The organism is Ideonella flava, assembly GCF_051857595.1.
GTDB lineage: Bacteria > Pseudomonadota > Gammaproteobacteria > Burkholderiales > Burkholderiaceae_C > Ideonella.
In genome coordinates this window covers 113,795-341,641 of record NZ_JBPZHD010000008.1, presented here as the reverse complement: position 1 = coordinate 341,641, position 227,847 = coordinate 113,795, and the positions used below count along the sequence as shown (strand labels likewise).

Genomic DNA, 227,847 nt, shown 5'->3' with positions numbered 1-227,847 from the left:
AGGCCGGCGAAGGCAAGAACATTGCCCACCAGGCCAAGAAGCTCACGGACGACGACATCCGCACCTTCCGCGACCGCTTCAACATCCCCATCCCCGACAGCGAGCTGTCGAAGCTGCCGTTCTACAAGCCGGCCGACGACACGCCGGAGATGCGCTACCTGCAGGAGCGCCGTGCCGCGCTGGGTGGCTACCTGCCGGCGCGCCGCCCGAAGGCAGAGGAAAACCTGCCGGTGCCGGACCTGTCCGCCTTCCAGTCGGTGCTGGACCCGACGGCCGAAGGCCGCGAGATCTCGACGACCCAGGCCTACGTTCGCTTCCTGACCGCGCTGCTGCGCGACAAGACCCTGGGCCCGCGCACCGTACCCATCCTGGTCGACGAAGCGCGCACCTTCGGCATGGAGGGCCTGTTCCGCCAGATCGGCATCTACAACCCCGAGGGGCAGAAGTACACCCCGCAGGACCGCGACCAGGTCTCCTACTACAAGGAAGACGTGTCCGGCCAGATCCTGCAGGAGGGCATCAACGAAGCGGGCGGCATGGGATCGTGGATCGCCGCGGCGACGTCGTACTCGACGAACAACCGCGTGATGATCCCGTTCTATGTCTACTACTCGATGTTCGGCTTCCAGCGCATCGGCGACATGGCCTGGGCGGCGGGCGACATGCAGGCACGCGGCTTCCTGCTGGGCGGCACCTCGGGCCGCACGACGCTGAACGGCGAAGGCCTGCAGCACGAGGACGGCCACAGCCACATCCTGGCGGGCACGATCCCCAACTGTGTGAGCTACGACCCGACCTTCGCGCACGAGGTGGGCGTGATCATGCACCACGGCCTCAAGCGCATGGTCGAGAAGCAGGAGAACGTCTTCTACTACATCACCCTGCTGAACGAGAACTACCCGATGCCCGGCCTCAAGCCCGGCACCGAAGAGCAGATCATCAAGGGCATGTATCTCCTGGAAGAAGGCGCGAAGAAGACGCCGCGCGTCAACCTGCTGGGCTCCGGCACCATCCTGCGCGAATCGATCGCCGCGAAGAAGTTGCTGGAAGAAGAGTGGGGCGTGGCCGCGAACATCTGGAGCTGCCCGAGCTTCAACGAACTGGCCCGCGACGGCCAGGATGCCGAGCGCTGGAACCTCCTGCACCCGACCGAGGCGCCGAAGGTGCCGTTCGTGGCCCAGCAGCTGGACAAGCACACCGGCCCGGTGATCGCCTCGACCGACTACATGAAGAACTACGCCGAACAGATCCGCGCCTTCATGCCCAAGGGCCGCACGTACAAGGTGCTGGGCACCGATGGATTCGGCCGCAGCGACTTCCGCTACAAGCTGCGCGAGCACTTCGAGGTCAACCGCCACTACATCGTCGTCGCCTCGCTGAAGGCGCTGGCCGACGAAGGCAGCGTGCCGGTGGCCAAGGTCGCCGAAGCGATGAAGAAGTACGGCATCAACGCCAACAAGATCAACCCGCTGTACGCCTGACGCGCGGCGCCCCAGGAGACAAGAACAATGGCATTGGTCGAAGTCAAGGTCCCCGACATCGGGGACTTCAAGGACGTGGCTGTCATCGAACTGCTGGTCAAGCCCGGCGACACGGTGAAGCCCGAGCAGTCCCTCATCACCGTCGAAAGCGACAAGGCCTCGATGGAGATCCCGTCCTCGCACGGCGGCGTGGTCAAGGAGGTGAAGGTCGGGCTGGGCGACAAGGTCAGCGAAGGCTCGTTGCTGCTGCTGCTGGAGTCGGCCGACGCCGCCGTGGCGCCGCCGCCGCCCGGGCCGCCCCCGGCACCAGCTGCCGCTGCACCGGCCCCGGCGCCTGCACCCGCGGCGTCGCCCGCCGCGGCCCCGGCGGCCGGTGGCCGCATCGAAGTCACCGTGCCGGACATCGGTGATTTCAAGGACGTCGCGGTCATCGAGCTGCTGGTCAAGCCCGGCGACACGGTGAAGGCGGAGCAGTCGTTGCTCACCGTCGAGAGCGACAAGGCCTCGATGGAGATTCCGTCTTCGCACGCGGGTGTCGTCAAGGAAATCAAGGTCTCGTTGGGCGACAAGGTCAACCAGGGCACGCTGATCGCGGTGCTGGAAGGCGCCGGGGGCTCGACTGCCGCTGCGCCTGCCTCGCCTGCGGCCCCAGCCGCCGCCGCTGCTGCATCGCCCGCGCCCGCGCCGATGGCCAGCGCGCCGGTCGAGCGGACGGCGCCCACTGCGTCGCTTCCGGCCCACGATCCGACGGCTTCGCAGGGCAAGCTGCCACATGCGTCGCCGTCGATCCGCCGATTCGCCCGCGAGCTCGGCGTGCCGCTGGCTGAAGTTCAGGGCAGCGGGCCCAAGGGCCGCATCACGCAGGAAGACCTGCAGAACTTCGTCAAGAAGGTGATGGCCGGCGACCAGCAGACCGGCGCGCAAAAGGCCAAGGCTCCGGCCGGTGCTCCTGCCGCAGCGGGCGGCGGCGCCTTCCCGGGCCTGCTGCCCTGGCCGCAGGTCGACTTCACCAAGTTCGGGCCGGTCGAGCGCAAGGAGCTCAGCCGCATCAAGAAGATCAGCGGCGCGAACCTGCACCGCAACTGGGTGGTCATCCCGCACGTCACCAACCATGACGACGCGGACATCACCGAGCTCGAGGCCTTCCGCGTCCAGCTGAACAAGGAGAACGAGAAGTCCGGCGTCAAGGTGACGATGCTGGCCTTCATGATCAAGGCGGCGGTTGCGGCGCTGAAGAAGTTCCCCGAGTTCAACTCCTCGCTCGACGGCGAGACCCTGGTGCTCAAGAACTACTTCCACATCGGCTTCGCGGCTGACACGCCCAACGGCCTGGTCGTGCCGGTGATCCGCGACTGCGACAAGAAGGGCATCCTGCAGATCAGCCAGGAGATGAGCGAGCTGGCCAAGAAGGCCCGGGACGGCAAGCTCGGCCCGGCCGACATGACCGGCGGCTGCTTCAGCATCAGTTCGCTGGGCGGTATCGGCGGCCGCTACTTCACGCCCATCATCAATGCGCCCGAGGTGGCGATCATGGGGGTATGCAAGAGCAGCACGGAGCCGCGCTGGGATGGCAAGCAGTTCGCGCCGCGGTTGATCCTGCCGCTGTCGCTGTCGTGGGACCACCGCGTCATCGACGGTGCCTCGGCCGCGCGCTTCAACGTCTACTTCGCTTCGCTGCTGGCGGACTTCCGTCGCATCGCACTTTGATCGGGAGCTGACAACACATGGCAACGATCGAAGTGCAAGTGCCGGACATCGGCGACTTCAAGGATGTCGGCGTCATCGAGCTGCTGGTCAAGCCCGGCGACACGGTGAAGGTCGAGCAGAGCTTGATCACCGTCGAGAGCGACAAGGCCTCGATGGAGATTCCGTCGACCCACGCCGGCGTGGTCAAGGAGCTCAAGGTCAAGCTGGGCGACAGGGTGAGCCAGGGCAGCACGATCCTGATGCTCGAAGCGGAAGGCGCCTCGTCGGCGCCGCCTCCGCCTGGTCCGCCGCCGTCGCCGGCCGCACCGCCGCCGCCCGGTCCCCCGCCTGCACCTGCGGCCGTGGTGGCGCCCGCGGCTGCCAGTTATGCCGGTGGTGCGGACATCGAGTGCGACATGCTGGTGCTGGGTGCGGGCCCGGGCGGCTACTCTGCCGCCTTCCGCGCCGCGGATCTCGGCATGAAGACGGTGATCGTCGAGCGCTATGCCACCCTGGGCGGCGTGTGCCTGAACGTGGGCTGCATCCCGTCCAAGGCGCTGCTGCACGTGGCGGCGGTGATGGACGAGGTCAGCCACATGGGTGACCTCGGCATCTCGTTCGGCGAGCCCCAGGTCGACCTGGACAAGTTGCGCGGCCACAAATCCAAGGTGGTGGGCAAGCTCACTGGTGGCCTGGCGGCGATGGCAAAGATGCGCAAGGTCACGGTCGTGCGCGGGTACGGCAGCTTCGTCGATCCGCACCATGTGCAGGTCGAGGAGACGACCGGCGAAGGCCAGGCCAAGACCGGCGGGACCAAGACGATCCGCTTCAAGAATTGCGTCATCGCGGCCGGCTCGCAGGCGATGCGCCTGCCGTTCTTCCCGGACGATCCGCGCATCGTCGATTCGACCGGCGCGCTGGAGTTGCGCGGCCAGCCGAAGAAGATGCTCATCGTCGGCGGCGGCATCATCGGCCTCGAAATGGGCACGGTGTATTCGACGCTGGGCGCGCGCCTCGACGTGGTCGAGATGCTCGACGGCCTGATGCTCGGCGCCGATCGCGATCTGGTGAAGGTCTGGCAGAAGATGAATGCCGGCCGCTTCGACAAGATCATGCTCAAGACCAAGACGGTGGGCGCGCAAGCCACGGCCGATGGCATCAAGGTGCAATTCGAGGGCACCGATGGCACGAAGAGCGAAGACCTGTACGACCTGGTGCTCCAGGCCGTGGGCCGCAGCCCGAATGGCAAGAAGATCGGCGCGGAAAAGGCCGGCGTCGCCGTCAGCGACCGCGGCTACATCCCGGTCGACGTGCAGATGCGGACCAACGTGCCGCACATCTTCGCCATCGGCGACATCGTCGGACAGCCCATGCTGGCGCACAAGGCGGTGCACGAGGCGCACGTCGCAGCCGAGGTGGCCTCCGGCGACACGAAGGCGCAATTCGACGCCCGCGTGATCCCGAGCGTCGCCTACACCGACCCGGAAGTCGCCTGGGTGGGCATCACCGAGGACCAGGCCAAGGCGCAAGGGCTGAAGGTCAAGAGGGGCCTGTTCCCCTGGACGGCCTCCGGCCGTGCCATCGCAAACGGGCGCGACGAGGGCTTCACCAAGCTGCTGTTCGACGAGCAGACGCACCGCATCGTCGGCGGCGGGATCGTCGGCACGCATGCCGGCGACATGATCGGCGAGATCGCCCTGGCCATCGAGATGGGCGCCGACGCGGTCGACATCGGCAAGACCATCCACCCGCACCCGACGCTGGGTGAGTCGATCGGCATGGCGGCGGAAGTGGCGCACGGCTCGTGCACCGACCTGCCACCGCAGAAGAAGTAGGAACGCCAAACGGGGCCCGCGGGCCCCGTTCTTCTCAGTGGACTTGCCCTTCGGCGACGATGCGCCAATCGGTGCCTTCGCGGCCCCAGTACTGGCGCATGACGTGGTCGTCACGCTGGCCGGGGCCCGCCTGCTCGCGGAAGGTGACCACCATCAGGTCGCGATCGTCCTTCCAGGAGACGATGCTGGTGTCGGTGATCGCGGCCGGTGCTTGAGGCGCCGCCAGGCGAGCCTGGCTCCAGCGCTCGAAGGCGCGGCGGAACTCGGGTTCGACCGAGGCCTTGGCCGCTTCTGGCGAGCGCCAATCGATATGGCGGCTGATCAGCACCGGCGTGTCGCGTTCGGGCAGGCGAGATGCCAGGCCTAGCAGGTCGTCGTTCGCCAGCACCACGCAGCCGTCGCTGTCCTGCGGCGGACGTGAGTAGTTGCCCGAGGGCACGCCGTGCAGCAGGATGGCCCGGCCGGTGCGGCCCCGGGTGCGGTCGTAGGCGTTGGGGTAGTTGATCGGCAGCGCGCCGGCGCCCAGGCGCTTGTCCTGCGGCGCGTGTGGATCGGGCCGCGTGGTGGTGAAGTAGATGCCCAGCGGCGTCTTCTGGTCACCTTCGCTCAGCTTGTCGACGCCTTGCTTGCCGATCGAGACGTAGAAGTCCTCGACCAGCTTCGGGCCTCCGGCCCCGTTCTCGAACAGGTAGAGGCGGCTGCGCGAGGCATCGACCGCGATCGCGTAGGGCACGCTGGGAGGAAGCTGCACGAACTCGGCCGGGACGGCGCCCGCCGGCGGCCGGGCCCGCAGCGCGGCGAGCCGCTGCAAGGCCTCTTCGCGCAGCCCTGCCAAGCCCCCGCCGGCCGGTGCCGAACCGCCCCAGGTGGAAAGCGGCCGCGCGTGGGCCGCGAGCAGGTCCGCCTGCAACAGCTGGGCGAGGCGGAAGGTCGGATGCTGCTGCACCAGCGCCGAAGCCGCCGCCAAGGCCTCGTCGAGGCGCTGCTCGCCGACGAGTCGGTAGATGGCGATGAGCCGCGCTTCGGCGCCGCCGTGTGCCGCAGCGGCCGCCAGGGCCGGGCTGGCCGCTGCCGGACCGTCGTCCGCCAGGCGCATCAGGGGCGCCACATGGGCGGCAGCGCCGGCCTGCCCGGGCGTCCACCAGCCGAGACCGCGCGAGTCGGTGGCCGACAGCAAGCCCGTGGCCAGCAGCCCCAGCGTGCCCAGCAGCATCGCGCCGCGGTGCCTGCGAGGGGAGGAGTGTGCTTCGGACTTCGTCACGGGGCGTTGGAGCCGGAGTGCAGGGTCAGCCGCCCACGGCTTCCTGCTTGATGAGCCAGTGGCCGTTCATGCGGACCAGCTGCAGCGTCTTTCGGCCTGTGGTCGACAGGGCATCCGAAGCGTAGATCTGCTTGAAGCGGGCGGTGGCCTGGTCGCCTTCGACGGCGACCTTCAGGTCCTGCAGATCCACCTTGATCTGCTTGCGCGTGGCGATGCGGTCGCGGCGCTCCTGCTCCCAGGCCTTGCGTGAAGCGGCCTGGCCGCGAAAGTCCGGGCTGTAGGCCGCGTAGTAGGCCGCCATGTCCCGCTTGCTCCACGCCGTGGCCCAGGCGCGCACGGCGGCCTCGACATCGGCGGCGCTGCCGGATGCGGCCGCTGGGGAAGTCGGCGTGCTGGCCTTGGGGGCAGCAGCTGCAACGGCGGCGGATGCCGGCGCGGAAGCGGGGATGGCCGTCGGCTTGGCGGCTGCGACGCTGGCGGCTGCCGCCGGCCTCTGAGCGGGGGCGCTGGCCTGCGCGGCCACCACGATCGGCCTGGAGTTCGCCGGTGCCGCCGCGACGCTGGGGGCCTGGACCGGGCTGGCGGCCACCACCGGCGCAGGCGGCGGCGCGGGCACAGGCTTCGCAGCGGACTTGGGCGCCGCAGGAGCCGATGGCGGGGGGGCATTGGTGCCGGCCGTCAGCTCACGCAGCAGGGCGAGCTTCGGCTGGACGCTGGTGTCGCCCTTGTCCAGTTGCAGGGCCTTGGTGTAGGCCTGGCTGGCCAGCTGCGCGTAGACATCGCCCAGGTTCTGGTAGGCGGTGGCGTAGGCGGGATTGGTGCGTATCGCCTTCTCGAGCGATTGGCGGGCCTTTTCGTAGTCGCCCTGGGCGCCCAGGATCACCGCCATGTTGTTGTAGGGCGCCGGCATGTCCGGCTGGTCTTCGACCAGCTTCTGGAAGACCGCCAGCGCCTCGGGCTTGCGGTCGAGCATGGACAGGGCGACCCCGCGGCGAAAGCGCATCTGCGGATCGCGGGGATTCTTCGCCAGCGACTCGTCGATCAGCTTGAGCGCCTTGTCGTGCTGGCCTTCCTTGATCAGGCGCTGGATCTCGGTGGCCTCCGGACTCGCTGCCGCGCTCCCGGCCGGGGCGACGGAGGGGGTCTGCGCGACCGCTGGCGCCGCAGCGGCTGCCCCCATCGCCAGGGCAGTGGCCATCAGGCCATGGGAAACGCGGGAGGTCTTGACGAGGCGAAAGGGCATGTGGGATACGCAGCGCGCAGCAGAGGAGGCCGCCTGGGCGGGCCCCCGGCAGTCTAACGAAATTCGACCCTCGTGACGCCGGGGCCAACGCCCGGAAAAGACCGGCGCCAGCGGTGGTTTTCGTGCCCGATCGCCACATTCCGGCCTGCCGGCCGGCGCAGCAGGGGAGGGATGGCGGGCCGGCATTCAAGCTGGCGGCTGTTCGGCCGACATCACTGCGATGCGCCGCTTGCCTGCCCTGTTCACCCTGGTCGCCCTCCTGTGGCTGGCCAACTGGTCGCTGGCGCGGCCGGCCTGGCATCCCGAACGCATAGTGCAGGCGGCGGCCCTGCGCGGCGCCCTCGCCGAACAGTCCGCGCGCGAGTTGCGGGCGGCGATGGATGCCGCCTTGAGGAGTGACGAGCTGTCGCGGGTTGCCGCCGTCAACGCCTACTACAACCAGCACCTTCGCTACCGCGAGGACATCGAGACCTGGGGTGAGTTGGACCATTGGGCGAGTCCGCTGGAGACCCTGCAGCAGGGGGCCGGCGATTGCGAGGATTTCGCGATTGCCAAGTACTTCACGCTGGTCGCGATGGGGCTGCCTGCCGAGCGGCTGCGCCTGGTCTACGTCCGCGTGGCCCTCGGGGCGGCCGAGGGTGCTGCGGTTCAGCCCCACATGGTGCTGGCGTACTACCCGCGTCCCCAGGACGATCCGGTCGTGCTGGACAACCTGGTGCCGGAGTTGCGCCCGGCCGGCGAGCGCGGCGACCTGGCTCCAGTTTTCAGCTTCAACGCCGATGGTCTCTGGGAGGGCGTCGGCCAGGTAGCCGTCGGCGGAGCGGGGCCCGTCGAACGGCTGGGACGGTGGCGGCAGGTGCTGGCGAAGGCGCACGACGAAGGCTTTTTCCCGTGATGCGCCCCGCGATGGAGGAGGTATAAGCATGCCCGAGGGAAGACCATGTCATTGATTCGCCAGGTTTGGCTGTTGCTCGCGTTGACGCTGCTGCTGGCATTCGCCGCGGCGTTCGGCATCACCGTGCATTCGGCCCGCCAGGTGCTCGAGACGCAGCTCGCGCTGAAGAACAGCGACACGGCGCAATTCCTCGCGCTGGCGCTTTCGCAGCAAAAGGGCGATGCGACGGCGATGGAGCTCGTCGTCACCAGCCAGTTCGACAAGGGCGACTACCAGCTGATCCGCCTGACCGGCAGCGACGGCCGCGTGCTCTTCGATCGCCATGCCGATCCCAAGCCGGGCCAGGCGCCGGGCTGGTTCGTGAGCGGGCTGGGCCTGGCTCCGCCTACCGGCGTGGCAGAGGTCAGCGATGGATGGAAGCAGCTGGGCCGGCTGGAGGTGCGAAGCCAGGCCGGCTTCGCGCATGACCAGTTGTGGAAGAGCGCCGTCAGCGCGGCGATCTTCCTGGCGGTGCTGTCGCTGGCACTGGGTGGCCTGGCGGCCGTGGCGGTGCGCCGCATCCGGTTGCCGCTGCAGGCCACCGTGCAGCAGGCCACCGCCATCACCGAGCGCCGCTTCATCACCATCAGCGAGCCGGTGGTGCCGGAGCTGCGCGAGGTCACCCGGGCCATGAACACGATGGTCGCGCGGCTCAAGAGCATGTTCGACGAGCAGACGGCCCAGGTCGAGCAGCTGCGGCGCCAGGCGAATTGCGATGCGCTGACCGGCTTGTCCAACCGCGCGCACTTCATGGGCCGGCTCAAGGTGACCTTGCGCAGCGAGGACGGCAGTGCGGGCGGGGCCATCGTGCTCGTGCGCCTGGCCGACCTGCAGGGCCTGAACCGAAAGCTCGGCCATACCGCCACCGACCGCCTGCTGCAGGAAGCGGCAGCCGCCATCGTCGAGTCGGCCCGCAGGGTGGGTTCGTTCGAGGTCGGGCGCCTGAACGGCTCCGACTTCGCCATGGTGCTGTCGGATGTCGGATCGCTGCGTGAACCGGCGGTCGACGTCGCGGCACGCCTGCGCAATCTGCTGCGGGCGCACGACTCCAATGCCAACGCCGTGGTGGGAGCGGTGCGCTGGTGGCACGGTGCGCCGTTGTCGTCGCTGCTGGCCGCCGCGGACCAGGCGCTCGCCCGTGCCGAGGCGCGAGGGGCCTATGCCGTCGAGCTGGACGACACCGGTGACGGCCTGGTGCTGGGCGAAGACGCCTGGCGCGACCGGCTCCAAGGCGCGGTGGCCAACCAGCGCGCGAAGCTGGTCGAGTTTCCGCTCGTCGACATGCGCGGCGCCGTGGTGCACCGCGAATGCCCGTTGCGGCTGCAGCTGGAGGAGGGTGGCGAGATGGTCCCCGCGGCGCAGTGGCTGCCCATGGCCCGCCGCACCCAGCTGACCGCCCGCATCGACCTGGTCGCAGCGCGCCTCGCCCTGACGGCGATCGCCGGCGATGGCATGGCTCGCGCCGTCAACATCAGCCCAGGCTCCCTTCTCGACAGCAGCTTCGTGCCCAACCTGCGAGCCTTGCTGCAAGGCTATCCGGCGGAGGCGCCGGGCCTGTGGCTGGAGGTGCCGGAGGACGGCGCGCTGCGCCATATCGAGCTGGTCCGTGAGCTCGTCAACCAGATGCACGCCCTGGGCGCTCGTGTCGGCCTCGAGCACGCCGGGGAGCGCCTGACCGAAGCCGCCGGGCTGCTGGAATCGGGACTCGATTTCGTCAAGCTGGACGCGAGCTTCGTCGAAGGCCTCGCGGCCGACCATGCGCGCCGCGAGCACGTGGCGGGTGCCGTGCGCATGCTGCACGGCATCGGCCTGAAGGTCTATGCCGAAGGCGTGACCACCTCGGACGACGCCACTGCGCTCGATGTCTGCGGGCTGGACGGCATCACCGGCCCGGTCGTGCCGCCGATGTAGTGTTGCCGGCGGGGGCCTCAGTCGTCGACGGGCCGCCCCTAGACGACTGGTCCCCTCGGGGGACCGACGCCGTGGGCGGCGTTGGGGCCCACATCACATCAGGCGATGTCCGCGCAGTGCATGCCGAAGCGGCCCTCGCGGCGGTCGGCAAAGTAGCGCGTCAAGGTCTCCCGTACGGTGCGGAAGGCCAGCTCGTCCCAAGGGATCTCGTCCTCTCGGAACAGGCGCGCCTCCAGCGTTTCGGTGCCTGGATCCAGGTGCGTGTCGAGCATTCGTGCGCGGTAGAAAAGGTGGACCTGCCCGACGCGCACGACATTCAGCACCGTGTACAGGCCCTCGAGCTCGACATGCGCGCCGGCCTCTTCCACGGTCTCCCGCAGCGCGCCTTCGGCGGTGGTCTCGCCGAGCTCCATGAACCCGGCCGGCAGCGTCCACAAGCCGTAGCGCGGTTCGATGGCGCGGCGGCACAGCAGCACCTGGTCACCCCACACCGGCACGGTGCCCACCACGTTGAGCGGATTCTCGTAGTGGATCGTCCCGCAGTTCGGACAGACGGCGCGCGGCCGGTTGTCATCGGCGGGAACGACGTAGTCGACCTTGGTGCCGCAGGCCCGACAGTGGATGATGGTGCGGCCCGTCGGCATCGTCAGCATGGGCTGGCAGTGTAGGCGACGGTGGCCGTGGCATCATCGATCCGATTCCCCTTGCGAGGCTCCCGATGACCTACGTCTTCCAGCCCGCCCCGCCGGCCGCCGTGCCGGTCCATGGCGGCGGATCTTCCTTTCCCGTGCACCGCATTTATTGCGTCGGCCGCAACTACGCCGAGCATGCCGTGGAGATGGGGCACACCGGCCGCGAACCGCCGTTCTTCTTCCTCAAGCCGGCCGATACCGTGCTGTGCGTGCCCGAAGGCCAGGTCGGCACCATGCCCTATCCCTCGCAGACCCAGAACCTGCACCATGAGATCGAACTCGTGGTGGCGCTGGGCGCGGGCGGGCGGGACATCCCCGTCGAGCGTGCCGCCGAGCTGATCTGGGGCTATGCCATCGGCCTGGACATGACCCGCCGCGACCTGCAGAACGAAATGAAGAAGCAGGGCCGGCCCTGGAGCATCGGCAAGGGCTTCGAACACAGCGCGCCCATAGGTCCGATCCACGCGAAGTCGGCCACCGGCGAGTTGACGCAGGGAGCGATCACGCTGGACGTGAACGGCCAGCGCCGACAGACGGGCGACCTGAGGGACCTGATCTGGAACGTCAACGAGACCATCGCGACCTTGAGCCGGGCGTGGACGCTGGCCCCGGGCGATCTGATCTTCACCGGGACACCGGCCGGCGTCGGCGCCGTGCTGCCGGGCGATACGCTGGTGGGAGCGGTCGCGGGCCTGGGCTCGCTGCAGTTGCGCATCGGCCCGGTCGCCTCCTGAGCGGCCCAGGAGCAAGACATCCATGGAACTCTTCAACTACTTCCGCTCTTCCGCTTCCTACCGCGTCCGCATCGCGCTGGCGCTCAAGGGCCTGCCCTACGACTACAAGCCGGTCCACCTCCAGAAGAACGAGCAGATTGCCGAGTCATATGCCTCGGTGTCGGCCAGCCGCCTGGTCCCGCTGCTGAAGGATGGCGACGACTACGTCCACCAGTCGCTGGCGATCATCGAATACCTCGACGAGACCCACCCCGAGCCGCCGCTGCTGCCGAAGGATCCGCTGGGCCGCGCGAGGGCGCGTGCCGTGGCGCTCGACATCGCCTGCGAAATCCATCCGCTGAACAACCTTCGCGTGCTGCGCTATCTGGTGAACCCGCTGGGCCTGGACGAAGAGGCGAAGAATCGCTGGTATCGCCACTGGGTCGAGACGGGGCTCGAGGCGGTGGAAAGGCAACTGGAGGCGGTGCCCGCGCGCTACTGCGTCGGCGACCAGCCCGGCCTGGCCGATTGCGTGCTGGTGCCGCAGATCTTCAACGCCCAGCGCTTCGATTGCCGGCTCGATCACGTGCCGAACGTCATGCGCGTGTTCGAGGCTTGCATGAAGCTCGACGCGTTCGAAGCCACCCGCCCGGAGAAGTGCCCGGATGCCGCCTGACCAGGCGCGTCCCTGGCTGCCGGCCACGGGCCTGCCGGCCGAGGTCGGCAGCCTCATGTCGACACGGCGTGGCGGCGTCAGTCGGGCGCCTTTCGACAGCCTGAACCTGCGCCCGGCCGGGCTGCGCTCCGACGTGGCGGACGAGCCGGCGGCCATCCACGAGAACCAGCGTCGATTCGCAGGCTGGCTGGAAGGCGCGCAACCGGTCTATCTCGACCAGGTGCATGGTCGGCGCGTAGTGCGACTGACGGCCACGGATCTCGCGCCGAACCGGCCCTTCCAAGAGGCCGATGCCAGCGTTACGACGGAACACGGCATCGCCTGCACCGTGCTGGTGGCCGATTGCCTGCCGGTGCTGCTGGCGGCGCCCGAGGGGCGAGGGGTCGCTGCCGCGCACGCAGGTTGGCGCGGGCTCGCCGCCGGTGTGGTGGAGGCTGCCCTGGGCGAGCTTTGCGAGGCCGCGCAATGCAGGCCTGGGGAAGTCAGCGCCTGGCTCGGCGCCTGCATAGGACCGGACGCGTTCGAAGTCGGCGAGGACGTGCGCGAGGCCTTCGGTGCCGACAGTGCCGCTTGCTTCAAGCCCGGCGCGGCATCCGGCAAGTGGTGGGCGGACCTGCCGGCCCTGGCGCATCGGCGGCTGGGTCAAGCCGGCGTGATGCGGATCAGCGGCGGCACCTGGTGCACCTACAGCGATCCGGCGCTGTTCTTCTCGTTTCGCCGCGACCGGATCACCGGTCGCCACGCCGCGGCCATCTGGATCCGCTAGGCGGATCCGTCACCGGCCTCGCTTCTCGCGGCGGCAGCCTCGGCTTCCGCGCGCCGGCGCGCTCGCCGGCGGTGCGGCGTGTTCATCACGTACAGCAGCAGCCCGACCGGCAGCACCCCATAAAGAACGAGGGTAATGGCTGCGCCGAGCAGCGTGCCGTCGGGCGAAGTAGCCTCCACCAGACCCATCAGCAGGGCCACGAACATCCAACCCAGGGCGACAATGTGCATTTCGGAAGGCGGTACGTAGTCTCACGTAACGAAAAATAGAGTCATCATGCGGTAAGCTCTCGGCTGTCCAATCGCCTTGGACCGAGACATTTCTCACGAGGACGGTCGGATAGCGTCGTCCGCGAAAACCAGGAGACAAGCGCAGTGAAAGGCAAGCCCAACCCACAGCTTTCCGTCGCGGAAGGCCTCGCGCCCCTGGGCGCCCAGGCGCAAGCCCAGGCTGAAGCCTTCGGACACGCGGTCGGCGACATCTGGCGATCATTCTCGGGCCTGAGCCTGACCCAGTCGACTTTGGGCCAGCTGCAGGGCGACTACCTCAAGCAGGCGACGGCGCTGTGGAACGGCACCCTGGAGGCCCTGGGCAGCGCCGACGGCAAGGAAGTCAAGCCGGTCGGCGACCGCCGGTTCGCCGCCAAGGACTGGGCGGCCAACCCGGCCGCCGCGTACACCGCTCAGATGTACCTGCTCAACGCCCGCACCTTGCTGCAGATGGCCGAGAGCCTCGAAGGGGACGAGAAGACCAAGGCGCGCGTGCGATTCGCCGTGCAGCAGTGGGTCGACGCGATGAGCCCCAGCAACTTCCTGGCCCTCAACCCCGAGGCGCAGCGCAAGGCACTCGAAAGCGGCGGCGAAAGCATCGCCCAGGGCATCCAGCACCTGGTGCACGACCTGCAGCAGGGCCATGTCTCGCAGACCGACGAGAGCGTGTTCGAGGTGGGCCGCAACGTCGCCACCACCGAAGGCTCAGTGGTCTACGAGAACGACTACTTCCAGCTCATCGAGTACAAGCCCCTGACCGCCAAAGTGCACCAGCGTCCGATGCTGTTCGTGCCCCCTTGCATCAACAAGTTCTACATCCTCGACCTGCAGCCCGAGAACTCGCTGATCCGCTACACGGTCGAGCAGGGCCACCGCACCTTCGTCGTGAGCTGGCGCAATCCGGACGAGTCGCTGGCCGACAAGACCTGGGACGACTACATCGAGAAAGCCGCCATCGAGGCCATCCGCGTGGTGCAGGAGATCTCGGGCGAAGACCAGATCGACACGCTCGGCTTCTGCGTCGGCGGGACCATTCTTTCGTCCGCTCTGGCGGTCCTGGCCGCCCGTGGCGAGCAGCCGGCCGCTTCGGTCACCTTGCTGACGACCTTCGTCGATTTCTCCGACACCGGCATCCTCGATGTCTTCGTCGACGAAGCGTCCGTCCAGCTGCGCGAGATGACGATCGGCGAAAAGGCCCCGGGCGGACCCAAACTGCTCAAGGGGCAGGAGCTGGCCACGACCTTCAGCTTCCTGCGTCCGAACGACCTGGTGTGGAACTACGTCGTCGGCAACTACCTCAAGGGCGAAACCCCGCCGCCGTTCGACCTGCTGTACTGGAACAGCGACTCGACCAACATGCCCGGCCCGATGTACTGCTGGTACCTGCGCCACACCTATCTGCAGGACGAGCTCAAGGTCCCGGGCAAGCTGACCATCTGCGGCGAGAAGATCGACCTGGGCGCCATCGAGGCACCGGTCTTCCTCTACGCCTCGCGGGAGGATCACATCGTGCCGTGGAAGGGCGCCTACGCCTCCACCCGCGTCTTCAAGGGCAAGAAGCGGTTCGTGCTCGGCGCGTCCGGCCACATTGCCGGGGTGATCAATGCACCCGCGGCGAAGAAGCGCAGCCACTGGACCAGCGACAAGCTGCCCGCGAGCGCCGACGACTGGTTCGCCGGCGCGAAGGAGACGCCCGGCAGCTGGTGGCCCGACTGGGCCGGCTGGCTCAAGGGCCACGCAGGTCCCATGGTTGCTGCCCCCAAGGCGCCCGGCAGCCGCAAGTTCAAGGCCATCGAGCCCGCCCCGGGCCGCTATGTGAAGACCAAAGCCTGATTCATCACCTGATCAACGGAGACCTCAGCATGAGCACCGACATCGTCATCGTCGCCGCCGCCCGTACCGCGGTGGGCAAGTTCGGCGGCACGCTTGCCAAGACCCCGGCGCCCGAGCTCGGCGCCACCGTCATCCGGGCCCTGCTGGAGCGCAGCGGCCTGGCCGGCGAGCAGATCGGCGAGGTCATCCTCGGCCAGGTCCTCACCGGCGGCTCGGGCCAGAACCCGGCGCGCCAGGCGGTGATCAAGTCCGGCCTGCCGGCCGGCGTGCCCGGCATGACCATCAACAAGGTCTGCGGCTCGGGGCTGAAGGCCGTGATGCTGGGCGCCCAGGCCATCCGCGACGGTGATTCCGAGATCATCATCGCCGGCGGCCAGGAGAACATGAGCGCGGCCCCGCACGTGCTGCTGAACTCGCGCGACGGCCAGCGCATGGGCGACTGGAAGATGGTCGACTCGATGATCAACGACGGCCTGTGGGACGTGTACAACCAGTACCACATGGGCATCACGGCCGAGAACGTGGCCAAGAAGTACGGCATCAGCCGCGAGGCGCAGGACGCCCTGGCACTGGCATCGCAGCAGAAGGCCAGCGCGGCACAGGAAGCCGGCCGGTTCAAGGACGAGATCGTCGGCGTGACGATCCCGCAGAAGAAGGGCGACCCGGTCGTCTTCGCCGCCGACGAGTTCATCAACAAGAAGACCAGCGCCGAAGCACTGGCCGGCCTGCGCCCGGCGTTCGACAAGACCGGCAGCGTCACGGCGGGCAATGCCTCGGGCATCAACGACGGCGCGGCCGGCGTGGTGCTGATGACGGCGGCCAAGGCCGCGCAACTGGGCCTGAAGCCGCTGGCGCGCATCGCCAGCTACGCTTCCGCGGGCCTGGACCCGGCGTACATGGGCATGGGCCCGGTGCCGGCCGCCCGCAAGGCGCTGGAGCGCGCGGGCTGGAAGCCGGCCGACCTGGACCTGCTCGAGATCAACGAGGCCTTCGCGGCCCAGGCCTGCGCGGTGCACCAGGAAATGGGCTGGGATACGAGCAAGGTCAACGTCAACGGCGGGGCGATCGCCATCGGCCACCCCATCGGTGCCTCCGGCTGCCGCATCCTGGTGACGCTGCTGCACGAGATGCAGCGCCGCGACGCGCGCAAGGGCATCGCCTCGCTGTGCATCGGCGGCGGCATGGGCGTGGCGCTGACCGTCGAGCGCTAGTCGCTAAGGGCTTTCACGGGCTGCGCAGCGGGTGCGCCAGGCGCAATAGTGCGATGGCGGCCCCGGGCCAGCCCGGCATCGATTCACCGTATCTCAAGGAGAGACAGACATGGCACAAAGAGTGGCGTACGTGACCGGGGGCATGGGCGGCATCGGCACCGCGATCTGCCAGCGCCTGCACAAGGAAGGCTTCAAGGTCATCGCCGGCTGCGGCCCGAGCCGCGACTTCAACAAGTGGCTGGATGAGCAGAAGGCGCTGGGCTACAACTTCTACGCCTCGGTCGGCAACGTGGCTGACTGGAACTCCACCGTGGAGGCCTTCTCCAAGGCCGTGGCCGAGCATGGCAGCATCGACGTGCTGGTCAACAACGCCGGCATCACGCGCGATCGCATGTTCCTCAAGATGACGCCCGAGGACTGGCACGCGGTGATCGACACCAACCTGAACTCGATGTTCAACGTCACCAAGCAGGTCGTTCCCGGCATGGTGGAAAAGGGCTGGGGCCGCATCATCCAGATCTCCTCGGTCAACGGCGAGAAGGGCCAGGCCGGCCAGACCAACTACTCGGCGGCGAAGGCGGGCATGCACGGCTTCACCATGGCGCTGGCCCAGGAGGTCGCCTCCAAGGGTGTGACGGTCAACACCGTGAGCCCGGGCTACATCGGCACCGACATGGTCCGTGCCATCAAGCCGGAGGTGCTGGAGAAGATCGTCGCCACCATCCCGGTCAAGCGCCTGGGCACGCCGGAGGAGATCGGCTCGGTCGTCGCCTGGCTCGCGAGCGAGGATTCCGGCTTCACCACCGGCGCCGACTTCTCGTGCAACGGCGGCCTGCACATGGGTTAAGGTTCGGCCCCTCGGCCGAGATGAGAGCGAAGGCGGCCCACGAGGCCGCCTTTCTCATTGCGCGCCGCCCAGCAAGGAGGGCCCCCATGTTTCGCGCCATCGCCACACTGGCCGCTGCATTCGCGCTGGTCTGCACTGCGCAGGCGGCGCCTGCTGCGGGAAATCCGCTGCTGGCCCCCTGGAGGGGCCCCTACGGCGGAGTTCCCCCCTTCGACGAGATCCGGGTGGAGCATTTCGTTCCGGCTCTCGAAGCCGGACTGGCGGCCAAGCGGCGGGAAATCGCGGCCATAGCAGGCAGCGGGTCGCCGGCGACCTTCGCCAACACGGTGCTGGCGCTGGAGCGGTCGGGCCGCCTGCTCACCCAGGTGCAGGTGGCCTACGCCTTGTGGGGCGAATCTCTCAACACGACGGCCATGCAGGAGGTCCAGCGGCGCATGGAGCCCAGGCTGGCCGCGTTCAACGACGAGATGACGCAGAACCCGCGGCTGTACCGTCGGGTCGAGGCGGTGTACCGCTCGGCCGGGATGAAGCGGCTTTCGCCCGAACAGCAGCGCCTCGTCTGGTCGTACCGCACGGCATTCGTCAAGGAGGGTGCCACGCTCGCGCCGGCCGCCAAGCGTCGCGTGGCGGCCATCAACCAGCGGCTGGCGACGCTGTACACCGATTTCAGCCAGCACCTGCTGGCCGAAGAGGAAGGCCAGGGCCTGGTGATCAGCGATCGCGCCGACCTCGAGGGCCTGGGCGCTGCCGATGTCGACGCCGCGGCGCAGGAGGCCGCGCGGCGCGGCCTGGGCGGCCGGTGGGTCATCGCGAACACCCGCTCCGCCATCGAGCCCTTCCTCACCCAATCGCCGCGGCGCGGCCTGCGCGAGCAGGCGTGGCGGCTGTTCGTCAACCGCGGCGACAACGGTGACGCCAACGACAACAACCGCATCGTGCAGGAGATCCTCGCGCTGCGGGCCGAACGCTCGAAGCTGCTCGGCTTCGCGAGCTATGCGCACTGGCAGCTCTCGGACACCATGGCGGTGCAGCCCCGCGCGGCGCTCGACCTGATGGCCGAGGTCTGGCAGCCCACCGCGGCCCGCATCCGCGAGCAGATCGCGCAGATGCAGAAACTGGCCGACGAAGAGTCGCAGAAGGCCGGCGTTGCTCGTTTCACCATCGAACCCTGGGACTTCCGCTACTACGCCGAGAAGTTGCGGCGGGCCGAGTACGACTTCGACGTCGCCGAGCTGACGCCGTATCTGCAGCTGGACAAGTTGCGCGAAGCGATGTTCTGGGCGGCCGGGCGTCTCTACGGCATCCGTTTCGAGCCCGTCGCCGATGTCCCGGTGTTCCATCCTGACGTGACGGTCTATCGCGTGCTCGACAAGGAGGGTTCGCTGGTGGGCCTGTGGTACTTCGATCCGTATGCGCGCGAGGGGAAGAACTCAGGCGCCTGGATGGGCAGCTACCGCACCCAGAACCGGCTGTTCGGTGTGGACGTGCGGCCCATCGTCTCGAACAACTCCAACTTCAAGCGCGGCAAGCCCGGCGAGCCGGTGCTGGTGACCTGGGACGACGCGGTGACGATGTTCCACGAGTTCGGCCACGCGCTGCACGGCTTGCTGTCCGATGCCAGCTACCCCAGCCTGGCCGGGCCGAATGCCCTGCTGGACTTCGGCGAGTTCCCTTCGCAGGTCAACGAGTACTGGCTGCCCACCCCACCGGTGCTGGCCATGCTCGTGAACTCGGCCGGCCAGCCGCTGCCCCAGGCGCTGATCGACAAGCTCCAGCGCAGCCGCCACTTCGACAAGCCCTTCTTCGAGCTGGAGTACCTGGCCTCGGCCTTGCTCGACATGAAGCTGCACCTGCTCGCCCGGCCGCCGGCGGATCTGAAAGCCTTCGAGCGCGCCACCCTGGACGAACTCGGCATGCCGACGGCAGTGGTGGCACGGCACCGCATCCCGCAGTTCGGCCACTGCTTCGCCGGCGAGGGCTATGCCGCCGGCTACTACGCCTACCTCTGGGCCGAGGTGCTGTCGCGCGACGCGTTCGAGGCCTTCATCCAGGCCGGTGATCCCTTCGATCCCGCGGTCGCGAGACGCTATCTGCAGACGGTGCTCTCGGTGGGCAACACGGTGGACCCGGCGCAGGCCTTCCGGCGGTTCCGTGGCCGGGATCCGCAGGTCGGCCCCCTGTTGCGCGCGTATGGCTTCGCGCCTGCGCCAACCACCGAAGCGGCGCGCTGAGGCCGCCGCCCTGGAGGCCGGCGGTCGGGATCCCCACGCGGCGCGCGGATGCGAGCCGAGGACTTTGGCGCGCTAGAAGGCGACGTAGCGCCCCGGGCGGTGGTTCACCGCCAGCGAGAAGTTCATCGCCGCCGCGGCGAGCACCGACAGCGCCAGCCGCTGCGCATCGATCCACGGCCAGGAGGCCAGCAGGATCACGCCATCGATGGCCAGCTGGACGTAGCCGGCGCGCCAGCCGAAGCGCTCCTGCAGCCACAGCACGAGGACGTTCAGCCCGCCCAGGCTGGCGCGGTGGCGGAACAGGATGATGAAGCCCGCCCCGACCAGCAACCCGCCGCCCACGGCCGCGAACCACGGCGAGACCCGCTGCAACTGGAACCACGTGGGCAGCACCTCCGACAGTCCGGCCAGCAGGGTCACCGCGGCCAGCGTCTTCAAGGTGAAGCGCCGGCCCATGCGCCGCCAGGCCAGCCAGTAGAAGGGCAGGTTGATGGTGAAGAACAGCGCCCCGAAGGGCAGGCCGCTGGCGTAGTGGGCCAGGAAAGCCAGCCCCACCGTGCCGCCCGTCATCAGGCCCGCGTGGCGGAACATCGCCAGCCCGATGCTGACGAACAGCGTCCCGGTGACCAGCGCCTGCACATCGTCGAAGAAGGAGTGCCGCTCCACCGCGGTGGCGGCCGTCGTGCTGCTGCCGGTGCCGTTCACTCGACGATCCCCGCCATGAAGTACTTGATCAGGCCCTTGGCCGCGAAGCCTAGCAGCCCCACGCCGAGGCCCAGGAAGAGCACGAAGGTGCCGAACTTGCCGGCCTTCGATTCGCGGGCGAGTTGGAAGATGATGAACACCATGTAGAGCATGAACGCGGTGACGCCCACCGTCAGGCCGAAGCCGGCAACCTGCTCCTCCGTGAAGCCCCACATCAGCCCAGGTCTCCGACCGAGCGGACCAGATCGCGATAAGCGTGCCAGCTCGAGTGTGCGAGCCAGGGCACGACGACCACCAGGCCCAGCATCATGGTGGCCATGCCGAGCGCGGTCAGCGTCAGCACCAGCAAGGCCCACAGCGCCAGCGGGGCCGGATGCGTGAGCACGGCCCGCCAGCTGGTGAAGACGGCCCCGAGCACGCCGATGCGCTGGTCCATCAGCAGCGGCATGGCCATCACGCTGGAGGCGAACACCGGCGCGGCCAGCAAGGCGCCGAGCGCCAGCCAGGCGCCGAAAAGCGCGCCGTCCTCGGCCAGGACCACCAGGCGGATGAAGTCGACGGGCTGGCTGACCCGGCCGGGCAGGGCCGTGGTGATCAGCGCGGCCGACGTCAGCACCCAGCCCGTGCCGGCCAGCGCCAGCAGCAGGCCGAACGCGATCATGCGGTGATCTGTCGGCCGCCACGCCCGCATCGCCGTCGCCAGGTCGGCGCGTTCGCCGCGCTCCAGCGCGCGGCTGACGGCATACAGGCCGGTGGCCAGCACGGGCGCCACCAGCAGGAAGCCCGACAGCGCCCCGGCGAGCCACCAGAACTGCTGACCAGCCCACCAGAACAGGGCACCGCCGAAGAGCGCCATGACCAGGCCGTGCACCAGGCCGGGCACGGGGCACTGCATCAGGTCACTCCAGCCGCGCGCCAGCCATCCCAGCGGTCGCAACAACGGGATTCGTCGCACGCCGAAACTGCGGGACTGGCGCAGGGCCTGCTCGGTGTATCGGTTGGGCATGGGCCGTGATGGTGGCCCACAGGTGGCTGGTCCGTCTTGACGTTGGACAAGACAAGGGACTCAGGCGGCCCCTATCAGCTTGCGAGCCGCTCCGGCCAGTGTGGCGGGATCGCCATCCTGCAGTTGCACCACCTCTGGGGCCTGCTCGTCGTGGGCGAACTTCAAGGCGTGGTCATACAGCGGGTCGTAATGCTGCTGCATGAGCTCGGTCAGCAAGGTCGGCCACTCGCCGGCGCGGGCCAGCCCCTGCCAGCGGGCCACGCCGGCCTTGCCACGCAACTCGGTCAGCGCCTGCAGGCGGTCGCACAGCACCTCAGCGTCCCGCATGAAGAACGCGTAGTCCTCGCTGAGAAGCCGGATGCGAGCTTCCAGCCCCATTTCCACCACCAGGGGCCGGGCGCCGTTGCGCAGGCTTTCGTGCAGCGCGTCGGGCAGCTGCAGCTTGCCGATGCGGCGGCTTTCGCGTTCGACGAACACCGGGCGGGACGGATCGAACCCGTGCAGCGCCTGCCACACCAGGGTCTCGAAGCGTTTCTGGCCGGGTTGCGGCCGGTCGGGCAGGTCGCCCAGCACCGAGCCGCGGTGCGCGGCCAGGCCTTCCAGGTCCAGCACCTGGGCGCCCTCGGCCGCCAGGGCCTGCAGCAGGCGCGTCTTGCCGCTGCCGGTGCGGCCGCCCAGGACGCGCCACTGGAAGCGAGGCACCAGCGCCTCCAGCTCTTCGCGGACGAGGCTGCGGAAGGCCTTGTAGCCGCCCTGCAGCTGGCGGGTGCGAAAGCCGATCTGGGCCAGCACGATGGCGAAGCTGCCCGAGCGCTGACCGCCGCGCCAGCAATAGACCAACGGGCGCCATTCGCGCGGCTGATCCGCCACGTGCTCGTCGATCAGGCGGGCGATGTTGCGCGAGACGATGGCCGCGCCGCGCTTGCGCGCCTCGAAGGTCGAGACCTGGGTGTAGAGGGTGCCGACCTCGGCCCGCTCGGCGTCGTCGAGCACCGGCCAGTTCACCGCACCCGGGAGGTGATCCTCGGCGAACTCGGCGGGCGAGCGCACGTCGATGACCGCGTCGTAGGTGTCCTGGCCGCCGAAGGCATCGGCGGCCGTCGTGGTGGTCAGGCTCACGGGACGAAGGCGATCGCGTCCAGCAGCTCGCTTTCGACCTGCAGCTGCATCTTCGGACTCTGCATCACCGGGCCACTGACGAGGAAGGTGTCCTCCACCCGCTCGCCGAGCGTGGACACCTTGGCGAGCTGGAGGTTGATCTGGTGCTTGCCGAGCACGCGGGCGATGGCGTAGAGCAGGCCGGAACGGTCGCTCGTGCTGACCGAGAGCACCCAGCGCTGGCCCTTTTCGTCCGGCCTCAGCGAGACACGGGGCTGCACCGGGAACGAGCGCACGCGGCGCGACACGCGGCCGCGGCTGGGCGCCGGCAGCGGGCCGGTGGAGGCGAGCGCCAGCGCGGCCTGCGTCTCGACCAGCGAGATCATGTCGCGGTAGGCGCTGGCCGCCTGGGTCTCCGCGTTCGGGTTCACGACCTGGAAGGTGTCCAGCGCGTAGCCGGCACGCGTGGTGTGGATCTTGGCGTCCTGGATCGAGAAGCCGGCGGAATCGAAATAGCCGCAGATGCGCGAGAACAGGTCCGGACAGTCGGGCGAGAACACCAGCACCTGCAGCCCCTCGCCGATCGGCGAAGGCCGGGCGCGGACGATGGGCGTGCGGGTCTCGAGATGGCGCCACAGCGAGCGGGCATGCCAGGCGATCTCGGTGGCGTCGTGACGGGCGAAGTAGCTCACGTCCAGCGTCGCCCACAGCGGCTGCTCGGTGCCCGGCAGCGCCGAGTGCAGGGCGAGGATGTGGCGGGCCTCCTGCTTTCGCGCTTCGATCTCGGCGTCCGCATCGGGCGAGCCGCCGCCCAGCGCGCGCAGGGTGAGGCGGTACAGGTCCTCCAGCAGCTTGCCTTTCCACGCGTTCCACACCTTGGGCCCGGTGCCGCGGATGTCGGCCACCGTGAGCAGGTACAGGGCGGTCAGGTGGCGCGCATCGCCCATCTGCCGGGCGAAGGCCGTGATGACCTCCGGATCGGACAGGTCCTCTTTCTGGGCCACGCGGCTCATGGTGAGGTGGTGGCGCACCAGGAACTCGGCCAGGGCGGCGTCCTCGGCTTCTATCTGGTGCTCCCGGCAGAAGCGCCGCACCTCCACTCCGCCGAGGTCGGAGTGGTCGCCGCCGCGGCCCTTGGCCACGTCGTGGAACAGCGCCGCGATGTAGAGCACCCACGGCTTGTCGAAGCCGGCCGCCAGCTGGCTGCAGAAGGGGTACTCGTGCGCATGTTCCGGCACGAAGAACCGGCGCACGTTGCGCAGCACCATAAGGATGTGCTGGTCCACGGTGTAGACGTGGAACAGGTCGTGCTGCATGCGGCCGACGATGCGGCGGAAGACCCACAGGTAGCGGCCCAGCACGGAGGTCTGGTTCATCAGCCGGAAGGCGTGGGTCTGGCCCTCGGGCTGTCGCAGGATGTCCATGAACAGCTCGCGATTGACCGCATCGCGGCGGAAGCGGCTGTCCATCAGGTTGCGGGCGTTGTAGAGCGCGCGCAGGGTCCGGGCCGACAGGCCCTTGATGCCGGGCGTCTGCTGGTAGACCAGGAAGGTCTCGAGGATGGCGTGCGGGTTGTCGGCGTAGAGATCGTCGCGCGCCACCTCGAGCATGCCGGCGCGATCGAGGAAGCGGGCGTTGATCGGCCGCATCGGGACGGCCTCGGTGCTGTTGACCCGCTCCTCGATGTTCAGCATCAGGATCTGGTTGAGCTGGGTGACCGCCTTGGCGGCCCAGTAGTAGCGGTGCATCAGCACCTCGGAGGCGCGGGTGCCCTTGTCGCCCTCGTAGCCGAAGCTGGCGGCCACGGCCGTCTGCAGGTCGAACACCAGCCGGTCCTCGCGCCGGCCGGCCACCATGTGCAGCCGGGCGCGGATGAGCTTCAGCGCCCCCTCGTGGCGCTGCAGCTGCTTGACCTCGAAGGGCGTGATCAGGCCCTTGGCGGCCAGCTCGCTCCAGGTGCGACCCAGGCCCGCCGCGCGGGCCACCCACATCACGACCTGCAGATCGCGCAGGCCGCCCGGACTCTCCTTGCAGTTGGGCTCCAGGGCGTAGGGCGTGTCTTCGTACTTGACGTGGCGCTGGCGCATCTCCAGCGTCTTGGCGCGCAGGAAGGCCTTGGGCTCCATCGCCTCGGTGTTGGCGTGGCGGAAGGTGTTGAACAGGCGCCGCGAGCCGCAGAGGAAGCGGCTCTCGAGCAGGGCCGTCTGCACGGTCACGTCCTTGCGCGCCTCGGCGATGCAGTCTTCTATCGTGCGCACCGAGGAGCCGATCTCCAGCCCCACGTCCCAGCAGGCGGTGATGAAGGCCGAGAGACTGGCCTGGCTGGCGGGATCTTCGGCGGCGCCGGCCACCGCAGGAGGCAGCAGCACCAGCACGTCGACGTCGGAGTGCGGGAAGAGCTCGCCGCGACCGTAGCCTCCCACCGCCAGCAGCGCGGCGCCGGCGGGCATCCCGCCTTCATGCCACAGCTCGACCAGGGTCGCGTCCACGTGGCGGGCCAGCGCCCGCAGGAACGTCGCGACGCTCGTGATGGTGGGCCGTGATTCGCGGAAGTGCTCGATCAGCGCGGCCTTGCCGCCGCGGAATCGCTCCCTCAGGGCGGGCAAGGGCAGGGCAGCCTTGTCGGCCTGGTCCGGGGCCGGGGCGTCCAGCGGGGCCATGGCGGGCCGCGTCAGTGCGCGTTGGTCGCGAAGGCCGGCGGGGGCGGGCTGCCGGCCGAGACGGTGAGCACCTCGTAGCCGGTGTCGGTGACGACGATCGTGTGCTCCCACTGGGCCGAGAGCGAGCGGTCCTTGGTGACGATCGTCCAGCCGTCGCCCGTCTCCTTGATCTCGCGGCGGCCGGCGTTGATCATCGGCTCGATGGTGAAGACCATGCCCGGCACCAGCTCCTCGAGCGTGCCGGGGCGGCCGTAATGCAGCACCTGCGGCTCCTCATGGAACTTCAGGCCGATGCCGTGGCCGCAGAACTCGCGCACGATGGAGAAGCCCTGGTTCTCGGCGAAGGTCTGGATGGAGTGGCCGATGTCCCCCAGGCGCGCACCGGGCTTGACCTTGACGATGCCCCGCCACATGGCCTCGTAGGTGATGGCGCAAAGGCGCTTGGCGGCGATCGAGCCCTCGCCCACGACGAACATCCGGCTGGTGTCGCCGTGCCAGCCGTCCTTGATGACGGTGACGTCGATGTTGACGATGTCGCCGTTCTTCAGCGGCCGGTCGTTCGGGATGCCGTGGCAGACCTGGTGGTTGATCGAAGTGCAGATCGACTTCGGGTAGGGCGTGTAGCCCGGCGGGGCGTAGTTCAGGGGTGCGGGAATGCCGCCCTGCACGTTCGTGATGTGCTCGTAGGCGAGCTTGTCGAGCTGGTCGGTGGTCACGCCGGGCTTCACGTGGGCCGTCAGCATGTCCAGGACCTCGGAGGCCAGGCGGCCGGCCACGCGCATGCCTTCGATGTCGGCGGCGGACTTCAGGGTGATCGTCATGGGGCGACATTATTTCATCCCGCCTTAAAATCGCGGGTTTTCATGGGCATGCCCCTGACGACACAGTCGTTCAGCGGGCAGCCACACCCCCAGCCACATCCCATGTCCTCAGCACCCCAGCATCTGATGCATTTCGAGGGCGGCAACGCCCTGTCCGCCTTCCGCGCCCAGGCCCTGCTGGCCCGGCTGCAGGCGGCCTGCCCGCGGGTCACCGCCGTCAGCGCGCGCTACGTGCATTGGGTGTGGAGCGACGGCGCATTGGATGCCATGGCGGTGGAGAAGCTGGCGGCGCTGCTGCGCTACGGCGAACCCGCCATCGCCGGCGAGGAGGGCGAGAAGGGCGAGCTGGTGGTGGTCATGCCCCGCCTGGGCACCGTCTCGCCCTGGGCCAGCAAGGCCACCGACATCGCCCACAACTGCGGCCTGGGCATCCACCGGGTCGAGCGGGTCACCGAGTACCGGCTGGCGCTCAAGACCGGCCTGGTCGCCGGCCTGCTGGGCGGCGCCAAGCCCCCGTCCGCCGAAGAGCGGGCCGCCTGCGCGGCCGTGCTGCACGACCGCATGACCGAGAGCGTGGCCTTCGAGCGCGAGGCCGCGCGGCACCTGTTCGACGAGCAGCCCGGCCAGCCGCTGGCCCATGTCGACGTGCTGGGGCGTGGCCGCGCGGCGCTGGAGGCCGCCAACACCGAATTCGGCCTGGCGCTGTCCGGCGACGAGATCGACTACCTGGTCGATGCCTTCACCGGGCTGAAGCGCAACCCGAGCGACGTCGAGTTGATGATGTTCGCGCAGGCCAACAGCGAGCATTGCCGGCACAAGATCTTCAATGCCGACTTCATCATCGACGGCGAGAAGCAGCCGCTGTCGATGTTCGGGATGATCCGTCACACCGAGAAGACGAATCCCCAGCGGTCGATCGTGGCGTACAGCGACAACGCCGCGGTGATGGAAGGCGGCCCGGTCGAACGCTGGCTGCCCGAGAGCTTCACCAACGCCCCGAAGTACAGCGCCCGGCACGAGACCGCGCACGTGCTGATGAAGGTGGAGACGCACAACCACCCGACGGCGATCTCGCCCTTCCCGGGCGCCTCCACCGGCGCCGGCGGCGAGATCCGCGACGAGGGCGCCACGGGCCGCGGTGCCCGGCCCAAGGCGGGCCTCGCGGGCTTCTCGGTGTCCAACCTGAACCTGCCCGGCACGAATGAACCCTGGGAGGCGAACGCCTACGGCAAGCCCGAGCACATCGCCAGCCCGCTGCAGATCATGATCGAAGGGCCGATAGGCGGCGCGGCCTTCAACAACGAGTTCGGCCGGCCCAACCTGGGCGGCTACTTCCGCGTCTTCGAGCAGACGGTGGGCACGGGTGCCGAGGCCGTGCGCCGCGGCTACCACAAGCCCATCATGATCGCCGGCGGCCTGGGGACGATCAGCGACGGCCAGACCCACAAGCTGCCCTTCGGCGCCGGCACGCTGCTGATCCAGCTCGGCGGCCCCGGCATGCGCATCGGCATGGGCGGCGGCGCGGCCAGCTCGATGGCTGCAGGCACCAACACGGCGGCACTGGATTTCGACTCGGTCCAGCGCGGCAACCCCGAGATCCAACGCCGTGCGCAGGAGGTCATCAACCACTGCTGGGCCCTGGGCGAGACGAATCCGATCGTGGCCATCCACGACGTGGGCGCGGGTGGCATCAGCAATGCCTTCCCGGAGCTGGTCGACGGCGCCGGCAAGGGCGCCCGCTTCGACATGCGCAAGGTGCCGCTGGAGGAATCCGGCTTGGCGCCCAAGGAGATCTGGTGCAACGAGAGCCAGGAACGCTATGTCCTGGCGGTGAACCCGGACCTGCTCCCGCTGTTCGAGCAGATGTGCGAGCGCGAGCGCTGCCCCTTCGCCATCGTCGGCGTGACGACGGACGAGAAGGAGCTGATCCTCGAGGACGGCCCGGAAGGCGAGCGGGTCATCGACATGCCGATGGAAGTGCTGCTCGGCAAGCCGCCGCGCATGCAGCGCGACGTCCGGCGCGTGCAGCGCAAGCTCGCGCCGCTGAACTTGACCGGCGTGGAGCTGAAGAAGGCGGCCTTCGATGTGCTGCGCCATCCGACCGTGGCCAGCAAGCGCTTCCTCGTGACCATAGGCGACCGCACCGTGGGCGGCCTGAACCACCGCGACCAGATGGTCGGCCCGTGGCAGGTGCCGGTGGCCGATTGCGCCGTCACGCTCGCCGACTACAGCAGCCTGCGCGGCGAGGCGATGAGCATGGGCGAGCGCACGCCGCTGGCCGCGCTGGATGCCCCCGCCTCCGGCCGCATGGCGGTGGCCGAGGCCATCACCAACCTGCTCGCCGCGCCGATCACGCTGGAGCACGTCAAGCTCAGCTGCAACTGGATGGCCGCCTGTGGCGAGCCGGGCGAGGATGCGGCGCTGTACGAAACCGTCAAGGCCGTGGGCATGGAGCTGTGCCCGGCGCTGGGCATAGGCGTGCCGGTCGGCAAGGATTCGCTGTCGATGCGAACCCGCTGGAGCGACGCCGGCGCGCAGAAGCAGGTCGTCGCGCCGGTCTCGCTCATCGTCTCGGCCTTCGTCACGCTCGATGACGTCCGCGGCACGCTGACGCCCCAGCTGCAGGAGGGCGACACGACGCTCATCCTGGTCGACCTGGGCGCTGGCCGCTCCCGCATGGGCGGCTCCATCCTGGCCCAGACGCTGCAGCAGTTCGGCGACCAGGTGCCCGACCTGGACGATGCGGCGCGCCTGAAGGCGCTGGTGGCGGCCGTCAACGAGCTGCGCGGCCAAGGCCAGTTGCTGGCCTACCACGACCGCTCCGACGGCGGCCTCTGGGCCGCGGCCTGCGAGATGGCCTTTGCGGGCCATCGCGGCGTCAGCCTGAACGTGGACATGCTGGTCACCGAGGGGGACGGCATCAGCGACAGCCGCGCCGAGTTCGGCGATTCGAAGAACTGGGCCTCGCAGGTCAGCGGCCGACGCGAGGAGCTCACGCTCAAGGCCCTGTTCAACGAAGAGCTCGGCGTGCTGCTGCAGGTGAAGACGAGCGAGCGCGACACGGTGCTGGCCACGCTGCGCACCCATGGCCTGTCGACCCTGAGCCACGTGGTCGGCAAGACCAACGACAAGCGCGTGGTCGAGGTCTGGCGCGATGCCAAGGCGCAATTCAGCGCGCCCCTGCGCGAGCTGCAACAGGCCTGGGACGAGGTGAGCTGGCGCATCAGCCGCCTGCGCGACAACCCCGAGGGCGCCGACAGCGAACACGCGGCGGCTGGCGGCGACGACCCTGGCCTGCACGTGAAGCCCAGCTTCGACCCGGCGGAGGACGTGGCGGCGCCCTACATCGCGACCGGCGTGCGCCCCAAGCTCGCCATCCTGCGCGAGCAGGGCGTGAACAGCCACGTCGAGATGAGCTATGCGATGGCCAAGGCGGGCTTCGACACCTTCGACGTGCACATGAGCGACCTGCAGGCCGGGCGCGCGAAGCTGGAGCAGTTCCAGGGCTTCGTCGCCTGTGGCGGCTTCAGCTATGGCGACACGCTCGGTGCCGGCGAGGGCTGGGCCCGCTCGGTCATGTTCAACCCCGTCCTGACCGAGCAGTTCGCCGCCTTCTTCGCCCGCAAGGACAGCTTCGCCCTGGGCGTGTGCAACGGCTGCCAGATGCTCGCGGCACTGGCCGGGATCATCCCGGGCGCCGAGGCGTGGCCGCGGTTCACGCGCAACAAGAGCGAGCAGTACGAGGCCCGGCTGGCCATGGTCGAGGTGCTGGAAAGCCCGTCGATCTTCTTCGCCGGCATGGGGGGCAGCCGCCTGCCGATCGCCGTGGCGCACGGCGAAGGCTATGCCGACTTCTCGCAACGCGGCAACGCGGCCGAGGTCTGGCGCGCCATGCGTTTCGTCGACGGCCACGGCCAGGCCACCGAAACCTATCCGTTCAACCCGAACGGCAGCCCGGGCGGCCTGACGGCGGTGACCACGGCCGATGGCCGCTTCACCGCGCTGATGCCGCACCCGGAGCGGGTCTTCCGCAACGCGTTGATGAGCTGGACGAACGGCGACATCGCCGCCGACAGCCCCTGGATGCGCATGTTCCGCAACGCAAGGCGCTGGCTGGCGTGAAGCTTGCCCATCGCCGCCGTGTTCAGCCTAGAAGGAGACCAGGCGATGAAGCAAGCAAGACGGGAACGCAGATGGTGGCGTCGGGCCGGCGTGGCCCTCGCCGCCTGGATGGCGGCAGTGTCCGGCGCCGGAGGCCCGGGCCTGGCGGTGGCCGCCGAGCCGGCCGCGCGGCTGACGGTGTCAGGCTCGCAACTGCTCGCGCCGGACGGCAAGCCGATCTGGCTGCACGGCTTCAACTGGGGCCGCTGGGGCACCGCGCTGCCGGATGACGGCAAGGCCAACGTCGAGCGAGGGGCCAATGTCGTGCGGATTCCCTTCCGCTGGAACTTCACCGGCAAGAGGGTCGACATCCGCGACACCGCCGCGCCCGGTCACATCAACCCCGAGGGCCTGAAGCACCTCGACGACCAGATCCGCTGGGCGACCGAAGCCGGCTTGTGGGTCGTGCTCTTCGCCGGCTCCGACCAGGGCGCGGGCGACAACAAGCAGAGCAACTACTGGACCGACGCGGCGCTCAAGCGGGAGTTCATGGAGGCCTGGGCCTTCGTCGTCCAGCGCTACAAGGACACGCCGCGCATCGCCGCCTACGAGCTGCTGTCGGAGCCGCATCCCAAGAAGCCGGTCACCGATGCGGGCCTGCGCTCGTTCTACGAGGAGCTGATTGCCAACGTCCGCCGCCTCGACACGCGCACCCCGGTCGTCATCGGTGCCAACGACCACTACGACATCAACCAGCTCCAGGGCGTGTTCACGAAGGTCGACGACAAGATCATCTACGCCGCCAACTTCTACCTGCCCACCGAGTACTGCAAGCCATGGCGTCGGGCGGATCCCAAGGCGGCGCCGAACGCCTACCCCGGCAGCTACGTGGACAGGCGCGGCACCACGCGCAAGTTGGACAAGCAGGCGCTGGCCGAGTTCATGAGGCCGGCCATCGAGTTCCGCGAGCGCAACAAGGTCCCGGTCTTCATCGACCAGGTCGGCTGCTTCGGCTCGGTGCCGGGCGTACTCGACTACACGCGCGACGTGCTGGACCTGCTCAAGGCCAACCGCCTGCACTACGCCTACTGGACGTACCGGGTGGCGAACGCCGGGCCGAACGAACACGGCCTTTGGTACAACCCCGGCGACGGCTGGAAGCTCAAGACCGACCTGGACAAGGTGCTGCGGGCCGGTCTGGCCGCGCCGTAGGCGCGGTCAGACCGGGCCTAGGCCAAGCCTAGGCCGTGTACGTTCAGCTCCCCCGGGCCCCCTCCAAGCGGGGGCTCCAGTCGGTTCGACGGCTCCACCCAGCCCTCCTCCGGGAGGAGGGCTCCAGACAGAGTGACGAGGGGCACGGGCGGCGCGGCGCGCAGGCTGCAGCCTCGAACGTGACTTGCTAGACCGGCTGCTGGGCGACGGCCCCGACGCCCACCCAGCGGCGCAGCAGGTCGGCGGTGAGCGGCTCGGGCTGGTGGAAGGCGAAGCCCTGGGCCCAGTCGATGCCCAGCTCGCGCAGCTGGCCGGCCACGCGCTCGTTCTCGACGCACTCGGCCACCACGGGCTTGCCGAGCAGCCGGCCCATCTCCGCCATCGAGCGCACCATCCCGCTGTGGACGTCGTCGGTGTCCATGTCGCGCACGAACATGCCGTCGATCTTGATCGAGTCGAAGGGCAGGCGGCGCAGGTAGGTGAAGGACGCGAAGCCGCTGCCGAAGTCGTCCAGCGAGAAGCGGCAGCCCAGGTCGTGCAACTGCTGCATGAAGCCCGTCGCGCTCTGCAGGTTGGTGATGGCCTGGGTCTCGGTGATCTCGAAGCACAGCAGCCGGCCGGGGACCTGGTGCCGGGCCAGCAGCCCGGCCACGTAGCCGGCGAGCGTGCCGTCTCGAACCGAGATGGCTGACAGGTTGATGGCGACCTGCCCTATGCCGGGGTGGAGCTCGGGCACTTCGGCCAGCAGCTGGATCACCTGGTCGATCATCCAGCGGTCGATGTCGGTGATGAGGTGGAAGCGTTCCGCCGGTGCGATGAACTGGGTCGGCATCAGGAGCTTGCCGCGCACGGCATCCCACAGCCGGGCGAGCGTCTCCACGTGCAGCAGCGGAACGGGGCCTTGGCTGGCGGCGGCCAGCGGCTCCAGGCGCTGGGCGTACAGGCGCAGGCGCTGCTGCTTGAGCGCATCGAACAGCACCAGGGCCCAGTTGATCGACTCCCTGTGCGGCTCCGCAGCGCTTCGCTTCGGGTCGTGGATGACGATGGCGCCCCGGCCTTCGCGCTTGGCGCGGTAGGCCGCTTCGTCGGCCATGAGCATGAGCTGGTCGAAGCTGACGATGTCGCGCTGGATGCGCACGACGGCGATCGTGGCGGCCAGCTTGAAGGCCCGCTCCTCCCACTGGAACTCGAACTCCGAGATGTGCTGGTGGATCTGGCGTGCCAGGGCCGCGCCGCCGTCCTCGGACGGGTCTTCGCTCACCACGGCGAACTTGTCCCCGCCGGTACGGGCGAAGAAATCGGTGCGGGACAAGGCACCGGCCACCAGCTCGGCGAACTGGCGCAGCAGCTCGTCGCCGGCGATGCAGCCGCAGGTCTCGTTGACGAGGCGGAACTGGTCGATGTCGATCAGCAGGAAGACGGCGGAGCCGGCCTGCCGCTGGATGCGCGCAAGCAGCTCGCTGACGTGGGCGTCGAGCGCGCCGCGGTTGTGCTGGCGCGTGACGAAGTCATGGGTGGCCAGGTAGTTCAGCCTGTCCTGCATGTAGCGCCGCTCGTTGATCTCGACGCGCAGCTGGCGGTTGGCGAGCGTCAGCTCGGCGGTGCGCTCGCGCACCCGCTCCTCCAGGCTGCGGTTGGCGTCGCGCAGGTCGCGCAGCAGCACCTGGCGTTCCACTTGATGCCGCACACGGGCGAGCACCTCGTCGGCATTGATCGGCTTGGTGATGTAGTCGGCGCCACCGACCGCGAAGCCGGTGGAGATGTCGTCGGCGCGCGCGGTGACGAAGATGACAGGGACCTCGGCCAGGGACATGTCGGCCTTGAGCCGCCGGCAGACTTCGAAGCCGTCCATGCCCGGCATCATCACGTCCAGCAGGATCAGGTCGGGTCGCCGGCGCCCGGCCAGCTCCAGGGCGCGCGGGCCGCTCGTGGCCACCATCAGCTCGCACCCCAGGCCCTCGAGCACCGCGCTGAGCACGTCGATGTTCTCCGGCGTGTCGTCGACGATCAGGACGGTCAGCTTGATTCCGGTCACTTGGGGCGGTAGGCGATGCCGGGGACGGACCAGTGTATGCCACGGGTTTTGCTGCGACGACGGCGTTTTCACCCGTTGGCCCGGCGCCGGCGCCCGGATGTCACGCTGGCGTGCGCGAGGCTTGCGTCATGAAGGCGTGCACGGACTTCTCCAGGCTCTGGAAGTCGTAGCGGCGCACGGCGTCTTCCCAGGCGCGTCGGCGCCCCGGGTCGACGACGTGCTCGCCCAGGGCGGCCAACGCCCGCTTCACGCCGCCCGGCTCGCCTTCGGCTGCGGCAGCCTGCAGCGCGCGCAGATGCGGCCAGGCCTCGTCTTCCGGTGGCAGGGCGGCGGGCAGCTCGGCGGCGTCGGCTTGCACTTCATGAGACGGCACCGGCTCCTCGCGCAGCCGGACGCCGGCGTGCTCGACCAGCATCCGGTAGATGTTGCGGAAGGGATAGGGCTTGGCCACGAAATCCTGGAAGCCGGCGTCCAGGTAGAAGCGTCGCTCGTGCTCCAGGCTGGACGCGGTGACGGCGATCGCCGGCAAGTGGGCCGTGGCCGGTTCGGCACGCAGGGCGCGGATCAGGTCGACACCGGACAGGCGAGGCATGCGGATGTCGCTGAACACGATGTCGAAGGACTGTCGGCGGCAGGCCTCGAGCCCGGCCTGCCCGTCTTCTGCCTGCCGCACCTCGCAGCCCGCGTCGGTCAGCAGCCGTACGAGCAGCTCTCGGCTGTCGGCGTCGTCCTCCACCACCAGGGCGCGGCAGCGGGTGCCCGGCATCAGGTGGGCCGCGCGGCTTTCGGCGAACGGCACGCCCGGATCGGCTTCGACCGCCGGCAGCGGCAGCATCACGCGCGCCAGGGTGCCGGCGCCCGGCGCGCTCGTCAGCGCGAGCTCGCCGCCCATGGCGCGGGTCATCTCCCGCGAGAGCGAAAGCCCCAGGCCGGTGCCGCCCTTGGCGCGGCCGGCCTCGCCCTGGCCGAAGGGCTCGAACAGGCGCTCCAGCTCCGCGGCCTGCATCCCCGGGCCCGTGTCCTCGACTTCCATCCACACGGCGGGCCCATCGCGCCAGGCCCGAAGGCGGATGACCCCGGCCTCGGTGAACTTCAGGGCATTGCCGAGCAGGTTGATGAGCACCTGGCCGATCTTGGTCCGGTCACCGCGCACCATGGCCGGCGCCGGCAGGCCGCTCAGGTCGACCTGCCATTGCAAGCCCTTGGCGGCGACGCGGCCGGCGAAGAGGTGGCCTACGTCCACCAGCTCACGCTGCAGGTCGAAGGTCTGGGCCGTGAGGTCGAGCCGGCCCGATTCGATCTTGGCGAGGTCGAGCACGTCGTTGATCAGGTTGAGCAGGCGGTTGCCGGCCGAGAAGATGACCTGAAGGCGGTCGTGGGCGGCGGCGTGCAGGGCTCGGTCGGCCAGCAGGATCTGGGTGAAGCCCAGCACCGCATTGAGCGGCGTCCGGATCTCATGGCTCATGTTGGAGAGGAAGGTCGACTTGGACCGGTTCGCCTGCTCGGCGCGCTGGCGTGCCTCGCGCAGTTCGCCTTCGGTGCGCTCGCGTTCGGCGACCTCGGCGCGCAGGCTCTCGTTCGAGTGGGCGAGCTCGGCGGTGCGGGCGGCGACCTGGGATTCGAGCGCCAGCTGCTGGTTCATCACGAGCAGGTCGTGCCGGCGGCGAGCGCCCATGAAGGCCGTGAGCAGGGCGGTGAAGACCAGCCCGGCAGCGAGCACCGCCAGCGGCAGCCAGCCCGGCGCCGGCGTGAACCGGGCCCAGGCCGGTTGCATCAGCAGCGTCCAATGGCGGTCGGCGATGCGCAGCGTCACCTCGTGATGGACACCGGCCTGCAGCCGCGGCTGCGACTGCTCCCGCTGCGCCGGGTCCCGCACGACGAGCCCTTCGTCCACCGGCCACTCCAGCGCGTGGGCCGTGGGCGCCTCGGGGTCGTGCAGGAGCAGGTGGTGGCCATGGAAGTCCATCTGCTGCGCGGCGGCGCGCAACAACTGGCCGATGTCTATCGTCGCCGCCACCATGCCGCGAACGTGGGCCGCGTCGCTGCCGGCCGGGCTGTTCGGGCCGGTGTCGTAGACCGGCGCGTACAGCTCGGTCACCAGGTCGGTGGAAGCCGACTTCGCCACCGAATAGATCGGCGGCGAGGCCGCCGGCCGGCCCGTCGTGCGGGCCTGGTCGATCGCCTGTCCGCGCGGCGGATCGGCCAGGTGGTCTATGCCGACCAGCGCGTCGTGGCCTGCCTCCGGATCGGTCCACAGCACCGGAAAGTACTCCGGTCGCTGGCCGGCCGCGACGACGGTGTCGCGCCCGCTCACCTCGCGCAGCGTCAGGTCGCCTTGCCGGTGCTCGAAAGCCTGGCGCTGGCCGGCAGCCACCCGCGGCAGGTAGGCGAAATCCTGCTGCCACGGGCTGCGCTGCAGCATCGGGGTGGACACCGCGCGGAACTCCGCCGGGGTCAGCTCGATGCGATAGAACATCCGCTGCAGGATCTCCAGGTCGCGCTCGGCCATGTCGATGTGGTTCTGCAGGGCCATGCCCAGGCGGGTGCCCTCGGCGCGGAAGCGTTCGGTGTGCACCTCGCGTTCCATCACGCTGCTGGCCAGGGTGGAGAACAGCGTCAGGCCCAGGCCCAGGCAGATGATCGGAAAGGCCTGCACGACGACCCGCTGGGCGCGGAAGGCCGGATGCAGCAGCAGCAGCGCCACCGGGGCGATGACCAGCATGCCGGTGGCGTCGCCGACCCACCAGGCGATCCAGCCGAAGAAGGCGTCGCGCCACGCCAGCACGCCGAAGGCGTACAGCGTCGCCTGGCCCACGGTGGCGGCGATGACGCAGCTGCCGCAGACCACCAGTGCGAAATACACCGTCTGCCGCACCGGCGCGGCCTCCACGCGCCGTGGCACCTTGCGCGTCAGGTGGGCCGCCAGGGCCGCCTGCACGATGGAGCCGCTGGCGAGCACCATGGAGCCGAGCAGGGCCGCCAGGCCCCAATGCAGGTGCGGGCCGAAGAAATCGAGGTAGTGGGTGGCCAGCGCGCCCAGGGCCAGGCCGGGCAGGGCCCGCGCGCCCAGCAGCATGAAGCCGGCCAGCGCAATGCCCGAGGGCGGCCAGATCGTGGTGATGTGCAGCGGCCCGATGCCGAGCGACATGCCTGCAAGCGCCGTCAGGTAGTAGGCGAGCGCCAGCCCGGCGTTCAGCGCGAGCAGGCGGGCACCGGAGGGCAGCGGCATGGGGAAGCGGTCGAACGTCCGGTCAGTGCGGCCGGTCGATCATAGTGGCCCGGCCCCTTCGCCGGTGACCCTCAGTCCGCCTGCTCGCCCAGGCGCCTGAGGCGGGCCAGCCAGGCCTTGGCCGCCGCCGGCTTCATCGACCCGACGCCGCCGATCAGCGTGTGCTCAATGGGCGCCACGCCCACGAAGCCGAGGATGTTGCGCTCCAGGGACTTGACGCTGTGGGCCCGGAAGTACCAGCGGTAGATCAGGGCGGGCATCCCCATGGTCACGACGATGCGCGCCGACCGGCCAGTCAGGCCCTTGTGCATGAAGGGGTTGCCTCCGTCGGTGGCCTGTCGGCCCCCCGGGTCGCCGCCCTGCGGCAACCCGCCCCCCGTGGGGGGCAACGAACCTAGGGGCGGCCCGTCGGTTCGTTGGAACGCGAAGCCCGGCCGGGCCACCTGTTCCAGGAAGCCTTTCAGCAGGGCCGGCATGTCGCCGAGCCAGAGCGGGAAGAGCAGCAGCAGGTGCTGCGCCCAGGCGATGTCGGACTGGGCCTGTGCCAGTGACGGTGGCAGCTCGCCATGCTCCCAGTCTTGGTGGCTGCGCAGCAGCGGGAAGTCGAGATGGGCGACGTGGACCGTGCGCAGGCTGTGGCCCTGGGCGGCCGCGCCTTCGGCGTAGGCATCGGCCAGGGCGTGGCCGAAGTGGTGGTCGGTGGGGTCGGGATGCCCCTGCAGGATGAGGATGCGGCGCGGCATGGGCCGCATCCTCGCCGTGCCGCCCGGGGGGCGGCTTGACCTGCGTCAGGCGGCGAGCCGGGCGGCGGCCGCGTCGATGGAGCGGCGCAGGTCCTCGTAGCCGTGGTGGGCCGGGAACTGCGGGAACTCGCGGGCGATGGACTCGGGCGGATGGATGAGGAAGCCCGCGTCCGCCGCACCCAGCATGCCGGTGTCGTTGTACGAATCGCCGGCGGCGAAGACCTGGAAGTTCAGGCTCTTCAGGGCGTTCACCGCGTGGCGCTTCTGGTCGGGCTGGCGCAGCCGGTAGCCGCGCACGAAGCCTTCGGCATCCACCTCCAGCCGGTGGCAGAACAGCGTGGGGCGGCCGAGCTGGCGCATCAGCGGATCCGCGAACTCGTAGAAGGTGTCCGACAGGATGATGACCTGGTAGCGCTCGCGCAGCGCGGCCAGGAAGTCGGCGGCCCCGGGCAGCGGGGCCATGCCGGCGATCACGCCCTGGATGTCGGCCAGCTTCAGGTCGTGCTGCTCGAGCAGGCCGATGCGAAAGCGCATCAGCTTGTCGTAGTCGGGCTCGTCGCGGGTGGTGCGGGAGAACTCGGCGATGCCGGTTCGCTTGGAAAACTCGATCCAGATCTCGGGGACGAGCACGCCTTCGAGGTCGAGGCAGACGACTTGCATGGGACTGTGGGCTCCGGGGTTGTCGGAGCCGATCGTACCTTCCGCGGCTCAGGCCGGGCTGACGGCCACGGGCACGCCGGACAGCACCGCGTTGCCCGAAAGCGGATCGCGCAGGCGCTCGTCGAGCACGGCATTGAGGTTGGCGCCGGGGCGCTCGGCAGCTACCCGCAGCTTCGCGCCCGGCTTGTCGTGGCCCCAGCCGTGGGGCAGGCTGATCACGCCGGGCATCACGTCGGTGGTGATGACCACCGGCGCGGTGACGCTGCGCTCGGCCTCGCCGGCTGCCGCGCCGGCACTGATGCGTGCCATGGCGCCATCGGCCAGGCCCAGTCGTGCGGCATCGGTCGGATGCATGAGGGCGGTGCAGCGCTCGGGGCCCTTGGCCAGCGTGTGCAGGTTGTGCATCCAGCTGTTGTTGGTCCGCACGTCGCGCCGGCCGATGATGACCAGCTCGGGCGCCGGTTCATGCAGCTCGGCACGCGCGCGCTCGAGGTCGGCCACGCAGGCCGGCGGCGCCAGCTCGATGCGGCCGCTGGGCGTGCGCAGCAGCTCGGGGATGCGGGGCTCGAGCGCGCCGAGGTCGATGCCCGCCGGCGCCGCCTTCACCTTGTCGAGGTTGAGTCCTTCGGGCTTCAGGCCGAAGCGGTCGCCGTAAGGCCCGCTGCGCAGCGCCAGGTCGAGCAGGCGATCCGGGCCGCGGCGACAGCTGGCCGCGAGCGCAGCCAGGACGGCGGGGGCGTGGGCGCCCGCCTGCTTGTTCACCTCCTGCGTGACGAGCTCGTCATCGAGCGCCAGCACGTCGGCCCTGGCGCCCGCGCCCCGCACGATGGCCATCAACCGCAGCAGGTTCTCCCACTCCGGCCGCTGGCCTGGCGACAGCGGGAACACCGGCGGGCTGTAGCGCGCATGGTTGCGATGCGAGAACTGCGGGAAGGTGACGTCGTAATGCTCGTCCTCCAGCGGCGAGACGCCGGGCAGGATGACGTCCGCGTGGCGCGTGGTCTCGTTGAGGTAGATGTCCAGGCTGACCATGAACTCCAGCGAATCCAGCGCGCGCGCCAGCCGCGGGCCGCCGGGCGAAGAGAGCACGGGGTTGCTGGCCACGGTGATCAGGGCCTTGACCTGGCCCGGGCCGGGGGTCTCCATCTCCTCGGCCATCAGCGTCATCGGCAGCTCGCCCAGCACCTCGGGCGCGCCGCTCACCCGGCTCGCGTGGCGGCCGGTCGTCAGGCCGCGGCCCACGCCGGGCTGGCCGTGCGTGTTGGGCGCGAAGGCGGCGGCCTTGGGGAACATCGCCCCGCCGGGGGCGTCAAGGTGGCCGGTGACGACGTTGAGGACGTCCACCAGCCAGGAGGCCAGGGTGCCGAAGCTCTGGGTGCAGGTGCCGATGCGGCCGTAGACGCAAGCCCGCTCGGTGGTGGCGAGCTGGCGGGCCAGGGCGCGCGTGGTCTCGGCGGGGATGCCACAGCGCGCGGCGACGGCTTCCGGCGTGAAGGGCGCGATGGCCTCGCGCACCGCCTCGATGCCGTTCGTCCATTCCGCCAGCCGGCCCGGGCGCGCGAGGCCCTCGTCGAACACGGTGTTCACCAGCGCGGCGAGGAAGAACACGTCGGCCCCGGGCCGGATGAAGTGGTGCGCATCGGCGATGGCAGCGGTCTCGGTACGACGCGGGTCCACCACCACGAGCTGCCCGCCGCGCGCACGCAAGGCCTTGGCCCGGCCGCGGAAGTCGGTCACCGTCCACAGGCTGCCGTTGCTGGCCATGGGATTGGCGCCGAGGATCAGCAGGAAGTCGCAGCGATCGATGTCCGGCACGGCCACCGACATGCTGGTGCCGAACATCCAGCCCGAGGCGAGCTGCTTGGGCATCTGGTCCAGCGTCGAGGCCGAGAAGATGTTCCTGGAGCCCAGCGCCCGCGCGAGGCGCTGGAAGTACAGCAGCAAGGACTGCTTGTGCGCCGCCGGGTTGCCGACGCTGAGCGCGACCGCGTCCCGCCCTTCCCGCTCGAGGATGGGCACCAGGCGCCGTTCGATCTCGTCGAAGGCCTCCTCCCAGCTGGCCGGCTGCAGCTCGCCGTCGCGGCGAACGAGCGGCTGCCGCAGGCGGTCGGGGTCTTCGTGCAGGTCCTTCAGCGCGAAGCCCTTGGGGCAGATGTAGCCATGCGAGAACACGTCGTCGGCCTTGCCGCGGATGGCGATGACCTGGCCATCCGCCACCTGCACGTCCAGGCCGCAGCAGGCCTCGCACAGCGGGCAGATGCGGTAGCGGGTTTCGGTGGCAGGCGTGGTGCTGCTCATGGGCGGCTCCTGGGAGTGGGCTGGGGATGCAGTGAGGCGGATCTTTATCGCAGGAGGCCGAACGGGCGTCCGTCACGTCGGCGACTCGGCGGCGAGGGCAGCGAGGGCCTGGGTGGTGAAGCTGTCGGCGGGAAAGAAGGCCTCGATCGCGAGCTCGGACAGCGTGACCTCGACGGGCGTTCCGAAGACGGTGATCGTGCTGATGAAGCTGAGGGTGCCCGCGGGCGAGTGCAATTGCAAGGGCACGGCCAGATCGACGAGGCCGCGCGGCGGGTGGGCCTCGGTCCCGCGCACGCCGGGTGGCAGGGGCAGGGCGCGCAGCTCCTCTGCCAGCTGCGCCAGCACCGGGTCCCCGCTGGCGTGGATCTGGTGGTCGAGTCGCTCGAACAGGTGGTCGCGCCAGGCCGCGAAGTTGGCGATGCGCGGCGCCAGGCCGCGAGGGTGCAGCGAGGCGCGCAGCACGTTGACCGGGGGCGCCAGCAGGTCCTCGGGCAGCCCGGCCATCAAGGCGGACGCGGCGCGGTTGTGGGCCACGAGGTTCCAGTGCCTGTCGACGGCCAGCGCCGGATACGGCTCATGCGCCTGCAGCACGCGCTGCACGGCGGCGTAGGCCGGCTGCATGGCCGGGTCGGCCAGCGGCCGCTCGCGGTACATCGGCGCGTAGCCCGCGGCGGTGAGCATGCGGTTGCGATCGCGCAGCGGCACCTGCAGCCGCTCGGACAGCCGCAGCAACATCTCGCGGCTGGGCAGGGCGCGGCCGGTCTCCAGGCAGCTCAGGTGCCGGGTCGACACGCCGGCCTCCTGCGCCAGCTCGAGCTGGCTCCAGCGGCGGTGCTGGCGCCAGTGGCGCAGCAACTCGCCGACGGGGGCGAGAGGGTTCAGCGCTGAGGGCAGGGTGGCGGTGTCCATGGGCCGACGATAGCGCCGAGACGCTGGAGCTCCATGACCTCGGGGGTCATCGACCCGATGCGGCGCCAGGGCGACGATTCGGCCATCGTCAACCTGAACAGGAGAACCGTGATGTCGCACCGGACCATGACGCCCTTCTTGCGCAACGTTTTGCGAGCCGATGCCTTGCTCAGCGGCCTGACGGCCCTGGCGCTGATGGCCGATGCCGAGCCGCTCGCCGCCTGGACCGGCTTGCCGGCCGGTGCCCTGCGCGGCATCGGCTTCGCCCTCGTGCCTTGGGCGGCGCTCCTCGCATGGCTGGCCTCGCGCGGCGTCTTCCCGGCGGCGGCCATAAGCACCGTGGTCGCCTTGAACTTCGTCTGGGCGCTGGACTGCGCGCTCGCGGCCTTCGGTGTCATCGGTTCGCCGACGGGCGTGGGCTTCGCGGTGCTGGCGGTCCAGGCCGTCGGGACGGTGGTGATCGCCGAACTCGAATGGGTGGGGCTGCGGCGCACGGCGCGGGCCGCGGCGTCCCGGCACGCGTTGGCCACGTGACCTCAGCTGATGATGTAGGCCGCCGCCGCCGTGGCGATCAGCGTGCCCTCGTCATTGGCCAGCTTCATCTGCGTCGCCGCCACTCGGCCGCCCAGGCGGGTCACTTCGGCCGAGGCGATGAAGTGCTTGCCCAGGCCCTGCCGGAGGTAGTCCACGCGCAGGTCGATGGTGCCCACGCGGCTGAAGCGGTGGCCGACCTGCTCCAGCGTCTCGTCGGCATGCTTCTCGGCCAGGGCCACCATGATCGCGAAGCCGCCCATGGCATCGAGCGTGGCCGAGATCACGCCCCCGTGCAGGCGGCCGGAGGCGTAGTGGCCCACCAGTGCATCACGCATCTCGAAGCGCAATGTCGGCTCCGGCGGCTTCACGTTGAGCACTTTCAGGCCGAGGGTCTCGTTGAAGCGGATGCGGTGCTCGAAGATCTCGACCAGCGCGGCCTCGAGCCGCTTCTGCTCGGCCGCGCTGCGGCGGTGTGCGGGGGCGGCCGTCATCAATCGAGGAAGAAGTCGGGCAGGAAGTTCTTCGTCCCGGGCACGACGCTGTAACGATCCAGGTCCGTCACGCCGTGGGCCGCCAGCACCTGGTCGTCGATATAGAAGTTGCCCGAAGGCGCGGGCGCCGGGTCGGTGAGGATGAACCAGGCCGCGTCGGACAGGATCTCGGGCTGGCGGCACATCTTCGGGTCCACCCCGGGGATCATCTGCAGGGCCGCGGTGGCGATGGCGGTGCGGGGCCAGAGGCTGTTGACCGCGATGCCGATGCGCTTGAACTCCTCGGCGTGGCCGAGGGTGCACATGCTCATGCCGTACTTCGCCATGGTGTAGGCCACATGGTTGGCGAACCAGTGCGGCTTCATGCTCAAGGGCGGCGACATCGTCAGCACCTGCGGCGAGCGGCCGGCCTTGGCGCTCTCGGTCAAGGCCGCCAGGCAGGCCTGGGTGCAGCAGAAGGTGCCGCGGGCATTCACGCCGTGCATCAGGTCGAAGCGCTTCATTGGCGTGGCGGCCGTCGGCGTGAGGTTGATGGCGCTGGCGTTGTTGACCAGTATGTCGATGCCGCCGAAGGTCTCCAGCGTCTGCTTGACGGCCGAGGCGACCTGGTCTTCGTCGCGGATGTCGGTCTGCAGGATGAGGGCCTGGCCGCCGGCGTCGCGCACCGCCTCGGCCGCGCTGTGCAGCGTGCCCGGCAGCTTGGGGTTCGGGTCGATGGTCTTGGCGACCAGCGCGATGTTCGCGCCGTCGGCCGCAGCGCGGGTCGCGATGGCCAGGCCGATGCCGCGCGAGGCACCGGTGATGAACAGGGTCTTGCCTTTGAGGCTGCGTTCCGTCATGGCGTATCTCCTCGGTGGGGTCGGATGCCCAACATCGTACGAGCCTCGTCAGGGGAGGCAATGGTTCGGCCTGCGCGCTCGGCGCAGGCTGCGAGCTGTTCGATCAACGCTCCGTTGCCCGAGGCGCGCTGGCCATCGGGCAGGTAGAACGTGTCCTCCAGCCCCGTGCGCAGCATGCCGCCGAGCTCGGCGGTGCGCTGGTGCACGGGCCAGATCTCGGCGCGGCCGATGAGCGTCGTCTGCCAAATCGCGCCCGGTGGCAGCCAGCGGGGCAGCAGCTCCAGCAGGTCCGCATCGCAAGGCATGCCCGAAGCCACGCCCATCACGAGATTGCACTCCGGCACGTGGCCCGGCGCGAGCATCCCCGCCTTCACGTACATCGCCACCGATCGCACGATGCCGACGTCGAAGCATTCGAACTCCGGGTGCGTGCCGCATTCGGCCATCACGTCGAGGAACTGCTGCACCTTGGCCACCGGGTTGTCGAACACCATGGGCGGCCAGGCCCACTGGCCGTTGTCCTTGAGCTTGAGGTAGTTGAGGCTGCCGGCGTTGCAGGCGGCGATCTCCGGCCTGACGCGGCGGATGCAGGCGGCGGGGCCGGAGATGTCGGGGCCTATGACGCCAGTGGTGAGGTTGATGAGGACGCCGGGGCAAGCTTGCCGGATGGCAGCGATCACGCGCTCGGCGACGTCCGGATCCCAGCTGGGCAGGTGCCCGCGGCCGGGCTCCTGGGCCCTCAGGTGCACATGCATGATGCTGGCGCCGGCGTTGAAGGCGTCGCGGGCCTGCGTGGCCATCTGCTCGGGCGTCACGGGCACCGGGTGCTGCGCCGGATCGGTCAGCACGCCCGTCAGGGCGCAGGTCAGGATCGCCTTGGTCATTCACCGATCTCCAGTTCGACGACCAGCGTGCCCGCGGCGACCGGCTCGCGCTCGCGCGCATGCACCGCGCGCACGATGCCGGCCGCCTGGGCGTTGAGCCACATCTCCATCTTCATCGCCTCCACGCAGACCATCGGCTGGCCGGCCTCGACGCGGTCGCCGGGGCGCACGAGCACCTGTGTCACGATGCCGGTCACAGGCGCCGCGGCTCGGCAAGGGTCCGCCGACGAGCGATGGTTGGGGCGCGCGGAGGGTTCGGCAAAGACGAAGTCCGCCCCCCGTTCGGCCACGTGCCAGCTGCCGTCCGGGCTGCCACGGGCGACGACGGTTCGCGCGATGCCGTCGATCTCCAGGCGCCAGTGCGAGTGAGAGAGCCCAGCCAGGATGCGAACCCGGTGCGTCACGCCATCGGCCGCCAGCTCCACGGCATCGTCGTCGAGACGCACGCGCCAGCGGCGGGTCTGGCCGCCGCACTGCAAGTCGAATGACTGAGTCGCCAGGGCAGCCGGGCGCAGGCCGCTCGTGGCGCCGGGCTTCAGCGAACCGCGCGCCGCCAGGGCCGCGGCCGACAGCCAGGTGCACTCGTCCGGCAAGGGGCGCTGAAGGATGTCGGCACCCTCGCGCGCCCAGTCGTCGATCCGCGTCGTCGAGAGCCGCGCAGCGGTGAAATCTTCGTGTTGCAGCAGATCCCCCAGGAAGCGGGCATTGGTCTGCAGGCCGAGCAGCGGGCTGACGTCCAGCGCCGCGACCAGCCGCCGGATGGCATCGGCGCGATCGCGCCCATGGACGATGAGCTTGGCCAGCAGGGCGTCGTACCACGGTGATACCGCGCTGCCTTCGACGATGCCATCGTCGATGCGAACCGAAGACCGCCCGTGTTCGACGGCGTGGGCGGGCTGCCAGTGCAGGATCGTCCCGGTCTGCGGCCTGAAGGCCTCGTACGGATCCTCGGCATACAGCCGCGCCTCGATCGCATGCCCCTCGAAACGGACATCCTCCTGGCCGCGGGGCAACCAGTTCGACAAGGGCTCGCCCGCGGCCACGCGCAGCTGCCACTCGACGAGATCGACACCGGCGACGAACTCGGTCACCGGGTGCTCGACCTGCAGCCGCGTGTTCATCTCCAGGAAGTAGTGCTTCAGCTCGGCATCGACGATGAACTCGACCGTGCCCGCGCCCACGTAGCCCACGGCACGCGCCGCCGCCACCGCGTCCGCTCCCATCCGCTCGCGCAGGGCGGGCGTCACCACCGGCGAGGGCGATTCCTCGATCACCTTCTGCCGCCGGCGCTGGGCCGTGCAGTCGCGCTCACCCAGGTGGACCACATGGCCGTGGGCGTCGGCGAAGACCTGGATCTCGATGTGGCGGCCGTTCTCGATCAGGCGCTCGAGCATCAGCCGACCGTCGCCGAACGCGCCCTCCGCCTCGCGGCGGGCGCCGGCCAGCGCCGCGGGCAGCTCGCCGGCGGCGTGCACCAGCCGCATGCCTCGCCCACCTCCGCCAGCCACGGCCTTCACCAGCAGGGGATAGCCCAGGCGCGATGCTTCGGCGATGAGCCGCTCGTCGCTTTGCGCCGCCGTGTCGTCGGCCAGGAAGCCCGGCGCGCAGGGCACGCCGGCCTCCAGCATGCGGCGCTTGGCGCCCGCCTTGTCGCCCATGGCGGCGATAGCGCAGGCGGGTGGGCCGATGAAGACCAGGCCCGCCTCGACGCAGGCGGAGGCGAAGTCGGCCCGCTCCGAGAGAAAGCCATAGCCGGGATGAACGGCATCGGCGCCGGTGCGGCGGGCCGCATCGAGCACCGCCGCGATGCTCAGGTAGCTGTCGACCGCCGGCGGGGGGCCTATGCGCACCGCCTCATCGGCCAGCGCGACGTGCGGCGCTGCGGCATCCGCATCGCTGTGGACAGCGACGGTGCGGTAGCCCATCGCGCGGGCCGTGCGGATCACTCGGCAGGCGATCTCGCCGCGGTTGGCGATCAGGATCTTGGCCAGGCTCATGCGGGCGCCCACGCCGGCCTTCTTTTCCGGACGAACGCCGCGGTGCCTTCGATCCCTTCGGGCCCGAGCACCGCGCCGGCAAAGACGTCAGCTGCCGCCGCCACCAGGCTGGCCGCGGGTTGCAGGCGAGCCCTGGCGATCAGCGCCTTGGTCGCGGCCACCGCTTGCGGAGCGCACCGCAAGACCTGGCCGAGGACGCGATGGAGCGCCGCATCGAGGCCGTCCGCGGGATGCACTTCATGCGCCAGTCGCAAGCCCAGTGCCTCGTGCGCATCGAGCTCGCCGCCGGTCACCGCAAGCCTCCGGGTCTCGGCCACGCCCAGTCTCTCGACGAGGAAGGGCGCGATCTGCGCTGGCACCAGGCCGAGCGAGGTCTCGGGCAGGCGAAAGCGCGCGCTTTCGGCCGCCAGCACCACGTCGGCCACGCAGGCCAGGCCGAAGCCGCCGCCCATCACCGTGCCTTCGACCACGGCGATCGTGGCGAGGCCGGTGGCCGCGAAGGCTGTGCACAGCTGGCCGAATCGCGCGTTGGCCTCGGCCATCGCCGCGCGCCCATCCGGCGAGGCGTGGGCCGCCGCCATGTCTTTGATGTCGCCGCCGGCACAGAAGTGGCCGCCGTGGCCGCGCAGCACCACGACGCGCACGTCGCCCTCCGCTTCGGCCGCGGCCAGGGCCGCGCGCAACTCGCCGACCATCGCGAGCGACATGGCGTTGCGCACCTCCGGCCGGTTCAGCGTCAGGTGCAGCACCCGGCCGGCTGCGCCGCCCGGCGCCGGCTCGTATCGGGCGAGGATCGTCATCAGTGCCCGCCCTTCGGCAAAGTGCCTTCGAACTTGCAGATGATGCCCAGCATCACCTCGTCGGCCCCGGCGCCTATGGAGACCAGCCGCATGTCGCGCCAGGCCTGCGAGATCGGGTTGTCGAGCGTGTAGCCCATGCCGCCCCAGAACTGCAGGCAGCTGTCGGCCACCTCGCGGCACAGGCGGCCGCACTTCAGCTTGGCCATCGAGGCCAGGCGCGTCACGTCCTTGCCCGACACGTACTGTTCGACCGCGCTGTAGGTCAGCGCGCGCAGGGCCTCGACCTCGGTGCGCAGCTCGGCCAGGCGGAAGTGCACCACCTGGTTGTCGAGGATGCTCTTGCCGAAGGCCTGGCGCTGGCCGGTGTACTCGATGGTCTGGTCGATCAGGCGGTCCAGCGCGCGCAGGCTGTTGGCCGCGCCCCAGAGCCTTTCCTCCTGGAACTGCAGCATCTGGAAGGTGAAGCCGAAGCCCTCCTGGCCGATGAGGTTGCGGCGGGGCACGCGCACGTCGTCGAAGAACAGCTGCGCCGTGTCCGACGAATCCATGCCGACCTTGCGGATCTTCTGCCGCGTGATGCCGGGCGCATCCATGGGCACGACGATCAGGCTCTTGTTCTTGTGCGGCCCGCCTTCGTCGGAGGTGTTGGCCAGCAGGCAGCACCAGTCGGCCTTCAGGCCGTTGGTGATCCACATCTTGGTGCCGTTGATGACGTAGTCGCCGCCCTCCTTGCGCGCCGTGGTCTTCACCGCCGCGACATCGGAGCCGCCCCCCGGCTCGCTGATGCCGACGCAGCCCACGTAGTCGCCGGCGATGCTGGGCGCCAGGTACTCGCGCCGCAGCTCGTCGGAGCCGAAGCGGGCCAGGGCCGGGGTGCACATGTCGGTCTGCACGCCGATGGCCATGGGCACGCCGCCGCAATTGCATTCGCCCAGGGCCTCGGCCATCACCATCGAGTAGCTGAAGTCCAGGCCCGCGCCGCCGAACTCCTCGGGGTACTTGAGCCCGAGCAGGCCCAGGTCGCCCAGCCGCTTGAACAGGGCATGGCTGGGAAACTCCTCGGCCCTTTCCCATTCGGCCACGTGCGGGTTGATCTCCTCGCGCACGAAGCGCAGCACGGTGTCCTGCAGCGCGCGGTGTTCCTGGGTCAGCTTCAAGGGGGTCTCCTCGTGTCTACAGGCGGGCCGCGCCAAAGGTGTTGGGGCGCAGGTGTCGGCGCTCGGCTTCGGCGGCAAGCGCGAGGCACAGGGCGAGGATGCGGCGCGTGTCGCGCGGGTCGATCACGCCGTCGTCCCACAAGCGCGCAGTGCCGAAGAGCACGCTCGACTCCCGGTCGATGCGCTGCCGCAGCGGTTCGCTGAAGGCGGCCAGCGCGTTCTCGTCCACCTTCTGCCCCTCGCGCGCCATCTTGGCCGCGGTGACGATGCGCATCACCTGGGCCGCCTGTGCTCCACCCATCACCGCGGTGCGGGCGCTGGGCCAGCTGAAGATGAAGCGCGGGTCGAAGCCGCGGCCGCACATGCCGTAGTTGCCGGCGCCGAAGGAGCCGCCGAGCACGACGGTGAACTTCGGCACGCGCGCGTTCGCCACCGCCTGGATCATCTTGCTGCCGTGCTTGATGGCGCCGGCCTGCTCGGCGGCGCGGCCCACCATGTAGCCGGTGGTGTTCTGCAGGAAGACCAGCGGCACGCCAGCCTGGTCGCACAACTGGATGAACTGCGCGGCCTTGGTGGAACCGGTGGGCTGGATGGGGCCGTTGTTGCCGATGAGGCCGATGCGGTGACCGGCCAGGCGCGCATGGCCACAGACCGTGTCGGGCGAGTAGGGCGCCTTGAACTCGAGGAAGTCGGAGCCGTCGACCAGGCGGGCGATCACCTCGCGGACGTCGTAGGGCTCGCGTTCGTCGGCGGGCACGACGCCCATCAGCTCTTGGGTTGAGTACAGCGGCTCGGGGGCCGGCGAGGCGTCAGCATCGACCTCGTCCCAGGGCCATGCGGCCAGCAGCTCGCGGACCGTGGCGATGGCGTCGGCGTCGTTCTCGGCAAGGTATTCACCCAGGCCTGTGACCTCGGCGTGGGTCTGCGCGCCGCCGAGCTCCTCGTCGGTCGCGTCTTCGCCGATGGCGGCCTTCACCAGCGGTGGCCCGGCGAGGTAGATGCTCGATCGGCCGCGCACCAGCACCACGTAGTCGGCCAGGCCGGGCAGGTACGCGCCGCCGGCCGTGGAGGAGCCGTGCACCACGGCGATCTGCGGGATGCCCGCGGCCGACAGCCGCGCCTGGTTCGCGAAGCTGCGCCCGCCCTCGACGAACATCTCGCTCTGGTAGAGCAGGTTGGCGCCGCCGGATTCGACCAGGTAGACCAGCGGCAGCTTGTTCTCGCGGGCGATCTCCTGCGCCCGCAGCGCCTTCTTCAGCCCCATCGGCGGCACCGTGCCGCCCTTGATGGCGGAATCGCTGGCCGACACCAGCACGCGCCGGCCCGCGACCACGCCGATGCCGACGATGGAGCCGCCGCCCATCACCGCTTCCCGGCCGTCGTCGTCGTGCAGGCCCAGGCCCGCGAGCGGTGAAAGCTCCAGGAACGCACTGCCCCGGTCCAGCAGCCGTGCCACCCGCTCGCGCGGCGGCAACTGGCCACGCTGCTCGAACTTCGCGGCCTTGGCATTCGAGGCCTCGGCGACTTTCGCCTGCAGCGCCTGCACCTCCGCCAGCCGCTCGCCCATGCGGGTGGCGTTGGCCCCGAACGCCGCGCTGCGAGGGTCGAGCGTGCTGTGCCAGACGGTCACTTCAGGACCTCGGGCGTGACGGCGCGGTGGAAGCCGTCGTACGGCGGCGAGCCGGCGTGGTCGATGCTGGGGTAGATGGCGCTGCCGAGCGAGGCGCCGCCGTCGATCTGCAGGGTGACGCCGGTGATGAAGGAAGCCCCGGGAGACAGCAGGAAGACGATGGCCGAAGCGACCTCGGCCTCGGTGGCCAGTCGCCGCAGCGGCACGTGGTGCCTGAGCTTCGGGATCATCGCCTTCACGGCGCCGCCGTAGGTGTCCATGCCGCTGGAGGCCACCCAGCCCGGCGCCACCGCGTTGACTCGCACATGGGCGTGGGCCCATTCGTAGGCCGCGGTCTGCGTCAGGTTGGCCATGCCGGCCCGCGCCGCGCCGGAGTGCGCCATGCCGGGCATGCCGTTGCGGAAGTCCGCGGTCATGTTGACGATCGCCCCGCCGTGCTGCTGCATGCTCTGCACGAAGACCTCGCGCATCATCAGGAAGCCGCCGGTCAGGTTGTTGGCCACCACCGCGTCGAAGCCACGCTTGCTGATGCCCATCACTGGCGAAGGGAACTGACCTCCGGCGTTGTTGACCAGGCCCGCGATCGGGCCTTCGGCGGCCGCATCGGCCACCTGGGCCTTGACGGCCTCTTCGTCGCGGATGTCGAACGCGCGCCAGCGGCAGTGGCCGCCGTCCTGGGTGATCTCATCGGCCACGCGCTGGAGCTTGTCCTCCGAGCGGCCGCTGATGAGCACCTCGGCCCCGAGGGCCGCCAGCTCGTGCGCCACGCAGCGCCCTATGCCCGACCCGCCGCCGGTCACCCAGACGCGCCGGCCCTCGAACAGGCCCGGGCGGAACACGCTGTCGTATCGCGCAGCCATGGCGCGCCTTTCTCGGTCTACGCAACGCCGACAAGGGTAACGTTAACGTCACCCGAATCGCTAATAGGGAATTCGCTAGTGCGACGGAAGGCGCAGCGTCCTAAAGTGCAGCGAACTGGTTCGATCTGGAGGTGACGATGGATCTGAAAGCCGCCACCAAGGTGTTGCGCGAACGCGTGGGCAGCGACAGCGGGCTCGGCACGACGCTGAAGCTCGATTGCGGAAGCGAAGGCGTGGTGCTGATCGACGGGGCCAAGGTGCCCAACACCGTCAGCAACGACGATGGCGAGGCTGCCTGCACCATAGGCCTGAGCCTGGACACGCTGGTTCGCCTGCTGCTGCGCGAGCTCGAGCCCACCGCAGCCTTCATGATGGGCAAGCTCAAGGTCGATGGCGACATGGGGGTCGCCATGAAGCTGCAGCACCTGATCTGAGCCTGGGCGAAGGTCGGTCGATGGACATGCCGGGCGACGTGGCCGAGCTGTCGCCGCAGGATGCGGTGGCGGCGCATCTCGACGAGACGACGAGCGACCTGTTCGGCATCACCGAGCTGTGCCGCGAATTCGGCATCTCGCTGCGGGCCATCCGCTTCTACGAGGACAAGGGCCTGCTGCACCCGCGCCGGGTCAACGGCACGCGCGTCTACACCCGGCGCGATCGGGCCCGCCTGGCGCTGATCCTGCGGGCCAAGGCCATAGGCTCCTCGCTGGCCGAGATCAAGCACTACCTCGACCTCTATGGCTCGCACGGCGAGGGCCGCGTGCAGCAGATGCGCTACGTGCTGCAACGCACCGACCAGGCCATCGCCGAGCTGGAAGCGAGGCGCGCGAACATCGACGCCACGCTGGCCGAGCTGCGCGTCATCAACGACACCGTCCGCAAGGGCCTCGATCGGCGATGAACGAGGCCTTCATCTACGACCATGTCCGCACGCCGCGCGGCAAGGGCAAGAAGGACGGCGCTCTGCACCAGGCCAGCCCGGTCTGGCTGTTGCGCGGGCTGTTCAGGGCGCTGCAGCAGCGCCAGCACCTGGACACCCGCCTCGTCGACGACGTGGTGCTGGGCTGCGTGACGCCGGTGGGCGAGCAGGGTGCCGACATCGCCCGTACGGCGGTGCTGTACGCCGACTGGGCGCAGACCGTGCCCGGCGTCACCCTGAGCCGCTTCTGCGCCTCGGGCCTGGAGGCCGTCAACCTCGCGGCGGCCAAGGTGATGAGCGGCCTGGACGACCTGGTGGTGGCCGGCGGGGTGGAAAGCATGAGCCGCTGTCCCATGGGCAGCGACGGCGGCGCGTGGATGACGGATCCGGTCGTCAGCCAGCACCTGGGTTTCGTCCCGCAGGGCATAGGCGCCGATCTCATCGCCACGCTGGAGGGCTTCAGCCGGGCCGACGTGGACGCATTCGCGGTGCGCTCGCACCGCCACGCCGCTGCGGCGCGGCTGGATGGCCGCTTTGCCCGCTCCATCGTGCCGGTGCTCGACATGGCCGGCGCGCTGCTGCTGGCAGAGGACGAGACCATCCGCCCGTCCGCGACGGCCGAGACACTGGCGACGCTGGAGCCGAGCTTTGCCGCCATGGGCCAGTCGGGCTTCGATGCCATCGCGCTGCGCAAATACACCACGCTCCAGCGCATCGAGCACGTCCACCATGCGGGCAACTCTTCAGGCATCGTCGACGGCGCGGCGCTGATGCTGATCGGCTCCGCCGAAGCCGGCCGCAGAGCAGGCCTGAGGCCGCGCGGCCGCATCCGCAGCGTGGCGGTGATCGGCTCCGAGCCGACCATCATGCTCACCGGCCCGGCGCCCGCCTGCCGCAAGGCCCTGTGCAAGGCCGGGATGAGCCGGTCGGACATCGACCTGTGGGAGATCAACGAGGCCTTTGCGTCGGTGCCGCTGAAGTGCGTGCGCGAGCTGGACCTGGAGATGGACCGGGTCAACGTCAACGGCGGGGCCATCGCCCTGGGGCATCCGCTGGGGGCGACCGGCTGCATCATCCTGGGCACCCTCCTCGACGAGCTCGAGCGGCGTGACCTGGCGACCGGTTGCGCCACGCTGTGCGTCGGCGGCGGCATGGGCATCGCCACCATCATCGAGAGAGTCTGAACCGCGATCTCGCTGGACGAGGCGACGTGAGGCGCGCTGCGACGGCGCGCTGAAGTTCGGCAAGTGCTGATCGGCCTCGGTGCTGGCCGCGACAAACGGGCCGTGCGAATCGATCGATAGGGCGGTGCATCGCATCCCGCGGCGTCGATAGTTGGAATCTGTCACAGATTTCACATTTCGCGGGGCGCCTGTGATGCAATCTCTGCGCCGCTGTTTCCCCGGCCCTCGCGCACCACATGCCCACGGCCGGGCGTGCAGGCCACGTCACCAGCGTGGCGAAGGATGCGGCACCCAGGGAGGTGAACATGAGCTCGAAGGCTGGCAAGGCAGCGGCCATGCGGCACGTTGCCTGCGTTCAAGACGCGGTCGCAAGCGATGCGGGCGCTCTCAGGCAAGCCGGCGAGGCGCCACCCGGTCGTGACGGCGTCGCCGCCAGGGCGGTCCTTGCGGTGTCGACGGCGGCGATGTCACTACCCACCGAGGCAGGCCACACCATCGTGCCCGGCTGGCGCCACGACGACGTGATCGTCGGCACCGAGGGCGACGATCTGCTGGTAGGCGACGAAAACGACAACGTCATGGACGGCCTGCAAGGGGCCGACACGATGATCGGCGGGGGAGGCGACGACACCTACTTCGTCGACGATGCCGGCGACCAGGCCATCGAACTCGGCGGCGAGGGCGTCGACACCGTCGAGTCGACGATCAGTTTTGCGCTGGCTTCGGACCTGGAGAAGCTGATCCTGATCGGCACGGACGATGTGTCCGCGACCGGCAACGAACTGGCCAACAGCCTGGCGGGCAATACGGGCTCCAACACGCTGGACGGCGGACTGGGCGCCGACACCATGACCGGCGGCGTGGGCGACGACACCTACGTCGTCGACGAGGCCGGCGACGAGGTCACCGAGCTGGCTGATGAAGGCATGGACACGGTCCTCGCCGGCATCGACTACAGCCTTGCAAGCGAGGTCGAGAACCTCGTCCTGACGGGCGTGGCGGGCTTGTCCGGCACGGGCAACGAACTGGCCAACAGCCTGACAGGCAACACGGCCGCCAACACGCTTGATGGCGGCCTCGCGGCTGACACCCTGATCGGCGGCGAGGGGGATGACACCTACGTCGTCGACGAGGCCGGGGACGAGGTCACCGAGCTCTCCAGCGCAGGCATCGACACCGTTTTGGCCGGCATCGACTACAGCCTCGCAAGCGAGGTCGAGAACCTCATCCTGACGGGAACGGCGAGCTTGTCCGGCAGGGGCAACGAACTGGCCAACAGCCTGACAGGCAACACGGCCGCCAACACGCTTGATGGCGGCCTCGGGGCCGACACCATGATCGGCGGCGAGGGGGATGACACCTACGTCATCGACGAGGCCGGCGACGAGGTCACCGAGCTGTCCGGCGAAGGCATCGACACCGTGTTCGCTGGCATCGACTGCAGCCTCGCAAGCGAGGTCGAGAACCTCGTCCTGACGGGAACGGCGAGCTTGTCCGGCACGGGCAACGACCTGGCCAACAGCCTGACCGGCAATACCGCCGCGAACACACTCGATGGCGGCCTCGGGGAGGACACCATGATCGGCGGCGAGGGGGATGACACCTACGTCATCGACGAGGCCGGCGACGAGGTCACCGAGCTGTCCGGCGAAGGCATCGACACCGTGTTCGCTGGCATCGACTGCAGCCTCGCAAGCGAGGTCGAGAACCTCGTCCTGACGGGCGCGGCGGGCTTGTCCGGCACGGGCAACGAACTGGGCAACAGCCTGACAGGCAACACGGCCGCCAACACGCTTGATGGCGGCCTCGGGGCCGACACCATGATCGGCGGCGAGGGGGATGACACCTACGTCGTCGACGAGGCCGGGGACGAGGTCACGGAGCTGTCCGGCGAAGGGATCGACACGGTCCTCGCCAGCGTCGACTACCTCCTGGGCGGCAAGCTCGAGAACCTGGTGCTCACCGGCACGGCCGACTTGTCCGGCACCGGCAACGACCGGGACAACAGCCTGACGGGCAACAGCGGCGCCAATGCGCTCGATGGCGGCCTGGGCGCGGACACGCTGGCGGGCGGAGCGGGTGACGACAGCTACCTCGTGGACGATGCGGGCGACGTCGTGTCCGAGGGGGCCGATGAAGGCCTGGACACGGTCCGATCGACCGTCGACATCACCCTGGCCGCCGATGTCGAGCGCCTCATCCTGCTTGGGGCGGCGGACTTGAGGGGCACGGGGAACGAACTCTCCAACACGCTGACCGGCAACAGCGGCTCCAACCTGCTCGACGGCGGGCTTGGTGCGGACACCCTGTCGGGCGGCACCGGCGATGACACCTACTGGGTCGATGACTCCGGCGATGTGGTGGTCGAAGACGCTGGCGAAGGGACGGACACGGTGCAGGCCGGGCTGTCCTATGTCCTGGCCGCGGGGTTGGAGAACCTGGTGCTGACCGGCACAGCCGACCTTGCAGGCACAGGCAATGAACAGGGGAACGAGCTCACCGGTAACGCCGGCTCCAACTTGCTCGACGGCGGACTGGGTGCCGACGCCATGGCGGGTGGCGCGGGCAATGACACCTACCAGGTCGACGACCTCGGCGACGTGGTGAACGAGTCCGGGGCCGAGGGCAACGACAGCGTCATGTCGAGTGTTTCCTTCACGCTCGGCGATCGGGTGGAGAACCTCGCGCTGCAAGGTGCCGGCAATCTGTCCGGCACCGGAAACGCGCTGGCCAACGTGATGGTGGGCAATGCGGGCGCCAACGCCCTGTTCGGCCTGGAAGGGGATGACACGCTGGACGGAGGGGCGCAGGCCGACACCATGACCGGTGGGGAAGGCAACGACAGCTACGTGGTGGACCAGGCCGGCGACCGTGTCATCGAAACGGCCTCGGCGGGCCTGGATGCCGTGGCCGCCAGTGCCAGCTTCACCTTGTCGAGCAACGTCGAGAACCTCACGCTGAGCGGCAGCGCGAACCTCAACGGCACGGGCAACGGCCTGGACAACCTGATCCTGGGCAACGGCGGCGGCAACAACCTTTCGGGCGCCGGAGGCGACGACACCCTCGATGCCGCGGCCGGCAACGACACCCTGGACGGCGGCAGCGGCTTCGACCTGCTGTACGGCGGCGATGGCAACGACAGCCTGCTCGCCGGCGTGAGCGGTGGGGTCCTCAGCGGCGACGCAGGCAACGACACGCTGACCGGCGGCACCGGCGCGGATGCCGACGTCCTTGATGGCGGCGCCGGCCTGGACCGGCTGACGGCCGGCGACGGCGCAGACGTGCTTTACGACGAGTGGAACAGCGACCTCGCCGCATCCGACACGCTCGACGGCGGCTTGGGCAGCGACACCCTGTGGGCGGACTGGAGCGGCGCCACGGGCGCCATCGTGTGGACCAACGACCCGGCCCAGCAGCTGGCGGTCAACGGCAACCTGATCGTCGGCATCGAGGGACTGGTCCTGCGGCTCGGCAGCGGCGCGGACAATGTCTCGAACGCCAACGTCACCAGCGATGACAACATCCGCGGCGGCGCCGGCCACGACAAGCTCAACGGCGGTGCCGGCTTCGACTACCTCTACGGCGAGCTCGGGGACGACAGCCTGCTCGGCGGCACGGGCAAGGATGCCGACGTGCTCGACGGCGGCGACGGCAACGACAGCCTCGACGGCGGCGCGGGGTTCGACACGCTGTACGGCGGCACCGGCACCGACACCTTGCTCGGCGGGACGGGAATCTACAGCGACTGGCTCTACGGCGATGCCGGCAACGACAGCCTCGACGGTGGCGACGGCTTCGACTATCTCTTCGGTGGCGATGGCAACGACAGCCTGCTCGCCGGCGCGGGAGGGGCCTACCTGTCGGGCGGCAAGGGCAACGATGCGCTGACCGGCGGCCCGACGATCGAGAAGGACACGCTGGATGGCGGAGAGGGCAGCGACAACCTGCTCGCCGGCGACGGCAGCGACGTGCTGTACGACGAATGGCTGGGCGTTCCCGCCGCGGCCGACACCCTCGACGGCGGTGCCGGCACCGACACGTTGTGGGCGGACTGGAGCAGCGCCACCTCGGCGATCGTCTGGAGCAACAACCCGAACGTCGCGCAGAACGTCAACGGCAACACCATCAGCCACATCGAAGGCCTGGTGCTTTACCTCGGCAGCGGCAACGATGTGGTCTCCAACCCGGCCACTTCGACCAGCGACGAGATCTGGTCCGGCGCCGGCAACGACAGCGTGGATGGGGCAGGGGGCGCCGACAGCCTTCATGGCGGCGAAGGCCTGGACACGCTGGCCGGTGGCAGTGGCAACGACGTGCTCGCCGGCGAAGCGGGGAACGACCGCCTGGAGGCCGCGGGAGGCAGTGACCGCCTCGATGGGGGTAGCGGCGACGACGTGCTGCTCGGTGGCAGTGCCAGTGACACGCTGGTGGGGGGCCTCGGCAGCGACACGCTGACCGGCGGGTCCGGCTCCGACACGGCGACGTCCGATCAATTCATCCTGGCCGGCCTCGTGGGATCGGACACCCTCACCGACTTTCGCAGCGGGGTCGACCTGCTGGCGGTGCAGCGCGGCAGCGGGCTGCCGGTGGGTGACGGCGACCTGGTGGTCGAGGGGGCCACCATCCTGGCAGGGCCGGGCGGATTCGCGGCCGGCGCGGAACTGGTCATCTGCACGTCCGACATCGCCGGGCCGATCACGACGGCCAAGGCCGCCGCGGCGATAGGCAGTGCGGACGGCAGCTATGCAGCGGGCCAGACGGCGGTGTTCGTCGTGGACAACGGCACCGACTCGGCCGTCTACTACTTCCAGTCCGCCGGCACGGACGGTGACGTCGAGGCCAGCGAGCTCACCCTCCTGGCGACCCTGACCGGCTGCGCGCAGACCCAGGTGACGGACTATCTCTGGGGGGCCTGAGCTTCCGGCGCGGCACTGTCCGGGTGGACCGCCGCGGCAGCCTCGCCCGGGGTGCCGATCTGCTCATGCAGGTCGGCCACCATCAGGGCGAGGAAGGCGACGAGCGCCAGGTAGCAAAGCGCATAGCTCCAACGGATGCCTGGCGCGACCCGGTAGTAGTCCGCCGTTTGGGGATCGTCCCGGCGGAAGCGGATCGCCTTCCACACCTGCGGCGCGGCCAGCAGCGCGATCAGGATCAGCATCGGGCTCGGGCTGTACCAGAAGAGCCCTGCCATGGCGGGCACACCGAGCAGCCAGATGCGTGGCGACAGCACGGCCGTGATGCGGCCGCCGTCGAAGGGCAGGATGGGGATGAGGTTGATCAGGTTCAGCAGCAGGCCGGCATAGGCCACGGCGAGCAGCCAGTCGCTGTTCTCGTTGCGGGCGAGCACATAGCACGCCAGTGAAGCCGCCGTGCCCAGCAACGGGCCGGCCATGCCCACGTAGGCATCGGTCTCGGCGTCGTGCGGCAGGTCCTTCAGCTGCACCCAGGCCCCGACGAAGGGGATGAAGGTCGGCAGGCCCACGGCCAGGCCGCGCCGGCGGGCGGCCAGGTAGTGGCCCATCTCGTGCACGAACATCAGCGCCACGAAGCCGGCTGCATAGCGCCATCCGAAGACCAGGGCATAGGCGCCCACCGACAGCAGCATGCTGCCGCCGGAGGCGAACAGCTTGCCGAGCTTGGCGCCGGACAGCAGAAGCAGCAGCAGCTTGATCATCGCGGGCCATTGTCGCCTCGGGGCGCTCGAGGCCTGGGGTATCGTCCCCGCGTGCAGACGACCCTGATCTCGAACCCCTCGGCCCGTCACGGGCGACTCGACGCGCTTCGCGGCCTGGCCATCGTCTGGATGGCGGCCTTCCACTTCTGCTTCGACCTCAACTACTTCGGCTATTTCACGCCGCGCCAGCACTTCCAGCTCGACCCGTTCTGGTGGGTGCAGCGCACCTGCATCGTGACGCTGTTCCTGCTGTGCGCGGGCATGGGACAGGCGGTGGCCCTGCAGTCGGGCCAGCGCTGGCCCCGGTTCTGGCGCCGCTGGGCGCAGGTCGCGGGCTGTGCGGCGCTGGTGTCCATCGGCTCGGCCATGATGTTCCCGACGAGCTGGATCAGCTTCGGCGTGCTGCATGGCATCGCGGTGATGCTGCTCATCGTGCGGCTGCTTGCGCCACCGCTGCTGGCGCGCGGGTCGGCCGGCAGGGCCGCCCTCGCGGCCCTGGCGTTGCTGGCGCTTGCGCTGCCTCGCCTGGTGCACGCCACCTTCTTCGACACCCGCTGGACGAACTGGGTGGGTCTGGTCACGCGGCTGCCCCGGACGGAGGATTTCGTGCCCGTGCTGCCCTGGCTGGGCGTGATGCTGCTCGGGGTGTTGCTGGCGGATGGGCTGTGGCGCCGGCGGCCCGAAGTGCTGGCCGGCGAGTTGCCGCCGGCCGCGCGGCCGCTCGCCGTGCTGGGCACCTGGTCGCTCAGCTTCTACATGCTGCACCAGCCGGTGCTCATAGGCGCCATCCGGCTCTACCGCTGGGCGACGACAGGACAGTTCTGAGCCCGGCGCTCGCGCTGATACCCTTCGCCCCATGGCCTCCCGCATCCTGTACGGCTTCCACGCCGTGACCGTGCGCCTGAAGACGGCGCCTTCCTCCATCACCGAGATCCACGTCGAAGCGAGCCGGCGCGATGCGCGCATGCGCGGGTTCGTCGAGCGCGCACGCGAGGCAGGCCTGCGCCTGATCGACAGCGACGATGACCGCCTGTCCAAGCTCGCCGGCAACTCTCGCCACCAGGGCGTCGTCGCGCGCGTCGAGCCCTTGCCTTTGACGCATTCGCTGGACGAGGTGCTCGAAGGGGTGGAGGCGGCCAAGGTGGATGCACCCCTGGTGCTGGCGCTGGACGGCGTCACCGATCCGCACAACCTCGGCGCCTGCCTGCGCGTGGCCGACGGCGCCGGCGCCCATGCCGTGATCGCGCCGAAGGACCACGCTGTGGGCCTGAACGCGACGGTGGCCAAGGTCGCCTCCGGAGCCGCCGAGACCGTGCCCTACCTGATGGTCACCAACCTCGCCCGCAGCCTGAACGAGATGAAGGAGCGGGGCATTCGCATCATCGGCACCAGCGACGACGCGGCGCAGACGCTCTACGACGTCGACCTCAGCGGGCCGGTCGCCCTGGTGCTTGGCGCCGAAGGCGCGGGCATGAGGCAACTGACGCGCAAGACCTGCGACGAGCTGGTCTCCATCCCCATGGCCGGCGCGGTCGAGAGCCTGAACGTGTCGGTGGCCGCAGGCGTGTGCCTCTACGAGGTGCGCCGCCAGCGCATGGCCAAGGGCTGAGGGAGCGGGCGTTGGATGCTTCGCTGGCCCGCTTGCGTGAACGGGTGCAGTCGGCCCGGCGCATCGTGGTGCTGACCGGCGCGGGCATGTCCGCCGAAAGCGGCATCCCGACCTTCCGGGATGCCCTGAGCGGCCTGTGGGCCCGCTTCGATCCGGCGCAACTGGCCAGCGAGCCCGGCTTCCGGGCCGATCCGAAGCGCGTCTGGAGCTGGTATGCCGAGCGCCGGGCCGGCGTGCGGGCGGCGCAGCCGAATGCCGGCCACCTGGCGCTGGGTGACTTCGCTCGCCGCCATCCGGGCCGGCTGACGGTGGTCACGCAGAACGTGGACGACCTGCACCAGCGGGCCGGCAACACCGATGCGATCCGCCTGCACGGCGACATCCTGCAGGACCACTGGCTGGAGCCTTGTCCGCGCCGTGGCGGCCCGGCGTGCGAGCCCGGGCGGGCCACGCCGGGCGAGCCGCCGAGCTGCGGGGATTGCGGCAACCTGCTGCGTCCCGGCGTGGTCTGGTTCGGCGAGGACCTGCCAGCCAGCGCTCTGCAGCAGGCCGAATCGGCCGTGGCCGCGGCGCAGCTGATGCTCGTGGTCGGCACTTCGGGCGCGGTCTGGCCCGCGGCCGGACTGGCGGGCCTGGCCCGGCAAGGCGGCGCCTGGGTGGTCATCCTCAACCCCGATGCCACCGAGATCGACGATGACGCGCACGAGTGGCTGCGAGGGACCGCGGCGACCCTGCTGCCCGTGCTGTTCGGCTGAACGGCAGGCGCGGGACGAAGGCCTACACTGGCCGATCCGCCTACCCCTCGACCGCACGCCGCCCATGCCCGTCATCGCCGTCAACCATCCCCTGGTTCGCCACAAGATCGGCCTGCTGCGCGAGGCCGACATCTCCACCAAGAAGTTCCGTGAGTTGACCGGCGAGCTGGCCCGACTGCTCGCCTACGAGGCCACCGCCGACTTCCCCCTCGCCAAGGTGACGATCAACTGCTGGAGCGGCCTGACCGAGATCGACCAGATCGCCGGTCGCAAGGTGACGGTGGTGCCCATCCTGCGTGCCGGGCTCGGCATGCTCGACGGCGTGCTGGACATGATCCCCAACGCCAAGGTCAGCGTGGTGGGCCTGAGCCGCAACCACGAGACGCTGCAGCCCGAGCACTACTTCGAGAAGTTCGTCGGAAAGCTGGAAGAGCGCACCGCGCTCATCATCGATCCGATGCTGGCCACCGCCGGCTCGATGATCGCGACGGTGGACCTGCTCAAGCGGCGCGGCTGCGTGGACATCCGCGCCCTGGTGCTGGTGGCCGCCCCCGAGGGCATCGCCGCGCTGGACGCGGCCCATCCCGACGTACGCTGCTGGACGGCGGCGGTGGACCGCCACCTCAACGACCAGGGCTACATCATCCCGGGCCTGGGAGACGCCGGCGACAAGATATTCGGCACCAAGGACGAGGGGACGCTGTGAGTCTCCACCCGTAGCGGACCGGCGGAGCCGGATACGCATGACATAGGGCCCCCACGGCCCCTCCCGGGGCCTGCCCCCCCGAGGAGGCTCGCCCAGCGGACCGGCGGAGCCGGATCCGCGCACGCCCTGAGTTGGGGAAGCGCCAAGTGGAAGGTCGGCGATAAGACCGAGCAGGGTCAAACCCAGCCGAGGGAGCCGGCCAGGGCGCCGCAGGCGAGGAGCCAGAGGGGGCTGAGGCGGGTGCGCCACATGGTGGCGACGGTGGCCAGGACCAGCAGCACGGCGACGGGCTGCTTGACCACGGGGGAGGCCAGCAGCCAGCCGGTGGAGACCAGCAGGCCCAGCGTGATCGGCGCCATGCCGGCGACGAAGGCCTTGACGCCGCGGGTGTCGCGGCGGCGCGAGCCCCAGCGGGTGATGAACAGGGTCAGGGTGGTGCTGGGCAGCAGGATGCCGGCCATGGCCGCCATCGCGCCCGGCAGGCCCAGCGCGTTGAAGCCGACCACCGCGACGAAAAGGAGGTTGGGGCCCGGCGCGGCCTGGGCCAGGGCGACCGAGGCGGTGAAGTCCGCGGCCTGCAGCCAGCCATGCTCGACGACGACGAAGCGCTGCAGATCGGGCACGGTGGCGATCGCGCCGCCGATGGCGAGCAGGCTGAGGGTGGCGCAGTGGACGAAGAGCGAGAACAGGTCGGCGAGGTTCATGCTTCGCCGGACTTCCGATCGCCCAGGCGCCACCAGGCGAGGGCGCAGCTCGTGCCCCCGAGGCCCAGGATGACCGCCAGCAGCGGCCAGCGCCACCAGGCGATCGCCAGCGTGCACAGCAGCGCGATGGGCATCCACAAGGGGCGGCCAAGGGGGTTGCGGCCCAGCGTCGGAACCAGCTTCAGGGCCATCGCCAGGACCAGGCCGGCGGCCACGGCGCCCATGCCTCGCACGGCGCCCGCCACTGCCGGCACGTCGGCCAGGCCGCTGTACAAGGCGGCGAGCAGCAGCACCAGCACCGAAGGCAGCAGCAGCATGCCGGCCAGGGCCGAAAGTGCGCCGCGCAGGCCGAAGTAGCGGTCGCCGACCATCAGCGCCAGATTCACCACGTTGGGGCCCGGCAGCACCTGGCCTATCGACAGGCTCTCCGCGAACTCCTGGCTCGTCAGCCAGCCGGTGCGCTCGACCAGCTCGCGTTGTGCGATGGGCAGGACGCCGCCGAAGCCTTGCAGCGCGAGGCGGCTGAAGACCACGAAGAGCTCCAGGCAGCCGCGCGGGCGGGGCCGCGGTGCATCGTCCTCAGGCATGTGCCACGCTCCTTCGGGCCAGCGCGCGGCCGGCCCAAAGGCTCAGGGCCACCGCCGCCACCATCCACGCCAGCGAAGCCCAGTGCAAGGTTTCGAAGGGCGGGCGCCCGGCCGCCTGGTTGGCGGCCATCAAGGCACCGCCCCCGGCCGCGCCGAGCGCCTGCCCGAGGTAGATGGCGGACGTGTTCAGGGCCATCAGCGCCGAGGCCAGCGCGGGCGCCGCCGAGCCCAGGCGCGCCTGCTGCGCCGAATTCGACGCGAAGCAGCCCAGGGCCCAAGGCAGGATCACGGCCATCAGCTGGGCAGGCGTGCGGGCCAGCGGCCACAAGGCGGCGCTGATGGCGATGCCGGCCAGCAGCACGGTGGCCGCTCGGCCGGCGCCGATGCGATCCACATGGCGCGACAGCAGCAGGTTGCCGACCAGCCCGAAGCCACCGAACCAGGCGAACAGGGCGCTGACGGTGGTCGGGTCGGCGTGCAGCTCCTGGCGGTAGTAGGGGGCGAAGTACGAGAAGAGCGTGAACTGGCCCGCGCCCGACATCGCGGTCACGGCCACGATGGCCATCAGGGCCGGATGGGTGAAGACCTGGCCCCAACCCGCCAGGTTCATCGCCGGCGGACGGATGCCTTCAGGCAGCGCGCGCCACACCCACAGGGCCCCGACCGCCGCCAGCACGGCGACCAGCGCGAAGGCGTAGCGCCAGCCGAAGGCCTCGCCGATGTAGCTGTGCAGCGGCATGCCGAAGACCGAGGCCACGCTCCAGCCAAGGAAGATGAAGGTGATGGCGCGGCCGCGCAGTTCGGGCGGCGCCAGCCAGCCGATGGCCGCAGCGGCCTGCGGCGTGAAGACGGCCGCTGCGAGCATGCTGAGCGCCCGCGCCGGCAGCAGCGATGCATAGCTGGGCATCAGCGCGCACAGCGCATGGCCGATGCCATACCAGACAAGCGACAGGGTGAGCAACGTGCGGCGATCCACGCCCCCGACCCAGGCGGCCAGGAGAGGCGCCGACAGCGCCATCACCGCGGCCGCGACGCTGATCAGCTGGCCCCCGACCGCGACGCTGACTTGCAGGGAGCGTGTCAGGTCGTTCAACGACCCGGCCACGACCATCACGCCGCAGCCGATGACGAAGTTGCCGAAGAGCAGGGCGCCTCGTCCGGCGAGGACTCGCGGTGGCCCCGCGGAGCGGCGCGTGCCGGCCTGGGGCGGCACGGCGCTGGAGGCGCTGCCGTCCCCGGCCGCCGTCACCTGAGCACCCTCAGCGCATCCGGGTTGACGATGTTGGTCGGCTTGCCGTTGACGAAGGCCACCACGTTGTCGAAGGCCGCGCCGAAGTACAGCTCGTAGCTGTCCTGCTCGACGTAGCCGATGTGCGGCGTGCACACGGCGTTCTCCAGCCGCAGCAGGGGATGGCCCTGCAGGATGGGCTCGGTCTCGAACACGTCCACCGCGGCCATGCCGGGGCGGCCGCGGTTCAGCGCCGCGACCAGTGCCGTCTCCTCGACCAGCTCGGCACGCGAGGTGTTGACGAACAGGGCGGTCGGCTTCATGCGGCCCAGGTCGGCCAGGGTCACCACCTGGCGCGTGCGGTCGGACAGGCGCAGGTGCACGCTGAGCACGTCGCTTTCCTCGAAGGCCTGCTCGCGCGAGTTGAAGACCTCGTAGCCGTCGGCGAGGGCGCGATCACGGGACTCGTCGCTCGCCCAGATGCGAACGGTCATGCCGAAGGCCCTGCCGTAGCCGGCCACCAGCGCGCCGATCTTGCCGTAGCCCCAGATGCCCAGGGTACGGCCGCGCAGCTGGGTGCCGATGCCGAAGTTGGGCGGCATGGAGGCCGACTTCAGGCCGGATTGCTGCCAGGCGCCGTGCTTCAGGTTGCCTATGTACTGCGGCAGCCGGCGCATGGCGGACATGATCAGCGCCCAGGTCAGCTCGGCCGGCGCATGGGGGGAGCCCACGCCCTCGGCCACCGCGATGCCCAGCCGGGTGCAGGCATCGATGTCGATGTGCGGGCCGACCTTGCCGGTCTGCGCGATCAGGCGCAGCTTGGGCAGCTTCTCGAGCAGCTGGCGGTTGAACTGGGTGCGCTCGCGGATCGCGACCAGCACCTCCGCGTCACGCAGCCGGATGGAGAGTTGACCCAGGCCCTTGACGGTGTTGGTGAACACCTTGGCATTCAGGTCCTGCAGCCTGGACGCGCACTTGAGCTTGCGAACCGCGTCCTGATAGTCGTCGAGGATGATGATGTTCACGCCCCGATTTTGCACCGGGGGTGAGGCCCCTCAGGGCAAGGGCGTCAGCGAATGTAGCCGCCGGGGTGGCCGGGCGTGGCGAGCGCTTCCCAGGGCACGGGCATGGTCGGCGGCAGGCTGGCTCCGGGCTCGAAGCCGAAGGCCTCGGGGAAGATGCTGTCAAGGCTGCGGTACAGCTCCGCGCGCAAGGCACGGTGCCGGCGGTCGTCCTGGCTCAGGGCCCGCAGCACCGGGCCGCGCAGCAGCCACAGGTCCAGCGGGTCGCTGGCCTGGCGAACCTGATGCCTGAGCCACTCTCCCTTGCGATCCTCCAGCGGCGCGGTGGCTCGCACGAAGAGCAGTTTCATCTCGACGAAGGCGCGCCGGGCGGCGAGGCGGGCCGCGCGGTCCTGCGGCATGCCGGAGCAGGCCGCGTCGCTGGCGGAGAAGACGGTCTCGAAGGCCGTGTCGTCGAAATCCTGCGGTGCGGGCATGGCGTCAGGCGTCGTGGCGTTGGCCGGGACGCGCGGCATGGGCGGTCGTCGGGGTGCTGGTGGGAAAGTGGCGGTTGACCAGCCTCAGCCGGCGGTCGGCCTCGGACTGGCTGCGGTGGCGGGCCACCACGCTGTAGAGCTCGGCGCGGAGATGCCATAGCTCGCGCAAGGAGCGGGCCGACTGGCCGCGCCGGCGCAGGTCGCAGGCATCTTCGGCCGGAATGTCGGCCAGGGCGTCGGCGAAGTCCCGGCGCGCCTGGTCCAGCACGTGGAGCTGGCGCTGCGCCGGGGCGTCGCTGGTGCGCAGCCAGCCCCACAGCATCTTCCAGACCGGCTCGGCCTCGGCCAGCACGGCCGGGGGGCTGATCGAAGTGCGCCCCGGCAGCGTGCTGGCCGGAGGAACCGGGCGCAGCCAGCGGCGAATGAGGCGGGGCGTCTTCATCCCGGCTTCTTCGGTCAAGGCAAGGGGCAACATGAGGCGATTGTTCGATCGCGGCCCCCTGCCGTAAGCACCGAAAAGCCGGGTGCTGCCCGTCTACTTCAGCCGCATCTCGATTCAGCGGGCGGCGTCGATGGCGTCGCACAACTGCTGCGCGCCTTGCACGAAGCGGGGCCCCATGCGGCCGATGAGGTCGCCGTCGATCATCGCGAACCGGCCGGTCTTGACCGCCTCCACCTGGGGGAAGCGGGGCCATTCGCCCTTTTCGGGATGGTCGCTGGGAGCCCCGGCCATGGCGATCACCTGGGGATTGCGCTGGACGGCGGCCTCCCAGCTCACCGTGGGGGTGAAGGTCGGCAGCTCGCCGAAGACATTGACGCCGCCGCATGCAGCGATCGCCTGGCTGATGAGGTGCTCGCGGTTGACCGTCAGCAGGGGCTGGTGCCACAGCTGGTAGAAGACGCGCACCGGCTGGCGGCCGGCGTGATCGGCCTGCAGCTTCGCCCATTGCTGCTCCACGCGCCGGGCCTGCGCTTCGCCGGCATCGGGGTGGCCCAGCAGGACGCCGATCCGGCGCAGGCTGCTGGCGAGCTCGGGGATGGAGCGGATCTCGCTTTCGAACACCGGGATGCCGAGCGCCTGCAGCGGTGCACGGGCGCGCTCGGGAAAGCCCGTGCGCCAGACGAGGACGAGGTCGGGCTTGAGGCCGGCGATCTGCTCGTGGTGGACCGCCGCCGCATCGCCGATGACCGGCAACTTGCGGGCTTCGGCCGGAAAGTCACTGAACCGGCTCACGCCCACCAGCTGCGCGCCGCCGCCCACCGCGAAGACCTGCTCGGTCAGGTGCGGGCCCAGGGTGATGACCCGCTGCGCCGGCCTGGACAGGCGGATGGTGTGGCCGCTGTCGTCCACCACGCTGACGGGCTGCGCACCGGCCAGGGGCGCCACGCAGAGAGCGGTGGCTACGAGCAGGCCACGCAGCATCGTGTTCTTCACGTCGCGTGGGTCTTGGGCTCGAACTCGCACCAGGGCCGCACCCGGCAGGCCGCGCAACGCGGCAGGCGCGCCTGGCACACATAGCGGCCATGCAGGATGAGCCAGTGGTGGGCATCGACCCGGTAGGCCTCGGGCACGCGCTCGAGCAACTGTTGCTCGACCTCCAGCGGGTTCTTGCCGGGCGCGAGGCCGGTGCGGTTGGAAACCCGGAAGATGTGGGTATCGACCGCCATCGTCGCCTCGCCGAAGGCGACGTTGAGCACCACGTTGGCAGTCTTGCGGCCGACGCCGGGCAGGGCTTCCAGCGCCTGGCGGTCGTGCGGAACCTGGCCGCCGTGCTGCTCGACGAGGATGCGGCAGGTCTCGATCAGGTGGCGCGCCTTGGTGCGGTACAGGCCGATCGTCCGGATGTAGCCCTCGACTCCCTCGACACCGAGGGCCAGCATCTTCGCCGGCGTGGGCGCCGCGGCAAAGAGCGCCCGGCTGGCCTTGTTGACGCCGACATCGGTGGCCTGGGCCGACAGCAGCACCGCGGCCAGCAGCTCGAAGACGCTGGTGAATTCGAGCTCGGTCTCGGGGTGGGGATTGGCGGCCTGGAGGGTGGCGAAGAATTTCTCTATGTCGCGAGGGCTCATCATGGAGGCGAGACTTCAGGCCTTCTCGCGCCGTGCGCGAGCGCGCGCCAGCGCGGCCTCGATGACGGCGCGCTTGTTGTCGATCACGGCCGGGTCGGTGTGCAGCGTCTGGTTGGGCAGGTCGGCCAGCTTGTGGGCCGCCTTGGCGGCCAGGCGCTCGTCGTTCTCGACCTGCGCCCGCTGCCGGCGCTGGCGGGTGACGGCGTAACGCTCGCGCGCCGCGTCGGCATCCTGCGGGCTCCAGGCATTCCAGCCCGTGCGCTCCCCGGTCACCGGCTCCATCGCGATGCAATCGACGGGGCACGCGGGGATGCACAGCTCGCAGCCGGTGCATTCGCTCTCGACCACCGTGTGCATCCTCTTGGCCGCGCCGACGATGCAATCCACCGGGCAGGCCTTGATGCAAAGCGTGCAGCCTATGCACCAGTCTTCGTCGATCACCGCCACGCCGCGCGGCGCTTCGCGGCCATGGGCCGGATCCAGCGCCACGAGGGGCCGCCCGGTCAGCGCCGCCAGCCGCGCGATGCCCTCGGCGCCGCCGGGAGGGCACTGGTTGATGCCGGCTTCGCCCGCGGCGATGGCGCTGGCATAGGCGCTGCAATCGGGATAGCCGCAGCGCGTGCACTGGGTTTGCGGCAGGGCGGCGTCCAGGCGCTCGGCCAGCGCGCGCTGGGTGGGCGAAAGGTCGGTCGGCGGGGCGTTCAGGCTCACCGGCGAATTATCCCCGCCGGATCGCTTGCCTCAGGGCCGTGGCCGCATCAGGCGCGAGACCGTGCCGTCGGACTTGAGCTTGTCGAAGGCGGCACGCGTGCGGTTGACGACTTCGTCCGAGGTGCTTCGGCTGTAGGCCATGTAGATCCCGGTGGTCATCTCGTCCAGCGTGAGGACCTTCTGCAGCGCCGACGGATCGACCTGTGCCTCCTTGCAGAAGCGGGCCACGTCGCTCTCCGGCAGCGGCAACAGGTGCACCTTGCGATCCAGCAGCATGCGAAGGCTGTCCGAGTTGCGGGCGGAGACGACCAGCTTGTCGAATCCTCGCGACTGCAGGTACTGCTGCCGGACGTCGTCGCGCATCACCGCCACCGCGTATCGCTTCGCGTCATCGAGGCTGTGCACCGCCACGTCGCCGCGGTCGCGCAGCTTGTACAGGTGGTACTCGATGCGCATGAACTCCCCGGCCCACTTGAACTGCGTCTCGCGCGCCGGCGTGCGGGCGATCAGGTAGATCAGCGTGTCCGGCTCCTGCAGCGCTATGTCGTAGGCCCGGGCCCAGGGATAGAGGGCGACGCGGTAGTCGCTCAGTCCGGCGCGCTTGAGGGCGAGCTCGACGATCTCTGTGGCCGGGCCGGCGACCTTGCCGCCCTGCACGTAGGTGTAGGAGGAGTCTTCGGTGACGGCCTTGATGGTCTGGGCCTGGCTGGCCAGGGCTGTCAGCGACAGGGCGATCGAGGCCAGGAATCGTGCGGGCATGCGGGGGTCCTCCATCATTCGGCCATCCGGTCTCGGCCCTGGGCCTTGGCGCGGTACAGCGCCTGGTCTGCCTGGTGCAGCAGCTGATCGAAGCGATCCATCGTGGCCGGGTCGAACGACGCCAGGCCGATGCTCAGCGTCACGTGGGTCGAGGTCGGGGAGTCGCAGTGGGGCAGGGCCTCGGCCGCCAGCCGCTGCCGCAGTCGTTCGGCGGCCGCGCGGGCGTGGTCGGCATCCACGCCAGGCAGCAGCACCGCGAATTCCTCGCCGCCGATGCGCGCCACGAGCTCGCCGGCTCGCGCGAAGTTGTCACGCAGAAGGCGCGCAATGGCGGCCAGGCACTCGTCGCCCCGGGCGTGCCCGTAGCAGTCGTTGTAGTGCTTGAAGTGGTCCACGTCGCACATCAGCACCGTCAGCGGCTGGCCGCTGCGCTGGGCGCGCCTGAACTCGACCTCCTTGGTCTCGTCGAAGTGGCGGCGGTTGGCGAGGAGGGTCAGCGGGTCGCTTCGGGACGCCTCTTCCAGCTGCTTGTTGGCCGCCCGCAGCTCGGCCGTCTGTTCGTCGACCAACTCGGCCAGGCGGTCGCGGTGCGAGGCCAGGTCGCGCTCGTACTGCTGCTGTCGCTCCAGGTAGCTCGACAGCTTGGACTGCAGGTCGTTGACGCCGGTCTCCAGCATGCTGAGCTCGTCGCCCTCCACGCCCTGGCGGCGCAGGCGCAGGCGCTGGCCCAGCGTGGAGGGCGTGAGGCGTCCCAGGTGCTGCGCGATGTAGCGCACGTGCAGCGTCACCGAGCGGTTGAAAAGCCACATCACGACGCCGGCCAGCAGCAGGGTCTGCAGGGCCTGGGTCAAGGCGATGCCCGCGGCCTCGTCGCGCAGGCGGGTCCAGAGCAGCCGTTCATCGCCGACCAGGGTCAGCTCACCGACCACCTCGCGCGCACCGGGATAGGGTTCGTAGGTCAGCTGGGTGTGGATGGCGGGCGCCCGCGAGCTGCCGCCGGACAGGTCGCCCCGCTTGGCCGCCAGCACTTCGGGCTTTCTGCCCGGCTGGAAGATGCGCAGCGTGGCGCCGCCGACGGACGCCACCTGCGAGGCGCTGTCGAGCTGCGTCTTCAGCGCGTCGCGGTCCATCTCCCAGATGGCCTTGGACAGCGTGCGCTGGAAGACGTGGTCGATCAGCGCCAGTTCGGCGCTCATGGCCTCGACATTGGCCTGCCAGGCCGACCAGGTTCGCACCGCCACCGCAGCCATCGTGAACACCAGGCCGAAGGCGAGGGTGGCCAGCACCATGCGACGGCCCAGCGAAGCGCCCCGGCGCCGTGCCGGCGCCGGCGCCGATTCGTCCGGCCAGATCGATTCGATGTCGGGCGACAGGCTCACTGCCAGCGACGCCGGATGGCCTCGTAGGTGCCGTTGCGTCGCACTGTCTCGAGCGCCTTGCGGAAGCGTTCGACCGTGGCATCGGGCGTCTTCAGGCTGAATGCCATGTTGAGCCCACCGTCGCTGGCCAGGTCCGCCAGGTCCAGCACCCGCAAGAGCACCCGCTCGGGATCGTCGCCGGCCTCGCGGGCGAGATACAGCGCGTTCAGCTCGTTGGCTATCCACAGGTCGACGCGGCCCGCCTTGAGCTTCTCGTAGTTGAGCTCGTAGCGGTTGCTCGACTGCAGGTTCTTGCCGATGACGAAGCCGCGTCCCAGCAGGTATTGCTCTCCGGCGTCCTCGTTGACCGTGGCCACCTGCAGGCGCCGGGCGTCGTCGAGCTGGCGCAAGGGGCCCACCCGATCGGCGCGGGCGAACAGGTACCAGTGCGTCGGCGCCACCACCCCCACCCACTTGAACAGCTTCTCGCGCTGGGGCGTGCGGGTGATCGAGTAGATGAGGACGTTTTCTTCGTTCAGCGCGGTGTCGTAGGCACGCGCCCAGGGCATCGAATGGATGGGGGCCTGGACGCCCGCTTCCTTCATCACCGCCTGCACGACCTCGGTGCTCATCCCGGTGATCTGGCCCCCCTGCGTCATGTTGTAAGGCGGCAGCTCTTCGGTGACGACTCGCAACTCGCCGCCGGCCAGGGAAGACTGGGCCAGGCCCGCCAGCGCCAAGGCAAGGAAGGGCCGCAGGGCGCGGCCGACGAAGGCGGGGAGTTTCATGTCGGCCTTATCGGCCGACGCGGCGCCCAGTTAAGCGCCGTCGCGCGCTCAGCTGGACTTGGTGGCGCGTCCGTTGCGCTTCTTGGACGCCAACGCGGGCGCCGGCAGGACTTCTTCAGGCTGGTTGAAGCGCGAGATGAAATCCTTGACGGTCGGATAGACCTTCTCGCGCCAGCGGCGGCCGGAGAAGATGCCGTAGTGGCCGGCGCCCACCACGTCGTAGTGGAACTGGCGTGTCTTCGGGATGCCGGTGCACAGGTCATGGGCCGCACGGGTCTGGCCGGCCCCGGAGATGTCGTCCAGCTCGCCTTCGACCGTCAGCAGGGCGCTGAGGGAAATGTCCTGCGGGCGCACCGTCTGGCCATGGACCTCCCACGTGCCGTTGACCAGGGCGAAGTCCTGGAAGACCGTCTTGATGGTGTCGAGGTAGTACTCCGCAGGCATGTCCAGCACTGCGTTGTACTCGTCGTAGAAGGTGCGGTGGGCGTCGACGCTGTCGTCGTCGCCGCGCACCAGGTCAAGGAAGTAGTCGTAGTGCGACGACAGGTGCCTGTCCGGGTTCATCGCGACGAAGCCGGTGTGCTGCAGGAAGCCGGGATAGACCGCCCGGCCCGCCCCCGGGAAGTGCGGCGGCACGCGGTAGATGACGTTGTTCTCGAACCAGGCGTAGCTCTTGTTCATCGCCAGGTTGTTGACGGCCGTCGGCGACTTGCGGGCGTCGATGGGCCCGCCCATCATGGTCAGCGTGCGCGGCGTGAACTCGCCGGCGCTGGCCATCAGCGAGACCGCTGCCAGCACCGGCACGGTGGGCTGGCACACCGAGATCACGTTCACCTCGGGGCCGATGTGGCGGATGAACTCCTGCACATAGGCGACGTAGTCGTCGAGGTGGAAGGGCCCTGCATCCGCCGGCACCATGCGGGCGTCGGTCCAGTCGGTGATGTAGACCTTGTGGTCCTGCAGCAGGCTCTTGACCGTGTCGCGCAGCAGCGTGGAATGGTGGCCCGACAGGGGAGCAACCACCAGGACCGTCGGCTGCGTCTTCATGTCGACCAGCGCGCGATGGTCGTCGGTGAAGCGCTTGAAGCGCAGCAGGCGGCAGAAGGGTTTCTCCACCGCGGTCTGCTCCTGCACCGCGACGTCGACGTCGTCCACCTTCACCGTCTTGATGTCGAACTGTGGCTTCTCGTAATCCTTGGCGAGGCGGTGCATCAGATCCAGGCCGGCTGCCACTCGCTGCGCCATGGGGGCGTGGGCGAAGGGGGACAGCGGATGGCTGTACAGCTTGGCCGAGGCACTCGCGAACTCGGCAAAGGGCGCCATCAAGGCGCGCTGGGTTTCATAGAGCTGGTACAGCATGAAGGTGACTCCGTTTCAGGCGGGCGGCAGCAAACCGCCCTCAATGTTGTGCCGGCCGGCCTGAATTCGGCCTGACACAAGCGCTTTCATCGGATTCTGCAACGCAACATCCAGGCCACGCATGCGTGGATCCACGTGGGCGATCCTCGCATTGAACGCGTTGTGCAAGCGCAGCAAGCACCGAATTAGTGCATCAGATCCCAGCCAATTCCGGTCATCCGGCCATCCAGAACAGCACCACCGCCATCCGCTGGCTTCGCGGGTCGTCGCCACCCCAGTAGGCCGTGGCGCTGTGGATGAGGTCGGCCCGGTAGACCAGCAGCCTGTTGAAGCGATGGTCGATGGCTTCGTCCAGCACGAAGATACCCGGTGGAACAAAACGGGTGTCCAGTGCCTCGACAAGGTTGTCAAAGCGCCCGGGCAGCGTGTTGCCGCCCAGGTCGCCATCGGGCAACCGCACGCGATAGAAGCCGGTGCCGCAGTGGTCAGGCACCTCGGGATTGAGGTAGAGCACTGCCGCGTAGCGACAAAGGTGCCGCGAATCGGTGTGCGGACGCGGGCCGGCGTCGCTCGCGCCGACCAACTGCACGCAGTTGTGGTTCAGCAGGTTGCCCATGCCGGCTGCGGCGGGCAAGGAGAACAGGCGCTTGCAACCGATCTGCGCGCGGGCCCAGGACTCCAGCGGCGCCAGTTCCTCAGCGCTCAGGGCCGGTTGGGCCCGGCGGCCGGGCCAGGTTTCGGGGCGCCTGGGAGCGCCCTCCACCCAGTCGCTGCGAGCCAGCAGCCGCTCGCGCACGGCCATCGCATCAGGCAGGGCATCGTCGAGCACCCAGTAGTCGCGGCCTCGCATCGGCGGGCGGTAGATCAGGCGCTGGACCTTGGGCGCCGGCGGGCGCGCCGGAGACGGTGCGATGGGCATGGTGGCCGATTGAATCACGCCGGACTGACGAGATAGGCGCAGCGGCGGGCGCCGGCCAGCAGGTGCTCGGTGCGTTCCACCCGGGCGTCCGGGCCGAGGCAACGCTGGAACAGCGCCAGCTCGGAGCGGCACAAGCCCTGGCACTGGGTCGCCGCGGCGCAGATGGGGCAGTGGTCCTCCACCAGCAGCCATCCGCCACCGGCCGCCGGCTCCGCCCTGGCCATGTAGCCTTCCTGCCGTCGAACCTCGGCCAGGACCTGCACCCGCTGCGCGAGATCGCTCGCATGGGACAAGCGCTGGCGATAGAGATGCTCAGCCTCCTCCTCGCGGGCCGCGATCAGGGTGTCCAGTGCCTGGGGCCCGAGCCGCTGCGCCGCATGCCGCAGCAACTGGACCACCAGGTCGCCGTGACGATCGGGAAAGCGGCCGTGGCCCGCGTCGGTCAGCGTCCAGATGCGACGCGGCCTTCCGACGCCTTGAGCTTCGTCGTGGAAGGCCACGAGCCCCTGCGCGGACAGCGCCTGCAGCTGCTTGTGCGCGCCCATGGGCGTGATCGCGCAGGCCGCTGCGAGCGTCGCCGCGGTCTGCGGCCCGCGGCTCTTGAGCTGGTACAGCAGGCGCTCGGGCGTGGGCGACATGGCGACTCAAGCGGCAGCCGACACGGTGGATGCAGCCTGCGCGTGCGCCTCGCGCCGGGCCCAGCGCCACAGCGCCCAGGCGGCGCTGCCGGCGGCCAGCGCGCCGAGCGCCATCACGGTCCGCACGTTCCAAAGCGACAGGGCTCCGCCAGCCAGTGCGATCACCACGTTCGCGGTGCAGAAGATGGTCGTCAGAAGCCCCATCACCCGCCCCTGGCCGTGGTGCGCGAAGCGGGAGGACACCCAGGCCGGCATGAAGGCGTTATAGACGGCCAGCGGCAGGCCCAGAGCGACGATGGCCAGCAAACCCGGCGTCGCGGGCAGGACGACCAGCAGGCTCAAGCCCGCGGCACCGCCGAGTGCCGCCAGGGCGGTGGTGCGCAGCGGATGGTCCAGCGCCGGCAGGCGACCGGCCACGGCGGTGCCGACCAGCATGGCGGCGCATTGGGCGGCAGTGATCCAGGCGATGCCGGTGCTGTCGAGGCCGGCTTCGGTGACCATCCACAAAGGCGCGTACTCGTACAGCGCGGTGACGCCGCACATGTAGGTCATCTGCAGTGCGAACAGGCGACGCAATGACTTGTCGTGCACCAGCGGGGCCAGGGTGGACCCGGCCAGACGCCCGGCCGAGGGAGTCGATGCGGGCTTTGCGCCGCCCTGGACGCCCGCCATGACGAGTGCAATGCATCCCGCCATCGCAACAGCGGCCCAGAGGAATGGCACCCCGTCCCCCCACCGCAGCAGGACGCCGCCGACCACCGGGCCGACCAGCCAGCCGCCGTACTGGAAAGCGTTCAGCCAGGCGAAGGCCTTGACGCGCGTCTGCTCGCCGTGGTGGTCGGCCAGCAGCGCGCGGGCGACCGCCACGTTGCCCTCGGTGAGGCCGGTGGCGAAGCGCGCCGCGAGGAACAGCGGGTAGAGCCTCGCGTCGAGCGCCGCGGCGGTCAGCAGGTTTCCGGCCGCGCAGGCGAGCAGCGAGCCGACCAGCACGCGCCGGCGCCCGAGGCGGTCCGACAAGGGCCCCAGCACCAGGCTGCCCAGCAGGATGCCCGCCGGATTGACCGCCAGGGCGACGCCGAGCAGCCACTCGGGTGCCATGCCGCCGAAATGCGTGAAGCCGTCAGCCGGGCCCTCGACGAAGATCGGCGCCAGGATCGGGTAGGGCATCGCCATCCCGATCGTGCAAAGCAGGGTGACCGCGCAGACGGCGGCCAGAAGGCCGATGTGGCGGCTCACGCGCTGGCCTCTCGCGACGGCAGCACGCGGGCGTATCCCGGCCACCCGCGGTGGCGCCATTCGTCCAGCGCGGTCCAGGCGAGCTTGATGCGGTGCTCATCGGGCGTCGACGCGAGCGTGGGCAGCGCGGCCCGCCAGTCGGCTTCGTCGGCGCGGCCCGCGTGCACTGCCGCGAAGTCCGGTACCGGCCGGCCGATCGACAGCCAGGCGGCCAGCCAGGCGCGCCACAGGCCCCGCCGGGCCGCTCGGGATTCGATCTCGTCCAGTCCGGACCACGGCTCCACCAGCCGCCAGGCATGGCAGGCGGTGACCAGGTGGAGCGCGGTGAAGTCCCGGCTGGCGAGGTAGACCGCCAGCGAGGCCTCTGCCAGCGCGTCCAGCGTCAGAGCGTCGTCGCCGGGCGCCTGCGGGCCGCTCACCGCAGCCTCGAAGCCGGGCAGCGCGGCGCAGGCTTGCAGATCGCTGGTGATGGTGGTGCCGGCAGGGGGCTGGAACGAGAGTTCGGAACGACCACGCAGCGCTTCGAGGGTCGCCGCGATGCTGGCGCCCGGCTGCCCCAGCCCGGCCGGCAGGTGCTCCCCGAGACTCGTCCGCGCTGTGGACCAGGCGGCGAGCGCATGGGCCGACTCACCGGTGTGTTGCGCGGACAGGGCATAGGCCAGGCGGATCAGGCCGTGGAAGGCCGCCGTCTCGGCCGCCTGGAGCAGGCCGGGCAGCTCCACGGCGAGGACCGCAGGCAACCCGTTCAGCTCGATGTCGCGAGCGTAGCGGCGGGCGGCCTCGCCTTCAGGGCTGTCTGCCGCGAGCGGCACGAGGCGACGAGTTGCGCGCTGCAGCTGAGGCTCCAGCGCATCCGCCGGTGCGCCGAGTTGCCACAGGGCCGTGAGCGTCATGGGGAGATGGTTGGACAGTTGCAGCGCGCCGGCCGGGTAGCTGCAGGCGTAGGCAAGGCTGCTGTCCAGTGCGCGGTGCAGCGTCGGGCGGTCAATAGTCATGGTCGAGAGGGGTCAGGCATTGGACCAATCCGCGTGCTGCAACACGACGCGGTAGCCGTCGGGGTCTTCGAAGCTGCGGCCGTGTTCGTCCCAGTAGGGATTGAAGGCCGTCACCGGCCGGAAGCCGGCGCGCTCGGCTTGCTGGCAAGCCTCCTGCCAAGCGGCTGCGCCGGGCAGGTACAGCACGAGCAGATCCTCTGGCGTCGGTGCCGGGATGACCTCGCTCCCGTGGCAGTGGGTGAACTCCAGGTGCCAACCGGCGCCGGGCAGGCCGAGCATCACGCCGTCGAAGCCCTGGTGGTCTTCGAAGCGCCCCAGGAGTTGCAGGCCGAGTCCCCGGGTGTAGAGCTGGACGTGGCGATCCAGGTCGCTGGCAGGGCGCGCAATGCGCAGGTGCGGGGTCGTCATGACCTGGATGATGCCCTCATAAATCAACGGATTGTTTATAAACACCGCCGAAGAAAGGGCCTTGCGGCCCTCTCGTTGATGGGGTCACACCACCTTGGCAATGCACTCAGCGACGTAAGCGAGGTTTTTTTCGTTCAGCGCGGCCACGCAGATGCGGCCGGAGTCGACGCCATAGACGCCGAATTCGCTGCGCAGGCGCTCCATCTGCGGCTTGGTCAGGCCCGAATAGCTGAACATGCCTCGCTGGGTGGTGATGAAGGACAGGTCCTGCTTCACGCCTGAGGCCTTGAGCTTCTCCACCAGGGCGGTGCGCATGCTCTTGATGCGATTGCGCATGCCGGCCAGCTCGCTCTCCCATTGCTGGCGCAGCGCAGGGGTCGACAGGACGGTCGCGACCACCTGGGCACCGTGGGTCGGCGGATTGGAGTAGTTGGTGCGGATGACGATCTTCAGCTGCGACAGCACGCGCGCGGCCTCTTCCTTGCTCTCGCACACGACCGACAGGGCGCCGACACGCTCGCCATAGAGCGAGAAGCTCTTCGAGAACGAGGTGGAGACGAAGAAGTCGATGCCGGCCGCCGCGAAGCGGCCGACCACCGCCCCATCCTCGGCGATGCCGTCGCCGAAGCCCTGGTAGGCCATGTCCAGGAAGGCCACCAGCTGGCGGGCCTTCACCGCTTCGATCACCGCTTCCCACTGAGGCATGGTGATGTCGTAGCCGGTCGGGTTGTGACAGCAGGCGTGCAGGACGACGATGGTGCCGGCCGGGGCTGCGTTCAAGGCGCCCAGCATGGCGTCGAAATCGACCCCCTTCCTGGCGGCGTCGTAGTACGGATAGGTCTCGACCGTGAAGCCGGCGTTGGTGAACAGGGCGCGGTGGTTCTCCCAGCTGGGGTCGCTGATCAGCACCTTGGCGTCCGGTTCGAGCTTCTTGAGGAAATCGGCGCCGACCTTGAGTCCGCCCGTTCCGCCCAAAGCTTGGACGGTGGCGACACGGCCGGCGGCCAGCAGCGGACTGCCTTCGCCGAAGACCAGCTGCTGGACCGCCTTGTCGTAGGCGGCGATGCCGTCGATCGGGAGGTAGCCGCGGGCACGGGCTGCTTCGACCAGCTGGGCTTCGGCCGCCTTCACGCAGGCCAGCAAGGGCAGCTTGCCGTTCTCGTCGGTGTAGACGCCGACGCCGAGGTTGACCTTGGCCGGGTTGGGGTCGGCATTGAACTGTTCGTTCAGGCCCAGGATCGGATCACGGGGGGCCATTTCGACGGTGGCAAACAAGGTCATCGCGGCAGGTTCCTGAAGGGACGGTGGCAGGAGGATGTCGGGGGGAGCCCGGCGGGAGGGCCGGCAGGCCTTAAGCTGCAAGGTTCGGCGCTCGCGGCACGCACGCAGCCAGGCGACGCCGATTTTAAAGGTGGGACAGGGATAACCCCATGCCAGATATTTCCGAGGTGGTGCCGGACGCACCGGCGGCCGAGTCCGCGGACAGCCCGCAAGGCGAGTTCGTGAGCTTCGAGGGCTCGCCCTTCCAGCTTTTCCAGCCCTATCCGCCGGCGGGCGACCAGCCGACGGCCATCGAGCAACTGGTCGAAGGCGTCAACGACGGCCTGGCCTACCAGACGCTGCTCGGCGTGACCGGCTCGGGCAAGACCTTCACGATGGCCAACGTGATCGCCCGGCTGGGCCGGCCGGCGATCGTCTTCGCGCCCAACAAGACGCTCGCGGCGCAGCTGTATTCGGAGTTCCGCGAGTTCTTCCCGAAGAACGCGGTGGAGTACTTCGTCAGCTACTACGACTACTACCAGCCCGAGGCCTACGTGCCTCAGCGCGACCTGTTCATCGAGAAGGACTCGTCGATCAACGAGCACATCGAGCAGATGCGCCTGTCGGCGACCAAGAGCGTGCTCGAGAGGCGTGACACCGTGATCGTGGCCTCCGTGAGCGCCATCTACGGCATCGGCAAGCCCGAGGACTACACGCAGATGCGCTTCATCGTGCGGGTGGGCGACAAGATCGGCCAGCGCGACGTGATCGCGCAGCTCATCCGCATGCAGTACACCCGCAACGAGACCGACTTCTCGCGCGGCACCTTCCGCGTTCGCGGCGACACGATCGACGTCTTCCCGGCCGAGCACTCCGAGCTGGCCGTGCGCCTGGAGCTCTTCGACGACGAGGTCGAATCGCTCAGCCTGCTGGACCCGCTGACCGGCCGCATCCGGCAGAAGGTGCCGCGCTTCACCATCTACCCTTCCAGCCACTACGTCACGCCGCGTGAACGGGTGCTGTCCGCCATCGACACGATCAAGGCCGAGCTGCGCGAGCGGCTGGACTTCTTCGTCAAGGAGGGCAAGCTGGTCGAGGCGCAGCGGCTCGAGCAGCGCACCCGATTCGACCTGGAGATGCTGCAGGAGGTCGGCCACTGCAAGGGCATCGAGAACTACACCCGTCACCTGTCGGGTGCCGCCCCGGGCGACCCGCCGCCGACCATGGTCGACTACCTGCCCAGGGACGCGCTGATGTTCCTGGACGAGAGTCACGTGCTCATCGGGCAGTTCGGCGGGATGTTCAACGGCGACCGCGCCCGCAAGTCCGTGCTGGTGGACTATGGCTTTCGTCTGCCGAGCGCGCTGGACAACCGGCCGCTGAAGTTCGACGAATTCGAGACCAAGATGCGCCAGGCCATCTTCGTCTCGGCCACGCCGGCCGCCTACGAGCAGCAGCATGCAGGGCAGGTGGTCGAACAGCTGGTCCGGCCCACCGGCCTGGTCGATCCGATCGTCGAAGTGCGCCCCGCCACCCACCAGGTGGACGACGTGCTGCAGGAGATCCGCAACACCGTGGACAACGGCGAGCGGGTGCTGATCACCACCCTGACCAAGCGCATGGCCGAGCAGCTCACGGACTACCTGTCGGACAACGGCGTCAAGGTCCGCTACCTGCACTCGGACATCGACACGGTCGAGCGCGTCGAAATCCTCCGCGACCTTCGGCTGGGGACCTTCGACGTGCTGGTCGGCATCAACCTGCTGAGAGAGGGCCTGGACATCCCCGAGGTCAGCCTCGTCGCCATTCTTGATGCCGACAAGGAGGGCTTCCTGCGCGCCGAGCGCAGCCTGGTGCAGACCATCGGCCGCGCGGCACGCAACGTCAATGGCCGGGCGATCCTCTACGCCGACAAGATCACCGACTCAATGCGCAAGGCCATCGACGAGACCGAGCGCCGGCGCGCGAAGCAGATCGAGTTCAACGCCCAGAACGGCATCGTGCCGCGAGGCATCCGCAAGCAGGTCAAGGAGATGATCGACGGCGTGGTGGCCGAGAAGTCGGCCAAGGACGACCTGCGCTTCGCCCAGCAGGCGGCCGAGATCGAGACCATGAGCGAGAAGGATCTCGGCAAGCGCATCAAGGCCCTCGAGCGGCAGATGCTCGAGTTCGCCAAGAACCTGGAGTTCGAGAAAGCCGCGCGGGTGCGCGATCAACTGGCACTGCTGCGTGAGCAGGCGTTCGGGGCCCGTGGCGCGCACGACGCCAACGTGGTGCCGATTTCGACAGGGAAGGCGGCATGAGCCGGCCCGGGCCCCTCCGGCTGCTGATGGTTTGCACCGGAAACATCTGCCGCTCGCCGACCGCCGAGGGCGTGTTGCGCGCCAAGGCCGCCGCGGCGGGGCTGGCGGATCGGCTGCATATCGAATCGGCCGGCATCGCCGACTACCACGTCGGCGAGCCGCCGGACCGCCGCAGCCAGGCGCATGCCCGAAAACGAGGCTATGACCTGTCGGCCTTGCGGGCCCGCCGGGTCAGGCCGGCGGATTTCGAGGATTTCGACTGGTTGCTGGCGATGGACCGTGGCCACCTGAGCCAACTGGAACTCATGGCTCCGCAGCGACACTCATCCCGTATGAGCCTGTTCATGGACTTCGCGCCGGGCCGCGCAGGGCGTGACGTGCCGGATCCGTACTACGGCGGACCAGCGGATTTCGACCAGGTGCTGGACCTGGTCGAGGCAGCGAGCGAGGGGCTGCTGGAGCGCCTGCTGGGATACTCGACTAAATAAGTCAGCTTCTGCTATAATCCAGCAAATCACTCGGGTTCTGCACAGGGTTAACCCGTGCGGGATCAGAGTCGCCAGGGTGGCCGGCGGTTGTCGCCGGCGACCCTTCCCCCTGAATCGACGGGAGCACTCCATGCGATTGACCACCAAAGGCCGCTTCGCGGTCACCGCCATGATCGATCTGGCGCTTCGCTCGAACAACGGGCCGGTGGCGCTGGCGGCCATCAGCCAGCGCCAGCAGATCTCGTTGTCCTACCTCGAGCAGCTGTTCGGCAAGCTGCGCCGCCATGAGCTGGTGGAAAGCACCCGCGGGCCGGGCGGCGGCTACTCGCTGGGCCGCAAGGCCGAGGAGATCAGTGTCGCCGACATCATCGTCGCGGTCGACGAGCCCATCGACGCCACCGGCTGCGGTGGCAAGGAAAACTGCATGGGCGAGGACGCCGGCCGCTGCATGACGCACGAACTCTGGGCCAGCCTCAACACCAAGATGATCGAGTTCCTCGACTCCATCACTCTGCGCAAGCTGGTCGACGACCAGCTCGCCAAGGGCGTGTCCATCGAGGAGGCCCCGGTCAAGCGGGCGATTTCCAGCCAGCCGGTCGTCAAGCCGATCAAGATCACCGCCCCCAACTCCGTCTTCGCCCTGGGCAACGCCTTTTCGAAGTGAGCGAAGAACCAGAAGCCATCGCCATGGACATGACCCCGCACTTTCCGATCTACATGGACTACGGCGCCACCACGCCGGTCGACAACCGCGTGGTGGACGCGATGATCCCCTGGCTGCGCGAGCACTTCGGCAACCCGGCGTCTCGCAGCCACGCCTGGGGTTGGGAGGCCGAGGAGGCGGTCGAGAAGGCGCGTGCCCAGGTGGCTGCGCTCATTAATGCCGACCCGCGAGAGATCGTGTGGACTTCAGGCGCCACCGAGTCCAACAACCTGGCCATCAAGGGCGCCGCGCACTTCTATGCGGGCACCAAGGGCAAGCACGTCATCACGGTCAAGACCGAGCACAAGGCGGTGCTGGACACTGTGCGCGAGCTGGAGCGCCAGGGCTTCGAGGCAACGTACCTCGAAGTGCAGGAGGACGGCCTGGTCGACCTCGAGGCCTTCAAGGCTGCCATCCGGCCCGACACGGTGCTGGCCTCGGTGATGTTCGTCAACAACGAGATCGGCGTGATCCAGGACATCCCCGCGCTGGGCCGGATCTGCCGCGAGCACGGCATCGTCTTCCACGTCGATGCGGCGCAGGCGACTGGCAAGGTCGAGATCGACGTCACCCAGCTGCCGGTCGACCTGATGAGCCTGGCCTCGCACAAGACCTACGGCCCCAAGGGCATAGGCGCGCTGTACGTGCGCCGCAAGCCGCGTGTGCGCCTGGAGGCCCAGATGCACGGCGGTGGGCACGAGCGCGGCTTGCGATCGGGCACCCTGCCCACGCACCAGATCGTCGGCATGGGCGAGGCCTTTCGCATCGCTCGTGAAGAGATGGCCCAGGAGCTGCCGCGCATCCGCGCGCTGCACGAGCGCCTGATCGATGGCCTGTCGGGCATCGAGCAGACCTTCATCAACGGCCACCGCACGAAGCGCGTGCCGCACAACCTCAACATCTCGTTCAACTACGTCGAGGGTGAGTCGCTGATCATGGGCGTCAAGGGCCTCGCCGTGTCGTCTGGTTCGGCCTGCACCTCGGCGAGCCTGGAGCCCAGCTACGTGCTGCGCGCGCTCGGCCGCAGCGACGAACTGGCGCACTCCAGCCTGCGCATCACCATCGGTCGCTTCACGACCGAGGATGAGATCGACTACGCCGTCGCGACGCTGAAGGACCGCGTCGCCAAGCTGCGGGAGCTTTCCCCGCTGTGGGACATGTACCGCGACGGCATCGATATCTCGGCCATCCAGTGGGCCGCGCATTGAAGCCAGGCGCGCCCCGCGACCATTGATTTCAGGAGTTATTGAGATGTCTTACAGCCAGAAGGTCATCGACCACTACGAGAATCCCCGCAACGTCGGCAACTTCGACAAGAGCGACGAGACGGTCGGCACCGGCATGGTCGGCGCCCCGGCCTGCGGCGACGTGATGAAGCTGCAGATCAAGGTCAATCCGGCCACAGGCCTGATCGAGGACGCGCGCTTCAAGACCTACGGTTGCGGCTCGGCCATCGCCTCGAGCTCGCTCGTGACCGAGTGGGTCAAGGGCAAGTCGCTGGACGAGGCGCTGACGATCAAGAACACCCAGATCGCCGAGGAACTGGCGTTGCCGCCGGTGAAGATCCACTGCTCGATCCTGGCTGAGGATGCCATCAAGGCGGCGGTGGACGACTACCGGTCGCGCCATGAGGGCGTAGCCAGCCAGGCCACCGAGCCTGCGGCGCAGGCGAACTGATCCGATGGCCGTTACCCTGACAGAGGCCGCGGCCCGCCATGTGACGCGCTACCTCGCCCGGCGCGGCAAGGGCGTGGGCGTGCGCCTGGGCGTCAAGACCACCGGTTGCTCCGGCCTGGCCTACAAGCTCGAATATGCCGACGAGGTGGCTCCGGAAGACCTCATCTTCGAGGGCCACGGCGTGAAGGTCCTGGTCGACCCGAAGAGCCTGCCCTACATCGACGGGACCGAGCTGGATTTCGTCCGCGAGGGGCTGAACGAGGGTTTCAAGTTTCACAACCCGCGCGAAAAAGACCGTTGCGGCTGTGGCGAGTCGTTCCGCATCTGACCGGCGACTTCCACGGTTTCGCCGACAATCGTTTCTTGCTGTTCCGGGCGCGGCGCCTCACCAGGCCGCGCCCTTTTCATGTCCCGCACGGGACCTTTCAAGCGACCATGTCGTCCGCCGAGATCCTGATCCGCCCCGAGCGGCCCGACCACCCGCAGGTGCGCGCCCTGCTGGCCGAACTGGATGCCTACCTGGCTTCGCTGTACGAGCCCGAGGCGAACCACATCCTGGACATCGAGGCCTTGATGGCGCCCGAGATCGATTTCCTGGTCGCCGAGCGGGCAGGGCAGTTGATCGCTTGCGGCGCGACCCGCCGCATGCCGGGCGAGGCGGACACGTTGGGCCAAGGCTACGGCGAGATCAAGCGCATGTTTGTCGCTCCCGCAGCCCGGGGCCTGCGCATCGGCCAGCGCTTGCTGGCCACGCTGGAAGAACGGCTGCGCACGGCGGATGTGACGCTGGCACTGCTGGAGACGGGCAAGGACCAGCTCGAGGCGGTGAAGCTGTACGAGCGTGGGGGCTATGCGTTGCGAGGCGCGTTTGGCGGCTACCCGGACAACGGCCTGTCGCTGTTCTACGAGAAGCGCCTGTGAAGATCGACGACGACGACTTCGCGCTGTTCGGGCTGCCTCGGCGCCATGCGCTCGAGCGTGACGAACTGGACTCGCGCTGGCGCGCGCTGCAGGCCAAGGTCCATCCGGACCGGTTCAGTGCGGATGGCGCCGCCTCCCAGCGGATCGCGATGCAGTGGGCCGTGCGCGTCAACGAGGCCCACCAGCGGCTGAAGGATCCGATCACCCGCGCGGCCTACCTCTGCGAGCTGGGTGGCGCCCCGATCAACGCCGAGCGCAACACCGCCATGCCCGCCAGCTTCCTGGCCCAGCAGATGCACTGGCGGGAGGCGCTCGAAGAAGCCGAGGACCAGCCGTCCGTGGAGTCGTTGCACGACACCGTGGCCGCCCGGGAGGCTGAATTGCTCGACGAGGTGGCCCAGGCCCTCGACGAGCGACATGACTTTGCAGCGGCCGCACAAAGGGTGCGATCGCTGATGTTCCTGCGCAAGTTCCGCGCCGACGTCGAGCGCCGGCTCGACGCTTTTGACGCCTGATTCCCATGCCCCTGCTTCAGATTTCCGAGCCCGGCCAGTCGCCCGAACCGCACCAGCGCCGCATCGCCGTCGGCATCGACCTGGGCACCACCAACTCGCTGGTGGCGGCAGTGCGACACGGCGTCGCCGAATGCCTGCCCGATGACCAGGGGCGCACCATGCTTCCTTCGGTCGTCCGTTACCTCGAGGATGGCGGGCGCCAGATCGGCCCCGAAGCGGTGGCGGCGCAGGCCGACGACCCGGAGCACACCATCGCCTCGGTCAAACGACTGATGGGCCGCGGCCTGGCCGACGTAGCGGGGCGGGAGAAGCTGCCGTACCGCTTCGTCGACCATCCCGGCATGGTGGCGATCGAGACGCGCCAGGGGGTGAAGACGCCGGTCGAGGTCTCGGCTGAGATCCTGGCCAAGCTTCGACAGCGGGCGGAGGACAGTTTCGATGCGGAACTGTTCGGAGCGGTCATCACCGTGCCGGCCTACTTCGACGATGCCCAGCGCCAGGCGACCAAGGATGCTGCGCAGCTGGCCGGCCTGAACGTGCTGCGCCTGATCAACGAGCCGACCGCCGCGGCGGTCGCCTACGGTCTGGAGAACGGCAGCGAAGGGTTGTACGCCATCTATGACCTGGGAGGAGGCACGTTCGACATCTCGCTGCTGCGCCTGCAGCGCGGTGTGTTCGAGGTGGTCGCCACCGGCGGTGATGCCGCGCTCGGCGGGGACGACTTCGACCATGCGTTGGCCGACTGGGCCGCAGAGCGAACCGGCGTGGCGGTGCGCACTCCGCATGAGCGTCGCGCCCTGCTGGTGGCTGCCCGCGATGCCAAGGAGGCATTGACCGAAAGCCCGCAGGCCGTCCTTCGCTGCAAGCTGGATGGCCACGAGATCCAGCAGCCGGTGACGCGAGAGCAGTTCGACGAGATCACGCGCGAGCTTCTGCAGCGCACCCTGTCCTCCGTGCGCAAGGTGCTGCGGGACGCCCGGGTCCGCAAGGACGAAGTTCAGGGCGTGGTGCTGGTCGGAGGTTCGACGCGCATGCCCAGCGTCCGGCGTGCCGTGGGCGAACTGTTCGGTCACGAGCCGCTGACCAACCTCGATCCCGACGAGGTGGTGGCCGTCGGTGCCGCCATCCAGGCCAATGCCCTGGCCGGCAACGCCAAGGATGGCGAGCTGCTGCTGCTCGACGTCATCCCCTTGTCCCTCGGGCTGGAGACCATGGGCGGGCTGGTCGAGCGGGTGATAGAGCGCAACACCACCATCCCCGTGGCCAAGGCGCAGGACTTCACCACCTTCAAGGACGGCCAGACCGCGATGGCCATCCACGTCGTGCAAGGGGAGCGCGAGCTGGTGGCCGACTGCCGATCCCTGGCGCGCTTCGAGCTGCGCGGCATCCCGCCGATGGTGGCCGGCGCGGCGCGCATCCGCGTGAGCTTCCAGGTCGATGCCGATGGCTTGTTGAGCGTCGCGGCGCGAGAGTTGACTTCCGGAGTCGAGGCCGCCGTCCAGGTCAAGCCCAGCTATGGCCTGGCCGACGAGGACATAGCCCGCATGCTGAAGGAAGGCTTCACCAGCGCCGAGGAAGACATGCAGGCGCGCGCCTTGCGCGAGGCCCGCGTCGAGGCTGAGCGCATGGACCTGGCGACGCAGGCCGCCATTGCTGCCGATGGCGACCTTCTGCCCGAGAGCGAGCGGCTGGACATCGAGGCGCTGCTGCAGGGCGTTCGCGATGCCGCGCGCGGCGACGACGCTGCGGCGATAGACGCCGCCGTCAAGGCCCTGGCCGAAGGGACCGAGCCCTTCGCGGCCGCGCGCATGAACCGCGGGATCCGGCAGGCGCTGACCGGCCGCGGCATCGACGAGATCTGACTACCACCATGCCTGTCATCCGTATCCTTCCCCACGCCAGCTTGTGCCCCGAAGGCGCGCAGTTCGAGGCCCAGCCAGGTGTTTCGGTCTGCGAGGCCCTGCTGGAGCATGGCATCGAGATCGAGCACGCCTGTGAAATGAGTTGTGCCTGCACCACCTGCCACGTGGTCGTGAAGCAGGGCTACGGCTCGCTGGGCGAACTCGACGAGATCGAGGAGGATCTGCTCGACAAGGCCTGGGGCCTGACGCCCACCTCGCGGCTGTCGTGCCAGGCGATGGTGTCGGACCAGGACGTCACGATCGAGATCCCGAAGTACACCATCAACCACGCCCGCGAAGAGCACTGAAGGCGGCCGCGCCGCCGGGGCTCAGGCGGTGAGCCTGCGCAGCCAGCCGGCAAGGACCGGGCGCCAGCCGCGGCGGGCGGTGGTTTCGCGGACGTCGAGCACGTTGCGCGAGGCGAGCAGCTGCAGCAGGGCGCGCACTTCGGCGGCCTTCAGGCCGTCACGCTTGACCATCAGCGCTTCGGTCAGGTGGCGCTGCGACATCTCGCTCAGCAGTCGGCGAAACGCCGTGCGGCGGAACTCGGCCGGCAGGTCCGGCCAGGACATCAGCTTGAATTCCTTCATACCCCAACAAGACTCGCTTGAGCGACCAACACGTTATTCTGAGCGCGTGACATTCTCGTGCCTTCGCGCCGGTGAACGACCGGCGCAGCGCTGCACTCCGTGCAGCAAGCCACGTTCTACCCGAACCATCCGATGAACATCCTCGGCATCGAGTCGTCTTGCGACGAGACCGGCGTGGCCATTGTCTCCTTCAACGGTGACGAAGCGCCCCGATTGCTTGGACAGGCGCTTCACAGCCAGGTCCAGATGCACGAGGCCTACGGCGGCGTGGTTCCGGAGCTGGCATCGCGCGACCACGTCCGGCGTGTGCTGCCCTTGGCGCAGGCGGCCCTGGCCGAATCGGAGCTGGGCCTGCAGGACATCCACCTCATCGCCTTCACCCGCGGGCCCGGCCTGGCCGGTGCGCTGCTGGTGGGCGCGGGTGTCGCCTGTGGATTGGCCGCGGCCCTGAGTCGCCCGACGCTTGGCGTGCACCACCTGGAGGGCCACCTGCTGTCGCCCTTTCTCTCGGCCGATCCGCCGCGCTTTCCGTTCGTGGCGTTGCTGGTGTCGGGCGGGCACACGCAGTTGATGAGGGTGGATGGCGTCGGAAGGTACGAGCTGCTGGGAGAGACCATCGACGATGCGGCCGGCGAGGCCTTCGACAAGTCGGCCAAGCTGCTGGGCCTGGGCTACCCTGGCGGGCCGGCGCTCGCCCGGCTGGCGGAGGCCGGGCGGCCCGATGCCTTCGAATTGCCGCGCCCGCTGCTGCATCAGCCGAACCTGGATTTTTCGTTTGCCGGCCTGAAGACCGCGGTCATGACCACGCTCAGGCGCCTGGGTCCGGACCCAACGGATCAGCAGCGCGCCGATCTCGCCGCCAGTACGCAGGCGGCGATCGTCGAGGTGCTGGTGCGCAAGTCCATGCGGGCACTGCGTGACTCCGGCCTGCGGCGTCTGGTGGTGGCCGGCGGCGTCGGCGCCAACGCGTGGCTTCGGCGAGATCTTGGCGAGGCCTGCGCGCGGCGCGGCGTGCAGGTCCACTATCCCGAATTGGCGCTTTGCACCGACAACGGCGCGATGATCGCCCTGGCCGCCGCCATGCGATGCCAGGCCGGCGTGGCATCGCTCAGCCATGACCACCGGTTTGCGGTGCGCCCCCGCTGGAACCTGGCCGAGGTCGGCCAGGCCTGAGGCGCGCCGCGCGGGACCGCGCTCAGTTGCTGCGGTACTGCTGGTGCATCTGGTCCATTCGCGTGGTCTGGTTGGCGGTGAACTGGTTCATGCAGCTGTCGTCCGTGTAGTCCATGAAGTTGGTGATCGGGTCCAGCCCCGCCTTGGTGGCGCAGCTGTCACGGCCCACCGGGCAACCGAAGGCGGCGGACTTCTCCGCCGGCGTGTCGCTCACGGAGTCGCCAGGGTTCTTGCAGCCGCCCTGGAAGGTGTGATACAGGCCCAGCCAATGGCCGATCTCGTGCGTGCCGGTGTCCCCCTCGTTGTAGGGCGCGGCATTGCCGCCAGGAACGCTGGAATACAGCACGACCACGCCGTCCATCTTGGGCTTGGAGGCGTAGTCGCTCGGAAAGGTCGCCCAGCCGAGCAGGCCGCCGCCGGGGTTCGCCGAGTACAGGTTCAGCGTTTCTGCGCCGCCCTTGCGCAGCGCCGTCTTGGCGTTCTTCTCGGCGGTCGAGCCGGGCGACATGGCGTACCAGGTCGCGTTGGTCGTGCGGTCGACGCCTGCGAGGCTGAAGGTGAACGGAGTGCCGGCATAGGCGGCGTTCAGCACGGCCATCTGGTCGTCGATCTGGGATTGCGGGATGTCCCCGTTGGAGATGCCCGCTCCCTTGTTGATGACATGGAACCAGACCGGGATGTCGACGGATGCGGCGGCCCGATGGGTCTCGCCCCCCCGAGCGTTCTTCATGCGCAGGAACGCGCTGAGGTTGTCGTCGATGCGGGCCCGCTCGGCCGGCTCGGGCGCGATGGTGTAGCAGCGGTGGCTGAGGATGTCGTCCTTGGCGGCGAAAGCCAGATTGACGGCTGCCAGCGTGGCGATCGCGGCGAGCAGGGCGGGGGTCTTGACGCGCATGAATGATCCTTCTTCAGGACGTTGCAAAGCGGCGCAGTATCGGAAGCGTCACCCGGCGCGGCAAGGCGGAATGCCCGCTGATGGGGTCGTCGCCACGCCGGCCGTGATGGTTCGTGATGATCGCGGCGACCATCTGTGACCGGCAGTAAGCCGGGACGGGCCCCGGAGCGCCCTTCGGCTATACTCCGCAGGTTTTGCGTTGCCGAGCTAAGAGCCCGTGCACGCAAGACAGGCACGACACGGGTCGGTTTCACCCGTGATCGCAAGTGAAAACCGGAGACCGTTCGGCCCGCCCCGCCGCAGCAAAGACTGCGCTTTCGGGCAGTCGGCGGCTTCCATCCATAAAGGAAATCGCCATGTCCGTGGCCGACATCAACAAAGCCGAGGTCGTCAAGACCCATGCCCGCGGCGCCGCCGACACCGGTTCGCCGGAAGTCCAGGTCGCTCTGCTGACCGCTCGCATCAACGAGCTGACGCCGCATTTCAAGGCCCACCTCAAGGACCACCACGGTCGCCGCGGTCTGCTGAAGATGGTCAACCAGCGCAAGCGCCTGCTGGCTTACCTGAAGGACAAGGACGCTGACCGCTACACCGCGCTGATCCACAAGCTGGGTTTGCGCAAGTAAGCTGCAGCCATCGCACGAGAGCCTGTCTGGAGTTCCACCCCAGCACAGGCTCTTTGTCTTTCGGTTCTTCGAAGGAGCAGGCAGCCACGGTTGTTGCTGTGTCATTCCAGGGGGCGGTCCAGGCGCCGCCCCCTGGAATGGCATACGACCCGCCGCCGCCCGTGCTCCCGGTCTCTCCCGGCGCCGCCGACAAGTGCGCCGCACATCGAAGGAGACTCTCATGAGCATGTTCAACAAGGTCACCAAGACCTTCCAATGGGGCCCGCACCAGGTCGTGATGGAAACCGGCGAAGTGGCCCGGCAATCCAGCGGCGCCGTCATCGTCAACATCGAAGACACCGTGGTGCTGGCCACGGTGGTGGCCAGGAAGGAAGCCAAGCCCGGCCAGGACTTCTTCCCGCTGACCGTCGACTACATCGAGAAGACCTATGCCGCCGGCAAGATCCCCGGCAGCTTCTTCAAGCGTGAAGGCCGCCCGAGCGAGCTGGAAACGCTGACCAGCCGCCTGATCGACCGTCCGATCCGCCCGCTGTTTCCTGATGGCTTCTTCAACGAAGTCCAGGTCGTCATCCATGTGCTGAGCCTGAACCCTGAAGTCCAGGCCGACATCGCCGCGATGATCGCCTCCAGCGCTGCGCTGGCCGTGTCCGGCATCCCGTTCAACGGCCCGATCGGGGCTGCGCGCGTCGGCTACATCAATGGCGAATACGTGCTGAACCCGGGCAAGACCCAGCTGGCCGATTCGAAGATGGACCTGGTCGTCGCCGGGACCGAAGCCGCCGTGCTGATGGTCGAATCCGAAGCCGACCAGCTGCCCGAAGACGTCATGCTCGGCGCCGTCGTCTATGGCCACGACCAGGGCAAGATCGCCATCAACGCGATCCATGAGCTGGTGCGCGACGCCGGCAAGCCGGTGTGGGAATGGCAGGCGCCGGCCAAGGACGAAGCCTTCATCGCCAAGGTCACGACCCTGGCCGAAGGCCCTCTGCGCGCCGCTTACCAGATTCGCTCCAAGCAGGCTCGCACGCAAGCCTGCCGCGAAGCCACTGCCAACGTGATGGCCTCGCTGAAGGCCGAGGGCGTGGACTTCGACAGCGTCGCCGTCGAAGGCCTGCTGTTCGAGATCGAGTCCCGCATCGTGCGGGGCCAGATCCTCGCCGGCGAGCCCCGCATCGATGGTCGCGACACCCGGACGGTCCGTGCGATCGAGATCCGCAACGGCGTGCTGCCGCGCGTGCACGGCTCGGCGCTGTTCACCCGCGGCGAGACGCAGGCGCTGGTCGCTGCCACGCTCGGCACCGAGCGCGATGCGCAGATGATCGATGCGCTGGCGGGCACGTACGACGAGCGCTTCATGCTGCACTACAACATGCCCCCGTTCGCCACTGGCGAAACCGGTCGCGTGGGCAGCCCGAAGCGTCGCGAGATCGGCCATGGCCGCCTGGCCAAGCGTGCGCTGGTCGCGGCGCTGCCCAGCAAGGAGGACTTCCCGTACACGATCCGCATCGTTTCGGAAATCACCGAATCGAACGGCTCGTCCTCGATGGCTTCGGTGTGCGGCGGCTGCCTGGCGCTGATGGACGCCGGCGTGCCGATGAAGGCCCACGTGGCCGGCATCGCCATGGGCCTGATCAAGGAAGCCAACCGCTTCGCCGTGCTGACCGACATCCTGGGCGACGAAGATCACCTGGGTGACATGGACTTCAAGGTGGCGGGCACGACCGCCGGCATCACCGCCCTGCAGATGGACATCAAGATCCAGGGCATCACGAAGGAAATCATGCAGGTCGCGCTGGCGCAAGCCAAGGAAGCGCGCATGCACATCCTGGGCAAGATGGTTGAGGCCATGGGTGAGGCCAAGACGGAAGTCAGCCAGTTCGCGCCGCGCCTGTACACGATGAAGATCAATCCGGAGAAGATCCGTGACGTGATCGGCAAGGGGGGGGCCACCATCCGCGCGCTGACCGAGGAAACCGGCACGACGATCGACATTGCCGAAGACGGCACGATCACGATCGCCTCGACCGATGGCGACAAGGCGGCGTACGCCAAGAAGCGCATCGAGGAGATCACGGCCGAAGCCGAGGTGGGCAAGGTCTATGAAGGCCCGATCACCAAGATCCTGGACTTCGGCGCCCTGGTCAACATCCTGCCCGGCAAGGACGGCCTGCTGCACATCAGCCAGATCGCGCACCAGCGCGTCGAGAAGGTCGAGGACTTCCTGAAGGAAGGCCAGATCGTCAAGGTGAAGGTGCTCGAGACCGACGAGAAGGGTCGCATCAAGCTGTCGATGAAGGCGCTCCTGGACCGGCCGGAAGGCATGGAAGAAGAGCGTTTCGAGCGCCCGCGCCGTGATTTCGGCGACCGCGGTGACCGTGGCGACCGAGGTGGTCGTGGCGAGCGCGGGGATCGAGGCGATCGCCCGCGCCGCGAACGCGCCGAGCAGCCGCGGCCCGAAGGCGGTTCGGAGGCGCCGGTCGAAGAAGGCCAGGACCAGCAGCAGCAACAGCAGCAATAAGCGGCACGGCAGCACGCCATGCGAGCGATAGCCATCCGCGAGTTCGGCGCCCCCGAGGTGCTGGTCGAGGTCGAGCGGCCCGATCCGCAACCGGGCGCGGGTGAACTGCTCATCCGGGTCACGGCCTCGGGTGTCAACAGGCCTGATGTGTTCCAGCGCAAGGGCGCCTATGCGCCCCCGCCCGGCGCATCCGACCTGCCGGGCCTGGAGGTGGCCGGGACCATCGCGGCCGGTGACCCGGCCGAGTTGGCGGCGGCCGGGCTGAAGCTGGGCGACCGTGTCTGCGCGCTGGTCGCCGGGGGCGGCTACGCAGCGCTCTGCGTGGCTCCCATCCCGCAATGCCTGCCTGTGCCGGCCGGCCTGGGCGACATCGAGGCGGCGTCCCTGCCCGAGACCTTCTTCACCGTCTGGTCGAACGTGTTCGACCGGGGTGGACTGAAGGCCGGCGAGACGCTGCTGGTGCAAGGCGGATCCTCGGGCATCGGCGTGACCGCCATCCAGCTCGGCAAGGCGTTCGGTGCCAGCGTGATCGTGACGGCGGGCAGCGACGACAAGTGCGCGGCCTGCCTGTCGCTCGGCGCCGATCAGGCGATCAACTACCGATCGGCCGACTTCGTCGAGGAGGTCAAGCGCCTGACCGCAGGACGCGGCGCGGACGTGGTGCTCGACATGGTGGCCGGCGACTACGTCGGTCGCGAACTCCGGTGCCTGGCCGACGATGGCCGCATCGTGATCATCGCCGTGCAGGGTGGGGTGAAGAGCGAGATCAACGCGGGCGAGGTTCTGCGCCGCCGCCTGACGGTGACTGGCTCGACCCTTCGGCCGCGCTCGGTGGCCTTCAAGGGGGCGATCGCCGGTGCGCTGCGCGAGAAGGTCTGGCCGCTGCTGGAAGCCGGCCGGATCAGGCCGGTGATCGAGCGGGTGTTCGAGGCCGCCGACGCCGCGGCTGCCCATGCCCTGATGGAATCCGGCCAGCACGTCGGCAAGATCGTGCTGCGCTGGACGAACGAATAAGCAAGGGACACGAAAAGATGCGACGCAATCTGGTGGCCGGCAACTGGAAGATGCATGGCAGCCACAAGGCCAACGCCGAGTTGCTGGCCGGCATCGTCGGCGCGCGGCCCTATGCCTGCGACGTGGCGGTCTGCGTGCCGTTCCCCTACCTGTCGGAAACGGCGGTGGCCCTGGCGGGTAGCGACATCCGGTGGGGTGCGCAGGATTGCTCGGTGCATGAGCAGGGTGCCTACACCGGCGAGGTTTCGGCCGGCATGCTGCACGAGTTCGGTTGCCGCTACGTCATCGTCGGCCATTCCGAGCGCCGCGCCTACCACGGCGAGGAAGACCAGCTGGTCGCCGACAAGGCGAAGGCGGCGCTGGCCCGCGGCGTGACGCCCATCGTCTGCGTGGGCGAGACGCTCGCCCAGCGCGAGGCCGGAGAGACGGACATGGTCGTCAAGCGCCAGCTGTCCGCCGTCATCCACACCCTGGGCCACTGCGCAGGCGAGATGGTCGTGGCCTACGAGCCGGTGTGGGCGATCGGCACCGGCCGGACGGCCACGACCGAACAGGCCCAGGCCGTGCACGCGCTGCTGCGCGCCCAGCTTCGCGCGGCCACGCCTCACGCGGACGACATGCAGATCCTCTACGGCGGCAGCGTCAAGCCCGACAACGCAGCCGCTCTTTTCGCCCAACCCGACATCGATGGCGGGTTGATCGGCGGTGCTTCGCTGAAGGCCGCCGACTTCGTCGCCATCTGCCGCGCTGCGGGCTGACCCGCCCGGCGCAAGCAACTCAAGAGATCTTTCGGAGTCTTCACAACATGCAAATCTGGATGAACCTGCTGGTCGTGCTGCAGATGCTTTCGGCCATCGCCATGATCGGCTTGGTGCTCGTGCAGCACGGCAAGGGAGCCGACATGGGCGCCTCGTTTGGCAGCGGCGCCTCGGGCAGCCTGTTCGGTGCCACGGGCAGCGCGAACTTTCTTTCGCGGTCCACGGCGGTCTGCGCGAGCGTCTTCTTCGTCGCCACGCTGGGGCTGGCCTTCCTGTCCGGCGGTTCGAACCAGGCGGCGCCCGACGGCAGCGTGCTCGATCGCCCCGCAATCAGCGCGTCCCCGGCTTCGGCGGCAGGTTCCGCCGCCGTCCCGGCTCCCGCTGCCTCGGCGGGCCCGGCGATCCCGACCCAGTGAGTCGCCGACGGGGGCTGTATCAGGAACGCATAAGGATGGTGCGTCGATGCGGCAAAACCCTCGGGACGGCTTCATATTCCGGCTAGAATCTTAGGCTGTTCAGTGAGCGATCCTCATGCCAGCTGAACGGCTTGAGCCCAAGCGGGCCTGCAAGGTTCCGCAAGGGGGCCTTGCAAGGCTTGTGAAAGCGCCGACGTGGTGAAATTGGTAGACACGCTATCTTGAGGGGGTAGTGGCGAAAGCTGTGCGAGTTCGAGTCTCGCCGTCGGCACCAGATCTTTCCTCGGGCAGGCCCTCATCCGGCGTCTGACCGAGCGCCCTGACACAGGCAGGGCAGAGCCGGGCGCGCAAGGTTCGGTGGGTTGAGGCGAAGCTTCAACCAGTCGGGCCGCGCGCCTTTCTCATGGCCGGATGGGATCACTGACGACCGCCGGAACACCCGACCATGGACCTGCAACCCTACCTGCCCGTCATCCTCTTCATCCTGGTCGGCGCGGCGGTCGGCGTGCTGCCCCAGATCCTCGGCTTTGTCTTCGGGCCCAACCGGCCGGACGCCGAAAAGAACTCTCCGTATGAATGCGGCTTCGAGGCCTTCGAAGACGCTCGCATGAAGTTCGACGTTCGCTACTACCTGGTGGCGATCCTGTTCATCCTGTTCGACCTCGAGATCGCGTTCCTCTTCCCGTGGGCGGTCTCGCTGAAGGAAATCGGCGCGTCAGGCTTCTGGGCCATGATGGTCTTCCTGGCCATCCTCGTCGTCGGCTTCATCTACGAATGGAAGAAGGGCGCTCTCGACTGGGAATGATGGTGCCCCCCGTCTGACGAGCATGTCGGCCGCTCCCCCGGACGGGAGGCGGGCCGGCTCGGGAGCGGCCCCGCGCTCGGCCCGCACGGCCGCGACGCATTGGACTACTGCAATGGGTATTGAAGGCGTACTGAAAGAAGGCTTCGTCACCACCTCGGTCGACAAGCTGGTGAACTGGTCCAAGACCGGTTCGTTGTGGCCCATGACCTTCGGTCTGGCCTGCTGTGCGGTCGAGATGATGCATGCGGGCGCGGCGCGCTACGACATCGACCGTTTCGGCATGCTGTTCCGGCCGAGCCCGCGCCAGAGCGATCTGATGATCGTCGCCGGCACGCTGTGCAACAAGATGGCGCCGGCCTTGCGCAAGGTCTACGACCAGATGGCCGAGCCGCGCTGGGTGCTTTCGATGGGCTCCTGTGCCAACGGCGGCGGCTACTACCACTACAGCTATTCGGTGGTGCGCGGCTGTGACCGCATCGTGCCGGTCGATGTCTACGTGCCCGGGTGCCCACCCACGGCCGAGGCGCTGCTCTACGGCATCCTGCAGCTGCAGGCCAAGATCCGCCGCGAAAACACGATCGCGCGCTAGTTCGCCCCAAGGCAAGCATGACCCAGAAACTCGACAGCCTGCAGGCGGCGCTAGAAGCCGTGCTCGGCGGGCGCATCAAGGACTTCAAGCGCGATCGCGGCGAGATCACCATCACGGTGGCAGCCGCCGACTGGCTCGCGGTGGCTGCGACCCTGCGCGACGATTCGCGGCTGCGCTTCGAGCAGCTGGTCGACCTGTGCGGCATGGACATGTCCGTCTACAGAGACGAGCCGACCGATGGCCTGCGCTTCGTCGTTGTCTCGCATCTGCTGTCGGTGAGCCTGAACTGGCGAGTGCGGGTCAAGGTCTTTGCGCCCGAAGACGACCTGCCCGTGGTGCCTTCGATCACAGGCGTGTGGAACTCGGCGAACTGGTTCGAGCGCGAGGCTTTCGACCTGTACGGAATCATCTTCGAAGGCCACGCGGACCTGCGCCGCCTGCTGACCGACTACGGCTTCATCGGCCATCCGATGCGCAAGGACTTCCCGGTCTCCGGCCATGTCGAGATGCGCTACGACAGCGAGACGCGCCGCGTCGTCTACCAGCCGGTGACGATCGAGCCGCGCGAGATCACGCCGCGCGTGATCCGCGAAGACAACTACGGCGGCCTGCACTGAACCGACAAGCGTCATGGCAGAGATCAAGAACTACACCCTCAACTTCGGCCCTCAGCACCCGGCCGCGCACGGCGTGCTGCGCCTCGTGCTCGAGCTCGACGGCGAGGTGATCCAGCGCGCCGATCCGCACATCGGCCTGCTGCACCGCGCCACCGAGAAGCTGGCCGAGACCAAGACCTTCATCCAGTCGCTGCCCTACATGGACCGACTCGACTACGTGTCGATGATGTCCAACGAGCATGCGTACTGCCTGGCCATCGAGCGGCTGCTGGGCATCGACGTGCCGCTGCGCGCGCAGTACATCCGCGTGATGTTCGCCGAGCTCACGCGCCTGTTGAACCACCTGCTGTGGCTGGGGGCGCACGGGCTGGATTGCGGCGCGATGAACATCCTCATCTACTGCTTCCGCGAGCGTGAGGACCTGTTCGACATGTACGAGGCGGTGTCGGGCGCTCGCATGCACGCGGCCTACTTCCGTCCCGGGGGTGTCTACCGCGACCTGCCGGACGCGATGCCTCAGTACAGCGTCAACAAGATCAGGAACGAGCGGGCGATCAAGAAGCTCAACGAGAACCGCCAAGGCTCGCTGCTGGACTTCATCGAGGACTTCTGCAAGCGCTTCCCGAAGAACGTCGACGACTACGAGACGCTACTGACGGACAACCGCATCTGGAAGCAACGCACCGTCGGCATCGGTGTCGTGTCGCCCGAGCGTGCCCTCAACCTGGGCTTCAGCGGCCCGATGCTGCGCGGCTCGGGCATCGCCTGGGATCTGCGCAAGACGCAGCCGTACGACGTCTACGCGAACATGGACTTCGACGTTCCCGTCGGCGTCAACGGCGACACCTACGACCGCTACCTGGTGCGCATCGAGGAGCTGCGCCAGTCCAACCGCATCGTCATGCAGTGCGTGGATTGGCTGCGAAAGAACCCGGGCCCGGTCATCACCGACAACCACAAGGTGGCGCCGCCTTCGCGCGTGGACATGAAGTCCAGCATGGAGGAGCTGATCCACCACTTCAAGCTCTTCACCGAAGGCTTCCACGTGCCCGAAGGCGAGGCCTACGCGGCGGTCGAGCACCCCAAGGGCGAGTTCGGCATCTACCTGGTCAGCGACGGCGCGAACAAGCCGTACCGGCTGAAGATCCGCGCCCCGGGCTTCCCGCACCTGGCGGCCCTGGACGAGATGGCGCGCGGCCACATGATCGCCGACGCCGTCGCGGTCATCGGCACCATGGACATCGTGTTTGGCGAGATCGATCGATGAGCTTGAACGAATCCACCAAGGCCCGCGCGTCGACGCTCAATGCGTCGACCCTCGAGCGATTCTCGAAGGAAGTCGCCAAGTACCCGGCCGAGCAAAGGCAGTCGGCCGTGATGGCTTGCCTGGCCATCGTCCAGCAGGAGCAGGGCTGGGTCTCGGCCGAGGCCGAAGCGCAGGTCGCCGACTACCTCGGCATGCCCGCCATTGCGGTGCGCGAGGTGACGACCTTCTACAACATGTACAACCAGCAGCCGGTCGGCAAGTACAAGCTGAACGTCTGCACCAACCTGCCGTGCCAGCTGCGTGACGGACAGAAGGCGCTGGAGCACCTGTGCCGATCGCTCGGCATCGAGGATGGCGGCACTTCGGCCGATGGCCTGTTCACCGTGGCCAAGTGCGAATGCCTGGGCGCTTGCGCCGATGCGCCGGTGATGCTGGTCAACGATCGCCAGATGCTCAGCTACATGGAGCCGGCCAAGCTCGACGAGCTGATCGGCCTGATCCGGGCGGAAGAAGGAAAGGTGGCCTGAAGCCATGGCGCTCGATCTCTCCCGCTTCCAGGCCACCGGCCGCGAAACCTGTTTCCATGACCGCCATGTCGGCGCGCAGATCTATGCCGGCCTGAACGGGGCCAACTGGCGCCTGGCCGACTACCAGGCGCGTGGCGGCTACCAGGCCCTGCGCAAGGTGCTGGGCGTCCACGGCGGCTCGCCGATGACCCCCGACCAGGTGATCGCCGAGGTCAAGGGCTCGGGCCTGCGCGGCCGTGGCGGCGCGGGCTTCCCGACCGGCCTGAAATGGAGCTTCATGCCGCGGGCCTTCCCCGGCCAGAAGTACCTCGTCTGCAACTCCGACGAAGGCGAGCCGGGCACCTGCAAGGATCGCGACATCCTTCGCTACAACCCGCATATCGTGATCGAGGGCATGGCCATCGCCGCCTACGCGATGGGGATCTCCGTCGGCTACAACTACATCCACGGCGAGATCTTCGATGTCTACGAGCGCTTCGAGGAGGCGCTGGAAGAGGCGAGGGCGGCCGGCCTGCTGGGCAACAACATCCTGGGTTCGAGCCACAGCTTCCAGCTGCATGCTCACCACGGCTTCGGCGCCTACATCTGCGGCGAAGAAACGGCGCTGCTCGAGTCGCTCGAAGGCAAGAAGGGCCAGCCCCGCTTCAAGCCGCCGTTCCCGGCCAGCTTCGGCCTCTACGGCAAGCCGACCACGATCAACAACACCGAGACCTTTGCCGCGGTGCCCTGGATCATCGTCAACGGCGGCCAGGCGTACCTCGAGTGCGGCAAGCCGAACAACGGCGGCACCAAGATCTACTCCATGGTCGGTGACGTCGAACGGCCCGGCAACTACGAGATCCCGATGGGCACGCCCTTCGCGAAGCTGCTGGAGCTGGCCGGCGGCGTCAAGGGCGGCCGCAAGCTCAAGGCCGTGATCCCCGGCGGTTCGTCCGCACCCGTGCTGCCCGCCTCGGTGATGATGGACTGCACGATGGACTACGACTCCATCGCCAAGGCGGGCTCCATGCTCGGCTCTGGCGCGGTCATCGTCATGGACGACACCCGCTGCATGGTCAAGAGCCTGCTGCGCCTGTCCTACTTCTACACCCACGAGTCCTGCGGGCAGTGCACCCCATGCCGCGAAGGCACGGGCTGGCTCTGGCGCCTCGTCAATCGCATCGAGCACGGCGAAGGCCGTGCCGACGACCTGGCGCTGCTGGACAACGTGGCCGAGAACATCATGGGCCGCACGATCTGTGCGCTCGGCGATGCGGCGGCGATGCCCGTGCGCGGCATGCTGAAGCACTTCCGCGACGAATTCGCCCACCACGTCGAGCACAAGACCTGCATGGTCCCGGCCTACGTCTAAAAGCATCCGCCATGGTTGAAATCGAACTCGACGGCAAGAAGGTCAGCGTCGTGGAAGGCAGCATGGTGATGCATGCTGCCGACGCCGCCGGCACCTACATCCCGCACTTCTGCTACCACAAGAAGCTCTCGATCGCGGCCAACTGCCGCATGTGCCTGGTCGAGGTGGAGAAGGCGCCCAAGCCCATGCCTGCCTGCGCCACGCCGGTGACGCAGGGCATGGTGGTGCGCACCAAGAGCGACAAGGCCATCAAGGCCCAGCAGTCGGTGATGGAGTTCCTCCTCATCAACCACCCGCTGGACTGCCCGATCTGCGACCAGGGCGGCGAATGCCAGCTCCAGGACCTGGCCGTGGGCTATGGCGCCTCGGCCTCGCGCTACCAGGAAGAAAAGCGCGTCGTCTTCCACAAGAACATCGGTCCGCTGATCTCCATGGAGGAGATGAGCCGCTGCATCCACTGCACCCGCTGCGTCCGCTTCGGCCAGGAAGTGGCCGGGATCATGGAGCTCGGCATGCAGCACCGTGGCGAGCATTCCGAGATCACGACCTTCGTCGGGCGCTCGGTGGATTCGGAGCTGTCGGGCAACATGATCGACGTCTGCCCGGTCGGCGCGCTCACCAGCAAGCCCTTCCGCTACTCAGCCCGCACCTGGGAACTCTCGCGTCGCAAGAGCGTGAGCCCGCACGATTCGACCGGCTCCAACCTCGTCGTGCAGGTGAAGAACCACCAGGTCATGCGCGTCCTGCCGCTGGAGAACGAGGACGTCAACGAGTGCTGGATCGCCGACCGCGATCGCTTCAGCTACGAAGCGCTGAACAGCCCCTCGCGCCTGACCCAGCCCATGATCAAGCAGGGCGGCCAGTGGCAGACGGTGGACTGGAACACGGCGCTGGGCTATGTGGCCGACGGCCTGAAGCGGGTCAAGGCAGAGTTCGGTGCCGAAAGCATGGGCGCGCTGGGCAGCGTGCATTCGACCGTCGAGGAGCTTCACCTGCTGGCCAAGCTGGTGCGAGGCCTGGGCAGCGACAACATCGACCATCGCCTGCGCCACGCCGATTTCACGGCCGGCGAGGGCGCTCAGTGGCTGGGCACTTCGATCGCCTCGCTGTCCAAGCTCGACCGCGTGCTGGTCATCGGCTCGTTCCTGCGCAAGGACCATCCGCTGTTCGCCCAGCGCATCCGCCAGGCGGCGCGCCATGGCGCCCGCGTGCTGAGCTTGTCGGCCACCGCCGATGACTGGGCCATGCCGGTGGCGGCCCGCATCACCGTCGCGCCGGCCGAGTGGGCCCAGGCCCTCGCCGACGTGGCCGGCTACGTGGCCAGCGCACGCGGCGTGCAGGCACCTGCGCCAGGGCGCGAATCCCCGCAGGCCGAAGCCGTGGCGCAGGCCCTGATGTCCGGCGAGCGCAGGGCCATCCTGCTGGGCAACGCGGCGGCTCAGCATCCCGAAGCTTCCGCGCTGCTGGGCCTGGCCAACTGGCTCGGCGAGCAGACCGGCGCGACCGTCGGCTTCCTGACCGACGGTGCGAACCGGGTGGGGGCCCAGATCGTCGGCGCCCAGCCGCTCAACGGTGGTTTGAACGCGGGCCAGATGCTGTCGCAACCGATGAAGGCTCTGCTGCTGCTGAATGTGGAGCCCGTGCTCGACGCCGCCAATGCAGCCGCCGCAAAGACGGCCTTGCAGGGCAGCGGCCTCGTCGTGGCCCTGACGCCGTTCAAGGATGCAGCGGTCGACAACGCGGACGTGCTGCTGCCCATCGCACCGTTCAGCGAGACGGGCGGCAGCTTCGTCAATGCCGAAGGGCGTTTGCAATCCTTCCACGGCGTGGTCCGCTCGCTGGGCGACAGCCGCCCGGCCTGGAAGGTTCTTCGGGTGCTGGGCAATCTTCTCGGCGTGGCCGGCTTCGGCCAGGAATCCGTGGAGGAGGTCCGTGCCGAGGCGCTGGGTGACGTTGCATCGCTGCGCGATCGCCTTTCGAACCGGACCGCTGCCTGGGTGCAGCCCCTCGCGGCGCTTCCCGGCGGCCTGCATCGCGTGGCTGACGTGCCCATCTACTGCACCGATGGGCTGGTGCGCCGCGCGGTCTCGCTGCAGCTGACGGCCGATGCCAGGACGGCGCCGGTGGCCAGCCTGCCGAAGGCGCTGTGGGATCAACTCGGCCTCGCCGAAGGCGCCCGGGTCCGCGTCTCTCAAGGTGACGCCTGGGCGATCTTGCCGGCCCGGCTCGATGCCGGCCTCGCGACCGGGGCCGTGCGCGTGCCCGCCGGCCATCCGGACACCGCCGCGCTGGGCCCGATGTTCGGCGCCATCGCTGTCGAGAAAGCCTGAAGAACACCATGATCGACCAACTCAACCAGTTCGGCAGCACGCTGATCGCCGCCACGTGGTGGCAGGGCGTGGCCTGGCCGGTGATCTGGAGCCTGATCAAGATCGTCGTGGTGATGCTCCCGCTGCTGGGCTGCGTGGCGTACCTGACGCTGTGGGAACGCAAGGCCATTGGCTGGTCGCAGATCCGGCCGGGTCCCAACCGTGTCGGTCCTGCCGGCCTGCTGACCCCGATCGCCGATGCGGTCAAGCTGATCTTCAAGGAGATCATCCGACCGACGGCAGCGAACAAGGGCCTGTTCTTCCTCGGGCCGGTGATGACGATCATGCCGGCGCTCGCCGCCTGGGCGGTCATCCCCTTCGGCCCCGACGTGGCGCTGGCCAACGTCAACGCGGGCCTGCTGTTCCTGATGGCCATCACCTCGATGGAGGTCTACGGCGTGATCATCGCCGGCTGGGCCTCCAACTCGAAGTACGCCTTCCTCGGCGCGCTGCGCGCGTCGGCCCAGATGGTGTCCTACGAGATCGCGATGGGCTTCGCGCTGGTCGTGGTCCTCATGGTGTCGGGCAGCCTGAACATGACCGAGATCGTCATGGGGCAGGGCAAGGGACGCATGGCGGAGATGGGCCTGGGCGTGCTGTCCTGGAACTGGCTGCCGCTGCTGCCGATCTTTCTCGTCTACTTCATCTCCGGCCTGGCCGAGACGAACCGCCACCCGTTCGACGTGGTGGAAGGCGAGTCCGAGATCGTGGCTGGTCACATGATCGAGTACTCGGGCATGGCGTTCGCGATGTTCTTCCTCGCGGAATACGCCAACATGATCCTGGTCTCGATGTTGTGCGTGCTCATGTTCCTGGGCGGCTGGCTGAGCCCGTTTGCCTTCCTGAGCTTCATCCCCGGATGGATCTGGCTGGCCATCAAGGTCTTCATGGTCGCCACGATGTTCCTGTGGGTGCGTGCCACCTTCCCCCGCTTCCGCTACGACCAGATCATGCGCCTGGGCTGGAAGATCTTCATCCCGGTCACGCTCGTGTGGCTGATCGTCGTGGGTCTGTGGATCCAGTCGCCTCTCAACATCTGGCAGTAACACCATGTCTGCTGTCGCTTCCCTCAAAGACGTCCTTTCCAGCTTCCTGCTGACGGAGCTGTGGAAGGGCCTGATGCTCACCGGGCGCCATTTCCTGTCGCCCACCATCACCGTGCAGTTCCCGGAAGAGAAGACGCCGCTTTCGCCGCGCTTTCGTGGCTTGCATGCGCTGCGCCGGTACGAGAACGGCGAAGAGCGCTGCATCGCCTGCAAGCTCTGCGAAGCGGTGTGCCCGGCCCTGGCCATCACCATCGAATCCGACGTGCGCGACGACGGCACCCGCCGCACCACGCGCTACGACATCGACCTGACGAAGTGCATCTTCTGCGGCTTCTGCGAAGAGAGCTGCCCGGTCGACTCGATCGTCGAGACGCACATCTTCGAATACCACGGCGAGAAGCGCGGCGACCTGTACTTCACCAAGGACATGCTGCTCGCGGTCGGTGACCGCTACGAGAAGGAAATCGCCGCCAACAAGGAGGCCGACGCCAAGTACCGCTGACCGCGGACGCTGCGCGCTAAAACAATGGATACCACCTCCGCCCTTTTCTATCTCTTCTCGGCCGTGCTGCTGGTGTCGGCCTTCCGGGTCATCACCGCGCGCAGCACCGTGCACGCGGCGCTGTTCCTGGTGCTGGCCTTCTTCAACGCGGCCTGCGTCTGGATGCTGCTGAAGGCCGAGTTCCTGGCCATCACGCTGGTTCTGGTCTACGTCGGCGCCGTGATGGTGCTCTTCCTGTTCGTGGTGATGATGCTGGACGTCGACACGGACGCCTTGCGCGAAGGCTTCTGGACTCACTTCCCGCTGGCCGCCTTCGTCGGCGTGCTGATCTCGCTGGAGATGGCGCTGGTGCTCAAGACCAGCTTCAACCTGCCGCAGGCCAAGCCTTTCGATCCCGCCGTCGTCCAGCTGGGCAACACCCGCGCGCTGGGCGTCGAGGTCTACACCCAGTACCTGTACCCGCTGCAGGTGGCCGCGGTCCTGCTGCTGGTGGCGATCATTGCCGCCATTGCGCTGACCCTGCGCCGGCGCAAGGACAGCCGCTATCAGAACCCGTCCGAGCAGGTGCGCGCAAAGAAGGCTGACCGCGTGCGGCTGGTGAAGATGCCTCCGACGATCGAAGTCCCTGCCGTCGCGAAGACGGCCGAAGGAGGCCAGGCATGACCGGCATCACCCTGGGCCACTACCTCACGCTGGGCGGCATCCTGTTCGCCCTGTCGGTGGTCGGCATCTTCATGAACCGGCGCAACCTCATCGTCCTGCTGATGGCCATCGAGCTGATGCTGCTGTCGGTCAACATGAACTTCGTCGCCTTCTCGCACTACCTGGGCGACATGGCCGGCCAGGTGTTCGTGTTCTTCATCCTCACCGTGGCGGCTGCCGAGTCCGCCATCGGCCTGGCGATCCTCGTCGTGCTGTTCCGCAACCGGGCGACCATCGCCGTCGACGAGCTGGACAGCCTCAAGGGCTGAGGAACAAGAGAAGAAGATGTCTGCACAACTCTCCCAGAACCTGTTGCTGACGGTGCCGCTGGCGCCGCTGGCGGGCTCCATCGTCGCCGGCCTGTTCGGCAAGGCCATCGGAAGGCGCGGCGCCCACTGGGTCACCATCCTGGGCGTCCTGGTCTCGTTCATCGTTTCGGCGATGGTGCTGAAGTCCGTGGCGCTGGATGGTGCCCGCTTCAACGCCACCGTCTACGAGTGGATGAACGTGGGCGGCCTGAAGATGGAGGTCGGCTTCCTCATCGACGGCCTGACCGCGATGATGATGTGCGTGGTGACCTTCGTGTCCCTGATGGTGCACATCTACACCATCGGCTACATGGAGGAAGACCCGGGCTACCAGCGCTTCTTCTCCTACATCTCGCTGTTCACCTTCTCGATGCTCATGCTGGTCATGAGCAACAACTTCCTGCAGCTGTTCTTCGGCTGGGAAGCGGTGGGCCTGGTGTCCTATCTGCTGATCGGCTTCTGGTTCAAGAAGCCGACCGCCATCTTCGCCAACCTGAAGGCCTTCCTCGTCAACCGCGTCGGCGACTTCGGCTTCATCCTCGGCATCGGCCTGGTGCTGGCCTACACGGGCTCGCTGAACTACAGCGAGGTGTTCGCCAAGGGCCAGGATCTCGCCGGCGCCGGCACGCTGCTCAACACCGGCTGGCAGGTCATCACGGTCACCTGCATCTGCCTGTTCATCGGCGCCATGGGCAAGAGCGCGCAGTTCCCGCTGCACGTGTGGCTGCCCGACTCGATGGAGGGCCCGACCCCGATCTCGGCGCTGATCCACGCGGCCACCATGGTGACGGCCGGCATCTTCATGGTCACGCGCATGTCACCGCTGTTCGAGCTGTCGGACGCCGCGCTGTCGTTCGTGATGGTGATCGGCGCCATCACGGCTCTGTTCATGGGCTTCCTCGGCATCATCCAGAACGACATCAAGCGCGTGGTGGCGTACTCGACGCTCTCCCAGCTGGGCTACATGACGGTGGCCCTGGGTGCCTCGGCCTACTCGGTGGCCGTGTTCCACCTGATGACGCACGCCTTCTTCAAGGCGCTGCTATTCCTGGGCGCCGGCTCGGTCATCATCGGCATGCACCACGACCAGGACATCCGCAACATGGGCGGCCTGCGCAAGTACATGCCGCTGACCTGGATCACCTCGTTGCTGGGCTCGCTGGCGCTGATCGGCACGCCCTTCTTCGCGGGCTTCTATTCCAAGGATTCCATCATCGAGGCGGTGCACGCCAGCCACCTTCCGGGTTCGGGCTTCGCCTACTTCGCCGTGGCGGCGGGCGTGTTCGTCACGGCCTTCTACTCCTTCCGGATGTACTTCCTCGTCTTCCACGGGGAGGAGCGCTTCCACCACAAGCCCTTCCCGCCGGAGGACCACGGCGCGCACGAAGAGCCGGGGGACCACAGCGAAGTGCACATGCCGCACGAGTCTCCGTGGGTGGTGACGGCCCCGCTGCTGCTGCTCGCGGTGCCCTCGGTGGTGATCGGCTTCATGACGATAGGTCCGATGCTCTTCGGCGACTTCTTCCAGGGGGCGATCTTCGTCAACCACGAACTGCACCCCGCGATGGAAGAGCTGAAGCACGAGTTCAGCGGCGCGACCGCCATGGGCCTGCATGCCTTCACCTCGCTGCCCTTCTGGCTGGCGCTGGCCGGCGTGGTGACGGCCTACGTGTTCTACCTGGTCAAGCCCGGCATCCCGGCGGCCTTCGCGCGCATCTTCGCCCCCGTGGTGCGGGTGCTCGAGAACAAGTACTACATGGACTGGATCAACGAGAACATCATCGCCGCCGCAGCCCGAGGCCTGGGCCGCGGGCTCTGGAAGGGCGGTGACGTCGGCGTGATCGACGGCCTGATCAACGGCTCGGCGCGCGGCGTCGGGGCGGTGGCCGGCGTGGTGCGCACCCTCCAGACGGGCTACCTCTCGTGGTATGCGCTGGTGATGGTGCTGGGCATTTTCGGCCTGATGACGTGGCAACTGTGGCCCGAACTGATGCGCGCTTTGACGCATTGAACCGAGAGGGCGGAGAACAACAATGGGTCTTTTGAGCGTTGCCATCTGGATGCCGATCGCCTTCGGCGTCCTGCTGCTGGCCATCGGCCGCGACAGCAATCCCGGCGCGACGCGCTGGTTTGCGCTCGTCGGCGCCATCGTCAGTTTCCTGGTCACCCTGCCGCTGATCACCGGCTTCGACACCGGCACCGCGGCCATGCAGTTCCAGGAGAACCTGGCCTGGATCGAGCGCTTCAACGTGCGCTACCACCTGGGCGTGGACGGCATCTCCGTCTGGTTCGTGCTGCTGACGGCCTTCATCAGCGTGATCGTCGTGATCGCCGGCTGGGAGGTCATCTCCGAGCGTCCGCACCAGTACATGGGGGCGTTCCTCATCCTGTCGGGCCTGATGATCGGCGTGTTCTCGGCGGTCGACGGGCTGCTGTTCTACGTCTTCTTCGAGGCCACCCTCATCCCGATGTACATCATCATCGGGGTCTGGGGCGGGCCGCGGCGCGTCTACGCGGCGTTCAAGTTCTTCCTCTACACGCTGCTCGGCTCGCTGCTGATGCTGGTGGCGCTGATCTACCTGTACTACAAGTCGGGCGGCAGCTTCGACATCCTCGTGTGGCACAAGCTGCCGCTGCCGATGTCGGCCCAGGCCCTGCTGTTCTTCGCCTTCTTCGCGGCCTTCTCGGTCAAGGTGCCGATGTGGCCGGTGCATACCTGGCTGCCGGACGCCCACGTCGAGGCGCCCACGGGCGGCTCGGTGGTGCTGGCCGCGATCATGCTGAAGCTCGGCGCCTACGGGTTCCTTCGATTCTCGATGCCGATCGCGCCCGATGCGAGCCATGAGTACGCCTGGTTCATCATCGCGCTGAGCCTGGTGGCGGTGATCTACATCGGCCTGGTGGCCCTGGTCCAGCAGGACATGAAGAAGCTGGTGGCCTACTCGTCGGTGGCCCACATGGGCTTCGTGACGCTGGGCTTCTTCATCTTCAACGAGCTCGGCGTCTCCGGCGGCCTGGTGCAGATGATCGCGCACGGCTTCGTCTCAGGCGCCATGTTCCTTTGCATCGGCGTGCTCTACGACCGTGTGCATTCGCGCGAGATCTCTTCCTATGGCGGCGTGGCCAACACCATGCCGAAATTCGCGGCCTTCGCGCTGCTGTTCGCCATGGCCAACTGCGGCCTCCCGGGGACCGCGGGTTTCATCGGCGAGTGGATGGTCATCCTCGGCACGGTCAAGGTGAACTTCTGGCTCGGCGTGCTGGCGGCCACGGCGCTCATCTTCGGCGCGGCCTACACCCTGTGGATGTACAAGCGCGTCTACTTCGGCGACGTGGCGAACGCCCACGTGAAGGAGCTGGACGACCTCAATGCCCGCGAATTCCTCGTGATGGCGATGCTCGCCGTCGCGGTGCTGGTGATGGGGCTGTACCCCAAGCCCTTCACCGACGTGATGCACACGTCCGTGGATGGCCTCCTGCAGCACGTGGCGACCTCCAAGCTGCCCAAGTTGCCCGCCGTGGCCTCGCAGCCCTGACGCCGGCGGAGTGCAAAACATGACTTCAATGAACTGGCTCGTCGTCTATCCCGAGATCCTGCTGCTGGTCGCCGCCTGCGTGGTGGCGCTGGTCGACCTGGGCGTCACCGACGCCAAGCGTCGTGTCACCTTCTGGTTGACGCAACTTTCGCTGGCCGCCGTGGCCGTCATGCACGGCATGGCGCTCCACAGTGGACTGAGCGGAGAGGCCGCCGCGGCGTCGGTCTACGGCATGCAAGGCCTGGTCGTGTCGGACCCGATGGGCCACATGCTGGCCTTGTGCGCCGCGCTGGCCATGATGCTCACCGTCGCCTACGCCGGTCCCTACGTGGCGGAGCGCGAGCTGCTCAAGGGCGAGTTCTTCACCCTGGCGATGTTCGTGCTGCTGGGCATCTCGGTGATGATTTCGGCCAACAACTTCCTGGTCATCTACGTCGGGCTGGAACTGATGAGCCTGTCGCTGTACGCCCTGGTGGCGCTGCGACGCGACCATGCGGTGGCCACCGAGGCGGCGATGAAGTACTTCGTGCTCGGCGCGCTGGCCAGCGGGTTCCTGCTGTACGGCATGTCCATGCTGTACGGTGCGACCCGCTCGCTCGACCTGCCGGACGTCTTCAACGCCATCCAGACCGGGCAGATCAACGCCACGGTGCTGACCTTCGGCGTGGTGTTCATCGTCGCCGGCCTGGGCTTCAAGCTGGGCGTGGTTCCGTTCCACATGTGGGTGCCGGACGTCTATCAGGGCGCTCCGACGGCGGTCACGCTGATGATTGCCGGCGCGCCGAAGCTCGCCGCCTTCGCCATCGCCATTCGCCTGCTGGTGGAGGGCCTGTCCGGCCTGGCGCACGACTGGCAGCAGATGCTGATCGTGTTGTCGGTGCTGTCGATGACTGTCGGCAACCTGGCCGCCATCGTGCAGACCAACCTGAAGCGCCTGCTGGCCTATTCGGCGATCGGTCAGCTCGGCTTCATGCTGCTGGGCCTGACGCCGACCGTGATCGGCACCAACACCCTGTCGGCGGCCAACGGCTACAGCTCCGCCATGTTCTACATGGTGACCTACGTGCTGACGACGCTGGGCACCTTCGGCCTGGTGATGTACCTGTCGCGGGCCGGCTTCGAGAACGAAGAGGTCTCCGACCTGGCGGGCCTGGGCAAGCGCAGCCCGTGGCTGGCCGGCGTGATGACGGTGTTCATGTTCTCGCTCACCGGCATCCCGCCGATGGTGGGGTTCTATGCGAAGTTCGCCGTGCTGCAGGCGCTGATCACGACCAATGTGCCGGGCTACATCGTGCTGGCGATCGTGGCAGTCATGCTTTCGCTGGTGGCGGCGTACTACTACCTGCGCGTCGTCAAGGTGATGTACTTCGATGAGCCGGCCGATGGCGTGGCCGCGATCGAGCCGCGCGGCGGCGTCGGCGTGTTGCTCGCCGCAAACGGTGCGGCGGCTTTGCTGCTCGGCGTGCTGCCCGATGGCCTCATGGCGCTGTGCCGCGACGTCGTCGTGCGCGCGCTCGCCGGCTGACGGGCGGCCACGGCGGTGACGCAGGCCGCGTCCGTCTGGCTGGTGCTGGTGGTGGCGATGATCGCCGCCAACCTGCCGTTCCTGAACGAGCGACTGTTCTTGCTTGGGCCTCGTCTGCACCCGAAGGCCTTTGCCTGGCGGCTGCTCGAGCTGGTTGTCTACGCGCTGGCCACCTGGGCCCTGGGCATCGCCCTCGAAGGCTCCATCGGCCAACGCGCCCCGCAGGATTGGGAGTTCTTCGCGGCCGGTGCCTGCCTGTTCCTGACCTTGGCGTCGCCCGGCTTCGTGTGGCGATACCTTCGGCGGCGCCATGCGCCGACACAGCATGACTGACCGGCGGCTCGAGCCAGACGACCATCTGGTCGAGACCACCCTCGAGCGCCAGCAGCTCGTTCGCGGCAGCTTCCTGGACGTTCGCCGCGACACGGTGCGGCTGCCCGGCGGAGAAACGGCCACCCGCGAGTACATCGTGCATCCCGGCGCCGTCGTCGTCGTGGCGCTGCTGGACGATGCTCGCCTGGTGATGGAGCGGCAGTATCGCCATCCCCTGGGGCGGGTCATGCTCGAGTTCCCGGCCGGCAAGATCGATCCCGGCGAGCCCAGCGGGCGCTGCGCCGTTCGGGAGCTGGCCGAAGAGACCGGCTACCAGGCCGCCGAATGGGCCTTCGCGGCGACCATGCATAACGCCATCGCCTACTCGACCGAAGGCATCGAGATCTGGTTCGCCAGGGGCCTGGAGGCGGGTGAGCGCCAGCTCGACCGCGGCGAGTTCATCGACGTCTGTGCGATGGAAGAGGCCGAGCTGGATCGGCTGGCCGCGCAGGGCGAGTTGACCGACGCGAAGACGCTGGTCGCGCTGATGTGGTTGCAAAAGTGGCGTTCAGGCGCCTGGCCTTTGGACTGGCGCCCGGTGGGCGACGTGCTCGCCGGCCGATAATCGGCCCATGAAGGTTCTCGATCTGCGTTGCACGCACGGACACGGCTTCGAAGGCTGGTTCGCGTCCGAGGACGACTTCTTGCAGCAGCTCGAGCGCGGACTGATCGAGTGCCCGTTGTGCAGCGACAAGGCGGTCTCGCGGCTGCCCAGTGCGCCGCGGCTGAACCTGGGTGCGCGCCCGCCGGCAGAGCCGGTGCAGGCGCCGTCCGGCCCGCCCGCGGCGCCTTCGGGCCAGGCCGTGACGCTGCAGCACCTCTGGGTCGAGGCGGTCAGGCACGTGATGGCCCGGACGGAAGACGTCGGCGAGCGCTTCCCTGAGGAGGCGCGCCGCATCCACTACGGCGAAGCCGAGTCCCGTGGCATTCGAGGCCAGGCCACGCCCGAGCAGCGTGCCGCGCTGGCCGACGAGGGCATCGAGGTGATGGCGCTGCCGGTGCCCGAAACCCTCAAGGGCCCCTCCCACTGAAGAAGCGCGAAGCGCTGCTCGTCAGATCACACGCCCGGGGTTCATCAGCCCGCCCGGATCGAGGGCGTGCTTGATGGCTCGCATCATGCCCAGCCCGACCGGCGAGCCGCGCTGGGCCAGCTCTTCGCGCTTGAGCTCGCCTATCCCGTGCTCCGCCGAGATGGAACCGGCCAGGCGCTGGACCTCGTCATAGACCAGGGCGTTGATCGCCGCTTCGTGTTGCGCCAGGAAGGCACTCGCGGATTCGCCTTCCGGGCCCTGCAGGTTGTAGTGCAGGTTGCCGTCGCCGAGGTGACCGAAGCACACCACGCGTCCTCCAGGAGCCGCCCGCTCCAGCTCGGCGGCCATTCGATCGACGAAGCCCGGGATCGCCGAGATGGGCAGCGCGATGTCGTGCTTGATGTTGAGACCCTCTTCGCTCTGGGCCAGCGGGATGGATTCGCGCAGGTGCCACAGGGCGCGTGATTGGGCGATGCTTTCCGCCACGGCGGCGTCGTTGACGAGCCCTTGTTCAAGGGCTGCTTCGAGCGTGCTGCCGAGCCGATCGCGTTCCTGGTTCTCGGAATCGGTGCCGGCCAGCTCCAGCAGCACCGTCCATGGGGCGGGGGCGAGCGGGCGCGGCAGCTGCGGGAAGTGGCGCTCCACGAGGCTGAGGGCAAACCGCCCCATCAGTTCGAAGCCCGTCAGACCGGCCCCGAGCCGTGTCCGGGCCAGGTTCAGCAGGCCGACCGCCGCTTCGACCGACGGGCAGGCCGCCAGCGCCGTAACGATCGACGCCGGGGCGGGGTAGAGCTTGAGCGTGGCGGCCGTGATGATGCCGAGCGTTCCTTCGCTGCCGATCAGCAGGTCGCGCAGGTCGTAGCCGGTGTTGTTCTTGCGCAGGCCGCTCAGGCCGTGCCAGACGTCGCCCGCCGCCGTCACGGCCTCCAGCCCGAGGCACAGCTCTCGCGCATTGCCGTAGCGCAGCACTTGCGTCCCGCCGGCGTTGGTGGCGAGATTTCCGCCAATGGTGCAGCTGCCCTCCGCGGCGAGACTCAGAGGGAAGAGCAGCTCCCGGGCTGCCGCCGCCTCCTGCAGGGTCTGGAGGATGCAACCGGCCTCGGCAGTGAGCGTGAGGTTGTCCGCATCGATCTCGCGGATCCGGTTCAGGCGCGTGAGGCTCAAGAGAATCTGCGTGCCGCTGGCATCGGGCACGCCGCCGCCGACGAGCCCCGTATTGCCGCCTTGCGGCACGACCGTCACGCCGGCCGCCAAGCAGGCACGCACCACCGCGGCCACTTCGTCGGCGTGGCCTGGCCGGACGACCGCCAGTGCGCGCCCCCGATAGCGCTTGCGCCAGTCGACCTCGTAGGCCTCCAGCCCTTCGCCTTGCAGAACCTGATCATGGCCGACCAGCGCGCGCAGCGTTTCGATCAATGAAGCGCTCATCGGGCAGCCCTCTTGAGGCGCCAGCGAACATGGATGGCGCAAGCTGCAAACAGGGCGACGCCCACGAGGACTTGAGTGGTCGCCATGGCCGCGCCTGTCCCATGTTCGCTGCCCGCCCGGACCAGGCCCTCGGCTATGTAGAGCCACACCAGCAGCGACAACCAGCGATAGGTGTAAAGGCGCCAGCGCCAGAGGCCTGGCAAGGCAGGCAATAGTGGCAGCACCTTCACAGCCCACGTGCCGCGGCCGGTGGGGGACAGCCAGAGCTCCCAGGCCAGGCCCAGCAGAACCAGGCCCACCAGAAGGCCCATCGCCAGGGCACGCGTGACTCGCGTGGGCGCATCGGGAGGCAGGGGAGAAGGGGCGACAGGCACGCCGGAAGGCGGGGACAGCGAGGGCACGGCTGGCATGATAGCCGCCATGATTTCGACTCTCGCCCTGCGTCACAAGGGCTGGCGGCAGGTGCTCGCCGACTCACTGCAAACCCTGCGTAACTGGCCCTGGTACGAGACGCTGCGCACCTTGCGCCTGCGCTTTCGCGACGACCGCCTCGGCCAGACTGCCGGCAGCCTCACCTTCACCACGCTGATTGCTTTGGTGCCCTTGCTGACGGTGATGCTGGCCATCTTCACCGCCTTCCCGATGTTCGCGAATTTCCAGGACGCACTGCAGAAGTACTTCCTGCAAAGCCTGGTGCCGGACACCATCGCCAAGCCTGTCCTGGGAGCGCTGACCCAGTTCTCGAGCAAGGCCCACAAGCTGGGCGGCGCGGGGCTGGTGGTGCTGGTGATCAGCGCCCTGGCGCTGATGCTGACCATAGACCGCACGCTCAACGCTGTCTGGCGCGTGCGCAAGCCGCGCCCCATCGCGCAACGCGTGCTGGTCTACTGGGCGGCGATCACCCTGGGCCCCCTGGTGCTCGGGGTGTCATTGAGCCTCACGAGCTATGCGATCTCGGCCTCGCGCGGGCTGGTGGGGACGATGCCCGGCGGCGTACGGCTGCTGCTGGACATCGTCGAGTTCAGCTTGTTGGCGGCGACGATGGCGGGGCTGTTCCACTACGTGCCTAACACCCATGTTCGCTGGCGACATGCGGCGGCCGGAGGGCTCTTCGTTGCTGCGGGGTTCGAGATCGCGAAGCGTGTGCTGGGCTGGTACGTCTCGGCGGTCGGCAGCTACTCCACCGTCTATGGCGCCTTTGCGACCGCTCCGATCTTCCTGCTCTGGCTCTACACCGGCTGGGTCATCGTGTTGCTGGGGGCGGTGATCGCCGCCTATGCGCCCAGCCTGCAGATGCGCGTGGTGCGTCACGGCACGGCCCCGGGCCAGCGTTTCACCCTGGCCCTGGCCGTGTTGGCCGAGCTGGCTGCGGCGCGGGCGAGCGAGCAGCGCGGGACGGACCCGGCCCGCATCGCGCAGAAGCTGCGCATCGATCCCCTGCAGATCGAGCCCATCCTCGAACTGCTGGTCCAGGGCGATTGGGTCGGTCGACTGGAGGAGGAGGGCGTGCAGCGCTGGGTGCTGCTGTGCGACCCTGCCCACACGCCGGCCGCGCCGCTGATCGACAAGCTGCTGCTCCAGCCCGACGTGCGCGTGGCGGCCTTCCGCCAGCGCACCGGGATGGACAAGCTGACGCTGGCCGAGCTGCTCGCCTGAGCTTCGCGCGGTCAGCTGGGGTGCACGACCACCAGCAACGCCTGCGCGACGCTGTCGCCGGGGTTGCGAATGGCATGGGGCTGGTCCACCGCGTAGCGTGCCGTCTCGCCGGCCTTGAGCCGGGTGAAGGCCTCGGCCGACTGGACCTCCAGTGTCCCGGCCAGCACGCTCAGATGCTCGCGCGAGCCTGGCTCGTGCGGCTCGGATTCCAGGGCGCCGCCGGGCTGCACCGTCAGCTCGTACCACTCGAACTGGCCCGCCAGGTCGATTGGGCCGAGGATGCGCAATTCGCAGTGGCCATCCGGGCTGCGCAGGGACGGCGTGGCGTGCGAAGGCACCGTGGCGATGGCGGGCTGGCTGGGCTTGTCCGCGCCGAGCAGCTCCGCCATGGGGACGCCCAGCGCATTGGCCAGGCGCCAGACCACGGCGACGGTGGGATTGGCCTGGTTGCGCTCGATCTGCGACAGCATCGATTTCGACACGCCCGCCTGGCGCGACAGCTCGTCCAGCGACAGGGCCCGTTCCTGCCGCAGGGCGGCGAGGGTTTCGCCGACGCGGGGCGGCTCGTGCACGGCAGGGCGGTTCATCGGGGGGCTTGACCAGGCTCGGCTTGTTTACGATACTGCACGCCAGTTCGATATATCGAACTTCGGCAAATCCAGTGAAATCGGATTGTGCCCGAAGTGACGAAGCAGAAGGAGCTCGCCCATGCCCGACACGCCAGATTTCTTCGCCCACCTGCGCCAGGAGCTGCAAGGTATCCGCGACTCCGGCCTCTACAAGGCCGAGCGCATCATCGCCACGCCGCAGGGCGCCCACGTGCGGACCGTGGACGGCCAGGAAGTCATCAACCTGTGTGCCAACAACTACCTCGGCCTGTCCAGCCACCCGGCCGTGATCGAAGCGGCCCATGAAGCGCTGCGCACGCACGGTTTCGGTCTCAGCTCGGTGCGCTTCATCTGCGGCACGCAGGACATCCACAAGACGCTGGAGGCCCGCATCGCGCGCTTCCTGGGCACCGAGGACGCGATCCTCTATGCCGCCGCCTTCGACGCGAACGGTGGGCTGTTCGAGCCGCTGCTGGGCGAGGCCGACGCCATCATCAGCGACGAGCTGAACCACGCCTCGATCATCGACGGCATCCGGCTGTGCAAGGCCCAGCGCTGGCGCTACAAGCACAACGACCTGGCGGATCTCGAGCGCTGCCTGAAGGAGGCCGAGGAAAAGGGCGCGCGCTTCAAGCTCGTCTTCACCGACGGCGTGTTCTCCATGGACGGCACCATCGCCCGGCTGGACGAGATTCGCGCGCTGTGCGACCGTTTCGGTGCGTTGCTGGGCATCGACGAGTGTCATGCGAGCGGCTTCCTCGGCCCGCGTGGCCGCGGCACGCACGAGTACCGCGGCGTGTTCGGCAAGATCGACATCATCACCGGCACCCTCGGCAAGGCGCTGGGCGGCGCGTCCGGCGGCTTCACCGCCGCGCGCAAGGAGGTCGTCGAGATCCTGCGCCAGCGCTCGAGGCCCTATCTGTTCTCGAACACCGTCGCGCCGTCGATCGTCGGCGCCTCCATCGCCGTGCTCGATCTGCTCGAAGGCTCGACCACATTGCGCGACAAGCTCGAAGCCAACACGAAGTACTTCCGCCGTGCCATTGCCGAGGCGGGTTTCGACATCAAGCCGGGCGAGCATCCCATCGTTCCGATCATGGTCCATGACGCGGTGAAGGCGCAGCAACTCGCCGCGCGCCTGCTGGAGCTGGGCATCTACGTCGTCGGCTTCTTCTACCCGGTGGTGCCCAAAGGCCAGGCCCGCATCCGCGTGCAGCTGAGCGCCGCGCACGAGCAGGCCGATCTCGAAAAGGCCGTCGCCGCCTTCCGCCAGGCCGGCCGTGAACTGGGGCTGGTGAAATGAGCGGGCCCAGGATCCTGATCATCGGGGCCAACGGCCAGATCGGCACCGAACTGGCCGAAGAACTGGCCCGCCGCCACGGCGCCAACGCTGTGGTCACCAGCGACCTGGCGCCCAAGGGCCGCGTGCCGGGCCTGGCCCACGAGGCGCTGGACGTGACCGACGCTTCCGCGTTGACGACCATCGTCGAGCGGCACGGCATCACCCAGATCTACCACCTGGCGGCGGCGCTCTCCGCCCGCGGCGAGCAGCATCCGATGTGGGCCTGGGACCTGAACATGAAGGGCCTGCTGAACGTGCTGGAGCTCGCTCGCACGCACAAGCTGGACAAGGTCTTCTGGCCCAGTTCGATCGCCGCCTTCGGCCCGACCACACCCCGCGACCGCACCCCGCAGAAGACGGTGATGGAGCCGACGACTGTCTACGGCATCTCCAAGCTGGCCGGCGAAGGCTGGTGCGCCTGGTACCACCGAATGCACGGCGTGGATGTGCGCTCCATCCGCTACCCCGGCCTCATCAGCTGGAAGACGCCGCCCGGTGGCGGCACCACCGACTACGCGGTGGAGATCTTCCACGAGGCGCTGAAGCAGCGCCGCTACACCAGCTTCCTCGGCCCGCAGTCGGCGCTGCCGATGATGTACATGCCCGATGCCATCCGGGCGACGCTGGAACTGATGGAGGCGCCGGCCGAGAAGATCCGCGAGCGCCATGGCTACAACCTCGCCGGCGTGAGCTTCACGCCTGCCGAGATCGCGGCCGCCATCGGCGAGGAGATCGCCGGATTCGCGATCGACTACGCGCCGGACTTCCGCCAGGCCATCGCCGACTCGTGGCCGCGTTCGATCGACGACTCCGCCGCCCGTGAAGACTGGGGCTGGAGGCCCGAGTACGACCTGCGCGCGATGGTGCGCGACATGCTGGCCAATCTGGCGCCCGTGGCGGCCTGATTCAGAACGGGATCCTGCCGCGCCAGATCTGGCCGTACATGACCCAGTCGCCCATGAAGCTGTAGAGCGGGCGCTTGAAGCTGGCCGGCCGGTTCTTCTCGAAGCCGAAGTGGCCCAGCCAGGCGAAGCCGTAGCCGCACAGCAGGCCGTAGAGCAGGAACTCCCAACGCCCGGTCGCCAGCAGGGCACCGAGGCATGCCAGCGCCAGCGTCGAGCCCACGAAGTGCAGGCGACGGCAGGTCCGGTTGCTGTGCTCGCCGAGGTAGAAGGGATAGAACTCGGCGAAGCTGTGGAAGGTCTTCGGGTCGACCGTGGTCGCGGCAGTGTTCATCCTCGGCTCCTCGCGTTCAGCGCCCGGCGTCGACCGGCACGGCCGGGTCGGCCAGCGGGCGCACGTACTTCAGCAGGCTCAGCAGCATCTTGCCAGGCTCCTCCCATGGAATCATGTGGGAAGAACGTTCGAACCAGACCGCCTGCTTGGAGGGGGCCTGCACCGCATCCAGCCACTTCGCGGTCGGCTCCGAGGGCGTCGTGTAGTCGTGGCGGCCCATGAACATCACCACCGGGATCGGGAAGCGCTTCACGCCCGTGAAGTCGACCTCCAGGAACTCCGGGAGGATGCGGCCGAGCGTGAACACGTTGCCTTCGTCGATGGCCGCGCGGTCCTTGGGCTCGTACTCGGCTGAAAGCAGCGAGGCATTGAAGAAGTAGGGCGACTCCGACCGCCAGGCGCTCAAGCCTCCGTAGAACTGCGGCCACTTGCGGGCGATGATGATGCGTTCGCGGGTGATCGGCCGGTCGCCGGGGTAGGGCGCGATCGACTCCAGTTCCTTGATGGCTTCTGCGTTGCCGTGGGCGCGGGCCTGGGACAGCCCGTACTCGAAGCTGATGCGCTCGTTCTCGCGGGTGTTGATGTTCTGCCCGATGCCGACGTAGGCGCAGAAGAGGTCGGGCCGCTTGAGCGCCGCGCCCATGCCCGCCACCGTGCCCCAGCTGTGGCCCATCAGGATGAGTTTGCGCTGGCGGTACTTGGCGCGAATGTGCTCGGCCACCTCGATCGCGTCATCGACGTAGCGGGAAATGTGGATGGTGTCCGAGATGGCAGCCGGATCGGTTTCGCCGAAGGTCTTGCCGGCGCCGCGCTGGTCCCAGTTGACGACGGTGAAGTACTCCTCGAGCGGCCGCTGGAACTGCCACATCGTGGGCATCAGCGGCGAAGCCGGGCCGCCGTGCACGAACAGGATGATGGGGTTGCGCAGGTCCTGGCCCCGCACGCTGAGCCATTGGTCGATGCCGCCGATCTTCGTCTTGTACGTCTCCTGCACGCCGGTCGGGGCGAGGATGCGCCCCAGGTCGCGCACGGCTTCGCGCGCGGCCTGGTAGCGGGCGGCGTCCTTGGCGGTGTCCTGCGCTTGTGCGCGAGGGAGGAAGGAGAAGAGAAGGGCCAGGGCGAGGAAACAGGTCTTCACGCGGTGCTGCACGGGTTCGTGGGAAGTCAGGCCAGGGCACTGCGAAGTGCGGCCAGGGTCGGGTCCGGTGCCTCGGCCATCAGGACGTGGCCGGCTTCGACGTTCTCGATCCGCGCCTTCAAGGCCGCTCCGATCTCGGCCGCGGCCTTGGGCGGTGTCATCTGGTCTCGTCGGCCCAGGATGAGCGTCGCCGGGGCAGTGACCCGCGCTGCGGCTTCGAGCGCGCCTCGGTAGGCATCGCAAGCGACGAAGTCCTGGTGATAGAGCGCGGCGTTACCCTGCCGCGCCAGGACCAGGCGGCACAGGGCCCTGCCGCCGCCGCGCACCCACACGCCCGGGCCGGGATAGCCGGGCTTGGGGGCCAGCGTGGAGTACGAAAGCGTGGTCACCAGGTCGATCGCTGCCAGCGGATCGTCCTTCGACAGCTCCAGCAGGGCCGGCGACACCTTCATCGGATAGGCCGTGCCCACCATGACGAGTCGGCTGACCCGCGAAGGCTCACGCCCGGCGGCCTCGAGCGCGATCAGCGAGCCCATGCTGTGGCCGACGAGGGCCGCTTGCTTCACTTGTGCTGCATCCAGCAGGGCCAGCACCCAGTCCGCCATGGCCTCGACGCTTTCCAGTGCCGGGCCGTCGCTCTTCATGTGTCCGGGCAGGTCGGGTGCCAGCACGCCGTAGCCGTGGTGGGCGCACCAGCGTGCCAGCAGTGTCCACACCGAGTGGTCGTGCAGCGCGCCGTGCAGGAAGACGATGCAGGGCAGGGAAGGATCGAATGCCTTGCCGCCGGTGTAGGCGTAGGCCTGGCGGCCGTGGACGCTGAGCTTCATGCGGCCTTCTCCGCTGCCCTCAGCGCCCGCTTCAGGTCATCGATGAGGTCGTCCGGATCTTCCAGCCCGATCGACAAGCGGATCGTGCCGGGCCCGATGCCGGCCTGAGCCAGTGCCGCGTCGTCCATCCGGAAGTGGGTCGTCGAGGCCGGGTGGATCACGAGGGACCGGCAATCGCCGACGTTGGCCAGGTGCGAGAACAGCTTCAGGGCCTCGATGAACGCCTGGCCCTGCCGCCGCGAGCCCTTGATGTCGAAGCTGAAGACCGAGCCGCAGCCGCGCGGCAGAAGCCTGGCCGCCAGCGCGTGATCGGGGTGAGACTCGAGTTCCGGATAGCCGACGCTGCCGACCATCGGATGCGAGACGAGGAACTGGACCACGCGGCGGGTGTTGTCGATGTGCCGCGCCATGCGCAGCGGCAGGGTCTCGACGCCTTGCAGGATCAGCCACGCGGTGTGCGGGCTCATGCAGGCGCCGAAGTCGCGCAGGCCCTCTCGCCTGGCGCGCAGCAGGAAGGCGCCGTCAGAGCTCTCCTCGCTGAAGACCATGCCGTGGAAGCCCTCGTAGGGCTCGGTCAGTTCGGGGAAGCGCCCGCTGGCTTCCCAATCGAAGCGCCCTCCATCGACGAGCACTCCGCCCACCACCGTGCCGTGGCCCGAGAGGAACTTGGTGGCCGAGTGGAAGACCAGGTCGGCCCCCAGCTCCACCGGCTTCATCAGCCAGGGCGTCGTGAAAGTTGAATCCACCAGCAGCGGCAGGCCGGCCTCATGCGCAATGGCGGAGACGGCCGGGACATCCATGACGTCGAGCCCCGGGTTGCCGAGCGTTTCGCCGAAGAGCAGGCGCGTGTTCGGTCGGATCGCCGCGCGCCACGCATCGAGTTCGCGTGTCTTGACGAAAGTCGTCTCGATGCCGAAGCGCTTGAGGGTGTAGTGCAGCAGGTTGTGCGAGCCACCGTACAGCGCCGAGCTGGCGACGATGTGGGAGCCCGCGCCGGCGAGCGTCACGATGGCCAGGTGCAGGGCTGCCTGGCCGCTTGCGGTGGCGATGGCGCAGACGCTGCCTTCGAGTGCGGCGACCCGCTCCTCCAGCACCGCGTTGGTCGGATTGGAGATGCGGCTGTAGACGTGGCCCGAGCGCTCCAGGTTGAACAGCGACGCCGCGTGTTCGCTGGATTCGAAGACAAAGGACGTGGTCAGGTGGATGGGCACGGCGCGGGCGCCGGTGGCGGGGTCGGGCGCCGCACCGGCGTGCAGCGCCAGCGTGTCGAAACCCGGGTCTGTAGCGCCTGCCATAAGGTGTTACCGGATCTGTGTCGGGCCACGATTGTGTGCTATGTTGATCCCGTGGGCAGCGTCCGCCCACGTCGTTGGGAGCCGGTTCCCGCACCGCAATTCGAGCCGAAGGAGACCACCATGAAAGTCAGCGACATCCTGCGTGTCAAGGGCAGTACCTTGTTCACCGTGTCACCGGAAAGTCTGCTGGCCGAGGCGGTGACGACGATGGCCGAGCACGACATCGGCTCCCTGGTGGTGATGACCCACGGCGACCTGGTCGGCATGCTGACCTTCCGCGAGGTCATCCGCGCGGTGGTCAGGAATGGCGGCGAGGTCGGCGCCACCATCGTCAACTCGGTCATGGACGACGCGCCACTGACCTGCACCCCCGAGACGGACATCAATGAAGTCCGCCGCATGATGCTCGGCCGCCACGCCCGCTACATGCCGGTGCTCGACGGGCGGACGCTGATGGGCGTGATCTCGTTCTACGACGTGGCCAAGTCGGTGGTCGAGGCCCAGGACTTCGAGAACCGCATGCTCAAGGCCTACATCCGCGACTGGCCGGTCGAGGAAGAAGCAGAGAAGTAGGCCCCCACGCCCCTTGCCAGGGGCTGCCCCCCGAGGGGGCTCGCGCAGCGGACCGGCAAAGCCGGATCCGCGCACGCCCTGGGAGGGTGCGGCGCTTCGCGCGCACGAACAAGACCGGAATCGAGCAGAGGAAGGGTGCAGCGCTTTGCGCGCACCGAGGATTCAGACTGCCGGTTGGTCCAGGGCGAGGAGGGTGGCGCGGCGCTTGTGGATCCAGTCGGTGGCGGCGTCGACCTCGAGCGGGCGGCAGAAGCGGAAGCCCTGCATGGCGTCGCAGCCCTGGGCGCGCAGGAAGCTGGCCTGCACGTCGGTCTCGACACCCTCGGCGATGGTCGTCAGTTGAAGGGCATGCGCCATCTGGACGATGGCCTGCACGATGGCCCGGTCGTCGGCGTCGGTGCCGATGTCGCGCACGAAGCTCTGGTCGATCTTCAGCGTGTGGATGCGGAAGCGCTTGAGGTAGTTGAGCGAAGAGTAGCCGGTGCCGAAGTCGTCGATCGACAGGCGCACGCCGAGCGCATGGAGCCGGTCCATCATCGCGATGGCCACCGTCGGGTTGCCGGTCGCCACGCTTTCGGTCAGCTCCAACTCCAGGCAGCCCGGCGGGAGGTCGGCTTCCTCCAGGATGGACTTGACCAGCTCCGGCAGGCCGGGGTCGCGGAACTGGATGGCTGACAGGTTGACCGCCACGACCAGGCCGGTCAGGCCGGACTCGCGCCAGGTCCTTGCCTGGCGGGCGGCGGTGCGCAGCACCCATTCGCCAATGGCCAGGATCTGGCCGCTGCTCTCGGCCAGGGGGATGAACTCGCCGGGCGACACCATGCCCAGTTCCGGGTGCTCCCACCGGACCAGGGCCTCCACCCCGATGACCGCTCCGCTGCGGGCGTCCAGCTGCGGCTGGTAGTGCAGCCGCAGTTCGCCCCGCTCGGCCGCGCGGCGCAGGGCGGCCTCGAGTTGCAGCTGCCGCACGGAGCGTTGCTGCATGCCGGCCGTGAAGAACTGGTAGGTGCCGCGGCCTTCGAGCTTGGCGCGGTACATGGCGGTGTCGGCGCAGCGCGTCAGCGCTTCGACGGTGTCGCCATCGACGGGGCAGGTCGCCACGCCGATCGAAAGGGTGAGGCTGAGTTCATGGTCGCCGACGAGACAGGGCTGGGCGACGCGCTCGAGCAACTTCGCGGCGACCTGGGCCGCCCCTTCAGGCTGGGTGCCGGGCAGCAGGACGGCGAATTCGTCCCCGCCCAGGCGGGCCACCAGGTCGCTTTCGCGCAGGTTGTCGCGCAGCCGGTGGGAGATCTCCAGCAGCACGCCGTCGCCGACGCGGTGGCCGAAGTTGTCGTTGATGTGGCGGAACTGGTTGACGTCGATGAACAGCAGGGCCAGCGGGTCGGACTGGCGCTGGGCGGTGGCCAGCGCGACGCGCAGCCGGTCTTCGAGCAGGTTGCGGTTCGGCAGCTCGGTGAGTGCGTCGAAGTGCGCCTGGCGCATCAGCTGCTGCTCGGCATCCTTGGAGCGGGTGATGTCGTTGACGATGCCGATGAGGTGCGTGCAGCGGCCCGAGGCATCGCGTCGGCGGCTGAGCGACACCCAGGCCGTGAAGGGCTCGCCGTTCTTGCGGTGGCTGCGCAATTCGCCTTGCCAGTGACCCGCGCGTAGCAGCGACCGGCGGATCCGGCGCGGCAGGCCGGCGTCCTCCAGGGCAGTGGTCAGCATGGCCGGATACTGGCCGACCAGCTCGTCCGCCTCGAAGCCGGTGATCGTGCCGAGCGCCTGGTTGACGGACACCACCACGCCGCGCGGGTCGGTGATCAGGATGCCTTCCCGGGCCTGTTCGAAGATCGCTGCCGCCAGGCGCATCTTGTCCTCGGCCTGCCGGCGAAGGGTGACGTCCCGGGCCTCGACCAGCACATGGGAGGGCAGCGCCGCCGCTGAACGAAGCGGACGCAGGCTCAGTTCCAGTCGCATGGGGCCGCCCTCGCCGTCGAGCTTGACCTCCACTTGCCGAGCATGACCCATGGCGGCGGCGTCGAGGGCTTCGCGCAAGGACGTCGCCCCCGCAGGATCGTCGGCCCACGCCTTCAGCTCCCAGAGCAATCGGCCCTGGAGCTCGGCGGCAGGCCCGAGCGACACGTCGCTGGAGGAACTGACGCGCAGGACGCGTCCCTGGCGCGAGACCAGCCCGATCAGATGCGGGCTCTGGTCGAGCATGGCCTGCACCAGCTGCAGATCCTCGCGGGTGGCCTGGGCGCGGCGCCGAACCTCTCGATAGGCCTGGCAGACCGTGGCCAGCGCACCGGTCGCGGCCGCGGCCGCGAGCGCGAGCCAGGGCCCGGCGGGAAACGCCAGCCACGAGGGCAGTGCTGAAAGAGCCGGGGAGGTCAAGGCAGGCGCCAGGGCAAACAGAAACGGTATGTCAGCACTGTGCCGAGGTTTGAGGGCGGCCAAGCCGCAGAGGCGGGCGGTAAAACGCTGTCATTTCACGCGCGAGGGGCCCTGATCGGGCACGGCGGGCGCGGCAGGTTCGCCGCAAAGGGGTCGATAAAATCCCGAGCTTCCGCCCGGCCGCGCGCTACGCTGGCCGGGCGCCTTGGAAGGGTCGAGATGTCCGGCAGCACTTTTGGCGAACTCTTCGCCGTCACCAATTTCGGCGAAAGCCACGGCCCGGCCATCGGCTGCGTGATCGACGGCTGCCCGCCCGGGATGGCCTTGTCAGAAGCGGACATCCAGCCGGACCTGGATCGGCGGCGGCCCGGCACCTCCCGGCACGTGACGCAGCGCAACGAGCCCGACGCGGTCGAAATCCTCTCAGGCGTCTATGAAGGCCGCACGACCGGCACCCCGATCTGCCTCCTGATCCGCAACACCGACCAGCGCAGCAAGGACTACGGCAACATCGCCCAGACCTTCCGCCCCGGGCACGCCGACTACACCTACTGGCACAAGTACGGCATCCGCGACCCGCGCGGCGGTGGCCGCTCCTCGGCCCGCCTGACCGCGCCCATGGTCGGCGCCGGCGCCGTGGCGAAGAAGTGGCTGCACGAGCAGTACGGCACCGTGATCCGCGGCTGCATGACAGCGTTGGGCGAGATCGAGATTCCGGTCGAGGACTGGGACCAGGTGCGCTCCAACCCCTTCTTCGCGGCCACCGCCAACGGCATCGCCGAGCTGGAGGAGTACATGGACGCCTTGCGCAAGGCCGGCGACTCGGTCGGTGCGCGCCTGCATGTCGAAGCCTCCGGGCTGCCGCCGGGTTGGGGCGCGCCGCTGTTCGACAAGCTGGATGCCGACATCGCCTACGCGATGATGGGCATCAACGCGGTCAAGGGGGTGGAGATAGGCGCCGGCTTCCAGGCGGTGCGCCAGCGGGGCAGCGAGCATGGGGACGAGCTGACGCCGGAAGGCTTCGCCAGCAATCACTCCGGCGGCGTGCTGGGCGGCATCTCCACCGGGCAGGACATCCGCGTGTCCATCGCCATCAAGCCGACCAGCTCCATCCGCACGCCGCGGCAGTCGATCGACCTGGCCGGGCAGCCGGCGACGGTCGAGACCTTCGGGCGCCACGATCCGTGCGTCGGCATCCGCGCCGCGCCCATCGCCGAGGCCATGCTGGCGCTGGTGCTGATGGACCACGCCCTGCGCCACCGTGCGCAATGCGGCGACGTCCAGGTCGCCACGCCGGTCATCCCGGCGCGGCGGCCCTGAATCAGACAGCGACCGGCTTGCGTTCCTTCGGCAGGCCGTCGTCCCGGCCGCCGCGGCCACGCAGCCGTTGCAGGGCCCAGCGGCCTGCACGCCAGATCAGGCGGACGAAGGTCAGGAAGGCCACGATCTCCAGCAAGGTCAGCAGGCCGGCCACGGCCGGGTTCCACCGCTCGCTGCGGCTCTGGAACTTCTCGACCAGGTGGTCGCGCTTGATCTCGATCGAGTCGTAGAAGCTCGGGATCACCAGCAGCGTCAGGAAGGTCGAGGTGATCACGCCGCCGATGATGGCCACGGCCATCGGGCGGTAGAACTCGCCTCCTTCGCCCACGCCTATGGCCACCGGCATCATGCCGGCGATCAGGGCGAAGGTCGTCATCAGGATGGGCCGCAGGCGCCGCTGGCCCGCCGCGATGAGCGCGTCCTCCCGGTCCATGCCCTCGGCCTCGCGCACCCGAGCGGCGTCGAGCAGCAGGATGGCGTTCTTCGCCACCAGGCCCACCAGCATGATGATGCCGATGAAGCTCATCAGGTTGAGCGTGCTCTTGGTGATCAGCAGGGCGATCACGACGCCGATGGCCGACAACGGCAGCGACATCATCACCGGCAGCGGCGCGGTGAACGAGCTGAACTGGACCACCAGCACCAGGTACATCAGCAGGATGCCCATCAGCAGCGCCGCGAACATGCGGCCGAAGACCTCCTGCTGGTCCTTCGAGGCACCGCCAAGCTCCAGGCCGTAGCCCGGCGGGTAGCTCATCGCCTTGGCGATCTTCATTGCATCGGCGGTCACTTCACCGGCCGCGCGGCCCTGGGCGTTGGCGGTGACGGCGATCATCCGCTTGCTGTCGATGTGCTGGATCTGCGAGGGGCCCTTGCCCATCGAGACGTTGGCGATCTGGTCCAGGGGCACGACGACGTTGCTGCCCGTCACCATGATGGGCAGCCGCTCGATGTTGCTGGCGTCGACGCGGTCGTCGGGGTGCAGGCGGACCGCCACGTCGCGCGTCTCGCCCGACGGATCAACCCAGTCGCCCACCTCGACGCCTGCGAACGCGACCCGCAGCGCCTGCGCCGCGTCGTTCACCGAGATGCCCAGGGCATTGGCCAGGCCGCGGTCGAGCTCGATCTTCAGTTCGTCCTGCGGATCCTGTTCCGACAGGCCCACATCCACCGCGCCGGGCACCTGTCTCAGCTTGGCCATGAACTCGTTGGTGATGGCCTGCAGCTTGCGCGAATCGGTGCCGTGGAAGCGGATCTGCACCGGCTTCTGCGCCCCGTTGCTCAGGTCGTCCAGCACCACGTACTCCGCCCCGACCAGGCGGGAGACCAGCGTGCGCAGGTCGGTCGCGATCTCGAAACCGGAGCGCTTGCGCTCGGTGCTCTTGCCGATGTCGACGTAGATGCGACCGCCGTTGGGATTGACGTAGGAGTTGGTGGCTTTCGCCTCCGGAAGCGTGCGGGCCAGCTGGGCCGCCGCCTCGAGCTTCATGCGCGAATACTCCAGGCTGCTCGAGGGCGGGGTGCGCACGTCTATGGCCAGGGTGCCGGCATCGCCGACGGGCAGGAAGCTGGTGCCGCCGAACTTGGCGAACAGGCCGGCGGCCAGGACGAGGCTGAGCAGCGTGAACAGGAACATCCAGATGCGGTGGTGCAGGGCCCATGCGATCACCTGACCGTAGCGATCGGCCTGGTGGTCGAACCAGGCGTTGAAGCGCTGCAGCACCCGGCTGATGCCGGTTCGCTCGGCGTGCTGGTGGCCCGGAGGGTCGCCCCAGTAGGCCGACAGCATCGGGTCGAGCGTGAAGCTGATGAACAGGCTCACCACCACCGAGGCCACCACCGTCAGCGCGAAGGGTCGGAACCACTCGCCCGAGATGCCGGGCATGAAGGCCACCGGCACGAACACCGCGACGATCGAGAAGGTCGTCGCCGCGACCGCCAGGCCGATCTCCGCCGTGCCGTTGAGCGCGGCCAGGCGGCGCGTTTCGCCCCGCTCCATGTGGCGGACGATGTTCTCGCGCACCACGATCGCATCGTCGATCAGCACTCCGATGGCGAGCGACAGGCCGAGCAGGGTCATGAAGTTCAGCGAGAAGCCGCAGGCCCAGACCGCGATGAAGGCCGCGATCACCGAGGTCGGCAGGCTCAACGCGGTGATCAGGGTCGACCGCCAGGAGTTCAGGAACAGGTAGACCACCAGGATCGTCAGGCCCGCACCGAAGATCAGGGCGTGCACGACGTTGTTGAGGCTGTTCTGGGCGTCCTTGCCGCCGTCCTGTGTCACCTCGAGCTTCGTGCCTTCGGGCAGCTCCTTGTTGACCTCGTCGACCAGCTTGCGCACCTCGTCCGCGATGCTCACGGTGCTGGCGTCGCGCGCGCGGGTGACCGAAAGGCCGACATTGGGACGGCCGTTGCGCACCGAGAAGCCGGTCAGCTCGGCGAATCCGTCGCGCACAGTGGCCACCTGGCCCAGGCGGACGATCTGTTCGCCGCGCCGCTGCACCACGATCTGCTCGAACTCGGCCGGATTCTCGATGCGCCCGACGAGGCGGATGCTCTGGTCCTCGAGGCTGCCTCGCACCTTGCCTACCGGTGCCGTGGCGTTCTGGCTGCGCAGCGCGGCGACGACCTCGGCCACCGAGACGTTGTAGGCGCGCAGCTTCTCGGCATGCAGCAAGACCGACAGCTCGCGGCGCAATGCTCCATTGACGTCCACCGTCGCGACGCCCGGAATCGCCCGGAAGCGATCGGCCAGCTGATCCTCGGCCAGGCGGGAGATCTCGGCGTGCGACTGCTGCGAGGCCGACAGGGCCAGCTGCATGATCGGCTGCGCGGACGGGTCGACCCGCCACAGCACCGGCTCGCGCATCTCGGTGGGCATCTTGTAGCGCACCGTGCCGATGGCGTTGCGGACCTCGTCCGCCGCGACGACCATGTTCTTGCTGAACTTGAAGATCATCACGATGCGGGCGTTGCCCTCGCTCGCCGTCGAGCGGACTTCGTCGACCCCGGTGATGCTCTGCAGCGCCTTCTCGACCCGGTTGATGATCTCGCGCTCGACGGTGTCGGGCGAGGCGCCGGGGTAGTCGATGCCGACCACCAGCACCGGCTGCTCCACATCGGGAATCTGGTTGACGCGCAGCTGGTTCAGCGCCATCAGGCCCAGGCACATCAGCGCGATGATGACGGCGATCATCGCCACCGGCCGCTTGATGCTGAAGTCGGACAGGAACATGTTCAGCTCCCCTTGGTGGCCGAGGCGGCGGAGGCGGGTGCCGGCGCGGCCGCACGCTCGACGTGCTGGCCATCGACCAGCGTGGCGCTCGGCTTGCGCAAAAGCTGATCGCCCTCGGCGAGACCGGCCAGGATCACCGTGTCGCCCGAGCGCTGGTCACGGTCGCCGAGCTTGACCGGCACCTTCTTCAACGTGCTGCCCTGGACCCGCCAGGCGAAGGCGTTGTCGCCTTCCCTGGTCAAGGTCGAATCCGGCAGCATCACGGCCTTCTGGCCGCCCGTGGCCACCAGGCCTTCGGCGTACAGGCCGGCGACCTTTGGCGGCTCGCTGCCGGGTTCGAAGGCGATGAGCACCTCCACCTGTCGGGTCGAGGCGTTGGCCGACACATCCACCCGCCGCACCTTGCCGCGAAACTCCTGCTGGCCGAATCCGTTGATCCGAAAGCTCACCGGCTGGCCGACCTGGAGCTCGCTCATCCGGTCGGAGGACACCAGGCCCTCGAAGCGCATGCTCGAAGGGTCTATCACCTTCAACAGCTCCTTGCCGACTTGCGCCGTGTCGCCGGCGGAGACCTTGCGGTCACTGATGACCCCGTCGAAAGGCGCGCGCACTTCGGTGCGTTGCAGCTGCTGGCGGGCCGAGACGACGCGGGACCGGGCCGCCACCAGATCGCTTTGCGCGTTGTTGCGCCGGACCTCGGCATCGTCGGTGGCCTGCATGGAACTCATGCCCTGGCCCTGGAGAGTCTTCAGCCGCTGGAAGGTGCGCTCCGCCTGGTCGGCCGACTGGCCGGCCGCGCGCGCGGCCTCCTCGGCGGAAGCCAGGCTGTCGCGGATGGCGGTGTCGTCGAGGCGGACCAGCAGCTCGCCCTTGCGCACAGGCTCGCCGTTGTCCTTCAAGGCCTGCAGCACGACCGCGGAAATCTCGGCCCTGAGGTCGGCGCGGCGCTCGGGCTGGATGGAGCCGGTGACGACCGGGCCCATGGCATGCAGGCCGCTGCTCACCGTGCGAATGTCCTCGGCCGCCAGCAGCAGGGTCGGGGCCGATGCAGCCGCGCCGGGCTTCGAGGCGGCCTGGGCCCCGTTGGTCTTGCTGCAGCCCGCCAGGGAGCCGGCCAGCACAACGGCCGACAGGGCCGCGACCATCAAACTAGGGGCAGGCCATGACGCACGACGACGCGACATCGGGGAGTCCTCCGGGCAGAATTTCGAATGATGAAGGGCCGTTGCCGGCCTGCAAAGCCGCGCGAGCTTATCGTGAACGGGGCACTGATAGACCCCCCTGCGACGAACTGCGGCCCGGCGGGGCCGAATGGCGGCGCGCTGACGCCGGTTGCGCGGCAACGGCCGGCTGAGAGGTCCGCGCAACGAGCTCCGCTCATCCGCACCGGGTGCATTTCGTCGTCGCGGCGATGCGCTTCGTCGCCAGCCGGCTGTGACCTGCAATCGTCACTTCTACACTGCGCACGCCTTTAGCAAAGCTGCAGAAACATTTCGCAGGAGAACGCATGAACAAGCGCTGGTGGATAGGGGGCGTGGTGGTCGCCGTGCTGGCAGTCGGCAGCACGGTGGCGGTCATGGCGGCCCGCAAGGGGGCCTCGGCCAGCGATGCCAAGCCCGAGGAGAAGGTGCTCGACTTCACCGCGAAGGAAGTGGTGGCCCCGAAGACCCAGCCGCTCGCCGGCACGGTCGAGTTCTCCGGACCTCTCGTCGCGCCCAACACCGCGGTCGTCCGGGCCAAGGCAGCGGGCACGCTGTTGAACCTGACGGTCCAGGAGGGCAGCCGCGTGACGGCGGGCCAGAGGCTGGGCACGGTCGACCTGGCCGATCTCACCGCGCGCCTGAACGAGCGGCAGGCCATGATGGAGGCGGCCCGGGCGCAGATGATCCAGGCCGAACGCACCCACGCCTCGAACCAGCGCCTGGCCGAGCAGTCCTTCATCTCGCCCAACGCCCTGGAATCCTCCAAGGCCGCGCTCGACAGCGCGCGCGCCAATCTCGCGGCCGCCCAGGCCCAGACCGAGACCGTGCGCATCAACCTGCGCGAGGCGGGTCTCGTCGCCCCGATCTCCGGCATCGTCTCCAAGCGCCATGTGGTGCCCGGCGAGAAGGTGGCACAGGAACAGCAGATCGTGACGATCGTCGACCTGACCAAGCTCGAGATGGCCGGCAGTGTGGGAACCCACGAGGTCGGCATGCTGCAAGCGGGCATGCCGGTCACGGTGCACGTGGAAGGGGTGACCGAGCCGGTGAAGGGCAATCTCGCGCGCATCGCGCCGGCGGCCGAGCCGGGTACCCGCTCCATCGGCGTGGCCATCGCCATCGGCAACCCCAAGGAGCAGCTGCGCGCCGGCCAGTACGCGCAGGCTCAGGTGGTGATGCAGGAAGGCTCCCCACGCCTGACCCTGCCGGTGGCCGCCATCGGCACCGCCTCGGGCCAGGAGTACGTCTGGACCATAGAGGAGGGCAAGCTGCTGCGCCGTGCCGTGACCACCGGCCGGCGCGACGAGGCCAAGGGCCTGGTCGAGGTCAAGGATGGCGTCAAGCCGCAGGCCCAGGTGCTCGCCATGCGCTTCGACAATCTGCGCGAAGGCGCGCCGGCTCGCGTGGTCGCCCCGGCCACCGCGGCTTCGGCGCCGAAGCCGAGCTCCGCGCTGGCCAGCGTCGCCACCGCTTCGAACTGACAGCAGGGGGTTCGTCATGTGGATCACCCGAGTCTCGATCAACAACCCGGTCTTCGCGACCATGGTGATGGTCGCGCTGTGCGTGCTGGGCTTGTTCTCGTACAGCAAGCTCGGCGTCGAGCAGATGCCCGACATCACGCTGCCCGGCGCCTGGATCGACGTCCGCTACCCGGGCGCCTCGCCGGAGGCGGTGGAGCGCGAAGTGGCCAAGCCGCTGGAGGAGGCGATCAACTCCATCGCCGGGGTCGACCGCGTCCAGTCGCGCAGCTTCGAAGGCCGCGTGCAGGCCAGCGTCGAGTTCACGCTCAACACCGACATGAGCCGGGCCATGCAGGACCTGCGCGACCGCATCGCGCTGGCCCAGGCCCGCTTCCCGAAGGACGTGAAGCCGCCTTCGGTCTCCCGCTTCCAGGCCGACAATGCCCAGCCGGTCGTCGTGATGGCGCTGATGAGCAAGACGCGCACGCAGCGCGAACTCTCGACGCTCGCCGAGCTGACCGTCGCCAAGCGCCTGGCGCGCGTGGATGGCGTGGCCACGGTCGACGTCGGCGGCCTGGTCTCGCGCGAAGTGCGCATCGACCTGGATCCGCTGCGGCTGCGGGCCTATGGCGTGACGCCGGCCGAGATCTCCGCCGCGCTCGCCGCCGCCAACGAGGACCAGCCGGTGGGGCTGGTCTCCGACAAGGTGTCCGACGCCATCCTGCGCGTCGAGGGCCGCGTCAAGGACCCGAAGCAGTTCGCCAGCATCGTCGTGGCCCACCGCGGCAACCTCGTGCTGACGCTGGCCGACCTGGGCACGCTGGTCGAGCGTGAGCGGGAGCCGGATTCGATTGCGCGCACCAACGGCGCGCCGGCCATCAGCCTGAACGTCTTCAAGCAGCAGGACGCCAACATCGTCGCCACCGGCAACGCCGTGAAGGAGGCGATGGAAGAGCTGCGCAAGCAGCTGCCGCCCGACATCCAGCTCAACCTGATCTACGCCTCGAGCGACTTCGTCAAGAGCTCGCTGGAGGGTCTGCGCCACACGCTGATCGAGGGCGCGCTGCTGACGGTGGCCATCGTGTTCCTGTTCCTGCACAGCTGGCGCTCGACCATCATCACCGGCCTGACGCTGCCGATCGCCGTCATCTCCAGCTTCATCGCCGTCTATGCCTTCGGCTTCACGCTGAACTTCATGACGATGATGGCGCTGAGCCTTTGCATAGGCCTGCTGATCGACGATGCGATCGTGGTGCGCGAGAACATCGTGCGCCACGTCGGCATGGGCAAGGATCACCACCGGGCGGCGGAGGACGGCACCAACGAGATCGGCCTGGCGGTGATGGCCACGACCTTCGCCATCTGCGCGGTGTTCGTGCCGGTGGCCTTCATGGGCGGCATCATCGGCAAGTTCTTCTACCCCTTCGGCATCACCGTCGCGGTGGCCGTGATCGTCAGCCTGTTCGTCAGCTTCACGCTGGACCCGATGCTGTCCAGCATCTGGCGCGACCCGCCGAGCGAGAAGCTGCGCCACCTGCCGGTCATCGGCCACATGATCCGCTTCACCGATCGCAGCATGGACGTGCTGCACCGGGTCTACGAGCGCTTGATCATGTGGGCCTTCTCGGGCCGCCGCTACCGGGTCTTCGTGCCGCCCATCCCGGCGTACGGCCACACCTTCGATGGCGAAGGGCAGCGCGACAAGCAAAGCCGCCGCGTGCTGCGCTTTGCCACGCTGACGCCGCGCGGGGTGATCCTGTGGGGCGGGGTGCTGAGCTTCGTCGGTGCGCTGATGCTGGCGCCTTTCGTCGGCAGCGAGTTCGTGCCGCAGACCGACCAGGGCTTCACCCAGCTGAACCTGCGCTTCCCGGTGGCCTCCAGCCTGGAGCGCGGCAACGACAAGGTGTTGCAGGTCGAATCCATCCTCGCCAGGTACCCCGAGATCAAGACCGTGCAGACGGTGGTGGGGTCGACCGGTGAAGGGCTCGCGACCGGCCGCAACCAGGCCGCGCTCAACATCGCGCTGGTCGACCGCAGCGAGCGCAAGCGCACCCAGAAGCAGATCGAGGACTCCATCCGCGCCGACATCGCCAACATCCCGGGCCTGGAGGCCAGCGTCGGCTTCGACAAGCCGATCTGGATCACCATCCTCGGAGCCGATGGCGAGCAGCTCACCGCCGTGGCCAAGGAGTTCGCCGAGAAGCTGAAGAAGATCAAGGGTGCGGTGGACGTCGACACGACGGTCAAGCCCGGCCTGCCGGCCTTTGCCGTGCGCCTGAAGGACTCAGCGATCCGCGAACTCGGCCTGACCGGCCCGCAGGTGGCTTCGTCATTGCGTGCCTACGTCAACGGCGAGGTGGCGACCTACTGGACGACGCCGGACGGCAACCAGGTCGAGGTGCTGCTGCGCCTGCCGCAAGGCCAGCGCGAGCGCATCGACCAGATGAGCAAGCTGCCGGTGGCCTTCGCCAAGGACGGCTCGCCCATCGCGCTCGATCAGGTCGCGACCATCCAGGAGGTCTTCAACCCCGAGGTGATCCGCCGCCAGAACCTGCAGCGCCGCGAGGCGGTCTATGCCGGCGTCGAAGGCCGCCCGTCGGGCGACGTCAATGCCGACGTGCAGAAGCTGATCAAGGAGACCCGCCTGCCGCCCGGCGTGAGCTTCATGGTCGATGGGTCCGGCAAGCAGCAGGCCGAGGCCTTCAACGGGTTGCTGAGCGCGATGGGCCTGGCCGTGATCTTCATCTACATCGTGCTGGCCAGCCAGTTCGGCAGCTTCCTGCAGCCGATAGCGATCATGGCCTCGCTGCCGCTGGCGCTGATCGGCGTGATGCTGGCGCTGCTGCTGTGGCGCTCGACGCTGAACGTGTTCTCGATGATCGGCCTGGTGATGCTGATGGGCCTGGTGACCAAGAACGCCATCCTGCTGGTGGACTTCGCCAACCATGCCCGCAAGGCCGGCGCGTCGGTGCGCGATGCCCTGCTGCAGGCCGGCCAGATCCGCATGCGGCCGATCATGATGACCACCGCGGCGATGGTGTTCGGCATGCTGCCGATGGCGATCGCCCTCAACGACGGCGGTGAGATCCAGGCGCCCATGGGACGGGCCATCATCGGCGGCGTGATCACCTCGACCTTGCTGACGCTGGTGGTGGTGCCGGTGCTCTACAGCTACCTGGTGCGCAAGCCCAAGGGCAAGCCGGCCGTCCAGGCGGTGCACCACGTCGATGAGGCCGAAGCGCAGACCCCGGCCCTGCCTTCCGGCGGCCCGCTCGGGGCACCGGCCGATCGCTGAGCCTTCGTCTCGACAACGAAGAAGGCGGGGCCTCGAGCCCCGCTTTGCATTGGCCGGCGGACGGCGGCCTTGGTCAGCCCGCCAATGCCGCGGTCACGCGGCCGGTGGAGGTGTAGATGCCGCAGCCGACCAGCAGCTGGTCGCTGATGGCCACGACGTAGCTCGCCTTGGGCTGAACCTTGCCGGTGACCTGGTTGATGATGCTGTACTCGACCCAGTGGTTGCCGGTGGTGGCCTCCCAGGATTCGCGGGCGAAGCGGTCGCCGTCGATGCCGGGCACCTCGTGCACGCGCTTGCCTTCCATCGCGGGCTTGGCGCCATGGACGTGGTAGCGCCCCTCGCGGTCGGTCACGAAGATGTACAGGTCGCGGTCGAGGAAGCCGCCGCCGGCCTGCCGAAAGACCTGGGCCGCGGCCTGCAGGCCCCGCTCGCGGATCAGCGCGGCGGCCTTGTCCACCATCGCACGGGCCTCGTCGGCGCTGCCCTGGCGCAGGCGGATGGAGGCGACCGCGTCGCTCAGCATGGTGGCCCGGGTCACCAGCTCGCCGGATGCGCGCGAAGACTCGTCGACCATGGTCGCGTTCTGGTGGGTGATCTCGTCGAGCGTCCCGACGCTGCGCGAGACCTCCGCGAGGCTGGTGGACTGCTGAGTGCTGGCCTGCGCGATGCCGCGCAGCTTGTCCGACACGTCCCGCACGCCGGTCACGACGGCGTCGAGCGCGCTGTTGGTGCGCTGGATGCGGCCCACCGAGTGTTCGACCTGGTCGGTGGACTGGCCGATCAGCTGGCGGATCTCGGCGGCCGCCGAGCCGCTGCGCTGGGCCAGTTGGCGCACCTCGGTGGCGACCACCGCGAAGCCACGGCCGGCCTCGCCGGCGCGTGCTGCCTCCACGGCCGCATTCAGGGCCAGGATGTTGGTCTGGAAGGCGATCCCGTCGATCACGCCGATGATCTCGGCCACGCGGCGTGAGCTCTCCTCAAGCTTGCTCATCGACTGCACGGTCTCGCGCATGGCGGAGCCGCCGGTTTCGGCCTGGTCGCGCAGCTGCGTGGTGAGCTGGTCCAGGGCGTGCGCCGCCGCGGCATTGGTGGCGACCGCATCGCTGAGCTGGCCGACCGTGGCGACGGTCTCGCGAAGGTTCTGGGCCTGCGTTTCGGTGCGCTCGGACAGGGCTTCTCCGCTGCTGGCCAGTTGCTTGCCGGCGATGCCGACCCGCACGGCGCTGCTGCGGATCTCGGCCACCATGACCGACAGGCCCTCGCTCATGCGCTCGACGACCTGGCCGATGCGGGCCAGTTCGTCCTGGCCCTCGACCTGCACCTTGTGCGCGAGGTCACCTGCGGCTATGGCGGTCACGCCGCTTCGCAGCACGTCGAGCGAGCGGCCGAAGCTCGAATGGAACGCGATGCCGAGGTAGACCAGCAGCGCCACGGCGCCGCCCGAAAGGGAAAGCTCGATCCAAAGCTCATGCGAGATCGCGGCCCAGCCCAACGGCAGCAACGTCAGGCCCAGCATCGCACCCAGCAGCCCGATCTTGGCGGACATGCCCAGCCGTTGCATCAGGCGAATGGCTGGACGCAAGACGAAATGGCCCTTGGAAGGCATACGGTGAATCTCCCGAGGGGCGGGCGCAAGGGCACCGTGCCCCTCCCGTTCACTCCTCACTCGGTATATCTTCGGCTGGGTGAAGCGCGGCGAAAGGGCGAAAAGGCGCGTGTTCAGCGGGCAGATCTGCCAAGGTTTGCACGGTCCAGGCCACCGGCCGGTCCCGAACGACAACGAGGAGACTCTCGATGAAGCCTTTGCACCCCCTCCTTCGGGCTCTGGCGGCGGTCGCCGTCCTGCTCGCCGCGGAACCGGCGTCGGCCCTCGAAGGTCGGGTCGTCGTGACGGGCCTGTCCCAGCCGCTGCTGGTCACCGCCCCGAAAGGCGACCGGCGCCTGTTCGTGGTGGAAAAGACCGGCATGATCCGGCTGGTTCGCGGCGACCGCATCACCACCTTCCTGGATTTGTCGGATCGCGTCGCCCTCGATGGCGAGCGGGGGCTGCTGGGCATGGCCTTCGATCCGCACTACGCCATCAACGGCCGCTTCTACGTCGACTACGTGGACAAGGTCACCTTGCAGACGCGCATCGAGCGTTACACCGTCTCGCCGCCCGATGCGAACCGGGCCGACCGCCGCAGCCGGCAGAAGATCATCGTCATCGACCAGCCGCCGTACCCCAACCACAAGGGTGGCTGGCTCGCTTTCCGGCCGGGCCAGCCCAGGAATCTGTGGATAGGCATGGGCGACGGCGGCAGTGCCAACGACCCCGGCAACCGCGCGCAGGACGGCCAGGTGCTGCTGGGCAAGCTGCTGCGGCTGGACGTTAGCGGGTCGACCGGCGGCTACGAGATCCCGCGCGACAACCCCTTCGTCGGTTCGAAGGATGTGCGGCCGGAGATCTGGGCGCTGGGCCTGCGCAACCCCTTCCGGGCCAGCTTCGACCGCGAGACGGGCGCCCTGTGGATCGGCGACGTGGGGCAATACACCCGTGAGGAGATCGACTTCGAGCGCCCGAACGATCCCGGGGGCCACAACTACGGCTGGCGCCTGCGCGAAGGCAGGATCAGGAACCCCAATGGCGTCGGCGGGAGCGACAAGGGCATGACCGACCCGGTCTACGACTACCCGCACTCGGGCCATCCGAACAGCCTGGGCGATTGCGTCATAGGCGGCTACGTCTACCACGGGCCGTCCATCCCCCAGGCCGACGGACGCTACTTCTTCGGCGATTGCGTGAGCGACCGGGCGTTCTCGTTCTCGTTCAACGAGCACGGCAAGCCGATCGAGCTTCAGGAAGTGACGGCCGCACTGCTGGGAGGCAGCGGCCTGTCGACGCTGAGCTCCTTCGGGGAGGACGGCCGCGGTCGGCTGTACGTGGTCGGGCAGAGCGGCGTGGTGGTGGTGATGTGCCCCTCGGGTGGCGTGCAGCGCCGGCCGGCGCCCGATCTTGGCGACGGCGCCGGGCCGAAGGTGCACGTGTCGGTGGCCGACCCGTGCGGCCCCTGATGCCGCCTCAGGGCGGCGTGAGCGTCAAGATGCTCCTGGCGTGGGTGGCCACATCAGCCTCGTCCAGGTGCTGTGGCCGCGAGCCGCCGTTCATGTAGAGCTGCGCCTGGTCGGCATAGTGGCTGTCGCCCCAGACGCCGCTCTGGCCGACCGGGTTGATGCCCCGGGCCGCGCCGGGCTGCGCGAAGTCGATCACGCGCCGGGTGGAAGGCCCGTAGGTCACCGGGATCGGCACGCCGCTCAAGGGGCCATTCATGTTGTTGGGCGTCTCGCGCCCGCCGGGCGCGGCGAAGGGACCGACGTTGAACACCTTGTCCAGCGGCGGCTGCTTGCCCAGCGGGTGCTCGTGGGTCAGGCGGTGGGCGCGCCCCCACGTCCAGCCCGCGGGGTCTTCGCCCAGCGTGGCCTTGAGCTGGGCGATGCTGGCGCGCCAGGCGGCGGCCACGATCTCGCCCCGGGTCTCCTTCACAGCGGTCGTCTCGCGGCGATCCCACCAGGGGGACGCGGCGTCGGCAGCCAGGCGGGGCAGTGCGTGTTCCAGCGCACGGGTGCGGCGCAGCACCTGGTAGGCGTCGTCGCCCAGCTCGTCGGCCAGCGTTTCACGGGCCAGGTCGAACAGGAACTGGTTGAACACGGTCGGCGCCACCGCGTCGAGCGGGTGATCGCCACGCCAGGTGGCCAACTGGTCGACGAGCGCGGCCTCGCCCGGGCCGGTGGCCGCCAGGCGCAGCTCGGCGAGCAAGGGCGCCAGCAAGCGCGGTCCGTAGCCCGTCTGAGTGTCGAGCTGAAGAGCCTGCATGGCCGCGGCATCCCAGCCGCTGGCCTTGGCGGCGAGCTGCTGGTCCAGCCGCTGGGCGCGGTCCCAGAGGTTGTAGTAGCCCGGGACAGGCTCGGCACCGGCCGGCTGGTGGTTGGCCGAGACGATGTAGCCGCGCGCCGGGTTCTCCTCGTGCGGGTTCTCGGCGAACGGGCGGAAGCCGGTCTTGTCTGCCTCGGCACTGCCGCCGTCGAGCACGAAGCTCGGGTTCACGCCGGGCGGGCGGATCGGCAGCTTGGCGGCGGCCCACCAGCCGATGTCGCCGGCGGCATTGGCCCACACCACGTTCAGGCCGGGCGCGTGGACCAGGCTGGAGGCCTCACGCGCCTTGTCCAGCGTGTCGGCGCGATCCAGCCGGTAGAAAGCTTCGAGCACCGGGTTCTCGGTCTCGAGAAAGGCCCACCACATGGCCACCGGTTGGGTGCCTCCGAGGGCGCCCAGCGCATCGTTGACGATCGGGCCGTGCGGCGAGCGACGCAGCGTGACCGTGACCGGTGTCTGGCCCTTGACCGCGATGGTCTCCTGCCGCTCGACCAGGTCCACCCATTGGCCGTTGGCCCAGACCTGCTTCGCGTTGGCCGGGTTGACCTTCTCGGCGATCAGGTCGAGGTCGTCGTTCTGGAACATCGTCAGACTCCAGCCGAAGCGCTGGTTGTGGCCGACGAGCGCGAAGGGGTTGAGCGCCTGGTGCAGGCCGTAGAGCTCGAAGCCCGGCGCGGACAGGTGCGCCTCGTACCAGACCGCCGGCACGGAGAAGGCGATGTGCGGGTCGCCGGCGAGCAACGGCCTGCCGTTCGCGGCACGCGAGCCGCTGATGGCCCAGGCGTTGCTGCCTTCGTACATCGGCACGCCGGCCAGGTCCAGCGCCTGCTGGCTCAGCAGGGCCAGGCGATCCAGCCCGGCGCGCGTAGGCTCGCTCAGCGCGGACACGCCGCTGGCCGCAGAGGCCGGCGCCGCCGGCTGACCTTGTGCCACGCCCTGCGGATACCAGGCCAGGTCGAAGATTTTCAGGTAGTCGGGGCCGAGCTGGTCGCGGATCCTCGTGAGGGCCGGCTCCGTGCGGAAGGCCGCCGCGAAGCTGTAGGCGAGGTAGCCACCGACGCTGAGGGTGTCGGCCACCGTGAAGGGCCGCTTGGGAATGCGCAGCAGCGCGAACTCGATGGGAGCGGGGTGCTCGGCCTGGAACTGGTTGATGCCGTCGAGGTAGGCCTGCAGTGCCTGCGTGGCGGGGGCGAGCGGATCCAGCTTGGCCGCCACGCGATCGGCCTGCTCGCGGATGGCCAGGCCGCGGAAGAGGCGGTCGGTCTCGAGGAGCTTGGGCCCCAGGACCTCGGCCAGCTCGCCGCGCGAGAGCCGGCGCAGGATCTCCATCTGGAACAGCCGGTCCTGGGCATGCACGTAGCCCAGCGCACGGTAGAGGTCAGGCTCGCTTTCGGCCCGGATGTGCGGCACGCCCCACTCGTCGTAGCGCACCTGGACCGCCGCCGCCAGGCCCTTCAGCGGCAAGGTGCCGGAGCGCTGCGGCAACCTGGCCTGCCACATCAGACCCGCCCCGAGGCCGGCGACGAGCAGCAGGACGAACAGGACGAGCGCAAGGCGCTTCAGGGCACGTTTCATGGGCGGAGGACGGCAGCGGCTGAAGAATGCCCCCAGGGCCGGGCCGCTATCCCGGCCCGCCCCCCGAGGGGGTTCGAACAGCCCGGCGGAGCCGGACCTGTTCGAGGCCGGATTCTGCCGCCGCCGGACGCGGCCCTGGCGAGCCCGCCTGGGCGTCAGGCGGCGGGGCCGTTGAGCCGTTCGAGCGCCGCGAGCGACTCGTAGCACGCACCCATGTTGTGGTAGTCGACCTTGCCGGCCGGACTCTTCTCGTCGGTCAGCTTGCGGTTGTCGTGGGTGAGGATGCGGAACCAGGCGCCGTACTGGTGGTCGACGAAATGCTCCCAGGCGTAGCCCCAGAGGCGGTCGTACCAGTCCCAGTAGTGGCCCTCGTGGGTGCGCTCGGCGAGCGCGGCGGCGGCCGCCAGCGACTCGGCCTGCACCCAGTGGTACTTGTCGCCGTCGCACACGCGCATGTGGGTGTCGGTGGCCGGGTCGCCCTCGGGCGCGAAGCCGTACACCAGGCCGCCGTGGTGGCGGTCCCAGCCGTGCTGCACGGCGGAGGCGAAGAGGTCGCGCGCGCGGTGCAGCATCCAGCTGTCCTCGGGCACCTCGGGCGTCAGGCGCTCCAGCGTCAGCAGCAGCTTGGCCCATTCGGTCAGGTGGCCCGTCTGGAAGCCCCAGGGACGGAAGATGTTGCTGCGGTCGTGGCGGTTGTAGTTCCAGTCGGGGGTCCAGTCGGCCTGGTAGTGCTCCCAGACGAGGCCGTGCGACTGCGCGGCCAGGCGATGCGCCACCGACTGCGCCAGTGTGGTGGCGCGGCGCAGGCAGAAGGCGTCGCCGGTGGCCTCGTAGGCGGCCAGCATCGCCTCGCAGGCGTGCATGTTGGCGTTCTGGCCGCGGTAGGGCCGCACCAGCCAGTCGGCCGTGGCCTCGTCGGCGTACAGGCCGGCTTCGGGCTCCCAGAAGCGCTTCTCCATCAGGCCCATGGTCGCGTCCAGTCCGGCGCGGGCTTCGGTGATGCCGGCCTGCAGCGCGTGGGCATGGGCCAGCAGGACGAAGGCCAGGCCGTAGCAGTGCTGGGTCGAGTCGATCACCTGCTTCTTGCCGCCCTCCCAGTGCAGCAGCCAGGTGTAGCCGCCTGATTCCGGGTCCTTGTGGACCTCTTCGACGAAGGCGTAGGCGTGGCGGGCGGCTTCCAGCCAGGCGGCAGCCCGCGGATGCGTGGGGAAGTGCCGCGCCGCCATGGCGAAGGTGTAGACGTAGCGGGTGCTGCTGACCAGGTGCCGGGTGTGCCGGTCGTAGACGGTGCCGTCGTCGCGGAAGAAGTGGTACAGGCCGCCGGACGGATCCACCGCCCGCTCGTCATAGAAGGCCATGGCCTGCAGCACTTGTTCGCGCAGGAATTCGGCGCTGCGAAAGTCCGGGACGTGTCTCATGCACCGATGCTACGCCGCGGACTTGCGCACTGCAGCAACCCTATGCAACGCGTTGGTCATCGGCATCGAACAGGTGCGCCGACGCACCACGCCAGGCCAGCGCCACGGCTTCGCCCACCTGCTGCGCCACCTTTCCGGGCACGCGCGCCGTCCAGGTGCCCAGGGGCGTGTCGACCATGGCGTAGGTCTCCGGGCCGGTCGGCTCGATCATGGCCAGGGTGCCGGGCAGGGCACCCGCCTCGCCGGCGCCGGCCAGCGTCAGGTCCTCGGGACGGACGCCGTAGCTGAGCGGCGAGCCCGTGGCGCGCTCCAGGGCTGCGCGCTGCTCGGGCGTGGCGGGCAAGGGCAGGCCCAGCGCGTTGAGGCCGTTGTCGCCGCCGCGTTGCGCTTGCACGAAGTTCATGGCCGGCGAGCCGATGAACTCGGCCACGAAGCGCGTGGCCGGGCGGCTGTAGATGTCGTCCGGCGTGCCGAATTGCTCCACCCGGCCGTCACGCATCACCGCGATGCGGTCGCCCAGGGTCATCGCCTCGACCTGGTCATGGGTGACGTAGACCGTCGTGGTTCGCGTGCGCTGGTGCAGGCGCTTGATCTCGGCGCGCATCTCCACCCGCAGCTTGGCGTCCAGGTTGGACAGGGGCTCGTCGAAGAGGAACAGCTTGGGGTCGCGCGCCAGGGCCCGCCCCATGGCCACGCGCTGGCGCTGGCCGCCGGAGAGCTGGCCGGGCTTGCGCTCCAGCAGGTGCGAGATCTGCAGCATCTTCGCGACGCGATCGACCGCCGCGCCGCGCTCGGCCTTGGGCACCTTGCGCATCTCCAGCCCGAAGGCGATGTTCTGCGCCACGCTCATGTTGGGATAGAGCGCATAGCTCTGGAACACCATCGCGATGTCGCGGTCGCGGCTGGGCAGGTGCGTCACGTCGCGATCGCCTATCCGGATGCTGCCGCTGGTCGGCACGTCCAGCCCCGCGATCATGTTCAGCAGCGTGGACTTGCCGCAGCCCGACGCACCGACCAGGATGAGGAACTCGCCGCCCTCGATCTCGATGTCTATGCCCTTGAGGATCTCCACCGGCCCGAAGGCCTTGCGGACTTGTTGGATCGAAAGCGCGCCCATGTTCACCCTTTGACGGCGCCGGCGGTGAGCCCGCGCACGAAGTACTTGCCTGCGACGATGTAGACGAAGAGCGTGGGCAGGGCGGCGATCATCGCGGCCGCCATGTCCACGTTGTATTCCTTGACGGTGCTGGAGGTGTTGGCCAGGTTGTTCAGGCCCACCGTGATCGGCTTGGAATCGGCGCCCGAGAACACGACGCCATAGAGGAAGTCGTTCCAGATCTGGGTGAACTGCCAGATCAGCGTCACCACCAGAATGGGCGTCGACAGCGGCAGCACGATGCGCCGGAAGATCTGCCAGAAGCCCGCGCCGTCCAGCATCGCGGCCTTGATCAGTTCATCCGGCAGGCCGACGTAGTAGTTGCGGAAGAACAGCGTCGTGCTCGGGATGCCCGCCAGCACATGCACCAGCACCAGGCCCCACACCGAAGAGGCCAGGCCCAGCCAGCCGAGCACCTGGCTCATCGGCAGCAGCACCACCTGCATGGGCATGAAGACGCCGAACAGGATCAGCGCGAACATCAGCTCGCTGCCGGGGAAGCGCCACTTGCTCAGCACGTAGCCGTTGAGCGAGCCGAGCAGGGTGGACACGGCCACCGCCGGCACGACCATCATCAGCGAGTTCAGGAAGTAGGGCTGCAGACCGCTGCAGTCGGTGCCGGTGCAGGCCTCGGACCAGGCCTTGACCCACGCCGCGAGACTGGGGCTGGCCGGCAGCGCGAGCAGCGTGCCCTCGCGGATCTCGTCCATGCTCTTGAGCGAGGTCGAAACCATCACGTACAGCGGCGTGAGGAAGACAAGGGCGAAGAGGCCGAGCGCGCCGAACAGCACGAGCCGATGCCAGGAGAGTGCGCGGCCGTTCATCGCTTGGCCCTCAGTTCCGAATAGAGATAGGGCACGACGATGGCGGCGACGGTCGCCAGCATCATCGTGGCGCTGGCCGCGCCCAGGCCGATCTGGCCTCGAGAGAAGGCCATCGTGTACATGAAGGTCGCCGGCAGGTCGGTGGCATAGCCGGGCCCGCCGGCGGTCAGCGCCATCACCAGGTCGAAGCTCTTGACGGCCAGGTGACTCACCACCATCAGCGTCGAGAAGAACACCGGCCGCAGCGAAGGCACCAGGATGCGCCAGTAGATGCGCGGCAGGCTGGCGCCGTCGACCTGGGCCGCCTTGACGATGCTCTCGTCGATGCCGCGCAGGCCGGCCAGGAACAGCGCCATGACGAAGCCGGCGCTTTGCCAGACGCCCGCGATCACGACGCAGTAGATCGCCATGTCTGGATCGACCAGCCAGCCGAACTCGAAATCCTCGAAGCCCCAGCTCTGCACCAGGTGCTCCAAGCCCAGGCCGGGGTTGAGGATCCACTTCCACGCCGTGCCGGTGACGATGAACGACAGCGCCATCGGGTAGAGGTAGATGGTGCGCAGCAGGCCTTCGGCGCGCACCTTCTGGTCCAGCAGGATGGCCATCAGCAGGCCCAGCGCCATCGCGCCGCCGATGAACAGGCCGCCGAAGAGGCCCAGGTTCTTCAGCGCCACCCACCAGCGCTCGCTGTCCCACAGGGTGGCGTACTGGGCCAGGCCGGCGAACTCGTAGTTCGGCAGCAGGCGCGAGGCGGAAACCGAGAGGTAGCCGTTCCAGGCCATCAGGCCGTAGATGAACAGGAACGACAGCACGAAGGACGGCGCGACCACCAGCCGGGGCAGCCAGGAGGAGCGCAGGGCCGGGGCCGCGGTGCTCATTGGAGCCCCTCGCCCGACGAGTACGTCGGCCGATCCCCCGAGGGGATGCGGGCCGGCTTGGGAGCGGCCCTGCGCTCGGCCCGCGGGCAGCGGGTTGACCCAGGATGTCTCATTGGGTCTTCGCCGCCTGGGCGATCTTGTCCATCGCCTGCGAGGCCGTCATCTTGTCGGTGTTCCAGAACTGGCTCACCACGTCCTTGATGGCGCCTTCGGCGGCCGACGGCACGGCCATGCCGTGGGCGATGGAGGGCACCAGCGTGCCGGCCTTGGAGGTGTCGACGAAGTCCTTGGCCGAGGTCTTGGCGCAGTCGTCGAACTTGTCCATGGGCATGCCCAGGCGCACCGGGATCGAGCCCTTGTTCAGGTTGAAGACCTCCTGGAACTCGGGCGCCATGATCTGGCGCGCCAGCTCCTTCTGCGCGGCGATCTTCGACTCGTCCTTCAGCTGGAACAGCGCGAAGGAGTCGATGTTGAAGGTGTAGGCCTTGGCCGTGCCCGGCGCGGGCGTGCAGACGAAGTCCTTGCCCGGCACCTTGCCCGCGGCGATGAACTCGCCCTTGGCCCAGTCGCCCATGATCTGCATGCCGGCCTCGCCCTTGATGACCATGGCGGTGGCCAGGTTCCAGTCGCGGCCCGGGGCGTTCTTGTCGGTGTACTCCTTGATGCGCTTGAAGGTGGCGAGCACCTTCTCCATCGTCGGGCTCTTGAGCGAGGCCGGGTCGAGCTGTACCAGGGCCTTCTTGTAGAAGTCCGGCCCGCCGACGCCGAGGGCCACCGCCTCGAAGGTGGTGAAGTCCTGCCAGTTCTGGCCGCCGTGCGCCACGGGGATCACGCCGGCCTTCTTCAGCGCGTCGGCGGCGGTGAAGAACTCGTCCCAGCTGGCGGGCACCTTGGCGCCGGCCTTGGCGAAGACGGCCGGGTTGGCCCAGAGCCAGTTCACGCGGTGCACGTTGACCGGCACCGCGACGTAGTGGCCCTGGTACTTCATGGTGTCGCTGACCACCTTGGGCAGCAGGCTGTCCCATTGCTCGGCCTTGGCCACGTCGTCCATGTTGGCCAGCACGCCTTCGCGGGCCCACTCCTGGATCGAAGGCCCCTTGATCTGGGCCGCCGACGGCGCGTTGCCGGAGACGACCCGGGACTTCAGCACCGTCATCGCCGAGTCTCCGCCCCCACCGGCCACGGCGAAATCTCGCCAGCGGTGTCCGCTCTTCTGCAGCGTCAGCTTCAAGGCCTGGGCGGCCTTGGCCTCGCCTCCCGAGGTCCACCAGTGCAGCACCTCTATCTCGCCGGCTTCGGCGGTGCCGGCGGCCAATGCCGCTGAAAGGGCCAGCAGCGTGTACTTGATCGTCTTCGTCATCGCTTGTCTCCTTGCGCGGGGATTAGAACCACCACTCCACTTGGGCGCCATAACTGGTGCCTCGGGTCTCGCCATCAAATGCGGGCTGGCCCGTCACATTGCCGGCGGGGGCGTTCCACTTGGCGGTGGTGACGTAGAGGCGGAATTCGGGGCGGTTCCAGAAGTCCGGGCCGGTCGACAGGGTGGGCGCAATGGTCAGCTTGGCCAGCTTCGCCGTCGGGCTGCCTTCGGCCTTGTATTGCGAGTAGCCGGCTTCGGTCAGCAGCTTGAAATTGCGGGTGAAGGCGTAGGAGATGCGGCCACCTAACGAGGCAGACGTGGTGCGTGCGCCCAGGCCATCGGTCTGGCTGGCCAGCAGCAGCATCGCCTGGCCACCCAGCGCGCCCTTCTGGCCGTTGACGCTCTCGACGATGCGCCAGGCCTTGGCCTTGGAGCCGGCGGTGAGGTCGCCGAAGTTGGCGTTGAGGGAAGTGGATCCTTGCGCGAACTGCACGAACAGGGTGTTGTTCAGGCCGGTACCGAAGAGATTGGCCTGGTCGTGCCGCAGGCTCAGGCCGGCGCCGCTCCTGCCGCCGTCGAAGTCGCCTTTGGTCAAGGTGGCGAAAAGGTTGAGCTTGCCGTCCGCGTTGGTCGGGACATCCACCCACTCGGCATTCACGCGGTTGCCTGGATGAACCGCGTCGCCATCGGTGCGGTAGAAGGCCACCCCGAGCTTTCCCGGGCCGACCGGCTGGCCCTTGAAGCCGGCGCCTACGCCGGCCATCTCGACGAAGTAGGTGTCGACGATGTGCACGTCGCCGCGGCGGCCGCGCTCCTTGCCGATCCAGAAGGTCGCGTCGGGCGCGACGTCGAAGCCCTTGGCCTCGGCGAACATCTGCTCGATCTTGACGCCCTCGCCATCCGTGTCGGTGGCGCCGGTCCAGTGGTTGAGCATCAGCACCGCGCGGGTGTCGATGCCCTCGGTCTTGAACCCTTGGGCGAGCTGGAATTCGCCGTAGAAGTCGCATTCGTTGCCCAGCCGGTACTTCATCCCCGGGCTGCCGCCATTGAGCGCATAGCAGGCGCGGGAGGTGTCCGCCGAGGTCAGGCCCGGCCCGCCGCGGAAGTAGCCGGTGTAGTCCAGGGCTTGCGCGCCGCCGGCGGCCAGGGCCAGGGGGAGGGCCGCGAGGGCCAGGGGAAGGGGGTCGTCTCATCGCTCGTGTCTCCTGCCGCTTCTTGGAGGTGGGGCTCGCCGCCACACGAAGCGTTCAAGAAACGTTCATGTACCTTGCGAGTGAGCGAATTATTAAAGAGACATTAACGAAAGCTTTATTGGTGCTTTCCACTAGTTGGAGGGCGCAGACGGGCTCGCACCCTGGGGCGGCCCGGGCCGGGGGCGCAGAAGTGGAAGAACAGGGCGACTCAGCGCGCCAGCGGCAGACGGATCCGCAGCGTGAGTCCGTGCGGCGGCGTCGTGTCGAGCTGCACTTGCCCGGCGTGCCGCTCGACGATCTCGCGCACGATCGCCAGGCCGAGGCCGCATCCGTTGCCCTCGTGGGTGCCGCGCACGAAGCGATCGAAGACCTGCTCCCGCAGGTCGGCCGCGATGCCGGGGCCGGTGTCGCTGACTTCGACCATCGCCTTGTCGCCTTCTCGCGCGACGCGGACGGTCACCTCCGAGCCCCGGCCGGCGTAGTGAAGCGCGTTGTCCACCACGTTGAACAGGGCTTCGCGCAGGAGCAGTGGGATGCCGATCACCTCGACCGGCGTCGCGGCATCGTCGGTCTGCGCATAGCCCAGGTCGATGCCCGCCTGACGGGCCCGCGGCACCAGCTCGGCCGTGAGCTCGCGCGCCAGGCGGGCCAGGTCCATCTTCTGCCGGGCCTGCACCGACGCCGACTCCGGCTCGGCGCGAGCCAGCGTCAGCAGCTGGTTCACCAGGTGGGCGCTGCGGGTAGCGCTCTCGTGCACGCGGTGCAGGCGTGCGAGGAGGGCAGCGTCGCCCTGGGCCTCCTTCAGCGCGAGTTCGGTCTGGCTCTTCAGCCCGGCGAGCGGCGTGCGCAATTGATGGGCGGCATCGCTGATGAAGCGCTTCTGCGCGACGACGTTGTGCTGCACCGCGCCGAGCAGCTCGTTGATGGCCCGCGCCAGCGCGCGCACCTCGCGCGGGGCCGCGTCCAGCTCGATGGCGGTCAGGTCGTTCGGGGCCTTGCCTTCGACCAGGCTGCGCAAACGCACCAGGGGGGCCAGGCCGGCCCGGATGCCGGCCCAGACGATCATGGTCATCAGCGCGATCAGCCCGGACAGCGGCAGCACGGTGTCCACGAGGATGCGGCGCGCCAGCTCCTCCCGGTTGGCACTGTTGCGGGCCACCTGCACCAGCATGGTCTGCTGCGAGCCGCTGTCCTCGCCATAGCTGAGGTACAGGGCAGCCACCCGAACCCGCTCGCTGCCCATGCCTTCGGGCTGCGCGATCTCGCCGTTGTAGAAGTACGGCTCGCCCAGCGCCGGTTGCGCCGGAATGCCGTGCGGCGGCGGCAGGTTGCGATTGCCGAGGATGTACTGCCCGGGCGGGGCGCTGACGGTGAACAGAACCCGGTCGTTAGGGTCCGCCTCGAGGATGTCCTGTGCCGCGCGCGGGAAGTCGACCAGCAATCCATTGCCGATGGGCTTGACCTGCCGCGCCAGCGAGCGCGTGGCCTGCGACAGGCTGGCATCGATGGCCTGGTTGGCGTATCGCGCGGCCAGGTTGTAGGTGACGAACGCACCGACGATCCACAGCACCAGCTGCGGCGCCAGCAACCAGATCAGCAGCTGGCGGTGCAGCGACGGGCCGGTGAGCTCAGGCGCCGGCTTCCGCATCCGCTTCCAGCAGGTAGCCCAGGCCGCGCACGGTGCGGATGGCCAGGCCCGACTGCTCCAGCTTGCGGCGCAGGCGGTGGATGTAGACCTCGATCGAGTTGGTGGCGCTCGCCGGCTCGGTTCGGTCCAGCGCCCAGGCCTGCTGGATCTGTTCCTTGGTGACGACCTTGTCGCGTTGGGAGAGCAGCAGATCGAGCAGCATCCACTCGCGGGGGCTGAGGTCCAGCGGCTCGCCCCGCACGATGGCGCGGCGGGTGTCGCGGTCGAAGCTCAGGTGGCCCATTTCCGCCGCGTGGTCCAGGGGCCGGGTACGGCGCAGCAGGGCACGCAGCCGCGCCTCCAGTTCGGGAAAGTCGAAAGGCTTGGTCAGGTAGTCGTCTGCGCCGGCATTGAGGCCGGCCACCCGGTCGTCCAGGCTGTCCAGCGCCGTCAGCACCAGCACGGGCAAAGCCGGCTTGGCCGCGCGCACGCGCTTGAGCACCGTCAGGCCGTCGACGAGGGGCAGCCCGAGGTCGAGGATCGCCACGTCAAAGGGTTGCTTGAGCAGCAGGTACTCGGCCACCGCGCCGTTCGGCGCGTGGTCCACCTCGAATCCGGCCTGGCGCAACTGGGCCGACAGGGCGTCCGACAGGATGGCGTCGTCCTCGGCAAGCAAAAGGTTCATGTTCGAAAGCTTAACGCCGGCCGGACGCCCGGCCCATGCGGTGAACCCCGGCACCGCGCCGGCTGCGCTGGCAGAGAATCGCCGCTGCTTCCCCGCCCGAGAATCGTTTCGCCCGATGCCGCTGATCCCGCTCGACACCCACACCGCGCTTTACGTGGTGGGTGTCGTCTACCTGCTGATGTCCGGCCTGGTGTGGACGATCGTGCGGCGCCACCACGACGGCACCGCCACCTCGCTGTGGTGCGGCGGCGGGGTGCTGATCGGCTCGACCTACCTGCTGTACGCGCTGCGCGATTCGGCGCCGCGTTTCTGGACCGTGCTGCTGCCGGTGGCCCTCGGCCTGCTGGGGCTGGGCCTGCGCATCTGCGCGCTGCTGCGCGAGCGACGCAAATGGCAATGGTGGCGCGAGGCCATGGCGTTGACGGCATTGGCGATCGTGCTTTCCCTGGCGGCGGATCTCGGAGGCATCGCGCTGCGCCGGCCGCTCGTGGGCGGCCTGATGTCCCTCGCGGCCTTTTCCCTCGCGGTGCTCGCCCACCAGGTCGGCCGCCTGCCTACCGGGCGCGGCGCCGAGCTCATCAGCGGGGCGTACGCCTTTCTCGGAGCGACGTACGTGCTGCGCCTGCTCGGCACGCTGTTGGGGCTTTTGCCGCCGCCCTCCCTGCGCCCGACGCTGGACCTGGTGCTCGTGATCGCCGGCGGCCTGGTGGCGGGCATCTTCGGCAGCGTCGGCTATGTCGGCCTCGCGCTCGAAGGCACTCGCCTGCGCCGCGAAGCGCAGGCCCGCGCGCTGGTGCAGGAGCAGATCCAGCGGGAAGCGGCCGAAGCGCAGGCCGCCGCCCTGGGCGAGCGGCTGGCCGAACGCGACGAGTTCGTGCGCGTGCTCGCACACGAGGTGCGCCAGCCCCTGAACAACGCTTCGGCGGCCCTGCAGGGGGTCGAGGCTGCCCTGCAGGCCGAATCGAAGCAGGACCGCGCCGAGGCGCAGGCTCGCCTGCAGAGAGCGCGCAAGGTCATTGGCCACATCGTGGGGGCCCTGGACAACACCCTGGCCTCGACCACCATGCTGGCCAGCGTCCAGCCGCTCTCGCCCCGGGATGCAGACGTCAACATGCTGGTCGAACTCGTGATGGGCGACCTCGATCCGACGCAGCGCGGCCGGGTCACCAGGAGCCCTGCGACACACGCCCGGACGGCGGCCATGGACATCGGCCTGATGAGGCTGGCCCTTCGCAATCTGCTGGCCAACGCGCTGGCGTATTCGCCCGCCGGCTCGCCGGTGGCCCTGTCGATCAGTGACAGCGACGAGCCGCTGGGCCTGGTCTTCGAGGTGCGAGACGAAGGCCCCGGGCTTTCGACCGAACTGCAGCAGCGCCTGTTCGAGCGAGGCGCCCGTGGCGACCACGGGCTACCGGGACACGGCCTGGGCCTGCACGTCGTGCGCGAGGTCATGCGCCGCCATGGCGGCCATGCCGGCTGGGCCCCCAACCCCCCAGGCGGCAGCGTCTTCAGGCTGTGGCTGCCGCTGATGGAAGAGGCCTAGGGCCCCGAGCGCACTCGGGGCCCCAGGCTTGCGGCCGAATGTTCAGCTTCCCCAACCCCCTCCACGAGGGGGCTCCGGCAAGCTCGACGACTCCTCCCAGGCCCTCCTCCAGGAGGAGGGTTCCAGATGAATGAAGAGATGCGCTGCTGGCCATCAAGGGCCACGCCCGAGCGCCTCGGGCTCCTAGACCGCCCGCAAGGGCGCCCTGAAGATGTAGCCGACGCGCGACTGCGACTGCATGGGTACCACCACCGGCGTGGCGCGCTCGATGCGGCGACGCAGGCGGTACAGCGTGGCGCTCAAGGTGTTGTCGGGCTCGTCGGTCACCGGGCGGCCGAGGCGAACGCAAAGCTGCTCGCGAGTCACCGTCTGGCCTTCGGCTTCGGCGAAGCATTGCATGACGACCAGGTCGCCTTCGCTGAGGTCCACCCGTACGCCGTCGGGCGCCACGAGCTGGCCCGCGTGGCGGTCGAGCACCCATTCCTTCGAGCCGGACTCGGTGGCGATCACGCGCCGGTGGACCGCGCGGATGGCGACGACCACCTGGTCGAAGGTGACGGGCTTGGCCAGGTGCATGTCCGCGCCCGCGTCGACGACGGACGAGAACACGTCCTCGGCGACCCGACCCGAGACCACCAGGACCCCGGCATGGGTGCGCCGGCGCAGCACCCGGATGAGCTCGACCCCGTCGATGCCGGGCAGCATCAGGTCGACGAGGTAGAAGCCATAGCTGAAGGGGGCGGTGTCGGCCAGCAGCTCGTCGCTGTCGGCGAAACGGTGGACTTGCACGCCCAGGCTGCGCAGATGCTGGGCCAGGAACTCGGTGTACTCGACATCGTCGTCGACCAGCGCGATCGATGCCGGCAAGGCGTTGGATTCAGTGGGTTGCATGAGAGCCGATCACGGGTTCAGGAGGTTGATTCTAGGCAGCCACGCTCAGTAGTGGTGCATGAAGGTAAACGATTCCACGGGAAGCCCCTACATTGATATCCGTCAAGCCGAAGGGCAAGATGGGCCGGCGCCCTCAACACTAAATCAAGGGGCGAAAAGGGATGGGGCGCACATGCTTGACGCGGCGCTTTTCGAGAGCATTGCTGAAGATTCGCCCGGGGCCATCGTGCTGGTCGGGGAGGACGGCAGGATCCGCTTCTGGAATCGAACGGCCGAGGCCATGTTCGGGCACGCCCGCGGGGCGACGATCGGGCAGCGCCTGCATGAGTTGCTGTTGCCGCAGGAAGAGCAGGGCGCGCGCCGCGGTGGCACGCATGCCTCGGTGAGCAGCGGCGATGCGACGACGTTCGACACGGTTGCGCGCTGCGCCGATGGGTCGCTGCTGTACGTGAGCGTGGCGGCCCGGCCGCTGAAGGCCCGAGATGGCGCCGCGGCGGGCCAGGTCTACAGCCTGGCCGATGTGACGCTGCTGCGCACTCGGCGCGATGCCCAGCTGCTGGAGGCACGCTTTCGCGACCTGCTCGATTCCATGCCAGACGCGGTGATCGTCGTCAACGAGATCGGGCGCGTGGCCTTCGTCAACCGGCAGGCTGAAGTCATGTTCGGCTACGGCGCCCAGGAGCTGGTCGGCAGGCCGCTGGAAACGATGATGCCCCCGCGCTTCCGGCCCGGGCACGGCCGGCACCGCGAGCGTTACATGGCCCAGCCGCACACCCGGCCCATGGGCCAGGGGCTGGAGCTCTACGGCCAGCGCAAGAGCGGAGAGGAGTTCCCGGTCGAGATCTCGTTGAGCCCGCTGCGCACCGACGTGGGCATGTTCGGCCTGTCCGCCATCCGCGACATCAGCGAGCGCCGCCGGGTGGAGAAGGCCCTGGAGGACAAGAACGTCGAGCTGGAGCGCGCCAACCGCGCCAAGGACCGCTTCCTGGCCACCATGAGCCACGAGCTTCGCACCCCGCTGAACGCCATCATCGGCTTCACCGGCATCCTGCTGATGCGGCTGCCCGGGCCGCTGACCACCGACCAGGAAAAGCAGCTCGCCATGGTGCAGTCCAGCGGCAAGCACCTGCTGTCGCTGATCAACGACCTGCTGGACCTGGCCAAGATCGACTCCGGCGGCATGCAGATGAACCTGGTGTCCGTCGATTGCCACGCCCTGGCCGAGGAGGTGGTCACCTCGCTGAAGCCGGCGGCCGGGGGCAAGCGGCTGGAGCTGCTGCTGCAAGCGCCGAAGGGGCCGGTGACGGCCTGGGCCGATCGCCGGGCCCTGCAGCAGATCCTGATCAATCTCGCCAACAACGCCATCAAGTTCACCCAGCAGGGCCGGGTCGAGGTGTTCGTCCGACCCGAGACAGGGCCAGAGGGGGAGGGCCGGATCGTGCTGGGCGTGGCGGATACCGGCGTCGGCATGACGCCGGAAGAGATGGCTCAGCTGTTCCAGGCCTTCACCCAGGTGGGGCACGCGAGCCAGCGGGCCAGCATAGAAGGCACGGGCCTCGGGCTGCACCTGTGCCGCAAGTTCGCCGAATTGCACGGCACCACCATCGAGGTCGAGAGCACGCCCGGCGTGGGCAGCCGGTTCTGGCTCGCGCTCAAGTCCGCACCCGCCGAGGAAGTTCGACCATGAGCAAGCCCTGCCTGCTGGTGGTGGACGACAACGCGATCAACCTGGCGCTCATCAGCTACCTGCTCGAAAGCTCGGGATGCGAGGTGTGTGCGGTCGAGAACGGCGCGCACGCGCTGGCCAGGCTTGAAGAGGGCCGGCACTTCGATCTGGTGCTGTGCGACATCCAGATGCCGGTGATGGACGGCTATGAACTGGCCGGCCGCATCAAGGCGCGGCCGGAATGGAGCAGGATCCCGCTGGTCGCCGTGACCGCACTCGCCATGGTGGGAGACCGCGACCGCATCCTCGCCGCCGGCTTCGATGCCTATGTGTCCAAGCCGATCGACCCGGCCAGCTTCATGGCCACGCTGGCCACGCTGGTGCCGGCATTGCATTCCGGGCCGGCCATGCCCGTGGCCGCGCCGTCGCCTCCGCCGCTGGCGCCGCCGCCGGGCCAGACCATCCTCGTGCTGGACGACACCCGCTACAACGTCGAGATGAAGCGCAACCTGCTCGAGCCGCTGGGCTACCGGGTGCTGACCGCCGAGACCGCGGCCGCGGCGTTGGACCTGGCCCGAGCCGAGCAGCCCGACCTGATCATCAGCGACGTCGGGATGCGCGAGGGCAGCGGCTTCGATTTCATCGCGGCCGTCAAGGCCGAGCCGGCGCTTCGAGACATCCCGTTCCTTTTCCTGTCGGCCACGCACTGGGACGAGGCTTCTCGTGCCCGCGGCATGGCGCTTGGTGCGCTGCATTACCTGCGCCGCCCGCTGGACACGGAGACGCTGCTGGCCGAGATCCGGCGCGCATTGGCCTCGCGCGACCCGGCGGCGCGCTAGCCGCGCTTGGGGGCGCTCAGCACTCGACGATGTTGACAGCGAGCCCGCCCCGGGCGGTCTCCTTGTACTTGGTCTGCATGTCGGCGCCGGTCTCGCGCATCGTCTTGATGACCTTGTCCAGGCTGACGTGGTGGGTGCCGTCGCCATGCAGCGCCATGCGGGCCGCATTGATCGCTTTCACCGAAGCGATGGCGTTGCGCTCTATGCAGGGGATCTGCACCAGCCCGCCGACCGGATCGCAGGTCAGGCCCAGGTGGTGCTCCATGCCGATTTCGGCGGCGTTCTCGGCCTGGGCCGGCGTGCCGCCCATGACCGCAGCCAAGGCGCCCGCGGCCATCGAGCAAGCCACGCCGACCTCGCCCTGGCAACCCACCTCGGCCCCGGAGATGCTGGCGTTCTCCTTGTAGAGGATGCCGATGGCGGCGGCGGTGAGCAGGAAGTCGACCACGCCGGTGTCCGTCGAGCCGTACACGAAGCGGTGGTAGTAGTGCAGCACCGCGGGCACGATGCCGGCCGCGCCATTGGTAGGAGCGGTCACGACGCGGCCGCCGGCGGCGTTCTCCTCGTTCACGGCGAGGGCGTAGAGATTGACCCAGTCCATCACCTGCAGCGGGTCGCGCAGGGCGGCCTCGGGATTGGCGGTGAGGTCTCGGTAGAGCTGCGGCGCGCGGCGCTTGACCTTGAAGCCGCCGGGCAGCACGCCCTCGTTGCGCAAGCCGCGGGCCACGCAATCCTGCATCACGCGCCAGATGCGCAGCAGGCCGGCGTCTATCTCGGCGTCCGTGCGCCAGTGGCGCTCGTTCATGCGCATGACCTGGGCGATGCTGAGCTGCTCGCGCTCGCAGACCTGCAACAGCTCTTCGCCCGAGCGGAACGGCATCGGCAGCACGGTGGCGTCCGGTGCGATCACCTTCTGGCGGGTGCCGTCCTGCGCCACCTCGTCGCTGACGACGAAGCCGCCGCCGACCGAGTAGTACACGCGGTTCTCGACCTCCTGGCCGGCCTCGTCGTACGCCACGATCCGCATGCCGTTGGCATGGAAGGGCAGCGACTCGCGGCGCAGGAAGACGATGTCTTCGGCCTCGTCGAAAACCACCTCGTGCTCGCCCAGCAGCACGAGCCGCTTCGCCCCGCGGATCGCATCGAGCAGGGCCGGCACCGAATCCACCTCGACCGTGTCGGGCTCATGGCCGGCCAGGCCCAGCAGCACCGCCTTGTCGCTGCCGTGCCCCTTGCCTGTCGCACCGAGCGAGCCGTAGAGCCAGCAGCGGACCCGCGCGGTGCGGGCGAGCAATCCTTCGCTGCGCAGGCGGCCGGCGAACAGCCGCGCCGCCCGCATCGGGCCGACCGTGTGCGAGCTGCTCGGCCCGATGCCGATCTTGAAGAGGTCGAAGACGGAGACGGCCATGGTGGGTGGGGCTACTCGTTGTAGGCGCTGGTGGGCACGCAGCTGCAGAACAGATTTCGGTCGCCGTACACGTTGTCGACACGGCCGACCGGAGACCAGTACTTGTGCTGGCGCAGCTCGGCCACGGGGTAGGCGGCCTCTTCACGGCTGTAGGCGTGCGGCCAGTCGGCCTTGAGCAGGCTCTGGGAGGTGTGCGGGGCGTTCTTCAGCGGGTTGTCGTCCTTCGGCCAGGCGCCGCTCTCGACCTTGCGGATCTCTTCGCGGATGGAAATCATCGCGTGGCAGAAGCGATCCAGCTCGACGCAGGGCTCGCTTTCCGTCGGCTCCACCATCAGCGTGCCGGCCACCGGGAAGCTCAACGTGGGCGCGTGGAAGCCGTAGTCGATCAGGCGCTTGGCGACGTCCTCGGCGGTGACGCCGGAGCTTTCCTTCAGCGGGCGCAGGTCGAGGATGCATTCGTGAGCCACGCCGCCGCCCTTGATGCCCTCGATGCCGCCGCTGAAGTGGATGTCGTAGTGGTCGGAGAGCTTTGCCGCGACGTAGTTCGCGCTCAGGATGGCCGTCTCGGTGGCGTGCTTCAGGCCATCGGCGCCCATCATGCGGATGTACATCCAGCTGATGGGCAGCACGGCGGCATTGCCCAGGGGCGCGGCGCTGACGGCTCCCACGCCGCCTTCACGCGCGAGGCCGCCCGTGGCATGGCCGGGCAGGAAGGGCACCAGGTCCTCCACCACGCAGACCGGGCCGACGCCGGGGCCGCCGCCGCCGTGCGGGATGCAGAAGGTCTTGTGCAGGTTCAGGTGGCTCACGTCGCCGCCGAACTGGCCCGGCGCGGCGATGCCGACCAGCGCGTTCATGTTGGCGCCGTCCACGTACACCCGGCCTCCGTACTGGTGGACCATGGCGCACAGCTCCTTCACCCGCGGCTCGAACACGCCGTAGGTGGAGGGGTAGGTGATCATGATGCAGGCCAGGTCATCGCGGTGCTGCTCGCACTTGGCCTTCAGGTCTTCGAGATCGACGTTGCCGTTCTCGTCGCACTTCACCACCAGCACCTGCATGCCCACCATGTGGGCGGAAGCCGGGTTGGTGCCGTGCGCGGATTCGGGGATCAGGCAGACCTTGCGATGGCCCTGGCCGCGCGAGGCATGCCAGCCGCGGATGGCCAGCAGGCCGGCGTATTCGCCCTGCGAGCCGGCGTTGGGTTGCAGGCTGATGCCGGCGTAGCCGGTGGCCTGGCAGAGCCAGTCGCGCAGTTGGGCGTCGAGCTCGGCATAGCCGGCCAGCTGGTCGGCCGGCGCAAAGGGGTGGATCTGCGCGAACTCGGGCCAGGTGATGGGGATCATCTCGCTGGTCGCATTCAGCTTCATCGTGCACGAGCCGAGCGGGATCATGCTGCGGTCCAGCGCCAGGTCCTTGTCAGCCAGGCGGCGCAGGTAGCGCAGCATCTCGGTCTCGCTGTGGTGCGTGTTGAAGACCGGGTGCGTCAGGAAGGCCGAGGTGCGGCGCAAGGCCTCGGGCAGCCGCAGCGCGACACCGCCGGCGTAGTCCTCGACCTTCGGCAGTGGCTGGCCGTCGATGGCAAACCAGTTCCAGAGCGCGGCGATGTCCTCGCGGGTGGTCGTCTCGTCGAGCGAGATGCCGATGTGACGGGGCGACAGGCGGCGCAGGTTGGCGCCCCCGGCCACCGCGCGGCCCATGATCGCCTCGGTGTGGTCGCCGCTGTCGATGGTCAGGGTGTCGAACGCATAGGGGTTCAGCACCTTCCAGCCCAGCTTGGCCAGGCCCTCGGCAAGGATGGCGGTGTAGCTGGCCACGCGTGTGGCAATGCGCTTGAGGCCCTCTGGGCCGTGGTAGACCGCGTACATGCTGGCGATGACGGCCAGCAGGACCTGCGCGGTGCAGATGTTGGACGTGGCCTTCTCGCGGCGGATGTGCTGCTCGCGCGTCTGCAGCGCGAGCCGGTAGGCCGGGTTGCCGTGGTTGTCGACACTGACGCCGACGAGCCGGCCCGGCAGCGACCGCTTGAACTCTTCGCGGCAGGCCATGAAGGCGGCGTGGGGGCCGCCGCCGCCCATGGGCACGCCGAAGCGCTGGGAGTTGCCGACGACGATGTCCGCGCCCCATTCGCCCGGAGGCGCCAGCAGGGTCAGCGCCAGCAGATCGGCCGCCACGATGAAGGCGGCGTTCTTCGCATGCGCCTGCTCGACGAACTCGCGCATGTCGTGCACCAGGCCCCCGGTGGCAGGGTACTGGGCCAGCACCGCGAAGTAGTCGTGCTCCTGCATCAACCCCGGGGCGAAGCCGACCAGCACTTCGATGCCCAGCGGCTCGGCGCGGGTCTTGACGACCTCGATGGTCTGCGGATGGCAATCGCCGGCGACGATGAAGGTGTTGCTCTTGCTCTTGACGCTGCGCTTGGCGAGCGTCATGGCCTCGGCCGCGGCGGTGGCCTCGTCCAGCATCGAGGCGTTGGCGATGGCCATGCCGGTCAGCTCGGCGACCATGGTCTGGAAGTTGACCAGCGCCTCCATCCGGCCCTGCGAGATCTCCGCCTGGTAGGGCGTGTACGCGGTGTACCAGGCCGGGTTCTCGAGGATGTTGCGCAGGATGACGCCCGGGGTGTGGGTGCCGTGGTAGCCCTGGCCGATGAAGCTCTTGAGCACCTGGTTCTTCGCCGCCACCGCGCGCAGCTCGGCCAGCGCCTCGGCCTCCGTCGCCACCGGCGGCAAGTCCATCGGAGCACCGCGCACGATGGACCTCGGCACGACGGCATCGATCAGGGCCTGGCGCGAGGCGGCTCCCACCACGCTCAGCATGTGCGCCTCGTCGGTGTCGTCCGGGCCGATGTGGCGGGCGATGAACTCGCCGTGGTTTTCGAGGGCGTCGAGGGGAGTATGGGCGTGCATCAGCATGGCGCGGGTGAACGGAATGCGGCGAACAGCGGGGCGGGGCGGTGGCGGGCACCGCCCAGGGAGGAACGCAGGGGACTGCGGCTTAGAGCGTCTTGAGCAGGGCGTCGTAGGCGGGCGGGTCCATCAGCTGGTCGAACTCGCCCATCTCGATCACGTGGACCTTGAAGAACCAGCCATTGCCCATCGGGTCGGTGTTGGCCAGGGCCGGATTGGCGCGCAGCTCTTCGTTGACCTCGACGACTTCGCCGGTCACGGGCATGTACAGGTCGGCGGCGGCTTTCACCGACTCGACGACGCCGGCCACTTCGCCCTTCTTGTAGGTCTTGCCGACCTCGGGCAGGTCGACGAACACCACGTCGCCCAGCGCGTCCTGCGCATGCAGCGTGATGCCGACCACCGCGGCCTCGTGGTCTTCGATGTTGATCCACTCGTGATCGGCAGTGAACATGGTCGTCATGGGCAGGGCTCCTCGGGGGAAAGAGTTCAGGAAAGCAAGAGGTTGATTCAGCGCCGGCGGGTGGTCAAGGCGGTCGACCCTGGGGCCGGGGGGAGGGCGCGGGTGTCAGCCGCGGTGGTAGCGGTGCGGCGTGAAGGGCATCGCCGCCACGCGCATCGGCAGGCGCTTGCCGCGAACTTCGGCATACACCTCGGTGCCGGTCGCGGTGTGCGTGCTGGGCAGGTAGGCCATGGCGACCGGCTGGTTCACCGTCGGCCCGAGCGTGCCGCTGGTCACGGCTCCCAGCGCCGTGCCATCGGCTGCCACGATGGGGGTGCCTTCGCGCACCGGCGCGCGCTCCAGGCCCACCAGGCCGACGCGCTTGCGGGGGGCGCCGCCGGCGAGCTGCGCATCGATCACCGACGCGCCCGGGTAGCCGCCCGCCCGCGCGCCGCCGGCCCGGCGGACTTTCTGGATGGCCCAGGTCAGCCCGGCCTCGACCGGCGTGGTGGTGGCATCGATGTCGTGGCCGTACAGGCACATGCCGCCCTCCAGCCGCAGCGTGTCGCGAGCACCCAGCCCGGCGGGCTTGACCTCCGGCTGTGCCAGCAGCTCGCGGGCCAGCGCGACGGCCTGGGCGGCGGGGACCGAGATCTCGAAGCCGTCTTCGCCGGTGTAGCCCGAGCGGGTCACGAAGCAGCGCGCACCGGCCAGCGTAAAGGCGCCGCCGGTCATGAAGGTGAGGGCGGCCACACCCGGGTTCAGGCGAGCCAGCGCCTGCGCCGCGAGCGGACCCTGCAACGCGAGCAACGCCCGGTCGGGCAGCGGAACGACCTCGCAGCGGCGGCCGATGTGCTGGCGCAGGTGGGCGATGTCTGCGTCCTTGCAACCGGCGTTGACGACGACGAACAGGTCGCCGAAATCCGCCAGGTCGGCGGCCGCCGGCCGGCTGATCATGAGGTCGTCGAGCAGGCCGCCCTGGTCATTGGTGAAGAAGGCGTAGCGCTGCTTGCCCGGTGCCAGGTCGACCACGTCGACCGGGACCAGGGTCTCGAGCGCCGCCGCGGCGTCCGGGCCGATCAGGCGCAGCTGGCCCATGTGGGAAACGTCGAACAGCGCGGCGGCTTCGCGGCACTGTTTGTGCTCGGCCATGAGGCCGGCGGGGTATTGCACCGGCATCGCGTAGCCGGCAAAGGGCACCATGCGGGCGCCCAGTTCGAGGTGCAGGGCGTGCAGCGGGGTCTGCTGCAGGTCGGAGGCGGAGGCGGGGGCGGCGGAGGACATCGGGGCGCGTTCCTTGTCGTCGAGGGCAATCCTGAAAACCTGAATCGGTTGGTTGCCCTCGCTGTCCGCTTTACCTGAGAGATTGACGGCGCCGGTGGATGCCCGGTGCCGCTTGCCCCTTCGGTGGACGGGTTCGAGACCCGCCTCTCTCCAGTGAGGAACGCCCCGCATCCTGATGCGAAGCGCTTGCCAGTCCTTTTGCCTGAGCGTTCGAGGGGTGTCGCCCTCTGCGCCTTCGGCGGCCCCGGGTGGGGCTCTCTCCTGGCAAGCGGGCAGTGTAACCGAGCACCGTCGCTCCGCACTGGCGGCGATACATTGGCCGCGAGTCATTGGATGGAGCGTGGACATGCTGACCCAGGACGATCCGCTGCTGCTGCGTCACGACGATGCGCGGGGCGTGGTGACGGTGACGATGAATCGGCCCCAGGCCTTCAACGCCCTGTCGGAAGGCATGCTGGATGCGCTGCAGGCCGAGTGCGACGCCTTGGCGAAGGACGAGTCGGCCCGCGTGCTCATCGTGGCCGCCGCCGGCAAGGCCTTCTGTGCGGGCCACGACCTGCGCGAGATGCGCGCTGCGCCCTCGCTGGGCTATTACCAGCAGCTGTTCGCTCGTTGCGCCAAGGTCATGCAATCCCTGCAGCAGCTGCCCATTCCGGTGATCGCCAGGGTCCAGGGCGTCGCAACGGCGGCGGGTTGCCAGCTCGTGGCCAGCTGCGACCTGGCCGTCGCGCTGCGCAGCGCCCGCTTTGCCGTCAGCGGCGTCAACCTCGGACTGTTCTGCTCTTCACCGGCCGTGGCCCTGAGCCGCAACATGGGCCGCAAGGAGGCCTTCGAGATGCTGGTGACCGGCGAGTTCGTGGACGCGGCCGAGGCGCAGCGTCGAGGCCTGGTCAACCGCCTGGCCGATGACGTCGCCGGACTGGACGCCGCGGTGGAGCAACTGGCCGCCAGCATCGTGGCCAAGCCGCGGCAGGCCGTGGCCCTGGGCAAGCAGTTGTTCTACCGGCAGCTCGAGGCCGGCGTCGCGGCCGCCTATGTCGACGCCGGCCACACCATGGCCTGCAACATGATGGACGAGGCGGCGCTCGAGGGCGTGCTGGCCTTCGTGGACAAGCGCCCGCCGGCCTGGGGGCGCTGAGCGGGTCTACTCGTTCTTCAGCGAGATCTGCCCGCGCACCTCACCGCTGGTGTACTTGGCGGTGTGCACGTTGGCGTAGGCCACGCCGGAGCGGATGGCACGCACCAGTTCGCCGAACTCCGCCGCGTCCACCCCCTGGCCGGCCGGGCCGATCACATTGGCTGCCGTCAGCGAGCCAGTCACTGTCCCGTCCTGCACGCAGGTGGGCGCGAGGCCGGTGGGATCGGTGTTGAAGGTGGTCTGGCAGAGAAAGACCATCACGCCGCCGTTGACGCTGGTCTGTCCGATGTGGATGTGGGCCTGGCGAACGTCGCCCTCCAGCCCGGTGTAGCTGAGTTCATAGTCGATCACGCCATCGTGCTCCCTGATGGTCGCCCTGAAGCGCCCGCTGGCGGCGGTGGCGATGGCCGGGACCTCCGAATAGCCCTGGAGTCGGCTCTGGGCGCGATCGGCGGCGCCCGAAGGGATGGCCAGCGTGGCCAGTGCCAGGGCGCTGGCGAGGGTGAAGCTTCGCTGCATACGGGACTCCTCACTCGGTGGAGCGGCCAGCGGCCGCGGGGCGGGTACCAGGCCAGGCCGCCGCGGGCGGCGGCGGCCGCAGCGGTCTGCGCCTGCGCCGTGGGTGTCGTTCCCACGGGTCGGCCGACTCCGGGAAAACCCGCCGTCCAGGGTCGCTTGCCCAGGCGGGCCTCAAGGCGAACGCTGATCAAGCCGATAGCCCGGCATGGATCCCTATCAGACCGGACTGGACCTGGGCGCGCACGAGGCCGTGCTGCTGGGCTTGTGCCTCCTGGGCGCCCTGCTTTCGGCCGGCTGTGCCGTCCTGTGGCGGCGCGCTCTGCGGCGCCAGGGCGACCTGCGGGCGGAGCTGGCCCACGCCACGGCGGCACTCCAGCAACGAGGTGACCGAGGCGAGCGCACAGGCGGCATGATGTCTCGCTGCCAGTTCGACCGCGCATTGGACGAGGCGGCGAAGCAGGCCCAGGGCAATCCCGCGGGGTTCAGCCTGCTGTACCTCGACCTGGACAACTTCCGCGAAGTCAACGACGCGTTCGGCCACGACCACGGCGACCGGCTGCTGGAGCATGTCGCCTCGCAATTGGTGGCCTGCGTGGGCCGGCGTGCCTGCCGTGTGGTGGCGGACGAGTTCGCCCTGCTGGTCGAAGGCGACCTCGCGGCCGGACACCGGGCTGCCGAACGGGTGGCCAGCGCGCTCTCCAAGCCTCTGGCTTTAGCCCAGGCGCGCGTGCAACTGGCCTGCTCGATCGGCATCGCCCACTATCCCGAACATGGCGCGCTGCCGATGCTGATGCCCAATGCCGTGCTGGCCATGCGCAGCGTGAAGCTCGCCGGCGGTGCGGCGCAGGCGCAGTACCAGGCCCAGATGGGCGAGGGCGCTCGCGAACAGGCGGCGCTGCTGCAGGACCTGCGCCAGGCGCTGGAGCGCGGTCAGTTCGAGCTGTACTACCAACCCAAGGTCGATGCCCGCAGCCTGCAGGTCACGGCGGCGGAGGCGCTGCTGCGCTGGCGGCACCCCGAGCGTGGGGTGGTGAGCCCGGTGCAGTTCATTCCGCTGGCGGAGCGCTACGGCCTCATAGGCCCGATCGGCCTGTGGGTGATGGAAGAAGCCTGCCGCCAGGCCGCGCAATGGCGTGAGCTGGGGTTGCGCATGCGGGTGGCGGTCAACATCTCGGGCTACCAGATGCGGCAGGACGACATCGTCGACCGCATCCAGATGGCCCTGTCCGGCCACCGCATCCCGCCCGGCCGCTTCACCTGCGAGATCACCGAATCGGTGGCCATGGAGGACACCGAGGTCACCCGCCGTGCCTTCGCGCGGCTGCGCGCGGCGGGCGTGCATGTGTCGATCGACGACTTCGGCACCGGCTACTCCAGCCTCGCCTCGCTGCGGCGCCTGCCGGCTGCCGAGCTCAAGATCGACCGCGCGTTCGTCTGCGATCTGGAATCCAGCGCCGATGCGCGCTCCATCGCCGAGGCCATCGTGCAGATGGCCCACACGCTCGGCCTGCGCGTGGTCGCCGAGGGTGTCGAGACCGAGGCCCAGCGCGACCTGCTGGTGGCCATGGGCTGCGACGAGCTGCAGGGCTACTTCTTCGCGCGGCCGATGACGGCCAAGGCGCTGGAGCTGTGGGCGACCGGCGACATGCCGCATGAAGCGCACGACTTCCGTCCTTCGCTCTTCGGCGACACGCTGCCCGGCGAGATGGACGCTATGCCGTCTTCGCCGCCTCCACCGCGGCCTCGGGCGTCGTCACCGGCCCGCGCCCGCTGAAGCGGTCCAGCGCCAGGTAGATGACCGGCGTGATGTAGAGCGTCACCGCCTGCGAGAAGACCAGGCCGCCGACGACGGCCAGGCCCAGCGGCTGGCGCAGTTCGGCGCCGGCGCCCAGGCCCAGCGCGATCGGCAAGGCACCCATCAGGGCTGCCAGCGTCGTCATCATGATCGGCCGGAAGCGCAGCACGCAGGCCTCGCGGATCGCCTCGGGCGGCGTCAGGCCCTGGTGCCGCTGCGCGTCGAGCGCGAAGTCGATCATCATGATCGCGTTCTTCTTGACGATGCCGATCAGCAGCACGATGCCGATGGTGGCGATCAGCGTCAGGTCCTGACCGAAGAGCATCAGGGTCGCCAAGGCGCCCACGGCGGCAGAGGGCAGGCCTGCAAGAATCGTCAGCGGGTGGATGTAGCTCTCGTACAGCACGCCCAGCAGCACGTAGATGACCAGCAGCGCCGCGACGATCAGCACCGCCTGGTTGCCCTGCGAGCTCTTGAACACCGCCGCGTCGCCGCCGTAGCTGGCGACGATGGTGGCCGGCATGCGGATCGCCTCTCGCGCCTGGTCGACCTTGGCCGTGGCGTCCCCCAGCGCGACGTTCGGGGCCAGGTTGAAGGACACCGTCACGGCCTGCAGCTGGCCGACGTGGTTCACCGAGGTGGGGCCCACCGTGCGCTCCACCGTGGCGAACGCGGACAACGGCACCAGGGCGCCGCTCGAGGAACGCACATAGATGCCGGACAGGGCCCGCTCGTCCTGCTTGGCTTCGGGCGCCACCTCCATGATCACCTGGTAGCTGTCGGTGGGCAGGTAGATGGTGGACACCTGCCGTTCGCCGAAGGCGCTGTACAGCGCGGTGCGCACGGCGTCGATCGACACGCCCAGCGTGTTCGCACGGTCGCGGTCGATCTTCAGCTGGGCCTGCAGGCCGCGCAGCTGGGCATCGGTGGTGACGTCGCGGAAGATCGGTTCCTCTCGCAGCTTGTCCTGCAGCTTCAGGGCCCAGTCGTTCAGCTCGTCGGCCCGCACGCTCTGCAGGATGTACTGGTAGCGCGCCTTGCTCTGCCGCCCGCCCAGCCGCAGGTTCTGGATGGGCTGCATGTAGACGTTGATGCCGGCCACCTCGCGCAGCTGCTTGCGCAGGCCCCCGATGATCTGCTTCATCGGTTCGCGCTGACCCTGAGGCTTGAGGTTGATGAACATGCGGCCGGTGTTCTGCGCGCCGCCGGTGCCGCTGCCGTTGAAGGAGCTCACCGTGGCCACGTTGGGGTTGGCGCGAACGATCGCGGCGGCGCGCTCCTGCAGGCGGACCATCTCCGTGAAGGAGGTGTCTTCGGGGGCCTCGGTGGAGATCGAGATCTGGCCGATGTCCTCTTCCGGGAAGAAACCCTTGGGCACGATGTAGAAAAGCCAGGCCGTGGCCACGAAGGTCGCCACCGCGACGACGAGAACGAAGCCCCGATGCCGCAGCGCCACGTCCAGCGAGCGGGTGTACACGCCCAGCACCGCATTGAAGCCGCGCTCGAAGGAGCGCACCAGCAGGCCCGGCGCCTTCTTGTGCTCTTCGTCGCCCAGGAAGCGGCTGGCCAGCATGGGCACCAGCGTCAGCGAGACGAAGGCCGAGACGATGATGGACAGCCCGACGATCACCGCGAACTCGTGGAACAGCAGGCCTATCACCCCCGGCATGAAGAAGATCGGGATGAACACCGCCACGAGCGAGGTGGAGATCGAGATGATGGTGAAGCCGACCTCGCGCGAGCCGCGCAGCGCCGCCTGGAAGGGCCGCTCGCCCGCCTCGATGTGGCGCACGATGTTCTCGAGCATCACGATCGCATCGTCGACGACCAGGCCCACGGCCAGCGTCAGACCCAGCAGCGAGATGTTGTCCAGGCTGTAGTTCAGGTCCCACAGCAGGGCCACGGCGCCGATCAGCGAGACCGGCAGAGACAGGGCCGGGATGGCGGTCGCCACGAAGCGGCGCAGGAACAGGAAGATCACCATCACCACCAGGGCGATGGTGCCCAGCAGCGTGAGGGACACGTCGTGCAGCGCATCGCGGATGGAGACCGAACGGTCGTTGACCGGCGTGACCACGACCGACTGCGGCATCTCCTTCTGCAGCAACGGCAGGGCCTCGCGCACCGCATCCACCACCCGGACCGTGTTGGCGCCCGGCTGACGAAAGATGGCCAGCGAGATCGAGGTGTCGCCATTGACCGTGGCCCAGGTCTTGAGCGACTCGATGCTGTCCTCGACGCTGGCGACGTCCCTCAGCCGCACCGGGCCGCCGGGGCGGTTGGCGACGATCAGGTCGGCGAACTCGGCGGCGTTGCGCAGCTGCCGGTTGGCCTGCAGCGTCAGCGTCTGGCGCGGTCCGTCCAGCGTGCCGACAGGGGTGTTGACGTTGGCCGCCTGCAGGGCGCTCGACAGCTCGTCCAGCCCGAGGTTGCGGGCCGACAGCGCATCCGGGTTCACGCGCACGCGCACGGCGAATCGCTTGGCGCCGAAGATGTTGATCTGCGCCACGCCGTCTATCGTCGACAGTGCCGGCGAGATCACGTGCTCGGCGAAATCCTGCAGCTCGGTGGGCGCGAGCGAGGGCGAGGTCAGCGCGATGAAAAGCACCGGCGCATCGGCCGGGTTGACCTTGCGGTAGGACGGCGGCGAGGTCATGTCCTGCGGCAGCGCGCGTTGCGCGCGCAGCAGGGCGGCCTGCACGTCCACCGAGGCGGCGTCAATGTCCCGGCCTTCGTCGAACTCCAGCGTGAGCGAGGTGTTGCCCAGCGTGCTGGACGAGCTGATGGTCTTCAGCCCCGGGATGGTCTGGAACTGCTTTTCCAGCGGCAGGGCCACCGAGGTGGCCATGGTGTCCGGGCTGGCGCCGGGCAGCGATGCGCCGACGTTGATCACCGGCGTGTCGTAGCTGGGCAGGGCGGCGATCGGGATGCTGCGATACGCGATGACGCCGGCCAGGACGATGGCCGCGTTGAGCAGCACCGTCATCACAGGACGGCGGATGAACAGTTCCGACAGGTTCATGGTGCGGACGCCTTGCTCTGGGCGCCCGATGCAGCGACGGCCGAGTTGCCTTCGTGGCTGCGCTCGACCACCGTGGCGCCGGGGCGCAGGTTCTGCCGGCCTTCGAGGACGATGCGCTCGCCGGCCTTCACGCCGGAGACGACGGCGTCGTCCCCCTGCGAATACGCGACCTGCACCGGGCGGGCCGCTGCCTGGCCGTTCTGGACAACGTAGACGATGTCGCCCCGCGAGCCCTGGATGATCGAGGCCTGCGGGACCACCACCGCGTCACGCAGCGTCCGGGCGGTCATGTTCACGGTGACGAAGGCGCCCGGCCAGAGCTTGCCGTCGTCGTTGTCGAAGACCGCCTTGACCTTGACCGTTCCCGACGCCGAGTCGACCTGGTTGTCGACGAACTTCAGGCGGCCCTGGCGCGTGGCACCGCCGTCCGGCAGGTTGGCGCTGACCTGTGCGCCACCACCGGGAAGTGCTCCCAGGGCGTCGGCCAGGTGCCGCTGCGGGAGGCTGAAGGCGATGGCGATGGGTTGCAGCTGGGTGATGGTCAGCAGCGGCGTCGTGTTGGCCTGCACCGCCGTGCCGGCGTAGACATTGATCGTGCCCACCCGCCCGGCGCTGGGGGCGGTCACCTTCGCGTACGAAAGCGCGACCCGGGCGGCCGACAGCGCGGCCCGGTCAGCCTGCACCAGCGCGGCCGCCGAATCGACGGCCGCCTGGTTGGCGTCGACCTGGCCCTGGGAGATGAAGTTCTGCGCCAGCAGCTCGCGGCTGCGCTGCAACTGGCGCTGTGCATCGGCCAGCGTGGCCTGATCCTTGGCGACCTGGGCCTGGGCCTGGGCGACCAACGCCTCGTTGGTGCGTGAATCCAGCGTGAACAGCAGATCGCCCGCCTTGACGAACTGTCCCTCGCGGATGTGCACCTTGTCGATCACGCTGGTCACCTGCGGCCGGACCTCGACGCTGGACAGCGGCGTGACGGCGCCCGTGGCGCTGAGCGTGACGGCCACGTCCTGCTGGCGTGCGGAGACGGTGGACACGCCGATCGCGGCACCGGATGCCGAAGGGCCGGCGGCGGGGGCGGACGCGGCTGCCGCGGTGCCGGCGGCGTCAGGACCCGGGTGGCAGGCCGCCAGGATCACGGCGGTGGCGAGGGCCGACGAGACGGCGGCAAGGCAGGGAAGGTCTGGCCAGTTCATTGTTCTTGGGGCGGTTCGTCTTGTTGTTCAGGCGGACGTCGGCGGCACCACGAAGACGGTTCGCAGCACTTCCAGTCCGGCATTCAGCGTGCGCAGCTCCTCGCCGCTGCGGGTGGCGAGGACTTGCGCCAGCTCCTTGCGCGCGCCCCGCCGGATGGCCGCCAGATGCGCGGCGCCTGCTCGGGTGAGGTGCAGCTGCGACCGGCGCCTGTCTTCGGGGGAGGTTCGGGGTTCCACGTCGCCGGCGCGCACCAGCCGTTCGACCATGGTGGATGCCGTGGGCAAGGTCACGCCCAGAAAGGAGGCCACGGCGCTGACCGAAGCGCCGGGCTGCAGGGCGATGAAGTTCAGGCAGCGGAACTGCGGGACGGTGAGTTGTTCACCGACGTGACGGCGCATGGCATGGCGCAAGGCATCCATGATGGCCGGAATCACTTCTAACACCTCGGCGGCGCTGTCGTCCGCCGCGGGAGGTGTGGACGGAACGGAGCGTGGCATTACTTAGTGGGGCTAATCAATGGCGCTAGGGTATCACCGGCCCCTGCGTGGCTCGAGCTAACGGGTCAACTTCACGCATGGAAACCTTGGTTCACGCAGGGCACGGCGGCCCTGTCATGCGGCGATGCCGACGCGGTTGCGGCCTTCGCGCTTCGCTTCGAGAAGCTTGTCGTCGGCGGCCTTGAGAAGCGCGTCGGGCGATGCGGGATCGAGCGAAGTGTCGGCGACGCCGGCCGAGAAGCTCAGGCCCTGCAGCGTGATGCCGTCCCCGATGTCGAAGGACTGGGCGCGCCAGCGCCGCAGCAGGACGTGGACCTTGCGCCGCGCGCCGGCCGCGTCGGTGCGCGGCATCAGCAGGCAGAACTCCTCGCCACCGTAGCGGCAGGCCACGTCGCTGCGCCGGCATTGGTCGGCCAGCAGTTCGCCGAAGGTGGCCAGCAGGCGGTCGCCGGCGGCGTGGCCGTACTGGTCGTTGACTCGCTTGAAATGGTCCAGGTCGATGATCGCCAGCGCCATGGTCTGCGACTCTCTTTGCGCGAGCGCGAACAGCGTCGGCAGCGCGTCGTTCAGGTGGCGGCGGTTGAACAGGCCGGTCAGCGGATCCTGCGTCGCCTGCTGGAGCAGGGCCTCCTGCAGCGCCCGGACCTGCTGGACCTGGCGTGTGAGCTCGACGTTCATCGCCGCCAGCTCGGCCCGCGCCCGCTCCAGGCTGCGGCGGTGGGCGTCGTTCTCGTCGAGGCGGTGCTGCAGGCGCAGCAGCTCCGTCTGCAGGGCGGCGGCCTGGTAGCGCGCGAGCGAGGCCATCTGGGTCTGCATGCGCTGCAGGCGCTGGCATTGGCGAAGGGCGGCCAGGGCCGCGGCGGGCTGGCCGGCGGCCGCCTGCACCTCGCTGAGCACACCGAAGAACTGGGCCCGCATGCGGACGCTGCAAGGGCTGCCGGCGTCGTCGATCACCTGGTCGGCAGAGGGCAGGAGGGCGGCCAGCGCGTCGTCCTGCCGCCCTTGCATGTGAGCCAGCAGACCGGTGGCGGTGACGCGCTCCAGACGCTCGTCCGGCAACAGGGCCTCGCCCTGCGTCCAGGCCCGCTGCACGAGCTCGGCGCCCAGGCCGGTGCGGCCGGCGCGCAGGGCGGCGATGGCCAGCGTCTCGAAGTGCGCGGCCATGCGGCCGCGGCCGCTCGGGTCGGCGGGCAGGGCCAGCAGGGCCTCGACGTCGGGCAGGCTGTCGACGGCCCGGCCCAGCTCCGTCAGCCCGATGACCCGGTTGATGCACAGCACGCTCTGCAGGCGCGGATTCTTCAGCGCCGCCACGCGCGACAGCCCCTGCTCGACGTGCATCAGCGCATGCTCGTAGTCGCCGATCTGCAGCAGCTCATGCGAGAGGTTGCAGTGCAGGACGGTGTCGAAGCCTCGGCCGCCGCGCGGACCGGCATGCCGAAGCGCCTCGAACATGTAGGCGAAGGCCTGGGCCGAGTCGCCCTGGGCCGAGTAGCAGCCGGCCACGGCGTTCAGCAGCACGCCGAGCTGCTCGTGTCGCAGCACGCGCACGCCCTCGTCGCGCAGCGGCAGCACGAGCTGCAGCGCCTGCTGCACCTGCCCCTGGCGCCAGAGCGAGCGGGCCAGGCCTGCCCCGGCCAGCAAATAGCCGGGGCGGTCGCCGACCGCATCGAAGCAGGCCTGGGCGCGGCGCAGCTCGACGGCCGCCTCCGCCGCGGTGGCGTAGAACAGCATGTGGAACCCGAGCGCGAGGCGGGCCCAGCCCTCGGCCGTGGTGTCTGCGTTGCGGCAGGCGCCCTCGGTGGCGCGCTCTGCCAGGGCCCTTGCCTGGGCCGAATCCACATGCAGCAGGTTCCAGGCCCGATGGGCCTGGCGCAGGAAGCCGGAAAGGCGGGCGGTCGGCATGCCGGGATTGTCGGCGCCCTGGGGCCCGCCGGGGACTGGAAGTTATGCTGCCCGGCATGCCGTCACCGCAGATCTTCCTGAGCTACCGCCGCGACGACGCGGCGGGTCACGCCAGGGCCATCGGGGGCGAACTGGCGCGCCGTTTCGGTGCGGACCGGGTCTTCATCGATGTGGACGACATCGCTGCCGGGCAGGGCTTCGCCGAGGTCATCGAGCAGGCGGTCGTGGGCGCCGCGGTGCTGCTGGTGCTGATCGGGCCGCGCTGGCAGGGCGAGCGCGAGGGGCATCCTTCGCGTTTGTTCGACGCCGGCGACTTCGTGCGGCGCGAGGTGGCCGTCGCGCTGCGCCGTGGCGTGCGCGTCATCCCCTTGCTGCTGGACGGCGCGCGGATGCCGACCGCCGACGAGCTGCCGCCCGACATGCAGGCCCTGGCGGGCCGGCAGGCCCTGGAGATCGACCACGGGCGCTACGCGGCCGACGTGGAGCGGCTGCAGGCCGAATTGCAGACCTTGCTCGGCAGCCCGGGAGCCGGGCCGCACCCACCGGGCCGCCGCGCGGCCTGGGCCGCCGCTGGCGTGCTGGGCCTGGCGCTGGCGGGCGCCGGGCTCTGGCATGGGCGAGAACCCGCCCGGCCGGCCATCAATGGCCAGTGGGTGGCCGAGGTCGCCTACGACTGGCCCGGCGCGAACTACCGTGAGAGCTTCGACTTCGAGGGCGGCGGCACGGACCTTCGAGGCAGCGCTGCCTTTCTCGGCGTGGCTCGCGGTGTCGAGCAAGGCCAGGTGGCGGGGCACGGCCTGAGCTTCGTCACCCGCAGCGCCGAACTGGGTGGCGCGCAGACGGTGCATCGCTACAGCGGCCAGCTGGTGGATGGCGAGATCCGCTTCAGCATGCTGACCGAAGGCGGCAGCACGCCCCACGTGCCGGTGGCCTTCGTCGCCCGGCGGGCGGACGCCGGCTCGGCACCCGCTCGCCGGTGAGCGTCCTCAGGGCGAGTCCACCTTGGCGAGGTTGTCCGCCGAGTTGCGGTCGATGCGCTTGTTGAACGGATCCACGCCCACGAAGACCGCTGGCCGGTCCACCACCAGCGTCACTGTCTGCCGCCCGCTGTGCAGGCGCTGGCGCTGGAATGCCAGCACCGACGCGGCGGTGTAGCCCGGGCGTCCCGGCTCTTCGCTGAAAACGCCCACGTCGAAAGGCTCGTCGAGCGGCGCCTCGGTCTCCTTGCCGTGGCCGTCGGCATAGAACTTGTGCGCCTCGACAACGAAGCTCACCTCGTACTTGCCATCGGCACGGCGTACGCTTTTGGCCTCCACCGCCTTGGCATCGAGCAGGGTGATCTTCTCGAACAGGTCCTGGATGAGCGCCTCGTGCTCCGGCCCGGCCTCCTCGCGCAACAGGCGCAGGAAGTCGGTGGTGTTGGGATAGGGCGCGGCCTTGAAGGCGTACTGCTGCAGCAGCCGCGCCATGGCCCGGTCCACCTTGTCCTCGCCGACAGCCTCCTTCAGCCAGTAAAGCGCCAGCGAGCCCTTCTGGTAGTGGATGTAGGGCTGGTCCTCCACCCGGGCGAGCGGCAGCTCTTCCAGCACCTCGCCGCCGCGGCGCCTGAGGTAGCGGTCGAGTTCGTACTTGAGGAAGCGGCGCATCTGCTCCTTGCCGTACATCTGCTCCATCACCAGCAGGGCCGAGTACTGTGCGAAGCTCTCGACCAGCATGGTGGCGCCCTGTTGGTTGGACGGCACGAGCTGGTGGCCCCACCACTGGTGGCCGATCTCGTGCGCGGTCACGTAGGTCACGACGTCGATCTTGTCGTCGCCGCCCAGCTGGGCCAGGAAGCCGATGTCCTCCGAGTAGGGGATGGTGTTGGCGAAGCTCTGGGCGAAGGTCGCGTAGGCGGGGAACTCCAGGATCCGCGCCTGGCGGAACTGGTAAGGCGAGAAGCGCTGGCTGAACAGCGACAGCGATGCCTTCATGGCCCCCAGCATCCGGTCCACGTTCAAGTCGTGGCCGGGGTGGAAGTAGACCGCCAGGTCGACATCGCCGGCGCGGTCGCGCCTGACGTCGTAGCGTGCCGACTGGATGGAGAAGAAGTCGTTGATCGGCGCGTCGGGCTTGAAGTGCGCGGTGCGGCGGCCGTCGTGAACGGTGTCGGACACGGTGTAGCCGGGCGCGATGGGCGTCTGGTCGGCATCGGTCGTGACGGTGATGTCGGCCTCGACCCAGTCGCTTGCCACGCTGAACACGCTGCGGGCCCGACCCGATTCATCCTCCAGGGTCGGCGGCCTGAGGTCCGGCGGCAGGCCGTACTTGCGACGCTTGGCACGGTCCTTCAGGAGGCTGTCGCGCGACATGCCGATGAACGGCGCGATCTCGGTGTTGTCGACGAAGCTGCCGTTGCGAACCAGGCGGGTGAGCGGAGCACTGTTCGGAAAGCCGAGTTCCTCCAGCGTGGTCGTGAAGCGCAGCTCCCGCACCTCGCCGGGTTGCATGGCCGGCTGCAGGCGATAGATGCGATAGGGGAAGCGCTCGTACTGTTTCTCGAGCACGGCGCCGTCCATGGCGACCTGGTCGATGCGCAGGCGCTCGTTCCAGTTCAGGTGGATCTGGTCGATGGACTGGCCGCTGCGGTTCTCCAGGCGATACCGGCCGGCGGTGACCGCGCGGGCTTCACGCGGGTAGAGCTGAACGTCCAGCGTGACGCCGGTGACGCGCGGCAACGGCAGCTTCTCGAACGGCAGCAGTTCGCGTTCGGCATCGGCCAGCCACTGGTCGTGGTCGGGCGATGTCTGGTAGTGGTTGAGGATGTTGGTGTTGTAGAAGATCCAGGCGCCACTGGCGGCCCAGGCCGCGAGGGCACCACCGCCCAGGGCGAGCGCGCTACCGCGCAGGCGCCGGGGCAACGCGGCCAGGCGTGGGCGCAGGGCGGTCGTCGTGCCGCGGCGCCACAGCGCATAGGCCAGCACCGCCAGCAAGGTGGCGAAGGCACTCCAGTAGAGCTGGAACCAGGCCTGGCCGATCCAGAACCTGTCCATGCCGTTGAAGTCGGACAACGGCACGGCCGGGCTGCCGCCGTAGTTGTAGAGGTTGTGCTCGAAGCCCGCCGAGGACAGCGCCACGGCCGCGACGACGTACAGCACCATCACGCCCCAGCCGATGAACTTCTGCGGCACCAGCACCTGCACGAAGACCGAGAGCACCGCCAGCTGCAGCGCACCGATCACCGACGGCAGGACGAACCACAGCGCGTAGGCGCCGGGTTCGAAGTGGGTGTAGCCCTTGAGGACCTGCACCAGCATCCCGGTCGCCACGGCGACCGCCGAGGTCGCGGTCAGCACGACGGCGATGGCGAGGATCTTGGGCAGCAGGTGGGTCCAGTCGGGAGCGGAAGTGGCGTCGATGAGCTCGTGCAGTCGCTGCTCGCGATCGCGCCAGACCAGTTCACCCCCATAGTAGATCGCGATGATCATCGGCATGATCTGGAAGGAGTCCTGCAGGGCCTTGACCATCCAGCGCGTGACCGGCACGGCCGAAGCGCCATACCACTCGCCGGCGAACCAGGCCGAGAAGCCCGCGTTGATCACGCCGATGAACAGCAGGACGAAGAAGGCCGGGCTGCGGAAGACGAGGGCGAAGTCGAAGCGGGCCAGGCGCAGCAACTGCTCGAATGCCGCCGCAGGGACGGGGCTCGCTGCAGAGGCGCTGGGTCGCGCCGGCGCGGGGGTGTCGGCGGGCGCGGCCGCGGCGCGCCTGGAAGGCGTCTCGAAGCGGAAGATCCGCCACGTCACCGCCAGCAGCGCCAGTGCAATGCCTGTCCAGAGCAGGCGGTTGGCCAGCAGCAGACCAGACACCGGAGGCAGCAGCGTGTTCCGGTCCGAGGCCGTCCAGTACTTGGTGGCAATCGCCAGCGCCGACAGGCCGAAGGGGTCGGACAAGGCCGAGGCGGTGTCGTGCTGCAGGTCGCGCAGCCACAGGCGCGTGACGCTGGCCAGCACCAGCATCGCCACGGCGCCGACGTAGGTCCACATCATCGAGCGCGTGGCCGTGGCGAGCGCGAAGAACGCCGCCCCCGTGATCAGCAGCGTCGGCAGGCCGAAGACGAACAGGGCGTACAGGTAGTGGCCCGGCATGAAGGGCCCGACCTTCTCGGCGTCGAGCCATGGCATGAAGGAGCCGATGGCGACGCCCAGCGGCACCGACGCCAGGACCAGCAGCGCCGCGGCGACCGCGCCGGAGAAGCGGCCGCCGAGGTAGGCGCCCTTGCCGATGCGGGTGCTTCGCAGGATGGGGGCGAAGCCGGTCTCGTCGTCTCGCAGCACCGGTCCCGCGACCATCGCGACGACGATGAAGACCGCGAACAGGCTCATGATCCCCAGCGTCTGCACGATCGCGAAGGGCGAATTGATGTTGACGTTGCCTCGGCTGCCGATCTGGATGGTGTCGACCGTCGTCGCGCCGAAGGCGAGCAGGAAGAACAGCGCGCAGCCTACCCAGAAGACCGGGCTCCTGACCTGGTAGCGCCACTCGAAGCGGGTGATGGCGGCGAACATGGTCAGGCCGCCTTCAGTTCGGCCGACCCGGCCTGGCGGTGCAGGCTCAAAGTCGAGAAGTAGACGTCCTCGAGGCCGGCTTCCACCGGCGTGAAGCCTACGCCGGGTGAGGTGTCGGCGAGCACGCGGATCACCGTTCGGCCGGCGCGCAGCCGCGTCGCGATGACGTGCTGGCGCTCGCGGGCCGAGGCGAGTTCGTGCTTGTCTATGCTGGCCTGCCAGATGCGGCCCTGGAGCGCTGCGATCAGGTCGGCTGGCGTGCCGGTCTGCACGATGCGTCCTGCCACGAGGATCGCCATGCGGGGGCAGAGGTCGGTCACGTCGTCGACGATGTGCGTCGACAGGATCACGACGACGCTTTCGCCGATCTCCGACAGCAGGTTGTTGAAGCGGTTGCGCTCCTCCGGATCCAGGCCGGCGGTGGGCTCGTCGACGATGACCAGCCTGGGGTTGCCGATCAGGGCCTGGGCGATGCCGAAGCGCTGCCGCATGCCGCCGGAGAACCCGGCGATGGCCTTCTTGCGCACGTCCCACAGGTTCACCTGGCGCAGCAGCGAGTCCACCAGGTCCCGCCGCTGGCCGCGGCCGCCAATGCCCTTGAGAACAGCCAGGTGGTCCAGCATGTCCTCGGCGGTCACCCTCGGGTAGACGCCGAAATCCTGCGGCAGGTAGCCCAACGTGGCTCGAAGGGCCGCGGGCGTCTTCAGCACATCGATCTCCGCGAACCGGATGCTGCCGGCACTGGGCACCTGCAGGGTCGCCAGGCAGCGCATCAGCGAGGACTTGCCGGCCCCGTTCGGGCCCAGCAGGCCGAACATGCCGGGTGGGATGTCGAGCGACACATCGTCGAGGGCGCGCGTGCCGTTCGGGTACACATGGCTCAGCTTCTGGATCGACAACATCGGAGTCCCCTGGGGCTTTGAAAGGTGCCGCACTGTGAGCCAAGTGCCTGGCCACGGCACGGGCCGGTCGACGGAAGCCGGCGAGTGTGCGACAGGCCGTCGCCTGGCACGGACGAACGGTGAAACCTGCCGCCGCCGCCGCGACCATGGGTTAGGCTTGGCCGATCCAACGACCGAGGAGGTGCCCCGTGGCCGACAAGATCCTGGTGTTCTATGGTTCCTACCGCTCGGACCGCATGGGCATCCGCCTGGCCGACTATGTGGTGGCTGGCCTGAAGGCTCGCGGCGCCGAAGCCGAACTGGTCGATGCGAAGGCGGTCGACCTGCCGATGCTGGACCGGATGTACAAGGAGTACCCGAAGGGTGAAGCGCCGCCGGCGCTGGAGGCGCTGGCGGAGAAGATCCGCACCGCCGACGCCTTCGTCTTCATCACCGGCGAATACAACTGGGGCCCGCAGCCCGGCCTGAAGAACCTGACCGACCACTTCCTGGAGGAATGGTTCTGGCGCCCCGCCGCGATCGCCAGCTACTCGGCGGGTCGCTTCTCGGGCGTGCGCTCAGGCTCGATCTGGCACGCCATCCTTTCGGAGATGGGCATGGTGGTCGTGTCCAGCACGCTGGCCGTGGGGCCCATCTCGCAGACGCTGGATGCCGATGGTCAGCCCACCGGCCCGGCGGGCGACGCTTTGCAGCGCGCATTTCCGCGGTTTGCGGACGATCTGGCGTGGTGGACGGAAGCGGCGCGGGCGCAGCGCGAGCGCAAGGCGCCGCCTTATTGAGCGTCACGGGGAGAGGGGGAGGGTGACGAGCCTGACCCCGGCACTGGTCACAACGGCTAGGGCTGCTTGGTTCCCCACCTGACCCGGTTGGCCGCGCTTCCATGCGAGGAGGCCCGTCACCCGCGATTCTAGTCGACGAGGCGGGCTGTCCAGGCCGAAGAGGCCTTGTCGAACTGTGACCAGCGTCTCGACGCAGGACCGGCGCTTGTGGCTTGCGGACCGGCCGTCATTCACTCGACGGCCAGCCAGACCAGGCCACCCACGGCGGCCAGGGCGCCCATGGGCAGGCCCCAGCGCTCCAGCCGAGAGACGGCGTCGCCTGCCACCACCTCCACCGGGACCGGTGTGTTCTCGAGCACGCGGTTGGTGACCGAGTCCTCCAGCATCCGGGTCACCGAGTTCTTGCGCGCGGTCCCCATCACGATGTGGTGTACGTCCAGCCGCCCGGCCTCGCGGCAGATCTCTTGCGCCCGGTCGCCCACCGCCCAGTGCGTCTGGCAGGGGACGCCGGCCTTCGCCACCACTTCGTTCGCGCTCGCCATGGCTGTCTCGGCCTGCGCCTGGTGCCACGCATCGCGGTCATGCCGGCTCAGGTAGTTGGCGATGTGGCGCGACAGGCGTGGCTGGACGTTCAGCAGGTGCAACTCCAGCTCGTGGTGCCGTTGGTATTCCGCCACTGCATGGCGCAGGGCGCGCAGGGCATTGGGCGAGCCGTCGAACGGGACGAGGACGCGAAGCATGGCGGTTTCTCCTTCGGCAAGGGATTCGATGGCGACCGGCGGCAGTTCCTCGGCAGCGCTCGCGCCCAGCGGCTTGCGTTCGGCGAACTCGGCCAGGCGCGCATGGATGCGCGATTCCAGCCGCCGGTGGTTCTTCAGGAAGCCTGCCCACAGGATAGCCGGGATGGCGAGCCACAGCAGCGCACCGACCACCGGGGTCTCGTCCAGCCACGGGCGGATCACCGGCTCGTGGCCGATCATCTTCACCGCCGTCCAGACCAGAACGGCGGCGCCGAGATAGACGACGCCCGGGAAGCGGTCGACGACCTTGAGGACCATGGTGCTGCCCCAGACGACGATCGGCACGCTGATCAGCAGGCCGACCACCACGAGAAGGTAGTCGCCGTGGGCTGCGCCGGCCACCGCCAGCACGTTGTCCAGGCCCATCGCTGCGTCGGCGACGACGATGGTGCGCATGGCGCCCCAGAAGGTGGTCGCGGCGGGGCCGTGCTCATCGCTGCCGCCTTCCTCGGGCAGAAGCAGGCGGTACGCGATCCACAACAGCAGGGCGCCCCCGGCCAGCAGCAGCCCGGGAACCTTCAGCAGCCAGACGACGGCCACCGTCATCAGGCTGCGCACGGCGATGGCTCCGACCGCACCCCACACGATCGCGCGCTTCTGCAAGGCCGCAGGCAGCGCCCGCGCGGCCAGGGCGATGACGATCGCGTTGTCGCCGGCGAGCACCACGTCGATCACGACGATCGCCGCGAGGGCGGTGATGAATTGCGTCGGGTCCATGGGTTCATCCTGCGGCCGCGTCGAGATGAATCGATCGCGAATCGCGATCCATTTCGAATCGCGATGGACGAGCCACGCGTTCAGGCCCATGAAAACCCCCGCTGCGGCCCGGCACGCCGAGTGCTACAAGGAAATTTGCAAAGCGGGAGTAGTTCCGTGCGAGGCGTCCGAGCCTGTCGGGCGCCACGTATGCCGCGACGTCGTCAATACGGTCTGCAGAGCCCCTGGCTCCGCAGCCCCGGCGCGCGGGTAGCCTTGGCTTGGACAAGACCTTTGCCTTCCCTGTTTCACCGAGGAATGGCAATGGACGAGTTCCGACCCGCGCCGGCAGGCGCACCGCGCCGCTATCTCCGCCACGGCATGCTGCCCCATCTCGCCGCCTTCGAGGCGGTCGTCAGGCTCGGCAGCGCAACCCGCGCCGCGGAGGCCCTGTGCATGGCCCAGCCGACCCTGTCAGGCCATCTTCGCAAGCTCAGTGATGCGCTGGGCGTGCGCCTTTTCGATCTGCGAGGCAAGCGCCTCGTGCCCACCGCTGCGGCGCGGGTGTTGCTGGCCGGCACGCGGGACGCGTTCGCCGCGCTCGAGAGGTGCGAGCGGGCGCTGTCCGCTCTTCGGCATGAAGACGCCGGGCCGCAGTGAACGCGTGAAACTGTTACGTCGGCGGATGGCGGTGCCGCTATGCTCGGCGCCCGTTTCGATCACAGGAGCCCCCATGCTGTCCGCCCGACGCCTTGTCGCCTTGGCTTTTCTTCCGGCCATGCTCACCGCCTTTTCCCCGGCATGGTCCGCCCAGCCGCACATGGAAGCGGCACTGGCTCACCTCGAGCAGGCCCTGGCCGAACTGAAGCAGGCCAGCGCCGACAAGGGCGGCAACCGTGCCGACGCCATCCGGGCCACCGAGAAGGCGATCGCCGAAGTGCGGCGCGGAGTCGAGTACGACCGCACGCACCGCGCCCCCGGCGAGGGGCTGCGACGCTGAGTGGCCGTCAGCGCAGCTGAAGATCGTCGTCGCCGAAGCGGATGCCCAACGGTTCGATCAGCAACTGCTTGGGCCCGGCCTCGACGCGGCCCGCAACGCACGCGGCTACGCCTTGCGCCTGCGCGATGGCGACGGTCCTGTCGGCGTCCTCGGCCGCCACGAAGAGCGCGAAGCCGGCGCCCATGTTGAGGGTCGAATAGGCCTCGCGGTCATCCTGCCGCGCATGCTGCTGGATGAACTTCAGCACCGTCGGCACCGGCGGCACCGTGTGGATGCGATAGGTCAGCGTGCCCGGGTGGCGCAGCAGCTTGCGCCAGCCGTGGCCGGTGATGTTGGCGCAGTAGTGCATCGCGACGCCGGCCTTGGCCAGGGCCTCGGTGACCGGGCTGTAGAGCGTCGTCGGCGCGAGCAGGGCTTCGCCATAGGAAAGGCCGGGAGCCACCTCGGTCAGGTAGCCCTGCGGCAGGCGCTCGACCAGCTTGCGAGCGAGGCTCAGCCCGTTGGCGTGAATGCCGCTCGAAGCCAGCAACACGATCGCGTCGCCGGGCGCCATCGCATCCCCGACGGACAGGCGCGACTTGGGGCTCACGATGCCGGTGCACGAGGCCGCCAGGTCGATGCGGCCGGATTCGACGATGCCGGCCAGCGCCGGCGTCTCGCCGCCGCCCCAGGCCACGCCGCAGACGTCGCAGGCCTTCTTCCAGCCTTCGACCAGGGCTTGCGCGCGCTGGGCGTCGCCGAACCAGTCGCTGCCGCCGGCGGCCCAATAGGCCTGCACGACCAGCGGGGTGGCGCCCACCGTGATGAGGTCATTGACGGCCATCGCGATCGTGTCCTGCGCGATGCCGGCGTAGTAGCTCTTGCCCGTCAGCGCCTTCATCTCGTCGGCCACCAGGGCCTTGGAGCCCAGGCATTCCACGATGCTGGCCAGGTAGAACGGCCCGACATCCACCACGTAGGCAGACTCCCCGCGCGAGGCCTTCACTTCACTGAAACCGTGCCCGGCCAGGTGGCCGGCTGTGGCGGCGGCGGCCCGCTGCGCGGCCACCTTGAGAGGATCGATCAGGTCGTAATTGACGCCGGCCTGTTCATAGCTCAGCGTGCCGGGGGAAGAGGGCGTGGAACTCATGGGGCGGGATTATCGGCCAGCCGTCACCCGCGACCGTTCCAGGCGCAGGCGCGGCCGCTTCGACGCGGCTGCGCGCCGGCCGTGCGGGCATGGTCCGGCCCGTAGAATCGACCCTCATGAGCTATGTGGTCCTGGCGCGCAAATACCGTTCGCGCAATTTCGAGGAAATGGTCGGCCAGGACCATGTGGTGCGGGCCCTGACCCATGCGCTGGAACAAGGGCGCCTGCACCATGCGTACTTGTTCACCGGCACGCGAGGCATAGGCAAGACGACGGTCTCGCGCATCCTGGCCAAGTGCCTGAACTGCATCGGGCCCGATGGCACTGGCGGCATCACGGCCAGGCCCTGCGGCGTGTGCACCGCGTGCCGCGAGATCGACGCCGACCGCTACATCGACTACACCGAGCTCGACGCCGCCAGCAATCGCGGCATCGACGAGGCGCGGGACCTGATAGAGCGCGCGTCCTACAAGCCCAGCGTGGGCCGCTTCAAGGTCTTCATGATCGACGAGGCGCACCAGCTCACCAAGGATGCATTCAACGCGCTGCTGAAGACGCTCGAGGAGCCGCCCGAGTACCTGAAGTTCGTCCTGGCGACGACCGACCCCGAGAAGATGCTGCCCACCGTGCTGAGCCGTTGCCTGCAGTTCAACCTGCGGCCCATGGCGCCCCAGACGGTGGCCGAGCACTTGCAGAACGTGCTCGCCAAGGAGAGCGTGCCGGTGGAGCCCGGAGCGCTGCGACTGCTTTCTCGCGCGGCGCGCGGCTCGATGCGCGACGCGCTTTCGCTGACCGATCAGGCCATCGCGTACGGCGGCGGCCGGCTGGAGGAAGCCTCGGTTCGAGCCATGCTGGGCTCGGTCGACCGCCGGCATGCCCAGCATTTGATCGAGGCCCTGGCCGCACGTGACGGTGCTGCCGTGCTGGCCCTGGCCGAGGGCCTGCGCAGCCAGGGCCTTTCGGCCGCCGGCACGCTCGAGGAGATGGCCCGGCTGCTGCAGCAGATGGCTGTGGAGCAGGTGGTCCCGGGCGCGCTGGACGCGACCGATCCTGACACCGATCCCGCGCGCCAATTGGCACCCGTGTTGGCGCCTGACGAAACCCAGCTGCTGTACAGCATGGTGCTGCAGGGCCGTGCCGAGTTGAGCCTGGCCCCGGATGAATATGCCGGCCTGGTGATGGTTCTGCTGCGCTTCCTGGCCTTCCCGGCACAGGATGGTGGAGCGACCCGCAGTGCCGCGTCGCCCCGGCCTGCGGCTGTGGCGGCGCCGGCGTCGGCCGCCTTGCAGGCCCGCGTGGCTGAGCGTGCGCGAGCGGTGGTGCCGCCGCCGGTCGTCACGCGGGCGCCCGCAGCGCCACCGAGGCCCGCACCGGCACCGAACCCGCCGGCCCCAGTGCCGGCTCCCCGGGCCTCATTGACCCCCTCCCGGCCCGCTGCTGCTACCGCTGCGGAAGAGGAGCCCCCGCCCTGGATGGACGAGGCTCCCTTCGAAGGCGAGGCCGTGTCAGCGCCCAGCCCCGTCCCCGAGTCGGCGGTCGCGGTGCCGGCTTCGGCTTCGGCAGCGCCTGAAGTCCCCGCCGTCCGGCGCACCGCGCTGGGCGACCGCTGGGCCGAACTGGTGGGCGCTTTGGTGGCCGCCAACGCCGTCACAGCGCTGGCGCGTGAACTCGCCATGCAATCGGAACTGACCCGGATCGAGCCGGCCGAAGACGGAGAGCGCTGGTGCCTGCAGGTCGAGCGCGACACCCTGCGCGCGCCGACCTTGGCGGAGAAGCTGCAGGCCGCATTGCGTGGCCAGACCGGCCTGACGCTGCGCCTCGAGGTCACGGCTGGCATGCCGGCCGATTCGCCGGCCCGGCGCGATGCGGAAGCCGCGGCCCAGCGCCAGCGCGAGGCGGAAGCCATCATCCAGGGAGATCCGCTCGTGCAGGCGATGCTCGCCCAGTTCTCGACCGCACGCATCGTGCCGGGCTCGATACGCCCGGCCTGAATCCACACAAACCACCGAAGGAAACGACCATGATGAAGGGTCAACTCGCCGGCCTGATGAAGCAGGCCCAGGCCATGCAGGACAACCTGCGCAAGGCACAGGAGGAACTGGCGCAGATCGAGGTCGAGGGCCAGTCAGGAGCCGGCTTGGTCAAGGTCGTCATGACCTGCAAGAACGACGTCAAGCGCGTGACCATCGACCCGAGCCTGCTGGCCGACGACAAGGACATGCTCGAGGACCTGGTGGCCGCCGCCTTCAACGACGCCGTGCGCCGTGCCGAGGCGACCAGCCAGGAGAAGATGGGCAAGATCACGGCCGGCATGCCTCTTCCCCCCGGCATGAAGATGCCGTTCTGACGCGGGCGTGAACCACCTCGACGCATTGATAGACGCCCTGCGCAAGTTGCCTGGCGTCGGCGTCAAGTCGGCGCAGCGGATGGCATTCCATCTCCTGCAGCACGACCGGGCCGGGGCCCAGCAACTCTCCCGCGCCCTGGACGAGGCCGTGCAGTCGATCCGGCACTGCCGGCGGTGTCACACCTTCACCGACGACGACTTGTGCAGCGTCTGCCGCGACGACAGCCGTGACGCCCGCCAGCTGTGCGTTGTCGAAACACCGGCCGATCAGGCGGCCCTGGAGCGCACCGGGAGCTACCACGGCTACTACTACGTGCTGATGGGGCGCATCAGCCCTCTGGACGGCATAGGCGCCAGCGCGCTCGGCGCGCCCGGGCTGCTTGCGCGCTCCACCGAGGCCGGCGTCGAGGAGGTGATCCTCGCCACCAGCTTCACCGCCGAAGGCGAGGCGACGGCCCACGTGCTGGCCGAAAGCCTGAGGTCGCGGGGCTTGAAGGTGACCCGGCTCGCCAGAGGCGTGCCGGCAGGCAGCGAGCTGGAATACGTCGACCTGTCGACGATCGCGCACGCGCTGGTCGACAGGCGCTGACGCGCAGCGCTACTTGCGGGCCATCCGCACCGGGCCGGCCTTCGGCGTCGCCGCGCGTGCCACCGGTCGCGCGGTCGGGCGCGTACCGCTGCTCCTGCTGGTCGACGCCACCCGCGTGGCCGCCTTCGTCGGCAGGTAGAGCACGACACTGGCACTCGGCTTGAACTGTGAGCCGATCCCGACCTTGTTCCACTGCGCGACCTGGCTGGGGCTGACGCCATACCGCTTGGCAACCGCTGCGACGGTCTCTCCCTTGCGGTTCGCGCGCACCGTGAGGCGCTTGACCGGCGGGACGTCCGGCGCCAGGGCGATCATCGCGTTGTCGGCGATGTGCTCGGAGACGTCGGTGTCCCTTCGCGCGGTCCTGGGCACCAGCAGCGTAGAACCCGCCTTGACGAGCATCCGCGGGGGAATGTGGTTGACCTCGCGAAGTGCCGCTTCGCTCATGCCGACCTGCTTGGCCGCATCAGCGGGCCGCAGCGTCCTCGGCGCCACCCACGCGGTCCAAGTCGCCATGGGGCCGCGGTGCGAGGCGAGTGCGCGAACGAACAGGTTGGCGTTGTCGTAGGGCAGCAGGATCTGCTCGGTGCCGGCCGCCAGGATCACCGGCTTGTTCATCTGCGGATTGAGGTAACGGAACTCCTCCAGCGACACGTCCGCCAGACGGGTGGCCAGGCTCACGTCGATGTCACGCTCGATCGGCACGCTCAGGAAGTAGGGGTGGTTCCTGAGCTCGGGCAACTCCAGGCCGAAGGCGGACGGGTCCTGCACGATGTTCTTCACCGCCTGCAGCTTGGGCACGTACATCCGGGTCTCGTCCGGCATGCGCAGGCTCAGGTAGTCGGTCGGCAGGCCGGCCTTCTCGTTGCGCGCGATGGCCCTCTGCACGTTGCCTTCGCCCCAGTTGTAGGCGGCCAGGGCAAGGTGCCAGTCACCGAACATCTTGTACAGCCGGCCGAGGTAATCCAGCGCGGCACGCGTGGAGGCCAGCACGTCGCGCCGATCGTCGCGGAAGATGTTCTGCTTGAGGTCGTAATCCTTGCCGGTCGACGGGATGAACTGCCACATGCCCGAGGCCCGGGCCACCGACTGCGCCTGCGGGTTGAATGCGCTCTCGATGAAGGGCAACAGGGCCAGTTCGCTGGGCATGCCTCGCTTGTCCAGCTCCTCGATCACGTGGAACAGATAGCGGCTGCCGCGCTCCGTCATGCGTTGCACGTAGTCGGGCCGCTGGGCGTACCACTGCTCGCTGCGGCGCACGAGGTCGTTGTCGATCTGCGGCATGGCGAAGCCGTTGCGAACGCGGGCCCACAGGTCGACCTTGGCCCGATCGTCGAAGAGATCGACCGGGCGATCGGGCTCGACCGGATCGATGGGAGTGGCCACCACGCCGCCTTCGTCGGCGGCTTGCTCCGGGGCGGAGGCGGCGGCAGCGACCGGCGCCGCAGCCGGCTCTACCGGCATAGACGCGGCGGCCACGGGCGGGGCGGGGAGCGGATCGATGGTCGCCACGGCGGCCGGCTCGCCGGTCGTGGCGCAGCCGGTGAACCACGGGCTGATCGCCATGGCCAGCAGCACAGGCACCAGCGCCGGACGTCGGAAAAGGACTTGCTTCATCGGTAGTTGTTCTTCCATTCGCGCAGCGCGGCGAAGACCTCGACCGGGTCGTCGCTGCGGGCGCCGTGGGCACGCGCCGAGGCGGCCACTGCCGGCTCCGAACAGCGCACGAAGGGGTTGATGCTGCGCTCCAGCGCCAGCGTGGAGGGCAGCGTGGGGCGACCTTCGGCCCGTAGGGCCTCGCAACGCGCCTGGTGCGCGGCGATGGCCTCGTTGCCCGGCTCGGCGGCGTGGGCGAACCGCAGGTTCGACAGCGTGTACTCGTGGGCACAGCACACCCGTGTGTCGCCCGGCAGAGCCGCCAGCCTTTCGAGAGAATCGTGCATCTGGCCCGGCGTGCCCTCGAACAGTCGGCCGCAACCGCCCGAGAACAGCGTGTCGCCGCAAAACAGCAGCGGCCCTCCGGGGGCCGCTCCAGCGTGGTAGGCGATGTGGCCCGCAGTGTGCCCGGGAACATCCAGCACCTGGAACGAGATGCCGTGCCATGTGACTGTGTCTCCGGCCTCGTGGCCGATCACCGGGACCGGCATGGCCTCGTGCGCGGGGCCGTGGACCGGGCCTTGCAGGCGCGCAACCAGTGCTTCGAGACCGCCCACATGATCGCCATGGTGATGCGTCACTAGAATGGCCGTCAGAGCCAGCCCCAGACGCCCAAGCGCGGCGATCACAGGGGCCGAGTCACCCGGATCGACGACGAGAGCCTCGCGGCCGTCGTGCAGCATCCAGATGTAGTTGTCGGCGAAGGCGGGCAGGGCGACGAGATTCATGACGCAAAACGCCGCAATTATAGAGTTGGGCCTCTGGCTGAGGACCCCGCCCGGCCGCTACCTGCTGGGCTGGGAACAGGAGCGACTGGACCAGGCCGTGGCCGATATTTTCGGCTTCCACGCCCTGCAGGTCGGCCTGCCTGAGATCGACACCTTGCGCAACAACCGCATGCCGCAGCGCTGGGTGGCCAGCGACAGCCTGATGCTGCCGGCGCCGATCGAGTTGCCCCCGCCGGCGGACGAACCGGGTGGGCCGCCGACGATGGGGCCGGTGCCGGTGGCTTTGCACTGCGAGTACGACGCGCTGCCGTTTCCCGACCAGGCGCTCGACCTGGTGGTCTTGCCCCATACGCTGGAACAAGCCTCCGATCCGCATCGCACCTTGGCCGAAGTGGCCCGCGTGCTGAGGCCCGAGGGCAAGGTGGTGATCGTCGGGCTGAACCCGGTCAGCCTCTGGGGAGTGCGGCAGCGGCTGGGCCACGCGAGGCTCATGCTGGCCCGCGCCAACAGTGCTCAGCGCCTGCTCTTCCTGCCTCGCGCCGGTGAGTTCATCGGCTATTGGCGCGCCCGCGACTGGCTGCGCCTGCTGGGGTTCGAACTAGAGGCCGGCGGCTTCGGCTGCTGGCGTCCGCCGATGTCATCGCAACGCTGGCTCGATCGATTCGCCTGGATGGACCGTGTCGGCGCGCATTGGTGGCCGGTGTTCGGCGCCGTCTATTGCCTGGTGGCGGTCAAGCGGGTGCGCGGCATGCGTCTCATCGGCCTGGCCCGCAGCGAGCGGGTCAAGCCCAAGGCGGCACCGGTGCTCAATCGCAGCACCGTGCCTTTCGAAGAAGAAAGTGTTCAGTGAACGACAACGAAAACCTGAGTGAAGTGACGATCTACACCGATGGCGCCTGCAAGGGCAACCCGGGCCCTGGTGGGTGGGGAGCCTGGCTGAGCGCCGGTGGCCACGAGAAGGAGCTGTTCGGCGGCGAGAGCTCGACGACCAACAACCGAATGGAGCTGACGGCGGTGATCCAGGCCCTGGCTTCGCTGACGCGCCGGTGCCGCGTGGCCATCTACACCGACAGCGAGTACGTCAAGAACGGCATGACCACCTGGATCCACAACTGGAAGCGGCGCGGCTGGCGCACGGCCGACAACAAGCCGGTGAAGAACGTGGAACTGTGGCAGCGCCTGGATTCGCTGGTGGCCCAGCACCAGGTCGGCTGGCACTGGGTCAAGGGCCACGCCGGCGACCCCGGCAACGAACGCGCCGATGCCCTGGCCAACAAGGGCGTGATGTCCGTCCAGCGCTGACAAACACACCTGTCCTTTTTCGGAGGGGCGCAACCCCGTCCCTTGAAGCTTGTGCGCGCGAAGCGCCGCACCCTCCCAGGGCGTGCGCGGATCCGGCTTCGCCGGTCCGCTGCGCGAGCCCCCTCGGGGGGCAGGCCCCGGCAGGGGCCGTGGGGGCCCTATTTCACCCGCCTATGTAGTGCATCTCGACTTTGCGTTCGCCCTGGCCGGCCGCGTGGCCTGACCCCCGCAACTCCGAGTACCGATCATCGCGGGCCGTCCAGACGTGCGCAATGGCGGAGGCGATCTCGGCGTCGTTGGCACCGCCACGCAGCAGTGAGCGCAGGTCGTGTCCGCGCGAGCCGAACAGGCACAGGAAAAGCTGGCCCTCGGTCGACAACCGTGCGCGGTTGCAGTCGTGGCAGAAGGCCTGGGTGACGCTGGAGATGAGGCCGACCTCGCCGCGTCCGTCGGCATAGGCCCAGCGTTCGGCCGTCTCGCCCGGGGCACTCGCTTCGAGCGCCGCCAGAGGCCACTGTGCTTGAAGGCGCCGCAGGACTTCGGCCGAAGGCACCACGTCGTCCATGCGCCAGCCGTTGGTGGCGCCCACGTCCATGAACTCGATGAACCGCAGCACCGCTTGAGCGCCGTAGCGATCACGGAAATGGCGGGCCATCGGAATGATCTCGTGGTCGTTCACGCCCCGCTTGACCACCATGTTGACCTTGATCGGCCCGAAGCCGGCGTCCAGCGCTGCGTCTATGCCCGCCAGGACCTCTCCCACAGGGAAGCCGACGTCGTTCATGCGCTGGAAGATCGCGTCGTCGAGCGCATCGAGGCTGACGGTCAGGCGCTTGAGACCGGCCGCGCGCAGGCTGCGCGCCTTGCGGGCGAGCAGCGATCCATTGGTAGTCAGCGTGAGGTCCAGCGGGTCCCCATCGGGGGTGCGCAGGGCCGACAGCATCTCGACCAGGATCTCGAGGTGCTTGCGCAGCAGGGGCTCGCCGCCGGTGAGCCTGAGCTTGCGCACGCCGTGGGCGGCGAACAGGCCGGCCAGGCGCGTGATCTCCTCGAAGCTCAGCAACTGCTCGTGCGGCAGAAAGGCGTAGCGCTTGTCGAACACCTCCTTGGGCATGCAGTAGCTGCAGCGGAAGTTGCAGCGGTCGGTGACCGAGATGCGCAGGTCGCGCAGCGGCCGGCCCAAGGCATCGGACAGCAATCCGGTGACAGGAACCATGGTCGCCGGCGAGGCCACGTGGGCTCGACGCCAGTCGGTCAGCGGGATGACGCGTTCACCCATGCGGCCGATTGTGCCGCGCGTGCAGCGGCACGGCGTTGAGCGGGGTCAGTTTTCGGGGAACCCGGCTTCAGGAGCTCGGTGCGGGCGCCGGATCCGTCACGCCGGGTGGCGACACGCGGCGGGCGCCGTTGAAACGCTTGGCCCAGTAGTCGACACGCATGTCTTCGACGCGGACTTCGCCGCCGGCGCGTGGGGAATGGATGAACTTGCCATCCCCGACATAGATGCCGACATGAGAGAAGGCATGGCGAAGCGTGTTGAAGAACACCAGGTCGCCGGGCTTGAGTTCGTCCTTGCCGATCTTGAACAGGCCTGGCGCTTGCGCCTGCTCGTTCGCCCGACGCGGCAGCACGAGGCCGATGCTGTTCTCGAAGACGTAGCGGGTGAAGCCAGAACAGTCGAAACCGTTCTCGGCTGTCGTGCCGCCGCGGCGATAGCGAACGCCGATGAAGTTCATCGCGGCCATCACCAGGTCGGTGGTCTTCTCCCGCACCTGCCCGAAGAGGGATGGGTCTGCGGGGGGAGGCGATACCTGTATGTTGCCGTCGGCCTGGACCATCCCGCGGTCCTGCAGCAATTGCATCACGGGGTCGTGAGCACTGCCCTGCGGGGCGGCCTGACAGCAGGCGGCCGCCAGCGTCATCGCGCCAATGAGCGACAAACTGCGGATCCTGAGGCGGAGCGCTGGGGCGCCCATGGGGAGACGACGAAACCTCGGCACGGGCGGCAGGATACGGGCCCCCCTAGTTTGCTGTCAAGGCGAAATGCCAGTGTTTTCAAACACTTGGAAACGTTTTGGGCCCAGATTCCACCCAGATTTCGGGTTTGCCTGGTGGGGGATCTTGGCCAGGGACCGGAGGGCGGCAAGCCAAAATGCCCGCCATGAGTGCACGGCCCTGCTCGTGCACCCCGTACTGCCACCTCACAGGAACCCGATGGAAAAGTTACGGATGCTGATAGCTGCGTGCGGCGCGGCGTGGGCGCTGAGCCCCATGGTCCACGCGGCCGACGGCGCGCAGATGCCGGGACCGGCGTTCCCGGACTTCAAGTCCGCGGCCGAAGTGAAGCAGGCCTGCGACACCGGGCTTTCAGGCGCCCGGATGCGATTGAAGAGTCTGGAGGGCGTGGGCGCCTCACCGACCTGGCTGGCGCAGTACGACGTCTTCTACAGCTGGGTGGAGGACGTCCACGGCCCGGTCGAATTCATCCGCAACGTCCACCCCGACCAGAAGGTGCGCGACGCGGCCGAGGCTTGCGAGTTGCGGTGGCAGGATTTCCTCACCTCCGTGGGCCAGAGCGCCAAGCTGTACCGGGCGGCCAAGGCCTCGCCGGCGGCTGACGATATCGACCGCGAGGCGTTGCGCGTCACGCTCGAGGGATTCGAGGATTCGGGCGTCGGCCTGAAACCGCTCGACCAACTGCGCGCCAAGCGGCTGGCCAATCGCATCAGCGAACTGGGTCAGCAGTTCGACAAGAACGTCCGAGACAGCAAGACCCGGCTCGCTTTCAAGCCGGCCGACCTGATCGGCGTACCCGAGCAGGTGCTCAAGGCCGCCCGGCGCGATCCCAGGGGGCGTCTGCTTCTCGGGCTGGACTATCCGACCTACTTCCCGGTGATGGAGCACGCCGAGAGTGCCGCCACCCGGGAGAAGATGTGGCGTGCCAAGATGAACGAGGGTGGCCCGGCCAACCTCAAGCTGCTGGGCGAGATCGCCAGGCTGCGGCGCGATTACGCACGCCTGTTCGGCTTCGACAGCTACGCCGACTTCCAGCTTCGCCGCAACATGGCCAAGAGCATTGCCAATGCGCAGCGCTTCCTCGGCGACGTGAAGCAGGCCGTCACACAAGGCGAGCAACGGGATCTGGCCGCCTTGCGTGAGGCCAAGGGTCGCCAACTCGGGGTGCCCGCGGACAAGATCAACCTGCAGCGATGGGACGTGGCGTTCTACACCGAGCGCTTGCGCAAGGAGCGCTTCACGGTGGACCAGGAGTCGTTCCGGGCCTATTTCCCGCCGCAGGAGAGCCTGCGCTTCGTCATGCGAATCGCCGAGACCATGCTGGGCATCCGCTTCACGCCCGTGCAGGCCAGGCTATGGCATCCGGAGGCGCAGGCCTACGCCGTCAGCGATGCGGCCAGCGGCGATCCCATGGCCAGCCTGATCGTCGACCTGTACCCACGAGACGGGAAGTACGGTCATGCGGCGGTGTGGTCCTATCGCAGCGGCTCGACCTTGACCCACCGCCTCCCGCAGGCCGCGCTGGTCGTCAACTTCGACCGCAAGGGCCTGACCCTCGAGGAGCTCGACACGCTGCTGCACGAATTCGGTCATGCCCTGCATGCGGACCTGTCGATGACGCGCTACGCCCTGAACGCCGGGACCAATACCCAGCACGACTTCGTCGAGGCGCCGTCGCAGATGCTGGAGGATTGGGTCTTCGACAAGAAGGTGCTCAGGCTCTTCCAGGAAGTCTGCCCGGCCTGCACGCCGGTGCCCGACGAACTGATCGAGAAGGCCCGGGCGGCCCGCGAATTCACCAAGGGCAGCCTGACCGCACGGCAGCACCTGTATGCGAGCTTCGACCTGGCGCTGCACGGGCCCGATGCTCCCGAACCCATGGCGCTGTGGCGCAGGATGGAGGGCGAGACCCCCCTGGGCCACGTGCCGGGGACGATGTTCCCGGCCGGATTCAGCCATGTCGCCGGCGGTTACGGCGCCGGGTATTACGGCTACCTGTGGAGCCTGGTGGTGGCGATGGACCTTCGCACCGCCTTCGCGGACGACCGCCTCAGCCCGGTCGTCGGCAAGCGATATCGCGACACGGTGCTCAGCCAGGGCGGCCAGCGCCCGCCGGAGCAGCTGGTGAAGGATTTCCTGGGACGAGACATGAGCCCCAAGGCCTTCTTCGACTATCTGGCCAGGTAAGGACTTTCGAAAGCAGGAACGGGCGCCGATGGGTGCCCGTTCCTGCTCAGTGGTCCGGCGTCAGAGCACGTCCGAGGCGTAGTCCGCCAGTCTCGAGCGCTCGCCGCGTGCGAGGGTCACGTGACCCGAATGTGGCCAGCCCTTGAAGCGATCCACCGCGTAGGTCAGTCCTGAGCTGCCCTCTGTCAGGTAGGGCGTGTCGATCTGCGCCAGGTTGCCCAGGCAGACGATCTTGGTGCCCGGGCCGGCACGGGTGACCAGCGTCTTCATCTGCTTGGGCGTCAGGTTCTGCGCTTCGTCTATCAGCACGAACTTGTTCAGGAAGGTGCGCCCGCGCATGAAGTTCAGGCTCTTGATCTTGATCTTCGATCGCACCAGGTCGTTGGTGGCGGCGCGGCCCCACTCGCCGGCGGAGTTGTCGCTCTTGGCGAGCACCTCGAGGTTGTCGTCCAGGGCGCCCATCCAGGGCCCCATCTTCTCTTCCTCGTTGCCCGGCAGGAAGCCGATGTCCTCGCCCACGGGGACGGTGACGCGGGTCACGATGATCTCGGTGTAGCGGCGCTCCTCCATGACCTGGCTCAGGCCCGCCGCGAGCGTCATCAAGGTCTTGCCCGTGCCGGCTGTGCCGGTCAGGGTGATGAAGTCGCAATCCGGATCCATCAGGAGGTTGAGCGCGAAGTTCTGCTCCCGGTTGCGGGCCGTGACGCCCCAGATCGCGTTCTTGCCATGCGTGTAGTCGCGCAAGGTCTTCAGAACGGCCATCTTGCCGGTGATCTCGGTCACCCTTGCATACAACGGTGCCTCGCCAGGCGACTCCAGATAGACGAACTGGTTGACGAGCAGGGCGGGCACCAGCGGGCCGCTGATCCGGTAGAAGGTGTGGCCGCCCTGGCTCCAGCTCTCCATCGTCTTGCCGTGCCGCTCCCAGAAGTCGGCCGGCAAAGGCTGCACGCCGGTGTAGAGCAGGTCGCCGTCGTCCAGCGTCTTGTCGTTGTAGTAGTCCTCCGCGCACAGCCCCAGGGCGCGGGCCTTGACGCGCATGTTGATGTCCTTGGACACCAGCACGACCTCGCGGGTGGGATGCTCCTCTCGCAAGGACTGAACGACGCCCAGGATCTGGTTGTCCGCCTTGCCCTGCGGCAGCCCGGCAGGCAGCTTGATGTCGCGCAGGGTGGTCTGGAAGAACAGCTTGCCACCGGCTTCACGGTGACCGGTCTTGGCCAACGGGATCCCGGCCGTGGGATCGAGCTTGTCATCCCCGGCGAGTCCGTCCAGCTCCCGGCTGACCTGCCGCACGTTGCGGGAGACCTCGCTCATGCCCTTCTTGTGGCCGTCGAGCTCCTCCAGCGTGATCATCGGCAGGTAGATGTCATGTTCCTCGAACCGGAACAGCGACATCGGGTCGTGCATCAGCACGTTGGTGTCCAGCACGAACAGCTTGGCCGGCCCGCTGCTGCGCGGCTTGCGCGGCTTGGGTTCGGTGGCTCGAGTCGCACGGGTGGCCGGCGCGGGTGGGGCGGCGGAACGCGCCTTGGCAGGCAATGGAGGCGAGGCCAGGGCGCTGGAGCTGTCCTGGCGCAGGGCGAGGCGGGGAGTGTCGTCATCGGCGCTCGCGGCGCCGGCCTGGGGGCTGTGGCGCGCCGATTTCGGCGCGGCTTGGGTGTCGTAGGCGGAGGGCGGGAGGATGGCGGCGCGGGTGGCTGGTGGCTTCGGCAAAGGCATGGAGGAAGGGCTCAGTGGCGATGATGCGCGGCGGCCAGAGACAAAAAAGCCGCACAGACGACTGTGCGGCTTCTTCGGTGTCGGATGCTCGACGTCAGGGTCTCGGGCATGAACCCATTATGCACATCCGCGGCGGCGCGGCGTCAAGCTGCCTTCTTCAGGTCCTTCACGGCCTTCAGCACCTCTTCGACGTGGCCAGCGACCTTGATGCCGCGCCATTCCGCCCGCAGGACGCCGGTACCATCGATCAGGAAGGTGGAGCGCTCGATGCCCTTGACCTTCTTGCCGTACATGATCTTGTTCTTCACCACACCGAACATGTGGCAGAGCTTTTCCTCGGTATCGGCGATCAGCTCGAAGGGCAGTTCGAGGTTCTGCTTGAATTTCTCGTGCGAGGCCATGTTGTCTCGCGAGACACCGAACACGACGGCACCGGCCTTGAGGAAGTCCTTGTGCTGGTCGCGGAACTGCATCGCCTCGGTCGTGCAGCCGGGGGTGTTGTCCTTCGGGTAGAAGTACAGCACGATGGCCTGACCCTTGAAGGCCTGCGGCGTGAATTTCACGCCGCTGGTGGCTTGCGCTTCAAGTTCCGGCAGGGGTTTGTTGAGGGCTGGCGTCATGAGGGTTGTGTCTTATGCGGGCGCCCTGGCAAGGCATAGCCCGACATTATAAGTTGATGTGTGAGGTATTCCTCGTCCCGGGTTACCCTGCGGCTCGGGTCGACGGCTCGATCAGAAACGCGCCGAGTACCTTGCGGCCCTCGTGAACGAGCACGTTGAACGTGCGGCATGCAGCCGCTGTGTCCATGGTCTCGATGCCGATGCGTCGCTCGATGAGCGAGCGGTAAAGCTGGGGCGACACGAAACGATGGCTGCTGCCGCTGCCGAAGATCACCAACTCGGGTGAGAGGGAAACGATGGCCTCGAAATGAGCGGGCGACAGGTCGGCGGCCGTGGTGGCCGGCCAGGCCTGGACCTCGCCCCGCCAGGGGACCAGGAGGCTGCTGGTGAACACCGTGCCGTGTACCCAGATGCGCCCCTGCTCTAGCCTTGAAATGGCATTCACGCCATCGAGGTGGTCGGGTTGGAATTTCATCGTGCTCCCTGGCCGCTCGCGCCCCGGCATACCACCGCCGTCGCTGCGAAAGGCCTATGGTTAAATTGTACGTTTTGCGACGCAGCATTCGCCGACGGAAGGTCGAAGGAGGGCCCGCAATCCCATGAAGCGGTTGGCACGGTGCCATGCCGCCTGAACGCCCCACCCGCAGGAGCCGCCGGTTTGAAGCCCATCGCCAAGTCCAACAAGCTAGCCAACGTCGGATACGACATTCGCGGCCCGGTGCTGGACAAGGCACGCCAGATGGAGGAAGAGGGCCACAAGATCATCAAGCTGAACATTGGCAACGTTGCCGCGTTCGGCCTGGAGCCGCCCGACGAGATCGTGCAGGACATGATCCGCAACCTCCCACATGCGGCCGGCTACACCGATTCCAAGGGCTTGTTCGCGCCGCGCAAGGCGGTCGTCCACTACTGCCAGGAAAAGAAGATCTCCGGCGTCACGGTGGACGACGTCTACCTGGGCAACGGCGCCTCCGAGCTCATCGCCATGAGCATGAACGCGCTGCTCGACTCCGGCGACGAGGTGCTCATCCCGTCGCCCGACTATCCGCTCTATACCGCGGTGGTGGCGCTGTCGGGCGGCACGCCGGTGCACTACCACTGCGACGAGGGCGCCGGCTGGCTGCCGGACCTGGCCGACATGAGGGCCAGGATCTCCCCGCGCACCAAGGCGGTCGTGATCATCAACCCGAACAACCCGACCGGCGCGCTGTATCCGGTCGAGGTGCTCGAGGGCATCATCGAGATCGCCCGCCAGCATCAGCTCATCGTCTTCGCCGACGAGATCTACGACAAGACGTTGTACGACGGTGCGGAGCACACCAGCATCGCGTCTCTGGCCGACGACGTGCTGTGCCTGACCTTCAACGGCCTGTCCAAGAACTACCGCTCCTGCGGCTACCGCGCCGGGTGGATGGTGGTGTCGGGCGACAAGCGCCATGCGAAGGACTACATCGAGGGCCTGAACATGCTGGCCTCGATGCGCCTTTGCGCCAACACGCCGGGCCAGCTGGCCATCCAGACGGCACTCGGCGGCTACCAGAGCATCAAGGACCTCGTCGCCCCGGGCGGGCGGCTGGCCCGACAGCGCGACCTGGCCTATTCGCTGCTCACCCAGATCCCCGGCGTTTCAGTGGTCAAGCCGACCGCCGCGCTGTACATGTTCCCCCGCCTGGACCCGAAGATCTACCCGATCGAGGACGACCAGCAGTTCGCCTATGAGCTGCTGGCCGAGGAAAAGGTGCTGATCGTGCAGGGAACCGGCTTCAATTGGCCGACGCCCGATCACTTCCGGCTGGTGTTCCTGCCCAACACCGACGACCTCACCGAAGCCGTGGGCCGGGTGGCCCGATTCCTCGACCACTATCGCAGGCGCCACGGCACCTGAGGGATGGTTCGCCGCCCAGGGCCGGTGGCGCCATCCCGCACTGAAGACAACTGAAGGTAAGACAGACGTGAAACCCATCCAAGTCGGCCTCATGGGCCTGGGCACGGTCGGCAGCGGCGTGTTCAAGGTGCTGCTGCGCAACCAGGAGGAGATCCTGCGCCGCGCCGGTCGAGGCATCGAGCTGGCGGTCGTCTCGCGGCGCGACGTGGAACGCGCCCGGGCGATCGTGGGCGACCAGGCGAGCATCGTGGCCGATGCGCGCGAGATCATCGCCAACCCGGACATCGACATCGTCGTGGAGCTGATCGGCGGCTGCGAGACGGCCCGCACGCTCGTGATGGAAGCGATCGCGGCCGGCAAGCACGTCGTCACCGCGAACAAGGCACTGATCGCCGTGCACGGCACCGAGATCTTCGCGGCGGCCCATGCCAAGGGCGTGATGATCGGCTTCGAGGCGGCGGTGGCCGGCGGCATCCCGATCATCAAGGCGCTTCGCGAGGGCCTGACCGCCAACCGCATCGAGTGGATCGCCGGGATCATCAACGGCACGACGAACTTCATCCTCAGCGAGATGCGCGACAAGGGCCTGGACTTCGGCACGGTGCTGAAGGAGGCCCAACGCCTGGGCTACGCCGAGGCCGATCCGACCTTCGACATCGAAGGCGTCGATGCCGCGCACAAGGCGACGATCATGAGCGCGATCGCCTTCGGCGTGCCGGTTCAATTCGACAAGGCCCACGTCGAAGGCATCACCAAGTTGCAGGCCACCGACATCAAGTACGCCGAGCAACTAGGCTACCGGATCAAGCTCCTGGGCATCACCCGGCGGCGCGAGCACGGCATCGAACTTCGCGTGCACCCGACGCTGGTGCCGGCCAAGCGCCTCATCGCCAATGTCGAGGGCGCGATGAACGCGGTGATGGTCCAGGGCGACGCGGTCGGTACGACGCTGTACTACGGCAAGGGGGCGGGTTCGGAGCCGACCGCCTCGGCGGTGGTGGCCGACCTCGTCGACATCACCCGGCTGCACACCGCGGACCCTGATCACCGCGTGCCTCACCTGGCCTTCCAGCCCGACGCGATGGCCGACATCCCGATCCTGTCGATCGACCAGGTGGTGACGGCCTTCTACCTGCGGTTGCGCGTGGCCGACGAGGCCGGCGTGCTGTCGAAGATCACCACCATCCTCGCCGAGCACGACATCTCGATCGACGCGGTGCTGCAGCGCGAGTCGGCCGAGGGCGAGCAGTCGACCGACCTCATCATCCTCACTCACGACACGGTCGAGGGCCGCATGCGTTCGGCCATCGCGAAGATGCAAGCCCTGACGAGCGTCCAGGCGCCCATCGTGTCCATCCGCAAGGAGGAGCTCGCCTGATGAAGTACCTGAGCACCCGAGGCGATACGACGCCCCGGCACTTCTGCGAGATCCTGCTCGAAGGCCTGGCACCGGACGGCGGCCTGTACCTGCCGCAGGCTTATCCGAAGGTCGATGCAGCGACCTTGGCGCGCTGGCGCCAGCTCCCATACGCCGACCTCGCCTACGAGATCCTCTCGCTGTACATCGACGACATTCCGGCCGGGGACCTGAAGGCCCTGGTCGCCAGGACCTACACCCAGGCCACCTTCGGCACGCCGGCCATCGTGCCGGTGCGTGCACTGGGCGATACCGGCCTGCACATCGAAGCCCTGTCCAACGGCCCGACCCTGGCCTTCAAGGACATGGCGATGCAGCTGCTCGGCAACCTGTTCGAGTACGAACTGGGCCGGCGCGGCGAGGAACTCAACATCCTGGGCGCCACCTCCGGCGACACCGGCAGCGCGGCCGAGTACGCCATGCGGGGCAAGCGCGGCGTGCGGGTCTTCATGCTCAGCCCCAATGGCCGGATGAGCCCCTTCCAGCAGGCCCAGATGTTCAGCCTGCAGGACGAGAACATCCACAACATCGCCGTGGAAGGCGTGTTCGACGATGCGCAGGACATCGTCAAGGCGGTATCCAACGACCTGGCCTTCAAGCGCACCCACAAGATCGGCACGGTGAATTCGATCAACTGGGCTCGCCTGCTGGCCCAGGTCGTCTATTACTTCGCCGGCTACTTCCAGGTCACCGAGAAAGACACCGATCAGGTGAGCTTCTGCGTGCCCTCCGGCAACTTCGGCAACGTCTGCGCCGGCCACGTGGCCCGCTCGATGGGCCTGCCGATCAAGCATCTGGTCGTGGCCACCAACGAGAACGACGTCCTCGACGAGTTCTTCCGCACCGGCATCTACCGGGTGCGAAAGGGCGCCGAGACGCACGAGACCTCCAGCCCCTCGATGGACATCTCCAAGGCCTCGAACTTCGAGCGCTTCGTGTTCGATCTGCTGGGCCGCGACGGCGCCCGCACGCGCGAGCTGTTCGGCAGCCAGATCGAGCGTGACGGCCGGTTCGAGCTGTCGCCGGCGGAGTTCGCACGCATTGCCGAGTTCGGCTTCCAGTCCGGCAAGAGCACCCACGCGGACCGCGTCGCCACGATCCGGAGCACCTGGGAGCGCCACCAAACCATGATCGACACCCACACGGCTGACGGCGTGAAGGTGGCGGCCGAGCGGGTGGAGCCCGGGGTGCCGATGATCGTGCTGGAAACGGCGCTGCCGGCCAAGTTCGCCGAGACCATCCGCGAGGCCCTGGGCCGGGAGCCGGAGCGGCCCGCCGGCCTGGAGGGAATCGAAGGGCTGCCCAAGCGCTTCACCGTCATGCCGCCGGACGCGGCGCAGGTCAAGGCCTTCATCGCCGAGCACACCGGGCTCGGCCGCTGACGATGCGGTCTTGCGCCCGCGTGTAGGCTCCGTTCCAGCATGGCAGACACCACCACCGCTCCCGCCCGCCCGCCTCTGATGCCGCTGGACGAGGCCCTTGCGCGCCTCGTCCAGGTCGCCGGCGAGCGCCGCTTGAAAGACCGCGAGCGGGTGCCTACCGCCCAGGCGCTCGGCCGCGTGCTGGCCGAGCCGATCCAGTCGCTGCTCGACGTCCCCCCGGCCGACAACAGCTCGATGGACGGCTATGCCCTGCGCCTGGCCGATCTGGCAGCCGGCCGGCCGCTGCCGGTCAGCCAGCGCATCGCGGCAGGCTCGGTCGGCGTCCCGCTGGCTCCGGGCACGGCGGCGCGCATCTTCACCGGTGCGCCCGTCCCGCAGGGCGCCGACACGGTCGTCATGCAGGAGCAGTGCGAGCTGATCCCGGGCGAGCCTTCGGAGGTGCGGGTCAACGGTCCGGTCGAGCATGGGCAGTGGGTCCGCCGGCGCGGCGAGGATGTGCAGAACGGCAGTGCCGTGCTCGCCGCGGGCGTTCGCCTGACGCCTCAGGCCCTGGGCCTCGCGGCTTCGGTGGGGGCGGCCACGCTCACCGTCTGGCGCTGCCCGCGCGTGGCGCTGTTTTCCACCGGCGATGAGCTGGTGATGCCTGGAGAGCCGCTGCCTCCCGGTGCCATCTACAACTCGAACCGCTTCACCTTGCGTGCCTTGCTCGAGGCCGCCGGCTGCGAGGTGGATGACCTCGGCATCGTGCCAGACCAGCTCGAGGCGACGAGGGCCGCCCTGCGCCGCGCCGCCGAATCCAGCGACCTCATCGTCACCTCGGGCGGTGTGTCGGTCGGCGAGGAAGACCATCTCAAGCCCGCCGTGCTGGCCGAGGGCCGCCTGGACTTGTGGCAGATGGCCATCAAGCCCGGCAAGCCGCTGGCCTTCGGCGCCGTGCGGCGTCCGGTTGACGGCGGCGAGGCCCTGTTCATGGGCCTGCCTGGCAATCCGGTCTCCAGCTTCGTCACCTTCCTGCTGGCCGTGGCGCCCGTGCTGCGGGCGTTGCAGGGCATGCCTGCAGCGCTCCCCGCAGCTTTGCCGCTGCGAGCCGCTTTCGACTGGCCCAAGCCGGACAAGCGGCGGGAGTTCCTGCGCGTGAAGCTGAACGGCGAAGGCCAACTGGAGCTCTTTCCTAACCAGAGCTCGGGCGTGCTCACCTCGGTCGTGTGGGCCGACGGTCTGCTCGACAACCCGCCCGGACAGGCGATCGCCCGCGGCGACGTGGTTCGCTTCCTGCCGCTGGCCCGCCTGATTGGAGCCTGAGGATGGATTCCATGACGAATCCCTCGCCAACCACCACCATCACCGTCCGCCTGCGCTTCTTTGCATCGCTGCGTGAAGCCCTGGGTGCCGGCGGCCCGCTGGAGCTGCCCGAAGGCAGCCGCGTGGCCGATGCGCGCGATGCACTGATCGCCCGAGGCGCCCCCTTCGACGCCAGCCTGGCCCGCCACAAGGCGCTGCGCGCCGCCCTCAACCAGACGATGTGCGACGAATCCGCCCCGCTGGCCGAGGGGGATGAACTGGCCTTCTTTCCGCCCGTCACCGGGGGTTGAGATGAATAGCCGGCCCCGGGTCACGATCCAGACTGCCGACTTCGATGCCGGGGCCGAAATGGCCGCGCTGCGCGCCGATGACCTGGGCGTAGGCGCGATCGCCAGCTTCGTCGGAACGGTCCGCGACCGCGGCGATGGCCTGTCGGTCAGCGCCATGGAGCTGGAGCACTACCCTGGCATGACCGAACGCTCCATCGAGTCGATGATCGCCACCGCCTTCGCCCGCTTCGACATCCGCGGCGCCCGGGTCATCCACCGCGTCGGGCCCCTGTTGCCCGGCGACCAGATCGTGCTGGTCGTGGTCAGCTCGATGCATCGCGGCGAAGCCTTCCAGGCCTGCGAATTCCTGATGGACTACCTCAAGTCCCACGCCCCGTTCTGGAAGAAGGAGACCACGCCGGAAGGCGCGCGCTGGGTCGATGCGCGCGTCAGCGACGACGCCGCGCTGGCGCGCTGGGGCCACTTCGGCACGAACGCCCAGGGCTGATCCCCGGCTGCAGCCCGCTGGTTTGCGCCTACCATCCACAGCCCATGCCGCCGTTCGATGCCAAGGCCCTGCGCAGCGCGCTGGGGCGATTCACCACCGGGGTCACGATCGCCACCTGCCGTGACGCCGACGGCCGCGCGGTCGGCCTGACCTGCAACTCCTTCAACTCGCTGTCGCTGGACCCGCCGCTGGTGCTGTGGTCGCTGCGCGCCTCCAGCCCGGCACTGCCGGCCTTCTGCGCCGCCAGCCACTTTGCGATCAACATCCTGGCCGAGGGGCAGATCGACCTGTCGCGCCGCTTCGCCAGCGCGGTGGCCGATCGTTTTGCCGAAGGCCAGTGGGCCGACGGCATCAGTGGCGCCCCTGTCCTCGGGGGGTGCACGGCGGTTTTCGAATGCGCGCTGCGCAGCCAGCAGGAGGCCGGCGACCACGTGCTGTTCATCGGCCAGGTGGAGCGCATGCACGAAGCCGCGCTGCCGCCGCTGCTGTTCCAGGCCGGGCACTATCGGCTGCTGGGCGAGATTCTCTGACCCGTCCTTGACAAGGAGGCCTGCCGTGACCGTGTCGACCCGTGCCACCTCGCACATCGCCGGCGACCCGGCGCTGCTCACGCCACGCCAGCGCGAGTTGATCGCCCTCGCGGCCGAGTTGGGCAGCAGCCGCTTCGCCGGCCGCGCCGCACAGCACGATCGCGAGGCCACCTTCCCGGTCGAGAACATCCGCGACCTGCGCGAAAGCGGCCTGCTGGCGCTTTGCGTGCCCGAGGGCCGGGGCGGCCTCGGCGCCGATTTCATGACCTTCATGCTGGTGGCCGCCGAGATCGGCCGGCATTGCGGCGCGACGGCCCTGTCCTTCAACATGCACGTCTGCGCCACGCTCTGGGCCGGGCCGGTGGCGGAGGCACTCGGGCTCAGCCCGGCCGAGCAGCGCGATCAGGAGGCCCATCGCGGCATCCACTACGAGCGCATCGTCCGCCACGGCAAGGTCTACTCGCAGCCCTTTTCCGAGGGCGGGGCCGCCTCGGCCGGCAAGGCGCCTTGGGGCACCCTGGCGAAGAAGGTGGAGGGCGGCTACATCGTCACTGGCCGCAAGCTGTTCGCGACGCTGGCCGGCGTGGCCGACTACTACGGCGTGCTCTGCACGCTGGACGTGCCGAGTGCCTCGCAATGCGATGCCCTGTTCCTGGCAGTGCCTGCGGACTCGCCCGGCGTGACGGTGAGCGGCGACTGGGATCCGCTGGGCATGCGCGCCACCGTCTCGCGCAACCTGGAGATGAAGGAAGTCTTCGTGCGCGACAGCGCGCGCCTGCTGCCCGAGGGCCGCTACTTCGAGGCCACCCAGCGTTGCCCGTACATGTTCGCCACCCTGTCGGCCCCCTACATGGGGATCGCGCAGGCGGCCTACGACTTCACCGTGCAATACCTGCGAGCCGAACTGCCGGGCATGCCACCCGTGCCGCGCCGCATGTACCCCACCAAGCAGCTGGCGGTGGCGCAGATGCGCATCGCGCTGGAGCAGGCGAGGGCGCTGTTCATGCAGACGGCCCGTGATGCCCGGCCCGATCCGGATGCCGACGCGCGGCTGCGCCTGCTGGCGGGCCACCACACCATCATGGAAAGCGCCAATGCCATCTGCACGCTGGCCATCCGCACCTGCGGCGGGGCCTCCATGTTGAAGTCGCTTCCGCTGGAGCGCATGTACCGCGACTCCCGGTGCGGCTCGCTGATGCTGCCCTGGACGGCAGAGCTGTGCCTCGACCAGCTCGGCCGGGACTGCCTGTACGACCCCGGCGAAGGCGACGAGAACATCGAATCCCTCTGATCGCCGCCTTGCTCCAGCGCAAGCTCCGAGGCTCCGCCGGGCCTTGAAATTGCACCCGCCATACCCAGTTGGCATGGCAACGGAGGTATTCGACCCATGCGTCTGGACAAACTCACCACTGCCTTTCAGCAGGCCCTGGCCGATGCGCAGAGCCTTGCGGTCGCGCGCGACAACCCTTACATCGAGCCGGCCCACCTGCTGGCCGCCATGCTCGCGCAGCCCGATGGCCCCAAGGCCCTGCTGGACCGGGCGGGCGCCAACACCGCCGCACTGAAGACCGCCATGGAGACGGCCATCAACGGCCTGCCCAGCGTGCAGGGCGGCGGCCCCGTGCAGGCCGGACGTGACCTGGTGCAACTGCTGCAGGCGGCCGACAAGGAAGGCACCAAGCGCGGCGACCAGTTCATCGCCAGCGAGATGTTCCTGCTCGCCCTGGCCGACGCCAAGAGCGACATCGGCGGCGTGGTCCGCGGCCATGGCCTGACCCGCAAGTCGCTGGAGGCGGCCGTCGAGGCGGTGCGCGGCGGCCAGTCGGTCGATTCGGCCGAGGCGGAGGGCCAGCGCGAGGCGCTGAAGAAGTACACCCTCGACCTCACCGAACGCGCCCGCCAGGGCAAGCTGGATCCGGTGATCGGCCGCGACGACGAGATCCGCCGCGCCATCCAGGTGCTGCAGCGCCGATCCAAGAACAACCCGGTGCTGATCGGCGAGCCGGGCGTCGGCAAGACGGCCATCGTCGAAGGCCTGGCCCAGCGGATCATCGCCGGCGAGGTGCCGGACACGTTGAAGCACAAGCGCGTCCTGGTGCTCGACATGGCGGGCCTGCTGGCCGGCGCCAAGTACCGCGGCGAGTTCGAGGAGCGCCTGAAGGCCGTGCTGAAGGAGGTCGCTGCCGACGAGGGCCGCATCATCCTGTTCATCGACGAGCTGCACACCATGGTGGGCGCGGGCAAGGCCGAGGGCGCTATCGACGCCGGCAACATGCTCAAGCCCGCGCTGGCGCGCGGCGAGCTGCACTGCATAGGTGCCACCACGCTGGACGAATACCGCAAGTACGTCGAGAAGGACGCCGCGCTGGAGCGCCGCTTCCAGAAGGTGCTGGTGGACGAGCCGAGCGTGGAGGCGACCATCGCCATCCTGCGCGGCCTGCAGGAGAAGTACGAAGTCCACCACGGCGTCGAGATCACCGACCCGGCCATCGTGGCCGCGGCCGAGCTCAGCCACCGCTACATCACCGATCGCTTCCTGCCCGACAAGGCGATCGACCTCATCGACGAGGCCGCGGCCAAGATCAAGATCGAGATCGACTCCAAGCCCGAAGTGATGGACAAGCTGGATCGCCGCATGATCCAGCTCAAGATCGAGCGCGAGGCGATGAAGAAGGAGCACGACGAGGGTTCCCAGCGTCGCCTGGGCCTGATCGAGGAGGAGATCACCAAGCTCGAACGCGAGTACGCCGACCTGGAAGAGATCTGGAAGGCCGAGAAGGCCACGGCCCAGGGCTCCGCCCATGTCAAGGAGGAAATCGACCGCATCAAGTTCCAGGTCGAGGAGCTCAAGCGCAAGGGGGACTTCAACAAGGTCGCCGAGCTGCAGTACGGCAAGCTGCCGGTGCTGGAGAAGACGCTGAAGGACGCGCAGGCCAAGGAGGCCGGCAAGGCCAAGGGCGGCCAGGGCCCGCAACTGCTGCGCACGATGGTCGGCGCCGAGGAGATCGCCGAGGTGGTCTCGCGCTCGACCGGCATTCCGGTCAGCAAGCTGATGCAAGGCGAGCGCGACAAGCTGTTGCTGATGGAAGCCAAGCTGCATGAGCGTGTCGTCGGCCAGGACGAGGCGATCGTCGCGGTGGCCGATGCCATCCGTCGCTCGCGCGCCGGCCTGTCGGATCCGAACCGCCCGCTCGGCTCGTTCCTCTTCCTCGGCCCGACGGGCGTCGGCAAGACCGAGCTTTGCAAGGCGCTGGCAGGCTTTCTCTTCGACAGCGAAGACCACATGATCCGCGTCGACATGAGCGAGTTCATGGAGAAGCACTCGGTCAGCCGCCTGATCGGCGCGCCCCCGGGCTACGTGGGCTACGAAGAGGGCGGGGCGCTGACCGAGGCTGTGCGCCGCAAGCCCTACAGCGTGCTGCTGCTCGACGAGGTCGAGAAGGCGCACCCGGATGTGTTCAACGTGCTGCTGCAGGTGCTCGACGACGGTCGCCTGACCGATGGCCAGGGCCGCACGGTGGACTTCAAGAACACCGTCATCGTGATGACCAGCAACCTCGGCTCGCAGATGATCATGCAGATGGTCGGCAAGCCCAGCGACGACATTCGCGATGCGGTGCTGGTCGAGGTCAAGCAGCACTTCCGCCCCGAGTTCCTGAACCGCATCGACGAGATGGTGGTGTTCCACGCACTCGACCGCGAGCACATCGAATCGATCGCCAGGATCCAGCTCAAGATCCTGGAAACGCGCCTGGCGAAGATGGACATGAAGCTCGACGTGTCGCCGGAGGCGTTGGCCGAAATCGCCAAGGTCGGCTTCGACCCGGTGTTCGGCGCCCGCCCCCTGAAGCGCGCGATCCAGCAGGAGATCGAGAACCCGGTCGCCCGGCTGATCCTGGAAGGCAAGTTCGGCGCCAAGGATGTGATCCCGGTGCGATTCGAGAACGGCGAGTTCAGCTTCGAGCGCGTGGTGCATTGACCTCGGCGCTTTCGCCGGAGCGGGCACGGCGGCCGCCGTGCCCTTCATCCTCTCGATGGGTCTTCAGCGCACGGTGCCGGTGATCTGCACGCGCACCTGATCCCCCGGCTGCACGGCCAGGCCGCCGTCCTCGCAGTTCCAATGCTCCGGGCCACCGAAGTGGGCCGCGGTCGATTGGCCGGTGCGCAGGTTGTCGCACTGCACGGCGAATCCGTTCAGGCGGTCCGTCTGCCCCCCGACGGTCGTCACCGAGAAGTGCTGGAAGCGGGCGTCCCAGTGGCCGGTGGCGTCGTTGTAAACCAGGGGCAGGTCGATCAGGTAGCCGGCCGCCCGGTTGTTGATATTGGTCGCCAGGGCCGTCCACGGAGTGGGTGATGCATAGGCCTGCAACTCGGTGCTGTCGCTTGCATACCGAGCCAGGCGTGCCGAGTTGTCGAGCCCGATCCCGGCCACCCACAGGTCGCCCCGGCCATCCACGGCCGGCGACGCGTTCGGTCCGTAGCCGCTGATGGAGATGCGCTTGCGCACGCTGCCGTCGAGGCGAACCTGGAAGACTGTCGGCCGGCCGTAGCCGGTCAGCCAGAGCGTCCTGGTCGAGGCCTGGTAGTCGAGCCGGATGGGGAAAGCGACCGGCGACTTGAAGCTGCGCAGCAGCTTGCCGGTGGCGATGTCGTACTCGTACAGGGTGTTGCCGAAATAGTCGCCGGTCCACAGGCGGATGCCGTCGGTCGCCACGCCGTGCGGGAAGAACGTTCCGCGTACGGGCGGCTTCTCGGGGATGCGTTTGACCAGGTTCCCGTCGCGATCGTAGATGTAGATGCGGCCGGTGTCGTCGCGCGGGCGGCCGTCGATGCAGTGATCGGCGGCGTCGGCGACGTAGTAGCGGTTGCCGTCATAGGCCAGCCCGCGCACGAAAGAAGAATCCTCGCAGAACGGGTGACCCCACGAGGTCACCTCCCCGGGCGTCACGGTGTCTGCCTGGGCTGCCCAGGAGCAGATCAACAGCGCCGCACCCGCCGCGCGGCACGATGAGATGGGATGCATGTCGAATCCTCCTTTGGCGAAACACCCCGGAAGGTGGGGTGGCCACGCCAATCTAGGCATTCGGTCGCGCACGGCATTGCGCTGGCGCAACCGAGTCCAAGGCGATCGTTCTGCGCAGCTTGAGCGCCGAGCCTGCCCTGCGTGCGACCCTGGGGCGCCCTGTTCGGCGTGAGGGCCTGCTCGGATGACTGAATAGCGACGGCTCCTAGAATGGCCACTCCCTGGCACCGGCCCTGAGGCCTCCCAACGCGATGCAAGACAAGACACTGGCCGCCCCCGTCGTGGTGGTGGGGGCCGGCCTGGCGGGCCTGACGGTGGCCTTGCACCTGGCGTCGCAAGGGCAGCAGGTTGTGGTGCTCGCCAAACGCAACCTTGGTGAGGGCGCCACGGCCTGGGCGCAGGGCGGCATCGTCGGCGTGCTGGGTTCGGACGACAGCGTCGAATCGCATGTGCGAGACACGCAGGATGCCGGCGCGGGCCTGGTCGACGAGCAGACGGCCCGCTTCATCGCCGAACACAGCCCCGAAGCCATCGAATGGCTCGTGGAGCAGGGCGTGCCCTTCTCGCCGGATCCCTCCGGGCCGCTCGGCCTGCACCTGACCCGCGAAGGCGGCCACGCGGTGCGCCGGATAGCGCACGCGGCCGATGCGACCGGTCGAGCGATCCACGAGGCCTTGCTGGCCCGCGCCAAGGCCCACCCGATGGTGACCCTGAAGGAGCGCTGGATGGCGGTGGACCTGATCACCGAACGCCATCTCAAGCGCGAGGATGCGCCGCCGCGCTGCCACGGCGTCTATGCGCTCGACATCGACCGCCAGCGCGTCGAGACGCTGCCGGCGCGCGCCGTGGTGCTAGCCACAGGCGGCGTCGGCAAGACCTACCGCTACACCACCAACCCGGACACGGCCACCGGCGACGGCATCGCGATGGCCTGGCGCGCGGGCTGCCGGGTGGCGAACATGGAGTTCATCCAGTTCCACCCGACCTGCCTGTACCACCCCCAGGAACGCAGCTTCCTCATCACCGAGGCGATGCGCGGCGAGGGTGCGGTGCTGCGCCTGCCGGTCAATGGGCAGGGCACGCCCGAGGAGCCATGGGGCCCGCGCTTCATGCCGGCGCACGACGAGCGAGGCGAACTGGCGCCGCGCGACATCGTCGCCCGCGCCATCGACTTCGAGATGAAGAAGCACGGCGTCGACCACGTCTGGCTCGACGCCACCCACCTCGGCGAGGCGTTCCTGAAGGAGCACTTCCCGACCATCCACGCCCGCTGCCTGACGCTGGGCATAGACATCGCGCGCCAGCCCATCCCGGTGGTGCCCGCCGCGCACTACACCTGCGGGGGCGTCGTCACCGACCTGAATGGCCGCAGCGACCTGCCGGGGCTGTTCGCCGTCGGCGAAGCCACCTACACCGGCCTGCATGGCGCGAACCGCCTGGCCAGCAACTCGCTGCTCGAGTGCGTGGTGATAGGCCGCACCTGCGCCGCGTCGATCCTGGGAGGCCGGCCGCTGCAGCCCCCGCCGCTGCCGGACTGGGACGAGAGCCTGGTCGAGAGCGCCGACGAGCAGGTGGTGATCTCGCACAACTGGGACGAGCTTCGCCTGCTGATGTGGAACTACGTCGGCATCGTGCGCACCACCAAGCGCCTGGAGCGGGCGTTGCACCGGATCGAACTGCTGCGCAGCGAGATCGACGACTACTACGCCAACTTCCGGGTGACGCGGGACCTGCTCGAGCTGCGCAATCTCGTCGAATGCGCCGAGCTCATCGTTCGCTCGGCCCTGGTGCGCCACGAAAGTCGAGGCCTGCACTTCAGCAGGGATTTCCCCCTTACCCTGCCCGTGAGCTTCCCGACGGTCCTCACCCGGCCGGCGCGCAGCGGCCCGCGTTGAGCCGAAGGCGCCTAGCGTCGGGCGCGCATGGCATTGCGCGCCTGCACGAAGCCGAAGGCGAACTCCACGGCTTCCTGCACTGAACGCTCCGATTCGCTGCGCTCGTTTTCCGTCTGGAAGAAGGCGAAGTCCACGTCGTGGCGGATGTAGCGGGGCGGCAGCCGGTTCAGGGCCACGCAGGCGATGTCGGCGAGCGTGTCGCCGTTGCCCTGCAGGTGCGGGTAGTGCTGCGCCTGCTCCTGCACGGCGGCGAACACGGCTTTTTCGTAGAAGTTGTGGATCGACGCGGTATCCATGCCGGTGGGTTCCAGTGGTCAGGCGAGGGTCGCAGTGTCGCGCCGCGGCGGCCTGCCGAGGTGCGAAATTGCGGGACTTTTCAGCTTTCGAGGACGCGCATGGAGTAGTCGACGGCGATCACGTCCTTGGTGAGCTTGCCGATCGAGATTCGGTCGACGCCGGTGGCGGCGATCTCGCGCAGGCCCGACAGGGTCACGCCACCGGAGGCCTCGAGCAGGGCGCGACCGGCGGTCAATGCCACGGCCTCGCGCATCTGGCCGAGGCTGAAGTTGTCGAGCAGCACGCTGGTCGCGCCGGCGGCCAGGGCCTCCTGCAACTGGAAGACCGACTCGACCTCGATCTGGATGTCCACCCCGGCATCGAGCTCGCGGGCATTGCGCAGCACGGCCGCGATGCCGCCCGCCGCGGCGATGTGGTTCTCCTTGATGAGGATGCCGTGCCAGAGCGCGAGGCGCTGGTTCTTGCCGCCGCCGACGCGTACCGCGTACTTCTGCGCCTGGCGCAGGCCCGGGATGGTCTTGCGGGTGTCCAGCACCGCGCATCCCCTGGGGTTGGGCGAGGCGCCCGCGATGGCATCGACATGGCGGCGCGTCACGGTGGCGGTGGCCGACAGCAGCTGCAGGAAGTTGAGGGCCGGTCGCTCGGCCGAGAGCAGGGCGCGCGCCTCGGACTCGATCTCGCACACCGGCGTGTCGGCCTGCATGCTCTCGCCCTCGGCGTAGTGCCATTTCACTCGACCGGCCGGGTCCAGCGCGGCGAGGCAGGCCTCGAACCATTCGCGCCCGCACAGCACCGCGTCCTCTCGCACGATCACGCGCGCCTTCACGCGCTGCCCGGCCGGCACGAGCAGGCTGGTCCAGTCGGCGCGGCCCAGGTCTTCGAACAGGGCGTCGCGCACGTTGCGTGCGCGGGCTTCTTCCAGCGATTCGTCGTGGTCGAACATCAGGCCGCTCCGATCCCGCGGACCATGCCCTGGACCTTGGGCGCCAGGGCACCGGGATGGGCGGCGACGAAATCGAGCATGCGGTCAATGCAGCGCACCGCCTGCTGGCCGACCGTCGGATCGACGTGAACCTCGCCGATGCCTCGCTCCAGGCAATCCACCACGCCTTGCAGCCCGTTCATTGCCATCCACGGGCAGTGCGCGCAGCTCTTGCAGGTGGCGGAGTTGCCGGCGGTGGGCGCCTCGATCAGCGTCTTGCCCGGGGCCAGCTGGCGCATGCGGTGCATGATCTGGTTGTCGGTGGCGACTATGTATTCCTTGGCCTTGCCGTCGATCACGGCCTTGAGCATCTGCGAGGTCGAGCCCACCACGTCGGCCAGCTTGACGACCTCGTCGGGCGACTCCGGGTGCACCAGCACCATGGCATCCGGGTGCTCTTCCTTCAGCAGTTCCAGCTCGGTGGCGCGGAACTCGTCATGCACGATGCAGGCTCCGTTCCAGAGCAGCATGTCGGCCCCCGTCTCCTGCTGGATGTAACGGCCCAGGTGCCTGTCGGGTGCCCAGAGGATCTTCTGGCCCTGGTCCTTCAGGTGGCTCACGATGGCCAGGGCGCAGGAGCTCGTCACCATCCAGTCGGCACGGGCCTTCACGGCGGCGCTGGTGTTCGCGTAGACGACGACCTGGCGGTCGGGGTGGGCATCGCAGAAGCGGGCGAAATCGTCAGGCGGGCAACCGAGATCGAGCGAACAGGTGGCTTCGAGGTCGGGCATCAGCACCCGCTTGTCGGGCGACAGGATCTTGGCCGTCTCGCCCATGAAGCGCACGCCGGCGACCACGAGGGTCTGGCTGGCGTGGTCGCGGCCGAAGCGGGCCATCTCCAGCGAATCGGCGACGCAGCCGCCCGTTTCCAGCGCCAGGTCCTGCAGGTCGTCCTCGACGTAGTAGTGCGAGACGAGGACGGCGCCCTTGGCCTTGAGCAGCGCGGCGGCGCGGGCTTTCAGCTCCGCGCGCTGAGGCTTGGTCAGCGGGGCGGGCACCTTGGCCCAGGCGTGGGCGGTGCAGGTGGCACCGGTCGCATCCTGGCGGGTGTAGTCGTAGACGGCTTCTGTCATGGGTGAATTTTAGGTGGGGGCCGTTCGGGCGGCCGCAAGCAGGGTCGCGGCCCGATCTCAGGCCTCGGCGAAGAAGCGGCTCGGTGGCATGCCGACCGCCCGCGTGACCATCGCGCTGAAGGCGCTGGGGCTGGCGTAGCCGAGCTCTGCCGCAATGAGGCGCATGGGCTGCTTGCGCGCGGCCATCGAAAGGGCCTTGGCGAGCAGGAGCTGTTGTCGCCATTGGCCGTAGCTGGTGCCCAGCTCCTCGCTGAACCAGCGCGAGAGCGTGCGCGGGCTGGTCGCCGCTTCGGCGGCCCAACCCTCGATGTCGGCATGACGAAGCGGCTGGTCCAGCATCGCCTCGCAAAGGCGGCGCAGCCGCCCTTCGCGCGGCATCGGCAGGCCGAGCTGCACGCTTCGGGCGCGCCGCAATTCATCCAGGATGAGGGCGCCGATGGCCCGCTCGCGTGCCTGGTCGGCCGCAGCAGGCGCTGGATCCGGTTCAACCGCCATCTGCAGCACCAGCTCGCGCAGCAGCGGGGTCACGTCGAGCACCCGGCAGACAGCCCAGTCGGCCTCCGTTCCCAAGGCCTGCACGGCGCTCTCGTGCAGGTACAGCGTTCGCAGGTCCGCTTGCTCGATGGCCGTGACAGCGTGCACCACGCCGGCCGGGATCCACACCGCCCTCGATGGCGGCACGATGTAGGTGCTGTCGCCCGATTCGCCTTGCGCGGAGACCCGGACCGCGCCCGTGATTGAGAACACCAGCTGGCCCCAGGAGTGCCAGTGCGGCTGGATGTCCATGTGGTGTTCCATCCGTCGAGCCTTGCCTCTCACCGGGCGGACGGCGGTGGGCTCGTAGCGCATCGGATCCTGCGGAGGCAGGCTGGTGCGGCGCGGGATGGGGGCGGGTGGCTTTGGCATGAATTCGATAGAACTTGTCGAACTATCGTAACCGTGACGAGCCCACCCCGCCTAGAGTGGGGCCGCATGAACACCGTCACCGTTCCGTTGCCGGCGGCTGCGTCGGCCCGCCGCGACTTCACGACCATAGGCCTCATCGGCCTGGCCCACGGTTGCTCCCACTTCTTCCACATGCTGCTGCCGCCGCTGTTCCCGTCCTTCATCCGGGACTTCGGCCTGAGCTACTCGGAACTGGGGCTGCTCGTCACCACCTTCTTCGTCGTCTCCGGCATCGGGCAGGCCCTGGCGGGCTTCCTGGTCGACCGCACCGGCGCTCGTCCGGTGCTGTTCGCCGCGCTCTCCTGCTTCGTGCTGGCCGCGTTGGCGGCGGCGTCGGCCAACGGCTTCGGCGGCTTGTTGCTCGCCGCCTCGCTGGCCGGGCTCGGCAACTCGCCGTTCCACCCGGTGGACTTCACCATCCTCAACAAGCGCGTCTCGCAGCCTCGGCTGGGGCATGCGTTTTCTGTCCATGGCATATCCGGCAACCTCGGCTGGGCGGTCGCGCCGGTGTTCTCGATCGGCATCGCCGAGGCCACCGGCAGCTGGCGACTTGCCTGCGTGGCCTGCGCCCTGGTGGCCTTGACCGTGCTGGCGCTGCTGGCGCTGAACCGGGAGGCGATCGACGACCGGCAGGGCAGCTGGGCACATGAGCGCGCCGGGGCCGCGGCGGCTCCCCATGGCGAGCATCCGATGGCCTTCCTGCGCCTGCCTTCGGTGTGGCTGTGCTTCTCGTTCTTCTTCTTCTCCACCGCCGCGCTGAGCGCCATGCAGAGCTTCGCCAGCCCGGCGCTGCAGAAGATGTTCGGCCTGCCCGGCACCGTCACCGCCTTCGTCGTGACGGGCTACATGCTGTGCGGTGCGGCCGGCATGGTGGTCGGCGGGTTCCTGGTGGCCAGGTCTTCCGCCCTGGAGCGCAACATCGGATTCGCGATGGCAGCCTCGGCGGTGTTGCTGCTGCTGGCCGGCACCGGATGGTTGCCCGGCCTGGCGACCGCCGTCATCGCGGCAGTGGCCGGTTTCGGCACCGGCCTGGCCGGCCCGTCCCGCGACATGCTGATCAAGCGGGCCTCGCCCCCCGGGGCCACCGGGAGGGTGTATGGCACGGTCTATTCGGGCCTGGATGTCGGCTTCGCGGTGTCGGCGCCGCTCTTCGGCAGCCTGCTCGACCATGGTGGGTCCGGCGGCATCTTCTACGGTGCGGCGGCGGCGCTCGTGCTGGGCATCGTGACGGCCGGTTTCGTCGGCTTGGCGACCCGCCGGCGAGCCTGACCGGGGCCGTGCAGGCCGCGCGCTACAGTGCCGCGCATGCCTGATGCCGCCCCCTCCGCCCGGCCTGCCGGCCATCTGCTCGTCGAGGCCCTGATCGCCCAGGGCGTCGACACCGTGTTCGGCGTGCCGGGGGAGAGCTACCTGGCGGTGCTGGATGGTTTCCATGAGCATGGGGAGCGCATCCGTTTCATTGCGTGTCGCCAGGAGGGCGGGGCAGCCTTCATGGCCGATGCCCACGCTCGGCTCACCGGCCGGCCGGGTGTGTGTTGCGTGACCCGCGGCCCGGGCGCGACCAACGCCTCCATCGGGGTGCACACGGCCTTCCAGGACAGCGTGCCGCTGATCCTGCTGGTGGGCCAGGTGGCGTCCGACCAGCGTGACCGCGAAGCCTTCCAGGAGCTCGACTACCGCCAGTTCTTCGGGCCCGGCACGCTCGGCATGGCCAAGTGGGTTGCCGAGGTCCAGTCGGCGGACCGGCTGCCCGAATACATCGCCCGCGCCTTTCACGTCGCCCAGCAAGGCCGGCCAGGGCCGGTGGTGCTGGCCTTGCAGGAGGACTTGCTGACCACGGCCACGCGCGCCGCGGTGCTGCCGCGTTCCGAGCCCGTCGAGGCCTGGCCTGCGCCGGGGGCGTTGCGGGATCTGCGGTCGCGCCTGCTGGCCGCCGAGCGGCCTTTCATGATCGTGGGGGGCCACGGCTGGACGAGGGACAGCGCGCTGGCGCTGCAGCGCTTTGCGGAGAACTGGCAGTTGCCCGTCGGCTGCGCCTTCCGCTACCAGGATGTCTTCGACAACCGCCATCCGCTGTACGCCGGCGACGTGGGCATCGCGATCAATGCCGCATTGGCCCGCCGCATCCGCGACGAGGCCGACCTGGTGCTCGCCGTCGGTGTGCGACTCGGCGAGATGACGACCAGCGGCTACACGCTGCTTTCGCCGCCGAGGCCGCGGCAGGTGCTGGTGCACCTTCATCCGGGCCCTGAAGAGCTGGGCCGGGTCTATGCGCCCGATGTGGCGCTGCAGGCCTCGTTGTCATCCGCCGGCAAGGCCCTGGAAACGCTGGCGGCGCCGATCGAGTTGCCCTGGACCGGGTGGTCCGCCGCCGCGCATGCCGACTACGAGGCCAACCGGGTGCATCCGCCCGTGGAGCCGTTGGACATGGCCGAGGTGGTGAAGACCCTCGAGCGACTGGCACCCGAGGATGCGATCTACACCAACGGCGCCGGCAACTACGCGGGCTGGCTGCACCGGTACCTGCGCTACCGCGGCCTGGCCCGGGCCGGCAAGACGCAGCTGGCGCCCACCGCCGGGGCGATGGGCTACGGCTTGCCGGCCGCCGTGGCCGCGAGCCTCACCCAGCCCCAACGCCTGGCCATCAACCTGACCGGCGACGGCGACTTCCTGATGAACGGTCAGGAGCTGGCCACGGCCACGGCCTACGGCGCCACCAAGCTCATCAGCATCGTGGTCGACAACGGCCACTACGGCACCATCCGCATGCACCAGGAGCGCGAGTACCCGGGGCGCGTGAGCGGCACGGGCCTCGCCAACCCGGACTTCGCGGCGCTGGCCCGCGCCTATGGCTGGGAGGCCGCCACCGTCGAGCGAACGGCAGAGTTCGAGCCGGCCTTTGCGGCCGCGATGGCAGCGGGTCGCCCGACGCTCCTGCACCTGAAGCTGGACCCCGACGTCAGCCACACCCGAGGCACGCTGTCGTCCATCCGCGCCGCGGCGCTGGCCCGGCCGGGGCAGGGCGCCTGAAGCCGGCTACTTGCCGTTGCGCCCGCCCACCAGCAGCACCACGCCGGCCAGCACGACCGCCACGGCCGACCATTCGAAGCCGGTCACCGTCTCGCCGCCTATGGCCACCCCCAGCAGCATCGCGATCACCGGGTTGACGAAGGCATAGCTCGAAGCCAGGCCGGCCGAGGCCCGGGCCAGCAGGACCATGTAGGCGTTGAAGGCGATCAGCGAGCCGAAGACAACGAGGAAGAACCAGGCGGCCACGGCTTGCGCCTCGGGCGGCCAGCTGGGCGTCTCGCCGGTGGCGGCGGAAAGCGCCATCAGCACCAGGCCGCCGCACAGCATCTCGCTCGCGAAACCCATTGCCCCCGGCGCCAGCGGCAGGCTGCGTTGGCTCAGCACGCTGCCGATGGACCAGCTCACGCAAGCCACGGCCACGGCGATCAAGCCGTGCGTGGAAGCCTGGAAGCTGGCACCCTGGGTCAGCATCAGCACGCCGACCAGGCCGACCGCGATGCCGGCCGCTTCCAGCCGACCCGGCTTGACGCCGTAGCACAGGTTCACCAGCGCGATCATGAGCGGCAGCACCGCGATGAAGGCGACCACCAGGCCCGAGCCGACCGAGGTCTCGGCGACGGCCGTGCCGCCCATGCCGCCGGCCAGCATCAAGGTGCCGCAGATCAGCGCATTGCGCCATTGCACCCCTGTCGGCATCGGCGTGCCGCGCCAGCGCATCCACGCCAGCAAGAGCGCGCCGGCGGCAAGAAAACGCGTGCCCATCTGGAAGAAAGGCGGGAAACTCAGCAGCGCGAACTTGATCGCCAGGTAGGTCGAGCCCCAGACCAGCCAGGTGGCGGCCAGGCAGGCGATCAGCAGCGGCGACAGGCCGAAAGCGGCCGGGCGGGTGGCAACGGTGGTCGTCATGAGGTGGAATGTTAAGCAAGCCGTTGCCCGCTTTCCATGAGAAGTCAAAGGCGATAGGTGTGTAGCGCCTTTGTTTTCAAGGTAGCGCTGGTGATACGCTTTGGCAATGAACCCATCCATGGACTTTGACAGCTACGACGCCCGCATCCTGGCGGAACTGCAGGCGGACGCCCGGCTGTCGATGACGGAGTTGGGCCGGCGTGTCCACCTTTCGCAGCCGGCTGTGACCGAGCGCGTGCGCAAGCTGGAGTCGGCCGGCGTCATCACCGGCTACCGCACCACGGTGAACCTGAAGGCGCTGGGGTACGGCATCCGCGCCGTCATCCGCATCGGCCGGGCAGAGTACGCCCGGGTCGTCAAGATCGTCGACGAGACGCCGGAGGTCATCAATGCCTACAACGTCACTGGCGAGGACAGCTGGGTGCTGGAGATCGCCGTGGTCGACGTGGACCACCTGGACGCCGTCGTCTCCCGCTTCTGCGAACTGACCGAAACCAGCACCTCGATCATCCTGAGGGTGACGCGCGAGCACCGGCCGGTGGGCCTGGCGCGCCCGCCGCTGAAGAATCCCAACCCCGACGAGCCTGCCTGATGACTGCCACCTCCAGCCCATCCACCTGCGACCTGTGCGACAGCTTCCGCGATCGCACCGATGCCGGCTTTCGCGTCCTGCCGGGCGTCTTCCGCTCCTTCGGCGGCCGCCCCGCCTTCCATGGGCCGGTGCGCACCGTGCGCTGCTTCGAGGACAACTCCGTCCTGCGCGAGCTGGTGCAGGCGCCGGGCGAGGGCCGCGTGATCGTCGTCGACGGTGGCGCCTCGCTGCGCAAGGCGCTGCTGGGCGGCAATCTCGCCCTGGCGGCCGCAAAGAACGGCTGGGCCGGCGTGCTGCTGAACGGGGCGGTGCGCGACCTGGCCGAGCTGCGGGCGGCCGACGTCGGCATCTTCGCCCTCGGCCACTGTCCCATGCCCACCGCGCGCCGCAACGAGGGCACGCTCGACGAGCCCGTGCGCGTGCAAGGGGAGTGGGTCCGTCCGGGCGACTGGCTCTATGCCGATGAGGACGGCGTGGTGCTGAGCGACGTGAAGCTCTGACCCGGCGGCTACAATGCGCCCCTTCGTCGGGGTGTAGCGCAGCCTGGTAGCGCAACTGCTTTGGGAGCAGTGGGTCGGACGTTCGAATCGTCTCACCCCGACCAACCTAACTTCTTGTCAGCGCTAGCCTTTCCCTGCATCTCCGGGCTGCACAAAAATTAGGCAGCTTGGTAACCCGGGCGAAAACTGGTAACGCAGGCTTCGGGCAGATCGATGCATGTGTGGCGCATCGCGTGCCTCAAATGGAGTCACCAGCGACGAGAGGCTTGTCCTACGGGTCTACAGGCAGCAGCAGAAGGCGGCTGCCGGCCAGGAGCCGTCTTTCGCGAACGACGGCAACCGGGAAGTCCTGGGGCAATGAAGCTAGGCTGAATATTGGGTCGCGACAGCAAAGAGTCGATGGGCGGATGCCCTGCGACAGGCCTTGGCCTAGGCCCGGCGACGAGGAACAGCAACCGACAGAATGGGTGGTCCACTTGCTGCCTGTGGGAACCCTCCGGATCGGCACGCGCATCACCTACCCTCCCGAAGGCGCTGTCATGGCAGGTACCGGAAGCTCGGGCAGTAGCCTCTGCCGTCCGGCGTCCCGATCCGCATGATCGTCTGCGCGAGCGGGCCTAGCTCGAACATCAGTTCCAGCGCGCGGAGGAACGACTTGTCGCCACCCTCCAGCCAGCTCTCTTCCAGCAGGCGTAGCATCTGTGAGTACGTGTTCTCGAACCGATTGCTGGCCGTGCGCAACTCTCGCGGAGCGGCTGGGCCGTAACCCTCCGGAGAAGGAGGGGCTAGCGTGAAGACTGCGGGCGCCGGGATCTGATCCTTCTTCCGCAAGAGCTTCGCGTCCTCGTCCCACTCGAGCTTCGTCAGCAGCTTCAAGGACTTAAAGCGATAGTAGTGCGACAGGTGGTGCTTGTACTTCGGAAAGGGTACGCCGCTGGCGCCCTCGCCCTGGGCCATGATCAGTTTGATCGCCTGCTCTACATCGCCGAGCTTAGTCATCACAAACCAAGTGAACGGCCCGGCAATCTGGCGCCGGGCGTCAAGCGGTGGATTGAGCCGGTTGATTCCCTGGAGAAGCTCCTCGTAGAACTCGCCGATGGTCACGTCCTCGGGCGGGAACGTCTCCAATGGCTCACCCTCGATAGGGATGGCGACCTTCGGTCGCTCGATCTCCATGAATGTGTCGAGGGTTCGAGGCCCGAAGCCCTCCAAGCGCAACTCGATCTCCGGGTGCACGCCACTTGGCAATCGGCTCGGAAACCTCGGGACCGCCTCGCCGGTCAAGCTGGGGCGCTCATCCAATGCGGACAGCAGGTTGCACAGGAGCGAGAGATGGAGCATCTCCTCGTGGGCGATCGCACGAATGGAGATCGCGACCGGATGCGCTTGGTCAATGATCGACCACAGCGCCGTGAGGTAGGGCGGGATGGTTGCGAACTCAAGCCGCAGTGCTGTCCGCAATGCGAGTTTGATTGCATCGATCCCGGACAGCTCCGGCGGTGGAGGCCCCGCTTTTGGCAGCAACGCCTCAACGGCTGCGTCGACCGCGCTCTTTGCCGTCGAGCGGGCCGCTTCGGTGCCGAACGCAAGGCGATGAGCAGGCATCGCGAACTGTGTCGTGTGCCCACCCGTTGTCGCGGCCTTGACGATCGACGCGATTGTGCGGAGGTCGAGCTTGTCTTCGTCGATCATGAGCGCGACTCCTCCGCGAGCCAGCTTCCGAGGCGAAGCGCAAGGGCTCCTAGGGTGAGCGTTGGGTTGACTGCCGCGGCGTTTGGGAGCACGGCGTTCGAGCAGACGAAAAGATTCTCGATGCCATGGACCGCCAGATTCACGTTGGTCACGCTGGAGTCCGGGCTGCGGCCCATCCGGCAAATCCCGGAGGCGTGGTCTCCGCGAGGGTTCTCCTTCGTCGGTTCGTTGCGCTCGTAACCGAGAGAGGCCAAGCATTCGGCGAGCTTGGCTTGGGCGGCTGTCACCGTTGCCATGAAACGAGCCGGATTGCGCCGAGAGAAACTGACGCGTGTCTTCGGCAAACCGAACTTGCCAATGCCAGGCGCGAGGCTCAGCCGGTTCTCTGGATCGCCGAACTCCTCGATGAACGCGCTCAGCCCAGCGCGCCTCGGTCCCTTGACGATCTCGTCGATCTCTTTCCTCGACTTGCCCTGCACCATGAGGTTGTCGAACTCGATCTTTGGCAGCGCGCGATTGTTGAAGACGAATATCTTGCCGTCCGCCTGCTTCTCCGGGGTGTCCCAACTCCGCGACATCAGTGTCGGGAAGTCGTACTCCTGGAACCAGCCTTGAGGGTTGTCCTTTCGTGTGCCTTCAACGCTGAACAGGAGATGGGTCACGATGTATCGCCCGACTTGGTCGTAGCGATTGCCCAGCCCCGTAGGCCACTCCGGCGACGTGGACGCAAGCAGTAGCTTGGCTGACTCGTAGGTCCCTGCGCAGACGACGACTTTCGCGCCATTGGCAACACACCACTCCCCAGTCGTGGCGTCGAGGTACTCGACACCGTTGACGCGATTCCGGTCGGCAACGATGCGCCGGACTGGCGCGCCGGTCTTCAAGTGGAAGTTGGCGTGCGCCGGCTCGTAGAGCAGCGCATCCATGTGATCCTGGGCTGAGTACCGCGCCCCGATAGGGCAGTACTTGCAAGTGCCCGTGGTCATGCAGCGCTTGAAGCGGGCAATCGGCATGTGGCCCGGCGTCAGGCCATGCTTCTCGAAAGCGCCGGCGAGTTCCGACTCATGCGCGCTCCACGAGTATGCGGGAAGGGGATAGCCCCAGCGACGCTTCGGTCCTTCGTCATTCATGGCTCCGCCCACGCCTAACTTCTGCTCGGCAAGCTCGTACCAGGGCTCCAGCGTCGAGTAGCTGAATGGCCAGTCTGCACCGCGCCCGGTGCGCGAGCGACACTCGAAGTCTTCCTCCTTGAAGCGCAGTGACCATCCTCCCCAGTGCATCGTCGAGCCGCCGTATGCGCGGACCCGCGACTCCTTGAATGTCCACAGCACATTGCCGACTGAATAGCTCTCCCGGGACTCCCCGCCGGGCTTGTCGTCGTCATACGTGATGGAGTACGGGGTCCGCTTTGCCAATACGAGGTCCCACCAGCTGCGTCGGTCACGCGCCGGGATGCGCTCGCCGGCTTCAAGCACGAGGATCGAGGTCAGCGGATCCGCTTCGAGCAGACGGTCGCATACTAGGGTTGCGGCCACCCCACTGCCGACGATGACGTAGTCGTACGCGGCGTTCATCGACGATCCCCGGTGCGAACAGGCGGCCACTCGCGGAACCTTGAGCCGCCCATGAAGCCTGTGTGATTCCGCGCCTTCTCCACGAAACCCCTGAAGCCGCCCTTGGCGACGAAGCAGCGGATGAAGTCGTTGGCCACGTAGAACTTGACGTGTGCGATGCGGCTCTTTGCCTGGTCTTCCTTTGTCACCACTGTGTCCGCGAACAGCTTGATGATTGCGACCGGCTCTGTGAGCTTGTCCACCATCGCTTTCCAGACTTCGGCGGCGTGGCGGTACTCGCCTCGGAAGTCCACCTGCCCGGAACTGCGGGCCTCAAGCATGTCCAGCCAGCGGCTGCGCATCAGCTCCGGGTCGATCTTCTCCGTTTGCCAGTGAGTTGCGATCGCACGGAACATCGACCACAGAACGTCGACCTCCTCCCTGCTGAGCGGTTGGTCCCCTGCCGCAAGCATGGCGGCCGACAACTCTTCCTCCCAGAATTCAGCCATTCTTGCTCCCGGCCGCGGCGCGGCGACGAAGCGAGCCAACCGCGATGTGTCGCGTTGTCGTGCCGCTGGCTCGCGGCTCGGCTAGGGACTGCACCACCTAGATCTCGAAGTCGGCCCACACAAGGTGGTGGTCCGATGCTTCATCCGCATTGCTCTTTACCGTGTCGAAGGGCTTCCACGTGTTGGGGTGGTAGGAGCCACGCCTCTCGATGCCGGTCTGCTGCAGCGCTCCCTGTAGCGCGGGGGACATGATCAGGTAGTCGATCTTGTTCCTGGCCGTACCCGTGTCGTAAGTCCCCGGCCGATCTTTTGGATACGATGGGTGGTCCATCACGTCGGCAAAGCCGTCCATCAAGAGAGGTGCGATGGTGGGGCTGTCAGGGGTGTCGTTGAGGTCGCCCGCCAGCAGGACATGCGGCGAGACCTTCTGAGCCCGCTTGGCAATTGCACTGGCCGCGGACGCTTGCGCCAGCCGGCGCGCCTGCACGGCGGGCGAGTCGCCTCCGCGCTTCGACTTGAAGTGGTTCGGGATCACGACGATCGACTTGTCGTCAGACAGCTGGATCACATACTCCGGGCAGTCCCGCGAGAACGTTAGTTCGCCCGTGGGGTTCGTGTCGTCGACGTGCGACCGGATGCCGTTGATGGGGTAGCGGCTGAGGATGCCGACATCGATACCTCGCATGTCGTTTCCGTCGATCACCATAACGTGGGGATACTCGTGATGGAACTCGGCCTTCAACACCTGCTCGTTGAAGCGCATCAACGTTGGCCGGCTCTCGACCTCGATGCACACCAGAATGTCCGGACTGATCTCGGAGACAACACGACCTGTGTTGTAGGTCGCGGTCCACTTGATGTCCTTCATCCGCAACTCGAACCATCCGGTCCAGTCACCGCGGCCCTTGGCCTTCACGATGGTGACTCCTCCGGACGTTGAGTACAGTTGTCCGCGCACCTTGTTGAGCAACACCAGCGCATTGGACGGCGGGTTCAGAGCCGCGAAGCCATAGCGCCTCGCGAGGTCGAGAAGGATCGACTTATCGTGGTCGGAGTAGAGATCCTTGGCGACGATGGAGTTCAGGGTCGCGTGGTCGTCGATTGCCGCCTGTCCCTTGGCCCCTGCGCCGTCCGCCATTGCACTCGGCCTAGTGAACAGGTTCTCCATGTTGAAGGTTGCGACCCGCAGTTTCACGATAGAACCCTCCGGCAGAAGTAACGCGTGGACCGAGCCACTCTAGCGGGCCGCCCACACGCAAGCATGGGGAGGAACAGGGGTCTCGTCCCCAATCTTGTGGATGTCAAGGCATTCCTCCTCCTTTGTGACCGCATGGTGCCGGAGGTTGCTGCTTTACGCTCCCGCATCTCGACCAAGGCGTGAAGTGCCCCTTGGTGCCGGCGATCGTCCCATCCTTGGGCGCAGCCTTCCGAGTCCCCGCCACATTCGAACGCCTCGGAGACTTGTGTGGGCAGCCGCTGTCGCCAAAGAGACCCAAACTCAAGCGGCAGCTCTGCGGCGGCGAGGTCGGGGACGCCGGTGGCCTGCTGTGGGTCGAGTCGAGCCCGTCGCGTAGAGAGGGACCGGTCGTTCACAGCCAGAGCCCCTGCGATGACGCCGCGGGCGTCGGCGTTGCTACGGTTTGCCGACGCTCACAGCATTGCCGGCCGTGGCAGTGAAGGTCAGGTTGTTGCAAGTGACCGTGAGTTCACCCGATGACCGCCACCGGCTGCAACCGCTGCAGACCTGCCGCTGACCTTCAAAGGCAGGTCTAGACTGAACTCAGTCACTCGGGGCTGATGGCCTGAACGACAGCAGTAGTCGTCACCAGGCATTCGACGATTGAGACCGCGTAGGACTGCGTGGACACCGATGCCGGCCACCGCTCGCGAGCCGGTGCGGACCGGGTGGGTTCGCTGATCGAGCGTCAGATGCCGGGCGGCGGCGGTGGGTCTTTCGGAAAAACCTGCCCCATTGACACAGCCGGGATCGGCGTAACCGCTGCGCCCGCACGCTGAATCTGCGTGAGGTACTGGTACGGGCTCGACGACTTGTCCTTGTAGCCTCGCCAGGCTGCGAACCCGGCATAGACGCCGAGTCCGACGAGGATGCCGGTCCCGGCCGTGAGCACCGTTGCCGATGTTGCTCCATCAAGCGCTGAGGTCAACAAGTCTGGAGCCTTCCATGCCGCGGTGGACAACAGCGCGTCAACAGCAAAGCGAGGCAGCGAACCTTTGTACTTCTCCCATTCCGATTCGACTTCCTTGGCTGCCTGGATCAAGCGTTTCTCTCGTTCGTCTGGGTTCGCAATGTCTGGAATGGTCGCGGCAATCTTGAGCAGCTCGGTCTTGAACCGTCGCAAGTCCTTGCCTTCCTTCTGCAACTCCGCAATCTTCTCGGCTGACAACTTCGACAAGTCAAACATGGTCAGCATGACGACCTGACAAAGTTCGTCGGCCATGTCGGACGGCGAGCCTCCCCCTGACCCTTTCGCGCCAGGTGGTGCACCCGAGTTGAAAAGGGACGCCACCAGCGCGTCTTCGTCCATGCGAGCCAATGTCCGATGAACCCGCCCAGAACTGGTCACGATGTCAAGCTGCTTTTCACTGGCAATCGCCATCGCGATCAGCGACATCACGACCTCGCCAAGGCGAGGATGAAGTGCGAACCACTCGCCTGGGTTGCTCGAGCTGATGCGACGCGCCGGCCAAGCGAGACTCTTGGCGCACAAAAAGTCCAGCAGCGGCTCCATCTTTCCTGCATGCAGTTGAAAGGCGTTGGGATCTTTCGGAAAGTCCGACTGCGTGCTCTCGAGTGAGTATTGACCGAGCTGATCCTCCTCCGCCCCTTTCAACGTCACGAGCAGCCGTTGCTGCGCCTGAAAAACGGAGTACGAGTAAGCTGGCTCGTCGCTTAGCAATGGCTCGTCCCTTGCACCCTTGATGTCTCGAAAGGGCTTGACCTCCTCCAAGTCGTTCAGCCGGAAGTCGTGGGGAACGATTCGACGCACTTGTGGAAAGGTCAGCAACGTCGCCTTGAGCCAGTTCGCATCGCGAATGTGGATGTACGGGTAGTACAAGGCGTCCCGGTCGAGTGCGACATCCATGGCGTTCCTCCGCTGCGAAGAGGCAAGGCTGCCCAGCCCCCCTTGCCATCCAATCGCTTGGCCACAAATACTACGCCCGCCGCTGGTGGTGTGCATCCTGAGACTTAAGGACGCCTCGACAACTGCGATTGCATGTGCCGACGAGCCTTGCACGTGAGTTGGGCAGCTCTGGATGCTCGCTAGAGACTGGGCAAGGTCATTCGGCCGCGGCGGCCTGAATGTCAGCGGGGTTGCTCACCTGACATTCGACGGCCCTCGCTTTGCACGCCCGCCGCTCCTCAGTCACCGGTCACTCGAGCGCCGCCGGCTGAAGTAGCCGGTGAATGTAGGGGGTCCACCCCCTACGGCAAGGGGGTCGGGGACACGATCGACTGATCGGTTGGCGATCCGTTGGTGGCTCGGTTGCACAGGCATCTAGTCTCGCGCCAGGGCTTCGATTGCGAGGCTTGTCAACCGAAGGACTTCACCATGCGCACTTCGCTCACCCGCTTCACCACGCTCGCGCTGGCCACCGCGGCCGGCCTTGCCTGGCCAACGTTGGGCGCGGCCACCCCGCCGACCAACCAGGTGGGCAGCTTCGCGTATGCCTGCGGAGGCCGGGCCTCCGGTGCCGGCTTCCCTGTGCAAAGCATCGACCTGGGCGGCCTTTTCGCGCCAGGCGAATCGATCTGCAAGGAAGACTTCGATGGGTCGATGATGACCAAGGTCAAGGCCACGGTTTCCCACAGTGGCCCGCGGGGCACGGGTGGCGGAACCGGCTTGGTCAAGCCCGTCGGCAAGGTGCTGGTGCGCGCCAGCAACAACGCGGTGGGCGATGGCGAAGAAGTGGGGGGCGCCTTGGCTGGCTTCACCGACGTGCTGACCATCGACGCGCCGGGCCTCGCCGGCGAGCCCGGGGTGCTGTACTACAGGGTGCAGGTCAAAGGCAGCCTGGAAACCCACGGCCCGTCGGGCGGTGCATTGTTTCGCGTGCTGCCGGTATCGTCCCGCCCGCCGACGGTCTGGAAAGACTGGAGCGTGAACACTGACATCGTCACGCCCGACGCCTTCCTGGCCGTCGACGAGACCGTGGTAGTCGCCACCAACCTGGTCTTCGGCGAGCCGCTCACGCTGACGACGGTGGGCTGGGCGCATGCCGGCATCCGCGCCGCGACTGGAACGGGCCACGGCATCGTGGCCTTCGACGGCAAGAACGCGTTTCGTCTGAAGGGGGTGGACCACATCACCACCCTCGCGGGCGCGCCGGTCACCAACTACACGCTCAGTTCGCAGGTGGGGCTGCCGTGGTGAAGCCGCACACTGCCGCCATGCTGGGTGTGCTGGTTGCCGTGGCCATCGCCGCTGGCGCCCGGGCCGAGGGTGCCGAGGCCGGCCTGGTGGCCACCAAGTACGCACAGCTGCATGCACTAGGCGCTGGCGAGGGCGACCAGCCCTCGTCTGGCACGCTGGTGAAAGGCCCCGATGGAAACTTCTATGGCACCACGTACTACGGTGGCGCTTCCGACCACGGCACGGTCTATCGCATGGCGCCGAATGGCGCCATGCAGGTGCTGTACTCGTTCACTGGCCTTCTCGACGGTGGCAGCCCCCAAGGCCTGACCTATCGCAATGGCCAGTTCTATGGCGTCACCTCCGGCGGCGGCGCGAACGGCTGCGGCACCTTCTACCGCATGGGCCTGGACGGCGACGTGTCGGTGATCCAGTGGTTCGGCCAGGGTCGAAGCCCGCTGTGTCACCCGCGAAAGACACTGATGCTGTCCAGCGACGGCCATTTCTATGGCATTTCGGTCGGCGGCGACGGCGCGCTCTACCGGATCAGCGCCGCCGGGGCGACCAAGGTGCGGCACGTCTTCAGCAACACCGGCGCCGACGGCAGTGGCCCGTTGGGAGCTCCCGTCGAGGACGGCAGCGGCAACCTGTACGGCACCACCCAAGCGGGGGGAGTTCACTTCGCCGGCATCCTCTATCGCATCAGCAAGGCCGGAGGCCCGATGGCCGTGCTGCATTCGTTCGCCGGCATCAGCGGGGACGATGGCGCCGAACCCTACTCCGGCCTGGTTTGGGTGGGGCGCATGCTCTACGGCACGACCTACAAGGGAGGCGCGTTCAACGGTGGCACGGTGTATCGCGTGTCGCCGTCGCCCGGTGGTGCGTACCAGGTGGTGCATTCCTTTTCCTACGCCCCGGGGCAGCCGCGCGAGCCCTGTGCGGGCCTCGTCTACGCGCCGGACGGCCAGCTCTATGGCACCACGTGCACCTCGTCCATCGGCGGATTCGGCACCTTTGGAACGGTGTACCGAATCACGCTCGACGGGCAATTGACCCTGCTCCACACCTTCGGCGACTTGCCTCGGCGCGTCGACGGGGCACACCCGGGCGCTGATCTCTTGCTGGTGGGCTCATCCACCTTCTACGGCACAACCCTCCTGGGCGGTGCCAGCGACCGGGGCACAGTCTTCAAGCTTTCGGTCGTCAATTAGCCGGCACCGTGGCTTCGCGGAACAGCGCCTGCGTTTCGACGGTCAAGCTGCGCGGTTGCAAGTTGGTCGGCCTCAAGGTCCGATATGTATCCCACGGCGACTGGGTGGCTTCACGCGTTATTGTTGAACAGCACAAGACCCAGCGTCCGATTGAGTTCGAGGTCACGCCGGGCCTCGCGACGCCGTGCAAGCGGGGATCTAGCGGGCCAGCCTGAAGGCAGGGGACTGGCTGGGGGTGCGGCTGCCTTCGATGTCGGCTGCGTGTTGGCGCGCTGAACAGGCAATTCCGGCCAGTAGCCGACATTTGTGACGGTCGGCTCTTCGGAAGGATAGCTGTTGCTGCGCGCCGCTACTTGATTGGCTGCGCAGCTGAGCCTGAGACTAAGAGTTTGGAGGGTATACCCGGCGACGACGTCGCCAGGTAGTCGCGCAACTGAAAGGCCAAGGACGATCCAGCGTCTACGAGCCTGTCCAGCACGTCCAGAGTAGCTTGCCTGAGGGTCACGTCGCGGAGGAGCGCCTGACGATGCTCGTGCACCGCCGCTTGGCAGACAGTCTCAGCGTCCCAAAGGCTGCTTCCGTCGTTGAACAATTCAGCCGGAGCCTTGGCTATCGCATCCCTCAGTTGTACAAGTGCGGAAGGGACCGCCGATGCCCTGCCAACACCTGCCATCAGCGCAAGAAGATGTTCGAGTGCTTGCCAGCTGTCGCCTGCTGCGGCAAGGCGGTCGGCCACGAAGCGAGGGCGACTCCTCAGCAGCGGCAAGTCGTGGAAGGTCTTGACCCACGGAATGGACTGGAACAACAGAACGGCGAGCGGCTTCTCGTTCTTGCTGTTCAAGCGCCGAGAGCGCGTGCGTAACGACTCGTCTGAAAGGAGCTTTGCTGCGGCACGGTCCCACACCCGCCAGAAGGCATCCGCGTTGGTGTATTCCTGCTTCATGCTCCCGCGCAGGGTCGACTCCAGCACTCGTTCACTAAGCTCCGGGCCGTGCTTGATGCAGTAGTCAAGAGCTTCGAAGATAGGTGTCTTGTCCGTGCCCTGAACCAGCAGTTCAGACGCCAGAAGGTCGCCCACTTCCCAGCGCGCTTCAAAGTCGACGTAGTCCGGGTCGTACCGGTCAACTCGGGGCTTGCCTTCTTGGTCAGCCATCAGCTGCACCAGTGTCATGACCGCCTGGACTCTCCAAGTCTCTGGCGTTTCGCTGCGGGCGGCATCGAGCGCAATCGTCCACTCCTTGACGGCGGCCAGGCTCTTGGGACTAGGTCTGGGCGGAAGCTTCCCGCCTGTAAGGGCTGCCACCAGCGCCTTGCTGGTTGCGTCTCTTGCCTGTTCGACGAAGTCACGCCTGCGACTTTGCGCAGTGCCAATCGTCGTATCGAGCGCTTCGGCGTACAGCGCCAGCGCCGTGGTCGCGCTCTCGGCGAGTTGAGGCTGCTTGGGCCTCAGAACCTCGGAGATGGCAAGGGCGCCAGCCCGGCGAACCTTCCAGACGGGCTCCGTAATGATGTTGGCGAGTGACGCAGGCAGCTTGGGATTGCCTGGGTCTACGCTTGCCAGCAAGATGAGCGTCTTAGCTCTCAGCTCGCCCGTCGCAGGACTACGGCGAACCCAAGCGTCATTGTCCAAGCGCTTCGAGCTGACGTCGAAAAGATAACCCTTGGCCCATTGGAGGCCTTCCGATGTGTCGGTCGGCCAGCGCTGAATCAACGCACAAGGTAGATCGCCATCTAGCCCCAGCAGCATGGCCTCGTCCTGACCTTTGACCTCTTTAACAAGACACTGGAACTCCTCGTACACCTCGGACGAGGAAGAAAACCGGTTTGCGGCCTCCGGGGAAGAGGTGAGTGTTGGCTGTGTTATGGCTCCTGCCCATAGTCGGACAGCCGCCAGCCGGTTCATGAGCTGACTTCTTGATTGGGCTTCGTCGCTTACTTGCTTGAGCTCGGGTTCTAGGTTCGCGATCTCCAGAGGGACGTACTTCCCATCATCAACTGGCTCGCCAAGTTTCATCCCGCGAGCATCCATGCGCTTGAGCCCCATGCGCCAACCGTCAGGCACGTCTTGAGCGTTTTTGAGATCTTCAATGTGCTTGTCGAGGATTGCAAAGATGCCCTCCCGGAGGTCGGGGCGGATGATCTGCAAGCGGAGCACGAGCATCTCTAGGTGCTGCTTTCTGTGCGGCAGCTTGTTGCTAGCGATGCGCTCGTTTTGCCTCTCGTCGTCCAGGCCGTCGTGGCCGCCGTGGATAGCCAGAGGACTCGCCTCGCCTACGTAACGCGCGATGTCGTCGGCGAAGAACTGAGGGCACTTGAAGAGCGACAGCATCTTCGCAGTGACAAGGTTCGGGTGCGCCATCAGGACGCCTGCCACCAGCCCCGTAGTGAAGCTCGACTCCCCGCTCTCCAAAATGAACTCAAGGACGTCGGAGATGATCTTCGGCTGCGTCTTCGCTTCGATGAGTAGTCTTTCCTCTAGCGACATGAGGGCGCAATTCAACAAGTAGCTGGAGACGGAGTGCCCGCGATAGGCTGCCCAAAGCCGCCAGTCGTGGATGTGGGCCTGCCCGTTTGGACTTTGCTCCGGCGAAAGCAAGGTGACCTCCTCGGGATGCGACTTCGCAAAGCACGCAGCTGCGTGATTGCATAGGTCGACGACGAAGCGCACGCTCTTGGCGAAGGAGTAGAGCAGGAGCCAGCGGAAGGGCCCTTGCAACACGGACGGAGGGAAGAACGCATGCGTCACCCTCTGGCTGAGGCCCATTGCTGCCTCCCAGCCGTCCATGGCGAAGTGACGTTCTGTTCGTGGCCCGGGTGCGGTGTAGAGGGCCCAGAACGCAGTGCGCACCAAGTCTGCGTTGAAGTAGACGGGCTCCCTGCAGTGCTTGACGTTGGTGAGGAACTCCAAGCGCTCTTCTGCATAGACGTCGCGGTCCTCTCGGTCCTCGGAGATCCGCTTCACAAGTGCGTCGATGAACACCTTGAACTTGGCGGGGTCAGCTCCGGAGCAGCGGCACAGGAGCTCGTAGAACCGCTTGCCAACTGACTTCTCTCGGTACCACGTGTCGTTGTCTCGCCAGCAATAGTGTTCAGCCATGCTGAAGACGTCGGCAACACGCGGGCTAGGCTGGTACCAGGCGTCATCGTGCGCGACTGCATCCTCAGCGAGCTGGACAACCCATGCGTAAGCTTGCGGCGGTAGGGATGGGAATGCCCTCGCGACCAGTCCGATCACTACGTCCCACGCCTTGCCTACCGGGGCGGCCATCCCAACCCGGGCTACAAGTTCCTTCTTGGCCGGGTCGGATGCTAGGTGCGAGTAGTCGATGGAAGTCGGGCCCTTGCAAGCAACCCTTAGCAGGTGGCTAAGACGCTGAAGCAAAGCTACGCTGCTGAAGGCGCCATTGCTCCCAAGCCTTGCGACAAGGTCCTCGACTCGCTCAGAGCGCAGCAGACCGATGGCTATCTCGTCGCGCCACAGCTGCGCAATCGTCGAATCGGGCCGAAGAGCTGCCTCCAAGAGCGCGTACGCGTCATCGTCGCCTTCAGCCGATCTCTGGGCTGTCCATGAGCGCAGTGCTCGTCGCATGCCCGCATGTGAGCCGAGCTTTGC

Annotated in this window: 194 protein-coding genes, 2 tRNA genes, 1 other RNA gene, 2 pseudogenes and 2 riboswitches (2 of these 201 only partly in view); of the genes and pseudogenes, 98 read left to right on the top strand and 101 right to left on the bottom strand. The window is 68.5% G+C overall.

The annotated features are described in order from the left end of the window. The 3 genes in view from aceE to lpdA are tightly spaced (at most 27 nt apart) and all read left to right on the top strand, a layout consistent with a single transcriptional unit that may run on beyond the window. Positions 1-1,481, top strand: the 3' portion of a protein-coding gene (gene aceE / locus ACS5PM_RS19280; protein ID WP_439389297.1) for a pyruvate dehydrogenase (acetyl-transferring), homodimeric type. The gene continues 1,225 nt to the left of window position 1, outside the view; only the last 1,481 of its 2,706 coding nucleotides appear in the window; the start codon falls outside the window, past its left edge; its stop codon occupies positions 1,479-1,481. Positions 1,482-1,508: 27 nt separating this feature from the next. Next, the gene (aceF, locus tag ACS5PM_RS19275; RefSeq protein ID WP_439389296.1) at positions 1,509-3,188 is read left to right on the top strand and encodes a dihydrolipoyllysine-residue acetyltransferase; all 1,680 of its coding nucleotides are present in this window, start codon (positions 1,509-1,511) and stop codon (positions 3,186-3,188) included. A 17-nt stretch (positions 3,189-3,205) separates the two neighbouring features. Next, positions 3,206-5,002 (top strand): dihydrolipoyl dehydrogenase, encoded by a 1,797-nt coding sequence (lpdA, locus tag ACS5PM_RS19270; RefSeq protein WP_439389295.1) that lies wholly within the window; start codon positions 3,206-3,208, stop codon positions 5,000-5,002. A gap of 34 nt (positions 5,003-5,036) precedes the next feature. On the opposite strand, the gene ACS5PM_RS19265 is transcribed toward lpdA, so the two are convergent. Together ACS5PM_RS19265 and ACS5PM_RS19260 are read right to left on the bottom strand one after the other, a co-directional pair. Beyond that, positions 5,037-6,263: a L,D-transpeptidase family protein gene (locus ACS5PM_RS19265; RefSeq protein ID WP_439389294.1), complete on the bottom strand. Its 1,227-nt coding sequence runs from the start codon at positions 6,261-6,263 to the stop codon at positions 5,037-5,039. Positions 6,264-6,288: 25 nt separating this feature from the next. Further along, a complete protein-coding gene (locus tag ACS5PM_RS19260; protein WP_439389293.1) occupies positions 6,289-7,506 on the bottom strand; it encodes a YybH family protein in 1,218 nt (405 codons plus the stop codon). A 220-nt stretch (positions 7,507-7,726) separates the two neighbouring features. Between ACS5PM_RS19260 and ACS5PM_RS19255 the strand changes: the two genes are divergently transcribed. Beyond that, on the top strand, positions 7,727-8,401 hold the full coding sequence (locus ACS5PM_RS19255; RefSeq protein ID WP_439389292.1) for a transglutaminase-like cysteine peptidase: 675 nt from the start codon (positions 7,727-7,729) through the stop codon (positions 8,399-8,401). Between the two features lie 45 nt (positions 8,402-8,446). Beyond that, positions 8,447-10,351, top strand: coding sequence for a bifunctional diguanylate cyclase/phosphodiesterase (locus ACS5PM_RS19250; protein WP_439389291.1), 1,905 nt, complete (start codon positions 8,447-8,449; stop codon positions 10,349-10,351). 98 nt (positions 10,352-10,449) lie between these two features. On the opposite strand, the gene ACS5PM_RS19245 is transcribed toward ACS5PM_RS19250, so the two are convergent. Further along, positions 10,450-11,004, bottom strand: a complete 555-nt coding sequence (locus tag ACS5PM_RS19245; protein ID WP_439389290.1) for an NUDIX hydrolase — start codon at positions 11,002-11,004, stop codon at positions 10,450-10,452. Between the two features lie 65 nt (positions 11,005-11,069). Between ACS5PM_RS19245 and ACS5PM_RS19240 the strand changes: the two genes are divergently transcribed. Genes ACS5PM_RS19240 through pgeF form a run of 3 tightly spaced genes read left to right on the top strand, consistent with a single transcriptional unit; the run spans position 11,070 to position 13,198 of the window. Next, a complete protein-coding gene (locus ACS5PM_RS19240) occupies positions 11,070-11,777 on the top strand; it encodes a fumarylacetoacetate hydrolase family protein (protein WP_439389289.1) in 708 nt (235 codons plus the stop codon). A gap of 22 nt (positions 11,778-11,799) precedes the next feature. Further along, positions 11,800-12,432: a maleylacetoacetate isomerase gene (maiA, locus tag ACS5PM_RS19235; protein WP_439389288.1), complete on the top strand. Its 633-nt coding sequence runs from the start codon at positions 11,800-11,802 to the stop codon at positions 12,430-12,432. Then, on the top strand, positions 12,422-13,198 hold the full coding sequence (gene pgeF / locus ACS5PM_RS19230) for a peptidoglycan editing factor PgeF (RefSeq protein ID WP_439389287.1): 777 nt from the start codon (positions 12,422-12,424) through the stop codon (positions 13,196-13,198). Before maiA ends, pgeF begins: the two co-directional genes overlap by 11 nt. Here the strand turns inward: pgeF and ACS5PM_RS19225 are convergent. Beyond that, positions 13,195-13,428: a hypothetical protein gene (locus ACS5PM_RS19225; protein ID WP_439389286.1), complete on the bottom strand. Its 234-nt coding sequence runs from the start codon at positions 13,426-13,428 to the stop codon at positions 13,195-13,197. The genes pgeF and ACS5PM_RS19225 overlap by 4 nt on opposite strands. Before the next feature lie 144 nt (positions 13,429-13,572). Here ACS5PM_RS19225 and phaC point away from each other — a divergent pair, with 144 nt between their 5' ends. The 4 genes from phaC (at position 13,573) to ACS5PM_RS19205 (ending at position 19,589) form a co-directional block, all read left to right on the top strand. Further along, positions 13,573-15,300, top strand: coding sequence for a class I poly(R)-hydroxyalkanoic acid synthase (gene phaC, locus ACS5PM_RS19220; RefSeq protein ID WP_439389285.1), 1,728 nt, complete (start codon positions 13,573-13,575; stop codon positions 15,298-15,300). Positions 15,301-15,329: 29 nt separating this feature from the next. After that, positions 15,330-16,511, top strand: a complete 1,182-nt coding sequence (locus ACS5PM_RS19215) for an acetyl-CoA C-acetyltransferase (RefSeq protein ID WP_439389284.1) — start codon at positions 15,330-15,332, stop codon at positions 16,509-16,511. A 109-nt stretch (positions 16,512-16,620) separates the two neighbouring features. Beyond that, positions 16,621-17,358, top strand: coding sequence for an acetoacetyl-CoA reductase (phbB, locus tag ACS5PM_RS19210; RefSeq protein WP_439389283.1), 738 nt, complete (start codon positions 16,621-16,623; stop codon positions 17,356-17,358). 86 nt (positions 17,359-17,444) lie between these two features. Next, the gene (locus ACS5PM_RS19205; protein ID WP_439389282.1) at positions 17,445-19,589 is read left to right on the top strand and encodes a M3 family metallopeptidase; all 2,145 of its coding nucleotides are present in this window, start codon (positions 17,445-17,447) and stop codon (positions 19,587-19,589) included. Positions 19,590-19,661: 72 nt separating this feature from the next. On the opposite strand, the gene ACS5PM_RS19200 is transcribed toward ACS5PM_RS19205, so the two are convergent. Genes ACS5PM_RS19200 through map form a run of 6 tightly spaced genes read right to left on the bottom strand, consistent with a single transcriptional unit; the run spans position 19,662 to position 25,879 of the window. Next, on the bottom strand, positions 19,662-20,294 hold the full coding sequence (locus ACS5PM_RS19200; RefSeq protein ID WP_439389281.1) for a DUF6198 family protein: 633 nt from the start codon (positions 20,292-20,294) through the stop codon (positions 19,662-19,664). Continuing rightward, entirely contained in the window at positions 20,291-20,509 is a 219-nt protein-coding gene (locus ACS5PM_RS19195; protein WP_439389280.1) for a DUF2788 domain-containing protein, read from the bottom strand. The genes ACS5PM_RS19200 and ACS5PM_RS19195 overlap by 4 nt, the downstream gene beginning before the upstream one ends. Further along, positions 20,509-21,300 carry a DUF2189 domain-containing protein gene (locus tag ACS5PM_RS19190; protein WP_439389279.1) on the bottom strand — a complete coding sequence of 264 codons (792 nt, stop codon included), beginning with the start codon at positions 21,298-21,300 and terminating at the stop codon, positions 20,509-20,511. The genes ACS5PM_RS19195 and ACS5PM_RS19190 overlap by 1 nt, the downstream gene beginning before the upstream one ends. 60 nt (positions 21,301-21,360) lie before the next feature. Then, complete coding sequence (gene mnmH, locus ACS5PM_RS19185) at positions 21,361-22,419, bottom strand: tRNA 2-selenouridine(34) synthase MnmH (RefSeq protein WP_439389278.1); 1,059 nt, start codon at positions 22,417-22,419, stop codon at positions 21,361-21,363. Next, on the bottom strand, positions 22,416-25,058 hold the full coding sequence (locus ACS5PM_RS19180; RefSeq protein WP_439389277.1) for a [protein-PII] uridylyltransferase: 2,643 nt from the start codon (positions 25,056-25,058) through the stop codon (positions 22,416-22,418). The genes mnmH and ACS5PM_RS19180 overlap by 4 nt, the downstream gene beginning before the upstream one ends. Before the next feature lie 11 nt (positions 25,059-25,069). Beyond that, entirely contained in the window at positions 25,070-25,879 is an 810-nt protein-coding gene (gene map / locus ACS5PM_RS19175) for a type I methionyl aminopeptidase (RefSeq protein ID WP_439389276.1), read from the bottom strand. A 102-nt stretch (positions 25,880-25,981) separates the two neighbouring features. On the opposite strand from map, the gene purL reads away from it, so the two are divergent. After that, positions 25,982-30,001 carry a phosphoribosylformylglycinamidine synthase gene (purL, locus tag ACS5PM_RS19170; RefSeq protein WP_439389275.1) on the top strand — a complete coding sequence of 1,340 codons (4,020 nt, stop codon included), beginning with the start codon at positions 25,982-25,984 and terminating at the stop codon, positions 29,999-30,001. Between the two features lie 45 nt (positions 30,002-30,046). Beyond that, on the top strand, positions 30,047-31,192 hold the full coding sequence (locus tag ACS5PM_RS19165) for a glycoside hydrolase family 5 protein (protein ID WP_439389274.1): 1,146 nt from the start codon (positions 30,047-30,049) through the stop codon (positions 31,190-31,192). 187 nt (positions 31,193-31,379) lie between these two features. On the opposite strand, the gene ACS5PM_RS19160 is transcribed toward ACS5PM_RS19165, so the two are convergent. The 6 genes from ACS5PM_RS19160 to ACS5PM_RS19135 form a co-directional block, all read right to left on the bottom strand. After that, positions 31,380-33,227: a putative bifunctional diguanylate cyclase/phosphodiesterase gene (locus tag ACS5PM_RS19160; protein WP_439389273.1), complete on the bottom strand. Its 1,848-nt coding sequence runs from the start codon at positions 33,225-33,227 to the stop codon at positions 31,380-31,382. A 100-nt stretch (positions 33,228-33,327) separates the two neighbouring features. Further along, positions 33,328-36,456, bottom strand: a complete 3,129-nt coding sequence (locus ACS5PM_RS19155) for a CHASE domain-containing protein (RefSeq protein WP_439389272.1) — start codon at positions 36,454-36,456, stop codon at positions 33,328-33,330. 71 nt (positions 36,457-36,527) lie between these two features. After that, positions 36,528-37,199: an NAD(P)H-dependent oxidoreductase gene (locus ACS5PM_RS19150; RefSeq protein WP_439389271.1), complete on the bottom strand. Its 672-nt coding sequence runs from the start codon at positions 37,197-37,199 to the stop codon at positions 36,528-36,530. A 45-nt stretch (positions 37,200-37,244) separates the two neighbouring features. After that, positions 37,245-37,859: a bifunctional phosphoserine phosphatase/homoserine phosphotransferase ThrH gene (gene thrH, locus ACS5PM_RS19145; RefSeq protein ID WP_439389270.1), complete on the bottom strand. Its 615-nt coding sequence runs from the start codon at positions 37,857-37,859 to the stop codon at positions 37,245-37,247. 48 nt (positions 37,860-37,907) lie between these two features. After that, positions 37,908-40,157, bottom strand: a complete 2,250-nt coding sequence (locus ACS5PM_RS19140) for a molybdopterin-dependent oxidoreductase (RefSeq protein ID WP_439389269.1) — start codon at positions 40,155-40,157, stop codon at positions 37,908-37,910. 72 nt (positions 40,158-40,229) lie between these two features. Beyond that, positions 40,230-41,066 carry a helix-turn-helix domain-containing protein gene (locus ACS5PM_RS19135; protein ID WP_439389268.1) on the bottom strand — a complete coding sequence of 279 codons (837 nt, stop codon included), beginning with the start codon at positions 41,064-41,066 and terminating at the stop codon, positions 40,230-40,232. Positions 41,067-41,099: 33 nt separating this feature from the next. On the opposite strand from ACS5PM_RS19135, the gene ACS5PM_RS19130 reads away from it, so the two are divergent. Then, on the top strand, positions 41,100-41,600 hold the full coding sequence (locus tag ACS5PM_RS19130) for a hypothetical protein (protein ID WP_439389266.1): 501 nt from the start codon (positions 41,100-41,102) through the stop codon (positions 41,598-41,600). A gap of 2 nt (positions 41,601-41,602) precedes the next feature. Here ACS5PM_RS19130 and ACS5PM_RS19125 read toward each other — a convergent pair whose 3' ends face one another. The 8 genes from ACS5PM_RS19125 to ACS5PM_RS19090 are packed head-to-tail and all read right to left on the bottom strand — an operon-like array spanning position 41,603 to position 50,258. Next, complete coding sequence (locus tag ACS5PM_RS19125; protein WP_439389265.1) at positions 41,603-42,091, bottom strand: thioesterase family protein; 489 nt, start codon at positions 42,089-42,091, stop codon at positions 41,603-41,605. Next, positions 42,091-42,930 carry an SDR family oxidoreductase gene (locus ACS5PM_RS19120; protein ID WP_439389264.1) on the bottom strand — a complete coding sequence of 280 codons (840 nt, stop codon included), beginning with the start codon at positions 42,928-42,930 and terminating at the stop codon, positions 42,091-42,093. Before ACS5PM_RS19120 ends, ACS5PM_RS19125 begins: the two co-directional genes overlap by 1 nt. Continuing rightward, positions 42,927-43,814, bottom strand: a complete 888-nt coding sequence (locus tag ACS5PM_RS19115; RefSeq protein WP_439389263.1) for a beta-keto acid cleavage family enzyme — start codon at positions 43,812-43,814, stop codon at positions 42,927-42,929. Before ACS5PM_RS19115 ends, ACS5PM_RS19120 begins: the two co-directional genes overlap by 4 nt. Beyond that, a complete protein-coding gene (locus ACS5PM_RS19110) occupies positions 43,811-45,823 on the bottom strand; it encodes an acetyl/propionyl/methylcrotonyl-CoA carboxylase subunit alpha (protein WP_439389262.1) in 2,013 nt (670 codons plus the stop codon). Before ACS5PM_RS19110 ends, ACS5PM_RS19115 begins: the two co-directional genes overlap by 4 nt. Then, on the bottom strand, positions 45,808-46,611 hold the full coding sequence (locus tag ACS5PM_RS19105) for an enoyl-CoA hydratase/isomerase family protein (protein ID WP_439389261.1): 804 nt from the start codon (positions 46,609-46,611) through the stop codon (positions 45,808-45,810). The genes ACS5PM_RS19110 and ACS5PM_RS19105 overlap by 16 nt, the downstream gene beginning before the upstream one ends. Further along, positions 46,611-47,768, bottom strand: coding sequence for an acyl-CoA dehydrogenase family protein (locus ACS5PM_RS19100; protein ID WP_439389260.1), 1,158 nt, complete (start codon positions 47,766-47,768; stop codon positions 46,611-46,613). Before ACS5PM_RS19100 ends, ACS5PM_RS19105 begins: the two co-directional genes overlap by 1 nt. A 16-nt stretch (positions 47,769-47,784) precedes the next feature. Continuing rightward, entirely contained in the window at positions 47,785-49,398 is a 1,614-nt protein-coding gene (locus ACS5PM_RS19095; protein ID WP_439389259.1) for an acyl-CoA carboxylase subunit beta, read from the bottom strand. Beyond that, entirely contained in the window at positions 49,395-50,258 is an 864-nt protein-coding gene (locus ACS5PM_RS19090) for an SDR family oxidoreductase (RefSeq protein WP_439389258.1), read from the bottom strand. The genes ACS5PM_RS19095 and ACS5PM_RS19090 overlap by 4 nt, the downstream gene beginning before the upstream one ends. Before the next feature lie 137 nt (positions 50,259-50,395). Here ACS5PM_RS19090 and ACS5PM_RS19085 point away from each other — a divergent pair, with 137 nt between their 5' ends. From ACS5PM_RS19085 to ACS5PM_RS19070, 4 genes are all read left to right on the top strand, one after another. Further along, positions 50,396-50,692, top strand: coding sequence for an SCP2 sterol-binding domain-containing protein (locus tag ACS5PM_RS19085; RefSeq protein ID WP_439389257.1), 297 nt, complete (start codon positions 50,396-50,398; stop codon positions 50,690-50,692). Between the two features lie 20 nt (positions 50,693-50,712). Then, positions 50,713-51,159: a MerR family transcriptional regulator gene (locus ACS5PM_RS19080; protein ID WP_439389256.1), complete on the top strand. Its 447-nt coding sequence runs from the start codon at positions 50,713-50,715 to the stop codon at positions 51,157-51,159. Continuing rightward, positions 51,156-52,361 (top strand): acetyl-CoA C-acetyltransferase, encoded by a 1,206-nt coding sequence (locus ACS5PM_RS19075; protein ID WP_439389255.1) that lies wholly within the window; start codon positions 51,156-51,158, stop codon positions 52,359-52,361. The genes ACS5PM_RS19080 and ACS5PM_RS19075 overlap by 4 nt, the downstream gene beginning before the upstream one ends. A gap of 305 nt (positions 52,362-52,666) precedes the next feature. Beyond that, on the top strand, positions 52,667-57,277 hold the full coding sequence (locus ACS5PM_RS19070) for a beta strand repeat-containing protein (RefSeq protein ID WP_439389254.1): 4,611 nt from the start codon (positions 52,667-52,669) through the stop codon (positions 57,275-57,277). Here the strand turns inward: ACS5PM_RS19070 and ACS5PM_RS19065 are convergent. Then, entirely contained in the window at positions 57,259-58,035 is a 777-nt protein-coding gene (locus tag ACS5PM_RS19065) for a site-2 protease family protein (protein ID WP_439389253.1), read from the bottom strand. The two genes, ACS5PM_RS19070 and ACS5PM_RS19065, sit on opposite strands and share 19 nt — an antisense overlap. A 51-nt stretch (positions 58,036-58,086) precedes the next feature. On the opposite strand from ACS5PM_RS19065, the gene ACS5PM_RS19060 reads away from it, so the two are divergent. From ACS5PM_RS19060 to upp, 4 genes are all read left to right on the top strand, one after another. Then, positions 58,087-58,860, top strand: coding sequence for a heparan-alpha-glucosaminide N-acetyltransferase (locus ACS5PM_RS19060; RefSeq protein ID WP_439389252.1), 774 nt, complete (start codon positions 58,087-58,089; stop codon positions 58,858-58,860). A 31-nt stretch (positions 58,861-58,891) separates the two neighbouring features. Next, positions 58,892-59,644 carry a 23S rRNA (guanosine(2251)-2'-O)-methyltransferase RlmB gene (gene rlmB / locus ACS5PM_RS19055; protein ID WP_439389251.1) on the top strand — a complete coding sequence of 251 codons (753 nt, stop codon included), beginning with the start codon at positions 58,892-58,894 and terminating at the stop codon, positions 59,642-59,644. 11 nt (positions 59,645-59,655) lie between these two features. Continuing rightward, positions 59,656-60,399, top strand: coding sequence for an SIR2 family NAD-dependent protein deacylase (locus ACS5PM_RS19050; RefSeq protein ID WP_439389250.1), 744 nt, complete (start codon positions 59,656-59,658; stop codon positions 60,397-60,399). Positions 60,400-60,463: 64 nt separating this feature from the next. Beyond that, positions 60,464-61,105, top strand: coding sequence for a uracil phosphoribosyltransferase (gene upp / locus ACS5PM_RS19045; RefSeq protein ID WP_439389249.1), 642 nt, complete (start codon positions 60,464-60,466; stop codon positions 61,103-61,105). Positions 61,106-61,281: 176 nt separating this feature from the next. Here the strand turns inward: upp and ACS5PM_RS19040 are convergent, their stop codons facing one another. The 19 genes from ACS5PM_RS19040 to ACS5PM_RS18950 form a co-directional block, all read right to left on the bottom strand. Further along, entirely contained in the window at positions 61,282-61,809 is a 528-nt protein-coding gene (locus tag ACS5PM_RS19040; RefSeq protein ID WP_439389248.1) for a chromate transporter, read from the bottom strand. Further along, a complete protein-coding gene (locus ACS5PM_RS19035; protein WP_439389247.1) occupies positions 61,806-62,396 on the bottom strand; it encodes a chromate transporter in 591 nt (196 codons plus the stop codon). The genes ACS5PM_RS19040 and ACS5PM_RS19035 overlap by 4 nt, the downstream gene beginning before the upstream one ends. After that, positions 62,389-63,645 (bottom strand): MFS transporter, encoded by a 1,257-nt coding sequence (locus ACS5PM_RS19030; RefSeq protein WP_439389246.1) that lies wholly within the window; start codon positions 63,643-63,645, stop codon positions 62,389-62,391. The genes ACS5PM_RS19035 and ACS5PM_RS19030 overlap by 8 nt, the downstream gene beginning before the upstream one ends. Beyond that, on the bottom strand, positions 63,642-64,649 hold the full coding sequence (locus tag ACS5PM_RS19025) for a D-2-hydroxyacid dehydrogenase family protein (protein WP_439389245.1): 1,008 nt from the start codon (positions 64,647-64,649) through the stop codon (positions 63,642-63,644). Before ACS5PM_RS19025 ends, ACS5PM_RS19030 begins: the two co-directional genes overlap by 4 nt. 44 nt (positions 64,650-64,693) lie before the next feature. Then, positions 64,694-65,161 (bottom strand): hypothetical protein, encoded by a 468-nt coding sequence (locus ACS5PM_RS19020; protein WP_439389244.1) that lies wholly within the window; start codon positions 65,159-65,161, stop codon positions 64,694-64,696. Next, positions 65,127-65,564 (bottom strand): hypothetical protein, encoded by a 438-nt coding sequence (locus tag ACS5PM_RS19015; RefSeq protein WP_439389243.1) that lies wholly within the window; start codon positions 65,562-65,564, stop codon positions 65,127-65,129. The genes ACS5PM_RS19020 and ACS5PM_RS19015 overlap by 35 nt, the downstream gene beginning before the upstream one ends. A 114-nt stretch (positions 65,565-65,678) precedes the next feature. Continuing rightward, positions 65,679-66,557 carry a cobalamin-binding protein gene (locus ACS5PM_RS19010; RefSeq protein ID WP_439389241.1) on the bottom strand — a complete coding sequence of 293 codons (879 nt, stop codon included), beginning with the start codon at positions 66,555-66,557 and terminating at the stop codon, positions 65,679-65,681. Continuing rightward, positions 66,554-67,192, bottom strand: a complete 639-nt coding sequence (nth, locus tag ACS5PM_RS19005) for an endonuclease III (RefSeq protein WP_439389373.1) — start codon at positions 67,190-67,192, stop codon at positions 66,554-66,556. The genes ACS5PM_RS19010 and nth overlap by 4 nt, the downstream gene beginning before the upstream one ends. Positions 67,193-67,207: 15 nt before the next feature. Then, positions 67,208-67,903 carry an electron transport complex subunit RsxB gene (gene rsxB, locus ACS5PM_RS19000; protein ID WP_439389240.1) on the bottom strand — a complete coding sequence of 232 codons (696 nt, stop codon included), beginning with the start codon at positions 67,901-67,903 and terminating at the stop codon, positions 67,208-67,210. A 30-nt stretch (positions 67,904-67,933) separates the two neighbouring features. Continuing rightward, a complete protein-coding gene (locus ACS5PM_RS18995) occupies positions 67,934-68,662 on the bottom strand; it encodes a substrate-binding periplasmic protein (protein ID WP_439389239.1) in 729 nt (242 codons plus the stop codon). A gap of 14 nt (positions 68,663-68,676) precedes the next feature. Further along, positions 68,677-70,041: a GGDEF domain-containing protein gene (locus ACS5PM_RS18990; protein ID WP_439389238.1), complete on the bottom strand. Its 1,365-nt coding sequence runs from the start codon at positions 70,039-70,041 to the stop codon at positions 68,677-68,679. Further along, a complete protein-coding gene (locus ACS5PM_RS18985; protein ID WP_439389237.1) occupies positions 70,038-70,808 on the bottom strand; it encodes a substrate-binding periplasmic protein in 771 nt (256 codons plus the stop codon). Before ACS5PM_RS18985 ends, ACS5PM_RS18990 begins: the two co-directional genes overlap by 4 nt. Positions 70,809-70,856: 48 nt before the next feature. Beyond that, on the bottom strand, positions 70,857-72,167 hold the full coding sequence (locus tag ACS5PM_RS18980; RefSeq protein ID WP_439389236.1) for a polyhydroxyalkanoate depolymerase: 1,311 nt from the start codon (positions 72,165-72,167) through the stop codon (positions 70,857-70,859). Positions 72,168-72,381: 214 nt separating this feature from the next. Further along, entirely contained in the window at positions 72,382-73,086 is a 705-nt protein-coding gene (locus tag ACS5PM_RS18975) for a DUF6445 family protein (RefSeq protein WP_439389235.1), read from the bottom strand. A gap of 14 nt (positions 73,087-73,100) precedes the next feature. Next, a complete protein-coding gene (locus tag ACS5PM_RS18970) occupies positions 73,101-73,724 on the bottom strand; it encodes a helix-turn-helix transcriptional regulator (RefSeq protein WP_439389234.1) in 624 nt (207 codons plus the stop codon). Between the two features lie 6 nt (positions 73,725-73,730). After that, a complete protein-coding gene (locus tag ACS5PM_RS18965; protein ID WP_439389233.1) occupies positions 73,731-74,960 on the bottom strand; it encodes an MFS transporter in 1,230 nt (409 codons plus the stop codon). After that, on the bottom strand, positions 74,957-75,955 hold the full coding sequence (locus ACS5PM_RS18960) for a questin oxidase family protein (RefSeq protein ID WP_439389232.1): 999 nt from the start codon (positions 75,953-75,955) through the stop codon (positions 74,957-74,959). Before ACS5PM_RS18960 ends, ACS5PM_RS18965 begins: the two co-directional genes overlap by 4 nt. 12 nt (positions 75,956-75,967) lie before the next feature. Then, positions 75,968-76,363, bottom strand: a complete 396-nt coding sequence (locus ACS5PM_RS18955; protein WP_439389231.1) for a VOC family protein — start codon at positions 76,361-76,363, stop codon at positions 75,968-75,970. Between the two features lie 84 nt (positions 76,364-76,447). After that, positions 76,448-77,644: an amino acid aminotransferase gene (locus tag ACS5PM_RS18950; RefSeq protein WP_439389230.1), complete on the bottom strand. Its 1,197-nt coding sequence runs from the start codon at positions 77,642-77,644 to the stop codon at positions 76,448-76,450. Positions 77,645-77,793: 149 nt separating this feature from the next. On the opposite strand from ACS5PM_RS18950, the gene uvrB reads away from it, so the two are divergent. The 10 genes from uvrB (at position 77,794) to fdx (ending at position 86,439) form a co-directional block, all read left to right on the top strand. Further along, on the top strand, positions 77,794-79,926 hold the full coding sequence (gene uvrB / locus ACS5PM_RS18945; RefSeq protein ID WP_439389229.1) for an excinuclease ABC subunit UvrB: 2,133 nt from the start codon (positions 77,794-77,796) through the stop codon (positions 79,924-79,926). Further along, complete coding sequence (locus tag ACS5PM_RS18940; RefSeq protein WP_439389228.1) at positions 79,923-80,414, top strand: low molecular weight protein-tyrosine-phosphatase; 492 nt, start codon at positions 79,923-79,925, stop codon at positions 80,412-80,414. The genes uvrB and ACS5PM_RS18940 overlap by 4 nt, the downstream gene beginning before the upstream one ends. Before the next feature lie 130 nt (positions 80,415-80,544). Next, a complete protein-coding gene (iscR, locus tag ACS5PM_RS18935) occupies positions 80,545-81,078 on the top strand; it encodes a Fe-S cluster assembly transcriptional regulator IscR (protein ID WP_439389227.1) in 534 nt (177 codons plus the stop codon). 23 nt (positions 81,079-81,101) lie between these two features. Beyond that, positions 81,102-82,325, top strand: coding sequence for an IscS subfamily cysteine desulfurase (locus ACS5PM_RS18930; RefSeq protein WP_439389226.1), 1,224 nt, complete (start codon positions 81,102-81,104; stop codon positions 82,323-82,325). Between the two features lie 43 nt (positions 82,326-82,368). Beyond that, a complete protein-coding gene (gene iscU / locus ACS5PM_RS18925) occupies positions 82,369-82,794 on the top strand; it encodes a Fe-S cluster assembly scaffold IscU (RefSeq protein WP_439389225.1) in 426 nt (141 codons plus the stop codon). A gap of 4 nt (positions 82,795-82,798) precedes the next feature. Beyond that, positions 82,799-83,122, top strand: coding sequence for an iron-sulfur cluster assembly protein IscA (gene iscA, locus ACS5PM_RS18920; protein ID WP_439389224.1), 324 nt, complete (start codon positions 82,799-82,801; stop codon positions 83,120-83,122). Positions 83,123-83,229: 107 nt separating this feature from the next. Next, entirely contained in the window at positions 83,230-83,715 is a 486-nt protein-coding gene (locus ACS5PM_RS18915; RefSeq protein ID WP_439389223.1) for a GNAT family N-acetyltransferase, read from the top strand. Then, positions 83,712-84,230 (top strand): Fe-S protein assembly co-chaperone HscB, encoded by a 519-nt coding sequence (hscB, locus tag ACS5PM_RS18910; protein ID WP_439389222.1) that lies wholly within the window; start codon positions 83,712-83,714, stop codon positions 84,228-84,230. Before ACS5PM_RS18915 ends, hscB begins: the two co-directional genes overlap by 4 nt. 5 nt (positions 84,231-84,235) lie before the next feature. Then, positions 84,236-86,092, top strand: coding sequence for a Fe-S protein assembly chaperone HscA (hscA, locus tag ACS5PM_RS18905; protein WP_439389221.1), 1,857 nt, complete (start codon positions 84,236-84,238; stop codon positions 86,090-86,092). An 8-nt stretch (positions 86,093-86,100) separates the two neighbouring features. Further along, positions 86,101-86,439 (top strand): ISC system 2Fe-2S type ferredoxin, encoded by a 339-nt coding sequence (gene fdx, locus ACS5PM_RS18900; protein ID WP_439389220.1) that lies wholly within the window; start codon positions 86,101-86,103, stop codon positions 86,437-86,439. Positions 86,440-86,460: 21 nt separating this feature from the next. Here the strand turns inward: fdx and ACS5PM_RS18895 are convergent, their stop codons facing one another. Then, a complete protein-coding gene (locus ACS5PM_RS18895; protein ID WP_439389219.1) occupies positions 86,461-86,703 on the bottom strand; it encodes a hypothetical protein in 243 nt (80 codons plus the stop codon). A 150-nt stretch (positions 86,704-86,853) separates the two neighbouring features. On the opposite strand from ACS5PM_RS18895, the gene tsaD reads away from it, so the two are divergent. Then, positions 86,854-87,894, top strand: a complete 1,041-nt coding sequence (gene tsaD / locus ACS5PM_RS18890; protein WP_439389372.1) for a tRNA (adenosine(37)-N6)-threonylcarbamoyltransferase complex transferase subunit TsaD — start codon at positions 86,854-86,856, stop codon at positions 87,892-87,894. Positions 87,895-87,916: 22 nt separating this feature from the next. Here tsaD and ACS5PM_RS18885 read toward each other — a convergent pair whose 3' ends face one another. Then, positions 87,917-88,789, bottom strand: a complete 873-nt coding sequence (locus ACS5PM_RS18885) for a zinc metalloprotease (RefSeq protein ID WP_439389218.1) — start codon at positions 88,787-88,789, stop codon at positions 87,917-87,919. 356 nt (positions 88,790-89,145) lie between these two features. Between ACS5PM_RS18885 and rpsO the strand changes: the two genes are divergently transcribed. The 23 genes from rpsO to ACS5PM_RS18770 all read left to right on the top strand — a co-directional run bounded on the left by rpsO (position 89,146) and on the right by ACS5PM_RS18770 (position 110,668). Further along, positions 89,146-89,415, top strand: coding sequence for a 30S ribosomal protein S15 (gene rpsO, locus ACS5PM_RS18880; RefSeq protein WP_439389217.1), 270 nt, complete (start codon positions 89,146-89,148; stop codon positions 89,413-89,415). A gap of 220 nt (positions 89,416-89,635) precedes the next feature. Next, entirely contained in the window at positions 89,636-91,933 is a 2,298-nt protein-coding gene (gene pnp / locus ACS5PM_RS18875; protein WP_439389216.1) for a polyribonucleotide nucleotidyltransferase, read from the top strand. Positions 91,934-91,951: 18 nt separating this feature from the next. Further along, positions 91,952-92,947 (top strand): NAD(P)H-quinone oxidoreductase, encoded by a 996-nt coding sequence (locus tag ACS5PM_RS18870; RefSeq protein WP_439389215.1) that lies wholly within the window; start codon positions 91,952-91,954, stop codon positions 92,945-92,947. A gap of 17 nt (positions 92,948-92,964) precedes the next feature. After that, the gene (gene tpiA / locus ACS5PM_RS18865) at positions 92,965-93,705 is read left to right on the top strand and encodes a triose-phosphate isomerase (protein ID WP_439389214.1); all 741 of its coding nucleotides are present in this window, start codon (positions 92,965-92,967) and stop codon (positions 93,703-93,705) included. A 47-nt stretch (positions 93,706-93,752) separates the two neighbouring features. After that, the gene (gene secG, locus ACS5PM_RS18860) at positions 93,753-94,121 is read left to right on the top strand and encodes a preprotein translocase subunit SecG (protein ID WP_439389213.1); all 369 of its coding nucleotides are present in this window, start codon (positions 93,753-93,755) and stop codon (positions 94,119-94,121) included. A 189-nt stretch (positions 94,122-94,310) separates the two neighbouring features. Continuing rightward, positions 94,311-94,395 (top strand) — tRNA-Leu (locus tag ACS5PM_RS18855). Positions 94,396-94,566: 171 nt separating this feature from the next. Next, positions 94,567-94,926: an NADH-quinone oxidoreductase subunit A gene (locus tag ACS5PM_RS18850; RefSeq protein WP_439389212.1), complete on the top strand. Its 360-nt coding sequence runs from the start codon at positions 94,567-94,569 to the stop codon at positions 94,924-94,926. 112 nt (positions 94,927-95,038) lie between these two features. After that, positions 95,039-95,515, top strand: coding sequence for a NuoB/complex I 20 kDa subunit family protein (locus tag ACS5PM_RS18845; protein WP_328577948.1), 477 nt, complete (start codon positions 95,039-95,041; stop codon positions 95,513-95,515). Positions 95,516-95,532: 17 nt separating this feature from the next. Continuing rightward, the gene (locus ACS5PM_RS18840) at positions 95,533-96,132 is read left to right on the top strand and encodes an NADH-quinone oxidoreductase subunit C (protein WP_439389211.1); all 600 of its coding nucleotides are present in this window, start codon (positions 95,533-95,535) and stop codon (positions 96,130-96,132) included. A 13-nt stretch (positions 96,133-96,145) separates the two neighbouring features. After that, positions 96,146-97,399 (top strand): NADH-quinone oxidoreductase subunit D, encoded by a 1,254-nt coding sequence (locus tag ACS5PM_RS18835; protein WP_439389210.1) that lies wholly within the window; start codon positions 96,146-96,148, stop codon positions 97,397-97,399. After that, positions 97,396-97,926, top strand: a complete 531-nt coding sequence (locus tag ACS5PM_RS18830) for an NADH-quinone oxidoreductase subunit NuoE family protein (RefSeq protein ID WP_439389209.1) — start codon at positions 97,396-97,398, stop codon at positions 97,924-97,926. Before ACS5PM_RS18835 ends, ACS5PM_RS18830 begins: the two co-directional genes overlap by 4 nt. A 4-nt stretch (positions 97,927-97,930) precedes the next feature. Continuing rightward, entirely contained in the window at positions 97,931-99,277 is a 1,347-nt protein-coding gene (nuoF, locus tag ACS5PM_RS18825; RefSeq protein WP_439389207.1) for an NADH-quinone oxidoreductase subunit NuoF, read from the top strand. A gap of 11 nt (positions 99,278-99,288) precedes the next feature. Beyond that, positions 99,289-101,607: an NADH-quinone oxidoreductase subunit NuoG gene (gene nuoG / locus ACS5PM_RS18820; protein ID WP_439389206.1), complete on the top strand. Its 2,319-nt coding sequence runs from the start codon at positions 99,289-99,291 to the stop codon at positions 101,605-101,607. An 8-nt stretch (positions 101,608-101,615) separates the two neighbouring features. Further along, positions 101,616-102,692: an NADH-quinone oxidoreductase subunit NuoH gene (gene nuoH / locus ACS5PM_RS18815; protein ID WP_439389205.1), complete on the top strand. Its 1,077-nt coding sequence runs from the start codon at positions 101,616-101,618 to the stop codon at positions 102,690-102,692. A 4-nt stretch (positions 102,693-102,696) separates the two neighbouring features. After that, positions 102,697-103,194: an NADH-quinone oxidoreductase subunit NuoI gene (gene nuoI / locus ACS5PM_RS18810; protein WP_439389204.1), complete on the top strand. Its 498-nt coding sequence runs from the start codon at positions 102,697-102,699 to the stop codon at positions 103,192-103,194. A 24-nt stretch (positions 103,195-103,218) separates the two neighbouring features. Then, on the top strand, positions 103,219-103,857 hold the full coding sequence (locus ACS5PM_RS18805; RefSeq protein ID WP_439389203.1) for an NADH-quinone oxidoreductase subunit J: 639 nt from the start codon (positions 103,219-103,221) through the stop codon (positions 103,855-103,857). Continuing rightward, positions 103,854-104,165 carry an NADH-quinone oxidoreductase subunit NuoK gene (gene nuoK / locus ACS5PM_RS18800; protein WP_439389202.1) on the top strand — a complete coding sequence of 104 codons (312 nt, stop codon included), beginning with the start codon at positions 103,854-103,856 and terminating at the stop codon, positions 104,163-104,165. Before ACS5PM_RS18805 ends, nuoK begins: the two co-directional genes overlap by 4 nt. 16 nt (positions 104,166-104,181) lie before the next feature. Further along, a complete protein-coding gene (gene nuoL, locus ACS5PM_RS18795) occupies positions 104,182-106,215 on the top strand; it encodes an NADH-quinone oxidoreductase subunit L (protein WP_439389201.1) in 2,034 nt (677 codons plus the stop codon). Positions 106,216-106,237: 22 nt separating this feature from the next. After that, positions 106,238-107,740: an NADH-quinone oxidoreductase subunit M gene (locus ACS5PM_RS18790; protein WP_439389200.1), complete on the top strand. Its 1,503-nt coding sequence runs from the start codon at positions 106,238-106,240 to the stop codon at positions 107,738-107,740. A gap of 19 nt (positions 107,741-107,759) precedes the next feature. Then, positions 107,760-109,265, top strand: a complete 1,506-nt coding sequence (nuoN, locus tag ACS5PM_RS18785; protein WP_439389199.1) for an NADH-quinone oxidoreductase subunit NuoN — start codon at positions 107,760-107,762, stop codon at positions 109,263-109,265. Positions 109,266-109,280: 15 nt separating this feature from the next. Further along, entirely contained in the window at positions 109,281-109,598 is a 318-nt protein-coding gene (locus tag ACS5PM_RS18780; RefSeq protein WP_439389198.1) for a DUF2818 family protein, read from the top strand. Continuing rightward, a complete protein-coding gene (locus ACS5PM_RS18775; protein WP_439389197.1) occupies positions 109,591-110,202 on the top strand; it encodes an NUDIX domain-containing protein in 612 nt (203 codons plus the stop codon). Before ACS5PM_RS18780 ends, ACS5PM_RS18775 begins: the two co-directional genes overlap by 8 nt. Positions 110,203-110,209: 7 nt before the next feature. Continuing rightward, complete coding sequence (locus ACS5PM_RS18770) at positions 110,210-110,668, top strand: DUF1178 family protein (RefSeq protein WP_439389196.1); 459 nt, start codon at positions 110,210-110,212, stop codon at positions 110,666-110,668. A 21-nt stretch (positions 110,669-110,689) separates the two neighbouring features. Here ACS5PM_RS18770 and ACS5PM_RS18765 read toward each other — a convergent pair whose 3' ends face one another. Both ACS5PM_RS18765 and ACS5PM_RS18760 read right to left on the bottom strand, forming a co-directional pair. Further along, positions 110,690-112,096 (bottom strand): FAD-binding oxidoreductase, encoded by a 1,407-nt coding sequence (locus tag ACS5PM_RS18765; protein WP_439389195.1) that lies wholly within the window; start codon positions 112,094-112,096, stop codon positions 110,690-110,692. Beyond that, entirely contained in the window at positions 112,093-112,506 is a 414-nt protein-coding gene (locus ACS5PM_RS18760) for a DUF2069 domain-containing protein (protein ID WP_439389194.1), read from the bottom strand. The genes ACS5PM_RS18765 and ACS5PM_RS18760 overlap by 4 nt, the downstream gene beginning before the upstream one ends. A gap of 10 nt (positions 112,507-112,516) precedes the next feature. Between ACS5PM_RS18760 and ACS5PM_RS18755 the strand changes: the two genes are divergently transcribed. After that, entirely contained in the window at positions 112,517-113,752 is a 1,236-nt protein-coding gene (locus ACS5PM_RS18755; protein ID WP_439389193.1) for a YihY family inner membrane protein, read from the top strand. An 11-nt stretch (positions 113,753-113,763) separates the two neighbouring features. Here the strand turns inward: ACS5PM_RS18755 and ACS5PM_RS18750 are convergent, their stop codons facing one another. Then, a complete protein-coding gene (locus tag ACS5PM_RS18750) occupies positions 113,764-114,339 on the bottom strand; it encodes a helix-turn-helix domain-containing protein (RefSeq protein WP_439389192.1) in 576 nt (191 codons plus the stop codon). A gap of 121 nt (positions 114,340-114,460) precedes the next feature. On the opposite strand from ACS5PM_RS18750, the gene kbl reads away from it, so the two are divergent. Together kbl and ACS5PM_RS18740 are read left to right on the top strand one after the other, a co-directional pair. Beyond that, positions 114,461-115,663, top strand: coding sequence for a glycine C-acetyltransferase (kbl, locus tag ACS5PM_RS18745; RefSeq protein ID WP_439389191.1), 1,203 nt, complete (start codon positions 114,461-114,463; stop codon positions 115,661-115,663). Further along, positions 115,660-116,607 (top strand): NAD-dependent epimerase/dehydratase family protein, encoded by a 948-nt coding sequence (locus tag ACS5PM_RS18740; protein WP_439389190.1) that lies wholly within the window; start codon positions 115,660-115,662, stop codon positions 116,605-116,607. The genes kbl and ACS5PM_RS18740 overlap by 4 nt, the downstream gene beginning before the upstream one ends. 1 nt (position 116,608) lies before the next feature. Here the strand turns inward: ACS5PM_RS18740 and ACS5PM_RS18735 are convergent, their stop codons facing one another. Genes ACS5PM_RS18735 through ACS5PM_RS18720 form a run of 4 tightly spaced genes read right to left on the bottom strand, consistent with a single transcriptional unit; the run spans position 116,609 to position 120,198 of the window. Then, a complete protein-coding gene (locus ACS5PM_RS18735; RefSeq protein ID WP_439389189.1) occupies positions 116,609-116,938 on the bottom strand; it encodes an Mpo1-like protein in 330 nt (109 codons plus the stop codon). A gap of 16 nt (positions 116,939-116,954) precedes the next feature. Then, the gene (locus ACS5PM_RS18730; protein WP_439389188.1) at positions 116,955-118,076 is read right to left on the bottom strand and encodes an alpha/beta fold hydrolase; all 1,122 of its coding nucleotides are present in this window, start codon (positions 118,074-118,076) and stop codon (positions 116,955-116,957) included. A gap of 26 nt (positions 118,077-118,102) precedes the next feature. Next, entirely contained in the window at positions 118,103-118,903 is an 801-nt protein-coding gene (locus tag ACS5PM_RS18725; protein WP_439389187.1) for an alpha/beta fold hydrolase, read from the bottom strand. Then, positions 118,900-120,198 carry an O-acetylhomoserine aminocarboxypropyltransferase gene (locus ACS5PM_RS18720; RefSeq protein ID WP_439389186.1) on the bottom strand — a complete coding sequence of 433 codons (1,299 nt, stop codon included), beginning with the start codon at positions 120,196-120,198 and terminating at the stop codon, positions 118,900-118,902. The genes ACS5PM_RS18725 and ACS5PM_RS18720 overlap by 4 nt, the downstream gene beginning before the upstream one ends. Positions 120,199-120,318: 120 nt before the next feature. Between ACS5PM_RS18720 and ACS5PM_RS18715 the strand changes: the two genes are divergently transcribed. Next, positions 120,319-120,771, top strand: a complete 453-nt coding sequence (locus ACS5PM_RS18715; protein ID WP_439389185.1) for a CBS domain-containing protein — start codon at positions 120,319-120,321, stop codon at positions 120,769-120,771. 162 nt (positions 120,772-120,933) lie between these two features. On the opposite strand, the gene ACS5PM_RS18710 is transcribed toward ACS5PM_RS18715, so the two are convergent. Then, positions 120,934-123,150: a putative bifunctional diguanylate cyclase/phosphodiesterase gene (locus ACS5PM_RS18710; protein WP_439389184.1), complete on the bottom strand. Its 2,217-nt coding sequence runs from the start codon at positions 123,148-123,150 to the stop codon at positions 120,934-120,936. 219 nt (positions 123,151-123,369) lie between these two features. Here ACS5PM_RS18710 and aroC point away from each other — a divergent pair, with 219 nt between their 5' ends. Continuing rightward, positions 123,370-124,470, top strand: a complete 1,101-nt coding sequence (gene aroC / locus ACS5PM_RS18705) for a chorismate synthase (protein ID WP_439389183.1) — start codon at positions 123,370-123,372, stop codon at positions 124,468-124,470. Between the two features lies 1 nt (position 124,471). On the opposite strand, the gene ACS5PM_RS18700 is transcribed toward aroC, so the two are convergent. Beyond that, positions 124,472-127,705 carry an efflux RND transporter permease subunit gene (locus ACS5PM_RS18700; protein ID WP_439389182.1) on the bottom strand — a complete coding sequence of 1,078 codons (3,234 nt, stop codon included), beginning with the start codon at positions 127,703-127,705 and terminating at the stop codon, positions 124,472-124,474. 2 nt (positions 127,706-127,707) lie between these two features. Continuing rightward, on the bottom strand, positions 127,708-128,889 hold the full coding sequence (locus ACS5PM_RS18695; protein WP_439389181.1) for an efflux RND transporter periplasmic adaptor subunit: 1,182 nt from the start codon (positions 128,887-128,889) through the stop codon (positions 127,708-127,710). Between the two features lie 323 nt (positions 128,890-129,212). Here ACS5PM_RS18695 and ACS5PM_RS18690 point away from each other — a divergent pair, with 323 nt between their 5' ends. Next, a complete protein-coding gene (locus ACS5PM_RS18690; protein ID WP_439389180.1) occupies positions 129,213-130,388 on the top strand; it encodes an efflux RND transporter periplasmic adaptor subunit in 1,176 nt (391 codons plus the stop codon). A gap of 16 nt (positions 130,389-130,404) precedes the next feature. Then, the gene (locus ACS5PM_RS18685) at positions 130,405-133,662 is read left to right on the top strand and encodes an efflux RND transporter permease subunit (RefSeq protein WP_439389179.1); all 3,258 of its coding nucleotides are present in this window, start codon (positions 130,405-130,407) and stop codon (positions 133,660-133,662) included. A gap of 73 nt (positions 133,663-133,735) precedes the next feature. Here ACS5PM_RS18685 and ACS5PM_RS18680 read toward each other — a convergent pair whose 3' ends face one another. Further along, complete coding sequence (locus tag ACS5PM_RS18680; RefSeq protein WP_439389178.1) at positions 133,736-135,208, bottom strand: methyl-accepting chemotaxis protein; 1,473 nt, start codon at positions 135,206-135,208, stop codon at positions 133,736-133,738. A gap of 248 nt (positions 135,209-135,456) precedes the next feature. Between ACS5PM_RS18680 and ACS5PM_RS18675 the strand changes: the two genes are divergently transcribed. Next, positions 135,457-136,716, top strand: a complete 1,260-nt coding sequence (locus ACS5PM_RS18675; RefSeq protein WP_439389177.1) for a PQQ-dependent sugar dehydrogenase — start codon at positions 135,457-135,459, stop codon at positions 136,714-136,716. A 7-nt stretch (positions 136,717-136,723) separates the two neighbouring features. Here ACS5PM_RS18675 and ACS5PM_RS18670 read toward each other — a convergent pair whose 3' ends face one another. The 9 genes from ACS5PM_RS18670 to ACS5PM_RS18630 all read right to left on the bottom strand — a co-directional run bounded on the left by ACS5PM_RS18670 (position 136,724) and on the right by ACS5PM_RS18630 (position 148,291). Continuing rightward, entirely contained in the window at positions 136,724-139,150 is a 2,427-nt protein-coding gene (locus tag ACS5PM_RS18670) for a penicillin acylase family protein (RefSeq protein WP_439389176.1), read from the bottom strand. Positions 139,151-139,305: 155 nt separating this feature from the next. After that, on the bottom strand, positions 139,306-140,568 hold the full coding sequence (locus ACS5PM_RS18665) for an AGE family epimerase/isomerase (RefSeq protein WP_439389175.1): 1,263 nt from the start codon (positions 140,566-140,568) through the stop codon (positions 139,306-139,308). Positions 140,569-140,608: 40 nt separating this feature from the next. After that, complete coding sequence (locus tag ACS5PM_RS18660; RefSeq protein ID WP_439389174.1) at positions 140,609-141,685, bottom strand: ABC transporter ATP-binding protein; 1,077 nt, start codon at positions 141,683-141,685, stop codon at positions 140,609-140,611. Positions 141,686-141,687: 2 nt separating this feature from the next. After that, complete coding sequence (locus ACS5PM_RS18655) at positions 141,688-142,548, bottom strand: carbohydrate ABC transporter permease (protein ID WP_439389173.1); 861 nt, start codon at positions 142,546-142,548, stop codon at positions 141,688-141,690. After that, positions 142,545-143,426, bottom strand: a complete 882-nt coding sequence (locus ACS5PM_RS18650; RefSeq protein WP_439389172.1) for a carbohydrate ABC transporter permease — start codon at positions 143,424-143,426, stop codon at positions 142,545-142,547. Before ACS5PM_RS18650 ends, ACS5PM_RS18655 begins: the two co-directional genes overlap by 4 nt. Positions 143,427-143,535: 109 nt before the next feature. Then, on the bottom strand, positions 143,536-144,786 hold the full coding sequence (locus ACS5PM_RS18645; RefSeq protein ID WP_439389171.1) for an ABC transporter substrate-binding protein: 1,251 nt from the start codon (positions 144,784-144,786) through the stop codon (positions 143,536-143,538). A gap of 22 nt (positions 144,787-144,808) precedes the next feature. Beyond that, positions 144,809-145,909, bottom strand: coding sequence for a maltoporin (locus ACS5PM_RS18640; RefSeq protein WP_439389371.1), 1,101 nt, complete (start codon positions 145,907-145,909; stop codon positions 144,809-144,811). Positions 145,910-146,187: 278 nt separating this feature from the next. Next, positions 146,188-147,627, bottom strand: a complete 1,440-nt coding sequence (locus tag ACS5PM_RS18635; RefSeq protein ID WP_439389170.1) for a sensor histidine kinase — start codon at positions 147,625-147,627, stop codon at positions 146,188-146,190. Continuing rightward, on the bottom strand, positions 147,608-148,291 hold the full coding sequence (locus ACS5PM_RS18630; protein ID WP_439389169.1) for a response regulator transcription factor: 684 nt from the start codon (positions 148,289-148,291) through the stop codon (positions 147,608-147,610). The genes ACS5PM_RS18635 and ACS5PM_RS18630 overlap by 20 nt, the downstream gene beginning before the upstream one ends. Positions 148,292-148,406: 115 nt before the next feature. On the opposite strand from ACS5PM_RS18630, the gene ACS5PM_RS18625 reads away from it, so the two are divergent. Next, the gene (locus tag ACS5PM_RS18625; RefSeq protein ID WP_439389168.1) at positions 148,407-149,834 is read left to right on the top strand and encodes a sensor histidine kinase; all 1,428 of its coding nucleotides are present in this window, start codon (positions 148,407-148,409) and stop codon (positions 149,832-149,834) included. 183 nt (positions 149,835-150,017) lie between these two features. Here the strand turns inward: ACS5PM_RS18625 and ACS5PM_RS18620 are convergent, their stop codons facing one another. Further along, positions 150,018-150,725, bottom strand: a complete 708-nt coding sequence (locus ACS5PM_RS18620) for a response regulator transcription factor (protein ID WP_439389167.1) — start codon at positions 150,723-150,725, stop codon at positions 150,018-150,020. 172 nt (positions 150,726-150,897) lie between these two features. Between ACS5PM_RS18620 and ACS5PM_RS18615 the strand changes: the two genes are divergently transcribed. Both ACS5PM_RS18615 and ACS5PM_RS18610 read left to right on the top strand, forming a co-directional pair. Beyond that, positions 150,898-152,412 carry a PAS domain-containing sensor histidine kinase gene (locus ACS5PM_RS18615; protein ID WP_439389166.1) on the top strand — a complete coding sequence of 505 codons (1,515 nt, stop codon included), beginning with the start codon at positions 150,898-150,900 and terminating at the stop codon, positions 152,410-152,412. Beyond that, a complete protein-coding gene (locus ACS5PM_RS18610; protein WP_439389165.1) occupies positions 152,409-153,230 on the top strand; it encodes a response regulator in 822 nt (273 codons plus the stop codon). The genes ACS5PM_RS18615 and ACS5PM_RS18610 overlap by 4 nt, the downstream gene beginning before the upstream one ends. A 16-nt stretch (positions 153,231-153,246) precedes the next feature. Here the strand turns inward: ACS5PM_RS18610 and ACS5PM_RS18605 are convergent, their stop codons facing one another. The 4 genes from ACS5PM_RS18605 to gcvT all read right to left on the bottom strand — a co-directional run bounded on the left by ACS5PM_RS18605 (position 153,247) and on the right by gcvT (position 159,273). Beyond that, complete coding sequence (locus tag ACS5PM_RS18605; protein WP_439389164.1) at positions 153,247-154,638, bottom strand: L-serine ammonia-lyase; 1,392 nt, start codon at positions 154,636-154,638, stop codon at positions 153,247-153,249. Between the two features lie 11 nt (positions 154,639-154,649). Then, entirely contained in the window at positions 154,650-157,553 is a 2,904-nt protein-coding gene (gene gcvP / locus ACS5PM_RS18600; RefSeq protein WP_439389163.1) for an aminomethyl-transferring glycine dehydrogenase, read from the bottom strand. An 82-nt stretch (positions 157,554-157,635) separates the two neighbouring features. Further along, entirely contained in the window at positions 157,636-158,010 is a 375-nt protein-coding gene (gcvH, locus tag ACS5PM_RS18595; RefSeq protein ID WP_439389162.1) for a glycine cleavage system protein GcvH, read from the bottom strand. Between the two features lie 105 nt (positions 158,011-158,115). Continuing rightward, positions 158,116-159,273 carry a glycine cleavage system aminomethyltransferase GcvT gene (gcvT, locus tag ACS5PM_RS18590; protein ID WP_439389161.1) on the bottom strand — a complete coding sequence of 386 codons (1,158 nt, stop codon included), beginning with the start codon at positions 159,271-159,273 and terminating at the stop codon, positions 158,116-158,118. A gap of 51 nt (positions 159,274-159,324) precedes the next feature. Further along, positions 159,325-159,437, bottom strand: a riboswitch (glycine riboswitch). A 16-nt stretch (positions 159,438-159,453) separates the two neighbouring features. Further along, positions 159,454-159,547: riboswitch (glycine riboswitch) on the bottom strand. A gap of 72 nt (positions 159,548-159,619) precedes the next feature. On the opposite strand from gcvT, the gene ACS5PM_RS18585 reads away from it, so the two are divergent. Beyond that, positions 159,620-160,411 (top strand): enoyl-CoA hydratase, encoded by a 792-nt coding sequence (locus tag ACS5PM_RS18585; RefSeq protein ID WP_439389160.1) that lies wholly within the window; start codon positions 159,620-159,622, stop codon positions 160,409-160,411. Between the two features lie 6 nt (positions 160,412-160,417). On the opposite strand, the gene ACS5PM_RS18580 is transcribed toward ACS5PM_RS18585, so the two are convergent. After that, positions 160,418-160,930 (bottom strand): CHRD domain-containing protein, encoded by a 513-nt coding sequence (locus ACS5PM_RS18580; protein ID WP_439389159.1) that lies wholly within the window; start codon positions 160,928-160,930, stop codon positions 160,418-160,420. Between the two features lie 205 nt (positions 160,931-161,135). Between ACS5PM_RS18580 and ACS5PM_RS18575 the strand changes: the two genes are divergently transcribed. Further along, positions 161,136-162,704: a putative bifunctional diguanylate cyclase/phosphodiesterase gene (locus tag ACS5PM_RS18575; RefSeq protein ID WP_439389158.1), complete on the top strand. Its 1,569-nt coding sequence runs from the start codon at positions 161,136-161,138 to the stop codon at positions 162,702-162,704. Here the strand turns inward: ACS5PM_RS18575 and ACS5PM_RS18570 are convergent. The 4 genes from ACS5PM_RS18570 to ACS5PM_RS18555 all read right to left on the bottom strand — a co-directional run bounded on the left by ACS5PM_RS18570 (position 162,643) and on the right by ACS5PM_RS18555 (position 169,340). Continuing rightward, positions 162,643-165,747: an efflux RND transporter permease subunit gene (locus ACS5PM_RS18570; protein WP_439389157.1), complete on the bottom strand. Its 3,105-nt coding sequence runs from the start codon at positions 165,745-165,747 to the stop codon at positions 162,643-162,645. The genes ACS5PM_RS18575 and ACS5PM_RS18570 overlap by 62 nt on opposite strands. Beyond that, positions 165,744-166,940, bottom strand: a complete 1,197-nt coding sequence (locus ACS5PM_RS18565) for an efflux RND transporter periplasmic adaptor subunit (RefSeq protein ID WP_439389156.1) — start codon at positions 166,938-166,940, stop codon at positions 165,744-165,746. The genes ACS5PM_RS18570 and ACS5PM_RS18565 overlap by 4 nt, the downstream gene beginning before the upstream one ends. A gap of 27 nt (positions 166,941-166,967) precedes the next feature. Further along, a complete protein-coding gene (locus ACS5PM_RS18560) occupies positions 166,968-167,375 on the bottom strand; it encodes a MarR family winged helix-turn-helix transcriptional regulator (RefSeq protein WP_439389155.1) in 408 nt (135 codons plus the stop codon). 177 nt (positions 167,376-167,552) lie between these two features. After that, positions 167,553-169,340 carry a GGDEF domain-containing protein gene (locus ACS5PM_RS18555; RefSeq protein ID WP_439389154.1) on the bottom strand — a complete coding sequence of 596 codons (1,788 nt, stop codon included), beginning with the start codon at positions 169,338-169,340 and terminating at the stop codon, positions 167,553-167,555. A gap of 56 nt (positions 169,341-169,396) precedes the next feature. Between ACS5PM_RS18555 and ACS5PM_RS18550 the strand changes: the two genes are divergently transcribed. Then, positions 169,397-170,320, top strand: coding sequence for a toll/interleukin-1 receptor domain-containing protein (locus ACS5PM_RS18550; RefSeq protein WP_439389153.1), 924 nt, complete (start codon positions 169,397-169,399; stop codon positions 170,318-170,320). Positions 170,321-170,326: 6 nt separating this feature from the next. Here the strand turns inward: ACS5PM_RS18550 and ACS5PM_RS18545 are convergent, their stop codons facing one another. Both ACS5PM_RS18545 and ACS5PM_RS18540 read right to left on the bottom strand, forming a co-directional pair. Beyond that, positions 170,327-173,887 (bottom strand): ABC transporter permease/M1 family aminopeptidase, encoded by a 3,561-nt coding sequence (locus ACS5PM_RS18545; RefSeq protein ID WP_439389152.1) that lies wholly within the window; start codon positions 173,885-173,887, stop codon positions 170,327-170,329. Positions 173,888-173,889: 2 nt separating this feature from the next. Next, positions 173,890-174,789: an ABC transporter ATP-binding protein gene (locus ACS5PM_RS18540; RefSeq protein WP_439389151.1), complete on the bottom strand. Its 900-nt coding sequence runs from the start codon at positions 174,787-174,789 to the stop codon at positions 173,890-173,892. A gap of 188 nt (positions 174,790-174,977) precedes the next feature. Between ACS5PM_RS18540 and ACS5PM_RS18535 the strand changes: the two genes are divergently transcribed. Continuing rightward, a complete protein-coding gene (locus ACS5PM_RS18535; protein WP_439389150.1) occupies positions 174,978-175,568 on the top strand; it encodes an NADPH-dependent FMN reductase in 591 nt (196 codons plus the stop codon). A gap of 21 nt (positions 175,569-175,589) precedes the next feature. Here ACS5PM_RS18535 and ffs read toward each other — a convergent pair. From ffs to ACS5PM_RS18520, 3 genes and pseudogenes are all read right to left on the bottom strand, one after another. Continuing rightward, positions 175,590-175,686, bottom strand: an RNA gene (gene ffs / locus ACS5PM_RS18530) — signal recognition particle sRNA small type. Positions 175,687-175,798: 112 nt separating this feature from the next. Then, the gene (locus tag ACS5PM_RS18525; protein ID WP_439389370.1) at positions 175,799-176,308 is read right to left on the bottom strand and encodes a universal stress protein; all 510 of its coding nucleotides are present in this window, start codon (positions 176,306-176,308) and stop codon (positions 175,799-175,801) included. Between the two features lie 120 nt (positions 176,309-176,428). Beyond that, positions 176,429-177,085, bottom strand: a pseudogene (locus ACS5PM_RS18520) (TerC family protein); the annotation flags it as partial. A gap of 303 nt (positions 177,086-177,388) precedes the next feature. On the opposite strand from ACS5PM_RS18520, the gene ACS5PM_RS18515 reads away from it, so the two are divergent. Both ACS5PM_RS18515 and ACS5PM_RS18510 read left to right on the top strand, forming a co-directional pair. After that, positions 177,389-177,724: a LysR family transcriptional regulator gene (locus ACS5PM_RS18515; protein ID WP_439389149.1), complete on the top strand. Its 336-nt coding sequence runs from the start codon at positions 177,389-177,391 to the stop codon at positions 177,722-177,724. A 73-nt stretch (positions 177,725-177,797) separates the two neighbouring features. After that, on the top strand, positions 177,798-178,064 hold the full coding sequence (locus tag ACS5PM_RS18510) for a hypothetical protein (RefSeq protein ID WP_439389148.1): 267 nt from the start codon (positions 177,798-177,800) through the stop codon (positions 178,062-178,064). Positions 178,065-178,071: 7 nt separating this feature from the next. Here the strand turns inward: ACS5PM_RS18510 and ACS5PM_RS18505 are convergent, their stop codons facing one another. After that, positions 178,072-179,193, bottom strand: coding sequence for an AIR synthase-related protein (locus ACS5PM_RS18505; protein WP_439389147.1), 1,122 nt, complete (start codon positions 179,191-179,193; stop codon positions 178,072-178,074). Between the two features lie 116 nt (positions 179,194-179,309). On the opposite strand from ACS5PM_RS18505, the gene dnaX reads away from it, so the two are divergent. From dnaX to recR, 3 genes are read left to right on the top strand one after another with little or no spacing between them, the layout of a single operon-like run. Continuing rightward, the gene (gene dnaX / locus ACS5PM_RS18500) at positions 179,310-181,184 is read left to right on the top strand and encodes a DNA polymerase III subunit gamma/tau (RefSeq protein ID WP_439389146.1); all 1,875 of its coding nucleotides are present in this window, start codon (positions 179,310-179,312) and stop codon (positions 181,182-181,184) included. 29 nt (positions 181,185-181,213) lie between these two features. Beyond that, entirely contained in the window at positions 181,214-181,540 is a 327-nt protein-coding gene (locus ACS5PM_RS18495; RefSeq protein ID WP_439389145.1) for a YbaB/EbfC family nucleoid-associated protein, read from the top strand. 7 nt (positions 181,541-181,547) lie between these two features. After that, complete coding sequence (recR, locus tag ACS5PM_RS18490) at positions 181,548-182,129, top strand: recombination mediator RecR (RefSeq protein ID WP_439389144.1); 582 nt, start codon at positions 181,548-181,550, stop codon at positions 182,127-182,129. Positions 182,130-182,138: 9 nt separating this feature from the next. On the opposite strand, the gene ACS5PM_RS18485 is transcribed toward recR, so the two are convergent. Together ACS5PM_RS18485 and gloB are read right to left on the bottom strand one after the other, a co-directional pair. Continuing rightward, positions 182,139-183,746: a transglycosylase SLT domain-containing protein gene (locus ACS5PM_RS18485; RefSeq protein ID WP_439389143.1), complete on the bottom strand. Its 1,608-nt coding sequence runs from the start codon at positions 183,744-183,746 to the stop codon at positions 182,139-182,141. Further along, positions 183,743-184,513, bottom strand: coding sequence for a hydroxyacylglutathione hydrolase (gene gloB, locus ACS5PM_RS18480; RefSeq protein ID WP_439389142.1), 771 nt, complete (start codon positions 184,511-184,513; stop codon positions 183,743-183,745). Before gloB ends, ACS5PM_RS18485 begins: the two co-directional genes overlap by 4 nt. Here gloB and ACS5PM_RS18475 point away from each other — a divergent pair. Together ACS5PM_RS18475 and rnhA are read left to right on the top strand one after the other, a co-directional pair. Continuing rightward, positions 184,512-185,363, top strand: a complete 852-nt coding sequence (locus tag ACS5PM_RS18475) for a class I SAM-dependent methyltransferase (protein ID WP_439389141.1) — start codon at positions 184,512-184,514, stop codon at positions 185,361-185,363. The two genes, gloB and ACS5PM_RS18475, sit on opposite strands and share 2 nt — an antisense overlap. 14 nt (positions 185,364-185,377) lie before the next feature. Continuing rightward, entirely contained in the window at positions 185,378-185,815 is a 438-nt protein-coding gene (gene rnhA, locus ACS5PM_RS18470) for a ribonuclease HI (protein ID WP_439389369.1), read from the top strand. Positions 185,816-185,978: 163 nt separating this feature from the next. Here the strand turns inward: rnhA and moaA are convergent, their stop codons facing one another. After that, positions 185,979-187,094, bottom strand: a complete 1,116-nt coding sequence (gene moaA, locus ACS5PM_RS18465) for a GTP 3',8-cyclase MoaA (RefSeq protein ID WP_439389140.1) — start codon at positions 187,092-187,094, stop codon at positions 185,979-185,981. 67 nt (positions 187,095-187,161) lie between these two features. Further along, positions 187,162-187,755, bottom strand: coding sequence for a C40 family peptidase (locus tag ACS5PM_RS18460; RefSeq protein ID WP_439389139.1), 594 nt, complete (start codon positions 187,753-187,755; stop codon positions 187,162-187,164). 289 nt (positions 187,756-188,044) lie between these two features. On the opposite strand from ACS5PM_RS18460, the gene ACS5PM_RS18455 reads away from it, so the two are divergent. Further along, a complete protein-coding gene (locus tag ACS5PM_RS18455) occupies positions 188,045-190,018 on the top strand; it encodes a M3 family metallopeptidase (protein ID WP_439389138.1) in 1,974 nt (657 codons plus the stop codon). Positions 190,019-190,078: 60 nt separating this feature from the next. Here the strand turns inward: ACS5PM_RS18455 and ACS5PM_RS18450 are convergent, their stop codons facing one another. From ACS5PM_RS18450 to ACS5PM_RS18440, 3 genes are all read right to left on the bottom strand, one after another. Beyond that, positions 190,079-191,740 (bottom strand): PhoH family protein, encoded by a 1,662-nt coding sequence (locus tag ACS5PM_RS18450; RefSeq protein ID WP_439389137.1) that lies wholly within the window; start codon positions 191,738-191,740, stop codon positions 190,079-190,081. Positions 191,741-191,883: 143 nt separating this feature from the next. Then, positions 191,884-192,360: a peroxiredoxin gene (locus ACS5PM_RS18445; RefSeq protein ID WP_439389136.1), complete on the bottom strand. Its 477-nt coding sequence runs from the start codon at positions 192,358-192,360 to the stop codon at positions 191,884-191,886. A gap of 82 nt (positions 192,361-192,442) precedes the next feature. Next, positions 192,443-192,835 (bottom strand): Mth938-like domain-containing protein, encoded by a 393-nt coding sequence (locus ACS5PM_RS18440; protein ID WP_439389135.1) that lies wholly within the window; start codon positions 192,833-192,835, stop codon positions 192,443-192,445. A 183-nt stretch (positions 192,836-193,018) separates the two neighbouring features. Between ACS5PM_RS18440 and ACS5PM_RS18435 the strand changes: the two genes are divergently transcribed. The 9 genes from ACS5PM_RS18435 to clpB all read left to right on the top strand — a co-directional run bounded on the left by ACS5PM_RS18435 (position 193,019) and on the right by clpB (position 203,632). After that, positions 193,019-194,245 carry a pyridoxal phosphate-dependent aminotransferase gene (locus ACS5PM_RS18435; protein ID WP_439389134.1) on the top strand — a complete coding sequence of 409 codons (1,227 nt, stop codon included), beginning with the start codon at positions 193,019-193,021 and terminating at the stop codon, positions 194,243-194,245. A 67-nt stretch (positions 194,246-194,312) separates the two neighbouring features. Beyond that, positions 194,313-195,623, top strand: a complete 1,311-nt coding sequence (locus ACS5PM_RS18430) for a homoserine dehydrogenase (protein ID WP_439389133.1) — start codon at positions 194,313-194,315, stop codon at positions 195,621-195,623. Beyond that, a complete protein-coding gene (gene thrC / locus ACS5PM_RS18425) occupies positions 195,623-197,044 on the top strand; it encodes a threonine synthase (RefSeq protein WP_439389132.1) in 1,422 nt (473 codons plus the stop codon). Before ACS5PM_RS18430 ends, thrC begins: the two co-directional genes overlap by 1 nt. A 39-nt stretch (positions 197,045-197,083) precedes the next feature. Beyond that, positions 197,084-198,346, top strand: a complete 1,263-nt coding sequence (locus ACS5PM_RS18420) for a molybdopterin molybdotransferase MoeA (RefSeq protein WP_439389131.1) — start codon at positions 197,084-197,086, stop codon at positions 198,344-198,346. Positions 198,347-198,357: 11 nt separating this feature from the next. After that, positions 198,358-198,636, top strand: a complete 279-nt coding sequence (locus ACS5PM_RS18415) for a MoaD/ThiS family protein (protein ID WP_439389130.1) — start codon at positions 198,358-198,360, stop codon at positions 198,634-198,636. Between the two features lies 1 nt (position 198,637). Next, positions 198,638-199,123 carry a molybdenum cofactor biosynthesis protein MoaE gene (locus tag ACS5PM_RS18410; protein ID WP_439389129.1) on the top strand — a complete coding sequence of 162 codons (486 nt, stop codon included), beginning with the start codon at positions 198,638-198,640 and terminating at the stop codon, positions 199,121-199,123. Positions 199,124-199,167: 44 nt separating this feature from the next. Continuing rightward, positions 199,168-199,653: a flavin reductase family protein gene (locus ACS5PM_RS18405; RefSeq protein ID WP_439389128.1), complete on the top strand. Its 486-nt coding sequence runs from the start codon at positions 199,168-199,170 to the stop codon at positions 199,651-199,653. A 25-nt stretch (positions 199,654-199,678) separates the two neighbouring features. Continuing rightward, on the top strand, positions 199,679-200,944 hold the full coding sequence (locus ACS5PM_RS18400; protein WP_439389127.1) for an acyl-CoA dehydrogenase family protein: 1,266 nt from the start codon (positions 199,679-199,681) through the stop codon (positions 200,942-200,944). Between the two features lie 96 nt (positions 200,945-201,040). Next, positions 201,041-203,632, top strand: coding sequence for an ATP-dependent chaperone ClpB (gene clpB, locus ACS5PM_RS18395; protein ID WP_439389126.1), 2,592 nt, complete (start codon positions 201,041-201,043; stop codon positions 203,630-203,632). A 63-nt stretch (positions 203,633-203,695) separates the two neighbouring features. On the opposite strand, the gene ACS5PM_RS18390 is transcribed toward clpB, so the two are convergent. Beyond that, positions 203,696-204,676 (bottom strand): NHL repeat-containing protein, encoded by a 981-nt coding sequence (locus ACS5PM_RS18390; protein ID WP_439389125.1) that lies wholly within the window; start codon positions 204,674-204,676, stop codon positions 203,696-203,698. Positions 204,677-204,927: 251 nt separating this feature from the next. On the opposite strand from ACS5PM_RS18390, the gene nadB reads away from it, so the two are divergent. Next, positions 204,928-206,571, top strand: coding sequence for an L-aspartate oxidase (nadB, locus tag ACS5PM_RS18385; RefSeq protein WP_439389124.1), 1,644 nt, complete (start codon positions 204,928-204,930; stop codon positions 206,569-206,571). Between the two features lie 11 nt (positions 206,572-206,582). On the opposite strand, the gene ACS5PM_RS18380 is transcribed toward nadB, so the two are convergent. The 4 genes from ACS5PM_RS18380 to ACS5PM_RS18365 form a co-directional block, all read right to left on the bottom strand. Further along, complete coding sequence (locus ACS5PM_RS18380) at positions 206,583-206,867, bottom strand: late competence development ComFB family protein (RefSeq protein WP_439389123.1); 285 nt, start codon at positions 206,865-206,867, stop codon at positions 206,583-206,585. A gap of 80 nt (positions 206,868-206,947) precedes the next feature. Continuing rightward, on the bottom strand, positions 206,948-207,811 hold the full coding sequence (gene nadC / locus ACS5PM_RS18375) for a carboxylating nicotinate-nucleotide diphosphorylase (protein ID WP_439389122.1): 864 nt from the start codon (positions 207,809-207,811) through the stop codon (positions 206,948-206,950). Further along, positions 207,811-208,923 carry a quinolinate synthase NadA gene (nadA, locus tag ACS5PM_RS18370; RefSeq protein WP_439389121.1) on the bottom strand — a complete coding sequence of 371 codons (1,113 nt, stop codon included), beginning with the start codon at positions 208,921-208,923 and terminating at the stop codon, positions 207,811-207,813. Before nadA ends, nadC begins: the two co-directional genes overlap by 1 nt. 57 nt (positions 208,924-208,980) lie before the next feature. Continuing rightward, on the bottom strand, positions 208,981-209,829 hold the full coding sequence (locus ACS5PM_RS18365; protein ID WP_439389120.1) for an AraC family transcriptional regulator: 849 nt from the start codon (positions 209,827-209,829) through the stop codon (positions 208,981-208,983). Between the two features lie 66 nt (positions 209,830-209,895). On the opposite strand from ACS5PM_RS18365, the gene ACS5PM_RS18360 reads away from it, so the two are divergent. Both ACS5PM_RS18360 and ACS5PM_RS18355 read left to right on the top strand, forming a co-directional pair. Continuing rightward, the gene (locus ACS5PM_RS18360) at positions 209,896-211,137 is read left to right on the top strand and encodes an MFS transporter (protein ID WP_439389119.1); all 1,242 of its coding nucleotides are present in this window, start codon (positions 209,896-209,898) and stop codon (positions 211,135-211,137) included. A 36-nt stretch (positions 211,138-211,173) separates the two neighbouring features. Continuing rightward, positions 211,174-212,898: a thiamine pyrophosphate-binding protein gene (locus ACS5PM_RS18355; RefSeq protein ID WP_439389118.1), complete on the top strand. Its 1,725-nt coding sequence runs from the start codon at positions 211,174-211,176 to the stop codon at positions 212,896-212,898. 6 nt (positions 212,899-212,904) lie between these two features. Here the strand turns inward: ACS5PM_RS18355 and yedA are convergent, their stop codons facing one another. Continuing rightward, positions 212,905-213,804 carry a drug/metabolite exporter YedA gene (gene yedA / locus ACS5PM_RS18350; RefSeq protein WP_439389117.1) on the bottom strand — a complete coding sequence of 300 codons (900 nt, stop codon included), beginning with the start codon at positions 213,802-213,804 and terminating at the stop codon, positions 212,905-212,907. A 118-nt stretch (positions 213,805-213,922) separates the two neighbouring features. Here yedA and ACS5PM_RS18345 point away from each other — a divergent pair, with 118 nt between their 5' ends. From ACS5PM_RS18345 to ACS5PM_RS18335, 3 genes are all read left to right on the top strand, one after another. Then, a complete protein-coding gene (locus tag ACS5PM_RS18345) occupies positions 213,923-214,396 on the top strand; it encodes an Lrp/AsnC family transcriptional regulator (protein WP_439389116.1) in 474 nt (157 codons plus the stop codon). Then, the gene (gene rraA, locus ACS5PM_RS18340) at positions 214,396-214,896 is read left to right on the top strand and encodes a ribonuclease E activity regulator RraA (RefSeq protein ID WP_439389115.1); all 501 of its coding nucleotides are present in this window, start codon (positions 214,396-214,398) and stop codon (positions 214,894-214,896) included. Before ACS5PM_RS18345 ends, rraA begins: the two co-directional genes overlap by 1 nt. A 27-nt stretch (positions 214,897-214,923) precedes the next feature. After that, a tRNA-Pro gene (locus ACS5PM_RS18335) sits at positions 214,924-215,000 on the top strand. 433 nt (positions 215,001-215,433) lie between these two features. Here ACS5PM_RS18335 and ACS5PM_RS18330 read toward each other — a convergent pair. The 5 genes from ACS5PM_RS18330 to ACS5PM_RS18310 form a co-directional block, all read right to left on the bottom strand. Next, on the bottom strand, positions 215,434-216,588 hold the full coding sequence (locus ACS5PM_RS18330) for a ferritin-like domain-containing protein (RefSeq protein ID WP_439389114.1): 1,155 nt from the start codon (positions 216,586-216,588) through the stop codon (positions 215,434-215,436). Next, positions 216,585-218,162: a GMC oxidoreductase gene (locus ACS5PM_RS18325; protein WP_439389113.1), complete on the bottom strand. Its 1,578-nt coding sequence runs from the start codon at positions 218,160-218,162 to the stop codon at positions 216,585-216,587. Before ACS5PM_RS18325 ends, ACS5PM_RS18330 begins: the two co-directional genes overlap by 4 nt. Beyond that, positions 218,159-218,650 carry a hypothetical protein gene (locus ACS5PM_RS18320; protein ID WP_439389112.1) on the bottom strand — a complete coding sequence of 164 codons (492 nt, stop codon included), beginning with the start codon at positions 218,648-218,650 and terminating at the stop codon, positions 218,159-218,161. The genes ACS5PM_RS18325 and ACS5PM_RS18320 overlap by 4 nt, the downstream gene beginning before the upstream one ends. Positions 218,651-218,747: 97 nt before the next feature. After that, a complete protein-coding gene (locus tag ACS5PM_RS18315) occupies positions 218,748-219,845 on the bottom strand; it encodes an endonuclease/exonuclease/phosphatase family protein (RefSeq protein ID WP_439389111.1) in 1,098 nt (365 codons plus the stop codon). A gap of 730 nt (positions 219,846-220,575) precedes the next feature. Beyond that, positions 220,576-221,754 (bottom strand): TMF family protein, encoded by a 1,179-nt coding sequence (locus tag ACS5PM_RS18310; RefSeq protein ID WP_439389110.1) that lies wholly within the window; start codon positions 221,752-221,754, stop codon positions 220,576-220,578. A 468-nt stretch (positions 221,755-222,222) separates the two neighbouring features. Here ACS5PM_RS18310 and ACS5PM_RS18305 point away from each other — a divergent pair, with 468 nt between their 5' ends. The 3 genes and pseudogenes from ACS5PM_RS18305 to ACS5PM_RS18295 all read left to right on the top strand — a co-directional run. Next, positions 222,223-223,044 carry a hypothetical protein gene (locus ACS5PM_RS18305; RefSeq protein WP_439389109.1) on the top strand — a complete coding sequence of 274 codons (822 nt, stop codon included), beginning with the start codon at positions 222,223-222,225 and terminating at the stop codon, positions 223,042-223,044. After that, the gene (locus ACS5PM_RS18300) at positions 223,041-224,234 is read left to right on the top strand and encodes a choice-of-anchor tandem repeat GloVer-containing protein (protein ID WP_439389108.1); all 1,194 of its coding nucleotides are present in this window, start codon (positions 223,041-223,043) and stop codon (positions 224,232-224,234) included. Before ACS5PM_RS18305 ends, ACS5PM_RS18300 begins: the two co-directional genes overlap by 4 nt. Positions 224,235-224,278: 44 nt before the next feature. Then, a pseudogene (locus ACS5PM_RS18295) lies at positions 224,279-224,433 on the top strand (integrase); the annotation flags it as partial. Between the two features lie 150 nt (positions 224,434-224,583). On the opposite strand, the gene ACS5PM_RS18290 reads toward ACS5PM_RS18295, so the two are convergent. Then, positions 224,584-227,847: the 3' portion of an NACHT domain-containing protein gene (locus tag ACS5PM_RS18290; protein ID WP_439389107.1), read on the bottom strand. The gene runs 1,839 nt beyond the window's last position; 3,264 of the gene's 5,103 nt are visible here — the last part of the coding sequence; its start codon lies off the right edge, out of view; the stop codon is at positions 224,584-224,586.

Bases quoted from the DNA above. Each gene is read 5' to 3' on its own strand.
- aceF (WP_439389296.1), top strand. From the start codon at position 1,509: ATGGCATTGGTCGAAGTCAAGGTCCCCGACATCGGGGACTTCAAGGAC.
- lpdA (WP_439389295.1), top strand. From the start codon at position 3,206: ATGGCAACGATCGAAGTGCAAGTGCCGGACATCGGCGACTTCAAGGAT.
- ACS5PM_RS19260 (WP_439389293.1), bottom strand. From the start codon at position 7,506: ATGCCCTTTCGCCTCGTCAAGACCTCCCGCGTTTCCCATGGCCTGATG.
- ACS5PM_RS19255 (WP_439389292.1), top strand. From the start codon at position 7,727: ATGCGCCGCTTGCCTGCCCTGTTCACCCTGGTCGCCCTCCTGTGGCTG.
- ACS5PM_RS19250 (WP_439389291.1), top strand. From the start codon at position 8,447: ATGTCATTGATTCGCCAGGTTTGGCTGTTGCTCGCGTTGACGCTGCTG.
- ACS5PM_RS19245 (WP_439389290.1), bottom strand. From the start codon at position 11,004: ATGCTGACGATGCCGACGGGCCGCACCATCATCCACTGTCGGGCCTGC.
- ACS5PM_RS19240 (WP_439389289.1), top strand. From the start codon at position 11,070: ATGACCTACGTCTTCCAGCCCGCCCCGCCGGCCGCCGTGCCGGTCCAT.
- maiA (WP_439389288.1), top strand. From the start codon at position 11,800: ATGGAACTCTTCAACTACTTCCGCTCTTCCGCTTCCTACCGCGTCCGC.
- pgeF (WP_439389287.1), top strand. From the start codon at position 12,422: ATGCCGCCTGACCAGGCGCGTCCCTGGCTGCCGGCCACGGGCCTGCCG.
- ACS5PM_RS19225 (WP_439389286.1), bottom strand. From the start codon at position 13,428: ATGCACATTGTCGCCCTGGGTTGGATGTTCGTGGCCCTGCTGATGGGT.
- ACS5PM_RS19215 (WP_439389284.1), top strand. From the start codon at position 15,330: ATGAGCACCGACATCGTCATCGTCGCCGCCGCCCGTACCGCGGTGGGC.
- phbB (WP_439389283.1), top strand. From the start codon at position 16,621: ATGGCACAAAGAGTGGCGTACGTGACCGGGGGCATGGGCGGCATCGGC.
- ACS5PM_RS19205 (WP_439389282.1), top strand. From the start codon at position 17,445: ATGTTTCGCGCCATCGCCACACTGGCCGCTGCATTCGCGCTGGTCTGC.
- ACS5PM_RS19195 (WP_439389280.1), bottom strand. From the start codon at position 20,509: ATGTGGGGCTTCACGGAGGAGCAGGTTGCCGGCTTCGGCCTGACGGTG.
- ACS5PM_RS19190 (WP_439389279.1), bottom strand. From the start codon at position 21,300: ATGCCCAACCGATACACCGAGCAGGCCCTGCGCCAGTCCCGCAGTTTC.
- ACS5PM_RS19180 (WP_439389277.1), bottom strand. From the start codon at position 25,058: ATGGCCCCGCTGGACGCCCCGGCCCCGGACCAGGCCGACAAGGCTGCC.
- map (WP_439389276.1), bottom strand. From the start codon at position 25,879: ATGACGATCACCCTGAAGTCCGCCGCCGACATCGAAGGCATGCGCGTG.
- purL (WP_439389275.1), top strand. From the start codon at position 25,982: ATGTCCTCAGCACCCCAGCATCTGATGCATTTCGAGGGCGGCAACGCC.
- ACS5PM_RS19165 (WP_439389274.1), top strand. From the start codon at position 30,047: ATGAAGCAAGCAAGACGGGAACGCAGATGGTGGCGTCGGGCCGGCGTG.
- ACS5PM_RS19155 (WP_439389272.1), bottom strand. From the start codon at position 36,456: ATGCCGCTGCCCTCCGGTGCCCGCCTGCTCGCGCTGAACGCCGGGCTG.
- ACS5PM_RS19150 (WP_439389271.1), bottom strand. From the start codon at position 37,199: ATGCCGCGCCGCATCCTCATCCTGCAGGGGCATCCCGACCCCACCGAC.
- thrH (WP_439389270.1), bottom strand. From the start codon at position 37,859: ATGCAAGTCGTCTGCCTCGACCTCGAAGGCGTGCTCGTCCCCGAGATC.
- ACS5PM_RS19140 (WP_439389269.1), bottom strand. From the start codon at position 40,157: ATGAGCAGCACCACGCCTGCCACCGAAACCCGCTACCGCATCTGCCCG.
- ACS5PM_RS19135 (WP_439389268.1), bottom strand. From the start codon at position 41,066: ATGGACACCGCCACCCTGCCCTCAGCGCTGAACCCTCTCGCCCCCGTC.
- ACS5PM_RS19130 (WP_439389266.1), top strand. From the start codon at position 41,100: ATGACCTCGGGGGTCATCGACCCGATGCGGCGCCAGGGCGACGATTCG.
- ACS5PM_RS19125 (WP_439389265.1), bottom strand. From the start codon at position 42,091: ATGACGGCCGCCCCCGCACACCGCCGCAGCGCGGCCGAGCAGAAGCGG.
- ACS5PM_RS19120 (WP_439389264.1), bottom strand. From the start codon at position 42,930: ATGACGGAACGCAGCCTCAAAGGCAAGACCCTGTTCATCACCGGTGCC.
- ACS5PM_RS19115 (WP_439389263.1), bottom strand. From the start codon at position 43,814: ATGACCAAGGCGATCCTGACCTGCGCCCTGACGGGCGTGCTGACCGAT.
- ACS5PM_RS19105 (WP_439389261.1), bottom strand. From the start codon at position 46,611: ATGACGATCCTCGCCCGATACGAGCCGGCGCCGGGCGGCGCAGCCGGC.
- ACS5PM_RS19090 (WP_439389258.1), bottom strand. From the start codon at position 50,258: ATGGCTGCGCGATACGACAGCGTGTTCCGCCCGGGCCTGTTCGAGGGC.
- ACS5PM_RS19085 (WP_439389257.1), top strand. From the start codon at position 50,396: ATGGATCTGAAAGCCGCCACCAAGGTGTTGCGCGAACGCGTGGGCAGC.
- ACS5PM_RS19080 (WP_439389256.1), top strand. From the start codon at position 50,713: ATGGACATGCCGGGCGACGTGGCCGAGCTGTCGCCGCAGGATGCGGTG.
- ACS5PM_RS19075 (WP_439389255.1), top strand. From the start codon at position 51,156: ATGAACGAGGCCTTCATCTACGACCATGTCCGCACGCCGCGCGGCAAG.
- ACS5PM_RS19070 (WP_439389254.1), top strand. From the start codon at position 52,667: ATGAGCTCGAAGGCTGGCAAGGCAGCGGCCATGCGGCACGTTGCCTGC.
- ACS5PM_RS19065 (WP_439389253.1), bottom strand. From the start codon at position 58,035: ATGATCAAGCTGCTGCTGCTTCTGCTGTCCGGCGCCAAGCTCGGCAAG.
- rlmB (WP_439389251.1), top strand. From the start codon at position 58,892: ATGGCCTCCCGCATCCTGTACGGCTTCCACGCCGTGACCGTGCGCCTG.
- upp (WP_439389249.1), top strand. From the start codon at position 60,464: ATGCCCGTCATCGCCGTCAACCATCCCCTGGTTCGCCACAAGATCGGC.
- ACS5PM_RS19040 (WP_439389248.1), bottom strand. From the start codon at position 61,809: ATGAACCTCGCCGACCTGTTCTCGCTCTTCGTCCACTGCGCCACCCTC.
- ACS5PM_RS19035 (WP_439389247.1), bottom strand. From the start codon at position 62,396: ATGCCTGAGGACGATGCACCGCGGCCCCGCCCGCGCGGCTGCCTGGAG.
- ACS5PM_RS19020 (WP_439389244.1), bottom strand. From the start codon at position 65,161: ATGCCGCGCGTCCCGGCCAACGCCACGACGCCTGACGCCATGCCCGCA.
- ACS5PM_RS19015 (WP_439389243.1), bottom strand. From the start codon at position 65,564: ATGAAGACGCCCCGCCTCATTCGCCGCTGGCTGCGCCCGGTTCCTCCG.
- nth (WP_439389373.1), bottom strand. From the start codon at position 67,192: ATGAGCCCTCGCGACATAGAGAAATTCTTCGCCACCCTCCAGGCCGCC.
- ACS5PM_RS18995 (WP_439389239.1), bottom strand. From the start codon at position 68,662: ATGCCCGCACGATTCCTGGCCTCGATCGCCCTGTCGCTGACAGCCCTG.
- ACS5PM_RS18985 (WP_439389237.1), bottom strand. From the start codon at position 70,808: ATGAAACTCCCCGCCTTCGTCGGCCGCGCCCTGCGGCCCTTCCTTGCC.
- ACS5PM_RS18980 (WP_439389236.1), bottom strand. From the start codon at position 72,167: ATGCTGTACCAGCTCTATGAAACCCAGCGCGCCTTGATGGCGCCCTTT.
- ACS5PM_RS18975 (WP_439389235.1), bottom strand. From the start codon at position 73,086: ATGCCCATCGCACCGTCTCCGGCGCGCCCGCCGGCGCCCAAGGTCCAG.
- ACS5PM_RS18970 (WP_439389234.1), bottom strand. From the start codon at position 73,724: ATGTCGCCCACGCCCGAGCGCCTGCTGTACCAGCTCAAGAGCCGCGGG.
- ACS5PM_RS18960 (WP_439389232.1), bottom strand. From the start codon at position 75,955: ATGACTATTGACCGCCCGACGCTGCACCGCGCACTGGACAGCAGCCTT.
- ACS5PM_RS18955 (WP_439389231.1), bottom strand. From the start codon at position 76,363: ATGACGACCCCGCACCTGCGCATTGCGCGCCCTGCCAGCGACCTGGAT.
- ACS5PM_RS18950 (WP_439389230.1), bottom strand. From the start codon at position 77,644: ATGACCTTGTTTGCCACCGTCGAAATGGCCCCCCGTGATCCGATCCTG.
- uvrB (WP_439389229.1), top strand. From the start codon at position 77,794: ATGCCAGATATTTCCGAGGTGGTGCCGGACGCACCGGCGGCCGAGTCC.
- ACS5PM_RS18940 (WP_439389228.1), top strand. From the start codon at position 79,923: ATGAGCCGGCCCGGGCCCCTCCGGCTGCTGATGGTTTGCACCGGAAAC.
- iscR (WP_439389227.1), top strand. From the start codon at position 80,545: ATGCGATTGACCACCAAAGGCCGCTTCGCGGTCACCGCCATGATCGAT.
- ACS5PM_RS18930 (WP_439389226.1), top strand. From the start codon at position 81,102: ATGGACATGACCCCGCACTTTCCGATCTACATGGACTACGGCGCCACC.
- iscU (WP_439389225.1), top strand. From the start codon at position 82,369: ATGTCTTACAGCCAGAAGGTCATCGACCACTACGAGAATCCCCGCAAC.
- iscA (WP_439389224.1), top strand. From the start codon at position 82,799: ATGGCCGTTACCCTGACAGAGGCCGCGGCCCGCCATGTGACGCGCTAC.
- ACS5PM_RS18915 (WP_439389223.1), top strand. From the start codon at position 83,230: ATGTCGTCCGCCGAGATCCTGATCCGCCCCGAGCGGCCCGACCACCCG.
- hscA (WP_439389221.1), top strand. From the start codon at position 84,236: ATGCCCCTGCTTCAGATTTCCGAGCCCGGCCAGTCGCCCGAACCGCAC.
- fdx (WP_439389220.1), top strand. From the start codon at position 86,101: ATGCCTGTCATCCGTATCCTTCCCCACGCCAGCTTGTGCCCCGAAGGC.
- ACS5PM_RS18895 (WP_439389219.1), bottom strand. From the start codon at position 86,703: ATGTCCTGGCCGGACCTGCCGGCCGAGTTCCGCCGCACGGCGTTTCGC.
- tsaD (WP_439389372.1), top strand. From the start codon at position 86,854: ATGAACATCCTCGGCATCGAGTCGTCTTGCGACGAGACCGGCGTGGCC.
- ACS5PM_RS18885 (WP_439389218.1), bottom strand. From the start codon at position 88,789: ATGCGCGTCAAGACCCCCGCCCTGCTCGCCGCGATCGCCACGCTGGCA.
- rpsO (WP_439389217.1), top strand. From the start codon at position 89,146: ATGTCCGTGGCCGACATCAACAAAGCCGAGGTCGTCAAGACCCATGCC.
- pnp (WP_439389216.1), top strand. From the start codon at position 89,636: ATGAGCATGTTCAACAAGGTCACCAAGACCTTCCAATGGGGCCCGCAC.
- ACS5PM_RS18870 (WP_439389215.1), top strand. From the start codon at position 91,952: ATGCGAGCGATAGCCATCCGCGAGTTCGGCGCCCCCGAGGTGCTGGTC.
- tpiA (WP_439389214.1), top strand. From the start codon at position 92,965: ATGCGACGCAATCTGGTGGCCGGCAACTGGAAGATGCATGGCAGCCAC.
- secG (WP_439389213.1), top strand. From the start codon at position 93,753: ATGCAAATCTGGATGAACCTGCTGGTCGTGCTGCAGATGCTTTCGGCC.
- ACS5PM_RS18850 (WP_439389212.1), top strand. From the start codon at position 94,567: ATGGACCTGCAACCCTACCTGCCCGTCATCCTCTTCATCCTGGTCGGC.
- ACS5PM_RS18845 (WP_328577948.1), top strand. From the start codon at position 95,039: ATGGGTATTGAAGGCGTACTGAAAGAAGGCTTCGTCACCACCTCGGTC.
- ACS5PM_RS18840 (WP_439389211.1), top strand. From the start codon at position 95,533: ATGACCCAGAAACTCGACAGCCTGCAGGCGGCGCTAGAAGCCGTGCTC.
- ACS5PM_RS18835 (WP_439389210.1), top strand. From the start codon at position 96,146: ATGGCAGAGATCAAGAACTACACCCTCAACTTCGGCCCTCAGCACCCG.
- ACS5PM_RS18830 (WP_439389209.1), top strand. From the start codon at position 97,396: ATGAGCTTGAACGAATCCACCAAGGCCCGCGCGTCGACGCTCAATGCG.
- nuoF (WP_439389207.1), top strand. From the start codon at position 97,931: ATGGCGCTCGATCTCTCCCGCTTCCAGGCCACCGGCCGCGAAACCTGT.
- nuoG (WP_439389206.1), top strand. From the start codon at position 99,289: ATGGTTGAAATCGAACTCGACGGCAAGAAGGTCAGCGTCGTGGAAGGC.
- nuoH (WP_439389205.1), top strand. From the start codon at position 101,616: ATGATCGACCAACTCAACCAGTTCGGCAGCACGCTGATCGCCGCCACG.
- nuoI (WP_439389204.1), top strand. From the start codon at position 102,697: ATGTCTGCTGTCGCTTCCCTCAAAGACGTCCTTTCCAGCTTCCTGCTG.
- ACS5PM_RS18805 (WP_439389203.1), top strand. From the start codon at position 103,219: ATGGATACCACCTCCGCCCTTTTCTATCTCTTCTCGGCCGTGCTGCTG.
- nuoK (WP_439389202.1), top strand. From the start codon at position 103,854: ATGACCGGCATCACCCTGGGCCACTACCTCACGCTGGGCGGCATCCTG.
- nuoL (WP_439389201.1), top strand. From the start codon at position 104,182: ATGTCTGCACAACTCTCCCAGAACCTGTTGCTGACGGTGCCGCTGGCG.
- ACS5PM_RS18790 (WP_439389200.1), top strand. From the start codon at position 106,238: ATGGGTCTTTTGAGCGTTGCCATCTGGATGCCGATCGCCTTCGGCGTC.
- nuoN (WP_439389199.1), top strand. From the start codon at position 107,760: ATGACTTCAATGAACTGGCTCGTCGTCTATCCCGAGATCCTGCTGCTG.
- ACS5PM_RS18775 (WP_439389197.1), top strand. From the start codon at position 109,591: ATGACTGACCGGCGGCTCGAGCCAGACGACCATCTGGTCGAGACCACC.
- ACS5PM_RS18770 (WP_439389196.1), top strand. From the start codon at position 110,210: ATGAAGGTTCTCGATCTGCGTTGCACGCACGGACACGGCTTCGAAGGC.
- ACS5PM_RS18765 (WP_439389195.1), bottom strand. From the start codon at position 112,096: ATGAGCGCTTCATTGATCGAAACGCTGCGCGCGCTGGTCGGCCATGAT.
- ACS5PM_RS18760 (WP_439389194.1), bottom strand. From the start codon at position 112,506: ATGCCAGCCGTGCCCTCGCTGTCCCCGCCTTCCGGCGTGCCTGTCGCC.
- ACS5PM_RS18755 (WP_439389193.1), top strand. From the start codon at position 112,517: ATGATTTCGACTCTCGCCCTGCGTCACAAGGGCTGGCGGCAGGTGCTC.
- ACS5PM_RS18750 (WP_439389192.1), bottom strand. From the start codon at position 114,339: ATGAACCGCCCTGCCGTGCACGAGCCGCCCCGCGTCGGCGAAACCCTC.
- kbl (WP_439389191.1), top strand. From the start codon at position 114,461: ATGCCCGACACGCCAGATTTCTTCGCCCACCTGCGCCAGGAGCTGCAA.
- ACS5PM_RS18740 (WP_439389190.1), top strand. From the start codon at position 115,660: ATGAGCGGGCCCAGGATCCTGATCATCGGGGCCAACGGCCAGATCGGC.
- ACS5PM_RS18735 (WP_439389189.1), bottom strand. From the start codon at position 116,938: ATGAACACTGCCGCGACCACGGTCGACCCGAAGACCTTCCACAGCTTC.
- ACS5PM_RS18725 (WP_439389187.1), bottom strand. From the start codon at position 118,903: ATGAAGCTCAGCGTCCACGGCCGCCAGGCCTACGCCTACACCGGCGGC.
- ACS5PM_RS18720 (WP_439389186.1), bottom strand. From the start codon at position 120,198: ATGGCAGGCGCTACAGACCCGGGTTTCGACACGCTGGCGCTGCACGCC.
- ACS5PM_RS18715 (WP_439389185.1), top strand. From the start codon at position 120,319: ATGAAAGTCAGCGACATCCTGCGTGTCAAGGGCAGTACCTTGTTCACC.
- aroC (WP_439389183.1), top strand. From the start codon at position 123,370: ATGTCCGGCAGCACTTTTGGCGAACTCTTCGCCGTCACCAATTTCGGC.
- ACS5PM_RS18700 (WP_439389182.1), bottom strand. From the start codon at position 127,705: ATGTTCCTGTCCGACTTCAGCATCAAGCGGCCGGTGGCGATGATCGCC.
- ACS5PM_RS18695 (WP_439389181.1), bottom strand. From the start codon at position 128,889: ATGTCGCGTCGTCGTGCGTCATGGCCTGCCCCTAGTTTGATGGTCGCG.
- ACS5PM_RS18690 (WP_439389180.1), top strand. From the start codon at position 129,213: ATGAACAAGCGCTGGTGGATAGGGGGCGTGGTGGTCGCCGTGCTGGCA.
- ACS5PM_RS18685 (WP_439389179.1), top strand. From the start codon at position 130,405: ATGTGGATCACCCGAGTCTCGATCAACAACCCGGTCTTCGCGACCATG.
- ACS5PM_RS18680 (WP_439389178.1), bottom strand. From the start codon at position 135,208: ATGTCCGCCAAGATCGGGCTGCTGGGTGCGATGCTGGGCCTGACGTTG.
- ACS5PM_RS18675 (WP_439389177.1), top strand. From the start codon at position 135,457: ATGAAGCCTTTGCACCCCCTCCTTCGGGCTCTGGCGGCGGTCGCCGTC.
- ACS5PM_RS18670 (WP_439389176.1), bottom strand. From the start codon at position 139,150: ATGAAACGTGCCCTGAAGCGCCTTGCGCTCGTCCTGTTCGTCCTGCTG.
- ACS5PM_RS18665 (WP_439389175.1), bottom strand. From the start codon at position 140,568: ATGAGACACGTCCCGGACTTTCGCAGCGCCGAATTCCTGCGCGAACAA.
- ACS5PM_RS18660 (WP_439389174.1), bottom strand. From the start codon at position 141,685: ATGGGCGCGCTTTCGATCCAACAAGTCCGCAAGGCCTTCGGGCCGGTG.
- ACS5PM_RS18655 (WP_439389173.1), bottom strand. From the start codon at position 142,548: ATGAACGGCCGCGCACTCTCCTGGCATCGGCTCGTGCTGTTCGGCGCG.
- ACS5PM_RS18650 (WP_439389172.1), bottom strand. From the start codon at position 143,426: ATGAGCACCGCGGCCCCGGCCCTGCGCTCCTCCTGGCTGCCCCGGCTG.
- ACS5PM_RS18645 (WP_439389171.1), bottom strand. From the start codon at position 144,786: ATGACGAAGACGATCAAGTACACGCTGCTGGCCCTTTCAGCGGCATTG.
- ACS5PM_RS18635 (WP_439389170.1), bottom strand. From the start codon at position 147,627: ATGCGGAAGCCGGCGCCTGAGCTCACCGGCCCGTCGCTGCACCGCCAG.
- ACS5PM_RS18630 (WP_439389169.1), bottom strand. From the start codon at position 148,291: ATGAACCTTTTGCTTGCCGAGGACGACGCCATCCTGTCGGACGCCCTG.
- ACS5PM_RS18625 (WP_439389168.1), top strand. From the start codon at position 148,407: ATGCCGCTGATCCCGCTCGACACCCACACCGCGCTTTACGTGGTGGGT.
- ACS5PM_RS18620 (WP_439389167.1), bottom strand. From the start codon at position 150,725: ATGCAACCCACTGAATCCAACGCCTTGCCGGCATCGATCGCGCTGGTC.
- ACS5PM_RS18615 (WP_439389166.1), top strand. From the start codon at position 150,898: ATGCTTGACGCGGCGCTTTTCGAGAGCATTGCTGAAGATTCGCCCGGG.
- ACS5PM_RS18610 (WP_439389165.1), top strand. From the start codon at position 152,409: ATGAGCAAGCCCTGCCTGCTGGTGGTGGACGACAACGCGATCAACCTG.
- ACS5PM_RS18605 (WP_439389164.1), bottom strand. From the start codon at position 154,638: ATGGCCGTCTCCGTCTTCGACCTCTTCAAGATCGGCATCGGGCCGAGC.
- gcvP (WP_439389163.1), bottom strand. From the start codon at position 157,553: ATGCTGATGCACGCCCATACTCCCCTCGACGCCCTCGAAAACCACGGC.
- gcvH (WP_439389162.1), bottom strand. From the start codon at position 158,010: ATGACGACCATGTTCACTGCCGATCACGAGTGGATCAACATCGAAGAC.
- gcvT (WP_439389161.1), bottom strand. From the start codon at position 159,273: ATGTCCTCCGCCGCCCCCGCCTCCGCCTCCGACCTGCAGCAGACCCCG.
- ACS5PM_RS18585 (WP_439389160.1), top strand. From the start codon at position 159,620: ATGCTGACCCAGGACGATCCGCTGCTGCTGCGTCACGACGATGCGCGG.
- ACS5PM_RS18580 (WP_439389159.1), bottom strand. From the start codon at position 160,930: ATGCAGCGAAGCTTCACCCTCGCCAGCGCCCTGGCACTGGCCACGCTG.
- ACS5PM_RS18575 (WP_439389158.1), top strand. From the start codon at position 161,136: ATGGATCCCTATCAGACCGGACTGGACCTGGGCGCGCACGAGGCCGTG.
- ACS5PM_RS18570 (WP_439389157.1), bottom strand. From the start codon at position 165,747: ATGAACCTGTCGGAACTGTTCATCCGCCGTCCTGTGATGACGGTGCTG.
- ACS5PM_RS18565 (WP_439389156.1), bottom strand. From the start codon at position 166,940: ATGAACTGGCCAGACCTTCCCTGCCTTGCCGCCGTCTCGTCGGCCCTC.
- ACS5PM_RS18555 (WP_439389154.1), bottom strand. From the start codon at position 169,340: ATGCCGACCGCCCGCCTTTCCGGCTTCCTGCGCCAGGCCCATCGGGCC.
- ACS5PM_RS18550 (WP_439389153.1), top strand. From the start codon at position 169,397: ATGCCGTCACCGCAGATCTTCCTGAGCTACCGCCGCGACGACGCGGCG.
- ACS5PM_RS18545 (WP_439389152.1), bottom strand. From the start codon at position 173,887: ATGTTCGCCGCCATCACCCGCTTCGAGTGGCGCTACCAGGTCAGGAGC.
- ACS5PM_RS18540 (WP_439389151.1), bottom strand. From the start codon at position 174,789: ATGTTGTCGATCCAGAAGCTGAGCCATGTGTACCCGAACGGCACGCGC.
- ACS5PM_RS18525 (WP_439389370.1), bottom strand. From the start codon at position 176,308: ATGCTTCGCGTCCTCGTCCCGTTCGACGGCTCGCCCAATGCCCTGCGC.
- ACS5PM_RS18515 (WP_439389149.1), top strand. From the start codon at position 177,389: ATGGACGAGTTCCGACCCGCGCCGGCAGGCGCACCGCGCCGCTATCTC.
- ACS5PM_RS18510 (WP_439389148.1), top strand. From the start codon at position 177,798: ATGCTGTCCGCCCGACGCCTTGTCGCCTTGGCTTTTCTTCCGGCCATG.
- ACS5PM_RS18505 (WP_439389147.1), bottom strand. From the start codon at position 179,193: ATGAGTTCCACGCCCTCTTCCCCCGGCACGCTGAGCTATGAACAGGCC.
- dnaX (WP_439389146.1), top strand. From the start codon at position 179,310: ATGAGCTATGTGGTCCTGGCGCGCAAATACCGTTCGCGCAATTTCGAG.
- ACS5PM_RS18495 (WP_439389145.1), top strand. From the start codon at position 181,214: ATGATGAAGGGTCAACTCGCCGGCCTGATGAAGCAGGCCCAGGCCATG.
- ACS5PM_RS18485 (WP_439389143.1), bottom strand. From the start codon at position 183,746: ATGAAGCAAGTCCTTTTCCGACGTCCGGCGCTGGTGCCTGTGCTGCTG.
- ACS5PM_RS18475 (WP_439389141.1), top strand. From the start codon at position 184,512: ATGACGCAAAACGCCGCAATTATAGAGTTGGGCCTCTGGCTGAGGACC.
- gloB (WP_439389142.1), bottom strand. From the start codon at position 184,513: ATGAATCTCGTCGCCCTGCCCGCCTTCGCCGACAACTACATCTGGATG.
- moaA (WP_439389140.1), bottom strand. From the start codon at position 187,094: ATGGGTGAACGCGTCATCCCGCTGACCGACTGGCGTCGAGCCCACGTG.
- ACS5PM_RS18455 (WP_439389138.1), top strand. From the start codon at position 188,045: ATGCTGATAGCTGCGTGCGGCGCGGCGTGGGCGCTGAGCCCCATGGTC.
- ACS5PM_RS18450 (WP_439389137.1), bottom strand. From the start codon at position 191,740: ATGCCTTTGCCGAAGCCACCAGCCACCCGCGCCGCCATCCTCCCGCCC.
- ACS5PM_RS18445 (WP_439389136.1), bottom strand. From the start codon at position 192,360: ATGACGCCAGCCCTCAACAAACCCCTGCCGGAACTTGAAGCGCAAGCC.
- ACS5PM_RS18440 (WP_439389135.1), bottom strand. From the start codon at position 192,835: ATGAAATTCCAACCCGACCACCTCGATGGCGTGAATGCCATTTCAAGG.
- thrC (WP_439389132.1), top strand. From the start codon at position 195,623: ATGAAGTACCTGAGCACCCGAGGCGATACGACGCCCCGGCACTTCTGC.
- ACS5PM_RS18420 (WP_439389131.1), top strand. From the start codon at position 197,084: ATGGCAGACACCACCACCGCTCCCGCCCGCCCGCCTCTGATGCCGCTG.
- ACS5PM_RS18415 (WP_439389130.1), top strand. From the start codon at position 198,358: ATGACGAATCCCTCGCCAACCACCACCATCACCGTCCGCCTGCGCTTC.
- ACS5PM_RS18410 (WP_439389129.1), top strand. From the start codon at position 198,638: ATGAATAGCCGGCCCCGGGTCACGATCCAGACTGCCGACTTCGATGCC.
- ACS5PM_RS18405 (WP_439389128.1), top strand. From the start codon at position 199,168: ATGCCGCCGTTCGATGCCAAGGCCCTGCGCAGCGCGCTGGGGCGATTC.
- clpB (WP_439389126.1), top strand. From the start codon at position 201,041: ATGCGTCTGGACAAACTCACCACTGCCTTTCAGCAGGCCCTGGCCGAT.
- ACS5PM_RS18390 (WP_439389125.1), bottom strand. From the start codon at position 204,676: ATGCATCCCATCTCATCGTGCCGCGCGGCGGGTGCGGCGCTGTTGATC.
- nadB (WP_439389124.1), top strand. From the start codon at position 204,928: ATGCAAGACAAGACACTGGCCGCCCCCGTCGTGGTGGTGGGGGCCGGC.
- ACS5PM_RS18380 (WP_439389123.1), bottom strand. From the start codon at position 206,867: ATGGATACCGCGTCGATCCACAACTTCTACGAAAAAGCCGTGTTCGCC.
- nadC (WP_439389122.1), bottom strand. From the start codon at position 207,811: ATGTTCGACCACGACGAATCGCTGGAAGAAGCCCGCGCACGCAACGTG.
- nadA (WP_439389121.1), bottom strand. From the start codon at position 208,923: ATGACAGAAGCCGTCTACGACTACACCCGCCAGGATGCGACCGGTGCC.
- ACS5PM_RS18365 (WP_439389120.1), bottom strand. From the start codon at position 209,829: ATGCCAAAGCCACCCGCCCCCATCCCGCGCCGCACCAGCCTGCCTCCG.
- ACS5PM_RS18360 (WP_439389119.1), top strand. From the start codon at position 209,896: ATGAACACCGTCACCGTTCCGTTGCCGGCGGCTGCGTCGGCCCGCCGC.
- ACS5PM_RS18355 (WP_439389118.1), top strand. From the start codon at position 211,174: ATGCCTGATGCCGCCCCCTCCGCCCGGCCTGCCGGCCATCTGCTCGTC.
- yedA (WP_439389117.1), bottom strand. From the start codon at position 213,804: ATGACGACCACCGTTGCCACCCGCCCGGCCGCTTTCGGCCTGTCGCCG.
- ACS5PM_RS18345 (WP_439389116.1), top strand. From the start codon at position 213,923: ATGGACTTTGACAGCTACGACGCCCGCATCCTGGCGGAACTGCAGGCG.
- rraA (WP_439389115.1), top strand. From the start codon at position 214,396: ATGACTGCCACCTCCAGCCCATCCACCTGCGACCTGTGCGACAGCTTC.
- ACS5PM_RS18330 (WP_439389114.1), bottom strand. From the start codon at position 216,588: ATGATCGACGAAGACAAGCTCGACCTCCGCACAATCGCGTCGATCGTC.
- ACS5PM_RS18325 (WP_439389113.1), bottom strand. From the start codon at position 218,162: ATGAACGCCGCGTACGACTACGTCATCGTCGGCAGTGGGGTGGCCGCA.
- ACS5PM_RS18320 (WP_439389112.1), bottom strand. From the start codon at position 218,650: ATGGCTGAATTCTGGGAGGAAGAGTTGTCGGCCGCCATGCTTGCGGCA.
- ACS5PM_RS18310 (WP_439389110.1), bottom strand. From the start codon at position 221,754: ATGGATGTCGCACTCGACCGGGACGCCTTGTACTACCCGTACATCCAC.
- ACS5PM_RS18305 (WP_439389109.1), top strand. From the start codon at position 222,223: ATGCGCACTTCGCTCACCCGCTTCACCACGCTCGCGCTGGCCACCGCG.